The 230,686-nt window shown below is 52.0% G+C and carries 190 protein-coding genes, 1 other RNA gene and 1 pseudogene (1 of these 192 running past the window's edge); 106 read left to right on the top strand and 86 right to left on the bottom strand.

Annotated elements, in window-relative coordinates; translation table 11 throughout:
• Positions 1–333 carry the 5' portion of an oxidoreductase gene (locus tag ACYVC2_RS08190; protein WP_461101817.1) on the bottom strand. Its footprint begins 555 nt before the window's first position, so only the first 333 of its 888 coding nucleotides appear in the window; it begins with the start codon at positions 331–333; the stop codon falls past the left edge of the window.
• Positions 334–580: 247 nt separating this feature from the next.
• On the opposite strand from ACYVC2_RS08190, the gene ACYVC2_RS08185 reads away from it, so the two are divergent.
• The 3 genes from ACYVC2_RS08185 to ACYVC2_RS08175 all read left to right on the top strand — a co-directional run bounded on the left by ACYVC2_RS08185 (position 581) and on the right by ACYVC2_RS08175 (position 4,783).
• Positions 581–2,014: a Gfo/Idh/MocA family protein gene (locus ACYVC2_RS08185; RefSeq protein ID WP_461101816.1), complete on the top strand. Its 1,434-nt coding sequence runs from the start codon at positions 581–583 to the stop codon at positions 2,012–2,014.
• A 331-nt stretch (positions 2,015–2,345) separates the two neighbouring features.
• Entirely contained in the window at positions 2,346–4,031 is a 1,686-nt protein-coding gene (locus ACYVC2_RS08180; RefSeq protein ID WP_461101815.1) for an amidohydrolase, read from the top strand.
• A gap of 221 nt (positions 4,032–4,252) precedes the next feature.
• Positions 4,253–4,783: a hypothetical protein gene (locus ACYVC2_RS08175; protein WP_461101814.1), complete on the top strand. Its 531-nt coding sequence runs from the start codon at positions 4,253–4,255 to the stop codon at positions 4,781–4,783.
• Between the two features lie 157 nt (positions 4,784–4,940).
• Here ACYVC2_RS08175 and ACYVC2_RS08170 read toward each other — a convergent pair whose 3' ends face one another.
• A complete protein-coding gene (locus tag ACYVC2_RS08170; RefSeq protein ID WP_461101813.1) occupies positions 4,941–7,442 on the bottom strand; it encodes a TonB-dependent receptor plug domain-containing protein in 2,502 nt (833 codons plus the stop codon).
• Positions 7,443–7,487: 45 nt separating this feature from the next.
• Between ACYVC2_RS08170 and ACYVC2_RS08165 the strand changes: the two genes are divergently transcribed.
• The gene (locus ACYVC2_RS08165) at positions 7,488–8,156 is read left to right on the top strand and encodes an oxidoreductase (protein ID WP_461101812.1); all 669 of its coding nucleotides are present in this window, start codon (positions 7,488–7,490) and stop codon (positions 8,154–8,156) included.
• On the opposite strand, the gene ACYVC2_RS08160 is transcribed toward ACYVC2_RS08165, so the two are convergent.
• Positions 8,145–9,377 carry a DUF6786 family protein gene (locus ACYVC2_RS08160; protein WP_461101811.1) on the bottom strand — a complete coding sequence of 411 codons (1,233 nt, stop codon included), beginning with the start codon at positions 9,375–9,377 and terminating at the stop codon, positions 8,145–8,147. The two genes, ACYVC2_RS08165 and ACYVC2_RS08160, sit on opposite strands and share 12 nt — an antisense overlap.
• Positions 9,378–9,445: 68 nt before the next feature.
• Between ACYVC2_RS08160 and ACYVC2_RS08155 the strand changes: the two genes are divergently transcribed.
• Both ACYVC2_RS08155 and ACYVC2_RS08150 read left to right on the top strand, forming a co-directional pair.
• The gene (locus ACYVC2_RS08155; RefSeq protein ID WP_461101810.1) at positions 9,446–9,931 is read left to right on the top strand and encodes a GNAT family N-acetyltransferase; all 486 of its coding nucleotides are present in this window, start codon (positions 9,446–9,448) and stop codon (positions 9,929–9,931) included.
• Positions 9,932–9,964: 33 nt separating this feature from the next.
• Positions 9,965–10,552 (top strand): annotated as a pseudogene (locus ACYVC2_RS08150) (Uma2 family endonuclease).
• Between the two features lie 73 nt (positions 10,553–10,625).
• Here ACYVC2_RS08150 and atpH read toward each other — a convergent pair.
• The 6 genes from atpH to ACYVC2_RS08120 form a co-directional block, all read right to left on the bottom strand.
• Entirely contained in the window at positions 10,626–11,165 is a 540-nt protein-coding gene (gene atpH / locus ACYVC2_RS08145) for an ATP synthase F1 subunit delta (protein WP_461101809.1), read from the bottom strand.
• A 69-nt stretch (positions 11,166–11,234) separates the two neighbouring features.
• Complete coding sequence (gene atpF, locus ACYVC2_RS08140; protein WP_461101808.1) at positions 11,235–11,729, bottom strand: F0F1 ATP synthase subunit B; 495 nt, start codon at positions 11,727–11,729, stop codon at positions 11,235–11,237.
• A 187-nt stretch (positions 11,730–11,916) separates the two neighbouring features.
• Positions 11,917–12,177, bottom strand: coding sequence for an ATP synthase F0 subunit C (gene atpE, locus ACYVC2_RS08135; RefSeq protein ID WP_461101807.1), 261 nt, complete (start codon positions 12,175–12,177; stop codon positions 11,917–11,919).
• A 62-nt stretch (positions 12,178–12,239) separates the two neighbouring features.
• Entirely contained in the window at positions 12,240–13,286 is a 1,047-nt protein-coding gene (gene atpB, locus ACYVC2_RS08130) for a F0F1 ATP synthase subunit A (protein WP_461101806.1), read from the bottom strand.
• Positions 13,287–13,354: 68 nt separating this feature from the next.
• Positions 13,355–13,717, bottom strand: coding sequence for a hypothetical protein (locus ACYVC2_RS08125; RefSeq protein ID WP_461101805.1), 363 nt, complete (start codon positions 13,715–13,717; stop codon positions 13,355–13,357).
• A gap of 79 nt (positions 13,718–13,796) precedes the next feature.
• A complete protein-coding gene (locus ACYVC2_RS08120) occupies positions 13,797–14,072 on the bottom strand; it encodes an AtpZ/AtpI family protein (protein WP_461101804.1) in 276 nt (91 codons plus the stop codon).
• A gap of 115 nt (positions 14,073–14,187) precedes the next feature.
• Between ACYVC2_RS08120 and porW the strand changes: the two genes are divergently transcribed.
• The 5 genes from porW (at position 14,188) to ACYVC2_RS08095 (ending at position 22,880) form a co-directional block, all read left to right on the top strand.
• On the top strand, positions 14,188–16,443 hold the full coding sequence (gene porW / locus ACYVC2_RS08115) for a type IX secretion system periplasmic lipoprotein PorW/SprE (protein ID WP_461101803.1): 2,256 nt from the start codon (positions 14,188–14,190) through the stop codon (positions 16,441–16,443).
• A gap of 72 nt (positions 16,444–16,515) precedes the next feature.
• A complete protein-coding gene (locus tag ACYVC2_RS08110; RefSeq protein WP_461101802.1) occupies positions 16,516–18,870 on the top strand; it encodes a penicillin-binding protein 1A in 2,355 nt (784 codons plus the stop codon).
• 135 nt (positions 18,871–19,005) lie between these two features.
• Positions 19,006–20,814 (top strand): excinuclease ABC subunit UvrC, encoded by a 1,809-nt coding sequence (uvrC, locus tag ACYVC2_RS08105; RefSeq protein ID WP_461101801.1) that lies wholly within the window; start codon positions 19,006–19,008, stop codon positions 20,812–20,814.
• Between the two features lie 362 nt (positions 20,815–21,176).
• Positions 21,177–22,085, top strand: coding sequence for a hypothetical protein (locus ACYVC2_RS08100; RefSeq protein ID WP_461101800.1), 909 nt, complete (start codon positions 21,177–21,179; stop codon positions 22,083–22,085).
• Between the two features lie 33 nt (positions 22,086–22,118).
• The gene (locus ACYVC2_RS08095; protein WP_461101799.1) at positions 22,119–22,880 is read left to right on the top strand and encodes a PKD domain-containing protein; all 762 of its coding nucleotides are present in this window, start codon (positions 22,119–22,121) and stop codon (positions 22,878–22,880) included.
• Between the two features lie 173 nt (positions 22,881–23,053).
• On the opposite strand, the gene porN is transcribed toward ACYVC2_RS08095, so the two are convergent.
• The 8 genes from porN to sucD form a co-directional block, all read right to left on the bottom strand.
• Positions 23,054–24,097 (bottom strand): type IX secretion system ring subunit PorN/GldN, encoded by a 1,044-nt coding sequence (gene porN / locus ACYVC2_RS08090; protein ID WP_461101798.1) that lies wholly within the window; start codon positions 24,095–24,097, stop codon positions 23,054–23,056.
• Positions 24,098–24,155: 58 nt separating this feature from the next.
• On the bottom strand, positions 24,156–25,745 hold the full coding sequence (porM, locus tag ACYVC2_RS08085; RefSeq protein ID WP_461101797.1) for a type IX secretion system motor protein PorM/GldM: 1,590 nt from the start codon (positions 25,743–25,745) through the stop codon (positions 24,156–24,158).
• Between the two features lie 111 nt (positions 25,746–25,856).
• Complete coding sequence (porL, locus tag ACYVC2_RS08080; RefSeq protein ID WP_461101796.1) at positions 25,857–26,672, bottom strand: type IX secretion system motor protein PorL/GldL; 816 nt, start codon at positions 26,670–26,672, stop codon at positions 25,857–25,859.
• A gap of 103 nt (positions 26,673–26,775) precedes the next feature.
• Complete coding sequence (porK, locus tag ACYVC2_RS08075) at positions 26,776–27,903, bottom strand: T9SS ring complex lipoprotein PorK/GldK (RefSeq protein WP_461101795.1); 1,128 nt, start codon at positions 27,901–27,903, stop codon at positions 26,776–26,778.
• Positions 27,904–28,182: 279 nt separating this feature from the next.
• Positions 28,183–29,157, bottom strand: a complete 975-nt coding sequence (locus ACYVC2_RS08070) for a PorP/SprF family type IX secretion system membrane protein (RefSeq protein ID WP_461101794.1) — start codon at positions 29,155–29,157, stop codon at positions 28,183–28,185.
• A 179-nt stretch (positions 29,158–29,336) separates the two neighbouring features.
• Positions 29,337–30,122, bottom strand: coding sequence for a uroporphyrinogen-III synthase (locus ACYVC2_RS08065; RefSeq protein ID WP_461101793.1), 786 nt, complete (start codon positions 30,120–30,122; stop codon positions 29,337–29,339).
• Positions 30,123–30,244: 122 nt separating this feature from the next.
• Positions 30,245–31,414 (bottom strand): DUF4271 domain-containing protein, encoded by a 1,170-nt coding sequence (locus ACYVC2_RS08060; RefSeq protein WP_461101792.1) that lies wholly within the window; start codon positions 31,412–31,414, stop codon positions 30,245–30,247.
• 69 nt (positions 31,415–31,483) lie between these two features.
• Positions 31,484–32,359, bottom strand: coding sequence for a succinate--CoA ligase subunit alpha (sucD, locus tag ACYVC2_RS08055; RefSeq protein WP_461101791.1), 876 nt, complete (start codon positions 32,357–32,359; stop codon positions 31,484–31,486).
• 157 nt (positions 32,360–32,516) lie between these two features.
• On the opposite strand from sucD, the gene ACYVC2_RS08050 reads away from it, so the two are divergent.
• Both ACYVC2_RS08050 and ACYVC2_RS08045 read left to right on the top strand, forming a co-directional pair.
• Positions 32,517–33,104: a DUF6962 family protein gene (locus ACYVC2_RS08050; protein ID WP_461101790.1), complete on the top strand. Its 588-nt coding sequence runs from the start codon at positions 32,517–32,519 to the stop codon at positions 33,102–33,104.
• 93 nt (positions 33,105–33,197) lie between these two features.
• Positions 33,198–34,277, top strand: a complete 1,080-nt coding sequence (locus tag ACYVC2_RS08045; RefSeq protein WP_461101789.1) for a DNA topoisomerase IB — start codon at positions 33,198–33,200, stop codon at positions 34,275–34,277.
• 15 nt (positions 34,278–34,292) lie between these two features.
• On the opposite strand, the gene ACYVC2_RS08040 is transcribed toward ACYVC2_RS08045, so the two are convergent.
• The 4 genes from ACYVC2_RS08040 to ACYVC2_RS08025 all read right to left on the bottom strand — a co-directional run bounded on the left by ACYVC2_RS08040 (position 34,293) and on the right by ACYVC2_RS08025 (position 36,447).
• A complete protein-coding gene (locus ACYVC2_RS08040; RefSeq protein WP_461101788.1) occupies positions 34,293–35,000 on the bottom strand; it encodes a DUF421 domain-containing protein in 708 nt (235 codons plus the stop codon).
• Between the two features lie 54 nt (positions 35,001–35,054).
• Complete coding sequence (locus ACYVC2_RS08035; RefSeq protein WP_461101787.1) at positions 35,055–35,261, bottom strand: DUF2188 domain-containing protein; 207 nt, start codon at positions 35,259–35,261, stop codon at positions 35,055–35,057.
• Positions 35,262–35,387: 126 nt separating this feature from the next.
• Positions 35,388–35,891, bottom strand: a complete 504-nt coding sequence (locus ACYVC2_RS08030) for a hypothetical protein (RefSeq protein WP_461101786.1) — start codon at positions 35,889–35,891, stop codon at positions 35,388–35,390.
• A gap of 10 nt (positions 35,892–35,901) precedes the next feature.
• Positions 35,902–36,447: a DUF4468 domain-containing protein gene (locus ACYVC2_RS08025; protein WP_461101785.1), complete on the bottom strand. Its 546-nt coding sequence runs from the start codon at positions 36,445–36,447 to the stop codon at positions 35,902–35,904.
• A 355-nt stretch (positions 36,448–36,802) separates the two neighbouring features.
• Here ACYVC2_RS08025 and ACYVC2_RS08020 point away from each other — a divergent pair, with 355 nt between their 5' ends.
• The 4 genes from ACYVC2_RS08020 to ACYVC2_RS08005 all read left to right on the top strand — a co-directional run bounded on the left by ACYVC2_RS08020 (position 36,803) and on the right by ACYVC2_RS08005 (position 39,501).
• Complete coding sequence (locus ACYVC2_RS08020) at positions 36,803–37,450, top strand: hypothetical protein (RefSeq protein ID WP_461101784.1); 648 nt, start codon at positions 36,803–36,805, stop codon at positions 37,448–37,450.
• A gap of 256 nt (positions 37,451–37,706) precedes the next feature.
• Entirely contained in the window at positions 37,707–38,600 is an 894-nt protein-coding gene (locus ACYVC2_RS08015; RefSeq protein WP_461101783.1) for an alpha/beta hydrolase, read from the top strand.
• A 164-nt stretch (positions 38,601–38,764) separates the two neighbouring features.
• Positions 38,765–39,097: an alpha/beta fold hydrolase gene (locus tag ACYVC2_RS08010; protein ID WP_461101782.1), complete on the top strand. Its 333-nt coding sequence runs from the start codon at positions 38,765–38,767 to the stop codon at positions 39,095–39,097.
• Positions 39,098–39,150: 53 nt separating this feature from the next.
• Positions 39,151–39,501 carry a hypothetical protein gene (locus ACYVC2_RS08005; protein WP_461101781.1) on the top strand — a complete coding sequence of 117 codons (351 nt, stop codon included), beginning with the start codon at positions 39,151–39,153 and terminating at the stop codon, positions 39,499–39,501.
• Between the two features lie 110 nt (positions 39,502–39,611).
• Here ACYVC2_RS08005 and ACYVC2_RS08000 read toward each other — a convergent pair whose 3' ends face one another.
• The 4 genes from ACYVC2_RS08000 to ACYVC2_RS07985 form a co-directional block, all read right to left on the bottom strand.
• Complete coding sequence (locus ACYVC2_RS08000) at positions 39,612–41,243, bottom strand: ABC-F family ATP-binding cassette domain-containing protein (protein WP_461101780.1); 1,632 nt, start codon at positions 41,241–41,243, stop codon at positions 39,612–39,614.
• Positions 41,244–41,409: 166 nt separating this feature from the next.
• Positions 41,410–42,480, bottom strand: a complete 1,071-nt coding sequence (locus ACYVC2_RS07995; protein WP_461101779.1) for a formylglycine-generating enzyme family protein — start codon at positions 42,478–42,480, stop codon at positions 41,410–41,412.
• 10 nt (positions 42,481–42,490) lie between these two features.
• Positions 42,491–44,044: a sulfatase family protein gene (locus ACYVC2_RS07990; RefSeq protein WP_461101778.1), complete on the bottom strand. Its 1,554-nt coding sequence runs from the start codon at positions 44,042–44,044 to the stop codon at positions 42,491–42,493.
• Between the two features lie 111 nt (positions 44,045–44,155).
• Positions 44,156–45,085, bottom strand: coding sequence for an EamA/RhaT family transporter (locus ACYVC2_RS07985; protein ID WP_461101777.1), 930 nt, complete (start codon positions 45,083–45,085; stop codon positions 44,156–44,158).
• A gap of 92 nt (positions 45,086–45,177) precedes the next feature.
• Here ACYVC2_RS07985 and ACYVC2_RS07980 point away from each other — a divergent pair, with 92 nt between their 5' ends.
• Positions 45,178–45,873 (top strand): PorT family protein, encoded by a 696-nt coding sequence (locus tag ACYVC2_RS07980; protein WP_461101776.1) that lies wholly within the window; start codon positions 45,178–45,180, stop codon positions 45,871–45,873.
• Between the two features lie 187 nt (positions 45,874–46,060).
• On the opposite strand, the gene ACYVC2_RS07975 is transcribed toward ACYVC2_RS07980, so the two are convergent.
• Together ACYVC2_RS07975 and ACYVC2_RS07970 are read right to left on the bottom strand one after the other, a co-directional pair.
• Complete coding sequence (locus ACYVC2_RS07975; RefSeq protein ID WP_461101775.1) at positions 46,061–47,161, bottom strand: ATP-binding protein; 1,101 nt, start codon at positions 47,159–47,161, stop codon at positions 46,061–46,063.
• 131 nt (positions 47,162–47,292) lie between these two features.
• Positions 47,293–48,033, bottom strand: coding sequence for an EcsC family protein (locus ACYVC2_RS07970; protein WP_461101774.1), 741 nt, complete (start codon positions 48,031–48,033; stop codon positions 47,293–47,295).
• Between the two features lie 105 nt (positions 48,034–48,138).
• Between ACYVC2_RS07970 and ACYVC2_RS07965 the strand changes: the two genes are divergently transcribed.
• Both ACYVC2_RS07965 and ACYVC2_RS07960 read left to right on the top strand, forming a co-directional pair.
• Entirely contained in the window at positions 48,139–48,864 is a 726-nt protein-coding gene (locus ACYVC2_RS07965; protein ID WP_461101773.1) for a murein L,D-transpeptidase catalytic domain family protein, read from the top strand.
• A gap of 28 nt (positions 48,865–48,892) precedes the next feature.
• Complete coding sequence (locus tag ACYVC2_RS07960) at positions 48,893–49,459, top strand: carboxymuconolactone decarboxylase family protein (RefSeq protein WP_461101772.1); 567 nt, start codon at positions 48,893–48,895, stop codon at positions 49,457–49,459.
• A 70-nt stretch (positions 49,460–49,529) separates the two neighbouring features.
• On the opposite strand, the gene ACYVC2_RS07955 is transcribed toward ACYVC2_RS07960, so the two are convergent.
• From ACYVC2_RS07955 to ACYVC2_RS07940, 4 genes are all read right to left on the bottom strand, one after another.
• Positions 49,530–50,111: a carboxymuconolactone decarboxylase family protein gene (locus tag ACYVC2_RS07955; protein WP_461101771.1), complete on the bottom strand. Its 582-nt coding sequence runs from the start codon at positions 50,109–50,111 to the stop codon at positions 49,530–49,532.
• Between the two features lie 120 nt (positions 50,112–50,231).
• Positions 50,232–50,783, bottom strand: coding sequence for a carboxymuconolactone decarboxylase family protein (locus ACYVC2_RS07950; RefSeq protein WP_461101770.1), 552 nt, complete (start codon positions 50,781–50,783; stop codon positions 50,232–50,234).
• Positions 50,784–50,801: 18 nt separating this feature from the next.
• Complete coding sequence (locus tag ACYVC2_RS07945) at positions 50,802–52,019, bottom strand: MFS transporter (protein ID WP_461101769.1); 1,218 nt, start codon at positions 52,017–52,019, stop codon at positions 50,802–50,804.
• A gap of 29 nt (positions 52,020–52,048) precedes the next feature.
• Positions 52,049–54,835 (bottom strand): TonB-dependent receptor, encoded by a 2,787-nt coding sequence (locus ACYVC2_RS07940; RefSeq protein ID WP_461101768.1) that lies wholly within the window; start codon positions 54,833–54,835, stop codon positions 52,049–52,051.
• Between the two features lie 15 nt (positions 54,836–54,850).
• On the opposite strand from ACYVC2_RS07940, the gene ACYVC2_RS07935 reads away from it, so the two are divergent.
• A complete protein-coding gene (locus ACYVC2_RS07935) occupies positions 54,851–55,117 on the top strand; it encodes a hypothetical protein (RefSeq protein WP_461101767.1) in 267 nt (88 codons plus the stop codon).
• 48 nt (positions 55,118–55,165) lie between these two features.
• On the opposite strand, the gene ACYVC2_RS07930 is transcribed toward ACYVC2_RS07935, so the two are convergent.
• Positions 55,166–55,711 (bottom strand): hypothetical protein, encoded by a 546-nt coding sequence (locus tag ACYVC2_RS07930; RefSeq protein WP_461101766.1) that lies wholly within the window; start codon positions 55,709–55,711, stop codon positions 55,166–55,168.
• A 175-nt stretch (positions 55,712–55,886) separates the two neighbouring features.
• Here ACYVC2_RS07930 and ACYVC2_RS07925 point away from each other — a divergent pair, with 175 nt between their 5' ends.
• On the top strand, positions 55,887–56,231 hold the full coding sequence (locus ACYVC2_RS07925) for a DUF6970 domain-containing protein (protein ID WP_461101765.1): 345 nt from the start codon (positions 55,887–55,889) through the stop codon (positions 56,229–56,231).
• A gap of 152 nt (positions 56,232–56,383) precedes the next feature.
• Here ACYVC2_RS07925 and ACYVC2_RS07920 read toward each other — a convergent pair whose 3' ends face one another.
• Together ACYVC2_RS07920 and ACYVC2_RS07915 are read right to left on the bottom strand one after the other, a co-directional pair.
• Positions 56,384–57,643: a L,D-transpeptidase family protein gene (locus tag ACYVC2_RS07920; RefSeq protein WP_461101764.1), complete on the bottom strand. Its 1,260-nt coding sequence runs from the start codon at positions 57,641–57,643 to the stop codon at positions 56,384–56,386.
• Between the two features lie 121 nt (positions 57,644–57,764).
• Complete coding sequence (locus tag ACYVC2_RS07915) at positions 57,765–58,862, bottom strand: acyltransferase family protein (RefSeq protein WP_461101763.1); 1,098 nt, start codon at positions 58,860–58,862, stop codon at positions 57,765–57,767.
• 190 nt (positions 58,863–59,052) lie between these two features.
• Between ACYVC2_RS07915 and ACYVC2_RS07910 the strand changes: the two genes are divergently transcribed.
• From ACYVC2_RS07910 to ACYVC2_RS07895, 4 genes are all read left to right on the top strand, one after another.
• Positions 59,053–61,638, top strand: a complete 2,586-nt coding sequence (locus tag ACYVC2_RS07910; protein ID WP_461101762.1) for a family 20 glycosylhydrolase — start codon at positions 59,053–59,055, stop codon at positions 61,636–61,638.
• An 81-nt stretch (positions 61,639–61,719) separates the two neighbouring features.
• A complete protein-coding gene (locus ACYVC2_RS07905) occupies positions 61,720–62,556 on the top strand; it encodes an ROK family protein (RefSeq protein ID WP_461101761.1) in 837 nt (278 codons plus the stop codon).
• A gap of 53 nt (positions 62,557–62,609) precedes the next feature.
• Positions 62,610–63,869, top strand: coding sequence for a sugar MFS transporter (locus ACYVC2_RS07900; protein WP_461101760.1), 1,260 nt, complete (start codon positions 62,610–62,612; stop codon positions 63,867–63,869).
• A gap of 23 nt (positions 63,870–63,892) precedes the next feature.
• The gene (locus tag ACYVC2_RS07895; RefSeq protein WP_461101759.1) at positions 63,893–65,056 is read left to right on the top strand and encodes a XylR family transcriptional regulator; all 1,164 of its coding nucleotides are present in this window, start codon (positions 63,893–63,895) and stop codon (positions 65,054–65,056) included.
• A gap of 71 nt (positions 65,057–65,127) precedes the next feature.
• Here ACYVC2_RS07895 and ACYVC2_RS07890 read toward each other — a convergent pair whose 3' ends face one another.
• Positions 65,128–66,360, bottom strand: a complete 1,233-nt coding sequence (locus ACYVC2_RS07890; protein ID WP_461101758.1) for a DegT/DnrJ/EryC1/StrS family aminotransferase — start codon at positions 66,358–66,360, stop codon at positions 65,128–65,130.
• Positions 66,361–66,555: 195 nt separating this feature from the next.
• Here ACYVC2_RS07890 and ACYVC2_RS07885 point away from each other — a divergent pair, with 195 nt between their 5' ends.
• From ACYVC2_RS07885 to ACYVC2_RS07815, 15 genes are all read left to right on the top strand, one after another.
• Positions 66,556–66,939 carry a hypothetical protein gene (locus tag ACYVC2_RS07885; RefSeq protein WP_461101757.1) on the top strand — a complete coding sequence of 128 codons (384 nt, stop codon included), beginning with the start codon at positions 66,556–66,558 and terminating at the stop codon, positions 66,937–66,939.
• A gap of 181 nt (positions 66,940–67,120) precedes the next feature.
• Entirely contained in the window at positions 67,121–69,415 is a 2,295-nt protein-coding gene (locus ACYVC2_RS07880) for an efflux RND transporter permease subunit (RefSeq protein ID WP_461101756.1), read from the top strand.
• Positions 69,416–69,442: 27 nt separating this feature from the next.
• Positions 69,443–70,684, top strand: a complete 1,242-nt coding sequence (locus ACYVC2_RS07875) for a cation:proton antiporter (RefSeq protein WP_461101755.1) — start codon at positions 69,443–69,445, stop codon at positions 70,682–70,684.
• A gap of 152 nt (positions 70,685–70,836) precedes the next feature.
• Positions 70,837–71,721, top strand: coding sequence for an ROK family protein (locus tag ACYVC2_RS07870; RefSeq protein WP_461102321.1), 885 nt, complete (start codon positions 70,837–70,839; stop codon positions 71,719–71,721).
• A 13-nt stretch (positions 71,722–71,734) separates the two neighbouring features.
• On the top strand, positions 71,735–72,532 hold the full coding sequence (locus tag ACYVC2_RS07865) for a sugar isomerase domain-containing protein (RefSeq protein ID WP_461101754.1): 798 nt from the start codon (positions 71,735–71,737) through the stop codon (positions 72,530–72,532).
• A 161-nt stretch (positions 72,533–72,693) separates the two neighbouring features.
• The gene (locus tag ACYVC2_RS07860) at positions 72,694–73,836 is read left to right on the top strand and encodes a sensor histidine kinase (protein ID WP_461101753.1); all 1,143 of its coding nucleotides are present in this window, start codon (positions 72,694–72,696) and stop codon (positions 73,834–73,836) included.
• A 168-nt stretch (positions 73,837–74,004) separates the two neighbouring features.
• Entirely contained in the window at positions 74,005–75,135 is a 1,131-nt protein-coding gene (locus ACYVC2_RS07855) for an NAD(P)/FAD-dependent oxidoreductase (RefSeq protein ID WP_461101752.1), read from the top strand.
• Positions 75,136–75,168: 33 nt separating this feature from the next.
• Positions 75,169–75,882, top strand: coding sequence for a methyltransferase domain-containing protein (locus tag ACYVC2_RS07850; protein ID WP_461101751.1), 714 nt, complete (start codon positions 75,169–75,171; stop codon positions 75,880–75,882).
• Positions 75,879–76,931: a type III polyketide synthase gene (locus ACYVC2_RS07845; protein WP_461101750.1), complete on the top strand. Its 1,053-nt coding sequence runs from the start codon at positions 75,879–75,881 to the stop codon at positions 76,929–76,931. The genes ACYVC2_RS07850 and ACYVC2_RS07845 overlap by 4 nt, the downstream gene beginning before the upstream one ends.
• Complete coding sequence (locus ACYVC2_RS07840; protein WP_461101749.1) at positions 76,925–77,722, top strand: SDR family oxidoreductase; 798 nt, start codon at positions 76,925–76,927, stop codon at positions 77,720–77,722. The genes ACYVC2_RS07845 and ACYVC2_RS07840 overlap by 7 nt, the downstream gene beginning before the upstream one ends.
• 92 nt (positions 77,723–77,814) lie before the next feature.
• Entirely contained in the window at positions 77,815–78,261 is a 447-nt protein-coding gene (locus tag ACYVC2_RS07835) for a 3-hydroxyacyl-ACP dehydratase FabZ family protein (RefSeq protein WP_461101748.1), read from the top strand.
• Entirely contained in the window at positions 78,254–79,525 is a 1,272-nt protein-coding gene (locus tag ACYVC2_RS07830; RefSeq protein ID WP_461101747.1) for a beta-ketoacyl-[acyl-carrier-protein] synthase family protein, read from the top strand. Before ACYVC2_RS07835 ends, ACYVC2_RS07830 begins: the two co-directional genes overlap by 8 nt.
• 7 nt (positions 79,526–79,532) lie before the next feature.
• A complete protein-coding gene (locus ACYVC2_RS07825; RefSeq protein WP_461101746.1) occupies positions 79,533–79,790 on the top strand; it encodes an acyl carrier protein in 258 nt (85 codons plus the stop codon).
• Entirely contained in the window at positions 79,787–80,470 is a 684-nt protein-coding gene (locus tag ACYVC2_RS07820) for a 4'-phosphopantetheinyl transferase family protein (protein WP_461101745.1), read from the top strand. Before ACYVC2_RS07825 ends, ACYVC2_RS07820 begins: the two co-directional genes overlap by 4 nt.
• Positions 80,451–81,242, top strand: a complete 792-nt coding sequence (locus tag ACYVC2_RS07815) for a LytR/AlgR family response regulator transcription factor (RefSeq protein WP_461101744.1) — start codon at positions 80,451–80,453, stop codon at positions 81,240–81,242. The genes ACYVC2_RS07820 and ACYVC2_RS07815 overlap by 20 nt, the downstream gene beginning before the upstream one ends.
• A gap of 90 nt (positions 81,243–81,332) precedes the next feature.
• Here ACYVC2_RS07815 and ACYVC2_RS07810 read toward each other — a convergent pair whose 3' ends face one another.
• Both ACYVC2_RS07810 and ACYVC2_RS07805 read right to left on the bottom strand, forming a co-directional pair.
• Positions 81,333–82,862 (bottom strand): ATP-binding protein, encoded by a 1,530-nt coding sequence (locus tag ACYVC2_RS07810; protein WP_461101743.1) that lies wholly within the window; start codon positions 82,860–82,862, stop codon positions 81,333–81,335.
• Between the two features lies 1 nt (position 82,863).
• Positions 82,864–84,003, bottom strand: coding sequence for an FIST signal transduction protein (locus tag ACYVC2_RS07805; protein WP_461101742.1), 1,140 nt, complete (start codon positions 84,001–84,003; stop codon positions 82,864–82,866).
• Between the two features lie 242 nt (positions 84,004–84,245).
• On the opposite strand from ACYVC2_RS07805, the gene ACYVC2_RS07800 reads away from it, so the two are divergent.
• Positions 84,246–85,163, top strand: a complete 918-nt coding sequence (locus ACYVC2_RS07800) for an RluA family pseudouridine synthase (RefSeq protein ID WP_461101741.1) — start codon at positions 84,246–84,248, stop codon at positions 85,161–85,163.
• Positions 85,164–85,336: 173 nt separating this feature from the next.
• On the opposite strand, the gene ACYVC2_RS07795 is transcribed toward ACYVC2_RS07800, so the two are convergent.
• Positions 85,337–86,020: a glycosyltransferase family 2 protein gene (locus ACYVC2_RS07795; RefSeq protein WP_461101740.1), complete on the bottom strand. Its 684-nt coding sequence runs from the start codon at positions 86,018–86,020 to the stop codon at positions 85,337–85,339.
• 41 nt (positions 86,021–86,061) lie between these two features.
• Complete coding sequence (locus ACYVC2_RS07790) at positions 86,062–87,522, bottom strand: hypothetical protein (RefSeq protein ID WP_461101739.1); 1,461 nt, start codon at positions 87,520–87,522, stop codon at positions 86,062–86,064.
• A 276-nt stretch (positions 87,523–87,798) separates the two neighbouring features.
• On the opposite strand from ACYVC2_RS07790, the gene ACYVC2_RS07785 reads away from it, so the two are divergent.
• The 3 genes from ACYVC2_RS07785 to ACYVC2_RS07775 all read left to right on the top strand — a co-directional run bounded on the left by ACYVC2_RS07785 (position 87,799) and on the right by ACYVC2_RS07775 (position 94,409).
• On the top strand, positions 87,799–90,621 hold the full coding sequence (locus ACYVC2_RS07785) for a TonB-dependent receptor (RefSeq protein WP_461101738.1): 2,823 nt from the start codon (positions 87,799–87,801) through the stop codon (positions 90,619–90,621).
• A gap of 235 nt (positions 90,622–90,856) precedes the next feature.
• Entirely contained in the window at positions 90,857–91,573 is a 717-nt protein-coding gene (locus ACYVC2_RS07780) for a DUF4440 domain-containing protein (RefSeq protein WP_461101737.1), read from the top strand.
• 304 nt (positions 91,574–91,877) lie between these two features.
• Entirely contained in the window at positions 91,878–94,409 is a 2,532-nt protein-coding gene (locus ACYVC2_RS07775; protein WP_461101736.1) for a DUF5686 and carboxypeptidase-like regulatory domain-containing protein, read from the top strand.
• A 45-nt stretch (positions 94,410–94,454) separates the two neighbouring features.
• On the opposite strand, the gene ACYVC2_RS07770 is transcribed toward ACYVC2_RS07775, so the two are convergent.
• On the bottom strand, positions 94,455–94,694 hold the full coding sequence (locus ACYVC2_RS07770; RefSeq protein WP_461102319.1) for a hypothetical protein: 240 nt from the start codon (positions 94,692–94,694) through the stop codon (positions 94,455–94,457).
• Between the two features lie 222 nt (positions 94,695–94,916).
• Between ACYVC2_RS07770 and ACYVC2_RS07765 the strand changes: the two genes are divergently transcribed.
• Positions 94,917–95,837, top strand: coding sequence for a hypothetical protein (locus ACYVC2_RS07765; RefSeq protein WP_461101735.1), 921 nt, complete (start codon positions 94,917–94,919; stop codon positions 95,835–95,837).
• Positions 95,838–95,845: 8 nt separating this feature from the next.
• Here the strand turns inward: ACYVC2_RS07765 and ACYVC2_RS07760 are convergent, their stop codons facing one another.
• A complete protein-coding gene (locus ACYVC2_RS07760) occupies positions 95,846–98,224 on the bottom strand; it encodes a gliding motility-associated C-terminal domain-containing protein (RefSeq protein ID WP_461101734.1) in 2,379 nt (792 codons plus the stop codon).
• A gap of 199 nt (positions 98,225–98,423) precedes the next feature.
• Positions 98,424–98,549, bottom strand: a complete 126-nt coding sequence (locus ACYVC2_RS07755) for a hypothetical protein (protein ID WP_461101733.1) — start codon at positions 98,547–98,549, stop codon at positions 98,424–98,426.
• Positions 98,550–98,734: 185 nt separating this feature from the next.
• Here ACYVC2_RS07755 and ACYVC2_RS07750 point away from each other — a divergent pair, with 185 nt between their 5' ends.
• Complete coding sequence (locus ACYVC2_RS07750; protein ID WP_461101732.1) at positions 98,735–99,202, top strand: FKBP-type peptidyl-prolyl cis-trans isomerase; 468 nt, start codon at positions 98,735–98,737, stop codon at positions 99,200–99,202.
• 346 nt (positions 99,203–99,548) lie between these two features.
• On the opposite strand, the gene ACYVC2_RS07745 is transcribed toward ACYVC2_RS07750, so the two are convergent.
• The 3 genes from ACYVC2_RS07745 to ACYVC2_RS07735 form a co-directional block, all read right to left on the bottom strand.
• Positions 99,549–100,616 carry a T9SS type A sorting domain-containing protein gene (locus tag ACYVC2_RS07745; protein WP_461101731.1) on the bottom strand — a complete coding sequence of 356 codons (1,068 nt, stop codon included), beginning with the start codon at positions 100,614–100,616 and terminating at the stop codon, positions 99,549–99,551.
• Between the two features lie 74 nt (positions 100,617–100,690).
• Complete coding sequence (locus tag ACYVC2_RS07740) at positions 100,691–105,163, bottom strand: beta strand repeat-containing protein (RefSeq protein WP_461101730.1); 4,473 nt, start codon at positions 105,161–105,163, stop codon at positions 100,691–100,693.
• A gap of 495 nt (positions 105,164–105,658) precedes the next feature.
• The gene (locus tag ACYVC2_RS07735) at positions 105,659–106,735 is read right to left on the bottom strand and encodes a phosphotransferase family protein (RefSeq protein ID WP_461101729.1); all 1,077 of its coding nucleotides are present in this window, start codon (positions 106,733–106,735) and stop codon (positions 105,659–105,661) included.
• 69 nt (positions 106,736–106,804) lie between these two features.
• On the opposite strand from ACYVC2_RS07735, the gene ACYVC2_RS07730 reads away from it, so the two are divergent.
• The 4 genes from ACYVC2_RS07730 to ACYVC2_RS07715 all read left to right on the top strand — a co-directional run bounded on the left by ACYVC2_RS07730 (position 106,805) and on the right by ACYVC2_RS07715 (position 113,891).
• Positions 106,805–107,893, top strand: coding sequence for a bifunctional heptose 7-phosphate kinase/heptose 1-phosphate adenyltransferase (locus ACYVC2_RS07730; protein WP_461101728.1), 1,089 nt, complete (start codon positions 106,805–106,807; stop codon positions 107,891–107,893).
• Positions 107,890–109,164 carry an AGE family epimerase/isomerase gene (locus ACYVC2_RS07725; protein WP_461101727.1) on the top strand — a complete coding sequence of 425 codons (1,275 nt, stop codon included), beginning with the start codon at positions 107,890–107,892 and terminating at the stop codon, positions 109,162–109,164. Before ACYVC2_RS07730 ends, ACYVC2_RS07725 begins: the two co-directional genes overlap by 4 nt.
• 392 nt (positions 109,165–109,556) lie before the next feature.
• On the top strand, positions 109,557–112,385 hold the full coding sequence (locus ACYVC2_RS07720) for a M14 family metallopeptidase (RefSeq protein WP_461101726.1): 2,829 nt from the start codon (positions 109,557–109,559) through the stop codon (positions 112,383–112,385).
• 219 nt (positions 112,386–112,604) lie between these two features.
• Positions 112,605–113,891, top strand: a complete 1,287-nt coding sequence (locus ACYVC2_RS07715; RefSeq protein WP_461102318.1) for a M20/M25/M40 family metallo-hydrolase — start codon at positions 112,605–112,607, stop codon at positions 113,889–113,891.
• 487 nt (positions 113,892–114,378) lie between these two features.
• Here the strand turns inward: ACYVC2_RS07715 and ACYVC2_RS07710 are convergent, their stop codons facing one another.
• Both ACYVC2_RS07710 and ACYVC2_RS07705 read right to left on the bottom strand, forming a co-directional pair.
• Positions 114,379–115,641 (bottom strand): acyl-CoA dehydrogenase family protein, encoded by a 1,263-nt coding sequence (locus ACYVC2_RS07710; RefSeq protein WP_461101725.1) that lies wholly within the window; start codon positions 115,639–115,641, stop codon positions 114,379–114,381.
• Positions 115,642–116,296: 655 nt separating this feature from the next.
• A complete protein-coding gene (locus ACYVC2_RS07705) occupies positions 116,297–117,238 on the bottom strand; it encodes a 1-aminocyclopropane-1-carboxylate deaminase/D-cysteine desulfhydrase (protein ID WP_461101724.1) in 942 nt (313 codons plus the stop codon).
• Positions 117,239–117,276: 38 nt separating this feature from the next.
• Here ACYVC2_RS07705 and ACYVC2_RS07700 point away from each other — a divergent pair, with 38 nt between their 5' ends.
• From ACYVC2_RS07700 to ACYVC2_RS07685, 4 genes are all read left to right on the top strand, one after another.
• Positions 117,277–118,308: an RluA family pseudouridine synthase gene (locus tag ACYVC2_RS07700; protein WP_461101723.1), complete on the top strand. Its 1,032-nt coding sequence runs from the start codon at positions 117,277–117,279 to the stop codon at positions 118,306–118,308.
• Positions 118,309–118,383: 75 nt separating this feature from the next.
• A complete protein-coding gene (locus tag ACYVC2_RS07695; protein WP_461101722.1) occupies positions 118,384–118,836 on the top strand; it encodes a GNAT family N-acetyltransferase in 453 nt (150 codons plus the stop codon).
• Between the two features lie 154 nt (positions 118,837–118,990).
• Positions 118,991–121,219 carry a transglycosylase domain-containing protein gene (locus ACYVC2_RS07690; RefSeq protein ID WP_461101721.1) on the top strand — a complete coding sequence of 743 codons (2,229 nt, stop codon included), beginning with the start codon at positions 118,991–118,993 and terminating at the stop codon, positions 121,217–121,219.
• Positions 121,220–121,229: 10 nt separating this feature from the next.
• Positions 121,230–121,601 carry a hypothetical protein gene (locus ACYVC2_RS07685; RefSeq protein ID WP_461101720.1) on the top strand — a complete coding sequence of 124 codons (372 nt, stop codon included), beginning with the start codon at positions 121,230–121,232 and terminating at the stop codon, positions 121,599–121,601.
• A 3-nt stretch (positions 121,602–121,604) separates the two neighbouring features.
• On the opposite strand, the gene ACYVC2_RS07680 is transcribed toward ACYVC2_RS07685, so the two are convergent.
• Complete coding sequence (locus tag ACYVC2_RS07680; RefSeq protein ID WP_461101719.1) at positions 121,605–122,237, bottom strand: NAD(P)-dependent oxidoreductase; 633 nt, start codon at positions 122,235–122,237, stop codon at positions 121,605–121,607.
• Between the two features lie 148 nt (positions 122,238–122,385).
• On the opposite strand from ACYVC2_RS07680, the gene ACYVC2_RS07675 reads away from it, so the two are divergent.
• Both ACYVC2_RS07675 and ACYVC2_RS07670 read left to right on the top strand, forming a co-directional pair.
• Entirely contained in the window at positions 122,386–122,604 is a 219-nt protein-coding gene (locus ACYVC2_RS07675; RefSeq protein ID WP_461101718.1) for a hypothetical protein, read from the top strand.
• Positions 122,605–122,642: 38 nt separating this feature from the next.
• Positions 122,643–122,987 carry a Fic family protein gene (locus ACYVC2_RS07670; RefSeq protein WP_461101717.1) on the top strand — a complete coding sequence of 115 codons (345 nt, stop codon included), beginning with the start codon at positions 122,643–122,645 and terminating at the stop codon, positions 122,985–122,987.
• Positions 122,988–123,210: 223 nt separating this feature from the next.
• On the opposite strand, the gene trmD is transcribed toward ACYVC2_RS07670, so the two are convergent.
• From trmD to ACYVC2_RS07655, 3 genes are all read right to left on the bottom strand, one after another.
• Positions 123,211–123,888 (bottom strand): tRNA (guanosine(37)-N1)-methyltransferase TrmD, encoded by a 678-nt coding sequence (gene trmD / locus ACYVC2_RS07665; RefSeq protein ID WP_461101716.1) that lies wholly within the window; start codon positions 123,886–123,888, stop codon positions 123,211–123,213.
• On the bottom strand, positions 123,878–124,480 hold the full coding sequence (gene rimM / locus ACYVC2_RS07660) for a ribosome maturation factor RimM (protein ID WP_461101715.1): 603 nt from the start codon (positions 124,478–124,480) through the stop codon (positions 123,878–123,880). Before rimM ends, trmD begins: the two co-directional genes overlap by 11 nt.
• 116 nt (positions 124,481–124,596) lie before the next feature.
• A complete protein-coding gene (locus ACYVC2_RS07655) occupies positions 124,597–125,154 on the bottom strand; it encodes a 30S ribosomal protein S16 (protein ID WP_461101714.1) in 558 nt (185 codons plus the stop codon).
• Between the two features lie 152 nt (positions 125,155–125,306).
• On the opposite strand from ACYVC2_RS07655, the gene ACYVC2_RS07650 reads away from it, so the two are divergent.
• A complete protein-coding gene (locus tag ACYVC2_RS07650) occupies positions 125,307–126,224 on the top strand; it encodes an MBL fold metallo-hydrolase (protein WP_461101713.1) in 918 nt (305 codons plus the stop codon).
• 32 nt (positions 126,225–126,256) lie between these two features.
• Here the strand turns inward: ACYVC2_RS07650 and ACYVC2_RS07645 are convergent, their stop codons facing one another.
• Positions 126,257–126,601: a winged helix-turn-helix transcriptional regulator gene (locus ACYVC2_RS07645; RefSeq protein ID WP_461101712.1), complete on the bottom strand. Its 345-nt coding sequence runs from the start codon at positions 126,599–126,601 to the stop codon at positions 126,257–126,259.
• A gap of 111 nt (positions 126,602–126,712) precedes the next feature.
• Here ACYVC2_RS07645 and ACYVC2_RS07640 point away from each other — a divergent pair, with 111 nt between their 5' ends.
• Entirely contained in the window at positions 126,713–127,300 is a 588-nt protein-coding gene (locus tag ACYVC2_RS07640; protein WP_461101711.1) for a hypothetical protein, read from the top strand.
• A 17-nt stretch (positions 127,301–127,317) separates the two neighbouring features.
• Here the strand turns inward: ACYVC2_RS07640 and rnpB are convergent.
• The 3 genes from rnpB to ACYVC2_RS07625 all read right to left on the bottom strand — a co-directional run bounded on the left by rnpB (position 127,318) and on the right by ACYVC2_RS07625 (position 130,448).
• Positions 127,318–127,791: RNase P RNA component class A (rnpB, locus tag ACYVC2_RS07635), an RNA gene on the bottom strand.
• Between the two features lie 166 nt (positions 127,792–127,957).
• A complete protein-coding gene (locus ACYVC2_RS07630; RefSeq protein WP_461101710.1) occupies positions 127,958–129,325 on the bottom strand; it encodes a DUF4403 family protein in 1,368 nt (455 codons plus the stop codon).
• 88 nt (positions 129,326–129,413) lie between these two features.
• Positions 129,414–130,448, bottom strand: a complete 1,035-nt coding sequence (locus ACYVC2_RS07625; protein WP_461101709.1) for a Smr/MutS family protein — start codon at positions 130,446–130,448, stop codon at positions 129,414–129,416.
• Between the two features lie 231 nt (positions 130,449–130,679).
• On the opposite strand from ACYVC2_RS07625, the gene ACYVC2_RS07620 reads away from it, so the two are divergent.
• The 3 genes from ACYVC2_RS07620 to ACYVC2_RS07610 are packed head-to-tail and all read left to right on the top strand — an operon-like array spanning position 130,680 to position 133,835.
• On the top strand, positions 130,680–133,115 hold the full coding sequence (locus ACYVC2_RS07620) for a helix-turn-helix domain-containing protein (RefSeq protein WP_461101708.1): 2,436 nt from the start codon (positions 130,680–130,682) through the stop codon (positions 133,113–133,115).
• A 56-nt stretch (positions 133,116–133,171) separates the two neighbouring features.
• A complete protein-coding gene (locus ACYVC2_RS07615; protein WP_461101707.1) occupies positions 133,172–133,654 on the top strand; it encodes a DUF6932 family protein in 483 nt (160 codons plus the stop codon).
• 10 nt (positions 133,655–133,664) lie between these two features.
• Positions 133,665–133,835, top strand: coding sequence for a hypothetical protein (locus tag ACYVC2_RS07610; protein ID WP_461101706.1), 171 nt, complete (start codon positions 133,665–133,667; stop codon positions 133,833–133,835).
• Between the two features lie 65 nt (positions 133,836–133,900).
• Here ACYVC2_RS07610 and ACYVC2_RS07605 read toward each other — a convergent pair whose 3' ends face one another.
• The 3 genes from ACYVC2_RS07605 to ACYVC2_RS07595 all read right to left on the bottom strand — a co-directional run bounded on the left by ACYVC2_RS07605 (position 133,901) and on the right by ACYVC2_RS07595 (position 138,170).
• On the bottom strand, positions 133,901–135,943 hold the full coding sequence (locus tag ACYVC2_RS07605) for a VWA domain-containing protein (protein ID WP_461102316.1): 2,043 nt from the start codon (positions 135,941–135,943) through the stop codon (positions 133,901–133,903).
• Positions 135,944–136,098: 155 nt separating this feature from the next.
• The gene (gene fabG, locus ACYVC2_RS07600) at positions 136,099–136,845 is read right to left on the bottom strand and encodes a 3-oxoacyl-[acyl-carrier-protein] reductase (RefSeq protein ID WP_461101705.1); all 747 of its coding nucleotides are present in this window, start codon (positions 136,843–136,845) and stop codon (positions 136,099–136,101) included.
• Positions 136,846–136,979: 134 nt separating this feature from the next.
• Positions 136,980–138,170, bottom strand: coding sequence for a hypothetical protein (locus ACYVC2_RS07595; RefSeq protein WP_461101704.1), 1,191 nt, complete (start codon positions 138,168–138,170; stop codon positions 136,980–136,982).
• A gap of 307 nt (positions 138,171–138,477) precedes the next feature.
• Between ACYVC2_RS07595 and ACYVC2_RS07590 the strand changes: the two genes are divergently transcribed.
• The 3 genes from ACYVC2_RS07590 (at position 138,478) to ACYVC2_RS07580 (ending at position 142,203) form a co-directional block, all read left to right on the top strand.
• Positions 138,478–139,236 carry a phosphatidylinositol-specific phospholipase C/glycerophosphodiester phosphodiesterase family protein gene (locus ACYVC2_RS07590; RefSeq protein WP_461101703.1) on the top strand — a complete coding sequence of 253 codons (759 nt, stop codon included), beginning with the start codon at positions 138,478–138,480 and terminating at the stop codon, positions 139,234–139,236.
• Between the two features lie 181 nt (positions 139,237–139,417).
• Positions 139,418–141,172 (top strand): GMC oxidoreductase, encoded by a 1,755-nt coding sequence (locus ACYVC2_RS07585; RefSeq protein WP_461101702.1) that lies wholly within the window; start codon positions 139,418–139,420, stop codon positions 141,170–141,172.
• A 110-nt stretch (positions 141,173–141,282) separates the two neighbouring features.
• Entirely contained in the window at positions 141,283–142,203 is a 921-nt protein-coding gene (locus ACYVC2_RS07580) for a PhzF family phenazine biosynthesis protein (RefSeq protein ID WP_461101701.1), read from the top strand.
• A gap of 64 nt (positions 142,204–142,267) precedes the next feature.
• On the opposite strand, the gene ACYVC2_RS07575 is transcribed toward ACYVC2_RS07580, so the two are convergent.
• Both ACYVC2_RS07575 and ACYVC2_RS07570 read right to left on the bottom strand, forming a co-directional pair.
• Entirely contained in the window at positions 142,268–144,796 is a 2,529-nt protein-coding gene (locus ACYVC2_RS07575; protein WP_461101700.1) for an ATP-dependent Clp protease ATP-binding subunit, read from the bottom strand.
• A gap of 62 nt (positions 144,797–144,858) precedes the next feature.
• Positions 144,859–145,455 (bottom strand): WbqC family protein, encoded by a 597-nt coding sequence (locus ACYVC2_RS07570; protein WP_461102314.1) that lies wholly within the window; start codon positions 145,453–145,455, stop codon positions 144,859–144,861.
• Between the two features lie 193 nt (positions 145,456–145,648).
• Here ACYVC2_RS07570 and ACYVC2_RS07565 point away from each other — a divergent pair, with 193 nt between their 5' ends.
• Positions 145,649–146,521: a lysophospholipid acyltransferase family protein gene (locus ACYVC2_RS07565; protein WP_461101699.1), complete on the top strand. Its 873-nt coding sequence runs from the start codon at positions 145,649–145,651 to the stop codon at positions 146,519–146,521.
• Between the two features lie 134 nt (positions 146,522–146,655).
• Here the strand turns inward: ACYVC2_RS07565 and ACYVC2_RS07560 are convergent, their stop codons facing one another.
• Entirely contained in the window at positions 146,656–147,027 is a 372-nt protein-coding gene (locus ACYVC2_RS07560; protein WP_461101698.1) for a hypothetical protein, read from the bottom strand.
• Between the two features lie 271 nt (positions 147,028–147,298).
• Here ACYVC2_RS07560 and ispG point away from each other — a divergent pair, with 271 nt between their 5' ends.
• From ispG to ACYVC2_RS07540, 4 genes are all read left to right on the top strand, one after another.
• Positions 147,299–149,326, top strand: a complete 2,028-nt coding sequence (ispG, locus tag ACYVC2_RS07555) for a (E)-4-hydroxy-3-methylbut-2-enyl-diphosphate synthase (RefSeq protein WP_461101697.1) — start codon at positions 147,299–147,301, stop codon at positions 149,324–149,326.
• Between the two features lie 124 nt (positions 149,327–149,450).
• Complete coding sequence (locus tag ACYVC2_RS07550) at positions 149,451–149,639, top strand: DUF6728 family protein (RefSeq protein WP_461101696.1); 189 nt, start codon at positions 149,451–149,453, stop codon at positions 149,637–149,639.
• Positions 149,636–149,986, top strand: a complete 351-nt coding sequence (locus ACYVC2_RS07545) for an MmcQ/YjbR family DNA-binding protein (RefSeq protein WP_461101695.1) — start codon at positions 149,636–149,638, stop codon at positions 149,984–149,986. The genes ACYVC2_RS07550 and ACYVC2_RS07545 overlap by 4 nt, the downstream gene beginning before the upstream one ends.
• A 68-nt stretch (positions 149,987–150,054) precedes the next feature.
• Complete coding sequence (locus ACYVC2_RS07540; RefSeq protein WP_461101694.1) at positions 150,055–150,603, top strand: tetratricopeptide repeat protein; 549 nt, start codon at positions 150,055–150,057, stop codon at positions 150,601–150,603.
• Between the two features lie 22 nt (positions 150,604–150,625).
• On the opposite strand, the gene ACYVC2_RS07535 is transcribed toward ACYVC2_RS07540, so the two are convergent.
• Positions 150,626–151,750: a thioredoxin family protein gene (locus ACYVC2_RS07535; protein ID WP_461101693.1), complete on the bottom strand. Its 1,125-nt coding sequence runs from the start codon at positions 151,748–151,750 to the stop codon at positions 150,626–150,628.
• A gap of 69 nt (positions 151,751–151,819) precedes the next feature.
• A complete protein-coding gene (gene gldC / locus ACYVC2_RS07530; RefSeq protein ID WP_461101692.1) occupies positions 151,820–152,170 on the bottom strand; it encodes a gliding motility protein GldC in 351 nt (116 codons plus the stop codon).
• Positions 152,171–152,329: 159 nt separating this feature from the next.
• On the opposite strand from gldC, the gene ACYVC2_RS07525 reads away from it, so the two are divergent.
• Together ACYVC2_RS07525 and ACYVC2_RS07520 are read left to right on the top strand one after the other, a co-directional pair.
• Complete coding sequence (locus ACYVC2_RS07525; protein WP_461101691.1) at positions 152,330–152,677, top strand: ArsC family reductase; 348 nt, start codon at positions 152,330–152,332, stop codon at positions 152,675–152,677.
• A gap of 40 nt (positions 152,678–152,717) precedes the next feature.
• The gene (locus tag ACYVC2_RS07520) at positions 152,718–153,116 is read left to right on the top strand and encodes a group III truncated hemoglobin (RefSeq protein ID WP_461101690.1); all 399 of its coding nucleotides are present in this window, start codon (positions 152,718–152,720) and stop codon (positions 153,114–153,116) included.
• Between the two features lie 59 nt (positions 153,117–153,175).
• Here ACYVC2_RS07520 and ACYVC2_RS07515 read toward each other — a convergent pair whose 3' ends face one another.
• The gene (locus ACYVC2_RS07515; RefSeq protein WP_461101689.1) at positions 153,176–153,943 is read right to left on the bottom strand and encodes a DUF4197 domain-containing protein; all 768 of its coding nucleotides are present in this window, start codon (positions 153,941–153,943) and stop codon (positions 153,176–153,178) included.
• A 176-nt stretch (positions 153,944–154,119) separates the two neighbouring features.
• Here ACYVC2_RS07515 and ACYVC2_RS07510 point away from each other — a divergent pair, with 176 nt between their 5' ends.
• From ACYVC2_RS07510 to ACYVC2_RS07500, 3 genes are all read left to right on the top strand, one after another.
• Positions 154,120–155,385 (top strand): competence/damage-inducible protein A, encoded by a 1,266-nt coding sequence (locus tag ACYVC2_RS07510; protein ID WP_461101688.1) that lies wholly within the window; start codon positions 154,120–154,122, stop codon positions 155,383–155,385.
• 78 nt (positions 155,386–155,463) lie between these two features.
• Positions 155,464–156,951: a dihydrolipoamide acetyltransferase family protein gene (locus tag ACYVC2_RS07505; protein WP_461101687.1), complete on the top strand. Its 1,488-nt coding sequence runs from the start codon at positions 155,464–155,466 to the stop codon at positions 156,949–156,951.
• Between the two features lie 35 nt (positions 156,952–156,986).
• Positions 156,987–157,514 carry a 5' nucleotidase, NT5C type gene (locus ACYVC2_RS07500; protein ID WP_461101686.1) on the top strand — a complete coding sequence of 176 codons (528 nt, stop codon included), beginning with the start codon at positions 156,987–156,989 and terminating at the stop codon, positions 157,512–157,514.
• Between the two features lie 82 nt (positions 157,515–157,596).
• On the opposite strand, the gene ACYVC2_RS07495 is transcribed toward ACYVC2_RS07500, so the two are convergent.
• From ACYVC2_RS07495 to ACYVC2_RS07480, 4 genes are all read right to left on the bottom strand, one after another.
• Positions 157,597–158,412, bottom strand: a complete 816-nt coding sequence (locus ACYVC2_RS07495) for an acyl-CoA desaturase (protein WP_461101685.1) — start codon at positions 158,410–158,412, stop codon at positions 157,597–157,599.
• 103 nt (positions 158,413–158,515) lie between these two features.
• Complete coding sequence (locus ACYVC2_RS07490; RefSeq protein ID WP_461101684.1) at positions 158,516–159,178, bottom strand: DUF4159 domain-containing protein; 663 nt, start codon at positions 159,176–159,178, stop codon at positions 158,516–158,518.
• Complete coding sequence (locus ACYVC2_RS07485; protein ID WP_461102312.1) at positions 159,175–159,867, bottom strand: 16S rRNA (uracil(1498)-N(3))-methyltransferase; 693 nt, start codon at positions 159,865–159,867, stop codon at positions 159,175–159,177. Before ACYVC2_RS07485 ends, ACYVC2_RS07490 begins: the two co-directional genes overlap by 4 nt.
• A gap of 34 nt (positions 159,868–159,901) precedes the next feature.
• Positions 159,902–160,798 (bottom strand): alpha/beta hydrolase, encoded by an 897-nt coding sequence (locus ACYVC2_RS07480; protein ID WP_461101683.1) that lies wholly within the window; start codon positions 160,796–160,798, stop codon positions 159,902–159,904.
• 118 nt (positions 160,799–160,916) lie between these two features.
• Here ACYVC2_RS07480 and mtaB point away from each other — a divergent pair, with 118 nt between their 5' ends.
• From mtaB to ACYVC2_RS07420, 12 genes are all read left to right on the top strand, one after another.
• Positions 160,917–162,245, top strand: coding sequence for a tRNA (N(6)-L-threonylcarbamoyladenosine(37)-C(2))-methylthiotransferase MtaB (gene mtaB, locus ACYVC2_RS07475; protein ID WP_461101682.1), 1,329 nt, complete (start codon positions 160,917–160,919; stop codon positions 162,243–162,245).
• A 543-nt stretch (positions 162,246–162,788) separates the two neighbouring features.
• Complete coding sequence (locus ACYVC2_RS07470; RefSeq protein ID WP_461101681.1) at positions 162,789–163,070, top strand: ACT domain-containing protein; 282 nt, start codon at positions 162,789–162,791, stop codon at positions 163,068–163,070.
• 145 nt (positions 163,071–163,215) lie between these two features.
• Complete coding sequence (locus ACYVC2_RS07465) at positions 163,216–166,215, top strand: SusC/RagA family TonB-linked outer membrane protein (protein WP_461101680.1); 3,000 nt, start codon at positions 163,216–163,218, stop codon at positions 166,213–166,215.
• Between the two features lie 62 nt (positions 166,216–166,277).
• Positions 166,278–167,621, top strand: coding sequence for a RagB/SusD family nutrient uptake outer membrane protein (locus ACYVC2_RS07460; protein WP_461101679.1), 1,344 nt, complete (start codon positions 166,278–166,280; stop codon positions 167,619–167,621).
• A gap of 88 nt (positions 167,622–167,709) precedes the next feature.
• Entirely contained in the window at positions 167,710–168,588 is an 879-nt protein-coding gene (locus tag ACYVC2_RS07455) for a cyanophycinase (RefSeq protein WP_461101678.1), read from the top strand.
• A gap of 71 nt (positions 168,589–168,659) precedes the next feature.
• The gene (locus tag ACYVC2_RS07450; protein WP_461101677.1) at positions 168,660–170,045 is read left to right on the top strand and encodes a DoxX family protein; all 1,386 of its coding nucleotides are present in this window, start codon (positions 168,660–168,662) and stop codon (positions 170,043–170,045) included.
• A 13-nt stretch (positions 170,046–170,058) separates the two neighbouring features.
• Positions 170,059–171,756, top strand: coding sequence for a hypothetical protein (locus ACYVC2_RS07445; RefSeq protein ID WP_461101676.1), 1,698 nt, complete (start codon positions 170,059–170,061; stop codon positions 171,754–171,756).
• Complete coding sequence (locus ACYVC2_RS07440; protein ID WP_461101675.1) at positions 171,740–172,384, top strand: c-type cytochrome; 645 nt, start codon at positions 171,740–171,742, stop codon at positions 172,382–172,384. Before ACYVC2_RS07445 ends, ACYVC2_RS07440 begins: the two co-directional genes overlap by 17 nt.
• A 1-nt stretch (position 172,385) precedes the next feature.
• Positions 172,386–173,660: a sulfite dehydrogenase gene (gene soxC, locus ACYVC2_RS07435; protein WP_461101674.1), complete on the top strand. Its 1,275-nt coding sequence runs from the start codon at positions 172,386–172,388 to the stop codon at positions 173,658–173,660.
• 160 nt (positions 173,661–173,820) lie between these two features.
• Positions 173,821–175,275 carry a phytoene desaturase family protein gene (locus ACYVC2_RS07430; RefSeq protein WP_461101673.1) on the top strand — a complete coding sequence of 485 codons (1,455 nt, stop codon included), beginning with the start codon at positions 173,821–173,823 and terminating at the stop codon, positions 175,273–175,275.
• A gap of 189 nt (positions 175,276–175,464) precedes the next feature.
• Positions 175,465–176,748 carry a T9SS type A sorting domain-containing protein gene (locus ACYVC2_RS07425; protein WP_461101672.1) on the top strand — a complete coding sequence of 428 codons (1,284 nt, stop codon included), beginning with the start codon at positions 175,465–175,467 and terminating at the stop codon, positions 176,746–176,748.
• 34 nt (positions 176,749–176,782) lie between these two features.
• Positions 176,783–179,029, top strand: coding sequence for a glycosyl hydrolase family 28-related protein (locus ACYVC2_RS07420; protein ID WP_461101671.1), 2,247 nt, complete (start codon positions 176,783–176,785; stop codon positions 179,027–179,029).
• A gap of 279 nt (positions 179,030–179,308) precedes the next feature.
• On the opposite strand, the gene ACYVC2_RS07415 is transcribed toward ACYVC2_RS07420, so the two are convergent.
• The 6 genes from ACYVC2_RS07415 to ACYVC2_RS07390 form a co-directional block, all read right to left on the bottom strand.
• The gene (locus ACYVC2_RS07415) at positions 179,309–181,813 is read right to left on the bottom strand and encodes an outer membrane beta-barrel protein (RefSeq protein ID WP_461101670.1); all 2,505 of its coding nucleotides are present in this window, start codon (positions 181,811–181,813) and stop codon (positions 179,309–179,311) included.
• Between the two features lie 310 nt (positions 181,814–182,123).
• Positions 182,124–182,840, bottom strand: coding sequence for an outer membrane beta-barrel protein (locus ACYVC2_RS07410; RefSeq protein WP_461101669.1), 717 nt, complete (start codon positions 182,838–182,840; stop codon positions 182,124–182,126).
• 213 nt (positions 182,841–183,053) lie between these two features.
• Positions 183,054–186,539 (bottom strand): PAS domain-containing sensor histidine kinase, encoded by a 3,486-nt coding sequence (locus tag ACYVC2_RS07405; protein WP_461101668.1) that lies wholly within the window; start codon positions 186,537–186,539, stop codon positions 183,054–183,056.
• A gap of 151 nt (positions 186,540–186,690) precedes the next feature.
• Positions 186,691–187,047 (bottom strand): VOC family protein, encoded by a 357-nt coding sequence (locus tag ACYVC2_RS07400; RefSeq protein WP_461101667.1) that lies wholly within the window; start codon positions 187,045–187,047, stop codon positions 186,691–186,693.
• Between the two features lie 118 nt (positions 187,048–187,165).
• Positions 187,166–188,203 carry an aldo/keto reductase gene (locus ACYVC2_RS07395; protein ID WP_461101666.1) on the bottom strand — a complete coding sequence of 346 codons (1,038 nt, stop codon included), beginning with the start codon at positions 188,201–188,203 and terminating at the stop codon, positions 187,166–187,168.
• A 63-nt stretch (positions 188,204–188,266) separates the two neighbouring features.
• Positions 188,267–188,785, bottom strand: coding sequence for a cupin domain-containing protein (locus ACYVC2_RS07390; protein WP_461101665.1), 519 nt, complete (start codon positions 188,783–188,785; stop codon positions 188,267–188,269).
• Positions 188,786–189,101: 316 nt separating this feature from the next.
• Here ACYVC2_RS07390 and ACYVC2_RS07385 point away from each other — a divergent pair, with 316 nt between their 5' ends.
• From ACYVC2_RS07385 to ACYVC2_RS07365, 5 genes are all read left to right on the top strand, one after another.
• Complete coding sequence (locus tag ACYVC2_RS07385) at positions 189,102–190,016, top strand: AraC family transcriptional regulator (RefSeq protein WP_461101664.1); 915 nt, start codon at positions 189,102–189,104, stop codon at positions 190,014–190,016.
• Between the two features lie 70 nt (positions 190,017–190,086).
• On the top strand, positions 190,087–190,557 hold the full coding sequence (locus ACYVC2_RS07380) for a hypothetical protein (RefSeq protein ID WP_461101663.1): 471 nt from the start codon (positions 190,087–190,089) through the stop codon (positions 190,555–190,557).
• Positions 190,554–190,868 (top strand): DUF3817 domain-containing protein, encoded by a 315-nt coding sequence (locus tag ACYVC2_RS07375; RefSeq protein ID WP_461101662.1) that lies wholly within the window; start codon positions 190,554–190,556, stop codon positions 190,866–190,868. The genes ACYVC2_RS07380 and ACYVC2_RS07375 overlap by 4 nt, the downstream gene beginning before the upstream one ends.
• A gap of 161 nt (positions 190,869–191,029) precedes the next feature.
• Positions 191,030–193,444 carry a TonB-dependent receptor gene (locus ACYVC2_RS07370; RefSeq protein ID WP_461101661.1) on the top strand — a complete coding sequence of 805 codons (2,415 nt, stop codon included), beginning with the start codon at positions 191,030–191,032 and terminating at the stop codon, positions 193,442–193,444.
• Between the two features lie 28 nt (positions 193,445–193,472).
• On the top strand, positions 193,473–194,657 hold the full coding sequence (locus ACYVC2_RS07365) for a sialidase family protein (RefSeq protein ID WP_461101660.1): 1,185 nt from the start codon (positions 193,473–193,475) through the stop codon (positions 194,655–194,657).
• A 122-nt stretch (positions 194,658–194,779) separates the two neighbouring features.
• On the opposite strand, the gene rlmB is transcribed toward ACYVC2_RS07365, so the two are convergent.
• Both rlmB and ACYVC2_RS07355 read right to left on the bottom strand, forming a co-directional pair.
• Positions 194,780–195,574: a 23S rRNA (guanosine(2251)-2'-O)-methyltransferase RlmB gene (rlmB, locus tag ACYVC2_RS07360; RefSeq protein WP_461101659.1), complete on the bottom strand. Its 795-nt coding sequence runs from the start codon at positions 195,572–195,574 to the stop codon at positions 194,780–194,782.
• 106 nt (positions 195,575–195,680) lie between these two features.
• Positions 195,681–197,135, bottom strand: a complete 1,455-nt coding sequence (locus tag ACYVC2_RS07355; RefSeq protein WP_461101658.1) for a GWxTD domain-containing protein — start codon at positions 197,133–197,135, stop codon at positions 195,681–195,683.
• Between the two features lie 198 nt (positions 197,136–197,333).
• Between ACYVC2_RS07355 and ACYVC2_RS07350 the strand changes: the two genes are divergently transcribed.
• Positions 197,334–198,101 carry a class I SAM-dependent methyltransferase gene (locus ACYVC2_RS07350; RefSeq protein WP_461101657.1) on the top strand — a complete coding sequence of 256 codons (768 nt, stop codon included), beginning with the start codon at positions 197,334–197,336 and terminating at the stop codon, positions 198,099–198,101.
• Between the two features lies 1 nt (position 198,102).
• Here the strand turns inward: ACYVC2_RS07350 and ACYVC2_RS07345 are convergent, their stop codons facing one another.
• Positions 198,103–200,412: an FdhF/YdeP family oxidoreductase gene (locus ACYVC2_RS07345; RefSeq protein ID WP_461101656.1), complete on the bottom strand. Its 2,310-nt coding sequence runs from the start codon at positions 200,410–200,412 to the stop codon at positions 198,103–198,105.
• Positions 200,413–200,443: 31 nt separating this feature from the next.
• Positions 200,444–201,505, bottom strand: coding sequence for an App1 family protein (locus ACYVC2_RS07340; protein ID WP_461101655.1), 1,062 nt, complete (start codon positions 201,503–201,505; stop codon positions 200,444–200,446).
• A gap of 48 nt (positions 201,506–201,553) precedes the next feature.
• On the opposite strand from ACYVC2_RS07340, the gene ACYVC2_RS07335 reads away from it, so the two are divergent.
• The gene (locus ACYVC2_RS07335; protein ID WP_461101654.1) at positions 201,554–202,423 is read left to right on the top strand and encodes a diacylglycerol/lipid kinase family protein; all 870 of its coding nucleotides are present in this window, start codon (positions 201,554–201,556) and stop codon (positions 202,421–202,423) included.
• 67 nt (positions 202,424–202,490) lie between these two features.
• Here ACYVC2_RS07335 and fdhD read toward each other — a convergent pair whose 3' ends face one another.
• The 3 genes from fdhD to pyrR form a co-directional block, all read right to left on the bottom strand.
• Positions 202,491–203,360 carry a formate dehydrogenase accessory sulfurtransferase FdhD gene (gene fdhD, locus ACYVC2_RS07330; RefSeq protein ID WP_461101653.1) on the bottom strand — a complete coding sequence of 290 codons (870 nt, stop codon included), beginning with the start codon at positions 203,358–203,360 and terminating at the stop codon, positions 202,491–202,493.
• Positions 203,361–203,428: 68 nt separating this feature from the next.
• Positions 203,429–205,939, bottom strand: a complete 2,511-nt coding sequence (locus ACYVC2_RS07325) for a DUF5686 and carboxypeptidase-like regulatory domain-containing protein (RefSeq protein WP_461101652.1) — start codon at positions 205,937–205,939, stop codon at positions 203,429–203,431.
• Between the two features lie 292 nt (positions 205,940–206,231).
• A complete protein-coding gene (pyrR, locus tag ACYVC2_RS07320; RefSeq protein ID WP_461101651.1) occupies positions 206,232–206,771 on the bottom strand; it encodes a bifunctional pyr operon transcriptional regulator/uracil phosphoribosyltransferase PyrR in 540 nt (179 codons plus the stop codon).
• Between the two features lie 207 nt (positions 206,772–206,978).
• Between pyrR and ACYVC2_RS07315 the strand changes: the two genes are divergently transcribed.
• From ACYVC2_RS07315 to ACYVC2_RS07275, 9 genes are all read left to right on the top strand, one after another.
• Positions 206,979–208,844: a T9SS type B sorting domain-containing protein gene (locus tag ACYVC2_RS07315; RefSeq protein ID WP_461101650.1), complete on the top strand. Its 1,866-nt coding sequence runs from the start codon at positions 206,979–206,981 to the stop codon at positions 208,842–208,844.
• 110 nt (positions 208,845–208,954) lie between these two features.
• A complete protein-coding gene (gene pth / locus ACYVC2_RS07310; protein WP_461101649.1) occupies positions 208,955–209,515 on the top strand; it encodes an aminoacyl-tRNA hydrolase in 561 nt (186 codons plus the stop codon).
• Between the two features lie 240 nt (positions 209,516–209,755).
• Positions 209,756–210,196 carry a hypothetical protein gene (locus ACYVC2_RS07305; RefSeq protein WP_461101648.1) on the top strand — a complete coding sequence of 147 codons (441 nt, stop codon included), beginning with the start codon at positions 209,756–209,758 and terminating at the stop codon, positions 210,194–210,196.
• A 224-nt stretch (positions 210,197–210,420) separates the two neighbouring features.
• Positions 210,421–212,514, top strand: coding sequence for a CehA/McbA family metallohydrolase domain-containing protein (locus tag ACYVC2_RS07300; RefSeq protein WP_461101647.1), 2,094 nt, complete (start codon positions 210,421–210,423; stop codon positions 212,512–212,514).
• Positions 212,515–212,717: 203 nt separating this feature from the next.
• Entirely contained in the window at positions 212,718–213,491 is a 774-nt protein-coding gene (locus ACYVC2_RS07295; RefSeq protein WP_461102310.1) for an HpcH/HpaI aldolase family protein, read from the top strand.
• Positions 213,492–213,549: 58 nt separating this feature from the next.
• Entirely contained in the window at positions 213,550–214,995 is a 1,446-nt protein-coding gene (locus ACYVC2_RS07290; protein ID WP_461101646.1) for a GntP family permease, read from the top strand.
• A gap of 120 nt (positions 214,996–215,115) precedes the next feature.
• On the top strand, positions 215,116–216,246 hold the full coding sequence (locus ACYVC2_RS07285) for a mannonate dehydratase (protein ID WP_461101645.1): 1,131 nt from the start codon (positions 215,116–215,118) through the stop codon (positions 216,244–216,246).
• 84 nt (positions 216,247–216,330) lie between these two features.
• Positions 216,331–217,635, top strand: coding sequence for an enolase C-terminal domain-like protein (locus tag ACYVC2_RS07280; protein WP_461101644.1), 1,305 nt, complete (start codon positions 216,331–216,333; stop codon positions 217,633–217,635).
• A 716-nt stretch (positions 217,636–218,351) separates the two neighbouring features.
• A complete protein-coding gene (locus tag ACYVC2_RS07275; RefSeq protein WP_461101643.1) occupies positions 218,352–218,897 on the top strand; it encodes an RNA polymerase sigma factor in 546 nt (181 codons plus the stop codon).
• Positions 218,898–218,986: 89 nt separating this feature from the next.
• Here ACYVC2_RS07275 and ACYVC2_RS07270 read toward each other — a convergent pair whose 3' ends face one another.
• The 3 genes from ACYVC2_RS07270 to ACYVC2_RS07260 are packed head-to-tail and all read right to left on the bottom strand — an operon-like array spanning position 218,987 to position 222,575.
• Positions 218,987–221,407, bottom strand: coding sequence for a PIN domain-containing protein (locus ACYVC2_RS07270; RefSeq protein ID WP_461101642.1), 2,421 nt, complete (start codon positions 221,405–221,407; stop codon positions 218,987–218,989).
• The gene (locus tag ACYVC2_RS07265) at positions 221,370–222,431 is read right to left on the bottom strand and encodes a hypothetical protein (protein ID WP_461101641.1); all 1,062 of its coding nucleotides are present in this window, start codon (positions 222,429–222,431) and stop codon (positions 221,370–221,372) included. The genes ACYVC2_RS07270 and ACYVC2_RS07265 overlap by 38 nt, the downstream gene beginning before the upstream one ends.
• A 51-nt stretch (positions 222,432–222,482) precedes the next feature.
• Complete coding sequence (locus ACYVC2_RS07260) at positions 222,483–222,575, bottom strand: hypothetical protein (RefSeq protein ID WP_461102308.1); 93 nt, start codon at positions 222,573–222,575, stop codon at positions 222,483–222,485.
• Between the two features lie 422 nt (positions 222,576–222,997).
• Here ACYVC2_RS07260 and ACYVC2_RS07255 point away from each other — a divergent pair, with 422 nt between their 5' ends.
• Both ACYVC2_RS07255 and ACYVC2_RS07250 read left to right on the top strand, forming a co-directional pair.
• A complete protein-coding gene (locus ACYVC2_RS07255; protein WP_461101640.1) occupies positions 222,998–223,180 on the top strand; it encodes a hypothetical protein in 183 nt (60 codons plus the stop codon).
• Positions 223,181–223,306: 126 nt separating this feature from the next.
• Positions 223,307–224,038 (top strand): VOC family protein, encoded by a 732-nt coding sequence (locus ACYVC2_RS07250; RefSeq protein WP_461101639.1) that lies wholly within the window; start codon positions 223,307–223,309, stop codon positions 224,036–224,038.
• Between the two features lie 149 nt (positions 224,039–224,187).
• Here ACYVC2_RS07250 and ACYVC2_RS07245 read toward each other — a convergent pair whose 3' ends face one another.
• Both ACYVC2_RS07245 and ACYVC2_RS07240 read right to left on the bottom strand, forming a co-directional pair.
• The gene (locus ACYVC2_RS07245) at positions 224,188–224,421 is read right to left on the bottom strand and encodes a hypothetical protein (RefSeq protein WP_461101638.1); all 234 of its coding nucleotides are present in this window, start codon (positions 224,419–224,421) and stop codon (positions 224,188–224,190) included.
• A 527-nt stretch (positions 224,422–224,948) separates the two neighbouring features.
• Entirely contained in the window at positions 224,949–225,722 is a 774-nt protein-coding gene (locus ACYVC2_RS07240) for an SDR family NAD(P)-dependent oxidoreductase (RefSeq protein WP_461101637.1), read from the bottom strand.
• A gap of 3,636 nt (positions 225,723–229,358) precedes the next feature.
• On the opposite strand from ACYVC2_RS07240, the gene ACYVC2_RS07235 reads away from it, so the two are divergent.
• Entirely contained in the window at positions 229,359–229,520 is a 162-nt protein-coding gene (locus ACYVC2_RS07235) for a hypothetical protein (protein ID WP_461101636.1), read from the top strand.
• Positions 229,521–230,686 lie beyond the last annotated feature (1,166 nt).

Raw genomic sequence — 230,686 nt, 5'->3', positions numbered from 1 at the left:
CGGAGCGTACAGATTCGTTTCCAGCTGACTGCGGACCTGTTCATTCGTGAACGCTTCGGCCGCGCCCGTGATGCCAAAGCCAGCATTGTTCACCAGCACGTCAATGCGGCCAAAGCGTTCGATGGCCTCTTCTACCGCCGATCGGATCTGATCCCTGTCGGTTACATCCAGTTGAATTGAATAAATCTGATCCGGGTATTTCTGGTCAAGCTCGGCCAGTTGTTTTGGCTGTCGGGCGGTGGCTACTACCTTGTCTCCTTTTGCCAGTACAGCTTCTGTCAGGCTCCGTCCGAGCCCCCGTGAACTTCCGGTGATAAACCAAACTTTTGTCATGTCCGTGTCTAATTTTTTTGACAAAATTCGGGAGAATCCAACCCCTCAACTTTGTTGAAACGCTCAAAGGCAGTTTGTTGAAACGCTCATCGACGGCTATTTTTAGCTCAGCTGAGGGTAGCTTTCAAGCTGTCTGCAGACAGTTTACTGCACCTTTTTCGTTAGCTAATGAGAGAAACACCATAGAATATTTCTCTCATTAGCTTATTTTTAGGTGAAATTTCCATAATCCCCAATCAAATCGTTCATGAAAGACAACAAACGGTCGGCTTCTTCAGCTTCTGGCGAATCGAATTCCCGACGGAAGTTTCTGAAAACGCTCGGTGTGGCCGGCACAGCCGCAGCTACGGCACCAGCCGCCCTGGCCGAAACGACCACTTCACCCCTGCCTCAATACCTGAATCTGATTCGTAGTCACAGCAGCACAGCCGCCAACGATAAAGTACGGATTGCGCTGGTGGGTACGGGTGGCATGGGTATCGGCGACACGCAAACGGCGCTGATGGTGGATGGCGTCGAGATGGTGGCGGCCTGCGACCTTTACGACGGCCGGTTGCGCCGGGCCAGAGAGCTTTGGGGCGAACAGCTACCGATTACCAAAGATTACCGGGAGATTCTGGAACGTTCGGACGTCGACGCTATTATCAACGGCACGACCGACCACTGGCACCAGAAAATTTCGACCGACGCCATGCGCAAAGGTAAGCACGTCTACTGCGAAAAACCCATGGTGCAGAAGTTCGAAGATGGGCATACGCTGATCAAGGTAGCCAAAGAAACCGGTAAAGTCTTTCAGGTGGGTAGCCAGTTTGCCAGTTCGTTGCTGATTGCCAAAGCGCGCGAACTGATGAAAGCGGGCGATATCGGTGAACTCGTTTTTGCCGAAGCCATTTATGACCGCCACAGCGCGATGGGTGCCTGGCAATATTCCATTCCGCCCGATGCCTCTCCGAAAACCGTCGATTGGGACACATATCTGGGCACCGCGCCCAAACGCCCCTGGGACCCGCTCCGGTTCTTCCGCTGGCGGAACTATACGGACTATGGTACAGGAATTGCCGGCGATTTGTACGTGCACCTGCTGACATCCCTGCACTGCGTTACGGGTTCGAAAGGGCCAACCCGCATTTATTCGACGGGGGGCACGCGCTATTGGAAAGATGGGCGCGACGTACCCGATATTCAGCTCAGCATTTACGATTACCCGAAAACTGCCGAACACCCCGAGTTTAACCTCACAACCCGGTCTAATTTTGTCGACGGGGGCGGTGGCAATTACCTGGTGCGGATCGTAGGTACCGAAGGCGACTTATCTCTCGGCTTCGATAGCCTGACCGTTCACCGGAACAAATTCCCGAAAGCACCGGGCATGTCGATCGATAATTTCCCCAAAGATCAGAAAGAGTTGTTCATCGCCGAATACAACAAACTGTATCCGCAGACACCCGAGCTGGTTGGTCCGAAGGAGTTCAAATACACGTTCCCGAAAGAGTATAAGGGTGACCGTTACGAACACTTCGTCAATTTCTTTAACTCCATCCGGACCGGATCCCCTAATATCGAAGATGCGACGTTCGGGCTACGTGCCTGCGGCCCAACGCAGTGTGGCAATATGAGCTACTACCAGAAGAAAGCCATTGGCTGGGACCCTATCAACATGAAAATTCTGAACGCAACCTAGGCTTTCAGCCACTGAAAATCAGGATCAAGAGCCAATTAAAAAAGGCAGACCACGTGCGTGGTCTGCCTTTTTTAATTGGCAACTTTCTTAAACGAAGATAAGAAAGCCAGTTTTCAGTCATTGAGAAATACGCATGGAGTTATTGGGGATCGAACTGTCTGTCATTCCAACGAAAGGGAGCTCCTGAATTATCCTGATGTTTGAGATTCTTCCTTCGTCGGAATAACAAAATAGAAACGGGTTGATGATAGTATAAAATTGCCAATTCAACATAATGCCATATATTTAAAAGACACTAACCGTATATTCAGTATAAAATTCCTCTATTTTCATGAAGCGCTATATACTATCAATTTTTACCATTCTCTTCGTACCCGCGCTGGTGCTGGCACAAAACAAAGCAGGGAAATCGGCAAAGCAACTCCCTGATAAGCAACTAGAGCAACTAAAACAGCAGGCTATCGTCGCTATCGATGCACGAAAAGATCAGGCGCAGCAAATCAATGACATGCTATTCAGCTTTGCCGAACTGGGGTTTCAGGAAGAGGAATCGTTCAATTACCTGACGGGTATCCTGGAAAAAGAAGGATTTACCATCCAGAAAGGAATTGCGGGCATGCCCACAGCCTGGATTGCCACCTGGGGTTCAGGAAAACCAGTTATTGCCATTGGCTCCGACGTCGACTGCATTCCGAAAGCGAGTCAGAAACCCGGCGTTGCGTACAAAGACCCGATTGTCGAAGGAGCGCCTGGTCATGGCGAAGGGCATAATTCAGGGCAGGCGCTGAACATTGTGGCCGCACTGACTGTGAAACAGTTGATGGAAAAGAACAAGCTGTCGGGGACGCTGATGCTCTGGCCCGGCGTTGCTGAAGAGTTGCTGGGAGCCAAGGCGTTCTACGTTCGAGACGGTTATTTCAAGGATGTCGACGCTTGTATTTTCACCCACGTCGGCGATAATCTTACCGTAGCCTGGGGCGATGCAGGCTACAACGGTATGATTTCGGCCCGATTCACGTTCGAGGGGCAGGCCGCCCACGCAGCCGGAGCCCCCTGGCGCGGTCGTAGTGCGCTGGATGCGGTCGAACTGATGAACATCGGCTGGAATTACCGGCGCGAACACCTCGAACTGACCCAGCGGTCGCACTACGTCATTTCCGACGGGGGCGATCAGCCCAATGTGGTTCCGTCGAAGGCAGCGGTCTGGTATTATTTTCGGGAACGCTCGTATCCTAAAATTAAAGCGCTGTTCGAGAAAGGCATTAAAATGGCCGAAGGAGCTGCGCTGATGACTGACACCAAGTTTACCTACGAGATTCTGGGGTCGGCCTGGCCGGGGCATTTCAATAAACCGATTGCCGCAACCATGTACCAGAACATCCGGCGGATCGGGTTACCAACCTGGTCGCCGGAAGATCAGATGCTGGCCAAAGCGACTCAAAAGGAGTTGCAATCGCCGAATCTGAAAGGGCTGGATACGAAGCTGGACACGATCGGTACGCCCGTGCCGAGCGCGCCTACGATGATGATGGGTGGGCAGTCGATGGTGCCGTTGACGGGTGGATCCGACGACATTTCGGACATCTCCTGGTCGGTGCCGACAGTGGTTCTGGTGTATCCGTCGAACATTCCAGGATTACCCGGTCATCATTGGTCGAATGCCATTTCGATGGCTACGCCGATTGCACACAAGGGTGTGGTTGCCGGTGCCAAGGTAGAAGCGATGACACTGCTGGATATGCTGCTGAAGCCCGAACTGATCCAGGAAGCCAAAGCCTATTATACCGACGAGCAAACAAAAGAAACGAAGTATATACCCCTGATTTCGTCGAAAGAGATTCCTGCGATTTATCTAAACAAGAAAATCATGGCTGAATTCAAGCCGAAGCTGGCCAAGTTTTACTACAATCCGGCTAGGTATAAAACTTACCTGGAGCAACTGGGTATCAAGTACCCGACGTTGCGCGATGACCAGCGGGCTGAGCTAAATAAACCGACCGAATCGAAAGGAAAATAATTTACTTAAATCGCAAAACTGGGTCAATTTGCACGCGGGTTGACCCAGTTTGTATATGAGGAGGTCGCGCACATTAACCACATTCTTCTTTTCGACTGCCCCGGTGACTTTTGTCACTTTATTCCGCTTCGAAGGGATGGCTGGAGATTACTGAAAAATTCGCACCTTTGACCAGTCCTTTTTCATAAATCCCTGTTCTGGACGTGGGTACCATTACAACTATGCAAACCCGTTTCGCGTTTTTAATGCTTCTGCTATTCGCGCAAGTCAGTCTGGCCCAAACGAAACCAGCTGCCAAATCAGTTAAACCGACTACCAGGCCCGTTCCGGATCTGATAGGGCTTATTACCGTAAATCCGGATATGGTTCATGGCTCGACAAACATGACGGCTTTTATCGACATCATAGAGACTAAAAAGGTAGCAACCACGGGCCCCATCAAAGTTTTGGTTCAAAAAAACCTCTCCTATATTCAATTCAAGTTCGACCCAACCGCTACGTCAATTGGCCAAAGTCGGGTACTGAATGCCAACTGGAGCTTCGACGAGACCACAAACCCGAATTTTTACATTTTCACTTCCACCAAAGTAATTCCGGGCGGTGGGTTTTCGACAATTGCCCTGACGGGTGTGTTTTCAAGCCTTTCGACAGGGCAAACGGCTATCAATATGAGTATTGCCAAGGGCAGTGGCGGAGAAACTAACAACCTGAATAATTCATCCAGTTCGGCCATTCGGTATTCTAATAATTGACAGCGCTCGCTGCAAGTGATCCTGGGCGACGTTTTCACAAGGTGTCACGGATCACTTGCCTCTCAAGAAGGAGTAGCAAGCAGTACGCATCACCAGCACCAACCCTGAGTTCTGGGGCGAACATCAATTGCATGTTCGCCACCTGCGACTCTTTTGCTCACTCCACCTGCAAACGTGCCTGCCCTATTCCTGGCATTCCGCCTGGCGTTGCGCCTTCTGCCCGAAGGCGAATGCTGGTTTTCGCATCGGACGTATAAAACGAAACCGTAGCTTTCCCCTGGCTATTGGTCTGAACCATCGGTGCCCAGAATAAAGTCGTGCGGTAGTCGGGGCGGACGTGTTCCGGCTTTTTCACGTCGTAGCGGGGTGCGTAAAACTCGCGAACCGGCGCATAGCCAGGCAGCTTAGCGACCAGCGTACCCGGAACGGCTTCTTTCATTACATCGTAATTGGGGCCGCCCCGCTTGGTCAGGATCGAGATCACTCCTCCGCTCGCCCGCGAACCGTAGATGGCCGCAGACGCTCCCTTCAGGATATCGACCCGGTCGACGTCCAGCACCGAAATTCCCATAATAGCCTGTAAGTCCATCGGCATGCCGTCCAGCACGAACAGCGGCTCGACGGGTCCGCTGAAATTAGCCGCCCCCCGAATCTGAACACGGGCGTTGAAACCTGAGCCAACCACCTGCACTCCGGCCACCTGCCCCTGAATGACGTCCAGAATCGTTTGCCGCCCGGAGGTGTTCTGCTGAGTGAATTTCACACTGGCGTCGGGAGTTCCGTAAATTACCCGTGAATCGACTTCACGCTCTTTTTTCGCTTTTACGGTAACCGCCTGGAGCAGAACCTCGCCGTTTCGCCGAATCTGACGCTCAATTTCCTGGTATTCTTTAGTGCGCCTAATAAATTCAGCCAGCTCATCGCGCCGGAACTCCAGCGGATTATAAGGCACTCGCGTCAGGGAAACGGTTGGGGTCAACAACTGATCGAGGGTGATGACCAGGTTTCGGTTAGCTGTTCCTTTGATACCCTGAATCAGTACGGCCGTAGTGTCGGTAAAATCGAGGCCATAAGCACCGTAGTTTCCTGCTTCGTCGGTTTCGCCAGCCAGAAATATTCGTGAGCTATCCCGCTTCGCCAGCATAAACGTCAGCTTCACTTTACCGCCGGTGCCTTTCTGATTGGGCCGAACCACCTTACCCGTCAGCGATAAGCCTTCCTCGGCCGAGTAGCGAATCGGTGGATTATTTCCCGACAGCACGTCGGACCAGACGAACCGGCGCCAGCCCTGGGTCATGAGCAGCAGATCTAATTTCATCAGACGGTCCTGGTTGGCTGGGTTAAAATAGTAACCAGGTTGTTCGGTCACACCCGTCAGGTCCGAAGAAAGTAGCAGATGGGAAACGATGGTTGCCCCGTTAGAATCCGCTTCCGGAGCTAGTTTGGCATCGACTGCCGCAAGCGATAAATTAGTCGGGACGGGGTTGCCATTGACCGTAGTGGAGACGATCAGGTCGACTTTTTCACGGGTTTTAAACTGTTGTTTTGCTACTGTTAGCGAAACGGTTAGATGCTCATTTTTGGGGATGAACACCAATCGTTCGCAGGTGGGTTTATTTGTTTCATCAAACACGGTCAGTTGCGAGATGCCTTCGGGAAAGTCGGCCCGGGGCAACTGCACCATCGCCGTTTTTTTGGCCAGCGGTATTTTAGCCATCTGAATGATCTGCCCGCGGGTCTGGGCTACCAGCGTCATAGCAGCAGACGCATCTGAACTGGTTTTGTTATGGGCCAGATACACTTTTATATTGTCTTTATGGCTAAGATTATCGACCAGCATCACAACACCCTGTGGCTGAACGGCCGGTAAAGCATACGAAGCCTTCGAGCCATCGGGAAGTGTTATAGAAGCCGAATAAGTCTGACCAGCTTCGGGTTTAAACGTAACGAACCCCATTCCCAGATGCGTACTGGTAAAGCCGATTATGGTATCTTTTCTGGCACTAACCACAAACCCCTCCACCGATACGCTCTGCCCAGACGCATCGACCGCCTTGTAGGCTACCCGACTTTCAATGCCTTCTACCAATTGCCCCCCTTCCGGCAGAAACTGCACATCGACCTGGGGCGCGGCACTCCTGGAAACCTTGGCCGTCGATGGTACATCGCTGTTCCCCAATACCAGTAGCGACCGGGTAAAAAAATACGCTTCCGGGTCATTCCGCATGAAGTTCGTATAGGCCCTGAGTTCATACGTGCCCGACGGTAAGGAATCAGAGAGCGTAAGCTGACCGGGCGCATAACTGTCTGTGGCGCGGAGCTGGACCCGGAGCCGAACACGTTTAGCCTGCGGCTCGACCAAATCGACGTACAGCACCCGGCTTACGGTATCCGCTTCGTGGGTAGTACCGTTAAAGATGTAACCTTTCAGCCAGATAGTCTCACCGGTCAGGTACACATCGCGGTCTGTCTGGACGTACACTTTTTCGGTGGGATGCTGTCGGCTGTAGGCCTGAAATAGCGTAACCAACCGTTTGGTAAAATCATCGTCCTGGCTCCGGAAGCCAACCAAAACAGCGGTTATCAGCAATAGAAGTAAGCTGAAATATCCCAAAAAGCGGGGGCGAATAGAATAGAATTTGGAATCAGGTGCCTTCATTACTCAATGAAGTAGTTAAATTAGCAGAATTACCTCTTCTTTACCATGGCTATACTTTCCCCCAAAACAGCGTTAGTCCTTGGTGCTACGGGCCTTATTGGCAATTTGGTTACACATCGTCTGGTTGACTCACCGTTTTACGAAAAAGTAAAAGTTTTAGTACGCAAACCGCTCAATTGGCAACATCCGCGTTTGCAGGAAATCCAGTTCGACTTCGACCACCCCAACGGTCTGCTTACCCAGGCCGACGATATTTTTTGCTGTCTCGGAACAACCATAAAAAAAGCGGGCTCCCGCGATGCTTTCCGCAAAGTGGATTACCAGTATCCAATCGATATTGCTCAGTTAAGTTTAGCGGCTGGTGCCCGGCAATTCGCTGTCGTTACCGCTGTGGGGGCCAACCCGGCGTCCTCAATCTTTTATAATCGGGTCAAAGGGGAAGTGGAGCGTGATCTCACCAACCTGCACTACCCTACCCTGCTTATTTTTCGACCTTCGCTCCTGCTGGGCAACCGTACCGAAGTTCGACTGGGTGAGCAGATTAGCAGCCTTCTGATGCGGGTACTGAACCCTGTAATTCCCGCCAAATATAAAGGCGTCGATGCCGATAAAGTGGCGAGCGCCATGATCCAGACCGCTCAGCAGGGGCTTACCGGAAAACATATCTACGAATCAGATAGCCTACAGGAGTTTCAGTCGGACTTAGTCTATTGACGACAAGTCCGTGAAAAGTAACCGCTTGGCCAGCGCATTTAACTGAGCTTCCGGCCCCTGTACATGAAACGTTGTGTGACGATGTCGCTGTGTAGCCCCCGGGATCAGACTGGCCGCTGGTGATGAGGATTCCAGCTCGTAAAATTGCCCCATCTGCGGTTGACCCGGTTTCATAGGTCCATCGTTATATGCGTTGATCACATCGCCCGAAAAGGGCTCCCGCTGGTATTCCCAGGCCGAATTGACGTACCGCCGTTCGTTCGGATCGAAGTCAAAGGTTACGAGCGATAAGGTTCGGGTGGCCCGATCATAACTGCCGACCCAGTTGGTGGCGCGGGCTGGCGAAACCCCAATTTTACTCCGATACTTCGCATCGGCTTTAAACAGGGCAGCCGTCTTTCCGACGCGTAACCGGTCGGTAGGTACTTTGCCAAAATAAGCGTCGTTGATCGCCTGTCCGGCACCGGCCCGGTAAGGTACGACGATGGTGGTTTGGGGCGAGGCATTCATCATGCCCAGAATCCAGATGGAAGGCATTCCCGTTTCGGTGGTCCAGGCCTGCATGCTCTGATTCGTAATTGTGTTATCCGACTGAATACCAACAATTTTCAACGAATCCGTTGCCATTTTCAGTTGCCTGTATATTTCGTCTTTTGACAAGAGCGTAATGGTTCGTTCGATACCGATATCCAGTCGGGTTCCATGGTAATTCGTCAGCGAAACCTTCCGTACGAACGTGGCCGACGTTTCGTTTTTATTTACGACTTGAAAAGGGTCCGAATCGATGGCGGCCGGTGTTTGCCAGTGTTCAGCCTCGAAGGGATCACCTTTCTTGAAATACAAGGCAAACTGACCGCCTTCGGGCCCCAGCCAGAAGCGGTCTTCGCCCCCAAAAGCGTTCATGTGAGGCATCAATTTTCCGGATCGAATCAGGTCGTAATTGATCCAGCCATAACTGGCCTGTCCATCGGTGGTAGAGGTCATCACTCGTCCCTGGTAAGCCGGACAGATCAGTGCTTTGGCATTGCCTTGCCGTAATTCAATCAAATCAGGGTGGTAGCGGCTTAGAAATTGTTTATCTTCCGGATACGTATTCATGGTGGATGCGTTCGCCGTTGACTCTTTTTTTTCAGCCTCGTCATCGACAGTTGCCGACTTGCGTCCTGAGCAGGCAACCATTATTCCGAGCAAAGCGAACAGGACAATTTTAGGTATAACCATACAGAAATCAAGCGATAAATGGCGAACTTACGTGTTTTGACGGAATCAACGTACTCTATTAAATCACAGTGACCGCCCAATCTACTACTGTCGACACGGTCCGGATCCGACCGGCTACAAGCGCAGATGCCCGAATCATTTATACCTTTCTCTGCGAGCTGGAAGAGCATCGGATAGACCAGCCGGCTTTTCTGGCCGTTTATCATCGGAACCTTACTAATCCGGCCATTCACTATCTGGTGGCCGAACGGGATAGCGATGTAATTGGGTTTGTTAGCTGTCATGTCCAGTATCTGTTGCATCATAGCGGTAAGGTGGGCGAAATTCAGGAACTATTCGTCCGGGCAGACGTCCGCAATCAACGCATTGGCCACCAATTAGTTAACGCGCTTGATGCGCTCGCTATTCAGGACGGTTTCGTAAATCTGGAAGTGACAACCAATCAAAAGCGTACCGATACGATTCGGTTTTACAAACGCGAATTATTCCAGCGAACGCACATCAAATTAGTCAAACCGATACAGGCTGACCGAACTTCACAAAATAATAAGTAACTTTGGTGACGGTAACATAACCTTAATACGCTAATGGCTGTTGCACAGATTATCCCAAAAACATACACGTTCGAGGAATATGTAGCGCTTGAACAGACTGAAGGTTTGCGGTATGAGTACTGGGACGGAGAAGTTTTTGCGATGGCAGGAACTACCAAACGGCATAATCGTATTGTTCAGTCACTGTCACGCATATTATATCCATTCGCTCAGCGTAAAGGCTGCGACGTATATGCTGAAAATGTTCGTTAGAAGCTGAAAACAGGCCAACGTTATGTTTATCCGGATATCATCTATACGTGCGACCCAGCCGATTTGGAAAATGATTTAGGTGTGTGGGTCGATTCGCCGAGTTTGCTGATTGAAGTTGTCTCAAACTCAACCCATAGCAAAGATTTTCACGAGAAACGCCCGCATTATACAAAACTACCCTCATTGCTATATTACTTACTGGTTTCTCGAGCCGACTGCCGGGTAGAAGTTTTCGAGCGGAATGTCGATTTCTGGAAATACCTAATTATTGAAGGTATCGATGCCATTATCGATTTGCCGCTACTGGACATAGCGCTACCGATGAGTGAGATTTATGATGGGATTGTCTTACCCGACGAACAGAAATAATGGACTCCCTAAAACTAAAAAGTCACTCTTACCAGTAAGAGTGACTTTTTAGTTATGAAAATAAAAGCCTGTTCTAGTTCAGGAACTGCAGCCGTAATTCATTCAACTGATTACGGATCGACCCGTCAATCTGCTGATCACCGACCCGGAGAACGTAACCCCCAATGAGTTTTGGATCGATTTTTTCGTCTAGTTCAACCACTTTTCCACCCGTCGTTTTCATCACCATATCCATAAATTTGGCGCGCAGTGGTTCTGTCAATGGCACGGTGGTGATAACGGTAGCCCGCTCCACGCCTTTCAGCCGATCATATTGCTTAATAAACTCATCGGCAATGGCGTCCATGATCGCTTCCCGGTTCTTTCTTGCGATGATCTGGAAAAACGACATGGTTACCGGATTGACCCGCTTCTCGAAGGCAGCTTTGATGATCGCATTTTTCTTCTCAGCCCGAACAATGGGGTTCTTTAACATAAGTAACAGCGGCCGACTCTGGTCGACAGTGTTCTTAAAGAACTTCATGTCTTTGTACATGGTTTCGGTAAGCCCTTTTTCCTGCGCCAGGTCGATCAGTGACTTGGCATAACGGGCGGCAACAGTAGCAACTGCCATAGGTTATTCAGATAAAGCGTCAACGAATCCGGCAAGACATCACGGCCGACGAATTCATCGACTAGCCGACTAATTTAAGCGTGATTGAGATACCAGATCGGTCACTAATTTTTCCTGAGCCGACTTGTCGCTGAGCTCTTTGCGCAGAACTTTCTCTGCTATGTCGAGCGAGAGAGTAACTACCTCTTTTTTCATTTGCATAATCAGCGCCTGCCGCTCGTTCTGCATCGACTCACGGGCCTGTTCCAGGATCCGTTTTCCTTCCGCTTCGGCTTTTTCGCGCGAGTCTGCAACCATCTTATCCGCCGTCTCTTTAGCTCCGCGCAGAATGGCTTCGCGCTCCGAACGGGCCTGCGCCAGCAGTTTTTCGTTGTCGGCTTTTAGTGAAGTCATTTCGAGCCGGGTTTTTTCGGCCAGATCCAACGCGCTCTGAATATTATTTTCGCGCTCGCTCAGACTTTCCGTGATGGGCTTCCAGGCAAACGTACGAAGGATCAGAAACAGGCCGAGGAACACTACTACCTGCCAGAATAAAAGACCAAGATCGGGAGTAAGTAAATCCATTTTGAGGTGTAATTTTTGATTTCGGATTTAAAGAAAATTTATGATGCTATCATAAATCAGTATCAATCTTTTGTTAGAGAACCTTCGCCCACTGGCTAGCCCAAACGGGCGAAGGTTTCTCGGAAATCGGGCGAGCAGGGGTGCCGACGCCTAATGCAGCCGGCCTGCTCAAACTTCAGATGACTGCTTAGGCCGCCGTAGCAACCAGCAGACAAATAACCGCTGCGAACAGAGCCACGGCCTCGATCAGAGCCGCGATGATCAGCATTGCCGTTTGGATACGACCAGCCGCTTCCGGCTGACGGGCAATACCTTCCATGGCACTGCCACCAATCCGACCAATACCCAGACCAGCACCGATAGCGGCCAGACCAGCACCTACAGCGGCACCCATAACCGAAACGCTACCCGTAGCTTCTAACAGCAGAGCAAACAACGTTGCTAACATAACTTTCAACAGATTTATTAGTGAAACAAAAGATTGCAATTTACGTACTGTACCGGGGCAGGTTACCCTAACTCAGATACAGTTTCATGACCGATACCGTGGTCGGCTTCGTGGTGTTCTTCCACGGCACTACCAATGTACATGGCGGTCAACAGGGTAAAGATGAACGCCTGCAGGAAGGCTACCAGCAGTTCGATCAGGTTCAGAAACAGAGTAAAAAACAGCACAACCGGGCTAATGGCAATGCTCGTCGTTGCTCCGCCCATGTGATTGGCCATAAAAATCAGCCCCAGTAGGCTTAGGATGATAATGTGCCCCGCCGTAATGTTGGCAAATAACCGGATCATGAGCGACAGGGGCTTCATGAACACCCCCACGATTTCTACCGGCACCATAATCGGCAGCAGAGCTACCGGTACGCCTGTCGGTTTGAATATGTGCATCCAATAGTGCTTATTCCCGCTGAAGGTAACGATCACAAAAGTGATAATAGCCAGTACCAGCGTAACGGCAATATTACCGGTCAGGTTAGCAGCACCTGGCAGTAACCCGAGCAGGTTATTTACCAGGATAAAGAAAAACAGCGTTAGCAGGTAAGGTAGAAACTTCGTGTATTTCGGCCCAATGCTGGGTTTGGCGATCTCGTCGCGGACAAAAAGTATGATCGGCTCCAGTAAGGACTGAATTCCTTTCGGTGCTTTGCCCTTATTCTTCGTATAACCGCGGCTGACAGACGAAAACAGCAACAGCATAATGGCCGCACTCAGCAACAGCGACGCTACATTCTTGGTAATCGAGAAATTATAAAATTTTGCTTCGTGGTCAACGTTTCCAGCGGCATCTACGCGATGGATTTTACCATGTTCGTTCTTGTAGCCGTTGTAAACCTGGTTGTGCGCCAGCCGCGATGATGAAAAAACTTCCAGGCCCTGGTCCTTCGAATAAAGAATTACGGGCAACGGCAGGGTTACTCCATGAGCAAACTCCCAGCCGTGGTCATCTTTAATGTGGTGCATGATCATTTCACCCACATTGAACTTCTCTTTTTCGGCGTGTGCTTCGCCTGCGTGTTCGTGCTCCTGGGCCTGAACACCAACTAACGAGCTCATAATGAGCGCCGTTGCTAACAAAACCTTATTAATGATCGAACGCATTACTATGATGTGACGAGCCGCTTTTACGAATCGCGTCGCAATTTACGAGTAAGTGTCCAAATCTCAAAGCTCGTGTAAAATATATATAGTACAAGAAAGTCCAAAACGAAGGTACGGCGCTGCTCAATTTGGTGAAATAGAAAAAAGCCTATGAAGGCTAGACCCAGAATCAGGCGCGCCACCGTAGCTGCCAGGTAAAGCACTATGAATCGGCCCTGATCTGCTTGTAAACCAGTCTCTACCAGCCGGTGAGTTAGCAAAGAGACGCTCAGAAAAAAGACAAGCAGAATTTTCCAATCGGGGTGTAACCAGGGTGCCGCCGTATATTGTTTGGCTACGAAAAATACAATTGCCAGCAGAGCAGTAATCAGAAGCGTACGAAGCATGGAACCTATCGTTTGGAACGCGGGATAAGCAGTCATTATATCTTGTGCCCTTCCTCCCTAACCCAGTCCCCCTGAGTATTCACTTTTTTGTCAGTTGCCGGATGAATAAATAGAGCGATGCTCCGATAGCCGTAAGCGACAGAACAATCGTCCAGATAGGCCGTGGATTGTGCTGCCATGCATCCAGCTTCATGCCTACCCACACCCCCAGCCCAATCGTGCCAAGCATCTGAAAGGCAATGCCGCTGTATTCCACAAATGATGTGGTTTTTTCGGTCGCTTTCTTCAGATGATCCTCATGACGAGTCGGCTTTTCCGGTTCGTTTGGATTCGGTTGGTCGGGATCGATTTGCATAGAATTAAACAGACGGGTGAATATACCAGGCAAAATTCGTTAATTTGGCTTAACGTTCTATAATGTCAGGTCGATATCGAACGTTTTAATACGAGTGTCCACGTGTTATTTCCGAATGTCCCGCTATTTCCGTAACCGCCTGATTCTGTTGCTTTCGGTCATCGTGTCTCTGACCGGCGGGCTGGTTTCCTGTTCGCAATACAGCACCAAACCGATCAGTAGAGGCTATCACAATCTGAACGCGCATTACAATGCTTATGTCATTGCCCGCGATCAGATCGCCCAGGCCGAGCAGGTTTTGTTCAGGACCAGACAAGAAAATTATAACCAGCTTTTGCCGATTTTGTTACCGGTCGATTCCATGCGTGTCCAGCCGGTGAAACCACAGCTCGACGATGCCATCAAGAAAGCATCACTGATTCCAGAACGGCATCAGAACAGCAACTGGCTCGACAATGCCTACAACCTGATCGGGCAGGCACGGTTGCTCAAACAGGACCTGCCCAACGCCATCGAGGTGTTCAAATACGTTAATACTAAAGGCACCAACGAAGACGATAAGCACACTGCGCTGGTTGGACTCATGCGGGCTTATGTCGAAGCCGGTGATTATGCCAACGCTCTGAACGTGGCTGAATATTTGCGCACACAGCCACTCACCAAAACCAACACGCGCGACTTTTATCTGACCAAAGCGTATTTGCACGAACGGCAGGGTGAATACCTTACCTCCGTCGGGATTCTGGAAGCCACGTTCCCCTTGCTGAAAAAAGGCGAAGCTACCGCCCGCCTGCACCTGATTGCCGGACAACTTTATGATTTGATCGGTCAACCCGTTAAAGCGGTCGAGCAGTATCGGCAAGTGCTGAAGTCCCGTCCTACCTATGATCTGTCGTTTTATGCTAATCTGTTCGCTATTCAGAGCAATGGCCTGACGGGCGATCAGAAGCGGTTGGCGCAGTCGGCCGAAACCTTCGAGAATCTGCTGAGTGATCGAAAAAACAGCGACCTGAAGGACAAAATCTATTTCACGATGGGCTTGCTGGAAGCCCGCAGTGGCCGGATCGATCAGGCCATAAAGTTTTACACTCAGTCGATCCGGGAAGCGGGGGCCAATACCGCGCAGGTTCCCTATACGTATCTGGAAATCGGGAAGCTTTATTTTGAGAAGAAAACCGACTACGAAAAAGCCAAAGTATATTACGACAGCGCGCTGGCGTTACTGCCCAAACAATCGCCCGAATACACGGCGCTGCTGAACCGGAAAAATACCCTGGATGAATTCGTTCAGTATAAAACGACGATTCGCACCGACGACAGCCTGTTGACGCTGGCTCAGATGCCCCCCGCCGAGCTGGACAGGGTTCTGGATAAAGCTATCGATCAGCGCGAAAAAGAAGCGAAAGCTCAGGCGGCTCAGGCGAAGAAACTGGCCGATCAGGCAGCCAGTGGCGGGGCGAGTACGGTGCCCGGCGCCACCAATTCCAACCTGCAACCCGCCCAGCGCTGGGTCTTATACAATCCGGTGGCGCTGAGCCAGGGCCGACAGGAATTCATGACTAAATGGGGCAATCGACCGCTTGAAGATAACTGGCGACGCAGCAACAAAGAATCGTCCGAAGCGATTGCCGGAGCGGGTAATCCGCTGACGGGAGCTACCCCGGCAAATTCGGTAAATCCCAACGCGCCGTTGAAGCAGTCGGACACCCTCAATGCAGCAGGTACGGTCAACGCACCGGTAGCTTCGGGACGCCGGGCGCAGCGAGAGACCATGATGAAGCAAATTCCGACTACGAAAGAAGCGCAGGCGCAGGCCAATCAGCGGATCGAAACCGCGCTGTATAAACTCGGTAAGCTGTATAAGTTTCAACTGAACGAGCCAGCCAACGCGATTCCGACGTTTGAACAACTCCTGACCCGCTATCCGAACACGCTCCAGAAACCGGAAGTCTATTATCTGTTGTATCTGTCCAACGAGCAGTTGGGAAAAACCTCGGCCTGGAAAGATAAACTACTGGCCGAATACCCAAATACGTCTTACGCACGTTTAACAGGGCGGGCGATCGCTCAAACGAGCGATTCGGAAGCAAAAGCGCAGAAAACCTACGCAGCCATTTATGAACTGTATCAAGCCAACAATACGTCGGAAGCCCTGAAGCGTACCGAAGAGGCACTTACTCAATTGGCGGGTTCGCAGGTAGAAGACAAGCTGGCGTTACTACGGGTGATTCTGGTGGGCAAGGTTAAAAACGTGGAGGCTTATCAACAGGCTCTGACCGAATTTGTCCGCGATTATCCAGCCAGCGAACTCGTGCCACGGGCCAAAGAAATGCTGGTTGCTGCCAACCAGGCCATGGCGAAACGAAAATAGGTTTAATCCGTCGGGTTTACGGTGCATGTAGCGACCTAAACCGTAAACCGCACTCATCCTTACACACGCATAATGTTTGAACTGGCTCCCGGTCGTTACCGGAACATCATTCGAAATATCTGGCGATTCTCGCTGCTTGGTATCTTTTTGCTCATTTTTTACGTCCTGGCTGTCAGTTATAACTTTCTGTGGCTGTTTGGCGGGATGCCTAGTTTGAAAGCGCTTGAAAACCCAAAAAGCGAAGAAGCATCTGAAATTTATACGGAAGATTATCAGCTCTTAGGCAAGTACTACGTCGAAAACCGAACCCCGGTCGAAATCTCTCAGGTATCGCCTAATGTAACCTCGGCCCTGCTCGCTACCGAGGATGCCCGCTTCATCAAACATTCGGGTATCGACCCGCGCTCGCTGTTTCGGGCCGTCAGTGGCCTGCTAACCTTTAAGGATGCATCGAGTTCAGGGGGAGGCAGTACGCTGACCCAGCAAACGGCCAAGAACCTGTTCGACACCCGGCAGGAAGAACTGAAGGGGGTGTTGGGCCATGTTCCGGTAGTGAGCCTTATTATTTCCAAGACTAAAGAATGGATACTGGCCGTACGCCTGGAACGCAATTACACCAAACAGGAAGTGATGATGATGTATCTCAACACGGTCTCGTTCGGCAACAACACCTATGGCATCAAAACAGCGGCCAAAACCTATTTCAGTAAAGAGCCCTGGAACCTGAACGTCGAGGAAGCCGCCCTGCTGGTAGGTATGCTCAAGAATCCGACGCTGTATAACCCAAGGCTGTTTGAAGACCGGGCCCGTGACCGCCGGAATGTGGTGCTTAGTCAGATGCGTAAGTATAAATTTCTGACTGAGGTGCAGTATCAGACGTACAAGAGTAAGCCACTGAAACTGGATTTCAGCGTCGAGAACCAGAACACGGGGATGGCAGCGTATTTCCGCTCGGTCATTCGCGACGACATCAAACGCTGGATCAATCAGTACAATAAAGAGAACGATACCGAACTGGATTTGTACACCAGCGGTCTTAAAATTTACACGACCATCGACTCGCGGATGCAGACGTATGCTGAGGAAGCGGTTATGGCGAACATGCGCGATCAGCAGAAAAAATTCTACGAACACTGGCGTGGGCGTAATCCGTGGGTACACAAAGACGCACGCACGAAAAAATACGTCGAAATCCCGGGATTTATCGAAACGGTTGCCCGGCGTACGACCCGATACAAACAGTTGAAGGCGGCTTTTGGTACCGATGAAAAAGCCATTTGGCAGGAAATGCGCAAACCGATCAAAATGAAGGTGTTTGTATACGGTGGTCATCGAAACGAGAAAGATACGACCCTGAGCCCGCTGGATTCGATCAAGTACTACAAACGCCTGCTCAACACAGGCTTCATGTCGATGGACCCGCGCTCGGGTCATGTGAAAGCGTGGGTGGGTGGTATCAACTTCAAACACATGAAGTTCGACCACGTCCGCCAGAGTCGACGTCAGCCGGGTTCGACGTTCAAACCGTTTGTGTATCTAACCGCTATGGATCAGGGGTTTGTAACGCCCTGTACACAACTCATCGACCAGCCGACGGTATTTGCCCACGGCGAAGATCATAATGGCGGACCGGCCTGGAAGCCCCAGAATTCTAACGGGAAGTACAGTTATCGAAGTTTGTCCCTTCGGGAAGCATTGGGCCAATCGATCAACACGGTTAGTGCACAGCTGATAAAAAAAACCCGGGCCGCAGCGGTCATCAAATACGCCCACGAGATGGGTATAGAAAGTAAAGACCTGCCGGATAACCCAACTCTGTGCCTGGGTACGGGCGATGTATCGGTCTACGAAATGGTAGCCGCTTACTGCGCTTTCGCCAATGGTGGCCTTCGGGTCCGGCCAATGGTTCTCTGGAAAATAACGGACAAGAATGGAAATGTTCTGAAAGTTTTCCACCCCGATGCCAAACCGGTAATCAGCCCAAACCGGGCGTATGAGATGCTGCACCTGATGCGGGGAGCCGTCGAGGAGCCTAACGGAACTGCTCAGCGGCTCCGGACGCAGTATAAGCTACTGGAGGGAGGGAACGAGATTGCGGCTAAAACGGGTACGACTTCGAATTACTCGGATGCTTGGTTTATGGGAATGACCCAGCACCTGGTTTCGGGCCTGTGGGTGGGTGGCGATGATCGGCCGATTCACTTTCGGACCATCGAACTTGGCCAGGGCGGTCGGCAGGCCATGCCTGCCTGGGCGCTGTATATGCAGAAAGTATACAAAGATCCGGGTCTGACGGCCTACCGCCCCGAACCGTTCCGCAAACCAAATAACTTCCAGATCGATTGCGGAGGCTATCATATCGACTCTTCTCAGCGGTACATCCCCCCCAAAGTAGTGCCCGAAGATGAGGAGGAAATCCTACAGTAAACTTCCCGGGCCAGCATTTCGCTGGCCTTTTTTGTGAACCTCCAAAGGCAACCTTTACCCGATTCAGCGTGTTTTGTAGTACCGGCCGTCTCGGTCGGTTTTTCTTACTTTCGACCGGGACCGCCGGCTTTACATATGCCCGAATTCGATTATAAAAAAGAACTAACGAAAGTCCCCCACGAGCCTGGCGTCTATCGGTATTTCGATGCTACGGGCGAAGTCATTTACGTTGGTAAAGCAAAAGACCTAAAGAATCGGGTCAGTAGTTATTTTACGAACTCGAAGCAGCACGACCGAAAAACCCTGCGCCTGGTTAGCCAGATTCGCAAAATCGAGTTTACGATCGTGCATACCGAATTCGATGCGCTGCTGCTCGAAAACCAGTTGATCAAGCGCTACCAGCCGAAGTTCAACATTCTGCTGCGCGATGACAAAACGTATCCGTTTGTCTGTGTAACGAATGAGCACTTCCCACGTGTGTTGACCACCCGTCGGATTGACCGGAAACTAGGCACATTTTATGGGCCATTCGCTAACCTGAAGCCCATGTATACGGTGCTGGACATGTTCAGCCAGTTGTTTACGATTCGTACCTGCAATTACAATCTGGCACCGGAAAATATCGAAGCCGGGAAATATAAAGTTTGTTTAGAGTATCATATTGGCAACTGCAAGGGGCCTTGCGAAGGGCGACAGTCAGAACCCGATTATGACAGCGACATCGAGCAGATCCATCATATTCTCAAAGGAAATTTAAAGCCCGCTCAGGAATATTTCCGGAATCGGATGATCGAAGCCGCCGGCGACCTGGCCTTCGAACAGGCTCAGAAGTATAAGGACAAACTGGACGTGCTGCAGCGGTTTCAGAGCAAATCGACGGTGGTCAATCCTAAAATTTCGGATGCTGACGTATTCTCGATCGCTTCCGATGAGTCGGCGGCTTACGTCAATTTTATGAAGGTGGTCAACGGAACTATTGTTCAGGCGCATACCGTAGAGATCAAGAAAAAGCTGGATGAAGCCGACACGGATCTGCTGGCAATGATGATCATCGAATTTCGGGAGCAGTACGGTAGTCAGGCGAAAGAAATCATTTCAAACATCCCGCTCGATGTCGATCTGCAAGCCGAAATAACCGTTCCGCAAATTGGCGACAAAAAGAAATTGCTGGATATGTCATTGAAAAACGTCCTGTATTTCCGTCGGGAGCGTCAGGAACGGGCAGCCGCCGAAGCAACCGCCAACGCCAGTAAAAAAGATCGGGTACTTATTCGGCTGAAGCAGGATTTACAGTTGAAAACGATTCCGAACCGGATCGAATGCTTTGATAACTCGAATATACAGGGAACGAACCCGGTTTCGGCGATGGTGTGTTTTATTGGTGGAAAACCCGCTAACAAGGAATATCGCCACTTCTCGATTAAAACCGTTGTCGGACCGAACGACTTTGCCAGTATGTACGAAGTTGTTACGCGTCGATACACGCGCGTACTGACCGAAGGTACCGACATGCCCGACCTGATCGTGATAGATGGTGGTAAAGGACAGTTGAGCGCGGCCTGCGATGCCCTAAAAGCGATGGACCTTTATGGTAAAGTACCTGTTATCGGTATTGCCAAACGACTCGAAGAAATTTATTTCCCTGAAGATAATTTGCCGCTCTACATCGACAAGAAGTCGGAGTCGCTCAAACTGATTCAGCGGATTCGTGACGAAGCCCACCGGTTTGCCATCACTTACCACCGGGACAAACGCAGCCGGAATAGCCTGATCAGCGAATTGGAAAATGTGGAAGGCATCGGCAAACGAACAGCCGCCAAGCTCCTGAAGCATTTTAAAGGCGTGAAAAAAATCCGAGAAGCGTCTCTGGATGAAGTAGCTGAAATTGTTGGAAAAGATCGCGCTAACAAACTGAAGCAATATTTTGAGACGATTGAACAGTAGTTTATCAGGTAAATCTTATTGTACAATAAGATTTACCTGATAAACTACTGTTCAATCTTTGTGATAATGCGTAGCGGTTACAGCTCATCTTTTTTCCTCTTACTTATTTAAGTACTCTTACGTTTTCCAGTTATGCACAGGGAGTGTTTTCAAAGGGCCATATAAAATTTATCGACGGTTCAACAAAGACTGGCGAATTAGCTTATCGACAGCTTAGGAGCGGCTCAAAAATTCTTTTCCGAACCGATCGGCAAGCTTCTTCCACTAGTTTCGATCCAAAAGATGTAAACTATTTCCAAATCGATTCTAATCGCTATGTAAGCCATCGGCTTAGTGATGATCCAAATTCATCCATAGTGTTTATGCGTCAGTTAGTTTCTGGAGATGTAAACCTTTTACTCTATGAACGGATAGATGGTAGAGATGTCTTTTTACTGGAGCAGCAAGGAAAGATCACCCCTATTCATGCTAAATACCCAGGTAGCACCCTATCCCAATTACCAGCCTGCCCTGACCCGGAACTTACTTTACTGAACAAAGTATCTTCTGTAAACAGTAAGAAATTAACCCGTTATATAGTAGCTTATAATCGCTGTATAAAACCAGACCTTCCTACACAAGCGTACAATACCTCTCCCCGATTTTTGAAGCTCTCAATCGGTGCACGGGTGCTTTTGCCCATGAGTTATTACCGAATTAAATTTGAGGACGGCCTGTTATATCCTGCTTCCAGCGCTTCCTCAAAACCCAGTTTCGGCTTGTCAGTTAATATCAGATCACGTGGTCGTTTGGGGGCTGGCCTCGACTTAGGACTACTCAGTCGGAAGGGAAGATGGATTACCGATTCGACTGCTATCATCGTCAAATTAGTTGAGCGTAGTCTTTTTATCAATCCATTTCTCCGCTATGAATTTAGGCAGCACACTCACCAGGTTCTGACGCCTTACCTTACGGCGGGTGTTGTGTTTAACAAAATTTTGAGTGGAGAGGTAACAATCAACCCCATACACGATTATCCGGGCTCTCCTCAGCCAGTAGCCATTAACCAAGAAACAGGTCTGGATGAAGTAGGTGGCTCATTGGGTGGAGGAGTTCAATGGCAGATTACGCCTAAATTGGCTTTCGTTGCCGATACTCGTCTCTTATATACGGTATCCGCACTTTCTGTATTTGAAACTCCTCCTCTTGATGGTTTCATGGGGCCAGGCGCTCGTTTCACGCCCCGCTCGTATTTGTTAAATTGTTCGGTTGGCATAAATGTCAACTTATAAACTATTGACATTTTCACTGCACACCTTTACAAAATGGGTATTCTACCAAATCTGCTAAAACGTTTTGCCTCCTGTTTACTAGTAACGTTTTCTCTCATTTCATGCAAGAATGACGATTTTCCTGTAATACGATTCAGTGTTGACTATGTATCCCCTAATGAGTCAAATACTTTATACCGTGGGCAAAGGCCAACTTATATTCCACTTAAAATAAGAAACGTAAGTTTCGACGCAGATACTTATAAATGGGACTTTGGCAATGGTTCGACCTCGACGGAAAAAGAGCCTGTTATTACTTATAAAAAATCCGGCGTATATACCATCACGGTGACTGCTACAAATTCAACAGGGCGTCAGCAAACAAGCACCCGATCTATTAAAATTGTTGATCGAGTGCTCAAACAGGTAACTATCCAAAGTTTGAATTGGAATGCGATGGGCAATTTACCTAACTGGCCTGCTAGTAAAACCGCTGACCTCCAACTTGTTCTTGGAAAAACGCTTGGTAATGCCCCCCCATTAACAATGAGCACTGTTTTATTTGAAAGTAATCGGATTACTAATGTTAATACGACTAGTCCGATTACTATTCCAATAACGCAAAAGATCGTAATTGATCCTTATGAAGATGTGAGTTCGCTGGTAGTAAATCTTTTCGGATATGATCCGGCCAATAAAACACTGGTATATTCAGGTGGTGGATTTAGCGACTATTCAGAAGGTCAAACCGGGCTCTTTGTGCTAATGTCAAGTTTCGGTGGCACAACTTTACGCTTTGAGTCCGCTTACGAGTAATAGCCAGTACAGACGGGCTTCAGAATAAAAGACTTTGTCTTATTGAAAACGACACATTTGTACTGATTCTACCACAAACAGCTTCGCCTTCATCAAGGTAGAAAACAAAAAGAGCAGTTGGTAGGCCAACTGCTCTTTTTGTTTTAAATGCTCGAGCCAAAAGTTCGGAGTTACTAGTATTCCCAAAGACTATGCTCAGTTTCCATCAGTTCATATTCCGTCTGGTACGATTTGAGCAGGCCTTCCCGATCGCCATACATACCAACTAAATCGCTATCACCTGGGTTAGCCACTTTTGTGATCCGACCATAGAAGAGCCGTAGATCGAAGGCGTCAGCCAGGTTTTTGTGCTGAGCCTGGTTCTGTGGGTTATACCAGATAAATTTTTTCGGGTCGCTCCGAAACAGCTTATCCAAATCTTTGTACTTAAATGTAGCCAATGGCGTTTCTACACCAGCCGCATTTTTATCTGAAGGCAGGAAAATAGTTACCGTTTGGATATCATAATACAAGCGGGAACGCTTCCGGTCGAAGATCCAGTCTTCTTTTATCTCCATGATGCTAAACTCCTTCGCGAAATACTCATCGCCCATTGGCGCAGCAGCAACCTGAGCAACCGTATCAACTTTGGGCGCTTCAACAATGGGAGCTACCGCTTTGTTTTTCTTCCCCTTTGTATTTTTAGCTACCGATTTTTTCTTGGGTGCCCCCCAGCCATCGTCGGCGGGTTGAGTAGCTGCCTTTTTAGGCGCTCCCCAACCATCTTCGGCGGGTTTGGCAGGAGTCTTAGCATCTTTTTTCTTGGTATCCCAGCCATCGCCAGCTCCGTTAGCGGTGGTTTCATTACCAAAACCAGCCGCAATTTCCTCTGCCGAAAGTTGAGGAGCGGAGTTAGGCATGATCATCCGCTTCTGAAATTTATCCGGCGTCAGTTTTGTCGTGACGGAATCATTTTCATAAGCATCAATCAAGCCGGCTTTCATGGCTTCGATGAGGTATTTCGAAATTTCATTATTCTTCGAGAACATCGACTGATTCTGTTTTTCCTTCAGGTCGATCCGACGCCAAAGGGTTTTCTTCATCATGATGTCATTCTCATTGATTCCACGAACCGACAGCGAGTTAGTGCTGGGATTCGCCTTCTCCTGTGCCATTGCTCCACCACCAGCTACCGCCAACAAGGTGGCGGCTACAGCTATCGTTCTCACTTGTTTCATTGCCAAGTAATTAGTTTTGTCTTTTATGTATAACGAAAGGCAATTTTATTTAGTACAACTAATAAAGCGAAACGTTTTGCAACGGATTTCCAATCGAAACGTCGCTTACGTCACCTTTAAAATTACGGCGTTGAACACCATCAACGGTTATAGCTAACCGGTCACCAGGCTGGATGTCAGCGGCCAGAGCCCCTAAAGATCCACCAGCGGGTCCTAAATTTACCTGTCCTATTTTACGTGTGCCTCGTGCCAAAATAACGGAGATGCCAGTCACCCGGAAGTTAGCATCGTCTGGTGAGTAATTTTTAAAGCTTTCATCCGACACAGCTAATACCCGAACGCTTCTCGCCTGACCAACGGGAACACCGCGTGGATCTCCAACTTTCGTACCACCCACGTAAAACTCCAGGGTAGGTTTGGGGACACGGTTTACGCGAAACCGCTCCGTACCCAGTAGACTTCCGCTGTTGCTGATATTAAGCGCAACTTGAGCCGAACTGGGAACAACCGTAATTTTACCTTTTTCGCCAGATTGAATAACCTGAGCGCCATCCGCCGAGAAGTTCGGATTCCAGAGAGCCCCTAACTGCGGGCTTTGAATGCTCAGTTTATTGGCACAGCCCAGATATAAAGGAGGCATGGTACCTGTTTCAACCTGATAGGATGGCTTTGCCACGAAGTATTCAGCCGAAAGCGGAACGGTTTTTAGGCCGGCGGCCGTCTGGTAGGCAATAGATCCGGTCAGCGTTCGCTTAGCCAGACCGTTTTTATCGTAAGCACCACCCTGTGCCGTAAACTCGATAATACCCTGGCCGTCCTGCATCCGTACTGGTGCACCGTTGAGGCTCATCCGCGGTTGAATACCCGACGACGAAGCCGCCAGGAACATCTGACCTTTAAACTTCGTGCCAGCTACGACCACTTTCGAGTCCATACTGAGCATGGCAAGGATTTTATCGAACTTCACGTCCTGCGCACCAACTTTACTAGCGAGCGCGTCCAGCACTTCGCCTTCGATCCGGCGAACATCTGTCTGCCGCTGACTCAATACGGCCAGCGCTGCTGGAACTGGTGTCTGGGCAAAGTTCAGTTCACCAAAATCTTTAGTCCGCTGTTCGGGCGACCGGCTGGAGATAGGATCTTCTTTACCATCCAAAGCCAGCGATGAATACTTGGCAGCGCTGTATTTCGACAGGCTGGCCAGGTAATCGTCAAGATTCTTTTTCAGTTTATAGGCTTCACCATTGTGGTTTCCCCCCACCATGATCTGCGCTACTTTTTCTTCTTCGGTAATGTTTTTGATATTACCTGCTTCATCTGTACCGCCACCTGCCTCGGTAACGATACGTTCTTTCAAGCCGTCGATCTCAGCGATAATATCAGCCGTAGCCTTCCGGACTTCATCGGCCTGTTTGACGATAGCCACATCGGTGGCCCGATTGCCCGATTTTTCAACGGTAGCCCGAATATTATCGAGCGTAGCCTGATTCACCTTATTGGCAGCTACGGTCGATTGTTCCAGGCTATTATTTAGTAAAACGAATTTCTCCAGAATAGCCGACGTCACCTGTAAGGCCAGTAACGCGGTTAATACCAGATACATCATCCCGATCATCTTCTGACGGGGTGTCTCTTTTGTGCCTGCCATGAATTATGGTAGTATAAAATAAAGAAGTTGTAGAGTTGCGACGCATACGGTTATAGAGCTGGAAGCAGACATAGCCAACACTTCACAGCTCCACAATCCGGTAGCTTTCAATTAGTTACCACGCATGGCAGTCAGCATGCTGCCATAAACGTTGTTCAGAGAGGCTAAATTACCCGTCAGTTTCGCCAGTTCATTCTTGAACTGTTGTGTATCACGGCTGGCATCGCTCATGTTTTCCATTGCCGCTGTCAGGCTACCGTAGAAAGCGTTCATAGCTTTCAGGTGCTTGTTGGTATCCTGTAACTCCAGTTCATAGACGGCATTCAGCGCGCCCATATTTTTGGTCACTTTCTGGAATTGATCGCGATAATCTTTAGCATCCGTCGTAGCGTCGGCCATCGAGTTCATCGCAGTAATGGCGGTTCCGTACGATTTATTCATTTCACCAATCGACGTCGACGCCGATTTCACATTGCGAGCGTAATCGTTGGTAGCAACCGTAGCATCTGTCAGGTCTGAAAGCTTCGATACGGTCTCATTCAGGTTACGGAAACCTGATCCTAAACGTTCAAACACTTCAGGGGTTACTTTTGCCTGGGCCAGCATCTGGTCCATATTGCCGGTCAAACCATTGGCTTGTGGAGCGGGCTTACGCGCTTCTCCCTTATAATCGTCAGACAATTCAGGATAAACCCGTTCCCAGGCGTATTCTCTATTCTCCGATGCAATAGGGAACAAAAAGCTCTGCATCGCATATAAAGCAAAAATAACGGCTTCCGTAATCAGACCGGCGGTCAACAGCCAGCTCAGAGATGAAATATGTTGAATTTTAGCCATTGCCCCGAGTACGACGACGGCGGCACCGGCACTATAAATGGTTGGTACTAAACGATCCCAAAAGAAATTAACGGACTTTGCTGCTGCCATGATAAGCGATTGTTGGTTGGAATAGGTACTAGTTTGTAGGGGAATCTATGAAAACAGGTACCGGCTGTACTAATAGCGTACAACCAGTACCTATTATTGCTTGCTATACCTTCTTGGCGGATGATTTTTTGCTGCTTTTGCTTTTGCTGGCACGGCCACCGCGAGCCGAAGCGGTACGACCTTCCAGGTTGTCCATTACGCAACGGAAACCTATGTACGAACGCTTCTGATCTTCGTATTCATAATACCGGGTTCCCGTTTCGAGATAGTAGGCGATATCTTTCCAGGAGCCGCCCCGTACCACTTTCCGTGGCTCATCGGCATTCTGGTTATCCGGGTTCATATCCCATACGATAGCGTTTGTATTATCGGCGTAGGCATCGCGGCACCACTCGGCTACGTTACCAGCCATGTTATACAAACCGTAATCGTTGGGGCTATAAGCGGTAGCAGGAGCCGTGTACGGATAACCGTCGGCATCGAAATTACCCCGTTGTGGTTTGAAATTAGCCAGGTAGCAACCTTTCCCGTTGGCTACGTATGGGTTACCCCATGGATATTTCGCTCCGCTTTTTCCACCGCGAGCAGCCCACTCCCACTCCGCTTCGGAAGGCAGACGGAAGCCGAACGATTTGTAGCCGCCATCTTTTGTCCGGAAATCATCAAGGGTGTTGGTGCGCCATTTGCAGAAATGCTTGGCAGCAATCCAGCTTACTCCTACCACCGGGTAGGTATCGAAGGCGGGGTGGCCATAATAATGTTCCAGCATCGGATCACCATTGTGGTACGTAAAGTCATTTTTCCAGACGGTTGTATCCGGATAATACTTTGCCATGATTTCCTCTTCGCCCAGCGTCGAAACGGAGTCAGCAAGTAAAGCATTGACGTATTGGCGGTATTCGTGATTGGAAATTTCGGCATCGTCCATGTAAAACGAGCTGATCGTTACCTGCCGGTTCATGTTGATCTGAGTAGCCGCCACATCTTCGTCGGCCTGCCCCATGATAAATGATCCGGAGGGGACCAGCACCATACCGAACGGAGTGGGTTGCTTCCAGCCTTTGCGTCCGGTGGCGGTAATTTCACCATTTGTAACGCCGACTTCACCACCTTTACCGTCTTTCCCCCCAAATTTAGATTTTACAAATCCGCAACCTTGCATCAGCAGTACGACTGCCGCGACCATCACCACCCGGGTTGCATTGACTGTTAACCAGTTATACTTCATCATTGTAAAACTTTTCTCTTTTCTTCTTGTGCAAGACCAGACTAAAAACGAAAATCCTTTTGGTTATTGTATAGTTACTCTTAGGTTCGGCTTATTTTCTATTTACGTCGTATCTAGTTGCCTGGTTTTCTGGCTTTCTTACGATTCATTTTTTCGATATAACCCCGTTTTCCCAAAAATAAGGTACGCTCTTTAAACTCCCTAATATGCGCCTAATCAAAAAAAACACTGAATGTTGGGTTTTCCCGGATGTTTACAACTTTGTCCGGTATTAATCCTGATTTAATACCGAAACCTCGGAGTTCGTATAATTGGTTTCTTTCGGGCGTCCGGTGCCGGGAAAGCATAAGCCAGCAATACTTCATGCGAGGTCGGACTTTTTGCATTGACTCCACTCGTCACAATGTCCAGCGAGTAGCCGACCCGCAGGGCATTGTTGTGCATAAGATTGATGCCAGCCGTAGCCATGATGGCATCATTGAAACGGTAGCCTACTCCTCCCCAGATACGACTGTCGTACGTGGCCAGTATATTCAATGCAACAGCCGATCCCGGAAAACCGGTTGTCGTGCTGTACTGCACTAATACAGACGGTTGTACGTCGATATTGTAACCGATGCCAAGCCGATAGCCTGCTGTCAGATAGGCTTTACTATCAGATGGGTCGGTAGACCGGTCGGTTATGTAGCTGTACTTAGCTTTGTTGAGGTGCGTCATACTCACCCCAATCCAGTAATCGACGGTATTATAGTATACGCCAGCGCCAAGATCCGGTTTGAATTGATTGATTCGCCCGCCCGGAATCAGAGGATCGCCGGGGTCGTTTGGTCGAAACTGGTTGAAATCGTATCCTTTGTTAAACATACCCGCCTGCACCCCAATAGCCAAGGTACCGTTTTTCAGGGCCATACGATACGCATACGATACTTGTACAGCCTGGTTGATCGACGGCCCGTACTTATCGTTCAGGGCGTAGATACCAATTCCACTTTTAATTTTAGCCAGTGGCATATTAAACGATAAAAGCTGGGTACTCTGAGCCGCACTTTCGTCGCCATTACCAACGGTCTGATACCCCAGATACTGCGTCCGGTGTGTAATCTGAACCCGCGACACCCCTTCCGATCCGGCGGCCGCCGGATTGTAATAGATCGGGTTGTACATGTATAAGCTAAACTGTGGGTCCTGCTGGGCGAAAGCAGACCGGCCAGTAACTACTAGCAGCAATAAAGCATAAACGTAGAGTGTGCGAATCATAAACCTAACTTAAATTCGAAACGACCGACCCTACCCCGATCGGCGTCTCGGTAAATACGATCACAGTTTACAAATAAACGCCTGCTTAGTCAAATTATTGGCCTTTATGAAAAGACTAAATGCCGGAAGTGAGCGCTAAAACGCAGTTCCGGCATTCTGTATTGGCATAGCCCTGGTTTTTACGGATTGTTGGTCTTTTTGATGTAAAGATCCAGCGCTCCTGTCATAGACGGCGCGTTTGGCAAAGGGGCCTCGATATCGAGGGTCAGCCCAGCCTCTTTAATGGCTTTACCCGTTGTGGGTCCGAAAGCAGCTATCCGTATACCGTTCTGGTTAAAGTTCGGAAAGTTACTCAACAAGGAGCTGACACCCGATGGGCTGAAGAACGCAATGATGTCATAGCTGTTGATATCCAGATCGGACAGATCCGTCGGAACCGTGTCATACATCACAGCCTCTGTGAAGTGTAGCCCACTGGTATCCATGAATTCCGGAATGTCATTCCGCCGGATATTCGAGCATGGAAACAGAAACTTTTCGTTCTTGTGCTTTTTGATCAGGTCGAACAGTTCACTGGCGGTTTTTGTCCCGTTAAAGATTTTGCGCTTCCGAATGACGATGTATTTCTGCAGGTAATTGGCTGTCTGTTCTGAAATACAGAAATACTTCATATCTGCCGGCACTTCGATACGCCCTTCCTGACAGATCCGGAAGAAATGATCAATAGCGTTACGACTGGTAAAGATGATTGCCGTATGGGCCAGAATATTAATTTTCTGCCGGCGAAAGTCTTTGAACGATTCTCCCTGAATCTGGATAAAGGGCCGAAAGTCGACCTGAAGATTATACTTGCTTGCTAAATCAAAATAAGGAGATTTTTCGTCAGCTGGTCTGGATTGGGTTACTAATAGCCGGTTAACTTTCGTGAGCCGGTCTTCAGTGGGGTGCATGCTAGTCTCGTTCATTGAATCTCTACTCGGTACAAAAATCAGTTGGCAGTCGACAAGTCTCTGCTGGTAACTCTCAAAGAGCCAAACAGCTCTTTCTACGAACGGCCAGGTATGGCTGACGGCTGAAAACTCATTCATCAAATTGCAAAACGCAAACCGATGATGAGTGGAATCAATTCAACGATGCAAAGGTACGAAAATAAATAAAGATTCTTGATAGATTCCAGACTCCGTATCACGAAGTAAAGCAAGGTCAGACGAGCCAGGTAAAACCCAATCAATGGCAGCAACAGTACATTGGGCGACCAGGCCAGGGTCGGCGTGTTGTAGGCAATGACCGTCAGTATCAGCGTCAGCAACGTAAAAAACAGGAGAGACGACTGTAGAACTTTAAAAAAATGAATGTTGATAATGGTATTCTGCAGCTTGTAAAGGCCACCAAACACTTCCAGCGCCACATATTTGCCCATCAGGCTCATGAACGCAATGCTGCTCAACAATAAGAACTCACTGAATACCCAGCCGAATCGCTGCTCACTAAGAAGCAACGCGCGCGAGGCAAATACTTCGAGATTGCGGCTTTGCGCGAATACGATCAGGTAGGCAATCGTAAAGCTCAGGTTGAGCGTGAAAAGCAGATTGACAGCACTTAGTGGCCGACTGATGAGAAACGATTCTTCCTGTGCCCGTAATGAAACCAGATCGCGCAGGCTATAAAAGCGCTGAAATGCCCGGCGATACAGCGTAAACAGAAAGGCATGGGAGGCCAGCAAAAACAACAACCCGACTCCCAGAAAATTAGCGTAAACGGCCTGCGGACGGGGTCTGACGCTCAGGTTATCGTCGCTGAGGACAACTAATTTTTGATTGGTCTGTTTTGGGTATCCGATGTACAATTGCTTGTCGTCGATTCCGGGGGCGCCGTAAATAGTCAGAAAAAGTTCGGGCTGACGATACAGACGGAACAAGCTGTCGATGCTCAGCACCTGCCACTGGTTGGCGCGAAGTTTTCGTTTAAGCGCAGCGTTGATAAACAAATACCCATCCTGCCGGGTCGAAATGAGTAAGCTGTAATGGCGGTTACTTTCAATATCGACATAAGCGCTCAGCGAGGTCTGATCTGCATGCTGTTCGCTGATGTACGGAATGTAGGCATCAGACCCATCGTCGTATACCTGAAAATCTTCGCGGAAATTATGGACCGGAAAATAACGATTACCCGGACCGATACCAATGACTCGGCTCTGCGCAAACGTGGTCGAACAGAAAAGGAGTGAAAGAACAAGGGCGCGAATCAGTGAAGTCAAGATAAACCCATAGGCTCTTGTATCCACTCGGTCGCGCCCTCGTTCTTTCACTCCTTTTCTGTTACTATTTTATTTTCCCAGCGCTTTCAGCATGGTCTCGCCGATCAGCGCCGGCGATTCGACTACATGAATGCCACATTCGCGCATAATTGCCATTTTAGCGGCCGCCGTGTCGTCGGCTCCCCCAACGATAGCTCCTGCGTGGCCCATCCGACGACCTTTAGGCGCCGTCTGTCCGGCAATGAACCCGACGACGGGTTTACGGTTGCCATCTGCTTTGATCCAGCGGGCGGCTTCGGCTTCCATACCTCCCCCGATTTCACCGATCATCACGATTGCCTCAGTTTCCGGATCGTTCATCAGCAGTTCGACCGCCTGTTTGGTAGTCGTACCGATGATCGGGTCTCCCCCGATTCCGATGGCTGTCGACTGGCCTAAACCTGCTTTGGTAAGCTGGTCGACGGCTTCGTAGGTCAGCGTTCCTGATTTAGAAACGATGCCGACGGTGCCTTTCTTAAAGATAAAACCGGGCATGATCCCTACCTTACACTCCTCGGCCGTCATGACGCCGGGGCAGTTCGGTCCAATCAGTCGAACGTCTTTATCGGCCAGGTAGTTTTTAACCGCCACCATATCCTCCGTCGGAATTCCCTCGGTGATGCAGATAATCACGTTGATACCCGCTTCGGCCGCTTCCATAATGGCATCGGCCGCAAAAGCGGGGGGCACGAAGATAATGGAGACGTTGGCCCCGGCCTGATCAACAGCCTGCTGAACGGTGTTGAACACAGGACGGTCGAGGTGCGTTTGTCCACCTTTACCCGGCGTTACGCCCCCAACCACGTTGGTGCCGTATTCGATCATCTGCTGAGCATGGAAACTGCCCTCCGAGCCAGTAAAGCCCTGGACGATAACTTTGGAGTCTTTGTTAACTAAAACACTCATGACGGTTTTGGAAATCGTTGGCTATGCGGTTGATTAGACCCAGAATAAACAGACGAAAGAACCACGCGACGAGTGCAGCAGGCTTTATTCTTTCGTCTCTTCGTCCTACGTCGTTTAAAAGTTGGGCAAAAGTAGCCGAAACTTCGTAAATTACGTGATGATTTTTTCACACATCCTCTCCGGGTCCATTCTGGCCAGCGCGGGCGTGGGCGTATTCTGGCACTATTTCGGACGTATCTCGCTCTTTAACCGGCTATTATGGGGTTTCTTTCTGCTGACTACCTCCCTGGCCGCCCTGATTGGCGTCATCCATTTTGCCGGTACCGAATCGCTCGATTCGCTGCGTCGTTCCATGATTATCCTGTCGGATACGCTGGGGGTTGTTTGCGTCGTCACCGCCGTATACGCGCTGTTGAACCAGCGCACGCTTTCTCTGGCCACGTTCATTGCCGCTATTCTCTTTGGCTTATTCCTGTTTATCAGCCTGTTACTCCCCGACGTACAGGTTTTCACTCCCATCGTTCCTTCACTGGGCATTCTGGTGCTCATGCTGCTGGCCGTTTTTTCCCTGCTTCAGCGTAACAAACGGGGACTGTGGATCGTACTGGCGGCCATGATGATGGGGCTGGCCACTAAAGCCGACGCCTTCGATTCGCTCATTCATCCTACCGATTTTTATCATTACGCCACCACCCTGGCCCTCTGGTTTTTCGGGAAAGCCGCCCAGCCGCGTCCGCGCCAATAACGCTGACGAACAAAAATATCGGGTGGCTTGCCTAACCAATTCCTGGGTCAATTCGTTAGGGTCTCACGATCTATTTATTTGCTCAACAAACCCGTGACTGCTGCACTATTGGCCCACGATCCGGTCGAGGCCGCCCGAGCCGCCCGGCTGATTTACATGAATGATGCCATGCCGGGTATCACCCGCCATCCGAATGGCGATCAGTTTACGTATTTCGACCCGCAGGGCAACCAACTACAGGATACCCAGACCCTGGCGCGCATTCGTAATATGGCCCTGCCCCCCGCCTGGACCGACGTCTGGATCAGCCCGAAAGCGAACAGTCATCTGCAGGCCACTGGCATCGATACCAAAAATCGCAAACAGTACCGGTATCACACTAAGTGGAATGCGGCCCGGAGCGAAACCAAATTTTTCCGGATGAAAGCATTCGGCGAAGCCTTACCGCTGCTTCGGACGAGGCTGGCAAAAGACCTGAAGTCGTCTACCCTATCGCAGGAAAAGGTCATTGCCATTGCGCTGAGTGTTATGGAGCAAACCCTCATTCGGATCGGTAATGCGGCTTATGAAAAGGAATACGGCTCCTATGGCCTCACTACGCTTAAAAACCGACACGTCAAATTGGCTGGCAGCGACGTTCGGTTTTCGTTTACTGGAAAAAAAGGTATTGCGCACGATATTACCCTGCACGACCGGAGGCTGGCCCGCCTGGTCAAAAGCTGCCGGGATATTCCGGGAAAGGAATTGTTTCAGTACTACGCTCCCGACGGTAGCCGCCACAGCATCGACTCGGGAATGGTGAACCATTACCTGCACGAAACCATGGGTACCGACTTTTCGGCGAAAGATTTTCGCACCTGGGCCGGTACCGTAAATGCGTTGCGGTTGCTGATTGAGCTGGATCCCTGCAGTACTACAACCGAGCTGAAGAAAAACGTCAATAAAGTGCTGGACGAAGTGGCTGAAAAACTGGGCAATACGCGCACGGTTTGCCGAAAACATTATGTATACCCACAAATTCTGGAAGCATACGAATGTCAGGACCTTAACCGCTATATCAGCCAGAAAAACAGGTACCACAAATCCAGTCCCAATGGCTTGGATGGTGTAGAAAAGCTCCTGCTCAAGTTCCTGAAAGATCAGACAAAACAAGCCGTTTCGAAAGCAAAATAATACCTACGAGGCAGGTCATTTGGTTTCCTGCTCGCCAACTGCTTTTACCCAGGTCTTTTTCCCACACTGCGTGCAGTCGGGGAGTGAATCGGCAGGTTCAACGTGCCGAACACGTCCACAACAGCAGCAGGCATAATTGCCGGGTTCCCGAATACGCTCAACGGGATGATCCAGTTCATTCGGTAAAATCGGTAAGCCCGGCCGAACGGCTTCGGGGCTGAACTGAAAAACGCTGAGTTGGCCATTGGGCTCCAGAATCGCCGTACGCACCTGCCCCAGATGCTCGATTCCTTCCACACGCAAGTCAGAAAACAGTTCTTCCAGGCCCAGGTCTTCTTCACCGAAGTTCTGAGTCAGAATACAGCCATTCTGAATCACATAAACCGGCTGGCCTTCGAGCACGTGCCGAACGGTTTTGTTGCGATCACTGATGTACGTTGCCAATTTATAACAGCCCATCATCACAATAAATACCACTACTGCTGCCATAATTGGCGTGTCGTGGTAAAACATTGGGTCGCCGGCAGCCGAACCCAAACCGATCAGCAAAACCAGCTCATAAATAGACAATTGGCGCACTTCGCGCTTGCCCGAGACCGTCAGGGCAGCCAGAATCACCACAAACATGAAAAAGGTGCGGAAGGCTACTTCACCGAGATAAGCCCAGGGAAAATCGTGGATAAAGATGCGCTTCCAGTCGAAGGGCTCAACAGGCTCGGTCATTTTGAGAAGATGGGATAGATGAGTAATGGAGAAGCCACTGCCTGACAGAATCGGTCAGCGATTTTCTGGCGCACCGTTCTTTCGGATTTTGATTCCCCGATTGTTGGCCCATTCTTCGGCTTTAGCCGTCGCAATAGCAATTGCCCGTTGTTCCTCCGCTCCTTCTGCCAGTAGCGCGTTTGCAATAGCAACCGCTTTGTTCCGAACCGGAGCCATGAAATTCTTCAGCGAAGCAGGATAATCGTTCGTTGTCCAGGGCATAGCCGTTACATCATTAATGAACAGATTAATAACTCATTAAATTACCAACTGTTTAGTAGCTCTGAATTGTCAGGACCTGGGCTGAAATCCTATGGTGGTTTCAGCCCAGGTCCTGACAATTCAGAGCTAGCTGGTTCTGCCTGGTGGCAGCGATGATAACCAGTTCATCGCCCAGATGAAGGCGCAGATGGACCCGGCAACAATAAGTATCCATTTATAGACCGTAGTTAGTGGCCATTGGGCAATTAAAGCCAACGCTGCCACAACCACCAGGGCAATCAGAATCATCCATCCTAAGCCCACAAACAGCGCAAAGGCGGTGCCGATGCCCGAGTCCCGACTATCGTTATACCGACTGGCATCGCACAAAAACGAGACGATCACGACAATTCCGATCAGGCTGGCCAGCATGACCCGGCCCAGCCACCACCACTGGTTGCCTGGCCCCCAAAGCAGTGGAGCCAAGGCTAACAGCATGCCAACGAGCGGCAAAAACCAGCCTGCATTCAGAAGTTTATCGTGGTCGTTGGGGGGCAGGGGCTGGTAGAGCCAAATGATCACTCTGGTCAGGACCGCCATCGACAGCCAGGCGAGTTCGGGACCCAGTACGTAAGCGAGCGTACGACTCATCGGGCGGGATCTAAAATGCTTTGTAATTCCGGACACTTTCCTGAACTGCCGCCAGAACACTGGTGAGTTGCTTATCAAGCTCCAAGTAAATGACCTGTAGCTCTTTATCGGTCTTCTGGCAATAAACTTCGATCGGTATATAGCGGCCATTGCCTTCGTCCAGCCTGATTTGCGAAAGCGTGATCCGGTACTTTCGGTTCGCACATTCGATGGCATAAGCGTACCGAAATATATAAACTCCTCCAGCCGAATTTTCTGAGCGAGGTATCATGATCGTCTGACTAAAATGGCCCGCCAGATCGCCGGTATCCTTATCGCTTAGAGCGGCTGCTTCGTTCTGCGTATGGTCGGATTGAGTGATCCACAATCGGGCTCGTCTGAACACATCAAGCTGCGAGACACTCCCGCAATCGACGACCTCGGAGTAGATCACTTTCTGATTAACAACCGGGAGAATCCCGTGAAGTTTTCCGTTGACAACTACGGGTGGACAGGTGCCCTGTTCGGAACCGATCAGCAGGAAAGAGGCTAGCAGAGTAACTGGAAGTATGAACATGGTTGAAAATCGAATCTGGTGTATAGTGAACGAAGCGAAGATAAACCAGCCGCCACAGCGACTCCCAGCCAGAATGAACAATCGGCATGACTGGGTAAATAAATAGCGGACTTTCCGGGTCTATAAGTTTGCTGCTGGATACATAGTCGTCAGGGTCCGGAAATCAGCTTAATCGGGGGCTAAACCTGAGGTATGTACCCTCCAGCCTGGCTGCTGTTATCGGTTGCAAATTCGGTGCCTCTCAGTCCGCATTCGTACCAATTCATACGGCCTATCAGGCAGTTCAGCGGGACAAGCGCTGAGCTAGCCCTAAAACCCAATAGCTTTATAGTCTTCACTTCGATCCTGTCTGACTATGAAAGTTTTTCTCGCTGGTTTGTTGCTCATCGGTTTACACAGCAATGCACAGTATAATCCTGTCGGTGCCATTACCATGTGGACTGAAGGGTACGTCATCACGCAGCAACAGGACACAATCCGCGGTCAGGTCCGGATTGGATCGCTCATCAATGATTCGCCCGAAACCATACTTGTCCGGCATGCCGACAACACCAAAACGAAAATTAAAGGCGACGATGTGCAGTTAATTGCTCAACGGATTCCTGACTTCGCCTATGCAACCGGCAGCATTCCCCAGGGGCGTGAAATGGTCATTTTTGAACGTGTTCCGAATCCCCGCCGAAAAGACAGACCGATGCTACTGGAGCGTCTGACGATTCCGGGTGGGGCCATTGCCCTGTACTTCGATGTGGCAGGCTGGAAAAAAACTACGGCATACACTTTTGGGAGTTTCGTACTCGAAACCGACCATCAGGAGCTCAGCTACGTAGCCGTAAAAAATGGCCGTGATGCCTTCGTTGCCAGACGAAGTGAACTAGCGACCGTCTATGACCGGCTTTTCGGCGATTGCCCGGCCTTTGGGCAATCTTACCCGGCCCTCACCCGGCGCGACTGGCGGGGATTGGGTGAGCTGGTGGATGCGTACAACCACCTCTGCCGGTGAGTGTACATCCGATTCCGGCGTTGTATGAACCTACCGGTCAATCCGGATGCAGGTTTCTTGAGTACATAACCTGAAACATGCTCAACTGACGGTCGTTATTCCGCCTGCTCCAGAATAACAAAAACACTCGATTAACTTACTGACAATAAAATCGTTAACACAAAACACACGCCTAGCTCACGTTACATAGTAACTTAACATAACGCGGTTTCTACCGCCTTACGTTACATTCAGCCTGTTATCAGAACCGATACTCATGCATTTTTCCCGATTGATCTGGCAATTACCGACCGGTATATTACTTATCACCACGGTTTTGCTGCTCATAAACGAATACGCCATTGCCAGTGGTAGTCGACGTATCAAAGACATTGCCTACGCAACGCCCGCCATACCCGAGTCGGCCCCCGAACGCCACTACCTCGATATTTACCAACCCCGCCCGGCTTCGTCGACACCGCGGCCGGTCGTAGTGTTTATTCACGGAGGAGCCTGGGATAGCGGCAGCAAAAACCTTTACGCGTTTATTGGACGACGACTCGCCAAACAACAGATTGTTGCGGTCCTGATCAACTACCGGCTGGCCCCCGCCGTGCAGGTCCCCGACATGGCCGACGACTGCGCCCGCGCCGTACGCTGGACCCAGCAACACATTGCCGGGTACGGTGGCGATCCGGACCGGATATATGTCATGGGCCATTCGGCGGGTGGCGGCTTGGCGGCTCTATTGACGGCTAATGATAGCCTGTTCACTAAACTTGGGCTAGCGCAAAATCCAATCAAAGGGGCCGTTCTCGATGATCCGGGTGGCCTGGACATGTTCGATTACCTGACAAAGATGCAGTACCCCGGCGACGAAAAATACCTCGTTCCATTTGGTAAAAAGCCAGCCAGCTGGCGCGATGTTTCTGCGCTGTATTACCTGAAAGCCAGTACAGCACCGATGTGGCTGTATGTGGGCGAACACACCTATCCGGGCATTGCCAGCAGTACGCAGCGCTTTCGTCGGCGGCTTCAGGCATTGGGCATTCGTCATCATGTTCGGGTGCTGGCCGGTAAAAAGCATGTCGGCATGGTGACTCAATTGTTCTGGAAAAACAATATCATCTACCAGGATCTGCTACAATTCGTGAACGATAGAAACCAATAGTAGCCTAAAAATCAATAAATTATCTACTTTTTTTGGTACGGCCGAAGCCGTTTCAACTCTTCATAACCGTAGAGAACGCCAGCCCTATTTGTCTTTACAAACCCAAATCGTAACCCATTACTACTTTGAAAATCAGGGAGGTTGTATTTGTTACCGGTTCCTTCGTGACCAATAGCGGATGGGATGACTGGCAGGCTTATTTTCCAAGCAAAGGGTATACCACCATGGCTCCTGCCTGGCCATTTAAGGACGGCACGGCCGCCGAATTACGGACCCGGAAGCCCAACGACACCGACTTAGCCAATTTATCCCTGGACGAACTGGTCGATCATTGTGTAAACATTGTGAAAGGCTTTCCCGAAAAACCGATTGTGATTGGGCATTCGCTGGGTGGTTTGATTACGCAGATCATTGTCAACCGCGACCTGGCCGCGGCCGGAGTAGCGATTCATTCAGTACCGCCACAGGGTTTATCCCGTATGAGTTTTCATTTCTGAAAGCTGGCTGGAAAGCGCTGGGGCTATTTACGGACCTCTAAGAAACTTATCTGATGTCGTTTGAAGACTGGCAGTATGCATTTGTAAACGACATGCCGCTGGAAGCGCAGAAGGCGGCTTACGAAGCCAATATGATTCCGGAATCGAAAAAAGTGACCAGTAAAGGGCTGACCAGTGCCGCCCACGTCGATTTTTCCAAACCCTATCCATTATTACTCACCTCCGGTAGTATCGACAACATTATACCCGCCCACCTCAACCACCGGAACTTCGAAGCGTACAAGAATAGCGGTTCGTTGCTGGACTACAAAGAGTTCGAAGACCGCAACCACTTTGTACTGGGCCAACCGACCTGGAAAGAAGATGCCGATTATGTTCTTAACTGGCTGGAGAAAAACGCATAGCTGAGTGTTATAATAACGAAACATTTCAGAGTAGTCCCGCTTCGTTAAAAAACCAAGTGGCCATGATACGGACAGTTGTATCATGGCCACTTGGTTTTTTAACAATATCCTTACGCTACGGCTTCGTACAATTCTTCACGCTGGGCTTTTACGCGATCGTCGGTGAGGTAATCGTCGTAGGTCATCAGCTTGTCGAGGATGCCCGCCGGTGTGATTTCGATGATGCGGTTAGCAATCGTCTGTACGAACTGGTGGTCGTGCGAGGTAAACAGAATCGGGCCTTTGAAATCGATCAGACCGTTGTTCAGCGATTCGATGGATTCGAGGTCAAGGTGGTTCGTCGGCTCGTCGAGCAGCAGCACATTGGCACCCGATAACATCATTTTCGAGAGCATACACCGCACTTTTTCGCCCCCGCTCAGCACGCTCGCTTTCTTCAGTGACTCTTCGCCCGAGAAAAGCATCCGCCCCAGAAAACCCCGGATAAAGCTTTCATCTTTTTCGACCGAATACTGCCGCAGCCAGTCGACCAGGTTCAGATCCGTCTGGAAGAACTTATCTTTCTCCGCGTCGGTCGGGAAATACGACATCGTAATCGTGATGCCCCAGCGGAACGTGCCGGAATCGGCCTTACGCTCACCCGCCAGAATGTCCATCAGAGCCGACACCGCCAGCCCATCGCGACTGTAGAGGAAAATCTTATCCTGCTTGTTGACCGTAAACGATAAATTTTCAAACAGTTTCGTGCCATCTTCAGCCGTATAGGTTAGATTTTCGACCGTCAGGATTTGATCGCCAGGTTCACGCTCGGGCTTAAAATTCACGTACGGATACTTGCGGGACGACGGTTGAATATCCTCGATCGTAAGCTTTTCGAGCAGTTTGGCCCGGCTGGTAGCCTGTTTCGATTTAGAGGCATTAGCCGAAAAACGCCGGATAAATTCTTCGAGCTCTTTCCGCTTATCTTCAGTTTTTTTGTTCTGATCCTGCCGTTGTTTCAGGGCCAGCTGGCTCGATTCGTACCAGAACGAGTAGTTGCCGGCAAAGAGCTTAACCTTGCTGAAATCGACATCGACGATCTGCGTACAGACCTGATCCAGGAAGTGCCGGTCGTGGGAAACGACAATGACTGTGTTATTGAAATTGGCCAGGAAGTTTTCGAGCCAGATCACCGATTCGACGTCGAGGTTGTTGGTCGGCTCATCGAGCAGCAGCACGTCCGGGTTGCCGAAGAGCGCCTGCGCCAGCAGCACCCGCACTTTCTCCGACCCGTTGAGGTCGCTCATCAGCGAATAGTGGAGGCCTTCCTTTATCCCCAGCCCCGAGAGCAGACTGGCTGCGTCGGACTCGGCATCCCAACCGTTCATTTCGGCAAACTCAGATTCGAGTTCGGCCGCTTTTTCGCCGTCGGCATCCGTAAAATCAGTTTTGGCGTAGAGCGCGTCCTTCTCCTGCATGATGTCGTACAGACGCTTGTTGCCCATGATGACCGTTTGCAAGACCGGAAACTCATCGTAGGCCGACTGATTTTGATTCAGCACCGACATTCGCTCTCCCGGCGTCATGGAAACTGACCCAGTCTGGGGTTCAATTTCGCCCGACAGAATTTTTAAAAACGTCGACTTCCCTGCCCCGTTGGCGCCGATGACACCATAGCAGTTCCCCGTCGTAAATTTTATAGTGACATCGTCAAATAACACCCGCTTTCCATAGCGGAGTGAGACGTTTTGTACCGTTACCATTTGATGATTATTCGTTCAGATTGAGGCACAAAGATACGAAATTTTAGCGGGATTTCGGGCGCTACCCGCACGGGCCGTTTTCTTTCTGACACGATTGACAGGATTAGCAGGATTGAAAAGCCTGATAGTTACAAATCCTGTCAATCGTGTCAGAAAAATGTTTTGTTTACTTGTCCCGCACACAACGAAAACCCAGGTTGTTGCTACCGCTACTGACTTCGCCTTTTCCCCGGCTACCGGCTTTGTACCGGATACAATATTCGTCGCTGCACAGAAATGAGCCGCCCCGCTGCACCCGCTTCACCGCCCCCGGTTCGTCAGGATCATAACTGTCGGCGGGTCCCTGCGGGTTGTCTTTTGCTGACTTCATGTAGTAGTCTGGCCGGTAAAAATCCTGACACCACTCCCAGACATTCCCATCCATGTCGTATAAACCATACGGGTTGGCAGAAAACGATTTAACCGGAGCTGCGCCCGCAAAGCCATCTTCGCTGGTATTCCGATCCGGAAAACTGCCCTGGTAAATATTGGCGACCCACTTACCACTAGGTTTGAGTTCATTACCCCAGTAATATGTGCGGTTACCTTTACCACCCTGAGCCGCAAATTCCCATTCTGCCTCGGTCGGCAATCGCTTGCCCGCCCACTTCGCATATGCCAGCGCATCGTCGTAGCTCACGTGCACAACTGGCTCGTTTTCACGCCCTTGGATAGACGATTTCGGCCCTTTCGGATGCTGCCAGCTGGCTCCTTTCACGTATTCCCACCACTGTAGTGGGTTCGCCAGGGACACCTTTTGAGCAGGTGGCGTAAAAACCGCCGAGCCGGGCACTAACTGCGCTACCGGGACGCCCGGATAATCGGCGGGATTCAGCGGGCGTTCGGCTACGGTTTTGTAGCCCGTAGCCGCCACGAACCGGGCAAACTCAGCGTTGGTCACTTCGTGTTCGTCCATCCAGAAGCCTTTCACCGTCACGGAATGCATCGGCCGGGCGTCCGGAAACTCATCGGCTCCCATCAGAAACGTACCGCCCGGAATCCAGGCCATGCCATCGGTCATTGTTCCGGTGGCTACCGTATTGGAAGCCGCCTGCCGAATAGCCGCTGTACGCGATGGCATTCCTTTCGCTACGCAAAAGGCAGCCGAGTCTGTTTTTGCCTGCGCTTGCTCGTCTGAAGACTGATTCGCAGAATGACAGCCCGCCAGGCCCGCCAGCAGCACACAGCTGATCAGCATTGCGCCAGCTTTACGGTTTACCAGCCAACAGTTTGCCTGCCTCATCGTCTTTATACATCCTTATCTGCTCGTTGAGCTTTGTTTTTAAATCGGCCGTTATGGCTTCGTAGCCTTTTTGCCCGTACAGATTATGGATTTGCTGCGGGTCCTTCTTCAAATCATACAACTCCCAGAAATCCTTAGGACCATAAAACCGAATCAGCGTGTATTGTTCCGTACGCAGGCCAAAATGTGGATATACATGGTGCGGCCTTGGGTATTCATAATAATGATAATACGCTTCTTTGCGCCAGGGGGTAGTTTCGCCTTTGAGCAGCGGCAGAAAGGATTTTCCCTGCATCTCTTTGGGAATGGCCGTACCGGTCAGGTTCAGGATGGTCGGTGCCCAGTCGATGTTCGATACCAGCTGATCGATTTGCGTGCCGGGCTTGATTACGCCCGGGTATCGAATCACAAACGGTGTTTTAAACGATTCTTCGTACATAAACCGCTTGTCGAACCAGCCGTGCTCGCCCATATAAAAACCCTGATCGGAGGCATAGATAACCACCGTGTTTTTTGCCAGGCCAGTTTTGTCCAGATAATTCAGTAGTTCACCGATGTTCCGGTCAAGCGCATTGGCCGTTGCCAGATAATCTTTCAGATACCGCTGGTATTTCCACTCCACCAGCGCCTTACCCGTCAGCTTTTTCTGGTCGAACTCCTTGCTAATCTTGTTCTCGTAATAGTCGTAGAACGGCTTTTTCTGTTCGGGCGAAAAGCGATTGTAGATGCCGCTTTTTTCGTAGTCCGCGTGAACTTTCAGATCCTCTTTCAGGCGCATGGTTTTGTCGATGGTCATGTCCTGATCGCGGGCGGCTTCCCGGCCTTTGTAGTCGTCGTAAAAGGTAGTGGGCAACGGGAACGTTACGTTGTCGTAAGCGCCCAGGTCCGGCAGATCGGGCAGCCATTCGCGGTGGGTAGCTTTGTGACCGACCACCAGAAAAAACGGTTTCGAAGCATCACGCTGAGCCAACCAGTCCATCGACAGTTTGGTCGTTACGTTCGTCACGTAGCCCGGATACCGAACCGTGTCTTTCTTTGCGTTGACAAAATCCGGGTTGTAATACTGGCCTTGGCCCGGCAAAACATTCAGGTAATCGAACCCATTGGGAAGCGCGCCCAGGTGCATCTTACCGATCCAGGCAGTCTGATAGCCATTCTTCTTCAGCTCTTCCGGAAAGACCGGCTGGTTGATGTCGAATACTTTTTCGTTGAGTTTATACCCGTTCAGATGACTATATTTGCCTGTCAGCAACGTGGCACGGCTCGGCCCGCAGATGGAGTTGGTCACGACATTGTTACGCAGAATAGCCCCTTCGCTGGCAATTCGGTCGATGTTAGGCGTTTTCGCGAGTTTGCTGCCATAGGCGCTGATAGCCTGATAGGCGTGATCATCGGAAAAAATTACGATGACATTCGGGCGATCTGTCGGCGTTTCGGCCTGTTTTTTCGACGCACAGCCCGGCATCGTACTCAGCATCAGTAGGCTCATCAGCGAGCCGGTAATCCATTTTACAGTCATGCAATCAGTTCGTTAATAGGACTTGTTTGCGCTACTTACCGCGGTAACATCGAACGGTTTATCATTAAAAAGCGCTTGATCACTTATCCCCTACTCTTACCTCTGACTCGGTCAGCCAATGGCTTTCAGTTCCTGCCACGAAATCAGGCCAATGGCCATTACCGCCAGCGCCAGACCTATTTTATTGACAGTTGAAAGTTTTTCCCGAAAAAACAGCGACGCCAGCAAAGCCGCCAGCAGAATAACCCCGATGTTGTAGAGCGGATAGACAAAAGCCCCATTGCCACCGTAAGCTGATAAGGCCAGCAACAGTGTATAGAAGCTCAGAAAATTGGGAACGCCCAGCGTTACGGCTCCGATCAGGCTGCGTGGCTGGAACGTTTCTTTCCCCTGAATCAGCCGTACCGTCAGCATCAATAATCCGGCGGCAATGGCACCGACCACCATCGTCAGCGTAACCTGTATGGTTTTGTCGGCCGACGGGATATAACGCAGATTCATATAATTGATCATGGTGTTGGTGGCACCGTAGAACAGAAAAACCCCGATCGGCAACAGCACATTAGCCCCCAGCCGATACGCTGTCCCCCCGGTATCTGAATCCGATGAGGCAACCGGCAGGGCTTCTTTGTAGGTACTTAATCCCACAGCCACAACGGCCAGCACTAGTCCCAGGTAGTTCAGCGCATCGAATGCCTTACCGCCGGTCTGGAAAACAAATAGGCTGAAACAGACCGGAATAACCAGCGACAGATTATTGGCCAGCGAGGTCGCCGTAATGCCCATGCGCTGCGTCGATGCCCCCGAGAGCAGAAACGTCAGAATAAACCCGACGCCCAGGCCCAGGGCCAGCCAGGTCCAGGTCTGGGCGAAATCGATGGTAAACGATTGCCCCGCTGGCAGCAGCAGAAAGCCCGTCAGAAAGCACACCGGATAATTGAACACGATGGCCTGAAACGTATTGACGTCGTAGCGCGGAAATACCCGAAAGTTCAATAACAGCAGCACCGAGAGCAGGATGCTAAGAGCTAGAAAGAGCATACGAGCGGGAGTGAATGAGTAATTCTGGGCCGAAGTTAACCGGCGATTGGGTTGGTCGTGTATCTTTCCGGTCTGAAAATGGCCGTTTCGTCATGAAAAGGACCCTATGCCTGCTGGCGACGCTGATCGTTTTTATCCCACACGTTGGTTGGGGACAAGCCCGAACGCCATCGGTTTCGCTGACGCTTTCACCAACGGCCGCTCACACAAATTACAAACCTCGCTACCTGTACCCCGAAAGCGACGGACTGGTTGTCGAACCCATTTGGCTGGACGGTCGCCGGTGGAGTACAGGCGCTTCGGCGGGCGTATCGGTTCTGTATGCCTACGCGCCCGGCTGGTCGGTCTCGTCAGGCATTCTGTTTCATCAGTTAAGCACTCGCCAGAGTCGGCTGCCCGCAGCGGGAGACGGCACGGTGTTTCTGCGCAACCGGGTGCTTCGGATTCCATTCTTCATCAATTACGCATCCACCACAAGGCGGATCTCCCCCTATTTTTCGTTTGGCCTGCTCACCGATGTTCCGGTTACATCGCGTGTGGTCGTAACGCGGGTCGGCGAATCGACGCAGCGGCTGCGGCTGAAACCGGCGTCGTCAAGGCCTTATTTTCACGTGGCTGTGGGGGCTGGAGTCGCTTATCGGCCAACAGGCCGGTATACGTTGCTGGCCCAGCCGCTGTTCACTTACAGTTTTGGACAGTTAGGCGGAGCCAGCATGTACAGCCCGTCGTTCGAGCTGGGTTTACAGATGCAGGTGGCTTATTCGTTCGCCCTTAAACTGCGTAAATAAGTCGCTCGACTCACAGCGTTCAACCGTCGTCTTACTAGGAAACCACTGCTACGCTCGTATGGATTTTTACTGATAATGGTCCAGCCGTTATGCAATTCGGCCAACAGTCTGCGGTTAATCGACGAGATTACCCGACCGTTTATGGGCTTTAGCACGATAGCGGTCGGATTGTTAGGGTATAAGTAAGTTATCCAACAATAAAGGACAAATAGTTTTCTCGATTAACCAGTTCGAAGCCTGCTTCCGGATAGGCTTCAGCAAACGCTTTAGGTGGCTTGGCTCGGTCTGATTTCCATTTGAATTCATACGCCTTTAATTGACCATTTTCTACTTCGACCCAGTCGATTTCCTGCTGATCATACGTGCGCCAAAAATAATAATCTATCCACCGTTGCGCAGCCTGAATTTGCTTCAGACGCTCTGCAATCAGGTAATTTTCCCAAAGCTCGCCCACATCCTGCCGAAGCACTAACGGGCGCAGGTCAGCAATCAAGGCATTGCGGATGCCATTGTCCAAAAAATACCAGCGCGAAGTTTTGGTCACTTCCTTACGCAGGTTCCGGCTGAATCCACCAACCTTTACCAAAATAAACACTTTAGTAAACAGATCGAGGTATTTCTCGACCGTATTCTTGCTTATCTGTAGCTGTCGTCCGAGTTCTTCCATCGACACCTCTTTACCAATCTGAAATGCCACCAGTTGCAACAAATTTTTAACTTTAGCGGCATTCCGAATCCCTTCAAAAGCGACAATATCTTTCAGTAAATAAGTATTCACTAACTCACGCAAATAGCGCTCCCGCTGAGTAGATGTAGTTAGGTTAAATAATTCCGGATAACTACCCATTACAAGTCGGTCCTCCAACTGTTGGCGTGTCTGCAAGCTATTTTCATTGACAATAAGTTCGCTTTGTGCAATGGGGTATAACTGATGAAAAAACGCCCGCCCAGTTAGCGGCTCACCGGAAAGGTTCAGTAGATCGAAAGCTGAAGAGCCCGTAACGACAATACGTAATTGTGGAAGCTGATCTACTAGCAGTTTCAGTACTTGTCCCACCGCAGGGATAGCCTGTGCTTCGTCAATAATCAGTAGTTCAGCATCACCTACGAGCCGCTGATAATTAGCAACGCTCCGCTGTGATAATATCTGCTGGGTGTCACTATCCTCACCCTCAAGCCAGCGGTAAGAGTAAGATACCAGTGTAACTAGTTTTCGCAGTAAGAACGTTTTACCAACCCGCCTTGGCCCAAAAATCAGGTTTACTTTACCCGGAACAAGATGTTCCACAAGTATAGGGAGTAGATATCGGTCAATTTCCATAAAATAGCTAAATACCGTCAGTGTATTGACGCAATTTAGCTAAATTGCGTCAATACACTGACGGTATTTATAAAAGAGGGCTGTATAGTTTGATGTGCTTATCTCGCCAGTAACGCTTTGTCTTCGGCCAGCAGGCGCATCCGGTACGCATTCATAGCCGTTCGCCCGAGCTGATTCACCAGTCGGTAATTGACGACGATACCCACGGCGGCTCCGATACCCGGAATCAGTTGTGCCATTTTAGCCAGATCGATGTAGTCGCGGTATTCCTGCTGAAACGTCAGCCAGTCGAACTGATGAATATCGTCGGGCAGCTGGCGGCTGTGCTCAGGCCAGTTCGCCACGTATCGATAGACTTCCTGCCGGCGCTCCTGGCTCGAAAAGGCCAGTTGAAAAACGTACAGGATAAAAACCCGCTCCCGATAATCGCTGACCGGGAAGCCGTACAGACTGGCAATTTCGAACAGCATTTTCATTTTCAGGGCCAGCAGAATCGGGAAGTCGGCCAGACCCAGCAGAAAACCACCCGCGCCCGTAACGCCCCCCTCGGCAGCGCTCGTTTTTTTGTAAAATTCAATCCGACGGGCTACGGCGGCATCACGTTCGACAAGTGTCTGTCCGATGGTCGGCTGACGCGACAAAAACTCGGCTCCAAACAAAACGGCGCGGGTCATCTGCTTGATGGTGGCGGTAATGACGGCGTGTACTTTTTTGGGAATGATGCGGTTAATCCGGTGCTGAAGGGCAGTAGAAAGTTTTCCGAAGGTAGACGGTGGTTTTTGCATGGCTTGCTGCCAGCGGGTCAGTTCGTTGCGGACGGCTTGTTCGTAGGGAGTCATGTGGAGTAATTTAGTGAAAAATGCTATCTTCACCGAATTAAAACGCCGGTCAGGCTGTTGACTATATACATCCTCAAACATCTAACAACGCCCGCTTGTCATTGTATGAAGAATGTTCTTTTGCTTCTGGTTGCTTTCGCCCTCATTTATTTCGTCAGCACTGGTTCAAAATCGTCCCGTAACCTTGTCGTCGCTAAGCCCGCTTCCGTTGCCAAATCGGCAAAACACATTCCTTACCTCGACGTTTATGACCAGCTGAACCTTAGTCAGGCAGGTCTGACCAAAGACGTTTTTGAGTATGCAGTGCGCGGCTGGCGCAAAATGGATACAGCCAAGTCGACCCTGACGATCGTCGATCTTAGTCAGCCATCGACCCACAAGCGGCTGTATGTAGTTGATCTACTGCAGAAAAAACTCCTTTTCAACACCTATGTGGCGCACGGACAAAACTCCGGCGATGTCGTTCCCGACCACTTTTCGAACAAGCAATCGTCGTTTCAGAGCAGTCTGGGTTTTTACCAGACGCTAAACACCTACATGGGCAAACATGGCCTGTCGCTGCAACTGAAAGGGCTGGAAAAAGGCTTCAACGATAATGTCTATAACCGCAATATCGTGTTGCACGGGGCCGATTATGTTTGCGAAGACTTTATCCGGAAAACAGGCCGGTTAGGCCGCAGTCAGGGTTGCCCGGCGGTTCCTTACGCCGATTCGAAAGGGATCATTCAGGCGGTAAAAGGTGGGTCCTGCCTCTTCGTTTATTCGCCCAATACCGATTATTTACAAAAATCGACGTACCTGAGTAACGGAATCGAGTTTCCGACTTTTTAAGTCGTTACTACCGTAAAATCCGTTTCCTATGCCCCACATTCCGCTTGAAGCCCACTTGCCCGGCATTACGGGCCTGTTAGAATATCGCCAGGATTCGGCCCAGCCCATTCGCGAATTGACCCAGCTCCTGTTGCGGGGCGAATCGACGCTGACCGAAGGCGAACGCGAACTGATCGCTACGCTGGTCTCGCACCGGAACGAATGCCGGTTCTGCACAACGGCTCACACAGCTGCCGCTGATTTGCTGCTCGGCGAAGCAAAAACCTGCGAACAAGTCAAACAGGATTACGAAACGGCGCCGGTTTCGGAGAAAATGAAAGCTCTGCTGAACATCGCTGCACTAGTCCAGAAAAACGGACGAGCCGTAACGCCCGAAGCAGTTGATCGGGCTAAATCGGTTGGCGCAACCGACCGGGAGATTCACGACACGGTGCTGATTGCCGCGCTGTTTTGCCTCTACAACAAATATGTCGACGGGCTCGCCAGCGTAACCCCGACCGACCCGGCTTTCTATACACGCCTGGGTGAGCGTATTACCACCCACGGCTATAACCGGCTCAGCCAAGGCTATGACCATCTGAAAGCAAAAGCCTGAACAACATAGCGCGGGTAGAAACTTACGCTTTTCAGTTAACAATCGCGGGTTTCTACCCACGCTACGTTGTTCAGGCCGCTTCTTCTTTAGCCTTAACCGGTACAGCGGCTACCGACGATGAATACCCATTTTCGCAGATCATAACAGCTCGTTGCCGGAAGAATGACGTGTCTTCCGGCATAAACGTAGCTAATCCGTCGACGTAGCGGTTAAACATGCAGAAAGCTGCGGCAATGAGCACCGTATCGTGAATTTCCTTGTCCGTCGCTCCCCGGCCTTTAGCCCGATCAATCTGCTCAGTAGTGACGTGCTTGCCGCCTTTCTGCACACTACCGGCAATGGCAAGCAGGGCTTTCATTTTCTCCGAAATGGGTGCTGTTTCCGGGTCCTGTTTAACCCGCCGGACCAGACTCCAGTCGGTATCGCCGAGCCACTGGCTGGCAATTGCTCCGTGAATCGTCTGGCAGTACTGGCAATCGTTTTCCGACGATACATAGGTCGCGATCAGTTCGCGCTCGCCCTGACTCAGGGTATTGTCTGCCGACCACAGGAGCTGATCGACAAGTAGATTGAGCGGTTTAGCCGTTTCGGGGCTAAAGGCCATGGGTCCCCGGATTCCGGGTAGCCCTTCGGGTAATTGGATATGTGCCATGATTTATTTTGTTTCGCGTTCAATATATCCCCACCCGCAAAGCAGGTGGGGAATATAACCAACCTATAATGAATAGCTTCTTACCGGACAGCTCTCTCAGAACTGTCCGGTACTGTTTTATCAGGCAGGATTACTCGCTGGTAATGCATAGCCGTTTTTCGCCAGCCGCTCGCCCATAGGCTCATAAACAGCCGGGTCAGTGGGCGACAAGGTTGCCAATCCATCGACGTAACGATTAAACAGACAGAACGTAGCAGCAATCAGCACCGTGTCGTGGATGTCGCGATCGGTAGCGCCCTGCTCCCGCGCCCGGGCTACGTCGGTCTCACTGACCGTACGCGCATCCGCCTGCACACGCCCGGCAATGGTCAGCAGGGCCTTCATTTTCTCCGAAATGGGTGCTGTTTCGTATTCATCCAGCACAAAATCAACAACTTCACGATCGAGTCCGAATAAGGCTCGGGCAGCCGCTGCGTGACTCTGAGTACAGAAATTACAGTTATTTCGGGACGACACGTAGGTCGCAATTAGTTCGCGCTCGCCCTGGCTCAGGGGCGAATCGCCCCGCAGCAGAATCTGGGCCAGTTCATAGAGCGGTTTGCCCGTATCGGGCCGGTACATGACCAGGCTCCGGATTCCGGGAACCCCGTCTGGTAATGAAATATGTGGCATATCGTTCGTTTTTAAAGGTTATTGAACAAAAGTGGATCGACGGCTAAACCAGGTAGCGCCGAACGCCAGGGCAAACGCCAGTGAAAAGAAAAGCAGAGCGTTTCCCAAGCCACCGAACACGCCCACCAGCGAACCGACGAAAAAAACGCCGGTAGCTGTCAGAATGCGGCCAATGTTAAAGCAGAAGCCTGTGGCGGTTGCCCGAACTGTGGTCGGGAACAGCATAGGAATAAAGCTCGACAGGGTGCCCTGACTTATACCGAAGCAAAGCGACAGCAGCGCCGTTTCGGCATATACCACCGGCGAAAACTGTCGATTGGTGCCGAACAGCAGCCAGCAGGCTAGTAAACAGGCGGCAAAAGTGCCTAACAGCGTTGTACGCATACCGAGTCGGTTTACGAGCACACCCGAAATAGCTCCGCCCAGAATACCACCCATACCAAACAGCATCATGGTCAGTCCGCGCGCCTGACGTGCTTCGGATTCACTGGTGAAAAGGGTTTGTACCCAGGAAGGTGTCCAGGAAAAAACCGCCCATAAACCAATCAGTACCGCACTGAAAATGACCGCCCCCTGCACCAGATTCAGCCGGTATTCGGGTTGCCAGATAGACCGGCTATCTGAGGCTTTTGTTGTCCGGGCCGTTTGCCAGCGGGTCGATTCGGGTAAGGCGCTCATGACGAGCAGAGCCAGCCCCAGAGGCAGCAAGCCCAGCCAGAATACCTGCCGCCACTGCGTAAACAACAGATTCAGGCTGCCCGCCAGCACGATACCGACCGGAAAAGACATGGCCAGTAAGCCCAGCACCACTGGGCGACCTCGCTCGGGCCAGATCTCTGAGAGGTAAATGGTGGTAACGACCAGGATGCCGCCCACGCCCATGCCTGCTATGAACCGGAACCCGGCCAGCATCAGCCAATCGCTGGACCAGACACTCAGTAGGGTAAAAATTCCGACCAGGGCCGTAGCCAGGGTAAGCGCCCTCACCCGCCCCAGCCGATCGGCAATCAGGCCAAAGCCCATCCCGCCGATGACCCAGCCATACAGAAAGGAAGCGTTCAGAATAGCGCCGGCGGTAGCCGTAGCCTTCAAATCCGGCAGAATGACGGGTAAGAAAACGGATAATACCGTCGAGACAGTCCCCCCCATCAGATAACACGCGAAACAAAGCCCAAACGAACGCCAGTCGGCCCGATCGATTTTCGCAGCAACAGGAGACCTAAGTAACTGATCCATAGGATTATGAATTAAAAGTCAATGACACCTTACCGCATGAGTTCATCGAACGTCAGCGTCAGGTAATACAACCCGCCCACCGCAGCCGAGCCGTAAGCCTGCACGACGTAATTATTAGCCAGATTACTGCCTCCCAGCTTAAGCGTCGTTTTCAGCGACGGCACCCGGTAACTGACCTGTGCATCGAGCAGCGAATAGGCCGGGATGCGACCCGGGGCATTCTCGGTAAAAGTGCCGTACCAGTTGAAAGCCTCCTGCCAGTGCCAGGCCACGCTAAACCCAAACCGGTCGGTCAGCCGGTCGTTGCTCAGCACAACGTTGGTTTTAAAGCGAGGAGTGTTAAAGGCCGGAATGTTGTTCGGGTTAGCGTCCAGAATGTTGAACTGCGCCCAGGTTGCATTCGCGTTGAGGAGATAGCCCCGGTTCAGGGTTGCCGTCAGCCCCGCGCTGGCTCCATCCGTCGAAACCCGGTCGGCTGCATTGGTATAAAGCTGAAACGCCTGTCTGTTGGTAGCCGTCAGCACGTCGGCGGCCGCAGCGGGATTGATGGTGCCGTCGGCCAGTAATACCGGATTTGTCGGGCGAATCACGACCTGATTGATCAGGAAGTTGCGATACTGGCCGTGGTAGTAACTGACATCCAGGAGCAGCCGGGGCATCAGTAAGCCTTTGTACCCGATCTCAAACGCCTGCGATTGTTCGGGGCGGATGTAGGGCACATTCGATTTAACCAGTTTGTCTTTGTTTTTGGCAATTGCCTGCGGAGCCGACAGCCCAGCCGCCAGGTCCTGTCCGAAAGCAGCCCCAAACGCCCCAACGGAGGCCGACGTAAACGAGTTTTCGTACGCATTCAGCCCCGCCGAGTTGGCCGGAGCACCCCCCAGAATGATGATGGGGCCTACGTTCAGCTTGATGAACTGGTCGGGTACGGTCGGGTTCCGAAAGCCCGTCTGATAGCTGGCCCGAAAATGGTGCGCGTCGCTGGGCGAGAACACGGCCGACGCCCGGGGGGTAAAATTGCCCGCGAAGTTCTGGTTCTTGTCGTACCGACCCGACAGAGTCACTTTCAGCTTATCCGAAAGCAGTGTTTTCGATGCCTGCACGAACGCTCCGAATTCGCTCACCCGGACCTTGTTCTCCTTATCGTCGAACAGAGTTCCGTTGGTTTCCATGGCGTAATACCGCAGGTTGCCCCCCGCCTGTAGGTTAACGACACGCAACTGTGGGGAAAAATCATACAGCCCTTCTACATGGTATAACTTACTCTGGCTCAGCACACCCGCCCCCTGCAAACCCGCAATGTGGATGTACCGATCTTTTTCCCGGTCAAACTCGGGAGAGCCCGGCAGATAACGTCCCTGATCGGCAAAAGCGCGGGCCGCATCGTTATTCTGCGCGGTTACACCCTGGATTTTCCCGCCAAAAGCTGTTGCATACCGATCGAACCAGGTCGCGTCAGCTTTATCGGGCGTCACCACGTTACCGTTCAGGTCACGAACCCAGGTTCGGTTGATCAACTGTCCCAACGAGCGGGTGTTGTAGGAATTGTTCGAGTTCTCGGCGGTGGAGTAGGCCCGAATAAAAAAGTTTTTACCCCGTAATTCGAGCCGGTGCTGGGTCAGCCGGAAGTCGTTGAGCATAAAGCGGCTGCTTCCCGTATAATTCGCCGTTCCCTGGCTGACGTTGATCGCGTAAATGGCTTCAATGTCTTTCGTCAGCCGGTAGTGAATGGCGCCGTTTAGTTTTAGGCTGTATACATCGTAATTGGTCAAATCTTTTTCGGCATAGCCCGTTCGCGACACCCGACCAATATCGGTAAGGGTCTGCGCCACTTCATCGCCATAAATATTCAGTGCATTCCGGCCCGGGTTGTTCGGACCACGCGATTCGGCGTTCGTATTCGGATCGATGTCAGTATAATCGGCAGCGTACCAGTCACGACCTGTCAGATACGACGCATTGAGTTTGAAAGCCAGCCGATTACCAAACGCTTTGGCGTAACGGACGGATGTTTCCGAAAATAGTTTGGCCCCGTCGCCCGTTGGATCGGCAACATGGTTGACGCCCGTTCGCTGCTGAACACTCAACCCCTGATAATCAAACGGATTTTTTGTTTTGGTGTAAAGCAGCCCATTGAAGGCCACCGGTCCATAGAGTGCCGATGCCGCTCCGGGAATCAACTCCGCCGACTCAACGTCCAGATCGGCCACGCCGAACAGATTTCCAACCGAGAAACCAAGTCCCGGCGACTGATTATCGACGCCATCCACCAGTTGAAGAAAGCGGCTGTTCCCCGTCGAATTAAACCCGCGCGTATTGATCTGGCGGTACGTCAGTCCGCTGGTGACCATGTCAACGCCCTTCACATTGTTGAGCGCTTCGAAGTAATTAGCTGAGGGCGTTTGCCGGACGGCGCGGGCGTCGAGTTTTTCGATACTGACCGGCGACCGAAGGATGCTTTCCTCCACCCGCGAAGCCGCTATGACGACCTGATCGAGCTGTTCTGCCGACGAAACCAACCGAATCCTCAGCTCCTGCCCCGGTGTCAGTCTGGCCTCCTGCCGCTCATAACCGATCATGGAGATAACCAGGGTTTGCGGAGCCGTTTCGGTTGTTTTTAATGTGAATCGACCCTGGCTATCGGAAGTGGTTCCCTGCCGACTTCCCTTAATCAGAATCGTAGCTCCGGCAAGTGGTTTTCCCGTTTCGGCATCGGTGATGATACCGGTAGCCGTAGGCTGTTGCGACCAGCCTACGGAACATAAGCCGAGCCAGCATAAGGTCGTAAAAAGTAAAAATAAGTATGTCTTTCTCATGAAAAGTCGTGAATAATGACTGAACGGCTTATACAGGTGCGACAGAGCGCACTCGTGAGCGTTCAGGATAAGGAGGATCAGCAGGTCGATCTGATCAGGATATTAAAAAGCATTTATTCACCGATCAGCACACCTTGTTCCGAAGAACCAGGCGAACAGACAGGCAGCGAAGACGGGCGCCCGATGCAACGAATACGCGCCGATAGGCCTGAAAACCAGTCGGGTTACAGCAGCGAATCGTTAACGTCGACGCAAAATCATCCGGATTGCCGGTACAGATAGACCGATAGCCATCGATTTGTAAATGGCAAAAAGAAACAGAACCGGCTGTCAGGCAGCGAGTTCAGGAGGGGGAGAAAACATGGGTTCCGAACGAGTCAGAAACGCGAACGGGCTTTCGGGCACCCGCACCGATTCACGCCAGGAGCTATTCAGGAAATGAAATGAAACGGCTGAGCTTGGGGAATACTCTTTAAGCAGGAATTTTAGAATCTGACTGGCTTTCCGGCCGGTATCGGAGTTTGTATTCAGGTGGTCGTTCAGGAAGCTCAGCAGGTCGTGCTGCCAGAACGACTTGCTGGTCGATTCCAGTCCGGCAATGTGGAGCGTATCGCCCTGCACATCCAGACTGACCACGTTGTAATAATGCCCCCGGTAGCTGAACCCGTCTTCCGTTGTCCGGGCCATATTCAGGCCGTCCGTTTTGCTCGCCAGCGGCACTTCAAACTCAACGATGCTATCGACAGAGCGGTACACCAGCAGTCGTTTCGACAGGTCGTGTTCCTCCTGCCACCACGCACCCAGTCCCGCAATGACATTTGCCATCACGTGGGCCAGTAGTAGCAGAAATAAACCAAATGAAACAACTTTCTTCACCGTTCAGGATTTTCGAAGAACTAATTTGCGTCAAATTAAATCTCAAATTCAGACAAAATCAACAGTCAGACCGGTTTCATTCGCCAATCAACAGGAATTATTTCTCTGAATGAACAGATTCCAACGATTTTACCCCAAAACGGCTCTTATCAGCTGAATAGGATTCAGATGTTCTATGCGATTTATATTCATCATCGCCTTTATTTTTCTGGGACTGGATTACCAACCAGACGAGCTTCCTACGGGTACGCCCGATTGCCTGCGGGCAATGGTCGAACAGATCAGACACCAGCATACCTGGAGCCCACCTGCCCGGGTAGTTCAATACGTTTATCAGGGCAAACGGGTTTACTTCATTCCAATCCGGTGCTGTGATATACCCAGCAAGCTCTACGACGAAAACTGTAACCTAATCTGCTTTCCGAACGGCGGCTTTGCCGGACGGGGCGACGGCCAATGCACCGATTTTTTCGCGAAACGGTCCGATGAAAAACTGATCTGGGAAGACACGCGAAAGTAGTTTCTATCGTACATTTTCTGTCATTCCGACCGGTCCGCCGATGCGGGCAGGAGGAATCTCGGACTTGATTGATAAGGATCTATAAGATTCCTCCTGCCATCGGAATGACAGAAAAATCATTCTTGATTGAACGAACAACTTCATTAAACCGATCACTCCTGCATTCCGTACACGTCTTTATAGAAACGTAGCTTCCCGCTTTCGTCGATGTCGGCGACATTGTAGGTGATAAAGACCGGAAACCGCTTGGGAATTGGCAGCGTCTGCGGTTTCTGATGCAGGAGGCATTCTTTCATGAACGAATCGTCGAATACTTCCTCACCCAGCACCAGATTCGCCAGTTCGACGGGTTTCTGCACCCGCACGCAACCGTGACTCCGCCAGCGGTCGGTGGTTTTCACGAACAGATCACGGCTGTTGGTATCGTGTAGGTAAATGGCCAGGGGGTTGGCCAGGTTGAATTTCAACAATCCCAGCGAGTTATCACAACCTGACGCCTGCCGAACCCGATACGGAAAATTGGTAGCCGAGAGGCTCTTCCAGTTAATTTTTTCGGGATCGACCTCCCGATTCTTGTCATCGAGTATTTCCAGGTTCTGACTCGAAATAAAAGACAGATTCCGCTTCATACGCGGCAACATTTCTTCCACGGCGATGTTGTCCGGCACGTTCCACTGTGGATACATCACAATGCTCTGAATATAGGTCGTCATCAGGGGCGTTTGCCGGTCGGGCCGACCTGCAATTACCTGCATCGGCAACAACCGTTCGCCCTTTTTGTCGAACACGTTTAACTGCCCCGAAGGAATGTTCACCAGTACAAACTGCTCGGGATTGAAGCGGTTGATATACCGATAAAAGTTGAGCGTTTGCCGAATCAACCGAAGTGAATCGGCCGACTTTGGATTGGCGCTGGCCCGCATCCGAATCCGGTTATAGTACCCGATCAGTCGGTTGTAGGGAACAAATGTCGACAGCTTCGCCAATGATTCGGGTTCAAGAGCCGCTTCGCCCTTCTGAATCCAGGCCGAATCAATTTTATCTTTCAGTCCGCTGTAGGCCAGCCCGGACGGTTTTTTCCCGTAGCGAATTTCCAGCAACAGGCGCGCCAGCAACGTATCGACCTGGGCTTTTTTCGTCCGCGTCCGTGCCGAATACCGACTCGTATCGATCCCCACCGAATCGGCATACTGACAGGCGCGGTGCAATGTGCGGACGGCTTTTTCAAAAGCCAGCCGGGCAACTTTCTCTGCCTCTTTTCGGGCCGCCAGTTCGGCCTGGCGAGCCGCTTTTTCGGCTTGCTCCCGCTTCTGTTTAGCTGCCTTATCGGCCATGTGCTGCCAGCCGAAATAAACCAGGATACCCATTCCCAGGACCGCAGCCACCAAAATTCCAACCTTCCGTTTATCCATGTTCATTCAGAATGGTCCGGTGTAACGCCATGCCGCCACGAACGCAATTCCCTTCACTTTATCAACGATGGAAACCCCGAACTGTTTGATCTGAGTACTAAGTTGCGCACCCAGTTGACCCCTACAACTTGATGAATATGCGGTTTCGGTAGAGCAGATAAGCCGGAATAAAATTGACACCCACGAAAAACAGCGCATACAGCAGACTGGCGAATTCGGGCTGTACGCCAGCACTGGTCAACCAGTGTACGACGGCCTCATTAAGCGGAAGGCCATCCATTCGAAAGCGGTAAAAGAAAAGGGCGAACACATCGGCCAGCACGTACACGGTAATGGCGTTGGCTCCGAAAATGATGCCCGGTACGGTAGCGGCTTTATAGCCCTGAATGTCAACCAGAAAATACAGCGCCCCGAATAGCAGAGCCGCAAAGCCAGATGTAACGAGTACGAACGAGCTCGTCCAGAGGTTTTCGTTGACCAGAAACGTCAGCCCCCAGAAGTACCCGACAATGGCCACAAACAGGCCCGACGTCATCAGCCAGGCTACTTTTTCGAGTGGGCTGGCGGCACTCAGCATCCACCGCCCGGCCAGCATGCCCGACAGACCGGTCACGATCGCCGGGAAGGTGCTGAGGATACCTTCGGGGTCCCAGGTGCCCTGCCACATGCGGCCGGGCAGGTATTTCCGGTCGAGCCAGGCCGCCAGGTTTCGCCCCGGTTCGAGCATAATTTTCCCTTCGTCGGGCGTAGCGATCTGCGTCATCGCCAGCCAGTAAGCGACTAGTGTGAGCAACCCGATCCAGACCTGCTGTTTCCAGTTAGTGGTCAAAAACAGGATACCACAAACCAGAAACACGATCGCAATGCGGTGTAGGGTACCGGTCCAGCGAATCGTTTCCAGATTGAAATCGGGCATCAGATTCAGGAACATGCCTACGGCAAAAATCTTCAGCGACCGAATCACAATCCGGCGATAAAGCGTTCGGTTGGCCTGCTGCACCCCAGCGTGTTTCGAATAAGCAAGCGCAATGGAAACGCCCACGACGAAGAGAAAAATCGGAGCTATCAAATCTGTGAAGGACAGGGCATTCCACTTACTGTGGCGCAGGGTAAAATAGACATACTGTTCGCTACCCGGAAAGTTAGCGACGATCATGGCGGCAATGGTAAAGCCGCGCAGTGCGTCCAGAGAAACAAGTCGGTTCGGTGGGTAGACCATTAAAAAGTTCGGCTGCAGGAATGGTATTTTTAGTACTGATTTGCGTACTATTAAGGCTACTGATTATAGTCATTTCGTTGTCATTGGTTGTCAGTCATGGTCAATTCTGGTCATTTACTGTTGTGCGATAAATGACTAACCAATGACTAAGATTAATACCCGAAGATCCTATCTTAACTCTTAACCGTCCATGCGTATTCGTCTTTACGCTTTTATCACCCTGGTTATCATGAGCTTCAGTGGCTGCCAGCGCACTGATGAAAGCGCTACCGCAGATGACCCTCAACTGGCCGTTTCCTGGGAGCTGGTTACAAATTTCACCAATGTGAAAAACGGTTTCAAAGCCCAGTTTACGCTGGCCAACACTAGCGGTAAAGCCCTGACGGATAAAAACTGGGCGTTATTTTTCAACATGTCGCCCCGGCCCATTCTTCCGGCTAAAACGCCACCTCAGGCTACGGTTCACCACATCAACGGCGACTGGTACAAGCTCACGCCCAATGCGGGGTTTCAGTTGGCACCCGGTGCTTCCATGACTATTCCCTACGAAGGAACCGAAGCCGTCAACAAAGTCACCGATGCTCCACTGGGTCTGTATTTTGTTTTTTACGACCAGGAAGGCAAAGAGGAAAAGATCGTTCAGGTTGCCAGCGATCGGTACACGATCAGGCCGTTTACGAGAAAAGAGCAGATACTGCGTGGCCCGGCCGATCTGATGCCACTCCCGACGCCTGAGAATACGTATAAAGAAAATCAGGTGGTTTCGCTGCTGACACCCGACAAACTACTTAAAATCATTCCTTCGCCCGCCAAACTGACCAGTTCGGCGGGTTCGCTGGCGCTGACCAACGCTTTTACGATCTACGCCGATAAAGGCTTAGACAGCGAAGCCAACTTCCTGAAGCAGAAGCTAAAAACCCTGATGGGCAACGATTTATCCATCGCCCGAACCGCCCCAGCCAGCAACGGAATTTTGCTAAAGCTGGGTCCTATTCGCGTCAATGGGGTTACCAAAGAAGCGTATCAGTTAAGTATTGACGGCAAAGGCATTACGATTACCGGAAGCGATGCCGCGGGCGTTTTTTACGGAATTCAGAGTCTGCTGGCGTTGATGCCGGTTGGCGCTTACACCAAACCGACGGCTACTGTTACGCTTCCATACGTCCAGATCGACGATGCGCCCCGGTTTGGGTTCCGTGGGTTGCACTTCGACGTTAGCCGCAATTTCCAGACAAAAGAAACCATCCTGCGCCTGCTCGATCTGCTGGCCTTTTATAAAGTCAACCAGTTTTTGTTTTACACGACCGAAGACGAAGGCTGGCGGCTCGAAATCGACGGACTGCCCGAACTCACGAAAGTCGGTGCGCAGCGCGAACACACCTCGGGGAAAGAAACGTCGGTACTGCACCCCGCCTACGGGTCTGGCCCGAAAGCCTACGACGAAGGGAAATACGGCAGTGGTTATTACACCAAAGCCGATTTCATCGAGATTCTGAAATACGCTAAAGAGCGGCACATCCGGGTCATTCCCGAACTGAATTTTCCGGGGCACGCTCGCGCGGCTATCAAGTCGATGGAAGCCCGTTATGAGCGGCTCATGAAAGAGGGTAAGGAGAAGGAAGCCAATGAATACCGGCTGATCGATCCGCAGGACAAATCGGTGTATGAATCGGCGCAGGGCTATTCGGATAATGTCGTCAGTGTTGGGATTGAATCGACCTACCATTTTTACGAAAAAGTAGTCGACGAAATCACGAAGATGTATCGGGAAGCCGGGGTGCCGATGGAGGTGATGCACGCAGGGGGCGACGAGGTTCCGGAAGGCGTCTGGACCAAGTCGCCGATAGCGGCCAAACTGCTGAAGGAAAACCCGTCGATCAAAGACCCGAAAAATTTACAGACGTATTTCTTCCGAAAGTTGCTGGCAAGGCTCGAAAAGCGGAACCTGGAAATCCACGGTTGGGAAGAAGTGGCGCTCAATAAAACCGCCGACGGAAAGTACCTGCCGAATCCGGAATTTGTGGGCCGTAAGGTGGTGCCTTACGTCTGGAACAACCTGTTCGATCTGGATTTGGGCAACCGCCTGGCCAATGCGGGCTATCCGGTCGTTCTGTGCAACGTCTCGAACTTCTACTTCGACATGTCGTACAACAACGACCCACAGGAACCCGGCTTGTACTGGGCGGGCTACGTCGACACCTGGCATAACTGGACGTTTGCACCGTTTGATATGTTTAAAACGACCTTCAAGACGGCGATGGGCAAACCACTGAATTTTGCGGGGCTGGAACGCATGAAACCCGAAGCGCGCAAAAATATCCGGGGGGTCGAAGCCCAGCTGTGGAGCGAAACCGTGAAGGGCCGCGCCATGGCCGAATACGATATTCTGCCCAAGCTGCTGGGTTTTGCTGAAAGTGCCTGGGCCGCCCAGCGTCCTTGGGAAACGATCGACGATAAATCGGCGCGCGAAAAGTCGATCAATGCAGGCTGGAACGTATTTGCCAATACCCTGGCTCAGAAAGACCTACCCCGACTGGCTGGACTGAATGGGGGCTACTTATACCGACTTCCGCTACCGGGGGCGGTTATCGAAAATGGAACATTAAAAGCGAACGTGGCGCTGCCGGGCCTGGCGATTCGCTACACGACCGACGGCTCAGAACCAACCGCTCAGTCGACTTTGTACCGGAATCCGGTGTCGGTTTCAGGAACTGTAAAACTTAAAAGTTTCGATGCGGCTGGTCGGTCAAGCCGAGCCGTAACCGTTGTGCGATAAAAAAGTCATCTGGTAGTCATTGGCTGTCATTAATGACTACCAAATGACCATAACAAACGAGCAGACAATTACACAAGATATATGACAATTGGGGTTGATTTAGGAGGAACGAACGTACGGGTGGGGCTGGTCGAAAATGACGTTGTTCTTCACCAGATAAGCCGGGCTTTACAACAGAAAGAATCGCTTTCGGCGACGCTGAGCCAGTTGATAGACCTGATCAGGCCGTTGACCGCGTCTACCGTCAGTGGAATTGGCATTGGGGTTCCGTCGGTGGTCGATATCGAACGAGGAGTCGTCTATAACGTTGCCAACATTCCCTCCTGGGAAGAAGTGGCTCTGCGGGGTATTCTGGAAAACGAATTCAACCTGCCGGTTTTTATCAATAACGACGTTAACTGCTTCGCATTGGGCGAACACCGGTTCGGCATGGCGCAGGGGTATCGGTCGGCGGTGGGGATGGCCATTGGCACGGGCCTCGGTTCGGGCGTCATTATCGACGGTCAACTGTACGTGGGTAGCAATTGCGGAGCGGGTGAAATTGGCCTGTTGCCTTACCTGGACAAAAATATCGAGTCGTATGCCTCCACGCATTTCTTCGAGGCTATTCACGGCACCACGGCTCTGGAAACCCATGAGGCCGCCCGGCTGGGCGACCGGCACGCGCTGGCACTCTGGACTGAATTTGGCCGGCATTTCGGGAATGCCATCAAAGCGGTCCTCTACACCTACGACCCCGAAGTGATCGTACTGGGCGGCTCGATTGCGAAAGCGTACCCGTTCTTCGAAACGGCGATGTTCGCCAGTATGGCCGATTTTGCATATCCTGTCACTCTGCGTCGGCTACAGATTTTTCAATCCCGGAACGAGAACATTGCACTGCTGGGAGCTGCTGCGCTGGTGCACCAACTGGTCTAAAAACATTCATTTATCATCAGGAGCTGATTCCTGCCATTTAAACCAAGTTATCCATGAAACGAAATGTCCTGATTGTCGGGTTGATCATGCTGATTTTCTTCGTCATTTCGTTCCTGACCAACATTCTGGGGCCGATCATTCCGGATTTGGTCGATAGCTTCAGGCTGCGTATAGGGCTGGCGGGTTTTCTGCCTTTTGCGTTTTTTGTGGCCTATAGCGCGTCCATCCCATCGGGGCTGCTGGTCGAGCGATACCGGGAGAAACCAGTACTGATCGGTGCGTTTACGCTGGCGTTTCTGGGTTCGCTGCTGTTCGCGCTGATGCCGCAGTTTTGGGTAGCGTTGGTTTCCCTGTTTTCCATCGGGGTGGGTATGGCCATGTTGCAGGTAGCCATCAACCCACTATTGCGGGTAGCCGGGGGCGAAGAACATTTTGCCTTCAACTCGGTACTGGCACAACTTTTTTCGGGCGCGGCTTCGTTTCTGAGTCCATTGCTATACAGCTACTTTGTCCAAACGATCCATACCGGCGATACCTCCTGGCCGATTTCACTGCTGAACCAGCTGGTGCCGCTGCATTTCGAATGGGTATCGCTTTACTGGGTCTTTGCCCTGACGACGCTCCTGATGATTGTGGTGGTTGCTCTGATTCGCTTTCCGATCGTGCAGTTGAAAGACGACGAAAAAATCGAAGTCGGCAGTGCTTTTACCGATCTGCTCCGAAATAAAACCGTGCTGCTTTTTTTTGCCGGTATTTTCGCCTATGTCGGCACCGAACAAGGCATTTCGAACTGGATTTCCACGTTTCTGCAACTCTACCACGGCGTCGATCCGGCCACGACGGGCGCTACCGTAGTGGCTTATTTCTGGGGATTGATGACCGTCGGGTGTGTGCTGGGGCTGGTTTTGCTGAAGCTGGCCGACAGCCGGCTGGTGCTGATCGTGTTTACGTTAGGAGCCATTTTCTGTTTGTTGCTCGGCCTGTTCGGCCCGAAGGAATGGGCGCTGTATGCCCTACCGGGCACCGGTTTTTTTGCGTCGGTGATGTGGTCCATTATTTTCTCACTGGGGCTCAATTCGGTGGCTCAGCACCACGGCACATTGTCGGGAATTCTGTGTACGGGCATCGTGGGCGGAGCGGTGGTTCCACTCGTTATCGGTGGACTGGCCGAACTGGTTGGCCTGCGCTGGGCTATGTTATTTCTGCTCCTGACACTGGGTTACATTCTCAGCATCGGTATCTGGGCCAGACCCCTGATCGTCAACGCCACGATTCGTCGAAAGCCCGAACCGATGAATGAGCTGACCCAGTAACCTCTGTTTAGCCGTGTAGCCCAATGCACAAGATTATTTTACTCATCGATTTTGCCGAAGATTACAGCCGGAGCCTGTTGAAAGGCATTACGAAGTATGCCCGCGAACATGGTCCCTGGGTGTTTTGTCAGATGCCGCTTTTTCACCGCGAAACGGTTGGCATCGACGGGATTCTGGACTGGGCGCGCGACTGGGAAGCCGACGGAATTATCGGTCAGCTCTATAACGACAGCAGTGTGGGGAAGCTGGTCGAAGCGGGTATACCGGTCATCGCGCAGGATTTCAAAGAGCGCTTTACCGACATTCCGAACATAACCGGTGCCCACCGCGAAACCGGACGAATGGCGGGCGATTATTTTCTAAAGAAAGGCTTCCGGCATTTTGCCTTTTATGGCTTCAAGAACATCGTCTGGTCGCGCGAGCGGGCCGAAGGGTTCGACGAGCAGGTATCGCGGTCCGGTCATGTGGTACATTATTTCGAACACGAAGAGTACAGCTCGAGCGACCTATGGTATTACAAGCCCAGTTCGATGAGTAAGTGGCTGTCGTCACTGCCCAAGCCGGTTGCCATTCTGACCTGCGACGATCGGATGGGCATGCACATTACCGAAGCCTGCCGGCATACGGGCATCCGGATTCCCGAGGAAGTTGCCGTGCTGGGCGTCGATAACGACGAGATGCTTTGTGAACTGTCGGACCCGCCCCTGTCGAGCATTGTGCAGGATGCCGAAAAAGGCGGTTATGACGCGGCTCACCTGCTCGACCGGCTGATCCGCCGGGAAATCACCGAATTCTATGACATCATCGTCGAACCGACCCAGGTCATCACCCGGCAATCGACGGACATTTACGCCACGAACGACGAATACATTGCCTCGTCGCTGAAATACATTCACCAGAACGTCGACAAAAACCTGCAGGTCGATGAAGTGGTCCGGCAGGTTCCGCTGTCGAGACGGTCGCTCGAAATGCGGTTTCAGCAGGTGGTTGGGTATCCGATCTACAAGTACATCCAGAATCTGCGGATGGAGAAATTCTCCAAGAAATTACTGGAGACCGACCTGACCGTTTTCGAGATTGCGATGGACCTGGGGCTGAACGATACCAAAAACCTGGCCCGCCAGTTCAAGCAGGTGAAAGGCTGCACCCCCCTCGAATACCGGCACCGGTACCTGGCCGGAAAATAGAGGGATTAAACACAAAGAACACAGAGAGTTTTATAAATGTAACTCTGTGTGCTCTGTGGCTCTGTGTTTAATTAGTGAACTACTGCCTGCTGAATTTTGCGAATGGCTTCGGCGAAGGATTCCATATCGCTCCGGCTGCCGAGCATGGCCTGCTGAAAAATCCAGACCGCTTCTTCGGCACAGGCGCGTTCGGCTTCAGGGCAGACTACCTGCGAATAATCGACCGTATCGGGGATGGCGTAACAAAGCCAGTTTTTTTCCTGAAAAACAGGCTGTTTGTAGAGCGGATGCGGATACCCTGCCGAACAGGGTACGCCTTCTGCCGCCAGCATCGCAACAAACTCGTTCTTTGGGATATTCCTGAACCGGGTCTTGTCGTACCGAAAAATGTACAGGTGATAACAGTGCTGGCTGGCTTCTTCGCTTCTGCGCAACGGTGTAATCCCGGCTATATCGGCCAGTAGGCGATCGAGGAACAAGCCGTTATCGTTCCGAATCTGCGTTTGCTCATCGAGCCGTTCGAGCTGTTCTGAAAGCAGTACGGCCTGCAACTGAGTGATTCGGTAATTACAGCCCGGATTGAAATGATCGTACCATTGCCCGTGTGGCAACCGGCCCACATTCCGCAGCGAATTCATCGTCTGATACAACTGTTCATCGTTGGTAATCACAATGCCCCCTTCGCCACTGGTCAGGTTCTTGGACGACTGGAAACTAAAACTCCCGGCATCACCAATCGAACCCAGTTTTTTCCCGTTGTACTCCGCCCCGTGCGCATGCGCGGCATCTTCAATAACCCGCAGGTTATGCCGACGGGCAATGCTCAGAATCGCGTCCATGTCGCAGGCTAATCCCGCAAAGTGAACCGGAATGATCGCGCGGGTCCGAGGGGTGATGGCGGCTTCCAGTTTCGATGGATCAAGGTTATAAGTATCCGGATCGATATCGACAAACACCGGAATGCAGTTCACTTCCAGCACCACCGACGCCGTGGCAATGAACGTGTACGGTGGCACGATGACTTCGTCGCCCGGACGAACCCCGCAGGCGATCAGCGCCAACCGCAACGATACCGATCCGTTGACGCAGCTGACCGCATATTTACTGCCGCAATAATCCGCAAACTGCCGTTCGAAAGCGGCTACAGCGTCGGCACAGTCGGGGTTCCCCCAGCGTCCGCTCCGTACGATATCGGCGACGGCCCGTACTTCGCGGTCGTCGAAAATAGGCCAGGGAAAACTACGTGTTACAGTCGGTTCTCCGCCGTGCAGGGCTAGTTTCGCTGCCGTTGCTGTGTTTTTCATCCGCTTATTATTCAGATTCTCTTTTTCTAGTACGTTCCCTGTGCTTCATCGGGCTATTGGCGGAGCGTAAAATTAATATACTGGCGCCGAGACCGGTTATCGTCCATTTTGTGCTTTGACAGGGCCGAACGAGAAAGCCTAAGTAGGGCGGTCAGTTGGCGTAACGCGGAAAATACCCGTACTTTACCCACTAATATGGGAAATAAGGCTCCAAACATAGAGCAGCCCTTCACTTGGCTGGGTGGTGTACTTGCCGTTTGGTGGCTGGTCTTCCTGACGCCGTCGACGCCGATAGCCTCCATCGCCGACCGGCAGAGCTATTTTTCCTGCCTTATGCCGTGGCAGGAAACCAGCGAACCGGATTACGCACCAACGGATTTCCAACAGACACCGCTCACGCTGGCCACAACTTTCTCCGGGTTCCTGGCCACTCCTCCGGTAGCTGTTTTACCCGCTATCGATTGGCGTATGCTGCCGGTTTTTCAACCGGAGCGCTCCAACAACCGACAGACCCTTTATGCCGTGGCTGGCACCCTGCTCCTACTTATTGAACACCAGATTGCCATCAATGCACCCTGAACCAATCCTTGTGCGGAGGATCCATACTATCATGTCGAATTTATTACCCGTCAGATTCCGTATGTGTATGTGTCTACCCTGTTCCATACGTTATGCTGATGATTTGACCCCAATTCGCGTTGCCTGCTGACATTGCCCATCGAACCCGGTAAACGCCACTCTTCTTTAACTCTTTCTTTTTATGTGGTCTTCAATAGCCCGCGCCATTCTTTCTTATCGCTTGTTCTGGTTAGGCTTCTTACTGGTGCTGACCGGCATAATGGCGTATTTCGGTACCCGGATTCAGTTGTCGTATCAACTGGCACGGGTGCTGCCGCTGTCCGATTCTACCCAAATTCAATACGAACGGTTCAAACAACGCTTCGGTGCCGACGGGACACTGATGGTGATCGGCTGGCAAAGCGACCGCTGGTTCGATCTGCCCGTTTACCAGGACTGGTACGATCTGACCGAGCGGATCGGTCAGATATCCAGCATCAAGCAGGTGCTGTCGACTGCCCGCCTGTTTACCCTCGAACGACAGGATTCGAGCTGGTCGATCAAACCGTTGGTCAATCGGCGGCCGGCCACGCAGGCCGACGTCGATAGCCTGAAGCAAAAAGTGCTGTCGCTGCCTTTTTACGAGGGCCTGCTGTTCAACCCGGCCACGAAATCGACACTGATGGCCATCTCCTTCGATGAGAAAAAACTCAATTCGAAGGATCGGCTGGCGATTGTCAATTCCATTCGGGAGTACGGCAACCAGTTCGCGAAAAAAAATAACCTGGAGCTGCATTATTCCGGAATGCCATCGATCCGGACCGAGGTTATGAAGAAAGTTTCGGGCGAGATGAAACTGTTTATGGGGCTGGCTGCGGCCGTCACGGCGCTGATCGTATCGCTTCTGTTCCGCTCGGGTCGAGTGGTCTGGATTTCGATGCTGGTCGTGGCGATGGGCGTCTGTTCGGCGCTGGGCACACTGGCCCTGTTTGGCTACGAGATTACCCTGCTGACCGGCCTGCTGCCGCCCCTGTTGATCGTTATTGGCGTACCGAACTGCGTTTTTCTGGTGAATAAATACCACGAAGAGCTGGCCCAGCACGGCAACAAGCAGCGGGCGCTGGAAACCATGATTCAGCAGATTGGTGTGTCGGCGTTGCTGGCTAACATTACCACCGCCATTGGTTTCGGGGTGTTCTACTTCACCAATAGCCGGCTGCTGGTGGAATTTGGGGTCGTGGCGGCCATCAGCATCATGATCGTTTACGTCATTTGCCTGCTGATGGTGCCGATTCTGCTGAGTTACTTACCCGTTCCCAAAGCCAACCGACTCCAGACGCTTCAGGGCGGTAGCTGGCGGGGGCTTCTGGACCGGATCGACTATTGGGTGCATCACCGGCGGGGGCTCATTTACGGGGCCGTCGCGCTCGTCACGGTTATCAGTTCCCTGGGTCTTTTCCTGATTCGGGTAGAAGGGTATGTCGTCGATGATCTGCCGCAAAATGACCCGATCTATAACGATCTGCGCTTCGTCGAAAAAGAATTTAAAGGAGCGCTGCCGCTGGAAGTCATGATCGATACCGGGCAGCCCAATGGTGTCTTTTCGGAAGCTGGCCGGGCGCTCTACAAAGTGCGGGCGATGGAACGGATTATGGCGCAGTATCCGGAGTTTTCCAAACCCAGTTCGCTGGTCGACGCGATTCGGTTCGCGTATCAGATGTACCGGGGTGGTGATCCGCGTTTTTACGTGCTGCCGCCTGCTATGGAACTGAAAAAGCTGGCGGGCGATGCACCGTTGGCCGGCAGCCGCACGCCCATGGTCAACTCGTTTCTCGATTCTACCCGGCGGATTACGCGGGTCAGCTACCAGATGGCCGATATCGGTTCGATCCGCCTGCAGACCGTTATGGGCAAACTACAGCCACGGCTCGATTCACTGTTCGCCGGTACGCCCTACAAAGTGAGCCTGACTGGCTACAGTCTGGTTTTCCTCCAGAGCAACGATTACCTGCTGGGAAATTTGTATGAAAGCCTGGTCATTGCCATTCTGCTGATTGCGCTGGTAGGGATGTTGCTGTTCCGCTCGATTCCGATTATTCTGCTGTCCAAACTACCGTGTCTGATCCCGCTGGTCGTCACGGCCGGGATCATGGGGTATACCGATATTGCCTTTAAACCCTCGACGATCCTCATTTTTAGCATTGCTTTCGGCTTATCGTCCGACGGTACGGTTTATTTCCTGACCAGCTACCGGCGGCAGCTCCAGGCGGGTTTCGAACCGCCCATGGCCATCAGTCATGCCATTCGGGAAACAGGCATCAGCCTGGTTTTCACCGCTCTGATCCTGGCCGGGGGCTTTGCGGTTTTTGCCGCTTCGAGCTTCGGCGGAACAGCCGCCCTGGGCGTACTCGTGGCGACAACCGTACTCATGGCTTGCTTTACCAATCTGGTGCTGCTGCCCGCGCTGCTGCTAAGCCTGAAACGGTACCGCGTCTGACGCGGCACCCCTAACCGCTCAACGTTTATGATATCGTATGATCTGTGGCTTGTCATTCTGGCAGTGGCGATTCTGGCCGTAGCCTGGCTACCGTCGTTGCTGAAAGATTACGCGCTGTCGTATCCAATCCTGTTTGTGCTGGGCGGTTGGCTGCTGTATCAGTTGCCGCTGCCAATGCCCGACCCTTTGCCGCTGCATTACCCCGTTCTGACGACCCGCCTGACGGAGATCTGCGTGCTGGTGGCCCTGACCGGAACAGGTCTGAAAATTGACCGCCGATTTAGCTGGCGGGGCTGGCGGTTGCCCCTCCGACTGATCTGGCTGACCATGATCGTGACCATTGTTCTGTTTACGCTGGCGGTCTGGAAACTGGGTAACTGGGATTTCCCGACGGCGCTGCTGATTGCGGCCGGTCTGGCTCCCACCGATCCGGTGCTGGCCGGCGACGTCCAGGTGGGAGATCCCAACGAAGGCCAGGAAGACGTCGTCCGTTTTGGCCTGACGGCGGAGGCTGGCATGAACGATGGCATGGCTTTTCCGTTCGTATACCTGGCCATCGCCGTGGCTCATCCTGCCTTTTCGGTACCAGATTCACTGGTCCATTGGTTTCTGTACGATCTGCTGTACCGGGTCGGTGTAGGCGTTTTGATAGGCTGGTTATCGGGAAAATTACTGGCCTATCTGATTTTTGAGCTTCCCCAACGAATTAGTATAAAAACGACAGCCTATGGGTTTGTGGCCCTGGCCATTACGCTCATTAGTTTTGGGCTGACCGAGCTAGCGCATGGTTTCGGTTTTCTGGCGGTGTTTATCGCAGCGATAACCGTACGTAACTACGAGCGTACGCACGAATACCATACCTACATGCACGCTTTTTCGGATCAGATCGAACGCTTGCTGATCGCCCTGATTCTGTTGCTGTTTGGTGGAGCGCTGGCGAGTGGTCTGCTGTCGGCGCTAACCTGGTACGATGTAGGGCTGGGTATCCTGCTGATCTTTGTGATTCGTCCACTGGTTGGCTGGGTAACGCTGGGCGGAACGGGCGTGCGTGGGCTAAAGCGGTGGGCTATCGCGGGCTTCGGCATTCGGGGTATCGGCTCCTTGTTCTACATGGCCTACGCGCTGCAAGAGGCCTCGTTCATGACACCCGAGCGGGTCTGGGCGCTCACCGGCTGGACAATTCTCCTGTCCGTTTTTATCCACGGTATTCTGTCTACGCCCGTCATGAATCACCTCGACCGTCGGTTCCGGCGCAGGGCTCAATCGTAGCCCCGAAGCTCCGGCTTCGGATGTTAAACAGACTACCCGATAGAGCGCACCTGAAGCTCTAGCTTCGGGGCTACAGGCTCCGCATTTTTATCGATACATTCTTTCTTCTAATTTCGCAGCCTACTATTTCCTTCAGATCGTTGAGTAAGGCAATCCATCTGGCTATCGGCATCGATTTAGGCGGCACCCGCATCAAAGGCGTGCTGCTCGATACGCGCACGGGCGACGTGCTACACAAACGCATCACCCCCACCGACGATGGCGAAAACAGCAACTGGAAAGCCATTGTGGCGCAAACCGTTCAGTACTTAAAAGCGACCACCTCCGAATCCATTCAGGGTGTCGGTCTGGCAGCGCCCGGTTTGCCGACGCCGGACAACTCAGCCATTGCCTGCATGCCGGGACGACTGCAGGGGCTTGAAGGCTTCCGCTGGGCCGATTTTCTGACCGAACCGGTCTGGGTGTTAAACGATGCCCATGCCGCGCTGATGGCCGAAGCCCGCTTTGGCGCAGCCCGAACCGCTACGAACGCGATCATGCTCACCCTGGGTACGGGCGTCGGCGGTGGGCTGTTGGTAAATGGCCAGTTATACCAGGGTTTCTTTCAGATGGCTGGTCATCTGGGACACATCACCGTCGATGCGGATAGCGAGCTAATGGACGTCACGAATACCCCCGGTAGTCTGGAAGATGCCATCGGCAACGTTACCGTGAGTCGTCGGTCCTACGGCCGCTATCAGACGACCCAGCAACTGGTCGATGGCTACCGGCAGGGCGAACCGCTGGCTACGCTGGTCTGGCTCACGTCGATTCGGCGGCTGGCGGCTGCGCTGGCCTCGCTGGCTAATGCGTTTTCGCCCGAACTGATTGTATTGGGGGGCGGTATTGCGCAGGCCAACGAAGCCCTGTTCGATCCGCTGCAAACCTTTTTCGATCTGTTCGAATGGCGACCCGGCGGCAAGAAAACTACCCTTTGCAAAGCGCATTTCGAAGATTGGGCCGGCGCCATTGGGGCCGCGGCTTTTCGGAACGAATAACTCCTGACGCAACATGAGCTTAACGAATCAGTACATTCAGAAAACCCAGGCGATGCTGACCACGATCGAGCAGCAGACCGAAGCCATCCAGCAGGCCGCCCGCTGGTTTGGGGAGACCATTCTGGCCGGACGGATGGTTCACCTCTTCGGTAGTGGGCACAGTCGGATTATGGTCGAGGAAATGTGGCCCCGTTATGGTTCTTTTCCGGGGTTCAACCCGATCGTCGAGCTATCGCTCTCGTTCCATAACCTGGTAGTCGGAGCCAACGGACAACGCCAGGCCATGTTTCTGGAGAATGTACCGGGGCTGGCTGCGCGCATCTTACGAAATTACGACCTCTCAGACCAGGATTCGGCCCTGATCGTTTCCTCCAGCGGGTGCAACGTCGTTCCGATCGAGATGGCCGAACTGTGTCAGCAACAGGGTCTGAAGGTGGTGGCGCTGATCACCCGACAGCATGCCGAAAAAAGTATCAGCAAGCGGTCCGATGGAAAAAAACTGAGTGATTTCGCCGATCTGGTGCTGGATACCGGCGCGCCCGTTGGCGATGCGATGCTCACCGTTCCGGGCCTGGATACGCCCGTTTCGCCCGGCTCGACGGTAGGCGGGGCCGTGGTCGTCAACTGTATCAAGGCCGAAGTGGCCCGATTGCTGACCGAAGCCGGGCAGCCGCCTAACGTACTCTCGGCTGCTAATGTGGTTGGGTCGGAGCGAGCCGTCACGCTGTTCGAAAGCGCTTACGATGAGCACGCCCACCGACTGGCGAAATTGTACGCCCAGGTAGGCAGTTCGTCTTCCAATAGACAATAGTGGTTTTCCAGTGATCGAATAAACCCATCCGACGGGGGTCGAAATGGCCATCCATTCATAAACAGAATCGCGGCATTCGCGCTCCCGAAACCGGCATTCCGCCGGTTTCTTTTTTGTAAAGTCGATTGAATGGGTAGTTTTGGTAATAAACCGACAATGCTATGTCTTACCGCCTGACGAATTCGCAGAAGTGGCAGCTCGCCCTGAGTGTATTCGTTGTCTACTGGCCGATCCGACTGTATGCCAACGGCGCAACGTTTAGCTGGCTTTTCTCGCTTCGGCAAATGCCGTTCTGGATTCTCGAAACGATCCTGACGGTTCTTTTCTTCTACGCCTGGATTACGGTAACGGAATGGCTGCAGCAGCACTTTTTCCATCGCTTCGGCGAGGGCTTCCTGATCGAGTTCAAGATTCCGGCTCAGATTGCCACCCTGATTATCGCCAGTGCGCTGGCCGTATCGTTCAACAGCGCTTTTGCCGTGATCTGGCATAGCCTCGATGATTTTATCGAGCAGCGTTACGGGCTATACCACGAACCAAGGCCGCAAACGCCGACCCGTTCCGACGAAGAACGCCAGCGTGCCCGCGAACGCCGTCGGCGCACCAATAACGCCCTGACGGTAATGGCCATGCTGTCGGCATTCTATCTGTCGGCCAACCGGCGTGCCTACCGCCGGCTGGAAGATGTTCAGCTCCGGGCCGAACGGCTGGAGAAAGAAAACATCCAGGCACAATTTGCGGCTCTCAAAAGCCAGGTCAATCCGCATTTTCTGTTCAACAGTCTGAGCATCCTGTCGTCGCTGGTATATGTCGATGCCGATCTGTCCGAAAAATTCATCGATCAGTTGTCGCGGGCGTATCGCTACATTCTGGAGCAGAAAGACAATGAGCGGGTGCCGCTCCGCACTGAGCTGGAGTTCATCGAGGCTTACCGGTTTCTGCTCAATATTCGCTTCGAGAATAAGTTCGATATTTTCATCGACGTTCCTGAACTGGACCAGACTCACTACAGCATTGCCCCGCTGACGTTGCAGTTGCTAGTCGAAAACGCGGTGAAACACAACCGTATGTCGACCCGGGAACCGCTCCAGGTACATATTCTGCTCGAAGGTGAATCCTTAATCGTGCAAAATAACTTACAGCCCCGGCCACAGTCCGAAACATCGACGGGTGTGGGGCTTCAGAACATTATCACCCGGTATGCTCTACTCACCGATCAGTCGGTATGGGTCGGCGAAAACGACGGCAATTTCATCGTAAGAATTCCGCTGCTGGCTCAAACGGTGAAAGAGCCGGTGGCTTAAGAACGGATAAAAATAGCGAACCGCGGGCTGTACGATCAGTAACAGAACCCGCGGTTCGCTATTTTTATGCGAACATCTGCCCACAACAACCAGTTGTGAGAACCATATGGGTTGCGTTTTCATGCTGCCAATCCATTCACGCTTTTTCGACAGCCAAGCTACTGACCGATGATGCACGAAACGGACGTACTGATCATAGGCGGTGGATTGGCCGGCTTAACGGCGGCTCTTCATCTGGCTCAGCAACACGTACGGGTCATCCTGCTGGAGAAGCACGCTTACCCACAGCATAAAGTGTGTGGCGAATACGTATCGAATGAAGTACTGCCGTATCTGCAACAGTTGGGCATCGACATCGACCCGCTGAAGCCGTCTCGCCTTCAGCGCTTTCTATTCAGCACGATCTCGGGCAAAACGATCGGGAGCGAACTTCCGCTGGGGGGCTTCGGCCTGAGCCGGTACACATTCGATCACTTTCTGTACCAGAAGGCTACCGAAGCGGGCGCCCGCGTGTTTCAGGAACAAGTGCTGGATGTTGTCTTCGAAAATGACGTTTTTAACGCAACTACATCAGAAGGAAACACGTATCGATCGACGATAGCGATTGGCGCTTATGGCAAACGGTCGAATCTGGACAAGCAATTGCAGCGCAGCTTTATTCAGAATGATTCGCCCTGGATTGGCGTAAAAGCGCACTACGAAGCCGACTACCCGGATCAGCTGGTGTCGCTGCATCATTTCGATGGGGGATACTGCGGCTTGTCGCGAGTGGAAGATAATCGCGTCAATGCCTGTTATCTGACCCATTACAGGAGTTTTAAGAAGCACCGGAATCTTATGACTTTCCAGCAGCAGGTGATGCAGCAGAATCCATGGCTAAAGGAGTTTTTTTCAAAAGCGACTCCGCTCTTTGACAAACCCCTGTCGATCAGCCAAATTTCGTTCGACCGGAAAGAGCCGGTGGAGCAGCATATGCTGATGTGTGGCGATACGGCGGGGGTCATTCATCCGCTCTGTGGCAACGGGATGGCCATGGCCATTCACAGCGCCAAGCTGGCGTCTGAGCTGATCCTGGATTTTTTGGGAGGTAAACTGGCAACCCGACGGCTCCTGGAACAGCAATATCGTAAAGTCTGGAACGACGCTTTTCAAAACCGGCTGACAACGGGCCGGATTGTGCAGTCGTTTCTGCAGCATGGTACATCCACCGCCGTTCTGCTCAGAAGCTTACAACTGCTCCCGGCCGCTTTGCCCCTACTGATCCGACAAACCCACGGCAAGCCTTTAGTAGCCCGGTGAGTTATACCATTTAAAAACGACGAACAGGAACGAATGCTCGTACAAACCCGGTACCGGACATCCCAGGAAGAAGTAATGGACAATTTTTCGCTGGAAGGCGACGAATTGCGGGATGCCCTCGATAAGATTGCTGTTATTAACCAGTGGCTGGGTGGCAACCGCATTACCCTGGATGGCATCGACGAACTGCTCATAAACTGGCCCGAAAGCAAAACCCTGTCAGTCATCGATATTGGATGCGGCAACGGCGATATGTGCCGGGCTGTAGCCGACTTCCTGACACGCCGGGGCATATCGTTTTCGATCGTTGGCATCGATGCCAACGCCTTTACCATTCGCCACGCCGAAGCCATTTCGACGGCCTATCCGACGGTTTCATACGCCGTGATGAACGTCTTCGAGCCTGATTTTGCGCGCCAGACTTACGACATTGCCTTGTGCACCCTAACCCTGCATCATTTCTCCGATCAGGAAATTTTGCACTTAACCAGCCTCCTGACCAACAATGCCAGACTGGGCGTTGTTATCAATGATTTACAACGCAGTGCATTGGCTTACCGGCTTTTTCAACTCATTTGCTTTGTGTTTCGCCTGAACGACATGTCGAGAGAGGATGGTCTGGTTTCCATTCTTCGCGGATTCAAACGGCAGGACTTACAAGCCTTTTCCCGACAATTACAGCTTCAATCATACCGGATCAACTGGCGGTGGGCGTTCCGCTATCAGTGGCTTATCAAAAATATATGAGTGTAAAAATTACGGCAGCCGCCAAAGCCTTACCTCCGTACTGGCGCCAGACAAAAGACATAGTACCGTTTCTGGACACCTGGCTCGCGGGGCAGGAAAGCCGGTTTCAACGAAAAGTCAAGAAGATATTCGAAAATGCCGCCGTCGACAAACGGTATTCGATCATGACGCCCACGGAGGTTTTCAGCCGAACGTCGTTCGAAGAAAAAAACGCCATTTATATCCGAGAAACCATTAAACTGGGCGAAACGGCGTTTACCAACGCGCTCAAAAAGGTCAATTGGCAACCTACGGATATCGACTATCTGATCACGGTGAGCTGCACCGGGATCATGATTCCGTCGCTGGATGCTTACCTGATCAATAGCTTGCAGATGAAGCAGGATGTAGTCCGGTTACCGGTAACGGAAATGGGCTGCGTGGCCGGGGTATCGGGCATCATCTACGCCAAGAACTTTCTGAAGGCTAATCCCGGCAAGCGCGCGGCTCTGATTGCCGTCGAATCGCCGACGGCTACGTTTCAACTGGACGATTTTTCGATGGTCAATATCGTCAGTGCGGCTATCTTTGGCGACGGGGCCGCCTGCGTGCTGCTTTCGTCGCACGAAGACGACCACGGTCCTGAGGTAGTGGCGGAAGAAATGTATCATTTTTACGATGCCATTCACATGATGGGTTTCAGTGTGGTCAACAGCGGTTTGCAGATGATTCTGGACAAAGACGTGACCGACACGATCGAAGCACATTTCCCGGCTATCGTGCATCCGTTTCTGGCGAAGAACAAGTTAAAAATTGACGATATCTCACACCTGATTTTTCACCCCGGCGGCCGAAGAATTGTGGACGTCATTCAGGAATTGTTCGGGAAGCTGGGAAAAAACATCGACGATACGAAAGAAGTGCTGCGGCTCTACGGAAACATGTCGAGCGCAACGGTTCTTTACGTCCTGGAACGGTTCATGGATAAACAACCCGAGAAAGATTCGTACGGGCTTATGCTGAGTTTCGGGCCTGGCTTTTCGGCGCAACGGGTTTTATTACAGTGGTAAGCGAATTCAAAGATAAGAATTACTGGGCTGTCATTCTCGGAGGAAGCAGCGGATTGGGTCTGGCGACCGCCCGCAAGCTCGCCCGGCACGGCATGCACCTTTGCCTGATTCACCGCACTCGCCGGGCCGACTTACCGACTGTCGAACTGGCTTTTGCCAGCCTGGAGGCCGAAGGCATTCAGGTGAAGCACTATAACGTCGACGCTACCAACGCCGAGAAACAGGAAGTCGTCATTGCGGATCTAAAAGCAGTTCTGCAGAGCGGTGGCAAAGTGAGAGCGCTGATTCATAGTCTGGCAAAAGGCAATCTCAAACCGATGGTTGCCGCGGATCGGGCCACGCTCAAACACGATGATTTTCAGTTGACAATCGAAGCGATGGCCATCAGTTTATACGACTGGACCAAACGCCTGCTGGACGCTTCGTTGTTTGCCGCCGATGCCCGCGTCATTAGTTTTACCAGCGAGGGAAGCACCAAAGCCTGGCCCAACTACGCGGCTGTGTCGGCGGCTAAAGCGGCTCTGGAGGCTATTTCGAGAAGTATAGCGCTGGAGCTGGCGCCGTTTGGTATCCGGTCCAACTGCCTCATGGCGGGCGTGACCGATACACCTTCGCTGCGGCTGATACCGGGTGCCGATACGCTAAAAGCGCAGAGCCAGCAACGCAATCCGTTTGCCCGGCTGACTACGCCGGAGGATGTAGCCAAGGTCGCTTATCTGCTCTGTACCGACGAAGCCGCCTGGATCAATGGCACCGTCATTCCGGTCAACGGGGGCGAACACCTTCGATAGGTTAATGAATAATGGATAATGAACAATGTATAATTGTCTGCGGTCCTTACCATTATCCATTGTACATTATTCATTATACATTTGGTTAACCTGTGTCGCCATTTGACTATATCCTCGAGCAACTCCCCTACCGCAAACCGTTTCTGTTTGTCGATACGCTGCACGCGGTCGATGAAAACGGGGTTGAAGGGAGTTATACGTTTCCGGCGGATTCGGCTTTTTATGAAGGTCACTTTCCCGGCAACCCCGTTACGCCGGGCGTTATTCTGACGGAAGTGATGGCGCAGATCGGCGTCGTCTGTCTGGGGATTTTCCTGTTGAACGCTTCATCGGTAGACGATCTGGCCATTGCGATGACCTCGACGCAAATTGATTTTTACCGACCTGTTTTTCCAACCGAAACCGTTACGGTTCGGTCGACAAAAGTGTACTTTCGGTTTCATAAATTAAAATGCAACGTAACCATGCTGAATGATCGCGGGGAGTTGGTTTGTCGGGGAACCATATCGGGTATGATGACCCAAAAGCCTCATGCGTAAGCGGGTCGTTATCACCGGGCTGGGCGTAGTGGCTCCCAATGCCGTGGGCGTTCCTGCGTTTCGATCGGCCATCCAGGAAGGACGCAGCGGAATTAGGTTTCAGCCTGATTTGGCCGAACTGAAATTTTCCTGCCAGGTTGGTGGGGTTCCGCCCCTTACCGACGCCATTAAACACCAGTACTTTACGGACCTACAGTTGCATCAGCTCACGAGCAGCGGAGTTATCTATGGTGTCATTGCAGGTAAAGAAGCCTGGCAGCACGCCGGTCTGCCCGTGGCAGCTGAGGAGCCCGACTGGGACAGCGGGATTGTGTTTGGAACCGGCATGCTGGGCGTCGATAAATTCCGGGAAGCCATTTACAAAGTCGATCAGGGCCAGGTCAGACGGCTGGGCAGTACGGTGGTTATCCAGACCATGACGAGTGGCGTCAGTGCCTATCTGGGGGGCATGCTAGGGTGCGGAAATCAACTGACGGCCAACTCATCGGCCTGCGCTACGGGCACAGAAGCGCTCCTGATCGCCTACGACCGCATCGTTTCGGGCTCGGCCAGGCGAATGCTGGCTGGCAGCTGCAGCGATCACGGCCCCTACATCTGGGGAGGCTTCGATGCCATGCGGGTGCTGCCTTACCAATATAATCAGGACCCGGAGCGCGCTTCCCGGCCCCTTAGCGCCACGGCCAGCGGCTTTGTACCCGGAAGTGGGGCTGGCGCCCTGGTACTCGAATCGCTGGAAAGCGCGCTGGAACGCGGGGCCGTCATTTATGCCGAAGTGCTGGGTGGACATGTAAATTCGGGTGGACAGCGGGGTAGCGGTTCAATGACAGCCCCCAACGCCGAGGCCGTAAAACGGTGTATTCGACAGGCACTACAGCAGGCCAGGGTTCTGGCCAGTGAGATCGACCTGATCGATGGGCATCTGACGGCAACCACCAAAGACCCCGACGAAGTCAGAGGATGGGTCGATGCGCTGGGGCGTTCCGGACTGGATTTTCCGTATATCAATTCGTTGAAATCGATGGTTGGCCATTGCCTGAGTGCAGCCGGTAGTATCGAGTGCGTAGCGGCTGTGCTGGAGTTGGCCGAAGGCTTTCTTTATCCTTCCATCAACTGCGACGATTTACATCCGGCTGTTGCGGCCCAGATTTCTTCCGGGCGGATACCCCGGCAGTTTACCCGAAGCGATATCAACCTGATTGCCAAAGCTAATTTTGGTTTTGGTGACGTCAATGCGTGCGTCATCCTGAAAAAATTCAACCCCTGAACAACTCATGCAAACAAAAGAGGAATTGATCACGACCTTAAAACAGATTGTCAAACCGTACGTTCAGGATGAGCAGGCGTTCGAAAACGTCAATGAAACAACGGATTTTATTAAAGACCTGAAAATCAATTCAGCGAACCTGGTCGACATTGCGCTGGACGTGGAAGAAGCGTACGACATCGAAATCGACAATGCTTCTATGGAACGCATGCTGACCGTGGGCGCAGCCGTCGATATAATATCGCAGAAGCTGGCCGAAAAATGATCGGAAACGACATTGTCGATCTGGCGCAGGCCCGTCGGGAAAGCAACTGGCGACGGAAAGGATTTCTGGACAAGCTTTTCACCCTTGCTGAGCAACGGCTTATAAGAAACGCCGACGATCCTGACGCGCTGGTTTGGACGCTCTGGAGCATGAAAGAAAGCGCTTATAAGCTGGTGGTTCAGGAAACCGGCCAGCGTTTTTTTGCGCCCCATAAGCTAATCTGCCGCATCGTCAGAACCGATGCGACCTCGATAGCAGGTTATGTTTCGTACCAGAAAACGTATTCGACCCTCTCCACTCTTACAGATCGGTATGTTGCCAGCGTAGCATTCCCCGTAGTTTCTCACCTGCTATTTAACCAGGTCGTCATACCATTCGAACAAGCTGATTATCAACACCATCGCACCACTATCCGAAAAAGAATCAAACAATTTTACGCAACCCGCTTTTCTATTTCCGAGGACAGAATCGATATTCACAGCGATGAACTGGGTATTCCGTCGCTCATTGTCCGCGATCCGTCGGGCAATTCGTCCAGCCAGGTTATCAGTCTCAGCCACCATGGCTACTACGGCGCTTTTGCCCTGACACAGAAATCGGATGAAGTTCTGAAGCGGTTCTGTACAGCCGCTTTGTCGTGCAGTAATCCCATCCTATCTTATGAATGTAGTTATTATTGAAGACGAAAACCTGACCGGTAAACGACTCGAAAGTCTGCTTCACAAATACGATCCGGACATTAGCGTATTAGCCCGAATTCCGTCGGTCGCCGAAGCCGTTAGCTGGTTCGACGAGCACAGGGCTCAGGGAACGTCGGCACCAATCGATCTGGTGTTTATGGATATTCACCTGGAAGATGATCTGGGCTTTCGCATCTTCGAGCAAACCGAGCTGATGACGCCCGTTATTTTTACAACGGCCTACGACGAATACATGATCCAGGCCTTTAAAGTGAACAGCATCGATTATTTGCTCAAGCCCATCAACTACAACGAGCTGGTAGCAGCCATCGAAAAATTCAAAGCCCTGAAAAAGCAGTTCGGGCATGCAACACCGGCCGCGCCGGACCTGGAAATGCTGATCAACCTGATCGGCAAATCGAAGCAGACCGATTATAAAGAGCGGTTCATGATCACGGTCGGCACGAAAATCCGTAGCATCGAAACCGCCGAAATCGCTTATTTCTACCTGGAAGAAAAGGTCGTTTTTCTGGTTACCAAAGATGGTCTGTCGCTGCCCGTCGACTACAGCCTGGATAAACTCACTCAACTGCTCAATCCACGCCAGTTTTTCCGCATCAGTCGCCAGTTTCTGGTTTCGCTGGCGGCTATTCAGACCATTCATGCCTTTTCGGCGGGCAAACTCAAGCTGGACCTGGTACCTAAATCCCGCCAGGAAGTGTTCGTCAGTGGCGACCGAATGACCGAGTTTAAGGAATGGCTGGGGAAATAACCCATCCCATATGTTATGTAGCACCGCTTGTCCCGGTCGGGTTAGGTAGCCGCATATACCCGACCGGGACAAGCGGTACTACAAACTACTTTACACGTTGATCTGCCGCTGGCTGTACTTGGCAATTTTGTAGAACAGTTCCTTCGGGTTGAACGGCTTGGTCACGTAATCGTTCATACCGACCAGTTCGGCCCGGTCCCGGTTGCTGAACGTGGCCGAAGCTGTCAAGGCAATGATGGGCACATCGAAGTTAAAATGCCGGATCTCCTGTGCGGCCGTGTACCCATCCATAATAGGCATCTGTAAATCCATCAGCACCAGATCGAACTGCCCCGCACGGCATTTATCCACTGCGACCAGACCATTCTCGGCGGTATCGACCTCGATGCCCCACATCGTCAGGAATTTTAGGGCTACCTTAACGTTCACGGGGTAATCTTCTACCAGCAAAATCTTTAGCCCTTTCAGGGTTTTGTTATCTACTGCATCGACAACAGAGGCCACGGGGGCGGTAGCATGGCTGATGGCCAGATCGAGCGTGAACGAAAACGTGGCTCCTTTGCCTTCTTCGCTCGTCACGCTGATGGAGCTGCCGTGTAATTCGAGCAGTCGCTTCGTGATCACCAGTCCCAGCCCCGTCCCGCCGAACTTGCGAGTAGTGGCCGAATTCGCCTGGGTAAACATGGTGAAGATGGCCTGCTGTTTTTCCGGCGCAATCCCGATTCCGGTGTCCTGCACCGACACGTAGATAATGGCCCGGTCTTCGGTCCGGTTTTCGAGCGCGAGTTCGATGGTTATGGTTCCCTGATGCGTAAATTTGATGGCGTTGGAAACCAGATTGGTCAGCACCTGGCCGATGCGCAGCGAATCGCCGACGAGCGAATCTGGTATGTCGTCGTCGACCATGAGCCGAATCCGGTTGCCATTTTCCTGTGCTTTAGCCTGCTGTGCACGCTTGATATTCGAAACGAGGTGTTTCAGGTCGAAATTGACCGCTTCCAGTTCAACTTTTCCGGCTTCGATCTTACTGAAATCCAGGATGTCGTTGATCAGCGCCTGCAGGTGTTCGATCGAGAACTGAAGGGTTTTCAGGTTTTCGGTCAGCGCCGGGGGTACTTCTTCCTGAAGCATCAGATAGGTCATCCCGACGATACCGTTCAGGGGTGTCCGAATTTCGTGGCTCATCATCGACAGAAACTCCGATTTGGCCTGCGTAGCCTCTTCGGCTAGTTCTTTGGCGTGACGCAGTTCGTCCTCGATGCTTTTCCGATATTCGATCTGACGCTGCAAAAAGCCCACCAGCCCAACCAGGTTACCCGGGTCGAAGTCGGTAATGGACTCACCTTCGGGCACCTCGATCAGATGAATGGCTTCCATCAGCTTTTCGACCGACTGACGACGCTGACTGACTTCTTCCTTTAATTTTTGGTTGATGTCGGAATATTCCCGCTCATTCAGCAGAGCCGAATGTTCGAGCAACTCTTTATCCCGATCCGAGTTCAGATACGATTCGTTGACGGCCTGGATAAAGGCCTGAATGTGCTCGTCCTGTAACTGATCGGGGGATAAATGTCGGTTGATCTGACGCTTTAAAATTTTATGTAGAGAGTTTATCTCCATATCATTGTTCGGATAGGATCGTGATGGTCATGGTTTGATTATGCAGCTCACCCGGCGAAGCAGGCCCGGCCGGCGCAATCTCGCCGTACGAATAAAACCCGGTCATCACGGGCTGACTACCGAAAATGTCCCGGGCCACTTCAATCTCTTCTTCGGTTCGCTGGCCCAGCACCAGTTTTCGACCGACACAACTGATCAGCAGCGCCAGTTCGGGCGTTCTGCCAAGCTGCTGAAGCGACCGCTGAGCGGCCGTAGCCGAAGCTTCCACCAACCGATCCAGATTGGCCCGCATAAACCGTACCCGCGCCCCCTGCGGAATATCGCCCGCAAACGTCATGCTGTTCGAACTCTCGTCGATCGACAGAATCGTTCGCACCAGCGGCTGCGAATCGGGCGTTACCCGAATCGATAAGGGAAACAGCAGGGCCGTACCCGGCAACCCATCCGCATATTTTCCGAGATAATCTTTGTAGAGATCCAGCGCTCCCCGATCTTCAATCTGATACAGCTTGTTGTAGGCCGATCGGGTCACTTCGCGCTCCGGTCCGAACACGTCCCAGCCACCCATCGAACCATGCCCGATCCGGAGTTCCGATCCATACAACCCAACCCCGACTACTTTACCCGATTCAGGGTTCTGATTGACACCCACCAGCGTTCGCTCGAACCGGTCGGCATCGCCTGCCAGCCCGCCGATTACGGGCACCAGTCGGTTCAGAAACTGATTACAACCTTCCGTTAAATCGCTACCGTTGACCAGGCCCCCATCGGATATCAGCAGGATAGCGGCCAGGTTTTCATCGTCCAGCGTACGGGCAATCTGCTCGCCCGCCCGGTAACTTTCTTTGTGCTCCGAAATATCGATCTGAACGGTCCGAACGGTAGTTCTTTCGAGTTCTATAGCTGTAACGGCCAGAGTTTCGTCGTACACTTTGTCGGAAATAATTTCTCCCGATGTCGAATTGATGATAATGTGCGCCGTTGGGTAAAGCTGGCGCAGGTGTTCGTAGGGACGAGTTGTCTCCAGTATTTTTCGTCCGCCAAAGGCTAATACCAGTTGCACCGCTCCGGCTGAGAAACCAGGCGTTTCTGAAATCGTTTCCCAGCTGCCGTTCGCAAATCTGGCCTGCCCTATTTTCATGATGAGGTAAAATGTATCCGTAAAAATAGATATGAACGATATAAACCAAATTACCGAATAAAAAATAAGTATGCTATCTGCTAATATACAAATCCTTGGTATACACCAAAAATGAAATATGGAGAATATAAAGACGGGCATTTATAAGTGGACAGCCCGAAATAAGATCTTTTAAGCCAGAAGCTCTTCGCAACCGAAACCTAATGGCTTAGGTGTAGTTAGCAAAACCGTATCTTTGCGCTATGGATACCCCCGAGAAACCCTACCGACACCGTGGACACCGCTCCGACACCCAACTTACCGTTTCGGAGCCTGCTCAGCTTATGTCGTTTTTAGTGGCGCAATTGCCGCACAAAAATCGAAACAACATCAAATCGCTGTTGCGCAACAAACAGATTCTAATCGACGGAAAGGTTTATACGCAGTTTAACCACCCCTTGCAGCCGGGCCAGATTGTGACGGTAGCGGCCAATCGCGCTCCTGAAACGACCCAGTACCGCGGGCTGACGATTTTGTACGAAGACCTGTATCTGATCGTGATCAACAAACAGGCGGGGCTGCTGTCGATGGGTACGGATAAAGAACGTGACCGCACAGCCTACAGCATTCTGAGCGATTATACAAAGAAAAAAGATCCTAAAAACAAGATATTCATCATTCACCGGCTCGACCGGGAAACCTCGGGGGTAATGATGTTCGCCAAGAGCGAAAAGGTGCAGCGGCTGATGCAGGAGTCCTGGAACGCCACGACCAAACAACGGACATACGTAGCCCTCGTGGAAGGCGTACCCGAACCGTCGCGCGGAACGATTACGTCGTACCTGCGTGAAAGCAAGGCGCTGATTGTGTACTCCAGCCAGAATCCGGAGCACGGTCAGTTGTCCATCACGAACTATAACATACTGAAAGCCAGCGCCGATTACGCCCTACTGGAACTGGAGCTGGAAACCGGGCGTAAGAACCAGATTCGGGTACACATGCAGGATATCGGCCACCCGATTGTGGGAGATGCCAAATATGGGGCCACGCATAATCCTATCGGCCGGCTTGGCCTTCACGCCCAAGTACTCGCTTTCGAGCATCCCATTACGGGCGATCCGATGCGGTTCGACACACCGGTTCCGAAGAGTTTCCTGAGTCAGGTAAAAGAGCGCGACTGAGCCGGTTTGAAAAGTGGCTGTTTACTTTCTGTCATCCCGACAAAGGAGGGATCTTGAGATATCCTTACTAGAGAATTGGGGAAAATTAAGATCCCTCCTTTGCCGGGATGATAAAAAAAACCTGCTAAACAGCTGCTAATAAATTAGTTATCTAAAAAATACCCAGATTAACGTTATTTGAAAACCCGGTATCGGAGCAGCACCCAGATGGCTTCGAGGCCATCGAACCAGGAAATTTTCTTTCCTTCGGCAATCGAACGTGGGTAGTAACTGATGGGCAGCTCTTTGATGCGGATACCCCGTTTGGCTACCTTGGCTGTTACCTCCGGGCAAAACTCGAACCGCGTGCATTCGAGCGGAATGGAGCGCAGAAAGTTGGTTTCGAACACTTTATAGCAGGTAGGCTCGTCGGTAAGCCGCTGATTGTAAAGGATATTGGCCAGGAATGTAACGACCTGTCCACCAATGTAAAAGCTCATGTACGAATGGCGGTTTTCCCGATTGAGAAACCGCGAGCCATAAACTACTTTTTCTTTTCCATCAATAATCGGCTGAATAAGCGCCCGGTAGTCCTGTGGTTCATACTCCAGGTCGGCATCCTGCACAATGGCAATGTCACCGGTCATGTGCTGAATAGCCGTACGAATAGCCGCCCCTTTCCCCTGGTTATGTTCGTGATAAATCACCTTCACGTTAGGAACGGATTGGTACGTGGCCAGTCGGTCGCGGGTGCCATCGGTTGAGCCGTCATCGACGATGATAATTTCTTTGTTTACCGGTACAGCCTGGACTTTTTCGAGTAACGTATCAATGGACTTAATCTCGTTGTAAGCGGGAATCAAAACAGATAGTAACATAAAAACAAAGATAAGCGAAAAACAACCCAACCCTGGCGTGTTTACTTCCGCAGCCAGTACCGCATGCCAAAGTCCGGATTATCTACAGGCACAAAATGAGCGTTCAGACCTGCCCGCAACTGCCGAAGGGCATACGCGTTGGCAGGTTGATTTACCGTAGTACTATCGTCGATAATGCTCGACCGATTGCCAAAAATGACCAGTTTCAGATTCGTATCGGCCAGCGCCCGGCCGTAGGTATCCGGATGAGATTTAATGTAATGGGTGGTCTGCATTTCGGTGTGGATGAACGGAACGTTGGGCTCCCGATCCGACACAAAATATAGGTTCATGGCATTGTCAATAATGAGCGCTTTTCCGGTCGGTCCGGTCAACTGACGAATGAATTCGCCGGTTTCTTTTTCCCATCCGTAGTCGGTCAGGCTGATCAGGCGTCGGGCCGCTGCAGGACGATATAATAGCAAACTGGTAATGACCAGCAAAAGTGCCACTACACCCCCGATTATCAATCCGCGGGAAGTTCCCTGCCGTTGTGAAAACTGGTGAGAGAGCCATTGATCGGCCAGGAAGCCCAGGTGGAGCGATAGAAAAACCGCTGCCGGAAAGAAATAATGGCTGGCCTGGGTTTTCAGCATGGCGATGCTTGCGAAAGCGGCCAGGATGAGCACCAGCCAGAGCGCGGGTGTTTTCTGATACAGCGTTCGGTAAGGGCGCTGCCAGACCAGCACCGCCGAGATCAGCAGCAATAGGAGCAGCCAGCTCAGCTTGATCAGAAATTTGGTCAGGAACAGAGTGTGCGAGGGGTACCCGCCAAACGGATAAATATACGTCCATTCGAGGTGTTCCTCCAGGCGCCCCGTAGCATAGAAATACAAAGCCGACAGCCCCAGTGGAACGAAAAAGCCCAGTAGTACCAGCATTCCCCGGCCGACCATGGGCCAGAACGTCAGCCGGCCCGTTAGCCAGAGCAGGCCAATAAAGGCCCCGAAACCCGCTACATAGAAGGCGGCTACGCTCTTGAAACACATGGCCAGGCCCAGCAACAATCCGGCTCCGAGCCACCGCCACCAGGGGTATCCATTGCGGCTGATTACCAGCGTAAAAGCATTCAGTCCAAAGAGGGCAATCCAGCTTTCAGGCTCCAGAAAATTCATTTCCATGAAACAGCAGCAGGCGGCCGTCAGCCCTACCGCCACCAGAGCTGCCCGCTCGCTAAACAATCGGGCGGCACACCAGGTTGAAACCAGTACACCCGCAGCCAGCAGCGTAATCAACGCCGAAATGCTCACGTGATTGTACCCACCCAACAGCTTCAGCAAGACATTCGTTGACGAATACAGCAGATACGATTTTGTCGGAATGAAATCGTAGAGCGCATGCCCCCGGTCGAGCGACCGGGCGATGATCAGGTATTCATAGGCGTCGTAGCCGTACCCGGAATTATAGGCAAACAGAAAGAAAACAGGACAGAAACAAGCTAAAAACAAAAACAACCGCGTCATATAAACCCGAAACAGTGCATCGAATGGTGCGTATTACCGGGCAAAGGTACTGGTTTACCAACAAGGCACCTATCCGAACCAGCGGCTTTTTATCCACCGCAAACGGAGTAACGGACCGGCCTGAGAAAGTTGTAGCTACTCGCAGTAAACGAATTATCCCTTTTTCTTCCCGACCGTATTTTCTGTATTCGGCAACCAAAAATCGGCATTCGGCCAGATAGTTTTTCCACTCCGGACCCGCTATCGCACCTTTGAATCACTAATTTTAAAATTCCCATGAAAGCGTTTATCTTATCTTTACTCATCGTTAGCTCTACTGTATCGTTGGCTCAGGTGTCGGCCCCTACTACGACTCCCGCGCCGGGCAACACGACAGCCCCGACACCAGTGGCTCCTCCACCTGCGGCCGTACCCGACCCGTTCGGTACGACGCCCGCTGCAACGAGCCCAACCACTTTTACGGCACCCGGTGGGCAAAGTGTCATCCCGGATCCATCAGCACCCAGTGTGCAGCCGCAATCGGCTCCCACGCCTTCTGAGTCGGAACCGCTCGCCCGCGGAAACGCCAAAATCAGCGGTATACTCATCGATTCGACTACCAGCAAGCCCGTCGAGTTTGCAACCATTGCGTTGATCAGTACGGCAACCAACAAACCCATCAACGGAACGACGGCCGACGCCAACGGGAAGTTTACGATGCCCAGGCTGGCGCCGGGCAAATACCGGGTTCTGTACACCTTCATCGGTTATAAAGACAAGCGCAGTAGCATCATCACCGTCGATAAAGGCAGTGACATCAACCTGGGCACGATCAAACTGACGGCCGACATTCGGACGCTGAGAGAGGTAAACGTCGTAGGTCAGGCAGCTATGATCGAAGAGAAAGTGGACCGGCTGGTGTACAACGCCGATAAAGACATTACGGCCAAAGGGGGCGATGCCACCGATATCATGCGGAAAGTGCCGATGCTCTCGGTCGATCTGGACGGGAACGTCAGCCTGCGCGGTAGCAGCAACGTCACGGTACTGATCAACAACAAACCCAGTACGATTGTCGCTAGCAGCGTAGCCGACGCGCTGAAGCAGATTCCGGCCGATATGATCAAAACTGTGGAAGTGATCACCAGTCCATCCGCTAAGTACGATGCAGAAGGATCAGCCGGGATCATCAACATCGTAACCAAGAAAAACACCCTGCAGGGCGCTACCCTCGACCTAAACGGCGGTGTCGGTAACCGGGGGAGCAACCTGGGCGTAAACGGCAACTACCGGGTTGGCAAAATGGGCTTTTCGCTCGGTGGGTTTGGCCGGGCCGAATACAATGTAAAAGGCTCGTTCATGAACGACCAGAGCACCCGGACGTATGATCAGGCGACCAACACATTCTCTCCCTTTACCCGAACGGTCCAGACGGCCAATACTCTGAGCCAACGTCTGTTCGGTAACTACCAACTAGGCTGGGATTATGACATTGACAAGAACACGTCGCTGACGGCCAGCATCCGCTATGGCGCCCGCAATGGTCTTCAGCAACAGAATAACCTGCTGACCCAGACGACGACCCCGACCGGTTACTTCCCGATCATCAACAACCGGAACGTCGATACGAAGGACTTATCAGGAACGATCGACGCCAACGTGACCTACACCCGGACGTACAAGCCCCAGCGTGAGCTGAGCATTATGGCGCTCTACAGCCGGAACAACCGGACGAATAATTTCATCGCGGACATTCTGAGCAATGCTGATTTCCAGACGATTGCGTCGCGGCAGAAAAACGACAACTACAGTTACAACCAGCAGTCGACCCTGCAACTCGATTACCAGACGCCGATCAAGAACAACCAGCTCATCGAGTTCGGGGCAAAAGGCACGTTCCGTCAGGTAAACAGCGAATATCAGTACTACGTGTCGAGCGGAGAAGGCGATTTTGTGGTCGATCCGACTCGCCTGGGAAATACCCTGTTCTATGACCAGAACATTGCCGCTACTTATTTATCGTACACCCTGACGACGAAAAGTAAATACACGATCAAAGCCGGGGCGCGTTATGAGTACACGTTCATCGATGCGAAGTTCAGCAACGAATCGGCGGGGCAGCTGACGAACATTCCGGACTATGGTAATCTGGTACCGAGTGTTAACATCTCGAAAAGCCTGAAAGGTGGCCGGATTATCAAACTGGCTTACAACCGCCGGATTCAACGGCCGGGTATTCAGTTTCTGAACCCGAACATCAACTCTTCGAACCCGACCAACATCACCATCGGTAACCCGTATCTGTCGCCTGAACTGACCGATAACGTGGAGTTCAGCACCAGCGGCAACATCAAAGGGGTTTACCTGAACGCATCCTTGTTTGCCCGCCGGACAAACAATGAAATCACGGGAGTTCGTGATGTGTCGCAGCAAAGCTTCGGCGATGTAACCAACCCGGTGCTGCAGCAGGTAATTCGTACGACTTACCAGAACGTAGGTCATGAAGACGCCGTTGGGCTTAACCTCTTCGGAAACGGCACGCTGTTCTCCAAACTGCAACTGGGTGGTGGAATCGACGTTTATCACGTCACGCTGAACAACAACAACGCCAACCCGGTTTATTCGGCTTCCAATTCGGGCTGGGTAATCGGTGGCCGGATTCAGAGCAGTCTGTCGCTCAGCAATGGCTGGGGCTTCCAGCTCTTCGGCGGTGGGCGTGGTAACCAGGTGCAATTGCAGGGCTATCAGAGCAGCATGTATTTCTACAGCCTCGGGGTTCGGAAAGAGTTCAATAACAAGAAAGCGAGCCTGGGGCTTGCCGGCGAAAACTTCCTCAACCATCCGTTCACGCAGAAAGGCGAGCTGTCTTCGCCCATCCTGACGCAGAACAGTCAGACTAGCTTCTACAACGCCGGGGTACGGCTCACGTTCAGCTACAAACTGGGCAAGATGAGTTTCGATCAGCCGCAGAAGCGTCGGCGCTCGGTTGACGATGATCTAAAAAGTGATGACAACGGCGGCAACGACAACGGCGGCCAGCAGCAACAGCAGTCGTCGCCGTCGGGCGGACGTGGTGGACGCTCAGGTGGCGGTGGTCGCTCAGGTGGTGGACGTCAGTAAAAAGAATTTAAAATCGGATTTTTAAGATTAGGTGGGAAATCCCTCCGGCATTGCCGGAGGGATTTTTTTGGCAGTCAGAAGTTTCAGAGCTTTCGTTATGAGTCGTGCTACGGTTTCGATGATACGAATAGCAACCGTAGCACAACTTATCGCCAAAAGGCTGAGACTGAACAATGTACTCCTTATAATTGTCCTTTATTTAATCCATTCAAACACATTTACAACCCATCTGTCTATGAAACCTAAAAACCTGGTTAGTTTATCCGTTGCAGCCGTATTTGTAGTGCTCGCTACTACTGGCCTTTTAATTTATTTTGGGCAGGGTTCTCATATCGTCGAACATACCCACGCCTGGTTCGGTATCCTGTTTTTTATGGCGGCCGTCTTTCATATCGTCAACAACTGGCCGTCGCTGGTTGGTTATTCAAAAAATCGCCGGACGGGTGGTCTTCAGAAAGAACTCATTCTTCCCGTCATCGTGGTGCTGCTATTTGCCGCTGGCATTGGCTTCGATGTCCCCATTTTCGACAAACTGGCCAATGCCGGAAAAAACCTGTTTAGGAAGGATGCCCCTAAAGACGAACCGATGCCACAGGCTAAAGTCGATTCGATTGCCCGGTCTGTCGAACTGGCCTACGCCACTGCATACAGCAAGGGCGATACGGCTGCTCTGGCCACCCTAATGCCGCCCAAGACCTCCCTGACGACCGAAGCCGGAACGGTTCTGCACGGATCGGATATTCAGCAGAATCTGCTGAAACGCACAACAGCCGAGACCGTTACAGCCAAAGTCGATAAGGCTGAAGCCATTGATGATCAACTAATTATTGTACGGGGTACGTCTACAAGCTCGCTCACCAAAACCCCGTCGGTTTATACGCACGTGCTGAAAGAACAGGGGCGCAAATGGAAAATTGTGGCCGCTCAGCAAGCGTATCCGGCGGTTCAATAAATCCGCACTTTTTAGGGTCTTTATTCATCATTCTGGCTTGTTACTCTCTGTGATTTATCGGGTCATAAGTGACGGTTCGGGGCATAGACTCTATTCCTGAAACGTTCGGAGTTTGCCACAAAACAGCTCGGTCAGGCGTATGGTCGATACAGGCTTTAGTGGCCTGAGCCGGCTACTAGCGCCGTTTTCCTGAATCTATCATTTACCGACTAAACAGTTAGATTTTTCTCGGTTTTGGCTCAACTAGTAAACTCTATTGACTATTTATAAGTTAGCCATTCGTGAGTCCCGTTTCACTGCCTAAATGAATCATTTTTTACGAAAAATAAGTCTGGCCTGTTTGCTGTTCATTGCCTGTTTACTGACGGCAATGGGTCAGACCAACTATACCATTTCGGGACGCGTAACCGATGCCGCAACGGGTGAAGGAATACCGTTTGCCAGCATCGCCGTCAAAGGTCAGCCGACGGGTACGACATCGGATGCAGACGGGCGTTATTCCTTGCGCATTAAGCAATTATCCGACTCGCTGGTGGTTCTGAGCTTAGGCTACGGCACACGTTCCTACCCGATCCTGGAGCTTGCTACGCAGGTTATCGATGCGCAGCTGCGGGCGGCAGCAACCAAACTGCAGGAAGTGAAAGTATACGCTAAAGGTGGGGATCCGGCTTATCGGGTCCTCCGCGAAGTGGTACGGCGTCGGGATCAGTTCAACCCGGCCCAGCTTCAGGCGTATCAGTACGACAGCTACACCAAGATCGAAGGGTATATCAATAACTTCGCCCAGAAACGCACCAGCAAACGAAAAGGAGGTCCTATTGCCCGCTTACTGGGTAAACTCCCGGCCATAACCGACGAGAACGGCCAGCCCGCCATTCCAGTGTTTGTGTCGGAAACCTTCTCGAATTTTTACGCCCGCAGTAACCCCGATAAGATCAAGGAATTCGTACAAAAGTCGCGGGTAACAGGCGTAGGCGTGAGCGATGGCGGACTCATCTCGCAGTTGACCGGGGCATCTTTCCAGCAGTATAATTTTTACCGAAACTCACTTTTTGTCTTTCAGAAAGATATTCCATCGCCGATTGGTAAGCAGTGGGAAACGGTTTACACGTTCCGGATGAAGGACACCGTGGCGCTGGGCGAAACGGTCTGTTATGAAATTGAATTTACGCCCAAACGAGCTACCGATCTGGCATTTACCGGAACGGTCTGGATCGATACGCTGGCGAAAGCGCTCAGTAAAATAGATGCCCGGGTCGATAAACGCGCCAATATCAATTTTGTCGAAGAGCTGCGCATGGAGCAGGAATGGGAAATTTTGCCTTCGGGCCTGCACTTTCCGACGCAGACGCAGGTAACCATCGACACCGACCAGCCCCTCCCCCGTTCGCCGGGAGCGATCATTCGGTTTTTTGCTAAAGCCAGCCACATCACCGGCAACGAGCCGAAAGACATTGGTTTTTATAGCCCATCCATCGAATTGTCGGACAACTACCGCGAAGCCGACGCGGCTTTCTGGCAAAGCGTTCGACCCGATTCCCTTTCACCAAACGAATGGCGGGCCATGCGGGTCGTCGATTCGGTTCGGAACGTGCCGTTTATGAAAGTAGCGGGCGAAATAATCAAGATCGGCGTACTAGGCTATAAACCGTTGGGTAAGCTCAATATCGATCTGGGGCCGATTCTGTATTCCTACGCTAATAATAACATCGAGGGCAACCGGTTCCGGCTGGGTTTGCGCACCAACACGGGTTTTAGCCGCAAATGGTTGCTCAGCGGCTACCTGGCCTACGGCACTCTGGATCAGCAGTTCAAATACAGTCTTAGCGTCGACTATATTTTGAGCCGAAAACCCTGGACTGTAATGGGCTACCGGCACACCTACGACCTGGAACGTATTGGCGTATCGGCGGATAACATCGGCAACAATTCGCTGTTTGCGGCTTATTCCCGCTTCGGCACCATTCGTCGGCCTTATTTTCAGGAAGAAAACCTGTTTTACATCCGCCGGGAAATGGGCCGGGGGTTCACCCAGACACTGGCTTTGCGGAGCCGGGGGTTCGAACCGTTGTTTCCGTTTGCGTTTCAGCCCCAGGCAAAAGACGACAATCAGACCGTACGGAGCATCTACCAAACCACGGAGCTGATTTCGGAAACCCGCTTTGCGCCCGACGAGGTCATGCTTCAGAATGACAATGTGCGCGTCAGTGCAGGGGCCGTTCGCAAACCGATTTACACCCTGCGCTATACCCTCGGCCTTCGGAACCTGATGGGTGGCGATTTTGCCTACCAGCGAATTGCAGTAGGCATGAAGCACTCCTTCCGGATGGGCATTCTGGGACGCTCGTACTACTCATTCGATGCAGGTATCATTCCGGCCACGGTTCCTTATCCGCTGCTGTACACGCCCCTGGGCAACGAGTCGTCGTTTTACGTCGGAAATGCCTATAATCTGATGAATTATTTCGAGTTCATCTGCGACCGCTGGGCTTCGGTGCAGTGGGAACACAATTTCGGTGGCCTGTTCTTTAACCGGGTCCCGCTGCTTCGCCAGCTCAAGTGGCGCGAACTCATCACAGCCAAAGTACTGACGGGCAGTGTTACGGCCAGCAACCTGGCCATGATTCCGGCTACGAATGCCGCCGGTCAGGCCGTTGAAGGGTTTAGTTCCCTGAATAAGATACCGTATATCGAGATTGGCTACGGTATCGACAATATTTTCAGAGTGCTCCGGGTCGATGCCATTCACCGGCTTACCTACCGGGATAATGTCGGCCGGACGGGCGTTCCGGTTACCCCCTTCGCCATCAAAGTATCGGGCTGGCTATCGCTTTAATCTACCAACCAGCTAAGTAGCTGATTGGTAGATTAAAGCGATAGCTTAACTATAAGCAGGCTTATCGATATCCGGTTTGGGGTTCGGATTTCGGTTAGGATGCGTCATACGCACATTGGCCGCGGGCTCATCTCCGTCCATGTATTCGTCTTCCAGGGCGTCTGGAGCCAGTTCTTCAGGATCGATCTCGCTACCCGGTTCGTTGCTGTCTGATCGGTTGCCCAGGCCCGCCGGGGAAATGGCCTGTTTAGCTCGAATGATGTCTTCTTTATCCTGATCTTCCATAACGTTTTTCTGTTTATCGTTCAGATTCGTTTCAAGGCATTGGCCATGAACCGTGGCAGGGTCCACGGCTAATGCTGTTGTATTAGCTCTAACCGCTGATATAGGGTATTGTTCGGAAGCGATCGAAAGCTTATTAAAATTCAGCAGGAATTGGGCGGCTCCTGGTCTTTCCGGTAGTTTTACGCACCGGTATTCGCAATACGTCGTGGAATGAAATCAATTTTGACTTTCCTTGCAGGCAGTGTTCTTCTGATGGCGCTCGTATCCTGCAGCGCTACTAAGCCTTTAGCCCGCTTAGCCGATACCTACTGCATTCCGTCAGTTAAATACAATTACAAACCTGATTTGCTGCCGAATCCGGCGGTTCAGGCGCTATTACGAACAGATAGCAGTTTAACCCGACGGTATACGCAACACGATCTGCTGCTGGCTAATGCAACCGGAGTTTTACCCTTGCTACGGGAATTGACCGCCCTGGAGCAGCTTGCTGGCCAGGAAGTCCGGCTGGCGATTCTGGAGAAACGACAGCAGATTCTGAATCGGCTCCTGCTGGCTTCCACGCAGATTGCGGGCTTTGCCGCCGAACTGGATTGCGAAGGGGAACGCGCCGATCAGATTGCTACCTATCTGGACCAGCGCGATACCCGGCGTATCCGGCGACTGACGATTCTGTCGGTGGTCATCGGTGCGGCTACTACCGTTGCCACAACCCTGATTCAGGCCGACGAGGCAACGAAAGCGGTCGGTATTGGGGGCGGGGTTATTAGCGCCGGTTTCGGTGGCCTGGCCGCTTTTTCGTCGAATCGTACCGTGTTCGTTAACCACCCCCGGAATCTGCTCGCCGACATCTGGTATCGGCCCAACCATTCTGCGGTCTACCCGCCTGTCGTTTGGTACGTGCTCAACGAAAAATTATTCAGCAATGAAGGGCGGTACTCCATCAGCCACAACATTCGTCAGCGCTGGGAAGCGTATGTGCTGAATGATACCTCCAACGACCAACAACAGGTTTATTTTGGTAAGGGCGGAAATTACCAGGCCGACGACCTCCACAATCGGGCCAATATGCTTAACCAGCTTCAGTCGTCTGTCCGGTCGATCGATCAGGATTTGCAGAGTCTGATTCTGGCCATAGCGCAGTGAGGGCTGCGTCAGTGAATAACCGTCAACTGCCCCCGGTAGGTAATAGGCACCGACGGATCGCCCGTACGGATCTGGTAGGTGTAAATGCCCGATGTTACCGACGTTTCCTGGTAAGTGCCGTTCCAGGGCTGGGTATATCCTTTGGAAAAGTAAATCAATTCGCCCCACCGATTGAAAATCGACACCTCGCAGTTTGGAAATGAACTGATGTTCGGAATTACCCACGAGTCGTTCATGCCGTCGGCATTAGGCGAAAAAGCAGACGGAATATACAAAGGTTCGAAGACTTCCACCAATACAGAAAATGTGGTAGCGCATCCCAATCCACTGAGCGCTGTCAACTGATAGGTTGTCGTTTCAAGTGGAGTCGCCAACGGGCTGGCAACGTTGGCCTGCGACAAGGTTGCGGGCGGCTCCCAACGGTAACTGCTGATGGGCACATCGGCTCCGGTCATCAGTTGAACACTGCCTCCTTTCCCAACATTGTATAGAGTCTGGCCGGTTACTTTCGGTCCGTCGACAACGGTTACCCAACGACTTTGTCCGACACGACAGCCCTGGCCCGACACGACGGTGTAGGTTATCTTGTGCTGCCCGATACCGGCCGCCGTCGGGTCGAACTGGCTGCCCGTTATACCATCTCCCGTAAAGGTGCCGCCGGCTGGTTGCCCGCGAAGTTGCACGGCCGGACTACCCGTACCGCAGACGGGCCCGACAGAATCCAGTTGCACCGCTGGACGGGTATATTGGGTGAGCGTCAGTGATGGTGAAGCTGCCGTACAGCCCGACGGAGCCGTTATAGTCACCTGATAGGTTCCGGCCTGACGAGCCTCTATCTGCCCGGCGTTATCCATGATACTCGTCAATCGGGTTGTCCCGAGTTGCCAGCTAAACCGGGAATCATTTTGATTGCTGATAGCCCTCAGCTGAACGGAATCATCCGGGCAAAAGACCAGCGACGATGCCGTTAGCTGGACAACTGGGCGCGCGTTCATCGTTACGGTCAGGCTATCTTTACCATCGCACACGGCCGAAGCGGACTGGGTAAACACTGTATACAAACCCGATTGAAAAACTCGTAGCGTAGCGCGCTGTTCGCCAGCTAGTGTCGTCCCATTTCGGCTCCAGCGGTATTGCGCGTCGGCTGTCCCGCCGGCCTGAATCGTCAGCGTATCACCCGTGCAGTACGGTTTTGATCCAACAAGTGACAAACTAACCGGCGAGCTGGCAACGAAAGAAACCTTGACCGCCTGCGAAATGGTATCGTTCGCACACACGTTCGCCTGACTTTTCACGACGGTATAGGTACCCGAGGCTTTTACCGAAAGCGTATCGGCCGTAGAGCCACGCAGGTTCGTGCCATCCTTTTGCCACTGATAGGCCCATACAGGATTCTTTTCGACAGTCAGCGCCAGCGGTTGTGTACTGCACCAGGTAAGTTCGGACACCGGTTTGCCATTGGCCAATACGACGGCCGGTGGAGGGGTATTTTTCGAACAGTCGACAACGGGTAGTTGAAAATCGCGACGGATAACACCGATACGAACCCCGTTCCGGAACTCTTCACATTGCACGGTAAACAGATATAGCCCTTCCTGAGAGGCACGAACGCTTAATTGCCCCGTCGTTTCGTTGATCGACAGGGGTGGATTGCCAGGGATAATATTATTCAGGCTATACCCTGACGCCCACATAACCGTCGGGTAACTGGTGCGGGGCTCATTGCTCGTACTGTTGGGTGCCGTGCGGGTTGTATACCCGTTGAGCGGTGTTACCAGGCTGTACTTAAGCTGATCGCCATCGGCGTCGGTGGCATCGACATTGAAGGTAAACGGCTTGTTGAGACATATGTAGCTGCCGTTTGGTAAGCGAAAGTCCGGAGATGAGTTTTTGAACTGAGCACCACTTTTGGTCATTGGTGGAAACTCCAGATAAAACGTCATCGCAGCCCCCGCGGTCGTCGTCGTGATGATATTAGTCAGCGCATCGTTTCGACAGCAACGTTCCCACACGATGTAATACCCTCCGGGATCGGTATACTTACCTGGATTGAACTGATGGGTGGTATAATACCGGGCCTGAGTGAAGCTTAGCTGACGCAGGCTAGCACAGGCCGCGTTATCGAATGTGAGTGGTAGCGTTTCCTGGAGATCCATAACGAGCGAATCGACCAGAATCGGATTTTGCTTTCGATAAATCAGCAGTGTAACCGATGCGTCCCGGTTTCCTGAGCTGGTTTTGGTTTCATCCCAGTACTGATTTAGCTGCAAACGAAACAGCCCAGGAGTCGATCCTACAGCCTGCATGGCCATGTCGCCCCCAATAATGTGCGTAGCCTGGCAATTGACTCCTGCCAATAGAGCCAGTATCATTATGGCTGTTTTCATCGGCCAGCCATCCCCACTAATCAGTACCCGCATCCGTCCCGTATCGATTTACCCATCCATAGTTAAAACAGCATTGAATATAATCGAATTGATCTGGATCGCAATCAATACTGCTGAGTATTTATGGCCCGGCCAGCCAGGGAAGGGTGCAGGAAAACCGCAGGGAGTTGCCAGGGAAGGAACAACTCAACCGGGCGCGTTATTTCGACAGGAATCCGCGGGCAATCAGGTATGGAATCAATAGCCACAGCAGCCCCTTGATCAGAAAGAACAGGAAGCCCAGCCAGCCCATTCGTTTGAGCCAATATTTGAATCGCTCATTCATGAAGCAAATATAGCGATTTCACCCAGTGCCCGATTAGTATTCCTGCTGGGCATTCCTGAAAGGTCAGACACATGTCATTGGCACCTATTTACTCACGAATGAAACTCATTTCCGTTAAAATATGTCGAAATATAAGCCACTTTAACGAGTTGCTAGTTTGATTAAAAAATGAAACCGTTTTCCGTATGAATATTGCAAAACACAAAGTAGCCGCTATCCATTACACCCTCCGCGACAGCCAGGGGAATATACTGGATTCGAGCCAGGGGAGAGATCCACTCTATTATTTGCATGGGGCTCAAAACCTTATTCCAGGCATGGAAGAAGGCCTGGAAGGTCGCTCTAAAGGGGATAAGCTTAAGCTGGATGTCGCTCCTGAAAAAGGGTACGGCAAACGTGATCCAAAACTGGTAGAGGAAGTACCGCTACAGGCTTTTGGCGGCCAGAAAGTTGAAGTCGGGATGCAATTCGAAGCAAATAATGGTCAGGTCATTACGGTTACGAAGGTAGGGCCGGAAACCGCCACTGTCGATGCCAACCACCCACTGGCCGATCAGAACCTCCATTTTGATGTAGAAGTCGTCGATGTACGCGATGCTACCCCCGACGAACTAGCTCACGGACACGTCCACGGGCCAGGTGGGCACCATTGATCGATACGTTTCAGTTTCAACGAAATAGCCCGGTTCTCTGGTGAGAACCGGGCTATTTCGTTGAAACTGAACGAAAATAAAAAGGTCATTGCCTTACTTACGTAAGTAAGGCAATGACCTTAACGTATAGAGCCATTGAGAAAGCTTAGGCTACGTGAAGACCTACGCCGTCGCTGACAGAGCCAATTTTCAACGTCAGTTGTTTAACGCTCCCTAACGTTTTAAGCTTAGGGCTTTGGTAAGCCTTCTTTCCAGAATTATGCTGATTATTCAATGCGATCTTAGTCATTACTTTATTTCTTTTTAGGTTATTAATCAGTTTGTGTCTTGTGGCTGTAGGTACAAGTTATTGTACTACAATACGGTGCTTCCGTACATTACCCCGTTCTTCGACCGTTAAGACATAAACTCCAGCGGATAGTTTCGAAGATGTGCTTACCTGAGCTTTGGTTTCTTCCAGAGCCGACTGTTTAACACTCAGTTCACTACCACTCGCATTATATAACCGTAATACTGCCGTAGTAGGCTCATCTAGATCCAGCGTAAACTGTTGGCTCACTACAGGATTCGGATAAACGCCGTACTTACCGTTAATCTCGACTGATTTAGCCTCGAACGTCTGGCTGGTGCCGTTCAGGTCTACCTGCCGTAGGCGGTAATAGCTCCGGCCCCGTAAAGGCGCGTTATCGATAAACCGGTATGCGTTGATGCTATTGCTGGTACCGGCCACGTCTGTCACCTGACCCACTTGGTCAAAGCTCTTAAGATCTTTGCTGCGCTCAACGATGTAGCCTTTGTTGGCCCGTTCCCAAGAGGTGCTCCAGTTCAGCAGAACCGTCTGATCCTCCTGCGCTTTCGCTGTGAAGCTTACCAGCGAGACCGGCAGTTCGGTTACGTTCGTATGCGTGTAGATCGAGGCAAAGTCGTTATCGGTTGGCTGGGGGTTAGCCGACGGGTTAGGGGCAATGTTACACGAGGCTCCAATGTTGTTGACCGTGGTGGTCGAAGATGCTTCGGTTACTATCGCCGAGAGGTAGATATCGAACACAGTCGTTGCCGGAATGGCCAGATTAGCCTTCTGAGCGCCATCGATACAGCCCGTAACGGGGTTGATACTGATGTCGAAGTAGGCCAACAGGGGTCCGGTAATCGCAACACTGGGATCACCATTGAGGGCGCACTTGCTCAAACAGATACCGAAGTTCATGCGGTTGGCCGCGCTGGTACCCGAGATAGGCACGGCACCGTTATTGCCAATGGTAAAGGTCATCGAAAAAGGAGAGCCGACGTTTTGCAGGGGAGCAGGTTGCAAATCCCGGCTGGTGACGGCTGGGTCCGACCCCCGCTGGGCGAAGCTACTCACCCCCATAAACAAAGTGAACACCCAAAGCAGAGTAAATTTAATCTTAATCATAGTTTTCAGGTTTTAAGTGAGCCCGGCCGGATATGAGCCGGGCTCACTTGGTTGATTGATGGTTAATTATTTATTTATTGTTGAAAGTAATCTATCTTATCAGCATCATTATTATTCTCAAAATTCCCTTCTGCACCACTATAGGCCACTACTACAGTACTTAGCGTAAGGTTACCCGACGTAGCTCCCGGCGTGATGGTACCCTGCAACCCGAATGAAAGTACATTCCCGGCTGTAATCACCTGGTTGGTGGTCAGAGTGTAATACCCACCCGATGGCCCGCTCAGGGTCCAGGCGCTGTTCTGTACGGGTCTGCCACCTATCGATGTTGCTCCAGCCGGCAGATTCAGGCTTACTTTGGGGTCCTTGCTTACTTTAAGAACAATCGCCCCTTTCGTATCTACTGAGTTCAGTTCGAACACATCAACAACCACACTGATAGTCGTTGTGCTGTTGACTGTAGTCGGCCGGGCGTAGATTGTTGCTGTCAGATCAGAAGCCGGTACTACAAGTAAGTGTAAGGTCGCCGTACCGCATACCGAATTATTATCGCAGGCCGTATAGGTAAAGGTTACGGGTCCGGTTACGTCGGTAGCGGGAGTATAAGTGTAGCTACCCGTCGAGGTAAGTACCAGGGTTCCAACGTTAGGCACCGTAACCGTTCCTGGATTAGAAACCGTCAGACCCGTTCCCTGATCGTTGGAAAGCACGTTGCTCTCGATCGGTAAGTTCTGAACCGTACTGACGTAGTCATCAACGATACTCACCGTTGTACTTCCGGGTGCGCTTACAGTTACTGTAACCTGAGTCGTTGCACACAGGCCGCCCGGTGTTTCACAGACCTGATAGGTGATTAGATCTGATCCGTAGAAGCCAACGGCTGGCGTGTATATGAGGTTACCTGTAGCCGGATCGATCGTAGCCGTTGCACTACCGCTGGTTGGAGTACCCACGATGGTCGGCGTATTCAATGAACCAGCCGTGTTGCCAGGACCGTCATTTGCAGTGATTGCTACCGTCGCACTGGTGGGCGTAGTAGATGAGCCCGCTATACGAACGAAATCCGGATTAGCAACTGGAGGGTTTGTCAGAATGGTTGGGTCGAGAACCGTAATGGTGAATGTAGAGGTCGGGCAGGCCGTTGTCTGGCTTGGCGGACAAACCGCTACCTGATATACATAAACACCCGGCGTTGCACTCGTAAATGTATACGTACCATCTGCGTTGATAACCAAAGAAGGGGTCGATCCAGTTGGGCTGGTCGTTGAAACCGGCGATCCGTACGTGGTGCCTGGTCCTGCCACATCGTTAGTTTTCAAACTTCCCGAAACTGAAACATTCTTATTTGTAACCGCGAAGTCGGGATTGGTGCTAAAACAAAGCAAGTTAGATCCATAAGCTGTACGCGTATCAACGAACGCAGAATAAACATCTACGTACGTATCAAGAGCGCCAACTATAGATCCTAATGAAAGTCGCACCTCGTCAAATGGTTTAGTAGTGGCAAAGCCAATATTGTATATTGTATTATTCCCAGGCCCAAAAATATTAAATAAAACGGTTAAGTCAAGTAAATTTGTTGAAGATTTACTTTCCTGCAACACGCCATCATTGTACGTTGTAACTGTAACATTGGCTAGTAGGTTTAAAGAAATCGGAAAATTGTTCTTTTTCACCACGAAACCAGCGTACGATCCGGCCGGATAAGTATCTAACGGATCGTATACAGAAAGCCCCGTTGTAGCTGCAGCTCCTACTGCACTCTGGATTCTGGCGAAGTCAGTCGTCGACGGACTGATCACATTTCCAGGGTTTTGTACGGCGCAGGCTACACAAACTCCATCGGTAACCCCTGTTCTGGCCGGGTTAATCACCGTTGGGAAAGCCGGATTAGCCAGGTAGTAGGTTGAATTACAGACGATTGGCGTAGCGCAGGCTTTCTGTACGACAGCACTATATACGTACGTTGTTCCTAAATCGATTGTTCCGAACTTCGAAAAACTGATTTTAATTTCATTAAAGGCTGGAACTGTAGACACGATCCCGATAACCTGCCGACTATTCCCTGTTCCGGTTAATATATCGGTAGAAGCACCCAGGATTAGATTACTACCCGTTGCCGATTGTACAGCTGAGCCATTGTTATACAGGGTAATGGTTACACTCCCGAATAAATCAGCCGATAGTAACGTCGTGGTTTCTACATCGAAACCAGCAAAGGTGTTGACCGGATACGTTTCTAATTGATTTTTAACCCCGATGGTCGCTGTGTAATTGACTCCTCCGGTGGTATTGATGGTTGCAGCCGTTGCCGTGAACGAATCGATTACGTTCGATGCATTAGCGATGCTACAGTTAACGCAGGTTCCGGTAATACCCGTATTGGCCGGATCAATGGCTACTGGATAGACCGCTTCGTCTAGAACCGTCTGGGTGTTACAGGCCAGGGCAGGTCCTGTGCAGAACCGCTTGATCGAAATGCCATACACAGAGGTTGTTCCCAGATCGGCACCGGTTTTGGTGAATGAAATTTTCGCTTCGTTGAAGGTAGCGCTGGATACCAGACCAATCAGTTGCCGGCTTGTTCCCCCCGTAACCGCCGATACCCCCAGAAATAGACTTGGGCCCGTCAGGGTCTGAACTACCGTGCCACTATTATATAAGGTAATTGTAATGGCACCCAGTAAATTGGCGGACGCTAAGGTATTGGTCTGCACATCGAAGCCTACGAAGGTATTGGCCGGGTAGGTCTGTAGCTGGTTCCTAACCGAAATCGAGGCCACAGCGCTCACACTAGCCAGTGAAGCAATAGTTGCCGCCGTGTTGGCGTCACCGTCGATGACATTCTGCGCATTGTTCACGTTACAGCCCACGCAGGTGCCGGTGATGCCTGTATTCGCCGGATTGATCGCAATCGGATAGCTGCTCTCATTAAGCGGTGTGTAAGTGTTACAGGCAAACTCCGCGTTGTTTGCGCAGAACCGCTTGACCGAAATACCGAATACAGAGGTTGTTCCGAGATCAGCGCCGGTTTTGGTAAACGAAATTTTCGCTTCGTCGAAGGCCACCGAAGAAACTCCACCAATCAGTTGCCGGCTCGTTCCGCCCGTAACCGCCGATACGCCCAGCAATAAATTTGAGCCGGTCAATGTCTGCACGGCACTACCGCTGCTATATAAAGTGATAGAAATACCACCCAACAGGTCAAGAGCGACTAAGGTGTTGGTCTGCACATCGAAGCCCACGTACGTGTTAGAGGGATAAGTCTGGAGCTGATTTTTAACCGCAATCGAAGCCACAGCACTGACGCTGGCCAGCGAAGCAATCGTAGCGGCTGTACTGGCATTACCATCGATGACGTTTGAGGCATCGACGATACTACAGCCGACGCAGGTTCCGGTAATACCCGTATTCGCTCCGTCCAGTGCAATCGGGTCGACTGCCTGGTTCAGTGGCGTATAGGTGTTGCAGGCTAATGCCGTCGGGTTCTCGCAGAATCGCTTGATGACGGCATTGTATATTGTTGTCGTACCAATACTGGCACCGGCTCCCTGACTAAAAATAATTTGAATCTCATCGAAGGCTTGATTAGCGACAAAGCCCACGGTTTGCCGGCCCGTACTGCTAGCGAGAGGAGCGGATACAAGTAAGGAAGTACCAGAAATCGTTTCAGCCGGCTGGCCGTCCAGGTAAGTTTTAAAACTGATGCTGCTCCCTATGTTTACCCCCAGCAGGGTTGCGTTGGAGATATCAAATCCTACAAACGTCTGGGGAGTGAAATCGTTAACTTGATCTTTTACGGCTAAACTGACACTACCAGCCAGCGTTAAAATTGGCGTAAACGTCGCTACAGAAGTTGGGTCGTTATCAACGACATTGTCATTTGAAAACCCCGTAGTTACAAACACTCCCCCGGTAGCGCCCGTGTGGTCAGCATTGACCACAGGCACGAAGTTAGGCCGGGTTATAGAGGTGAGTGTATTGCAGTTAAGGGTAGGTTTACAGAACTTCTGTAATGACACATAATAAACACGTATAGTGTTTGTGGTGCCATTTTGAATTTGTAACGAATTGAAAGCCTTCGATGTATAAAATCCTATGTTGCCTTCCGTATCGCCCAGCCCACCATCGACATTAGTCGTGTATGTTTCCTGCAGCGTGGTTCCTGAATACGTTCTTACCGTAACATTGCCGCCTGCTGTTAAGCCAGGCCTTCCAACATGGACATTGATATAGTAACCACTTACCGAAGTCCCGGAATTGATATACGTGTTTGTCGGGTCCCCAATCCGCAGGATGGCGGAAGTACTATTTGTATTAGCATAATCAGACGTGGTGCTGTTGATGGTATTACCCGGGTTAGTCCATCCGGTTGCCGTGAGCGAAAAGGCAGGTGATACCCAGTTGGTAGCTGTAAACGTGTTACAGCTTAACTGGCTGTCCTGACCAAACACTTGGGTAATGCCGAGCAACAACGCGCAAAACATACCCCAGGAGAGTAAGTTAAGCTGAGCCCGTGCTGAAAAAGAGGGGTACATTCGTTCCATAAAAGACGCCGATTTAAAGTGAACTAATTGTTGATTATGTTAAAGTAAATAGTAATTTGTATATACCTCTTTTGTTATTTATAAATTGGCACTTCTTAAAATGCCAACTTAACTCAATAAAAGAAGCTTTGTTTACCGTTAATTAGATACTAATTCTCCTCATCAATTAAGTTTCTTTACCATATCTTACCATTTTGAAGACAAAAACGCCGATAAGTATACGATTAATTGCATGGATTGGCTTTTATGAACAGTCCTAAATTTATTAAACGTAGCTTTTACTATAATTTTATTAACAAAAGAAGATAGTTTATATACTTGCAAATCCACTAACGCATGGAATATATCACATATGTTGCGGCAACGACAGGAATAGGAAATATCAGGACATTGGAAGAAGGGGCCTGCCCATTCGCTCACCGCAAAGCTTAAGCCAACGGCAGTATCTTTTAATCAGTTTACGAAGACTAGCTTATTTCGGGAAGGATTCGACTATTAGTCAAGGCTACCTTGACGGATCGACGCAGACGCCTTGTTTGCTAATTCGATGATCAGGGGCAACAGGTGGCCAAAACGGGCATCCCGACTGTGGCCCTGCTTCCAGCGGGCATAAATCTGCTGGGCAATCACCGCGTTTTTGTAGAGACCAAAAACGTAATAAAATAAAATATCTGACAGATCGCGGCCACTTCGGTCGGCATACCGGTCGACGACTTCCCGGCGGGTCAGGTTACCCGGCAACCAGGTCAGGTTAAAATTTCGATAGGCCAAATTATCGTTCGCTTCTGACCAGTAAGCCAGCGTCGCTCCCAAATCCATAAGTGGATCGCCAATGGTCGCCATCTCCCAGTCGAGCACACCCGTAAGTTGCGGCAGTAGTTCGCCGGAAAGTCGATCGGTTGCGAATAAAACATTGTCGTATTTATAATCATTGTGCAGAAACGCAGGCGGCTGCTCGATCGGATAGTGTTTCGGTAGCCAGTTACCGACAAAATTCATTGCTGGTATTGAATCGGTTTCGGCCGCCAGATACCGGCTAACCCAGCCTTCTACCTGCCGTTGCACGTACCCTTCCGGTTTTCCGAGCTGACTTAAGCCGGTCTTCTGAATATCCAGGTTGTGGATTACGGCCAGATTATCGACCAGCGCTTCGGACAACTGGCGCATTCGGGTGGGCGATATCGTCAGAGAGGAGGCCATAGGTGCCCGTAAGATCGCGCCCGTCAACCGCTTCATCACATAAAACGGAGCACCTAAGATATCGGTGGTTGCGCAGTAAACAACCGGCTCCGGAATCTTGTCGTACTGATCCTTTAGTACGGTTAACACTCTGAATTCCCGCCCCATGTCGTGCCCGCCTTTGACGGCAGCGCCCACCGGCGGACGACGTAGCACAAACTCCCCATCCTCCGTCTGCAGCCAGTACGTCAGGTTCGAAAAGCCGCCCGGAAACTGCCGGACCTCCCGGATCGTGCCGACCTCAGGTGCCTGCTCGCGCAGATACGCATTTAAGCGGCTCAGGTCCAGTTCTTCGCCGTTGCGTACGGGTTGGGGAGCATCGGGTGTAATCATACGATACGGTATTGGTTAGGCGAACGGTAATGTGCTTGATTGAGTAGTCGAAACCCCTGCGTTGACTTTATGAACCAGCCCGGACGGAGCTGGTTCGGTGCCCCCGCTTATTTCAGCGCTGAACCTACTAATAAATCGATTACAGCCCCAATGACCACCCCCGAAATCAACGCCCTTTTTCAACGATTTTCTGAACTGAGAGTGGGAGTTATCGGCGACTTTGCCATCGATCTTTATTTCACACTGCAAACCCAAACCGGCGAACGATCGCTGGAAACGGGGCGGGACGTATTCTGGGGAAGTCAACCCAGGGCTTCGCTGGGAGCCGCCGGCAATGTGGTGCAGAATCTGGTGGCGCTGGGCGTTTCGCATGTTCAGGTGATCGGGTGCGTAGGCGACGATTTGTTCGGACGGGAAATGAACCATCAGTTTACCCGTCTGGGTGTGAATACCCAGCATCTGCTCACGCTGAAAACCGATTGGGATACCTGCGTATACACAAAGCCTAACTGGACCGGCCAGGAGATGAACCGCATCGATTTTGGCACCGCCAATGCCGTGTCCGATCAGCAGTTTGCCAACCTGCTGTCTGGGCTGACCCAGGCGCTCAGCGAACTGGACGTGCTCATTATCAACCAGCAGTTTCCGAACCCATTACTCACCGAAGAGCGGGTCGCAATGCTCAATGAACTGATGGTGCAGTTTCCGGATGTGTGCGTGGTTGCCGATATGCGCGACGTAGGCAGGCACGTACGAAAGGCTATGCTTAAAGTAAATACGGCGGAACTGGCCCACTTTCTGAGCGTCGAACACCCGGCTCATCCAGACCTGGACTGGTGTGTTCAGCACGGCAACGCGTTCCGTCGGCAAAGCAATGGCCCTCTGCTGATTACGCGGGGTCAGTCGGGCATCCTATATATAGATGACCACCAAATTCAGGCCGTCGACGGATTACCGCTCCGGGGCGAACTCGACACGGTTGGCGCAGGTGATACGGTCGTGGCTACCTGGGCGGCCTGCTGGGGCGCAGGTGCCACTGCGCTGGCCGGGCTGGAAATTGCTAATCTGGCGGCTGCGGTCACGGTTCAGAAACTTGCCCAGACGGGTACGGCCAGCCTGCCCGAAATCATGACGCTCCATCATACCTATTTCGCATGACGAACGATCTTTTCCGGAAACACCGGCAGGAATTACATACCCATCTGACCCAGGAACTATTGCCTTTCTGGACGGAGCGCACCGCCGATTACGTAAACGGGGGCTTTATCACTCACTTCGATCGGCACGGCCACGATTCGGGCGAAGACGAGAAATCACTCATTGCGCAGACCCGTTCCATCTACACCTACGCGTCGGCGCACCGGGCGGGCTACGGCGACGGTAAGTTGGGCGATTTGGCTCGGCACGGCGTCGATTACCTGCTTTCCCGAATGTGGGACGAAACCTACGGTGGTTTTTACTGGATGACCAACCGAAAAGGTGAACTGCTGAACGACCAGAAAATCGTGTACGGCCAGAGCTTTGCCATTTATTGCCTGAGTGAATACACGCTGGCTACGGGCGACCCGCGCGGAGCCGAATACGCCGGCAAAGTGTTCGATCTTCTCCAGAAGTATGCATCAGACACCTGCTACGGTGGGTATTTCGAAATGTTTCATCGCGACTGGACGCTGAAAGGGCCCGGACCGGCGGGTGGCGATCGCAAAACCCTGGATGCCCACATGCACCTGATGGAGGCTTTTACAACTTTATATGAATGTACACATCAGCCCGTTCATCGTCGGAAACTGCTGGAGATTATCGATCTGCTGGTCGGTAAAATCATGCATCCCACCTACGGAACGGGCATTCCACAGTTCTGGGCCGACTGGCGGGTAGCTCCTCAGATCAAATTCGAGGTGATTTGGGGCTGGGATCGTTTTACGGAAGACGGCGTCAAGCGCGAAGCTGAAGACAACACCAGCTACGGGCACAACGCCGAGTTTGCCTGGTTGCTGCTGCATGCGCTGGATGTGCTCGGCATTCCGCCGGACACCTATCGGAATCAATTCCTGAAATCGTTCAGCCATGCGGTCGATAACGGCATCGACTGGGAATTCGGGGGTGTTTTTGTGGAAGGATCACACAGCGGAGCGGTATATGATCGGGAAAAGGAATTCTGGCAGCAGGCCGAAGCCCTGATCGGGCTGCTGGATGCGTATCAGTTATTTGGTGATGAAACTTACTGGAAAGCTTACGCCAACGTACACCGGTTTGTCCTGGACAAAATGGTCAATCATCCGGTAGGTGAATGGTGGCCGCTGATGACCCGACAGGGCGTTCCGATCTGGACGCACATGAGCCATTCCTGGAAAATTAATTATCATACCGTCCGTTCGATGGTGCAATCCATTCATCGGCTGGACATGCTATTGACACAGACAAACTGAGTAAAAGTCAACCATAGCGCCAATGCCCCCTGCTGAGTCTTCTATAAATAGTTGCCCCGCAGGGGGCATATCGACCCTATTCCTCAAGAGAACCTTTAAACGGCCGATTGGAAGGATACCTCCCAAAGAAGAAGCCATAATACGCACTCGTTTATATAAAGTAAAGAATATTATATGTCAATAAACCTACTATCTACTACAATCTTTTGTCTTCGGCTCTATCAAAAGAATATTTTAAAGTATACTTGTATTTAATTTTATTCTTCTGCCATAAGTTCTGTTCAGTTCATAGTCGATTTGTATTTACCAGACGATAGTTCATTATTTGTCAATACACCTCCGTTTCCAGTTAACCTCTACTAACAACTTCCAACAACCAATTTTCCTCAACAATGCGTTATTCTCCTTACTCATTGGTTGCCCTGTTGCTGGTTGGTTTGAGCACGGCAATCGCTCAAACACTTCCCTCGCCGAAAGAACATTTCGGCTTCAACATCGGCGATGACTATCAGTTGGCTACCTATACGCAGACCGAAGCGTATTTCCGTAAGCTGGCCGCAGCCTCCGATCGGGTCAAGCTGGTCGATATCGGCCTGACCGAAGAAGGTCGCCACCAGCTTATGCTCATCGTGTCGTCGCCCGAGAACCTCAAAAAGCTCGATCGCTATAAAGAGATTTCCCAAAAACTGGCCCGCGCCGAAAACTTGACCGACGACCAGGCACACGCGCTGGCCAACGAAGGCAAGGCGGTGGTCTGGATAGACGGTGGTCTGCACGCGACCGAAACGGTCGGCACCATGCAACTGATCGAGACCGTCTGGGAACTGGTGAGCCGCAAAGACCCCGAAACCATGCGAATTCTGGATAAGGACATTATCCTGCTGACGCACGCCAACCCCGACGGTCAGGAAATTGTCAGCAACTGGTACATGCGCGAAGCCAAGCCCGAGAAACGCTCGCTGGATAACCTGCCCCGGCTGTATCAGAAGTATGTCGGTCACGATAACAACCGGGATTTCTTCATGCTCAACATGAAAGAAACCCAGAATATCGGTCGGCAACTGTTTGTCGAGTGGATTCCGCAGATCATGTACAACCACCACCAGCGCGGTCCGGCCGGATCGGTACTGGCAGGCCCCCCCTACCGTGATCCATTCAACTACGTCTTCGATCCGCTGATGATCACGGGCATCGATGCACTAGGAGCCGCTATGATCAACCGGCTGAACTCGGAAAACAAACCGGGCTTCACGCGGCTGGGCGGATCGGTCTTCTCGACCTGGTACAACGGTGGGTTGCGCACAACGACTCACTTCCATAATATGATCGGGTTGCTGACCGAAATCATCGGCGGACCAACCCCCGAAGATGTACCGCTCGTTCCGTCACGGTTGATTCCGAATGGCAATACGCCGTTCCCGGTTACGCCCCAGAAATGGCACTTCAAACAGTCCATCGATTACTCGCTGTCGCTGAATTATTCGGTGCTTAATTACGCAGCCCGTTACGGCGATGAACTGCTGTTCAACATTTACCGGATGGGCAAAAACTCCATCGAGCGCGGTAGCAAAGATACCTGGGGCCTGTCGCCCAAACGGATCGACGCTATCACCCAGGCGTACCAGGCTGATCCGAAAAAACCCACGTCGGGCAGCGCCAATGCAGCGTTGGCCCAATACGGACTGCTGCCCCGGGGCGGTGGCATGCCGCTTAAGTATTACGACACGATCATGAAGGCGCCGACCCTGCGCGATCCTCGTGGGTTCATCATTCCGACCAATCAACCCGATTTTGCAACGGCGGTTAAGTTTGTCAATGCCCTGATCCGGACCGGCATTCAGATTCAACAGGCAACGAGCGACTTTACCGTGGCGGGCAAAAAATACCCGGCAGGTTCATACGTGGTCAAAACCGATCAGGCTTTCCGGCCGCACCTGCTGGACATGTTCGAGCCGCAGGATCACCCCAACGATTTTCAGTATCCGGGCGGTCCGCCGGTTCGTCCTTACGATGCCGCAGGCTGGACACCCGCTTACCTGATGAGCGTGAAATTCGACCGGATTCTGGACAGCTTCGATGGTCCGTTCAAGAAATTACCGTACGGCGAACTACAGTCGCCCGAAGGCCATATCAACGGTACGCCGAGCGCGGGTTATGTGCTGAGCGCCAAAGCCAACAACTCCTTCATTGCCGTCAACGATTTGCTGGCGTCGGGTGTCGACGTATATCGCCTGCCGAACGGGGCTGGCAGCAAATCGTCGGCTGAAGCAGGGTCATTCTTCGTACCCGCTTCGGCCAAAGCCAAAACCCTGCTCGACAAGTCGACCAAAGCCCTCGACCTGGAAGTGATGGGTGTCAGCAAACGTCCGACGACATCGATGATCAAAGTGTCACCCATGCGAATTGCGCTGTGGGATACCTACGGCGGTTCGATGCCTTCCGGCTGGATTCGCTGGCTGATGGAGCAGTACCATTTCCCGATGAAAGTCATTTATCCGCAGGATATCGACGCGGGGGATCTGCGCAAGAAATTTGACGTCATCGTCTTCGTGACCCGAGCCATTCCACCGATGCGGGGCGGTGATAACGACATTTTCAGTGCGTTCGAACGTGAACCGAAAGAAGAAAGCACGCCAGCCGAATACCGTCCGTGGCTGGGTAAGATTACCGCTACCAAGTCCATTCCTCAGATCAAAGCCTTCCTGGAAGCTGGCGGTAATGTGGTGACCATCGGTAGTAGCACCAACCTGGCGTACCACCTGGGATTGCCCGTCAAGAACGCACTGGTCGAAATGACGGCGTCGGGTCAGGAGCGGCCCCTGCCCGGAGAAAAATACTACATCCCCGGCAGCGTACTGCGGGTAGCACTGGACTCTACCCAACACGCCACCTGGGGCATGGCCAACCAAACCGACGTGTATTTCGATGCCAGCCCGGTATTCAAACTGGCTCCCGAAGCCATTGCCAAAGGCACAGTAGTTCCGCTGGCCTGGTTCGACACGGCCAAGCCGTTGCGCAGTGGCTGGGCCTGGGGCCAGTCGTATCTGCAGGATGGCGTAGCGGCTTTCATGGCACCAGTGGGTTCCGGTAAGCTGTACGCGTTCGGTCCGGAGATTACCTTCCGGGCGCAGGCGCAGGGAACATTTAAACTGCTTTTCAATCAGCTTTATAATACCGGCTCCAGTGGTTCGCAGGGCAGCGATCACGTAGCAGAAGAATAGCTGAGTCAATGAATACGTAGCTCCATCGATTCGGCCTCTGCGGGATCGGGTATTTATAGCCATTCAATGTTCTATAAATAGTCGACTTTGCAGGGGCCGAATCAGTTAATAGCTTCCTCAACGAGTCGGACAAGCGGTCAATAGCCCACAATGCATAAATAGTTCATTTACAGTAGCATGCAGCCAATTTCCCGAGTGACCTTATTAATCACGCTCCTGATGGGCGGACTAATTCCCTGTTTGTTTGCGCAGGAAGACGACGATGACCCCGAATCGAAAAAAGTCGTCCCGGTTGAACAGCGCTACACCACCGAAATTAACACGCTGGCCAAACGACCGGCTGTGCAGGCCGCCTTCCGGTATTTTACCGAACTCGAACCGCAGACGAAGAAAGACCTGATTCTGCTGACCGAGATTCCGTCTCCCCCTTTCAAAGAAACCGAGCGGGCGAAAAAATATGCTGCGATGATAAAGGAAGCCGGTGCCGATTCGGTCTGGATCGATGAAGTCGGAAATGTACTGGCCAGACGCAAAGGGAAATTGGGTCGGAAAACCGTGGTCGTGGAAGCGCATCTGGACACGGTTTTTCCGGCTGGAACCGATGTAAAAGTCAAACAGAAAGGCGATACGCTCTACGCACCCGGTGTCGGCGATGATACCCGCGGACTGACCGCCGTGCTGGCCGTACTAAAAAGCCTGGATCATACGAAGATCGAGACGGACGCCAACGTGCTGTTTGTTGGGGCAGTGGGCGAAGAAGGATTAGGCGACCTGCGGGGCGTCAAGCATTTACTTCGGCCGGGTGGCCCGAAAATCGATTCGTACATTGCGGTGGATGGTCACGGAATCGAAGGCATTACGCACCGGGGTCTGGGTTCGCACCGCTACCGGATCACGTTCAAAGGACCCGGCGGTCACTCATACGGTGCGTTTGGTATTGTCAATCCGCATGGCGCACTTGGTAAAGCAATTTATTATTTCACGACAGAGGCCGATAAATTCACGAAAGAGGGTGTCAAAACGACTTACAGCGTCAGCGTGGTCGGTGGCGGTACATCGGTAAATGCCATTCCCTTCGAGTCGTGGATGGAAGTGGATATGCGCTCCGAAAGTCCTGAAAAACTAAAAGGGATCGATGCGCTGCTGCAGGCGGCTGTTCAGCGGGCTGTAAAAGACGAAAACGCCATGAAGCGCCGGGGCCCTGACCTGACTGTCGACGTCAAACTGGTTGGTGACCGGCCTTCGGGTCGAATTGAGCCCACAGTTCCGCTGGTGCAACGGGCGATGGCGGTATCACAGTATCTGCAGGTCAAACCCCGCTTAAACGTGAGTTCTACGAATGCCAACGGACCCATTGCCAAAGGGATTCCGGCAGTGACCATCGGCAGCGGGGGCACCGGCGGCAACGAACATTCACTAAAAGAATGGTGGATCAACGACAAAGGCGTGCTGGGACTGCAGCGCATTCTGCTCGTACTGCTGGCCGAAGCGGGCGTAGCGAATTGATCTTTTATAGTCATTGATTGAGGTTGTTCAGACTTTGAGAAGAATTTTCAAATGAACGTTTTTGTCATGCTGACGCAGGAAGCATCTTAACGTTCCCTACTTGCCCATCAGGGTATTCTGAGATGCTTCCTGCGTCAGCATGACAAAAAGTTTCCTGATAAAATTTAAACGAGCTTATTGTCAACCTGAACAGAACAGTAATCAACCAATCGCGATCAATGGCCATGCCTGACTAATTACGACTTTCCACGTAAACCACCTCAATCGTATGAAACTATCTGTACAAAAAATGACGATTTATCGGGGAGCGCTACTGCTTCTCGCTGGCCTGCTGGCGGGTGTGATGGCGATGGCATGAGCCATATAACATGCTACTCAACTGGGTATGACCCCTTCAGGGTCAAATGTTTATAGCAGCTTTAGCTCTCCTATAACTATTTGACCCTGAAGGGGTCATACTCGATCCATCCTTAGGCTGCAGGTTCGCCTATAATGCCTGCTGACGCATCAACTGGCGAAACTGCCGCAACTCCTTCGCTTTCTGCTTGATGTCCAGACCGTATTTTTTCAGGATACTGGCGGCCAGATTCTGCTTGTGCACCTCATCCGCACCGTCCCAGATCCGGGCACCGCGCTCGTGCCGGTACATGGCGGAAAGGACCGTATCGTCGGTAACGCCCAGCGCACCATGTACCTGAATGGCCCGGTCGAGCACCCGTAGAAACGCATTGGCAACATAAAACTTGATCGCCGACACAGCCTCCCTAACGTTGCCGACTCCTTTTGTGTCGATCAGGTACGCCGTATTAAGTACATAGAGCCGGGATGCGTCGATTTCGGCGCGGCTTTCGGCAATGAAATCCTGAATAAACTGCTTTTCACCGAGCATGACGCCGTCTTCGATCTCGCGGGTAGCGGCTCGCTGACAGAGCAACTCGAGGGCTTTTTCGGCGTTGCCAATCCAGCGCATGCAGTGATGAACACGACCCGGACCGAGCCGTTCCTGCGCCAGGCGAAACCCCATTCCTTCGCCCGCAATGACGTTGGCAGCCGGAACCCGACAGTCGGTGTAGGTCACTTCGGCATGGCTGAACCATCCCTCACCCGCTTCGCCAAATACCGGAATGTTCCGCTCGATCCTGAAACCGGGCGTGTCGGTTGGCACGATGATCATGCTGGCTCGCTGGTGCAGAGCCGCATCCGGATCGGTCACCGCCATCACCACCGCAAACGCAGCTCCATCCGCCGATGAAGTGAACCATTTGCGACCATTGATGACGTACTCATCCCCAACCCGTACGGCCAGCGTCGCCATGCGGGTTGGGTTCGATCCGGCAAACTCGGGTTCGGTCATCGAAAAGCAGGAACGGATAGCACCCGCCATGAGTGGTTTCAGGTAGCGGTCACGCAGTTCGGGCGACGCGAATTTGTGGAGCAGTTCGATGTTGCCAATGTCGGGGGCCTGGCACCCGAACACGTAATGCCCAAAAAACGGCGCATAGGCCAGCACTTCGCTGATCTGGCCGAACTCGCAGAGCGTGAGCCCATGTCCGCCCTGCTCTTCAGAGAGCGCCAATCCCCACAAACCGGCCGCTTTCACCAGGGCCCGCTTCTGATCCAAAATTGGAATGATTGCCTTCAGGTTATGATGCGAAAAGCCGGCTTCCAGCGGAATCAGTTCCGTCTGAACAAATTCGTGAACCCGTGCCAGCAAGGGCCTAAGGCGCTCGGTCGTGAAAATCGTTTCCATAGTGAGTAGGTCGTAAATCTTCGTCAAGTTAGGTTTTATCGTACAAAAGAAGGCTTAGCAAATACTACGGCTTTCCCTACTCCTTATAATAACCCTAATAACTCAGCTAGGCAGCCTGTCTGACCCGTTCCAATGTGTCGCTCTCCCGTAAACTAATCGGTAGCAGTCTTTCCAATTCTATTGGTAAGAATCAGGCAAAAAAATGTAGCTGAGCAGCCTAGAAAGAGTATGGCTGTCGAATAAGATAAAAAGCTACCCCAAACATAGGGAAAGCTATTACCTGCGTCATAGGGAATTTTCAAGACACTGATTGTCAATAAAATCACTCCTATCAGGCAATACACTTTCTTTGCTGAAGATTGTAAGGGATTAGTCATAAGAATCACTACTATCCCTACTAATGGCAGGATAGAATGTAAATCGCCGGCTATCAAAGCTACGGGTAGTAGTAAAAAAAAAGGGAGGCAGATTGGCATATCCGGGCCACAAGGAACGATTAACAAAAACGTAATCAATGATAACCATCTGAAAATTGTTAGCTTTCTCATAGTGCCAAAGGTCTAAGCCAGAATGCTGTAGATCATTGATCTGGATCAACATCGTAGAGAAAGATTCCTGTATTCGTGGAATGACAAAACACTTCAAAGTTTCTACATCAGCAATCGTATATCTCCACTCGGCCGTTCACCAACTCCTCGCTTCGCCCCTGCAGGCCCCCCGTGTGAACGGCCACGACTGTTGCGTTAGGTCGGAAATAGCCTTTCCGGGCTAAATCATAAATGCCATACAGCATTTTGCCGGTGTAGACCTGTTCCAGCAAAACGCCGGATTTCTGCTCAAATGTTTGTATAAACCGGAGTAAATCAGGAGTAGTCTGAGCGTAACCACCAAATGAATAACCGAACTCCAACTGATAATGGGCCTGTTCTCCGGCACAGGCCGGCAATTGAAAATCAGCCGCTTTTAAGGCTAGAAATCCTACCACTGTCGTCTCAGTCGGAGCCGTATCAATCAGCCCGGCGACCGTGCCACCCGTGCCGACTGAGCAACAGACGTAATCGGGCACATACCCCAGTTGGTCAACAAGTTCGGGCATGATCTCAGCGGCACCGCGGATGGCCAGTTCGTTTGTTCCGCCTTCGGGCAGTATGTAGCAGGAGCCAACCTGGCGCGTTAGCTCAGCCAGAAAATCAGGTTCATCTTTCCGTCGGTAGTCGGTGCGGCTAACGAAATGAAGCTGCATGCCAAACGTTTCGCAGGCCTGCAGGGTTGGGTTACGCGGCCGGTTGGCCAATTCTTCGCCCCGCACGATACCGATGGTTCGAAATCCAAACTCCTGGCCAGCCGCAGCCGTTGCGTACAAATGGTTCGAGAAAGCGCCCCCAAACGTGAGCAACGTCTCGTAGCCCTGTTCGTAAGCCGCCAGCAGGTTATACTCCAATTTACGCCATTTGTTGCCCGACACCCGTGGATGCAGCTGATCATCGCGCTTGAGCCACAAGCGTAGGTCGACGGGTTCAGGAAACGGATTTGTTAGCTCCTGAAGCGGAGAATTGCGGGGAAACCGACGCAGATGTTCGGCAAAATCGCGGATCATGGCGTAAATTCGCCAAACTTTTTGAGATAGTGTTGGGCATGACAGAAACGGTCGAGGAATTTTCGGAGGAGGATGAGCTGTACGAACACCACCGCATTGTGGTGGACAAAGGCCAGAGCCTGCTCCGCATCGACCGGTTTCTGATGGATCGGCTTCCGAATGCCAGCCGGACCAAGATTCAGGCAGCTATCGACGTCGAATCGGTGCGCGTCAATGGGGTGCTGACGAAAGCCAGCTACAAGATAAAACCCTCGGACGTGATTACCATTTCGTTGCCGCATCCGCCCCGCGACACCGACATCAAGCCCGAAAACATCCCGCTCACGATTGTCTTCGAAGACGACGAGCTGCTGGTGCTCAATAAGCCCGCGGGTATGGTGGTCCACCCGGCACATGGCAACTGGGACGGCACGCTGGTGAATGCGCTGGTGTATCATTTTCAGAACCTGCCAACTTCGCGAAATGGCGCTATTCGTCCAGGTCTGGTGCATCGGATCGATAAAGACACGTCGGGGCTGATGGTCATTGCCAAAACCGAATATGCCATGACTCACCTGGCGCGGCAATTCTTCGACCACACCATCGAGCGTACGTACAACGCCCTGGTCTGGGGAATTCCTAACCCGCCCGACGGAACCATCACGGGCTACATCGGCCGGTCGGTGCGCGACCGGAAAGTGCAGGCCATTTACGACGACGAAACCAAGGGAAAGTGGGCCGTCACGCATTACAAAACCCTGGAGGATTTACGCTATGTCGCGCTGATGCAGTGTAACCTGGAAACCGGCCGGACGCACCAGATCCGGGCGCATCTGAAACATATCGGTCATCCGTTGTTCAACGATGCTATGTACGGGGGCGACCGCATTCTGCGCGGCAATCCGGTGGGGCGCTATAAAGCGTTTGTCGAAAATGCCTTCAAGCTATTACCCCGGCAGGCTTTACACGCCAAATCGCTGGGTTTTACGCACCCCCGCACCCGGCAGTGGCTTCAGTTCGACTCCGAACTGCCCGACGATTTTAGGGCAGCCCTCGATAAATGGAGGAAATTAATGGATAATGTACAATGAATACTGTACACTTGTCTGCCGATTTTTCGCCGATTCATCATACCTTGTTCATCAATCATTATCCATTCATTTCACATGATTTCCATCCGCCCCGGCACCCTTGAAGACATACCCGAAGCCTTTGCATTAGTTATGGAACTGGCTGTTTACGAACGAGCCGCCGATCAGGTTACCAATACCGTCGAACAGATGGCGCTGGACGGCTTCGGGCCGAATCCACTCTTTGGCATGATCATGGCCGAAGACTCCGACAGCAAAAAAATTGTTGGGATGGCGCTTTATTTCTTCCGCTATTCGACCTGGAAAGGCAAGCGTCTGTACCTCGAAGACATTATCGTGACCGAAGATTTTCGGGGTTATGGCATCGGCAAACTCCTGCTGGACGCTACCATCGACATGGCCCGCGAAACCGACTGCACAGGAATGATGTGGCAGGTGCTGGACTGGAACGAGCCTGCCATCGGCTTTTACCGGCAGTTTGGCACCCGCTTCGACGATGGCTGGACCAACTGCCACCTGGATTTCTGAGCAGAGGGCAGAGGGGTAAGGGCATGGGGCAGAGGAAAATACTTAAGGATAATTTTTCCCTTTGCCCCTCCCCCTTTGCCCTTGCCCCCAAGTTCTCTTCCTTTCCCCTCTGCCCAAAACCCGTATCTTTGCACTTCGAGCATAGAAACCAAGCATGACGTATCGTCAACAAAAAGCTCTCCGGATTGCCGGTTGGGTATTTCTAAGTATATTTTTATTAGCCTGCGTGGGCGCTGGCTTCGCTTATTTCAAGCGGGAGAGCCTCCTGAAAGCAGCGCTTGCCAAAGCCACGCGGAAAGCAAAACGGGATTATCACCTCGATCTTCATATTGGATCAGCCAAATTCACGGGGCTGAGTTCGGTGGCTTTTACGGATATTTCGGTCGTACCCGAAGAACGCGACAGCCTGGCCCGGATTCAACGGGTCGAAGTGGCGGTTCGGTTCTGGCCGCTGTTGGCCGGTAAAATCGGCTTGTCGGGTATGACCCTGGAAAATGGCCTGATTCAGGTTATCAAACGGGATTCGCTCACGAACATCGATTTTTTTCTACATAAAAAGCGCGATTCGACCGCTACCGAAAGTCGTCGGACCACCGACCTGTCCGACGTAGCCGAAAATCTAATCGACAATCTTCTGTCGAAAATCCCGGATGACCTGAACATCAAAAACCTGGAATTCCGCGGCACGGACGACAAAGACACGATTAGTCTGCTTACGCAAACCGCCGTTATTGAAGACGAAGCCGTTTCGTCGACCATCAAACTGAACGGAAATCAGGCTACCTGGCACATAACCGGTACAGCCGACCCCGCCGACCGGGAATATAATCTGGCGTTGTATGCCGATGGTAAGCCCATTGAGCTACCATACATCCAGAAGAAATATGACCTGAAACTGCAGGTCGATACCCTGCGGGCCGAACTCCGCAATGTAGACCGGTCGGGCGGAGAATTCCGGTTGGAGGGCGCGGGTGCCGTCCGGAATCTGCGCATCAATCACCCGGCTATTGCCAGAACAGACGTGCTGGTGAGTCAGGCGGCTATGGATGCCAACGTGTTCGTAGGCGAAAACTACGTCGGCATCGACAGCTCGTCGACGCTGCATCTGGGTCAGGTGAGTGCTCATCCATTCCTGAAGTATACGCTCAAGCCGACGAAAATCTACGAAGCGCAGCTACATACCGGCTCGATGGATGCGCAGGCGCTGTTTAATTCGTTTCCGCAGGGTCTGTTCGAATCGCTGGAAGGCATGCAGGTATCGGGCAAACTGAAGTACGACATGGCTGTTCTGCTGGATGCCTCCCTGCCCGACTCCGTCAAGTTCAGTTCCGGCATGACATCGGAAGGGTTCCGGATTCTGAAAATGGGCCAGACAGATTTCGATATCATCAATCATCCGTTTATATACACGCCTTACGAAAAAGACAAGCCCGTTCGTGATATTGTCATTGGCCCCGATAATCCCGACTATACACCGCTGAGTCAGATTTCACCGGATTTGCGGAATGCGCTGCTGACGTCGGAAGATTATAATTTCTTTACTCATAAAGGTTTTAACGAAAAGGCCTTTCGGGTATCGATTGCAACGAACTTCAAGAAAAAATCCTTCAAGCGTGGGGCCAGCACGATTTCTATGCAGCTGGTCAAGAATGCCTTTCTGAACCGCAACAAAACCCTGTCGCGGAAAGTGGAGGAAATTCTGATCGTCTGGCTCATTGAAAATCAGCACATTGTTTCCAAAGAGCGGATGTATGAGGTTTACCTCAACATCATTGAATGGGGCAGGAACGTGTATGGTATTGGCGAGGCTTCACGCTATTACTTTGCCAAAAGGCCGTCCGATCTAAATCTTGGCGAAAGCATTTTTCTAGCCTTTGTAGTACCAAGCCCCAAACGGGCGCTCGACTGGTTTTTACCCGATGGATCGCTCCAGGCGCGCAACGTACGTGGGTATTTTCGGCTGATTGGCCGGATCATGGCCCGGCGTGGTCTGACAGCTCCCGATTCAGGCGCATACGGCTTCTATGATGTCCGGCTGCGCGAAGGTCTGCGTCGGCAGGTCGCTCCCATCGACTCCTCGTTTCAGTCGGATAGTTTGTTGCTACCAAACGCGAACGGAACCGATGTCGACGAAGACGACGACGAACGCGGCACGGGCATTGGGAATTTCTTCCGTCGTTTGTTTGGCGGCAAAAAAACGAACGACGATAAGCGCGACGAATCGACGCCCGCTGTTCAGTCAGATCCCTCGAATCCTTCGCCGGCCGAAGTGGCGCCGGCCGATACTGTAAAAACACGCAAACAGCTCCGACAGGAACGACGGGAGCGCAAACGGCTTGAAAAAGAAGCACAGAAAGCCTTGGAAACAAGCACGAACCAATAACAAATCGGGTATGAAAGCGCTGGTAAGACTTATACTGTTTCTGGTCGTGATCGGAGGTATTGGGCTCTATATTATGTCCTGGTCGAACAACACATCCTTCAAACCCCAAACCATCGATCTGGCCGTCGACTGTTCGGATCTGACGGATGTGCTGGTTACCTCGACGGTAAATGTGGACGTAAAAAATCTGTCGTCCCGCTCCCACGACAATATATCCGTTCAGGTCAGGGCGTTCGATGGCGACGGGAAGCTACTCAAGGAAAAGTACACCACGTTTTCCCGGACGTTACTGCCGAAAAGCCATTTCGACAAACCCGTCACACTCCCCGCCCAAACCAAACGTTGCGACTGTAAGATTGTTAGTTCGAACCCGGATTTCTAAGCTTTACTTTCCGGTGATCGTTACTGCTTTGCGTACGTAGGTGTCAGCTTCGAGTTGATCGAGCAGGAAAGCAGCTACATCGGCCCGGCTGATACTGGGCATGGCAAAGGTCGAAAAAGGCAGGTGCTCGCCCAGTCGGTACTGGCCCGTCAAAGGGCCGTTGGTCAGGCGAGTGGGTCGCGCAATGATCCACTCGAGCGGACTGGCCAGAATGGCCTGCTCCTGTTTTTCTTTCTCATCGATCACTCCGCTCAACAGGGTCTTTATAATGAGTTTGCTGGGTAGCGAAGCTTCCTCATAGCTCGTTCCTACTCCCAGCGACGACACCACCAGCAGTCGCCGGACACCCGCGGTCTGCATCGCACCGATCAGGTTAACAGTTCCCTTTTCTACTGCCCCGCCCTGCTGACCCGGCCGATTGCCCAGCGCGCAAAAGACCGCGTCCTGCCGACGAACGGCGGGCAGAAGCGTTTCAGCATCCAAAACGTCGCCGGTCACTATAGTTAGGTTGGTGTGTTGAAGGAGTAATTTGGCCGGATCACGAACAAAAGCCGTTACGTAATGCCCGCGCTCAAGCGCCTGCTCGACGGCTTGTTTTCCCGTGCCGCCGGTGGCTCCTACGATTAAAATCTGCATAAAAAATAGCTGGTCTTGCGTAGTTGTATAACGACTGGATCAATAGGAGATTATCAGTATATTATTTAGTAAATTTTGGACTACTCTATGTCAGCTTATTTTTGTCGTTGCTCGAAGACAATAGGGTACAATCAAGCCAAACGCCATAATGAAATATCAGATTCCCTATGATCAGAATGAGGATTTGCCTAATCGGCTAAACTTAACCTCGGCGGAGGAGGTGGCTTTTATTGAATTTAATGGGTTCCTGAAAGCCGAGATTACCCTAACCGAAGCATTAAACAGCCGCACGAAGTTTACAAGTAGCTATATTCAAAAAGTGCATAAGCTGGCATTGGGCGAAGTTTATTCGTTTGCAGGAAAATAGCGCGATGTCAATCTATCGAAAGCTGGATTCGTTTTCCTATGGCCCAGTTCTTACCGACCATCATGCGAAATTTTGAGATGGATGTTCTCCGTAAACTTCCTAACCGTTATGATAATAAAAAAGACTTCATTCACGATCTAGCTATAGTTCATGCAGAATTGTTGTTCATTCATCCATTTCGCGAGGGCAACGGTCGGACGGCGCGGTTACTGGCAAATTTAATGTGTCGAAAGCAGGGGCTGAACGCGCCACGTTGGGAAAACATAGAGCCGAACGAGAATGCTCAAATCAGTTTCATCGACTATGTAGCAGCCGTTCAACGGGCCGCTGATCACGACTACGAGCCAATGAAGCGGATTATCGGCGAGATTTTTCCAACTTAGTTTCAGCAGCACGTAATGCAGCAGCGGCCTGTTCAGGAGAAATCGTTATTTTCTCAATCCTAAATGAGGCCACAGCCGACCGCAGAATATCAGCCCGGACGGCCGCTGGATCCGGATGCACGCGCGCCCTCTTTTTAGTGAGTGACTTCATTGTATAAATATAACCTTTGTTCTAATAAAGTACTACGACGACGAGTACTGATAAGAACTGATTTTTAAATCATTACGGTTCCAGCAAATCGGGCCGCCGGGCCTGCGTACGGGCGAGCGCCTGCTCGTGTCGCCACTCGTCTATTTTAGCTTCGTGCCCCGACAGGAGAATATCCGGCACCCGATGGCCTTCAAATTCGGCTGGACGCGTGTAGACCGGCGGAGCCAGTAAATTATCCTGAAACGAGTCGGTCAGGGCCGACGTTTCGTCGTTGAGTACGCCCGGCAGCAGTCGAATGATGGCGTCGGAGAGTACGCACGCGGCCAGTTCACCCCCCGACAAGACATAATCGCCGATGCTGATTTCTTTAGTGATGAAGAGCTCTCGCACACGCTCGTCAACACCTTTGTAATGCCCGCACAAAATGATCAGATTCTGACGCAACGATAGCGCATTTGCGGTTCGCTGGGCCAGCCGTTCGCCATCCGGAGTCATGTAGATAATTTCGTCGTAGGTTCGTTGAGTTTGCAGGGACCGGATGCAGCGGGCAATCGGCTCGATCTGCATGACCATACCCGCTGCTCCCCCAAAGGCGTAATCGTCTACGCGCCGGTGCTTATCGAGGGTGTAGTCGCGCAGGTCATGCACAACCACCTCTACGTAGCCGCCCTGTTGCGCCCGCTGAAGAATCGAATGCGCAAAAAAGCTCTCCAGGAGCCTAGGCAGGCAGGTGATAATATCAATCCTCATCGGTATTGTCCGGGCTGCTTTCGTCTTCATCACCGTGAATCTCGGGCTCGTCTTTACCATCTTCTTCCATATAAATGGCCAGCAAGCCGTCGGGTAGCACGACATTGAGTTTCTGATTGGCGCGGTCTACGGTCCGAACGATATCGCTGTTGATGGGAATGAGCACTTCTTTTCCCTGATAGTCCATAGTGATCAGATCCTGAGCATTCATGGCATAAACACCCCGCACAATTCCTAATTCACCGGCCTCGGCATCGACAACCTGATAGCCAACGATTTCATGAAAATAAAAGCGCGTTTCATCCGTGATCGGCTCGAGTTCTTCCAACGGCAGATAAGCTCCACAGTTGATCAGCCGTTCGGCCTGCTCGATGGTGTCGATGTCCTCGAAGGCGACAATAGCCCGGCTCCCTTTTACAATTGCAATCGATTCGATAAAATAGGGAATCAGTTCGCTCTTTACTTCCAGCAGTATCGATTCCAGATCAGCGTACTCGCTGGGTTCGTCGACATCTAAAAAAAGCACCAGTTCACCATTGACGCCGTGCGTTTTCGTGATATGGCCTAGTTGAAAACAATCGTCCTTTGTCATATATAACGCGGTTGTTCAGCCGCAGCTAAGCAGTAAAGCTTACGTATAAAAAGAGCCTGCTCAGAAACGAACAGGCTCTTGGGAAACAAATTTACTAAGTCGTCGGTGCGCAAAAACTACTCTGCGGCAGGCGTTTCTTCGGTCGAGGCTTCAGCGGCTGGAGCTTCCTCAGCAGCGGGAGCGGCTTCAGGAGCTGCTTCAACAACAGGCTCTTCAACTTTGTTTTTCTTAGCAATGGCTTCAGCGCGGGCTTCGTTCACCTTTCTCTCCGCTTCCAGACGAGCAGCACGCGACTGCTCTTTGGTTTGTGCTTTGGTATCGGCGGCACCGGCTTTCCGGTTTTGCTTATCTTCCTGCCAGGTCGCGAATTTATCGTCGGCCTGCTCCTGGGTGATCGCCCCTTTGTTGACTCCAACCTGCAGGTGTTTCCGGTACATCAGCCCTTCGTGCGACAGCACCGAGCGAGCGGTATCCGTTGGTTGAGCCCCTACCAGCAGCCAGTGTACGGCCCGATCCGACTTTACAATAACCGTAGACGGGTCGGTGTTAGGGTTGTAGGTACCAATTTTTTCGATAAACCGACCATCGCGGGGCGAAGTTGATTCTGCTACCACGATGTCGTACATCGCCATTTTCTTGCGTCCACGACGCGCTAAACGAATTTTAACAGCCATTTGTGCTTGTTGGTTTTGATGGGGGACGCATCTCCCCTGTAAAACGTGGCCGCAAAGGTACGAAAAAATTATATTCAGTAGTGACTTCGCCGAATATATTGTCTGGTTTTCCAACTGCTTTCTAACAGAACCAGCCGTCAGTAGTATTCAGTATGAACAATCTTCACCAACTGACCACCCCGTCTTCCATGAAACTGACTATAACCAGCTACTCGACCGCCTTATTTGCGACCTGGTACTTTATTGAAGAACTGGGGCTCCTGTTCGACGCAGGTGATGGACTGATTTCGTCGCTGCTTCAGAAATCCAGAAAGATCGAGCACGTATTTATTTCCCATGCCGACCGCGATCACCTCACCGGCCTCTTTCAGTTGAATCAATTGAATGCCCGCGATGGGTTTCCGAAGGTATTCTACCCGTCGGACTCCAGTTCGTTTCGCCGGATGGAAGAATTCTCAAAGCAATTTGATCCGCAGGTAAAACGAACGATCTGGACGCCCATCAAAGGCGATGAGCACATTCCGATCCGGAAAGATATGTTTGTGCAGGCCATACGCAACAATCATGTACAAGCCGAGCAGAGTGTCATCAAAAGTTTAGGGTTTCAGGTCTACCAGACTAAAACGAAACTCAAGCCCGAGTTTCTGGGCTTACCGGAGCCCCAACTCATTCAACTAATGCGGGAACGGGGAAAGGAGACGATGATGCAGATCGTCGAAGACAAGATTCTGGCTTATTCGGGCGATACACCGGTTGAAAACTGTGAACAGTGGAACAACACCAACATTCTCATTCATGAGGCTACCTTTCTGGAGGGCGAAGGTCCTATAAACCTGGATACGCACCGAAACAAACACAGCACGCTGGAAGAGGTACTGAAAATGGTTTCTGAGATCAATATCGACACCCTGATTCTGGGCCATTTCTCGTCACGATACTCAGCCGATCAAATCGACGAAACCATCAAACGGCTGTGCAAGGTATTCAGAATCAAGATTCCGGTCTACCGCGTACTACCCGGACAAATACACCGGAATATTTTAGACGAACCCCCAATTTACAGCGCCTGATCAGATGTAGTACCGACCAGGAACGGTCGGTACTACACAGCTATTTTCCGCATATCGCTCAATCCCCATTCCTGCATGACCATAATAACCGGCATGAGTGATTGCCCGCGTTCGGTGATTTTGTATTCGACACGCGGAGGAATTTCGGCGTAGATGATCCGTTCGAGAATACCGTCTTCTTCAAGTTCCCGTAGCTGGTTGACCAGCATCTGCTTACTGATGTCTGGCATGGCCCGCTGTAGCCGGCTGAAGCGGTTACAGTTTTTACTGACCGCGTAAATGATCATGATTTTCCACTTACCGCCCACCTGGTTTAGAAAATGAGTGACCGGGCAGTTGTTGGGGTTGAAATCCTTGGTTTTCCGGATCTGGGCCATTGGTCTAAAAAAATGTACTAACCACTTAAAAATTGACTACTTGCCTGATTTAGACAAAGATAAAACCTTTGCTGAATCAATAAGAAACGCGATGAGAAAAGACAAACAGCTATGACAGTCGCAGTCGACCAAATCAAACAGTTTATTCAGGGTGGCGAATGGGTTAGCATCGCTACCGAACTTCGGCCAAGTATTACCAAATCGGCCTCAGGCACTATTCAGCCTTTCTATCTCTCAAGGGTGTTTCGGTATTTGCCCGACGATGTGTTCGAATGTACCGTGATCAATTATGCCGATTCGGTCGGTAAAGTCCCGTTGGTAAAGATTTTCATCAGGGGCCACAACCTATGGCGGGGTGAGCATCCGGTCGCTCCCGGAGCACAGCAAGTCGATTATGTTGCCGATGAAGCGTATGAGATCACTCCTCTGCACCAGGGTTTCGCGGATGCGATCAATAAGGCCCCTGCCGACGGGTTGGCTACGTGGGAAGTCAATGTAATGCAGGATGTAAACGGAAAAGCCTTTCCGGCCTTCGGGCTTTCAGAAGGTCAGATTTACGTCGATTACGACCTGGTCTACATCTACAACGATCTGTTTTTCAATGGAAGTAAAAACGTGGATGGCCGTCCGTTCGATACGCCCGAAAACCGGCCAACGAATCTGCAAGTCCCACTGATCAGACGCGCGATTGCTCAATAACGGATAGTAAAAATCCCAATCAACCCAGGCCTATAAGCCGGGTTCTGTCCTCCCATCGGTGACGAGATGGCTTATCATTTATCTGGGATGCCGGTCACCCGACACCTCGTTCGACCTACCCGCATCGGTGTTGGCCCGGAGGGGCCGCTGGCGACGAGCAGCCGCACGTCCGATGCTTATTTGGTCTTTCAGCCCCTAAGGGTTACCGTGCCCCGCTGGTCGCCCAGCGGGCGGTAGGCTCTTACCCCACCGGTTCGCCCTTACCCCGAATTAATGAATAATGGAAAATGAGTAATGGAAAATGTTCGTACAAACTCATTATTCATTAACCATTATACATTATTCATTAATCCGGGGCGGTATATTTTCTGTTGCCCTGTCTGTCGAGCGGCCGTTCCCAGCCGCCCGCCTTCCCGTTAGGAAGTAGGGTGCTCTGCGCTGCCCGGACTTTCCTCGCCCGATTGCTCGGACGCGATAAGCCAGCCTGAGTTGTTTGGGAAGGCAAAGGTACGGAGTTTGGTTATTTAATAGTCATTAGGTGGTCATTCCTTGTCATTGGCTTCGCGTCATTGATGGTCATTACTGCCAGATAAGGACTACAAATGACGACTAATGACGCAAAGCCAATGACAAGGAATGACTACTAAGTGCCCCGTTTTATAATCCGTCCACTTTGACATCGATACGGCCACGGGCGTTCACGACAGCCAGCAAAGCGGTTGGAGTCAGATAAACCTGGTCCGGTCTGATTTCGTCGATCTGACCGTTGATGTAGACGCCCTTGGCTAACTGATTGTTTTTGAGCCGTTCCTGTAGCAGCTTTTGCATATCGGCAATTTGCGAACCGACCGGAATGGTAAGTTGCTTTTCCAGCGTGCGGGCAAACGTACCTTTCAGCAACCAACTAGCCGACCGTTGCAGAACATTCTTCGTATCCAGATCATACTGAAGGTTTTTCAGCGAAATCGTCTGGTCGTGCGCATCGTAGTACGGCTTTCCTTTCAGGTAAATGTCCCCGCTGATAGTTCCTTTTAGACCGGCTTTGATGATGAGGTTATCGTTCTGACCGTACATGTCCATGCTGGTAATGGTAATGTTGTATCGGTTGTCGCTGAATGAAAATGATTTCCCTACAAATTCAGCCGCGGCCAGTCTGGCTGCTTCCGAGTAAGTGGCTTCGCTCAGCAGACCGATCTGGAAATCATCTTTCACCTGCGCTACCACCGTCAGATCGGGTAGCGAGACCACCGGGCGAACCTCGGGTCGGGTGCCCGTTGTCGTCAGTGTATATCCCTCAATGCCAATCGTAGCGTGAATAACCCGGTTGTCGAACCGCAGGGGCGTAATCAGTACGCGTTTGGGCACGACTTGCAGGTAGGTTCGGTATTTTTCCGAAATCAGATAGGGCTCCCGGAGCGTATTCCAGGCTTTCAGTACGGGCGTCCGCAGATCTACATTCCGGCGAATCTGCTGATCGAGGGTTTTGGTGATGGTACCCAGGTTCTTATCGATGAGCCGGCTGACAATATTAGTGATCGGTACGTTGACCCCGATCACACTCACGGTTGGGCGTCGTACCCAGCCGTATCCGTCAGACTGGGTTTGCGTATGCACCGACCAGTCGTGGTCCAGATCGAATTTTGTTTTGAAGCGCAGATCGATTTCGAACTCGGTTTCTTTATACTGCGTAAATCCCAGCACCGACACACCCGCTTTAGCCCAGATTCGCAACGGAACGACAAAATGAAACAGGCTATCCTGCGCATTGACAAGGATAGTGCCCCGCTTCCAGACCTTGGTCATGAACTGATCGTGGTTGTTGTCGTCCATACTGTTGTCCTCGTAGATCAGACCATTTACCTGAGCATTGATTTGCCGTTCTACATCGGCCAGCGCGATCGAAACCGGGATGTGGACGGTGGACAAAAAGCGTTCGTTACGAACTTCCATTTCGGTGGTTTTATAGGCTTCTTTAGGCGCCTGTGGGTTCAGGCGGCTACCGGACGGCTGGCATCCTGTCAGCATAAATACCCAAAAAAGTGACACTAGCCAACCCCAGCGTTTAAAAATCAGTAAACAGGTAGCCGTGTCGACCACACAGAAACTGGGTACTCTATTTAATCGTAACCTTGGTGGCACCATAGCCAAATTTCTGTTTCTGAGCGTCTTCGAAAAATTTAACGTTTGGATGTTGCCCCAATCGCTTATGCAGTTCTGCCCGCAAAGCCCCGCTCCCAACGCCGTGGATAAACGTAATCTCGTGCATACCGCTGGCAATGGCGTTTTCCAGCGCTTGCTCGAACGTATCGAGCTGAAGTTTCAGTAAATCGGCCGGACCGCGGCTTCCCTGCCCGCCAGGCAATAGCGCTTCGGTATGCAGATCGACAACCGACGAGGGGCGCTCAACCGAGATGGCCGTCGGGTCAGCTTTGGATTTGAGCATCTCCGCTTTCAGGTCTTCCGGACGTACTACAGTCGGTTTAGCCGGACTGGTGGCCGTACGGTTACTGGACGGCACCTGCTGGGCCGGCTCGCTGCTTTCCGCGTCAAGTTGCGTCAGAAAACCAGGTTGATTTAAAACCGGCACTGCGGTTTTGTTTTTGAAAAACGTGGCTGCCCGCGCCTTGAAGCGCTTCACCAGCGGAGCCCGTAACGACGATTTCCCGGCCCGGAACCATAATCCCTGCACAACGAACGTCGGCCATTCTTCAAATTTGGCATGGGCATACTGTTCGTTCATTTTCTGCTGCGATTTGGCTTTCAACACGCCACTGTGCAACCCCGTAAACTGAACCCCTCCGCTCACTCCGGCAGCCTCTTCGCCCAATACATACGGAAACTCCCAGTCGGTGTTATTGACCAGGTGCAGTGTATACTCCCGATCGTTGACGGGTACGAAAGCCAGATAAATCCCCTGGTTAGCCAGAATAGTCGGCGCTGATGGCGTTACCGCTTTCTGGGGCGCATAGGTACTGGTTTTCAGCAATCGTTCGGCCTCCAGGGGCGAAACGGGAACCAGTTCAGAACGCATCACCGGAATTCGGAACCCATCTTCGATTTCAATTTCGACCATATCGCCGGGTAAAATCCGGGAGACGACACCTTGTTCTTTTGCCCGCAATAGCCGGACTTTATCCCCAATATTCATTTTGTCGTTAGTCTTCAGTTGGTAGCCGCCAGCCCAGCCGGAACTTACTTCCAGGCCACTTGCTGCCGACTACTATATATTTTCAAAAGTATAACCGAGATAAGCAAAAATACCTTCCCTCTGGTGTTAATTCATCTGGTTATGATTTTGTTTCAATAAACCATACTCGCCTTAAGTAAAAACTCAGCAGGCAAACGATTACATTTGCAAGACTGATAGTATGCTGCTGTTATGATGATTTCTGTAAACGAAAAACTTGATCTGGCCCATAATTTTGTTCTGCACACCAATCGGAATGTTTTCCTGACCGGAAAAGCCGGAACCGGAAAAACGACCTTTCTGCAACAGATCAGGCAATTGAGCGCCAAGCGGCTGGCCGTAGTCGCGCCAACGGGCGTGGCCGCAATCAACGCCAGCGGGGTTACGATTCACTCGCTGTTTCAACTGCCGTTCGGGCCGCTGGTGCCCGGGGCTACCCAACGCGAAGGACGAAAATTCAATCGGGAAAAGATTAATCTGTTGCGTACGCTTGATCTGCTGGTCATCGATGAAATCAGTATGGTTCGGGCCGATGTGCTGGATGGCATCGATGAAATTCTTCGGCGCTACCGGTCCAATGCCGAGCCGTTTGGCGGGGTGCAACTGCTCCTCATCGGCGACATGCAGCAACTGCCCCCCGTGATCAAAGACGAGGATTGGGAGTTGCTAAAACCGCATTACGAAACGGGTTATTTTTTCGGTAGCAAAGCGCTCCGACAAACTCCGTACGTTTCTATCGAACTGACGCACATTTATCGGCAATCTGACGAACGGTTTATCGGTCTGCTCAATAGCATTCGCGAAAAAACGATTACTCCGGTGCAACTGTCAGAATTAAATCAACGCTACATCCCTGATTTTGCTCCCGACGATGCGGAAGGCTACATCACGCTCTCGACACACAACACAACGGCGCAGCAGATTAACAGTACCAAGTTGAAATTGCTAAAGACACCCCTCAAGACATTTAAAGCATCTATCGAAGGTGAGTTTCCGGCCCATACGTACCCAACGGAAGTCGATCTTGATCTAAAAGTTGGGGCGCAGGTTATGTTCGTTAAGAATGATATCTCGCGCGAAAAGCTGTATTACAACGGCAAAATCGGGCGCATTACCAGTCTGGACGAGGATACAATCTATGTGACGAGTTCGCAGGATGGCGAGGAAATTGCCGTGTCGCCCGTCGACTGGACGAATATTCGCTACAGCCTCGATCCGGCAACGAAAGAAATCAAAGGAGAAGCGATCGGTACGTTTACGCAATTTCCGCTCAGGCTCGCCTGGGCCATTACCATTCATAAAAGCCAGGGGCTCACCTTCGAAAAAGCCATTATCGATGCGTCGTCGGCTTTCGCACATGGTCAGGTGTACGTAGCGCTTAGTCGGTGCAAAACCCTCGATGGGCTGGTACTACGCGCTCCAATTCCGGCAAAAAGCATTAAGACCGAACTGGAACTGGAAGATTTCCACGAGCAGGTTCAGCAGCAAACCCCAACGGAACAGCATCTGCACGACGCCAAACGCATCAATCAGCAACGGTTGCTTCAGGAATTGTTTTCGTTTGAACGCGCCAGTTCGCTACTTTACCGTTGCCGCCGGGTCGTGAATGAACATGGCAGTAGTTTAGATGCCGAGTGTGTTCCAATCGTTCAGCAACTGACCGACCTGTTGCGTACGAAAGCCCGCGATGTAACCGAGCGCTTTCAACAACAGCTTCCGGCCTATTTTGCCAGCGATGAACTGCCGGAACAGCATAAATTGTTGCAGGAGCGCATTCAGAAAGCAGCCACGTATTTTCAGGCCTTACTCGGAGATGAATTGCTTCCTCTCCTACGTCAGTGCCCAACCGACTGCGATAACAAGCAGGTGCGCGAAGCCATTCAGGAAGCGACGGCTGAACTGGAAAAAGAACTGTTCAGTAAACTCCGCAGTTTTGAGCGCTGCAAAGATGGCTTTGAGGCACTGGCTTATCTGCAGGCCCGAAACCACGCCGAACTGGACTTCGAGTCGAGCCGGAAGCCGAAAGAACAAACACCCAGTAGTGACGATCGCGCCAAAGGTGGCCTATACGGCGCGTTGATGAAATGGCGGAACGATCTGGCGGGTGAACACAACACCTCCGGCTACATGATCCTTCCTCAGAAAACCATCGCCGAACTGGCCCGTATCCGCCCAACCACGACGGCTGAACTACTGGCAATCAAAGGCTTTGGTAAAACTAAAGTTAAACAGATTGGTAGTGAGCTAGTCGCTTTGATTCAGGATTTTACCGAGCGGTCGGCACGGGCAACTAAAGAAAAGAAACCCAAGCCTGCCAAAGGGGATTCGGACGCGGCCACGTTAGCGCTGTTTCGGTCGGGTAAGACCATTGCTGAAGTTGCTACCGAGCGCGGGCTGGCCGTTTCTACGGTTGAAGGCCATGTAGCCCGGTGTATTCGGAGGGGCGAATTAGCGGCAGAAGATGTACTGCCAGCAGATAAGGTGGCAGCGATTCGATCTTATGCCGAGACGCACCAGCCCAGCGGCATAGGCGAGATCATGCAGGCGCTGGGTAACAGCGTCACTTACAACGAGATTCGATTTGTACAGTATGCTATCCTGGCAGAGAACGGCGGGGCTAAGGAATAGCCGGTATACTCCGCGCGTGTTTTGGACGATTTGACCACAGCCATAATACTTTCGGAATGACGTTTACATTTGATAACCGGGGCAATCTAACTCCTTATGAACTTATTCATATCGATTCTTTAGACGAATTTGAACAGGTGTTTGTGACTTCCTTTCCACTTTCTTCTACGCGCCTTTCAATTTATGTGGGCATGCTTGAGTATATAGAAGCATTAGGTGATGGGCTAAATCAACTGGCGTATAAAAGTAACTGGCGATTATGGATTGATGGAAGTTTCACAACAAACAAGCTCAATCCAAATGACGTTGATATATTAAGTCTGTTGACCGACGAGTCCTCCATAAGAGAAAACAAAAGTCTATTCGAGCCTTTATTTGGCCAAAATGCTTTTCTTACGTACCGTTGTGATGCTTATTTTTTGTTGCACAATACAACGGTTCAATCAGAGGACTTGGTAACTTACTGGAAAAATCAGTTTGGGAGCGACCGTAACGGTTTTTCGAAAGGCATTATCGAACTAGCTGTCGAATTAATTTAACACCAACGGTATGTCACTTAGCGAGATAAAAAAGCGCCTGGAGAGGTTAACGGCAGAACGCATTCGCCAAACAGATGAACAATTAGAAAAGCTCCGCCATCGTCAGCAACAGTTTCCATCCACTGCCAACGAATTGATGATTCAGAGCCTGGAATATCGTAAAGAGAAATTGAAGCGTTAGCCGAAAACCCCGAATGGGATCGTCGGGGCTTTTGGCTAAATAATCACCATTCCAGTCGGCACTATTTAGTAGCCACCGTAGAATTTGCGCAGCCCCCACTCAATGGCGGCTAGTGTCAGCACCACAAAGAATAGCCATCGCCAGTTGATCAACTCATTCATTTCTTCGGTACTGGTTAGCCGGGCTGGGTGCGGCCGCGAAGCTAACGTCTGAACGAGATTATCGATCCGGTTGGCACTGTAAAACTGACCACCTGTTTGCTGAGCCAGCTGCCGTAAGAGGCCGTGGTCGGCCGTGGTATTGAGCGCTTCGAGCTGCAGATCGCGCACTACGAACTGCCCTGCCGACTGCTCCGATCGCCCATTCACGCTCACCGAAGCCTTGAATCGGTAGGCTCCTTCGGGCAAGCGACTAATCTCAAAACGGTCGTTGGCGGCCGTAGGCGTGTAGGTATATGACCGGGTCAATCCTTTTTCATCGCTGATTTCGAGCCGGACGGGTTTGTCGAACAGGCGCTCATAAATATCATTGTACAGCTCCGTCTGGAAAATAACTTTTTCGCCCGCCACGAATTCGTTTCGAATGGGATAGACGCGTAGTTTACGGCGATCTTCTTTCACCGAAATGAGCTGGATCACTTTCTGCATCAGTTCATCAACCACTTCCTGCTTATCGGTCAGCGCGTATTCTTCGAGCCGCCACGACCATAAGCCTTCTCCTGCCAGCACGGCCGTTTTACGCGGACTCGTTACGTTCAGTGCCAACAGGGGTTTGCTCGTACGAACGCTGCCCACCTGTTGCCACAATACTACTTCGCTTCCCGGCTGGAGTCTGAATTCGCCGTAAGGCACCGACATGGGCGGTAGTTTGCTCAGGAGCTGAAGCCGCTCCGGATCCAGGTTAAGCTGCTTGAACTCAGGGTTGAAGTTACCAGTCACTTTGTCGCTCTGGTTAGGCTGAGCCACTACCTGCATCACCGAATTCGAGGTATTGAACGGCCCCAGCGCCGATTGACTACCCAGTACGAACAACACCGGTGTATTTCTGGTAAAATATTTCTGGAGCAGCGGGTTACTCAGCCCGCCATTATCCGGAATCTGGTGCAGAATAATCAAGTCATATACCTTGTCGGCGGGTGGAGTAGCTTCGGCAGGGGTTCCGGTCAGTACCCGCACGTCCAGTTCGTAGTTCTGATTGCGCTCCAGAATGTTACGAATCGCCTTGACATCCGGGTGCGGAGTCAGCGCCAGGAGCAGCACTTTTTCTTTTCCGTCAATAACATCCAGGTAAACGTCCTGCCGGTTGTTGCGGGTGCTGAACTCGCCGGGCTGCGGCAGTACCTCAACGACGTAATGCTGAACACCTTTCTGCGTGGCCGTTGCCTGAAACGTTAGTTGATTGAATGTATCAGCCTTTCCAAAACTGATCGACTGTCTCCCCAGCTCTTTCCCATTCTGACGCAGTACAACCGTAGCGCTTCGCCCCTGAAAACCATTACTGACAATTTCGGCCTGGACTGGAAACTGATTGCCCAGGTACGCAATACGGTTGGCAATAATTCCTTTCAGTTGAATATCTTTCTTCGGAATCGTATCGCCCAGCCCAACTGTCTGGATTGCAAACGGGTATTGCCCGAACGTAGGCGATAACCCCTGATTGAAAATACCATCCGATACAAGAACAACATCACTCAGATTACGCCCTTCGTAGTCTGAGCGAATACCCGCTAGCAGCCGAGACAGATCGGTGGTCCGTTGGGTAAACGGAATCTGCGTCAGGTCTTCGCCAGTGGCCGTATCGCCAAAGGTCCGGATCGAAACATCCAGTCCTTTTTCGGCCAGTTGCTGCCGAAGCGTCTGCAAGGCCGTCAGCGTCTGATTGAGCGCCGGTCGGCCTGCCGCGGCTACCGACTCGGAGTTATCGACGGCGAGCACCACTTTAGGCTTTTCGGTCAGTGTGCGCAGGCTCCGAATCAGCGGATTCAACAACAGAAAGCACAGGAAGCTGACTACCACAAACCGAAGCGCAGCCAGCCCGTAGGTTGTCCGCTTATCGAAACCACCGACCGTAACGCCATTGCCCGCTAAGCGCGGCAGCGGCTGGTACATGGCAAAAGCATAGGCTGCTCCGACCAGTAAACACACTAAAATCCACCAGGGCGAGGATTGAAAAATAAAGTCAGAGCGCACGTTGTCGATAAAGAATGATAAGTGATGAATGATGAATGAGGCCGGTTAACGAATCCATCATTCATCACTCATAATTAAGTTAACATACCTCCGTCCACCTGTAGCACCTGGCCGGTGATGTAGCGGGAGAGGTCGGAAGCCAGGAACACGGCACAGTCAGCCACTTCGTCGGGTTGGCCACCACGCTTCATCGGGATTTGCTGTTTCCATTCATCCAGGGCTTTTTCATTGATTTCACCGGTCATCTCGGTTTCGATGAAGCCGGGCGCGATGGCATTGGATCGAACATTCCGTGAGCCTAACTCGAGCGCCACCGATTTAGTAAAGCCAATAATCCCGGCTTTCGACGCTGCATAGTTTGCCTGACCGGCGTTTCCCCGAATACCGACGACCGACGTCAGGTTGATAATCGAACCTGATTTGGCTTTCATCATGGGCTTGATGGCTGCTTTGGTCAGGTTAAAGACCGACTTTAAATTAACGTTGATAACGGTGTCCCATTGTTCTTCCGACATCCGCATTAATAACCCATCTTTGGTGATTCCGGCATTATTGATCAGCACATCGAGCTTACCAAAGTCCGTCAGCACCTGTTTGATAAGGTCTTCGGCAGCCTGATGGTCCGAAGCATCGGAGCGATAACCTTTCACCTGACCACCAAACGCGCGGAGTTCTTCTTCCAGCGCCTGTCCTTTTTCAACACTCGACAAATACGTAAAGGCGACGGCCGCTCCCTGCTGGGCAAATTTCTGGGCCATAGCCCGACCGATTCCGCGCGATGCGCCTGTAATCAAAGCAACTTTTCCGTTCAGTAAACTCATTTGTAATGGATAATGTGTACTAATCTATGTATAATGACCGTAGGCGCCCTTACTTACTCGTCGGGTACGCTGGTCTATACAACAACTGTTGTCAAAAATAGCGTTTTAGAGGCAAATGCCAAGGAAATTCGTCGTTACGGGAGCACATACCGAACCGCAAAGTTTCCGGCAAAACCAGCCGAAAGCCCGGCCTGCCAGCTCGTCGAACGGTCACTGCCATTTACCTCGTCGGTCCTGAAATAATCGACAGATGCATTGGCCAGCGAAGTCTCGATAATAAACCGCTGCCCAGCCATGTAAGCCAGGCCAATGGTTAGGCCACCATTGATCTGACTGGCCTTTAGTGAAGGAGCCGCATAACGTAGGTACCCCATATTTACACGTGTGTAAGGCGTTAATCGGGTCGATGTCCAATAGTGTTGATAATACGGCGAAATGCCGATCGTCCAGTAATTTTGGTCTGTAGCCGACATCCCCGCTGTCGTAGATTTATTTTCGATATAAGCGACCGGAATACTAACCCCAAGCAAGCGGTTCTTTTTCACGAAAAAACCGACGGAAGGGCTGAATGAATACGTGGAATTAGTAGCCTGATAAGCCGGGCTATTTAAGTCTCCGGCCTGTTTATCTTTCTGAGTAGCTACGGAAAAATTGCCTTCCAGCACCCACCTACCCGGTTCGGTTTGCCAATTCGTTCGTTCTTCCTGAGGCTCAGCCCGCCGGTCGGCACCCGTCCAGTAAACCAGGCCAGCACTCAGACTGGCGGTATTCAGGGGCAGTGAGTTAGCGCCCGCCACCAGTTGCAAACCTAGTCGGTTAGTCAGAAAATAAGTAGCCCCTACTTCCAGCCGTGGATTGACTGCGAACGCCGAAGACTGACTGCTAAATTTGACGACCTGCCCATTGCTATCCAAAGACGAGCGTCTTGTATCACTTATGCCAACCGACACACCCACCCCGACGAACAGCAAAATAGAATTCCACTGCCAGTAGCGCCGGACAAAAGGGGTTACCGATACGGACACACCATTCGCAGGGTAGATCGGGTTAAGGTACGTGTCGTAATACTGTCGGGTAAACGTAGCTGAGCCCGAAAGTGATACCCCCGCCAGCCAGTTGTCGGCCCAGAAACGACCGGCCGTCAGCGCAACGACCGGGGTCCAGGCGGTAGTTTTACTGGCTGTAGTCGGGCTGGAACCCGGCACTAGTTGCTGGCTATAGTCTACAGCGAGTTCACCACTCAGAATACCATTGCCTTTCTGGGTTTGCGCCCTTGCGAACGGACTGACAACCAGTAGAAGCAGAAGCAGTACTTGTTTTTTCATATCGTTAAGCTATCAAACTCAGTTTACACGAACGTCTTTAATCTAGTTTTAATTGACAATGTAGTTTTTTCTATCACTCTATTATTCAACTAAATCTTAATTTTTATTAATTTCATTACAGGGCGAAAAAGCGGTGAGCGGTCTTTCCCGAACGGTTTGTTATTGCCGGATGAGCCGCTTTACTTTGCCATGAAATTTTGTTTTCTGTTTCACCCTTAATCGGTTCGCTCCGGCGCACATTCGTTATAAAAGTCTGCCTCAGACCTCAATCGTTGTGATCTGTTGCCCTTACCGAACCACTCCCATCATGCTACGTACGCTCTCGATTTTATTCCTGATGGCATCGGCTTTGTCAACCTCAGCCGCATTTGCCCAGAAAATTCATGCCCACAACGATTACGAAAAGCCCCGGCCGTTCGTAGATGCTTATGAGCAACGGGCTGATTTTATCGAGGCCGATGTCTGGCTACAGAACGACCGGCTGGTGGTTTCGCACGACAAACCCAAACCGAATGCGCCAACTCTCGATTCGCTGTATCTGAAGCCCATTGTGAAATTATTTGAGCAAAATAAAGGGAAACCTAGTCCAGATCGCGATTACACCTTCAGTCTGGTGGTCGACATAAAAGATAGCCCGGCCGACGTACTGCCTAAATTACTAGCTCTGCTTCAGGAGAATCTGGTGTATTTCAACCGGGCTTCCAACCCTAAAGCGGTGCAGGTTGTCGTTAGCGGTAACCGGCCTAAAATCGATACGTACCTCGATTATCCGCTGCTTCAGTTCGACGGACGCCCAAGCGAAGTTTACGACCAGGAAACCCTTCAGCGGGTAGCGCTCATCAGCGACAGCTTTCGGTCTTACTCGCAGTGGGACGGCACTAGCGAGCTATCGGATATAGACCGCGATAAACTGAAGCGGGTTATTAAAAGGGCCCACAGCGACAGCAAGCCCGTTCGGTTCTGGGCTATTCCAGATACACCCGCCGGTTGGAAGCAGCTGAAAAAATTAGGCGTCGACATTATCAATACCGACAAAGTGGCAGAATGTGCCCAGGTGATGCGATAAGAATTCCGCCAGGGCTAACAGTTTTTTTGTATCGGCCTACCGTAGTCAGGCAAGAGAAATAACGATCCAGTAGCAGACAGGAGTTAATCCCGGCAATATTCATCAGGCAGACAGTAAACTTGGCCGTAATCTGGCTTCTTAGACTGATCCAGCGTGACTATTCTAACCTTGTCTTTTACAGATGGATATACCACAAATTAAAAAAGCTCCGATTACATACGATGTTGTCATTGTCGGCTCTGGAGCAGGCGGTGGCATGGCCGCTTACACGTTGGCAAAAGCAGGTGCTAAAGTGGCGCTGCTCGAAGCAGGTGGCTACTACGATCCGGCTGATCCAAAGTACATTACCCAACTGAAATGGCCCTGGGAATCGCCCCGTCGCGGGGCCAGCACAGAGGCCCGTTCGGGTGGAGATTTCGACGCGGCCTGGGGCGGCTGGGCCATCGAAGGCGAACCGTATTCTTCCAAAGCCGGGTCGGAGTTCGACTGGTTTCGATCGCGGATGCTGGGCGGACGAACCAACCACTGGGGCCGTATCTCTATGCGTTTCGGCCCGGACGACTTCCGGCGTCGCTCGCTCTCCGGAGTTGGCGACGACTGGCCGATCGGCTACGACGACATGAAGCCCTTCTACGACAAGGTAGATCGGCTGATCGGCGTTTTTGGCTCGATAGAAAATCTGCCGAACGAACCCGACGGTATTTTTCTGCCCCCGCCCAAACCACGACTCCACGAACTGATGATCCGGAAAGGAGCCGCCAGCATCGGTATTCCGGTCATTCCGTCCCGGTTGAGCATTCTGACAAAACCCATCAACAAAGACCGGGGCCAGTGCTTCTACTGCCACCAGTGTAACCGCGGTTGTCAGGCCTACGCCGACTTCTCAGCCTCATCGGTATTGTGCATCCCGGCAGTTAAGACGGGCAATGTAACCCTGATCAACGGCGCGATGGCCCGCGAAATCCTGACCGATCCGGCAACGGGCCTGGCCACGGGTGTGAGTTATGTAGATAAAGCGACGTTGCAGGAAATCACAATTCGGGCCAAAGCCGTTATGGTTGGTGCCAGTACCTGCGAATCGGCCCGGCTCCTGCTGAATTCGAAATCGGCCCGTTTCCCCAACGGCCTGGCCAATAGCAGTGGCGTTGTCGGCAAATATCTCAACGACTCGACCGGGGCCAGCCGATCCGGATTCATTCCGGCCCTCATGGATCGCAAGCGTTACAACGAAGATGGCGTTGGCGGCATGCACGTCTTTACCCCCTGGTGGCTCGACAACAAAAAATTGGATTTCCCGCGGGGCTATCACATCGAATACGGTGGCGGTATGGGCATGCCGGGTTACGGTTTCGGCGGTGGTATCGAAGCTCTGAATGGCATGATTCCCGGCCGCGACGGAAAGACAAACCCGGGTGGTGGTTATGGAGCAGGGCTCAAAGATGATTACCGCCGGTTTTATGGTGCTTATGTCAGCATGTCTGGCCGGGGCGAACCCGTTCCGCTGGAAAGCAACTACTGCGAAATCGACCCGAACACAGTCGATAAGTACGGTATTCCGACCTTACGCTTCCATTATAAGTGGTCGGATTATGAAGTGAAGCAGGCCAAACACATGCAGGATACTTTCGAGGAAATTATTCATGCGATGGGTGGCATTGCCCTTGGTCCCAAGCCTGGTCCGAACACCGCTCATGGCTACGGTCTGGCTGCGCCCGGTCGTATCATCCACGAAGTGGGCACGGTTCGGATGGGGAACGATCCTCGTACGTCGGCGCTGAACAAATACCAGCAGGCCCACGACGTAAAGAATCTGTTCGTGGTCGATGCGGCTCCGTTCGTCACTCAGGGCGACAAAAACGTTACATGGACGATCCTGGCGGCATCAATGCGTACGTCCGAGTATTTTATCGATCAGGTGAAGCAGCGAAATATTTAATCACCCGGAGAATTCTTAAAAATCCATTTGTCTACCCGCTCACTAGCTGGAATGGTTCCGGTTAGTGGACGGGTAGACGTTTGTGGAGCGAATCCGCTACGTTTTCCTTCATGAGTAGCATTCCTTATTTTATCGTCGACGTATTTGCCAGCGCCCCTTATGAGGGCAATCAACTGGCGGTTTTCCTGGATCTGGAGAATAAGCTTTCAGAAACTCAGATGCAGCGTATGGCCCGGGAAATCAACTTCGCCGAGAGCACCTTTGTCAAAGCGAATAAAAACAACCAGCGCTTTGTCGTACGCATATTTACGCCTGAGCACGAAGTTCCTTTTGCTGGTCATCCGTCACTCGGCACCAGCTATGTTCTGGCTAAGTTTATTTTACCTGAGGCAGTCAATTCGTTGACCCTCGAACTGATTCACTGGGCCATCGACATCTCGATTCAGGAGCCTGCCGACCTCGATAACAGCATTTTCTACATGCACCAAACCCAGCCCGATTTCAGGGAAGTTTTCGATAAAGCAGAACTGGCAGCAGCACTTGGTATTGGGCCAGACAGCATTGATGCCAGCTTACCCATTCAGGAAATAAGCACTGGATTACCGTATATTCTTGTTCCCCTCAGCAGTCTGGCTGCTATCGAAGCTATTGAACTGTCGTATCCATCATTCAAAAACTTTCTGATCTCAAAAAAGAAATATCGAACCAATAGCCCGACCGGGCATTCGACCTCGCTGTTTTTCTTTACCAGAGAAACCTATGACCCAGCCCATGAGTACAATACCCGGATGATGCTGATCGAGAACAATAAAGTGACGGAAGATGCGGCTACCGGAAGTGCAAATGGTTGTCTACTGGCTTACCTGCTGCTGTATGATAGCCCTTACATACAGGCGGTCGTTGAGCAGGGTTTTCAGATAAACCGAAAATCGTATATCTACCTGGATGGAGAGGTAACGAATGAACGCTATTCGATACGGGTAGGTGGCACCTGCAAACTAATTGCCGAAGGCAAATGGTACGTTGACTGATCAATACCTGCAAACAAAAAAGCCTGCTGATTAATCAGCAGGCTTTCATCTATGTGGTTAGTGCTTATTCGACAACCGCTTCTGGCTTCTTCACGGTGATGGTCAGGTTTTCACCTTCGCCACTGTAGTCGGCCATGATCACATCGCCTTCTTTCAGTTCACCCTTCAGAATTTCTTCGGCAACCGGGTCTTCGAGGTAGCGCTGAATAGCACGGCTCAACGGACGTGCACCATACTGCTGGTCGTAGCCTTTTTCCGACAGGAAGTCTTTCGCCTTGTCGCTCAGTTCAACAGTGTAGCCCAGGTTGGTAACGCGGCTCAACAGTTTGCCCAGCATCAGGTCGATAATCTTGTGAATGTCTTCGCGTTGCAGCGAGTTGAACACGATCACATCGTCCAGACGGTTAAGGAATTCCGGCGAGAAGGCTTTCCGAAGTGCGCTTTGAATCGTGCTCTTCATCAACTCATCCTGGCTTTCGGCTGAGCGCTTGGTCGAGAATCCGATACCCGCACCGAAATCTTTCAGGTCACGAACGCCGATGTTGGAGGTCATGATGATGATCGTATTGCGGAAATCGACACGGCGGCCCAGCCCATCGGTCAGGATACCATCGTCCAGCACCTGCAGCAGAATGTTGAACACATCCGGGTGCGCTTTCTCGATTTCGTCCAGCAGTACGACGCTGTAAGGTTTCCGACGGATCTTCTCGGTCAGCTGACCACCTTCTTCGTAACCCACGTAGCCCGGAGGGGCGCCGACCAGTCGGCTAACGCTGAATTTCTCCATGTACTCCGACATGTCAATGCGAACCAGCGCATCGTCTTTATCGAAAAGGTATGTAGCCAGCACTTTGGCAAGTTCCGTCTTACCAACTCCCGTTGGGCCGAGGAAGATAAACGAACCGATCGGTTTCTTCGGATCTTTCAGGCCAACGCGCGTCCGTTGAATGGCTTTTACCAGCTTTTCAATGGCGGCATTCTGACCGATTACCTTCCCTTTCAGTTCCTCACCCATGTTGATGAGTTTCTTTCCTTCGTCGTTCGATACGCTGGTGACTGGAATACCCGTCATCATGGCGACGACTTCGGCAACGCTTTCTTCGTTTACCGTGTACCGGCGCTTCTTGGTATCTTCTTCCCAGGCTTGTTTGGCCCGGTCGAGCTGGTCGATCAGGCGTTTTTCTTTGTCGCGGAGCTGAGCAGCTTCTTCATACTTCTGGCTCTTGACAACCTGATTTTTTTCCTTCTTAATATTCTCGATCTGCTCTTCCAGCTTCAGGATATCTTCAGGAACCGTAATGTTCGAAATGTGCACGCGAGCTCCTACTTCATCCAGTACGTCGATAGCCTTATCGGGCAGGAACCGGTCAGAAATATACCGTTCCGACAATTTGACGGCAGCCTCGATGGCTTCTTTGGTATAATTGACGTGGTGGTGATCTTCGTACTTATCCTTGATGTTGTTCAGGATTTCGATGGTTTCGTCGATTGACGTCGCATCGACCATCACCATCTGGAAACGACGGGCTAATGCCCCATCTTTCTCAATGTACTGACGGTATTCATCAAGAGTCGTAGCACCGATGCATTGAATGTCGCCCCGCGCCAGCGCCGGCTTGAACATGTTCGACGCATCGAGCGAGCCCGAGGCACCACCCGCCCCGACGATCGTATGCAGCTCATCGATGAACAGGATTACTTCCGGCGATTTTTCCAGTTCGTTCATGACCGCTTTCATGCGCTCTTCGAACTGGCCCCGGTATTTGGTACCGGCTACGAGCGAAGCCAGATCGAGAGTAACGACTCGTTTGCCGAACAGCACCCGCGATACTTTTTTCTGCACGATGCGCAGGGCCAAACCCTCCGCAATTGCCGTTTTACCGACGCCGGGCTCACCAATCAGGATCGGGTTGTTTTTCTTCCGGCGGCTCAGGATCTGGGCAACCCGTTCAATTTCCTTTTCCCGACCCACGATGGGGTCGAGTTTACCGACTTCTGCGAGCTTGGTCAGGTCGCGGCCGAAGTTATCCAATACGGGTGTCCGTGACTTCTCCGACCCTTTGGGATCTTTGCCCGAACTGGAACTACTGCCACCAAACATCCCCCGGTCGTTATCGTCATCGTCGGTATCATTCGCCATGGTAGGGCGAGTTCCCGTTGATTGATATTCCAGCATCTCTTTAATGACTTCGTAATTAACATTGAACTTATTGAGGATCTGCGTGGCGACATTGTCTTCATCACGCAGAATCGACAGCAGGAGGTGCTCGGTACCGATGAGCGGGCTCTTGAAAATTTTAGCTTCCAGATACGTGATTTTCAGGGTTTTCTCCGACTGACGGGTCAGCGGGATATTCGCCAGATTTTTCACGTTGTTGGTTGCTGTTCCTTTCGTTGCCTGCTCAATAGTGACCCGGAGTTCATCGAGTGAAATACCGAGTTTTTTGAGCAACCCAACGGCCACACCCTCTCCCTCACGAATCATACCGAGCAACAGGTGTTCTGTACCGATATAATCGTGGCCTAAGCGTAAGGCTTCTTCCCGACTCAGCGTGATAACTTCCTTGACGCGATTTGAGAATTTTGCTTCCATTCGTTTTAGGGTCTCCTTAGGTAAGCGTACTACTGGCCTAACGAAGAGTTTAAAGGATTTGTTCACTCCCGAAGGCCAGCCAGTAACAGGTCGGTTGCGGCCGGTCCCTGGCAGAACAACAGGTCTATTATACTCAGATTTGGTACAAATTCCTGGCCAAAATTTTGCGGATAGGCTACCGGTCGATGGAATACATACGATTCCGGTCCATTTCGCGGATTTACCATCGACCGGGCGTCTATTAGGTCGGCTGGTGTATCTTTATCGTACCAATCTGTCAGGTCGATGGGAATCCGCAGCCGCATCAATTTCAGACAAATTGTCAGCAACTCATAGTTCAATTCAAACAAAAATGACCAGCTTTTTCGGTACACAACGTCAAAATCAGGTGCGTAGAACTCAAAAAAAGGAGCTCTGCCGTAAGCAGCGCACAAACATCGCCAGTGGTGTAGTTGCCAGGCCTGGTCATTATCTACCCGAAGGTCGCGGATCGGCCGATGCCGGGTTCCATGCTGTACCGGTACCGTGAGGGCTTCTACTTTATTTGCTGTCAGAACGTAGCAGCGATTTCTGTAACTTTGCTTCTGGTAATGCTCCTGAGCCTCCAACCGAACCTGTCCATACTTTACAACAGCTGACATGTACTCCAGACATGGCAAATAATGTAAGTCAATGAGCAAACGGGGCGATGGGGACTCGGCTGGATTTGGCGTAAGCTGGTACTTTTCCAATACAAACAAACGTATCTGTTCACAAATAAAGCAAAAAATCAATACCAGCAATAGATTTTGTAAATTTTTAATTTTAGGGAGAAAGGCAAGGTTTTCCTTCAGCCTGGCCCGCCCTCATCCGATGGTATTTTTCCGTTTTTTATCTCGCTTACCGATTAGCGTTTTATATGGCATTTCCAATGTACTGTCGTTCCTGTTACTTCACATCATCCGGTATCGCCGGCGTGTCGTCCTAGACAATCTGCGCTTATCGTTTCCCGAAAAATCACCCGCCGACATCAAAGCGATTGCCAGACGTTTTTACCGGAACCTAACGGACCTGCTGGTCGAAACCATAAAAATGCCGGATTTGTCGCCCGATGAATTGATGAAGCGAGTGTATTTCACCAATCCGGAGCTGGTGCGGACGCGTTTAAAGGCCGGGCAAACAGTCGTTGGTATGGCTTCGCATCAGGGCAACTGGGAATGGGTCCCTTCGGCCTCGATTCTGTACGGAATGCCTACCGACAGCATTTATAAGCCTTTGACTAATCCCTTTTTCGAGGAGTTGATGCGATCGGTACGGGCGAGTTTTGGGGCTGTTCCGGTACCGATGCAGAACCTACCCCGTCGGCTGGCCGCCCAGAAGGCAGTACCCCGCATTATTGCCCTGGTAGCCGACCAGGTCCCTAACATACCGGAGCAGGCTTACTGGACGGACTTTCTGCACCGGGATACCCCTTTTTATCCAGGAACCGAACGGCTGGCGCGGAGTCGGAACTTTCCTGTTTTCTACCTGGAGCTGATCCGGGTTCGGCGAGGCTATTATAAGGCTACGTTTACCCTGATCGCCGAACCGCCCTACGACGATTTACCGCTGGGTGCGATTGTGGAGCGCTACCGCGATCTGCTCGAAGCAACCATCCGGGCTCATCCGTCCGACTGGCTGTGGTCGCATAAGCGCTGGAAACACTGGCGGGAAAAATACCAGAAGATCGATGTGAAGCTAACGTAGAGACTGCGGTCCGCCGGTTCGGTAATCCGTTCCGTCTCTACGTTAGCAATAATGACGATGATGAATTGGCTGTCAAAAACCGTCATCAGCTAAGCCTGAAAAACTATCTGGTCAGGAGTCGCATCCTTGCGGCTCTACAGGGAATCGCGCCGGGCTTTTTCGGATCTTGCCGAATCGCGTTTGGCTTTCAGCTTATCCGCTTCCGACTGGATACCTGCTTCGGCTTTGTCCAGTCCTTTATTTACGGTTTCTCCTACTTTCTTAGCGCCTTTCTCCGTGGCTTCACCAGCAACTTTCGCTTTGCTCTTAGCGCCCTGCCCAACTTCTTTGGCGGTTTCACCTATGGCCTGGCCCGTGTTTTTCAGATCTTCTTTCATACGAGCTTTCCGTTCGGCTTTCTCCTGCCGACGCATTTCCTTCTTACTCATCGCTGTACTGTCCTGAGCATAGGCACCGACGGTCAGCAGCGTAGCTAAAGCAAAAACACTTAACAATTTGGTTTTCATAACACGTTGTAGTTAATGAATAGGTTGATTCAATGGGACTGCAGCCCCCTTCACCGAATCGCTCGGTTTAGGTTCTTCAACATCAAAGCGTGCTCCATTGTTTAAAAAGTTCAATTCAACTTCCTCACTATCAGACCTGCAGCCTAGTCGGATTTCCAAAATCAAGCGAACATTTAAGTAAATCCTTACGTTTGCCTGGTATACGACCCGCAACCTGCAAACCTGCTTTTTCCGTACCTTTGTCTGGTCAAACGGCTTTGCCGATATCTGTATGCTCGATTCGCTGCTTACTCCTTCACCATCAGTCATCACCGGTGCTCCGGCCCGCTCTGATTCGCCCGTTCTTTATACGCCTTCGCTGACGCAGTACATTCGCCGGAAAACCAGCACGGTTACGGTCGGCGACGTGCCGATGGGCTCAGATTATCCGATTCGGGTTCAGTCCATGACTACGGTGGATACGATGGATACAATGGGGTCGGTGGAACAAACGATTCGGATGATCGAAGCGGGTTGCGAGTACGTCCGCATTACGGCGCCGAGCGTAAAAGAAGCGCAGAATCTGGAGAACATCCGCAAAGAACTGCGGGCACGGGGCTACACAACACCGCTGGTGGCCGACATTCATTTTACGCCCAACGCTGCCGAACTGGCCGCCCGGATTGTGGAGAAAGTCCGCATCAATCCCGGCAACTACGCCGACCGGAAACGATTCGAATTCATTGAGTATACCGATGCCGCCTATGCGGCCGAACTGGACCGTATCCGCGAGAAATTTCTGCCGCTGGTTCGCATCTGTAAAGAATACGGTACGGCCATGCGGATTGGTACCAACCACGGTTCGTTGTCGGACCGGATTCTGAGCCGGTACGGCGATACACCGGTCGGCATGGTTGAATCGGCACTGGAGTTTCTGCGAATTTGCGAAGCCGAAAACTACTACAACATCGTGCTGTCGATGAAGTCGAGCAACCCCCAGGTGATGGTGCAGGCGTACCGACTGCTGGTACAACGGCTGGACGAAGAAGGCCTGAAACCCTATCCGCTCCACCTCGGCGTGACGGAAGCGGGCGAAGCGGAAGACGGACGCATCAAATCGGCGCTCGGAATCGGCACCCTACTCGAAGATGGCATCGGCGATACAGTCCGGGTGTCGCTTACGGAAGAGCCCGAGCGGGAAGCTCCGGTGGCACAGGCACTCATCGACCGCTACACAAACCGTGCGGCAGAGAGTAAGCCCATACCGCCGATTACGACCTACCCCATTAACCCCTTTCAGCATACGCGCCGAACGACCCACGAAGTAGCCAATTTTGGTGGACAAAACGTGCCGCGTGTTATCGCTGATCATAGCCTGTTCCCGGTTACTCAACACGATGATTTAAAGCCGATCGGTCATTTCTACCTGCCCGAGCCCGATAAATGGCGGATGAACGATCTGGGTGCCGACTATATCTACACCGGCTCCTCTCCGGCTCAGTTTATGCTGCCCAACGGCCTGAAGCAAATGCTGGACTACACCGTCTGGCAAACACTTTCCGACCAGGTCAACGCCTTTCCGGTGCTGACGGCCGCTACCTATCTGGACGCTCGTTCGACTAGCGGTCTTTTGCATCAAAAGCTCAATTTCGTTCGGCTATCGTTACCGGAGTTATCGGCAGGACTCATGACGGCGTTACGTTCGGACACAGCGGTTGTGCTGCTCATCTCAACTGATAATGCCCACGCTATGGCCGAACTACGCCGGTTATTCGTCGAATTGATCGACAATCAGTTGACCACACCCGTGGTCGTGCAACGTTCCTATACGGCAATTCCTGACGAGAACCTACCGCTCTATGCAGCCACCGACGCCGGCGGTTTGTTGATCGACGGCCTGGGCGACGGTATTCTGCTGTCGGCCAGCAGTGGTTCACCCATTGCGCTGAAGTTGCTCAACAATCTGGCTTTTGGCATTCTGCAGGCGGCCCGGACCCGCATAACCAAAACTGAATACATTTCCTGCCCGTCCTGCGGTCGAACCCTATTCGATCTACAGGAAACGACTGCCATGATCCGACAACGAACCGACCATTTGAAAGGGGTCAAAATCGGGATCATGGGTTGCATCGTCAACGGACCGGGTGAAATGGCCGACGCCGATTATGGGTATGTCGGGATTGGCCGGGATAAGATTGCCCTGTACCGCGGGCAGCAGGTGATCAAGAAATCGGTTCCTGCCGATCGGGCTGTCGATGAACTGATTGAGCTTATCCGCGAAGATGACCGCTGGCTCGAACCGAGCTTAATCAATGAATAATAGATAATGTACAATGAATAATGTTCATTCAGAGTAATGTTTCCACTCGCATGTTTGTTACTAATATAAGCTCCTAGAGCTACTGCATTATCCGTTTTTCATTTTACATTATACACTAGTTCTTGTGAACCGATTCATCGATTATCTTAAAATAGGGCCTGTTTTCGCCTACTTTCTGCGGGTATTTCGAAAACCCGACCCGAGCCATCCGACGAGTGTAAACCTGCGGATGATGCATGGTATCAATCGGATCTCGATTCTCATGTTCCTGTTCGCCATCATTGTATACAGCGTTCGTCACTGCGCCCGATGAACATCGAATCCATCCGCGACTACTGCCTTGCCAAACCCGGTGCCGAGGAATCGTTTCCGTTTGGGGGCGACGCCCTGGTCTTTAAAGTTGGTGGAAAGATGTTTGCGCTATTGGCCACGGAGAGCCAACCGACTACCATCAACCTCAAATGCGATCCGGAACGGGCCATTCTGCTTCGCGAAGAACATACAGCTGTTGCGCCGGGTTACCACATGAATAAAACTCACTGGAATACGATTACAGTCGACGGTCGGGTTCGGAATACAGACCTTCAGGAATGGATCGACCATTCGTATGAGCTGGTCAGAAAAAGTTTACCAAAGGCGCTTCAGGCGCAACTAATCTGAGCGAATAGCTTGTGCCAATGGGTCTCAACGTTGTAAATTCGCAGGAGTAGGGACAATCAGACTGAGATATGGAAGTTTTAGCGCTAGGTCTGTTATTTACGATTTATCTGACCGCCCGGTATTTTCTGATGGACCATGATACCCTGGCCGATAAAGATCAGAAACGCTTCCGACATGGGATCGACCTTGTAAACACCCGGCGCTTTGACGAAGCCTATCAGTACTTCGACGACGCCGTTCGGCAATATCCTAAATCAGCCGTGGCGTTCGCCTATCGCGGCAAATGTCAGATCGTACAGGAAAATTATTATTCGGCCATCTACGACCTGACCCAGGCAATCAACCTGGATAATACCCTGGCCGACTGTTACCTGGATCGCGGCATTTCCTATTACTATACAGCGGAATATCAACTGGCTTTTCGGGAATTCGATAAGGCGGTCTGGCATTTTCGCGACGAGAAGCCTGATGCGTATCGGTGGCGGGCGTTGGCCCGGATTCAGTTTCGTCAGCTTCCTCAGGCAGAAAACGACTTACGTCGGGCCGTAACGCTCGGTGACGAGAACTCGTTTCATCTACTGCTCCAGCCGCCGTTTACCCGGTCTGTTCAAGTCTAAACCGCGCGGGCCGCCCGCGCGGTTAGATAGCTTTCTGTGCCGCTTTCTGAGCCTCTGCCACATTACCCGCACGTCGATACGCTTCTGCCATTTCACGATATAAGTCGGCTTGTTCTTTCGGAGCGGGTTTGAGGGCCAGCGCTTTATTAATCCATTTTACAACCGTTGGTGAGGCAATCGCGTCGGGGCTGTTGCGGTTAAAGAGTCGCGCAATGTAGAGGTACTCAGGCACCGACATCTGCGTAGCGTTCACCTGATTCTCCATACGTTCGACGGCTTTGGCGGTCTGGTGCGCACGGAAATAAGCCTTCACTTCAGGCAGCAGCGTTCGGTTGGCTGCCACTTTCGGCTCAATGCCAATTTTGGTCAGATCCTGCCGAATTTCCAGAATCTTGGCAATCGGGAACTGCTCCCCTCGCCCACTGAACAACGACGACATCAGGATATTTTCGGCAACTTTCAGCGTGGGCTCAGCGCCGTAGGTTTTGCGGTAAGTATCCAGATGACTCAGCATATACTGAAACATCGGGTTTTCGTAGTCCAGAATAAGTTTCTGCAAAGCCAGCCAGTTGGTCTGGTTGGTGTAGGCTGTCGACGATGTTTTTTTGGCGTAGTCGTTCATAGCTGCGATCGTGGCCGACGTATCGTTCGTAATACGGGCAAACATCGCGTAATCGATCAGGAAATTAGTGGAGCGTTCGCCCTGCTGATAGCGTGCTTTCATCGTCTGACTACGGGTTTGAGGCTTAAGGGCGTTGGTCCCATGCCGAATTACCTCGTCGGTCGAGTTATTGCTCATGGCAAAGTGAATCAGGTTCTGCTGCGGATCGAAATAAAGAAACAGCGGTAGCGACGGCACGAGCAACCGACGTTCGTTTAAAAACGACTGTGTGGAGCGCAGCGCAATATCCAGCTTGGTACTGATAAACTTGTCGTTGTAGAATTTACCCACCCGGCTGTCGGACAGCGTTGGCACAAAGCTCTGACAGATGTGGCAGGAGGGTGAATAAATCTCGACGAAAACGGGTTTCCCCGCCCGTCTGGCCTCCTGAAAAACGGCGTCGAGTGAATTCTGCCGGAACTGAATTCCTGCCTTTTGTGCAAGGGCACTCTGAACGACCAGGAGCAGCAAAAAAATCTTTTTCATACAAATAAAACCTCGTTGAGAAAGCACGCAACACCCTGGTAACGTCCGACGAGTTGGCGACAATATGGATTACTGCTGTTTTTCCTGCTGCTTGATTTCTTCTTCGAGCCGTTTGCTCAATACCTTACAGGTATTTTCAATGTCGGTGGCCATGCGCTGGTCGCCGGTAGCATTCACGGCGGTGTCGGCAATACCGCTCATCATCTCGATCAGGAAGCGTTTCATATCCACCACTTCCATGTCTTTGGTCCAGAGATCGATTTTAAGCGTGCTGTTGTGATAGTGGTCCCAGAGCGCAATGGCAATGGCCCGGGTATCACTCAGCCCCTCGTTCGGGTTATCGGTAGCGTCCCAGTAAATTTTGTCAGGGACATTCTGATTATCTAATTCGATGGAAAAGTTAATATCTGATTTTTTCATACTTACAAAAGTACGGAACCCTGGCGGAAACCTGTACAATCGGATACCGTTCAACCCGAACGAAATTTGTATACTGATAAAAAACAGCATCGGCAAAAGCGCTTTACCGTTATAGATCGGTCTGAATCGGGTACTTTCGCACCAAATTTTTCACTCCGCATGTATACCCTATTTGCCATTCCAAACTGCGATACCGTAAAGAAAGCACGGGTCTGGCTCGCCGAGCATGGTGTCGATTATGATTTTCACGATTATAAAAAGCAGGGAATCGATCGCAAAACCATCGAGCATTGGCTAGCCCAGAAGCCATGGGAAGAACTGGTCAACCGGTCGGGTCTCACCTGGAAGAAGCTGACCGATACCGAAAAACCAACCGATGCCGAGGGTGCCATTGCCCTCATGATCGACAAACCCTCCGTGATTCGCCGGCCCCTAATTGAATCAAACGGGCAGGTTATCCTGTTAGGCTTCAAGGCAGATGAGTACGAAAAAACGTTCGCATCCTAACGAACGGCAATAAAATACTTACGAACAGGCTTGGTGAGCTATGACAAAAAAAACGCTGGATTCGCCGGAATCGATTCGGTTTCTGGTCGATTCATTCTACGAGAAAGTACAGGCCGATCCGCTGATCGGGCCAGTCTTCACCGATGTTGCCCAGGTCGACTGGTCGAAGCACTTACCCAAAATGTACGCGTTCTGGGAATCGATCATTCTGGGCAACAACGCCTACGACGGACATCCGTTCCGTCCGCACCTGATCGTCAATCAGCAGCATACGCTAACCATTGAGCATTTTGAGCGATGGTTACAGCTTTTTTCGGCCACACTAACTGAAAACTTTACGGGTGAGACGGCCGATCAGGTACGCCAGCGAGCCACGCAGATTGCGCTGGTCTGGGCGAACAAGCTGGAGTATATCAACAATGACTCGTTTATGGAATGACAAAAGAAACGTCCTGTAAACAAGCAATTTACAGGACGTTAACTTGCAAATATTGTGACTTACTGCTTTGAAAACACTTTCTTCAGTAGATCGGTCACGCGGGCGGCCGGGTTTTCCCGGATTTTCGTTTCTTCCTGCGCAACCAGAATAAACAAACCGTCGACAGCCTTACCGGTCGCATATTCGGTCAGGTTTGGATTTACTTTCTTCTGCACAAACGGTACCTTGTTGTAAATGTTGACCAGGTCGGCGTAATATTTCGTTGCGTTGTTCTTCTTCAACGTACTATCGATAATCGGTGTAAACTCGGTCACCAATTGCTGACCCGAGGTCCGGCGCAGGTATTGCGTAGCCGCATCGTTTGTACCACCCAATATGCTGACCGCATCCTGAATACTCATGGACGTAATGGCCTTCACGAAGACAGGAGCGGCTTTCTTGGCAGCATCCTCAGCCGCCCGGTTCAGGGATAACTCAAATTGATCGACCTGTTTCGAGAAACCGATTTGCCGAAGCTTGTTCGCTACATTCTGCGCTTCGGGCGGGAAAGCAATTTTCAGCAATGGGTTCTTAAAGTAACCGTCCAGCTTCGACGCCTGCGCCGAGCCGTTGGTTACGCCAATCCGGAGCGCTTCTTTCAGGCCAGACGCAATATCGCTGTTCGTCAGACTACCCGACGTACCGGCAGAAGGCTGGGTGACAGCCTCCAGAATTTTACCAAAAACCCCTTTTGCAGGTGCCTGCTTTTGGGTTGAATCTTGTCCGAAACTGACCGTGCTTAGGCTTAGCCCAAGCAATGCGGTTGTGAGAACATGTTTCTTCATCATCGAATTAATCAGGTTGCCATTTCATAACGGTCCATGGCGCTAAATCGTTTTTTCGTACTTTTGACAGTAGAAAATGAATAATGTATAATGCACAATGAATATTTTTTTCAGTTATCTGATAATCAGTTAATTCAGCATAATCATTATCCATTATTCATTACACTTTCTTCATTAAAATGATCAATACCATCCGTGCCGAAGTCATCACGATCGGCGACGAAATTCTGTTCGGGCAGATTACGGATACCAATACCCAGTGGATCGGTACCGAACTGACAAAGATTGGCATCCGTACGGTTCGAAAATCGTCGGTTGGCGATCAGGCCGAAGCCATTCTGCAGATATTACACGAAGCCCACCAACGCGCCGACGTCATTATCATTACGGGTGGTCTGGGCCCGACTAAAGACGATATCACCAAGAAAACCCTCTGTACGTATTTTGGGGTAGGCATGGTTCGTAACGAAACCGCGCTGGCGCTGGTAACGAGCTTTTTCGAGAAACGGGGCCGGGCAATGACCGACCTGAACCGCGGGCAGGCCGATTTGCCCGCCAATGCCGTTTACATCCAGAACGACTGGGGAACCGCACCGGGCATGTGGTTTGAGCACGAAGGCCGGGTTTACGTTTCGCTACCTGGGGTTCCGTTCGAAATGAAACACCTCATGACGAACCGAATTCTGCCGAAACTGACGGAGCATTTTCAGACGCCCATCATTAAGCACAAGATGATTCGGACGGTGGGCATCGGTGAATCGTTTCTGGCCGAACGAATCGAAGCCTGGGAAGATGCGCTGCCTGACCACATCAAACTGGCTTATTTACCCAGCTTTGGTGGCGTCAAACTGCGCCTGACCGCTACGGGCACCGACATGGCTCAGCTCGATCGGGAGTTAGACGAGCAGGTGCAGAAGGTCATGCCGTTGATCGAAAAAAACGTATTCGGTTTCGACGATGATGAACTCGAAACGGTTGTCGGCAAGTTATTGAAGGAGAAAAACCTGACACTGAGCATTGCCGAGAGTTGCACGGGCGGCTACGTATCGGCTCAGATTACCAAAGTACCCGGTTCATCGGCTTATTTCTGGGGCAGCATCGTCAGCTACAGCAACGCGGTGAAAGTAGCCCAGTTGGGTGTTAAACTCGAAACCCTGGATCAGTTTGGCGCCGTAAGCGAAGAAACCATTCGACAGATGGCCGAGGGCGTTCGTACTGCGTTGGGTACCAACGTGGGCATTGCCACCAGCGGTATTGCCGGTCCTGACGGTGGGACACCCGATAAACCCGTCGGGACAATCTGGATTGCCTGCGCAACCGAGCAGCGCACGACGGCGCGTCTGCTCAAGCTCGGCCAATACCGCGATCAGAACATTCAACTGACCACTACGTATTTACTCAACCTGCTGCGGGAAGAACTTTTATCAGTGAAGAATGAAAAGTGAAAAATGAAAAATATACCTGTTTAAGCAAGGTAATTTTTATTCTTCACTCATCACTCATCACTTTTCACTTTAGAACACATGGCTCTCGTCGACATGGTTATGCCCAAAATGGGCGAAAGTATAATGGAATGCACGGTGATCACCTGGCTCAAACAGCCAGGCGACCGGATCGAAGCTGACGAGTCGGTGCTGGAAGTGGCTACGGATAAAGTAGATACCGAAGTCCCGGCTTCGCACAGTGGTATACTTAAAGAAGTGCTGGTGCAGGATGGCGACGTGGTAGCGGTGGGTGCACCCATTGCCCGTATCGAGACAAAAGATGCAGTTGTTAAAGACGCCAACCCATCGGCTCATCCGCCTATTGAGCCCGAATCGACCGACGCGGATCAGACACCCGAAGGCATTGGCGATCTGGCAAACGTGCCACCTCAACCGGTAAATGATAGTACCCCTGAAGCCGACGTACTGGCAGTTGCTGGCGAGCTGGAAGCCAGTATCAGCTCGCTCAGTAATCGTTCGTCGACGGGCGGGAAGGCCGTAGCGGCTTCGGCAACGGGCCTGGCCGATATCAGTCCTGGGTTTGGCCATCGCTTTTATTCACCCCTGGTCTTAAATATTGCCAGGGAAGAAGGGGTTTCCCGCGATGAGCTGGATCGGATTCCGGGTTCGGGTGCTGAAAACCGCGTCACGAAAAAAGACATCCTGGCATACGTAATTGACCGGGCGGAGGGCAGAGGGATTAGGGCAGAGGGGTTAGGGCAGACGGTAGAATCCGACAAACCAATGCACTCCTTTCCCTCTGCCCCTACCCCTCTGCCCCGCGCCCACCCCCCCCTGCCCGCAACATCCGTAAACGGTCAGACTGACATTATCCAGATGGATCGGATGCGGAAAATGATCGCGCAGCGGATGGTCGAGTCGAAGCAGATTTCGCCCCACGTCAGTTCATTTGTGGAAGCCGACATGACGCCGGTTGTGGAGTGGCGCACCCGCACAAAGGATCAGTTTAAGCAGCAAACCGGAGAGAATCTGACCTTCACTCCGATCCTGATTGAAGCCGTTGTGAAAGCAATCAAGGACTTCCCGATGATCAACATTTCGGTAGAAGGCGATTCGATTCTGGTCAAAAAACCGATCAACATCGGTATGGCGGTAGCCCTGCCTAGCGGAAATCTGATCGTGCCGGTGATTCACCACGCTGATCGGTATAACCTCGTCGGCCTGGCCGCCAAAGTTAATGATCTGACCAAGCGCGCCCGCGAAAATAAACTTACGGCCGACGACCTGTCAGGCGGCACCTACACCATTTCCAACATTGGTATGTTCGGAAATCTGATGGGCACACCTATCATCGTTCAGCCGCAGGTGGCAATCATGGCGTTTGGGGCCATTGTGAAAAAACCAGCGGTTATCGAAACTCCCCAAGGCGATTTTATCGGCATCCGGCAACTCATGTTCCTCTCCCACTCCTACGACCATCGGGTTGTAGATGGGTCGCTGGGTGGCCAGTTCGTTCGTCGCGTCGCGGATTACTTAGAAAAATTTGATACAACCTTAAAAATCTGACCGCTTCGGCGGGCCGCCGGAGCGGTTCTGACCTTATGAAACAACGGATTGCAATTGACATGGACGATGTCATGGCCGACACCCATGCCAAATTTATTAAACTGTACCTGGAAGGCGAAATGCCCCGCTACACGCTCGAAGAATTAAAAGAAAAATCCTTTCACGAGCTGTTCGACGAGGATGAATACCAAGCCATCTCACAGCGGGTTTACGAACCCGGTTTTTTTCGGGATATCGACGTGATGGAAGGTGCTCAGGACGTCATTGCCGACCTGATGAAGAAATACGAGATTTTCGTGGCGTCGGCCGCTCAGGAATTTCCTAATTCACTGCGTGAAAAATGGGACTGGCTTCAGGAACACTTTCCTGCTATTTCCTGGCACAATTACGTTTTCCTGGGCGACAAAAGCGTACTGAATACGGCTTATCTGATCGATGATCTGCCGCGTAATCTGCGTACGTTTCAGGGTGAAGGTTTACTGTTCGACGCGCTGCACAATCGCGACGATAAGCAGTTCAAACGGGTGAAATCCTGGCAGGAGGTAGCCAAAGTACTACTGTAGCAGTAGAGATTCGAATCGCATTATAAACGAAAAAGCCCGCAACAGATGTCTGTTGCGGGCTTTTTCGTAAGTACTGATCAGCCTATACTTCGCTTTCTTCTCTGATCTCGACATGGCGGTCGTGCCCAACTTCCTGCTGTGCTTTTTTGGCTTCAGCCGACGGTCTGAGCCGAACGATGTGCAGTTTATGTAACAGCCCAATAACTGGGTAGGTCGGATCGAATTCAAACCATTTGGCACCGAAATTGGCCGCATTCGGGCGCTTGTGGTGGTTGTTCTGGAACAGTTCGCCCATCATGACGACATCCAGAATCAACGAATTTTTCGACTGATCGTGGTTATCGAAGTTGGCGTAACCGTATTTGTGACCACTCCAGTTGATGATCGCACCGTGAACGGGTCCCATCACAAAATGAACCGGCAGCAGGAAAAAGAACGCCCAGTGCATATCCAGGTAAATGAACGCAAAGACGTAGAACAGGCTATAGAGAACGCCCCAGCCTGCCCGCGACGCCCACGAATCACCGATTTTCTCGATGAAATTCCATTCCGGGTAGTTGCGGTCGAACTGTTTCTCGATGGCCTGCTTGCGGTGCAGAACGGCATTGTAAATATTCTTCGTCTGCCACATCATGGTAAAAATGTTCTTCGTATGATGGGGAGAGTGCGGATCTCGTTCCGTATCGCTGAAGGCGTGATGCATGCGATGCAGAACCGCATACGCCCGCGGACTCAGGTACGACGACCCTTGCGAGATGTAGGTTAAAGCGTAGAAAAACCGCTCCCAGAATTTGTTCATGGAGAACATTTTATGGGCAGAATAGCGGTGTAAAAAAAACGTTTGACAGAACAATGACAGATACCAGTGCCCAATAAACGCGGCCAGTACGAAAACCACAGTATTGATCGATTAAAAAGTGAATACGACGAAGCTACTAAGAATATTCCTACAAAACTAACGAATTATAGCTGGGTTTGGGTTGCTTTCCCCAAATAATACTTTAATTAATTACAGTCGTTGCGTACTGGAGCAAATTGGCGCCCATTCGCAGCGCCTGTTGACGCACAGGCTCGGGGTCATTATATACACTCTGATCTTCCCAGCCATTGCCAAGGTCACATTCATAGCTATAAAAGCATACCAGCCTGCCTTGATAGATCAGCCCGAAACCTTGTGGTGCTTTGCCATCGTGCTCATGCACTTTGGGCAACCCAGCCGGAAATTTAAACTTCTGCTGATAAACCGGGTGCGTAAATGGCAGCTCAACGAACGACAGCTCCGGAAACACCTTTTTCATCTCTCGGCGGATAAACTTATCCAGCCCGTAATTATCGTCAATGTGCAGGAACCCACCCGACATCAGATACCGACGCATGTTCTGCACCTCGGCGTCATTGAACGTGATGTTGCCGTGCCCCGTCATGTGAATAAACGGATACCCGAAGATGTCAGGGCTAGCGGGTTCGACGATATCTTCCTCAGGAAAGATATTCATGCGTAGGTTGGCATTGGCAAACTTAATCAGGTTCGGTAGTGAGGTTTTATTGGCATACCAGTCTCCCCCACCGTTGTATTTGAGTTTGGCAATTTTAAACGAGTACTGCGCCTGCGCAACGACAGCGATAGCGTGGATAAGAAAGAGAAGCAAACACAGCTTTTTCATGCGTTAATAAAATTTAGCAGCTGGCAGGCGGTTAAGGCCGCTGTTTCGGTACGCAGGCGGTTCGGCCCAAGCGTGACCATCTGAAAACCAGCGTCGGTAGCCTGCTGAATTTCTTTTTCCGAAAAATCGCCTTCCGGCCCGATCAGTACCGCGTACGCGTTGGCAGGGAGAGCGACTTTTGCTAAGTTAACGGGTAGTGCGTCATTGGGCAAGTGCCCAATAAACCGCTGGGATTCATGTACTGTTTTTAAAAATTCACTAAAGGGCAGCGCATCATCCAATTGAGGCAAATACGCTTGTAGCGACTGTTTCATGGCGGCCACCGCAATTTTCTCCAGTCGCTCCAGTTTCAGCACCCGGCGTTCGGAATGCTGGCCAAAAAAGAAACTGATTCGTTCGATCCCGATCTCGACGGCTTTCTCGACGAACCATTCGATCCGGTCCAGATTTTTGGTCGGCGCTACGCAGATTCGGATGGAAAACGGGCGCGGTGGTGTCGTTTGTGTATCCGTAATCCGAAATCCACAGCGCCGGGCATCGGCAGTAGTAATAACGGCAGAATACCGGTTTCCGTGTCCGTCCGTCACGGCAATCGGGTCACCGATACCCAGACGCAGGGTTTTTATGGCGTGGCGCGAATCATCTTCGCTCAAAACAGGAATCGACTCAGGCTGATAAAACAAATGCATAAGGACAAAAGTACGCATGCCGCCCGTAGGGGCCTCATTTTCCGGCTACATCGGCCCAAAGCCAGCGTAACGATTCGGGGAGAATGGCCCCACCGTGTTTGCCGTTGTGCCCACCCGTTCCGCCAACGAACTTGTACTCGTACTTACTGAATTTGAGAGCCGCTTCCATCTCCTGATTAGCCAGCCACCAGTTACCGTGCTGATTGTCCAGATCACCGCTGCCATCCTGCAGAAATAGTTTGATATTCCGCTTCGGGGCTTTGCGAATCAGCGACGGATACACATAACCGCCTTTGATATTCGTGTAGCTTCCAATATGGCTGAGGACTTTCTGAAACTGATCGGGTCGTTGCCAGGCCACCGTAAACGCGCAGATGGCGCCTGAAGAGAGCCCACCAATGGCGCGCATCTGTGGCGCGTCAGCCAGTTTATAGGTTTTACCAATTTCCGGAATTAGCTCCTCCAGCAGCATCCGGGCATACTGATTCGTCAGGGTATCGTATTCGAAACTACGGTTATCGGCCCGGAAAGGATCTTTGGGCAACTCATCGCCATGCTGCCCCGGATTGATAAACAGCCCGATAGTAACCGGCATGGCTTTCTGATGAATTAGGTTATCGAACACGATCGGAACCCGAAAATCGCCGTCTTCTTTCACGTACGTATGTCCGTCCTGAAAAACCATCAGAGCCGCTGGCACCTCAGATTTGTACTGCGCCGGTACGTACACGTAATATTCCCGGATGGTGTTCGGGAAGACCTTGCTCTTCCAGACGTGCTTGGTTACCTGGCCCTTCGGTACATTCGGCTGGCGCTGCGAATCGGGGCCATAGGTAAGGCTTTCGCTTTCGGGCTTCTGCTGTGCCGCTACCCTGGCCGAAGCGAACAGTATAACGCTACTAATCAGGCAGATCAATAATCCGTATTTCATACCTGCCAAAGGGAACCAATCGTTAAAACTACCGTTTTCTTTTTCTGACAGGATGTATATCATGTCGAAAAAACTAACACCGCTATTTTTTGTACTTTTGCGGGATATATGACTTGCTGTGAAAAAAGTTGCTTTCTATACTCTCGGCTGTAAACTGAACTTCTCCGAAACCTCGACGCTCGCCCGGCTGATGGAACAGCACGGCTACGAGCGGGTAGAGTTTAACCAGCAGCCCGACATTTTCATCATCAACACCTGTTCGGTGACGGACAATGCCGACAAAAAATGCCGGAAGATTGTGCGCGAGGCTCAGAAAATAAACCCGGATGGTTATGTGGCTATTCTGGGGTGCTATGCGCAGCTGAAGCCGCAGGAGATTGCTGAAATTCCGGGGGTGGATGCGGTGCTGGGGGCTTCGGAAAAATTCCGGCTGCACGAACTGATGGGTACGTTTGAGAAAGCGCCGACGGGCCAGCCCGCTCAGGTGTTCAACTCGCCCATCGAGGAAGCGATCGAGTACCATGCCTCGTATTCGCTCAACGACCGAACCCGGACTTTCCTGAAGGTTCAGGACGGCTGCGATTACCCCTGCGCGTATTGTACGATTCCGCTAGCCCGCGGTAAAAGCCGTTCGGATACGATCGAGAACGTCGTTCGGGCCGCTCGCGAAATTGCCGGGCGTGGCGTTAAAGAAATTGTACTGACGGGCGTCAACATCGGCGATTTCGGGCTGATTGACGGGGAGCGGCAAACTACGTTTTTCGAGCTGGTCCGCGCCCTGGATAACGTCGAAGGCATCGAGCGGTTCCGGATTTCGAGCATCGAACCGAATCTGCTCACCGACGAAATAATCGCCTTTGTAGCCCAATCGAAACGGTTCGTGCCGCATTTCCACGTGCCGCTGCAATCGGGCAGCAACAAGGTTCTGGGGTTGATGCGTCGACGCTACAAGCGCGAACTGTATGCCGATCGTGTTCAGAAAATTAAGGAACTGATGCCAAACGCCTGCATCGGCGTCGACGTTATTGTCGGTCATCCGGGCGAAACCGATGCAGCTTTTAAAGAAACCTACCAGTTTCTGGCCGAACTGCCGGTCTCCTACCTGCATGTGTTCACCTACTCCGAGCGCCCCAACACCACGGCGTTAGGGATCAAGCCTGTCGTACCGGGAAATCTTCGGGCCGACCGCTCAAAGATGCTGCATATTTTATCGGATAAAAAACGGCGGGCCTTTTATGAAACCCAGGTGGGTCGGCAAGCCACAGTGCTGTTTGAAGAAGATGTTGAGAACGGCCAGATGCAGGGATTTACAGAAAATTACGTGCGGGTTGTGGCGCAGTACGATCCCTTGCTGATCAACGAAACCATGCCCGTACGTTTAACCGCTATCAATGCCAGCGGCCTGATGGAAGTAGCCGAAGCGGAACCTGTACTGGAACACCACTAAGTTTCGATACTCGTACATCATTCAGCAATAAGTAAGGCCAGCTCGTTAAAAGCTGGCCTTACTTATTGCTGAATATTAAATGATCATCAGATGAATTTTCTAAACCACCGAGCCTCAGCGAGATAAGGTCTGCCGCTTGCTATTAATAGTATTTCCCGATAGACTATTAGGTAATTGACTGACAATCATTTTCTTATATTTTTTTTGGAAATCCAAAAAGCACTATTCACCTTTGCCTAGTAGTTAACAAGATTAGTAGCCGCTTAGCGACCCGTTTCATCATGAACACGTTACATGAACAGGAATTTTCACCCGGCTCAGTTCATCAACTGATGGCTGTGAAAATGGCCAAGTACCACGCATCAGTACCTTGCTGTTAATCGACTCTTAACTCGATCGGTTGCCTGACAAACCGCAACCAAGTCTGTCTTTTCTTCACTAAATCCATCCGCTTAATGACATGTCCGATACGGGTTAAACAAGCGCCAAATAAACTATTAAATCTATAGATATATTCAAGTAATTACTTTCCTGATACTATTTATGAAACCGTCACCCACTACCTCTTTTGGTCATTTTCAGGATCATCTAGTCCCTGTCACGTATCAGATTGCAGGTTTCGACCGGATCAATTTTGTCAGTGACATTACCAACACCGTTCCGCAGGATGGGTTATACACCATCCGGGCGCTGCATTTCGAATCCGATGGCTTACAGGCCCATGGCTTGCTGACGGTACGAATGCGGGAGGTGCATCGGCTGGCGGGGAGTCTGATTCAGCGACTGCGGTCGGTGCAGGGTATCGTCAGTATTCGGGAAGTATAAGGGGGATATGTGTCTGAACCAGCGGCAACTGGTTCGGGCATAAAAAGGCCGGAACGGCGGCAACCGTTCCGGCTGGCTAACAATAAGGCTCTGGCAACCGAAGCGTCGGGCCGACCTCATTATTTCACATAACCAAGACAAAGTAATGCAAAAATTTCTATTTGCAGGAGTAGTTTGGCTACTCTCTTGCGGATGGTTGCTGGCACAACCAAATGCACTGCGCCTATCGGGAACCGTTCGCACCGATAAAGGCGAACCGCTCCCGGGTGCGAACGTAGTTCTCAAAAACCAGACAAAAGGCGCTACTACCGACGCAAACGGTCAGTTCAGTATCGATGCCCGTTCGGGCGATGAGTTAGTAATCTCGGCCATCGGTTACCAGACGAATCAGGTCAGGGTCGGTACTAGAAATACCCTCGATATAACCCTGCAGGAATCAGCCTCCCAACTGAACGAGGTCGTAGTGGTCGGTTACGGCACCCAGGACCGGAAAAATCTGGTTGGCTCCGTGACGCAGGTCAATGCCGACGAGATCAAAAATCGTCCCGTAGCCAGCTTCGATCAGCAATTGCAGGGCCGGGCCGCCGGGGTGCAGGTAGCCGCCAACACAGGGGTTCCGGGCGACGGGATCTTCTTCCGCATCCGGGGAACGACCTCCATTAACGCGAGTAACGATCCGCTGTACGTGGTCGATGGGGTATTTGTGAACAACCAGTCGCTGCAAAAAATTACGACCCAGGGTCAGTCCAATAACCCGCTGGCGGATATCAACCCGGCCGATATCGAATCCATTTCGATCCTGAAAGATGCCGAAGCAACAGCGATTTACGGCGCACGGGCAGCCAACGGAGTGGTACTGATAACAACCAAACGAGGATCGTATAACAGCAAAACGAAAGTCACCCTGAATGCGTCCGTTGGGCAAGCCTGGGCTCCCAAACTCTGGGATCTGGTAACGGGGCCGGAACACGCGACCATCATCAACGAAGCCTGGATCAACGACGGCAAACCCACGGCAACGCGCCCTTTCCGGCCGGTGTCGGAGGGCGGGCGTGGCTTACCCGAAGAACAGCCCACCTACGATCGGCTACACGACATTTTCCGGACGGGCGCGCTGCAGAATTACGACCTCGCCGTATCGGGGGGCACCAAGCAAACCCGTTTCTACCTGGGTGGAGGCTATACGAGCCAGCAGGCCACGCTCCGAACGAACGACTTCTCGCGGGCCAGCTTCAAACTCAATCTGGATCAGGATATTACGGATAAAATCCGGATCGGCACCAGCAATATTTTCTCCCAGTCGAACCGAACCAACGCCCGCGTCGGCGACGGCCCCCAGGGTGGGATTTTGCAGGCGGCCCTGCACACGCCCACGTATCTGCCGAAGTTCAACACCGACGGTACCTACGCCAAATGGGCAGGTTTCGACAACCTGGACGTGCTGATCAACAACACCGATATGCACTCGACCAGTACGCGCTACATCGGCAATATTTACGGTGAGTACGACATACTGGCGGGTCTGAAACTCCGCAGTAGTTGGAGCATCGACTACAACGACTACAACGAGTACGAATACTGGAATACGCTGACCAACCGCGGGAGCGCCAGCAAAGGTCTGGCCACGTCGAGCATCAGCAAGAATACGATCTGGATCAACGAGCAAACCCTGTCCTACCGAACCGCTTTCGGCACGCAGCACAGCTTCGGCGCTTTGGCAGGAAACACGCTTCAGGGTAATGTTGCAACTCAGACTTTGGCGCAGGGTACCAATTTCCCGTCCGACGCCTTCAAACAGATTGCATCGGCTTCGGTAACGACTTCCTCCTCGAATCGGAACCAGTATAACCTGGTTTCTTTCTTCGGCCGGGTCGATTACAACTTCGCGAAGAAATACTTTATTGAAGCCAGCCTGCGCGCCGACGCTTCATCGAAATTTGCCGACGGCCACCGCTGGGGATACTTCCCATCGGCAGGGCTGGCCTGGCAGCTCAAGCAGGAGAATTTCCTCCGCGACGTTAATTTCCTGAGCGATCTGAAGATTCGGGCCAGCGTCGGCTGGACAGGGAACCAGAACGGTATCGGCAACTACGCAGCCCGCGGTTTGTGGGGCGGTGGCAATAACTACCTGGACAACCCCGGCACCATTCCCGTACAGCTCGCCAATCCGGATCTCAAGTGGGAAACCACCCGGCAAACGAACGTCGGCGTCAATGTGGGCCTTCTGAACAATCGCATCGGTCTGGAAATCAACGCCTACTCGAAGTACACCTACGACTTACTACTGCAAGTTCCGCTGGCGCAGAGCTCAGGCTTTGCCAGCATTTACCGCAACGACGGCGAGGTCAGCAACCGGGGACTGGAATTCGCCATCAACTCTCTGAACATCAATAAAAATGGGTTTCAGTGGAATACGAGCTTCAACATCGCCGGGAACATCAACCGGATCCAAAAACTGTCAATTCCTGTCGATGCCAGTTACGCGACAGAGCGAATGGCCGAAGGACAGCCGTTCCACGCTTTCTACGTTTACAAGCAGCTTTACGTCGACCCCAAAACGGGCGATGCGGTGTACGATGACGTTAATAAAGACGGCAAAATTACTGTAGCCGACAAGCAGTTTTACGGAAGCGCGCTGCCCAAATTCTTCGGGGGTCTAAACAATACCTTCGCCTACAAAGGCTTCGACCTGTCCGTGTTCTTCAATTTCAGCTCTGGTAGTAAAGTCTTCAACAACAACCGCTTCTTCCTCGAATCGGGCGGCACCCGCGACGACCGCCGGGCCATCAACAAAAATCAGTTGACGCGCTGGCAGAAAGAAGGCGACATCACGGATGTACCGCGGGTAACGACCCTGGGGAATAACTATAACCTGAGCCCAATCAGCCGTTTTGTCGAAGACGGTTCGTTTATCCGGCTCAACTCGGTGGTCTTTGGGTACACCATTCCCAAAACGATTCTGCGCAAAATTGGCATCTCGTCGGCCCGGATCTATTACACCGGTTCGAATCTGTGGCTGCTCAGCAACTACCAGGGGCCTGACCCTGAAGTAAACGTGACCGGCGACCCCACGACACAGGGCTATGACCTCGGTACGCCCCCGCAACCCCGCACCGCTCAGCTTGGCCTTAACCTGACTCTATGATGCCTGCCCCGTACGGATACGCACCGGGTCGACCTCACACCTATACAGACATTGCCTTAATTATGAAAACGAGTTTTCAATTAATACCTTTTATTCTCCTGTTAACCGGCTGCCAGAGTTTTCTGGATGTGCAGCCCGAACTGCAGGTCGATGAATCGCAGGCGATTACCAACGCCAGCACCGCCGAAGCGGCAGTAAATGGCCTCTACAACCGGTTAGGCAGCGATGGCTATTACGGCTCCAATTTTCCTTCCCTGGCTTACTTGTCGGGGGGTGACATTCAGTGGACCGGATCACAGTCGGCTCCTCAGGAAATTACTTCCCGTAAGCTCACGGCAGACAACAGCTATGTAGGTTCAGCCTGGGCATCTATCTATCGGACCATTCTTCAGGCAAATTACCTGCTGGAAACGGTTCCCAACTTAACCGACCCGCAGTTGATCGCCGACCGGAAAAATCAGATTCAGGGCGAAGCGTATGCACTACGGGCACTGTCGTACTTCGATCTGGTTCGTGGGTGGGGTGGTGTGCAACTGATCCTGAAAGCGACCCGCACATCCGCCGACAACACGGGCATTCCCCGCAGCAGCGTCGACGAAACCTACGCGCAGGTGCTGAAAGATCTGACGGCGGCCGAACCCATGCTGGGCAACACTACCAACCGGAATAAAATCACCCGCAAAACCGTCTGGGCCTTGCGGGCCCGGTATCATCTGTATAGGCAGGAATGGGAGCAGGCCGACACCTACGCCAGCAAGCTCATCGACGATGCCACCAATTATAAGCTTGTAAAACCCTACAGCGCTTTCTTCGCCAATAACGCTGTGGCTACAACGGAGTCGGTTTTTGAGATTGCTTATTCCAATTCGTTCAAAAATGGGCATTACAACTGGTGGCTGCCGCCAGCGCTGAGCGGCCGTCGCGAATGGGCGCCGAATGACAAGCTCGTTGCGCTGCTGAACGACCCGAACGTTGGTGGTAATCGAAAAGACCTGATCGCGCAGACGGCTCCTCCGGGGAATCTGTGGTACGGCAAATTATACTACCGGACTCCACTCGGTACCGATCCGGCTTACATCATCCGGATGGCTGAACTATATTTAATTCGGGCTGAAGCCCGGGCGCAACTCGGCAAAACGGCTGCCGCCCTGGCCGATCTAAACGCGGTTCGCGATCGGGCGGGTGTGTCGCCTTCGCAGGCCGCGACTAAGGACGCTCTGCTGCTGGCGATCGAAGCCGAACGACAGGTTGAGTTTCCGTTCGAAACGGATCGGTGGTTCAACCTGGTTCGCACGGGGCGTGTGGCAGCCGTTCTCGGCATTACCGACGCGAATAAATACGTACTGCCGATTCCGAACAGTGAAATTTTAGCGGATAAAGCGCTGACGCAGAACACAGGGTATTAAATTGTATTTTTCGACAGGATTCACTTTCACTGACGTAAAGAAAATCATGTCAATCCTGTCGAAAGCCTATCACAACCAACTAACTCTCATGAAAAAACAGCTTAGTTTACTCGTCCTGCTTCTTGTATTAGGTGCGGATTTTGCCAACGCCCAAACCGTAGGTCCTGAGAAAGGATCGCTGGTTATCGTCGGTGGTGGTAGCATGGGGCCGGAACTCTGGAACCGGTTCATTGAACTGGCCGGTGGCCCGGCTGCCGCCAACATCGTCATTATCCCGACGGCGGGCGAAGACTCGTCGGCAAACAGCGCACCACGCGAAAAGGAAAAGTTACTCAGTCTGGGGGTTAAGAACATCACCGTGCTGCATACCCGCGATCCTAAAGTAGCGAACCAGGAATCGTTTGTGGCCCCTATTCGCAAAGCAACCGGCATCTGGTTCGTGGGCGGTCGGCACTGGCGACTGGCTGATTCGTACCTGAATACCCTGGCGCACAAAGAGTTCAAGGCTGTCCTTAGCCGCGGTGGCGTCATCGGGGGCACGTCGGCGGGTGCGACTATCCAGGGATCGTTTATGGTCCGGGGCGACACCAAAGGCAATTCGATCATGGTCGGCGACCACACACAAGGGCTCGATTTCATCCACAACGTTACCATCGACCAGCACTTCCTGCGCCGGAACCGGCAGTTCGACCTCGTCGATGTCATCAAAACACGGCCGGAACTGCTCGGAATTGCCATCGACGAAGGAACCGCCATTGTGGTGCAGCAGAACACCTTCGAGGTCATCGGCGCTTCGTATGTAGGAATCTACGAAGCCAACCAGATTGCTAATAGCACTAAATACCCGTCTGGCCAGAACAGCACTGGTGGCCCTTTTTATTTCCTCGGTAAAGGACAGAAGTTCGACCTGCAGGCCCGGAAAGTCATCCAGCCCCAGCCCGCTCGAACTAACGAACCAGCCAAATAAGCTCGTTTTAACCCGCTAACGATGCCGTAGCACATTCAGAATGCACGATCTCAATAAACACTACCAATTCTATGGGTTTTGTAAATAAATATCCTACAATAGAATTTTCCTCCATCCGTACCAGCCAGTCGTCGGTGAGCTGGACGAACATGGAAAAGATCGGTTTCCGGTTTTCCTTTCTTTACTTTCTGATCCAGGCCGTTCCGCTCGACTGGCGGTTCTACCGAGATCTGTTCACGATCCACTGGGGAGCGCTTTACTACCGGGATTTGTTCAATCTGTCTCGCTACGCCCCCCGCTTTTTTGGTCCTGAAGATACCTTTGCCAACTGGGGTATCGTCGCTCTCATCGCTCTGGTCGGTGCTGCCGTCTGGTCTTCTTTCCGCGACCAGCAGCGGACCGATTATACCGAGCTAGCTTATTGGCTGCGGGTGGTGCTTCGCTACCGGCTGACCATCGGAGTGATCGCCTACGGGTTTATCAAACTGTTTCCATTGCAGGCTCCGCTGCCTTCCATCAGCAACCTCAACACGGCCTACGGCGATTTCACAGCCTGGAAATTGTTCTCGCTCAGCCTTGGCATCGTTCCGTCCTACGAATCATTTCTGGGTCTGGTCGAGCTGTTAGGGGGCTTGCTCCTGTTGAACCGGCGGACAGCGACTATCGGCACGCTGATCATTCTGCCGTTTCTGGGGAATGTGTTCGTGTCGAACCTGGCTTACGAAGGCGGGGAGTACGTATACAGTTTATTGCTGATCTCGTTCGCGCTGGTCCTGTTCTCCTTCGACGCAGTTCGGTTGTTCCGGCTGGTATCTCTCGAAGAACCGACCGCGCCAAACTATGTCAAACCTCGCCTGATAGAAGACTGGCAGCGGTACGGTCGACTGGCGCTCAAAACGTCATTCGTTTTCTTCGGAATCATCCTGTATGGCTACAAAACCTATGCAGCCTACCAAACGGGACCTTACCAATTTCCGCAAACGCCCGGTCTGGACGGCGCTGCCGGTATTTATAACGTAGAGACGTTTACACTGGCCGGTCAAACACATCCGTACAGCAAAACGGACCCGGTGCGCTGGCAGGATGTAGTGTTCGAAACCTGGAATACCATCAGCATCAAATCGAACCGGCCGGTAATGCTGGACCGCCCAAACACGGAGCAGATTCAGGCGGAGGATAACGCCCGCACTTACGAAGAAGCGGGTTCGGCTGGTCGGCATTATTACAGCTATCAGGTCGATCGAACCCGGCAGATGCTAACGCTGAAGAATCGCAATCCGCATTACCCAGCCGAAACCCTGACGCTCCATTACGACCGATCGGCATCGAATCAGATCATCCTTTCCGGTCTCGATCAGAACCGCGATTCGGTCTACGCCGTGCTGCATAAACTAAATAAAAAGTACCTCCTGAACGAAGCTGCGCAAGCCGGTCGTCGGGGTACCCTCAAACTTTAATCCTTCCTGAACGATGGCAAGCCCGAATATCAACCCCGAACGTCTGGACTTAGGTCTGGTCTCGCCGGATGAACTGATGGACACCCAGGCCGTTGACGCCCGATTGCCGATCGAAAAGCGACCGTCGGCAGGCGCGCAGCCTACCCGTTCGATCCGCGACTGGACGACGGGGCAGAAGATCAGCTTCCGGATAGCGTTTATCTTTTTCATGGCGATGTCGTTGCCGACCAGTGTGGGTTGGTATAAAAACGCGTTTTCGCTCGACTGGCTTCATCTGCACTACCGCGATCTGTACGATGTCGCCCGGTTTCAGCCCAACCTGCTGGGTCGGGTGAGTTGGTGGCCCACCTGGATGGGGTACGGCGAATGGGTCTTCATCCTGCTGGTTTCGGCAGCGCTCGGCCTGGTCTGGACGGCCGTGGTTTCGCTGCGCAAAGCCGAACCGCGCAACTATAACCTGCTGTACTACTGGCTGCGGGTGGTGGTGCGTTATCGGGCGGGTATCGGCATCATTGGTTTTGGGTTTACAAAACTCATGCCAACGCAACTCCCGTATCCGTCGCTGGGGTTGCTGAACACCAATTTTGGCGACCTGACGGCGCAGAAAATCTATTGGCTCTCGATCGGCATTGTGCCCTGGTATGAAGTATTTACGGGGGTTGTGGAAGTACTGGCCGGTGCGTTGCTGTTCTTCAGAGCCACCACGTTCTGGGGTTCGGTACTGCTCTTTGGCGCGCTGGCCGATATTGTCTACGTCAACCTGGCGTACGACGGCGGTGTGCATGGGTACAGCTCCTACTTCGTACTGCTGGCAGGCTTTCTGCTGGTCTACTACATTCGTGATCTGTACAACCTGCTGATCCTGGAGCGCTTCACGATCCCCGTTCACTATTACCCATCTTTTTCAAAGACCTGGCAAAAAATCGGGCGAATCGGCCTAAAAACGGCCACGATCGGGGTGTTTCTGGGATTGCTATACTGGATTCAGTACCTCAACTTTCGCTACGATCCATATAAACAACCAGCTCAGAAAGGCGTTCGGGAACTACGGGGCAACTACGCCGTTACGGAATTCAGGCTGAACAACCAGCTACTCCCCTATTCTCCACTCGATTCGGTTCGCTGGCAGGAAGCCACGTTCGAAAACTGGTCGACGCTGACTTTCAAAGTAAACCGCGCGGTTCCACTCGATCTTTCCAATGGTGGAGGTTCGCCCATGCGTGATCTCAACCGAACCTTTGAACTGACTGGTGTTGCCGGTGGTCAGCGCGTATTTTACTACGATGCCGACGCGGTTCATCACCTCTTGTTCTTACAGGATAAATACCGTCCCTCGACAGGCCGACGGGGTGAAGGCGGAGAGGAAGGCGATTCGGCAGGAAAGAGGGATAAGAAAAAGGAGAAAGTCAAGGATGCCGACAAACAAGCAGACAGTTGGATTCCAACGACATCGCTGGCCGTAATCGGCTCAGAAGAGGCTAAAATTGAGCCCATTGCGCGCACCACACGACGGACGAAAGGAATTAAATCTGAAGCCCGGCAGGAAGATGGCAAGCGCAATCGGATGGTGCTCAGTTACCAGACCACCGACGGTTCGCACGTAATTCTGCGGGGCATCAACGAACAAAAAGATTCGATTTATGTGGTCCTCGACCGCGTCGATCGGCCTTACGCTCTTTCGAAAAGTACACTCAATGCCGGTTCCTATTAATCCTGAAACTGTCCGTCAGCCACCCGTTCGCGCGATCATCGTACGATACGGGCTTTGGCTGGCAGGTACCCTGCCCCTACTGATCGCAGACGGATGTTTTCAAGCTAGTGGGCAGCCGTCGTCAGCTCTGGCCATAGCAGCGCCAGATACCCTCCTGGCCAGGTTTGGTTTTGGCAGGCCCGCAACGCCCGCCGAAATCGCACGGCTCGACATCGACGTGCGACCCGATGGCAAGGGGCTACCGCCCGGCCAAGGCAGGTTTGCTACGGGAAAAGTAATTTTTGCTCACAAATGCGCGGCCTGTCATGGCGCGGGTGGCATCGGTGGCCCGAACGGTTCGCTGGTCAGCACGAACGACCCGAGTCGAAAACAGCCCGAGAAAACCATCGGTAATTACTGGCCCTATGCCACCACGATTTTCGATTACATCCGCCGGGCCATGCCGTTCAGTGAACCGGGTTCGCTGACCAACGACGAAGTGTATAACCTGACGGCTTACCTGCTGACAGCGAATGGCATCATTGACGAAAAAACCGTCATCAATGCCCAGACACTCCCTAAAGTGGCGATGCCCGCCCGGACGCTTTTCGTACCCGACGATCGGAAAGGCGGGCCAGAAATTAAATAACATGAAGAAACACATTCAGCTAGATCAGCTGTCCACTAAACTTTCCCGCCGGACCATGCTGGGCGGAGCGGCTACGGCGGCCGTGGCTATCGTGCAAACGGCAACTGGCAAATCCATTCAGCAGGGCATTTCGGTCGCGGAGTTACTTCCAGACGATCCAACCAAACGAGTCGGCACACTGGCGGGTGAAGTAGGTACACGTTCGTCCTTCGAAAAGCTGGTTAAAAAGCCGTCTGACATTTCGTCGCGCTCGCCATTACAGGATTTTTACGGCATCATTACCCCCTCCGACCTTCATTTCGAGCGACACCACGCAGGGGTTCCAGTTATCGATCCTACTAAACACGAACTGCTGATTCACGGTCTGGTCGAAAAGCCGATTATTTTCACCCTGGCAGATCTGAAGCGGTTTCCCTCGGTATCGCGGATTGCCTTTCTGGAATGCTCGGGCAATTTCCGGACGGGCAAGGAAACGCTGATGCCCCAGGACATCTGTGGCCTCACCAGCCAGAGCGAGTGGACGGGGGTTAAGCTCTCGATCTTGTTTCGAGAAGTGGGGGTAAAATCTTCGGCCACCTGGTTTCTGGCCGAAGGCTCCGATGCGGCCATCATGACCCGCAGTATTCCCGTACAGAAAGGTTGGGATGATGCGATTATTGCCTATGCGCAAAATGGGGAAGCCCTCCGGCCTGAGCAGGGGTACCCGGTGCGGCTGTTTCTGCCCGGCTGGGAAGGCAACACATCGGTTAAGTGGCTTCGCCGGATCGAGTTATCGGATCAGCCGTACATGACCCGCGAAGAAACATCGAAATATACGGAGCCGATCAAAGACGCCGAACCGGTGCGCCAGAGCGACGGCCCGGGCAAATTTCGGCAGTTCAGTTTCGATATCGATGCCCGGTCGATCATTACGTTTCCTGCGTATCCAAAGAAGGTAGAGAAAGGTTGGATCGAAATTAGGGGAATTGCCTGGAGCGGGCGTGGTAAAGTTGTTCGGGTCGAGGTCAGTACCGATGCGGGTAAGAGCTGGAACCTGGCATCGCTGCAGGACCCGGTTCTCGACAAAGCCCACACCGCTTTTCGCTATTTGTGGAACTGGAACGGCCAGGAAACCGAAATTCTGAGCCGGGTAACGGACGAGACCGGGTACACGCAACCGACGTTGAAGCAATTAATCGAAGCACGGGGAAGCGGCAACTTTGGCTATCATTTCAACCCAATTACAGCCTGGCGCATTAAGCCGGATGGGGATGTGTTGTTTAAATGCGGAGCGTAAATAGTCTGGCAGGATTTAGGTTGACTATGGTCGGTATGGCCCTTACGGGACCGAATCAGAGCCTGACTGTTCATTTTTTCAAAGACCAGAACCGGTCTCCTCCGGAACACTTACGACTAAACAAACTGTTACCAGTCTATTGACGAACAGAGCCCATTACATGGCAAAAACCGATTTCGACGCCGTAATTGTTGGCTCCGGCCCCAACGGACTCAGCGCTGCCATTACCCTGCAACGGGCCGGACTCTCGGTGCTTGTGCTGGAAGCGAAAGACACCATTGGGGGCGGGTTGCGGTCGGCAGAATTAACCTTACCGGGCTTTGTGCACGATGTCTGTTCGGCGATTCATCCGCTAGCCGTAGGTTCCCCTTTTTTTCGGGCGCTTCCCCTCGCCGAACACGGTCTGGAGTTTATCGACCCACCAGTCCTGGCGGCTCATCCGTTCGACGGTGGCAGAGCGGCCGCTCTGTATGCATCGCTGGCCGAAACCGCTCAGTCACTAGGCGTCGATCAGCAGACGTACCGGAATCTGTTTGAACCGCTGGTCCAACACTGGCCCGCTCTGGCCCCCGATGTCCTTGGTCCGCTACGTTTTCCGAAGCACCCGATTGATCTGGCCAGCTTTGGTCTGGACGCCCTGCTGCCCGCTACGCAGCTTGTTAAACGGTTCAGTACTCAGGAAGCCCGCGGCCTATTAGGCGGCATGGCAGCTCACGCAATCCAGCCGCTGAGCAACCTGACCACTTCGGCTATCGCGCTGGTGCTGATGACGGCGGGTCACTTGTCGGGCTGGCCCGTTCCGAAAGGTGGTTCGCAGTCGATTGCCCGGGCACTGGCCTCCTATTTTTGTTTAATTGGGGGCAAACTCGAAACGAACCGGCTCGTTACGTCAATGAGCGATATTCCGTCTTCACGCGTCGTGCTGTTCGACATCACGCCCAGACAATTGCTGCAGATTGCCGGAGATCGATTTTCTCCGCTTTACCGACGGCAACTGGAACGGTATCGGTATGGTATGGGGGTGTTTAAGATCGACTGGGCGCTGGACGGTCCGATCCCCTTCACGAATACCGCTTGTCGGCAGGCGGGTACGGTGCATATCGGCGGGACGTTCACTGAAATTGCCGACGCAGAGCAGGCCACTTCCAACGGTAAACATCCCGACAAACCGTTTGTGTTGCTGGCGCAGCAAAGCCTGTTCGATTCAAGTCGGGCGCCCGAGGGAAAACATACGGCTTGGGCTTATTGTCACGTACCCAACGGCTCGACACTCGACCGCACCGACGCCATCGAACAGCAGATCGAGCGGTTTGCGCCGGGCTTCCGCGACCGGATCCTCGCCCGCCATACCTTCAATGCGGCACAGATGGAGCATTACAATCCGAACTACATCGGTGGCGACATCAACGGCGGGATTCTGGATATCTGGCAACTGTATACCCGCCCGGTTATCGGCCTATCGCCTTATGCTACCTCCGCACCGGGCATTTTCATCTGCTCCTCCTCTACCCCACCGGGGGGCGGGGTTCACGGCATGTGCGGCTATCATGCAGCCCGCGTGGCCCTGCGGGAAGAGTTTGGCCTACCTGCGCCGGTAATGCTAGTAGAAAACTAACGGAATGGAGTTAGTAGTGCGATTTCTGCTATTAATTGACTTTAGGTGTTCCTGGTACTAAAACGAGTATATGTACTGAAGAACGGATAAAAAAGTATATATACAAACGGAGATCAATTGTTACATCCGATACTATTCGATGTCTAAAGAGCAGGCTTGCCAGAAATGGCCTTTCAAAGCCTATTCTTTATGACAAAAATACGTTTACCTCTCATCGTTCTAAATTGTTGTCTACTGGGGTTAACAGGTCGGGCCCAAACCCTTTTCAACAATGCCAGTAACCTGGTCGCCGGCTCAGACAACACCGGTGCGCCAGCTTACCAGCCCGGTACCGAAGTACTGGCCTCTACTCCTGGACAGGGTGTCAGCTTAGCCCCTGGGGGAAGTTATGAACACGTCGGCCAGTTTTACGTGGCCGCCAACGGCATCTGGAACCGCACCCAAGCTAAGGACCAGTCCGCTATCGGCACCGACTACTTTGGCTACGCCCCCCTGGGCATTGGTGCCAACACGGCTTATCTGGGCAGAGGAATTCAGGGCGCTTCTCCGGCCAACGGCGGCAAGGGCACCGGCCGGCCGGCCTTCGGCCATTTACAACTCAACAGCACCGGTGAGTTTCCTCTCGAAGGCGGTATGTACATCACCCACTCGCTGGTCTTCAATGCCAACGGACCCGGTCAACCCAACGTGATTGCTACGCCCAACGCCACCAGTGCCGATTCGCCCTTAAACGCGGTGGTGTTCGATCCACAGGCTATTATACAGGGAAGCGATCATCAGAGCTACATCGATGGTTATGCCAGTGTGGGTGGCGTCAGCACTCCCTTCACCCTACCCATTGGCGATCCGGCCGGTGCGCCGTATGGCCTGCGCCCGCTGACCATCGACAGCCCTACTCCAGGTACCGTCACAGCTCGCTACCGGCATGCGCTGCAGCATCCGGCCGACGCCCTGGGCAGCGGCATTGGCTCAGTCTCCGCAATGGGCGACTGGCCTATTTCGGCACCCGAGGGCACTCAAGTGAGTGTTAGCCTGCCTGCTTTGACGGTTGACGCTTCCAAGGCTTCAAGCTTGCGGTTGGTAGGTTGGAATGGTAGTCAGTGGATCGCCTTGAGCAGCACAGCCACTCCTGGTGGGTGCGTAGGTGAAGGCTGTCAGTTGAGTGGCACTATGGCTGCTGGCATTACCGATCTGGCAATCGGATCGACTGATCGATCCACGTTTGGGGAGACGGGTGAATTACGGCTAACGGTTTGGCCCAACCCTACCCAGCGGGTATTGCAGGTGCGGGTTTCTTCCGGAGCAGCCATCCGCCGACTTCAGGCACTGGACCTGCAGAGCCGTCCGGTGACAGGCTCAATTGAAGGAAGTACGAGTCTGAATACCTCCAGTCTGGCTTCGGGCAGCTACATTCTGGAAGTGCAGACGGTGCAGGGACAAACCCTACGGACGCACTTTGTCAAGCAGCCCTAATCAATTTCTAATCCACTTTTCACCATTCTTTTTCATGAAACCAACCCTTATTCGGCTGCGGGCAGCGGTGAGCTGCCTTGTGCTTTGTTTTAGTTTGGTCGGTGTGCAAGCTCAGATGCGTGTCGGCCAGCCATCGGCTTCGCCCGACCCTTCGGCGGCCCTGGATGTCAGTGGTGGGCCTTATGCCACTGGTAGTCCCTATCGAGGCATCGCCCCTCCAAAGGTAGCGCTGATACAAAGCTCATTAGCTGCTCCAATTACCAATCCTACCGTAGGTTTATTAATCTATAACACCGCCAAGGCTACTGATGTAATCCCCGGCTATTATTACTGGGATGGGACTAAATGGAATCGCTTAAGTACAACGGGTAGCGGAGCGGTTCGCATAGCCGCAGCGGGTGATCCAGTTCCAGCCTATACTCTTGCACAAGTACATGCTTGGGCCGTATCGGGCACTGCTCCACCAACGCTCATGCTCATTGAACCGGGCCGCGAAGGACTGTTTCGTTTAGATGATACGGTAGATATTTCTAAAGGATTAGATGCAATGGTAGTCGTAACGGCCTCCCCAAATCCACACCGCTATAAACGGATAGCAGAAGGGAATGGTATTAACGTAAAATGGTTTGGAGCAAAGGGAGATGGACAAATGGATGACGCTCCGTATATACAAGCTGCCGTAAACTACGCTAAGCAGTCGAATACAGCTTCGGGGAGTCCAACGCACACCATTGTGTACTTTCCCGCTGGATATTATTTGATTCGTACCTCAATCGACATAACCAATACAAGCACTAAGCCTAATAATAATACCGATGGCATCTGGCTTGTTGGTGAGGGCGGTTCCCAATCGACTACGGTTATTTACGGGGCTACCCAGAATTATGCTATGTTTGACTTCTCTGGCTCAAGCTTTTCAGGTTGTGAAAACTTTCATTTTGCGGCTGACGACAATTTAGCGGCTGTTGAGGGAATCAACATATCCAAAATTGGGGTGCAATTTGCGCTGACTGCCAAAGGAGGACTTAACTGCGGAATTCGACACTGCTTCTTTCAGATGAGTGATGATCCTACCGCCAATGGTGGATTCGGTTCGATTGGACTGCTTAATATTCGTAGCGAAGAGTTTTTCATTGATCAATGTGTCGTTCAGGCGAATACACCGCTCGTGTTTAGCTACGATAAACATCTGGCTTTTTCCAGTACAACCAGTACACCTTCGGTTGATTTCACCGCTTCAAGTCTTTTTCAAGCTCTTTCTCCTGGCACCGGATCAATGGGTGACATTAGTATTAAGGCAACTTCATTGAAGGGGATCGATCGATATGGTTCAGCGATGGTTCTTAAAGGAACAAATAGTGTAAACTTTCAAGGGTATATTGGAAGAGTCAAGGTTGATGCAGGAACGTTTGAAACGGCTATTCTATGCGCCAATTCGACAACTCATTTGAAAGTTCATGCTACAGTCGAATCTTATTCCAGATTGCTATCAGCCAGAGACGGAGGATTTGACAATGGAGATGTTACGGCCATCATGTCTATAGCTAAAGTACCTTCGAGCGAGTTAGTAGATTTGACTAATACACCTACAGCGGGACTAAAACTCAATATAAACCTGCCTATTGCAGGAGATAGAAGTCGAACGATCCTCTATCATGACCCAGTAGGCGAAGGGACTCAACCCGCAACAGGGTCCATAATTAATAGTGAAATAAACTGTTCTTCCATTTCTGACAATCAGTATGTGATCTCACCGAACTTACTAAAAAAATCGAATAACTGCGTTTTCAATACGCCTAAACCGTTTGCTAAAAAAGAGGGCTGGATCAAGCAGTTAAATGAGCAAAAAGTATTCATCGGGCAAGTGAATCATGCTGACTCGGTAGCAACCATTTATCAATTTTTAGAAGCTCGTAGAAGTGGGGCTACAACATCAAACGCAGGTTTTTATCGTTTTAAAGTTGATGGAGTCATTAATGCAGGGAGCGTTAATTCGGGAAAGGGGGCCACAAGACCATTTACCGGAGAGATCGTTGTCAATCAAACTCAGGATGGATCAGGTACTCCTGTCGTCACGATGCTGCTTGGCAATCAAAGTACGAGTGACATTAGCTATCTGAACATAACCAATATTTCGTTAAAGCTTTCCTTCTCCGGAGGAGTTGGAACTGTAAAGGTTGTGGCAATAGTAAGTGGATCAGGGACGAATGAAGAGATAAATTTTCATGGAACGACGGCTGTCCAGCCTTTTTTCTATGCCAAAGACCCTATTTCCTACTGAAATTACCCTCGTGCGAAAAGTTTCCATTTAGTATGCCAACGTGGCCTATATTTCTGCTCAATTGCCACCCCGGCTACATTAGAGAGAAACAATCAACCAACAAAAAAGCCATACCTCAAGGTGGGCATGGCTTTCACGTTTTCTTAACCTAAACTAAAATCTTTGTACTGTATGTACTGCCGGGGCGCTTCCCCTCGTCGGTTGCTAACCGTCGTCAAGACCCTACACTCAACGGTCGGTTTCTGGCTGAATTCGCCCCGACAGTACACCTCTTATGTCTTAATTGCCTCCTTTTACCCGGTTCTGCTCGGCCGACGTAGCCGAATTCCGCTGCCGTTCGCCTTTCACGTTCTGATTGCCGAAGCGATAGGTAAACGTTAGCATGATGCGTCGGCTTTCCCAGCGCGATAAGACCCGGAAGTCTATATCCTGTACGGCTGCCCGGCCACGGAAATAATTCAGCCAGAAGGGGTCGTTTACATTCAGCTTGAAACTGCCTTTGCCTTCCATCACTTTCTTCTGAACACCGACGCTGAAAGCGCCCATCGGCTGCGAGCGGTAGAAGCCATACTGCGAAGCCGAGTTATACCAGCCCGACAGTTCGGCCGTCATGGTTTTGCTCAGCGTGAAGTTTTGCGACGTGTACAGATTGTAGGCAACCAGCTTCACTTCGTAGGGCGTACCCGAATAGAAGGTCTGGTAGTTCTGGTAGTACGAGTTGATGTTGTTCTGCATCTTCCACCATTTCGTGACCGTCACCGGGAAGCTGATGTTCAAACTCACGTTGTCCAGATGCCCCTGGTTTTCGGGTGTTACGTAGGTAATATTTTCTGATGCAATCTGCCGGGGCGTCTCCTGGTTAATGAAATCCGTCGTCCGACTGAAGCCCAGCGTTGTCGTAAACATGTTCTTGTACACATGCGTCAGTTCGACCGAATTGGTGTACTGAGGCCGCAGGAACGGATTTCCTTTGCTGTATGTGTACGGATCGAGGTAGAACACGAACGGATTCAGGTTCTGGTAGTCAGGCCGGTCGATTCGGCGGCTGAACGACAGGTTTAGAACATTATTCGTATCGAGCTGACGCGACAGGAACATCGTCGGGAACAGATTCAGGTAATTGCGGTCGACCGTTTGGTTCAGCGTCACGGAGGTACCGACTGAGTGGGTATGCTCAGCTCGAAGCCCAGCCTGCACTTTTAGCTTTCCGAACTTACCCGCGTAGTTGATGTAAGCCGCGTTGATGTTCTCGTTGTATTTGAACTGATTCGAGCGGCTGGCATCCGGTAGCCACTGCCGGGTCTCCTGCACCAGCGTATCGTAAATCGTGTTGTTATCGGCGTCTACAAAGCTGCTTTTTAGGCCAGCTTCCAGGCGACCGGTCTTAGTCGGGTGTACGTAGTCGGTTTTGAAGGCCGCAATGTTAATCGTCGAGGGCATGTTGTTCCGTACATCCTGATTCGGCCGAATCGGCTGATTGGTGGTGCCGTAATAAATGGTACTCAGGTTATTGGTGTTCTGACCGCCATAGTGGACGTAATCCGCATCGATGGTCCATTCGCGGCCTTTTCCGTCGAAGTCGTATTTGTAATTGACGTTGCCCGTCAGGTTCGACAGGTAGTTACGCGCGTCGGTGCGGGTAAACGGTTTGCTGGTCTGCTGGTGATTCTCATCGCTGATCAGTGTATTGTTCTGACCGTCTGACCGCCAGTCGTTCGAGAACCCGTTGACCAGCACGCCGATCGTACTTTTATTACTGACGAAATAATCCAGCCCGGCTTTGTAGGAATGCCCGACAAACTGGTTCGGACGGTACGAAAACTGGTCAAAATAAGTGGTGCGTCCGTTGAACGGAATCACCCGGTTGATTTCATTGTTCTGAGCGCTCTGCCGGTTGGTGTAGCTGTAGTTACCGAACAGGTTCACTTTTCCTTCGCGGTGGTTCAGGTTCAGCGAGGTGTTCAATTTAGGCAGATCCTTGCGGCCACCACTCAGATTGTTGACCCAGCCGTAACCACCACCCACGATAAACGTACCGTTGGTGCCGAAATTCTTATTCTTCTTCATCTTAATGTTGATGATCCCCGAATTACCAGCCGCATCGTATTTGGAGCCGGGATTGGTGATGATCTCAATCGACGCAATGTTATCGCTGGGTGTATTTTTCAGCAGATTCGACACTTCCTGCTGCGAGAGGTAGGTTTGCTTACCGTCGATGTAGACAATGACGCCCGACTTTCCTTTCAATTGGATCTGGTCGTTCTGGCGATCGATGGTCACCCCAGGTGCTTTTTCCAGCACTTCCAGCGCCGTACTCCCGCTGGCGACGATGCTGTTCTCTACGTTGACCACCGTGCGGTCGACCTGCTGCTCAATAAACGGTTTCTGAGCAACAACCTTCACTTCGGTCAGGTTTTTTGACTCATCGGTCATGGCCAGCGCCGGCAGTTCAATGGCTGGCTGCGCTTCGTCGATGGCGAACGGTGCACTATACGTTTTGTGATAACCGATTTGCTGAGCAGCTACCAGATACCGACCAGCACCAATATTTTCGAACGCATATTTACCGTCTGCGTCACTGATCGCACCCTTTACCAGCGTCGAATCTCTCGCTTTCAGGAGCATCATGGTCGTAAATTCAAGCGGCTTTCCAGCTACGGTTCCCACTTGCCCTTTAACGGTTCCTCGGGTCAGGGGCTGTCCAAACGCCGAAGAAAGCGTCAACAGCAGCAGGCAGTAGAAAGCTGTGAGGAGTAAGATGTGAGTAGATAATGACTTTTTCATGGCACTGTGTCTTAGAAGATCGCCCTGCGTTGCTATCAGAGTACATGGCAAAGGTAGGTAGTATGCATCGCAAAGTACCTGTTCTTACATAAGCGGTCTGAACGGCAGGATGAGTGGATTTGAACGGGTTGAACAGGTAGTTCTGAAGAGATTTTGAATCAAAGACAGAAGCCCTGAAGAAAGGTTGCACGTCTGAACCAGGATTTTTATGATTTATTTGATTGACTGTGAATTTGCGTTCTCTGAACGCTTTCTGAAAGCACAGTCAATCAAACAAATCATAAAAATCCCGTTGGGTTGCCGATGCGGTTCAGATTTTCACTCCCACGGCCCACACGCTGGCGTCGGGTCCTTGCCCCGCCCGGAAAGGGCTGTTGGGTTCATAGCGGAAAAACAGTTTGGGATTGCCCCGGAAGCCTAGCTCAGAAGTCAGTCCCCAGCGAACCGGGTTAAGGTTATAGGCATTGTGCGTTCGTACGGCCGAGCCACCTACGGGCTTTACTTTCGTGTAGCTATCCAGGCGCATGCCTACATATGCACCCGCACTCAGGGTTAATCCCGATTGAAACCGCAGGTTCAGCATAACCGGCAGATTCAGTTGCGTGGTTACCAGCTTCGACCGACGCAGATCTTTATCGGACTGCTCGATGACTAACTGACCGTTCCGTTCTACCAGCATGTTCCGGTCTTCGAACATAAAATTATTCCAGGCCACTTCCGGGCCGGTAATCAGCCGCAGTTTAGCAGAACCGAGTCTGGCCAGCGGAATCCGTTCCTGCCAGGACAACGCCACGAAGCGTGACCCAATCGGACGGAGCGAGTAGTCGGTCGGGAGCGAGGTGCCGAAGTTGTTGAAGCCTACATAAAAATTGATTCCCGACGTAATGCGGTCGAAGGTTTTATGGTGGGTATACCCTGTCGGGGCCGTCGAGTCGGCAGCGGTCGTGACGGTTACCGTGGTTTGAGCCATTGCGGTTGTCGAAGCCACCAGCAGGGCAGTAGTCAGCAGGTTATGGAGCGTTTTCATGATAGTATCCGATATGTCAAATGAAAAAATTTGAAGTTATCGATTCGCGAAATCGGGTTCCTTTTGTTGTTTGACAAGAAGATGTCAGAACCCCCATAGCAGGTTGCACGGCCTCCATTTTTTTTCTAAAAAAAATTCAGCGTCTGCTTCCAGTGCCTTAAGTCGACACTGGAAGCAGACGCTGAATGGAGAAAATTTGTATTGGGGATTCGGCTACGTAATGGGCAGATAAATCATAAATGTAGCTCCCTGCCCTAACTGACTGACAGCCGTAATGGTCCCGCCATGGTTGGCGGCCACTTTTTCGCAGATAGCCAGCCCGATACCCGTTCCGGCATATTCGTTTCGGCTGTGTAATCGCTGAAAGACCTGGAAGATGCGATCGATGTATTTTTCGTCGAAACCGATTCCGTTGTCGATGATACGAATCAGATGGTAAGCGGCTGCCATCCGGGTAGGCTTAACCGTTTTGGGAAGCGCACTGGCCATGACCGTACTGACCTTGATCTGAACGATCGGTACGACACCTGTTTTCTGAAATTTGAGCGCGTTACTCAGCAGATTCTGAAATAGTTGCCGGAGTTGCGACTCATTGCCCGATACAATCGGCAGCGGATCGATCTCTAGCTGCGCGCCTGTCTGCCTGATAGCAATTTCGAGGGTATCGAGCACGTCGGAAACAACCCGATCCAGGGGCACCGGATCGGCCGCTTCCTGACGGGTCGAAATGCGGGAAAACGTTAACAGGTCTTTGATCAGCAACGACATCCGGCTGGAAGCCGTTTGCATACGCTCCAGATAACCAGCTCCCTCGCCTAACCGATCTGCATACTGGCTTTTCAGAATATCACCGAACGACTGGATTTTACGCAGTGGTTCCTGAAGATCGTGGCTGGCAATGTAAGCGAACTTTTCCAGGTTCTCGTTAGAGCGCCGAAGGTCCTGATTCGAGGCTACCAACTGCTCCGTCCGTGCCTGAATTTCCTGTTCGAGGTTAGCAGCCAGTTGCTTCTGCTCATGAATGTCGGTGGCCGTACCGACCCAGAGCCGTATGGCACCGGTTTCGTCCCGAATGGGTAACGCCCGGTTCAGATGCCAGCGGTACATACCGTCGGTACCCCGACGGTACCGACTCTCGACCACAAAAATCGCTCCGTCGGCCAGGGCTTTTCTGAATGTGGTCAGGAAATGCTCCCGGTCGTCAAGATGAATCGTGGTCAGCCAGTCGACCGATCTGGTTTCCTCGACCGTCAAACCGGTGTATTCATACCAGCGCTGATTATAAAAATTCACTTCGCCGTCGGGGGTATTGGTCCAGGTCATCTGCGAAATCGCTTCCATCAGTGTCCGGAACCTCTGTTCGCTTTCTTCGATAGCCTGGCGCGCCAGCACCTGCTCCGTTACGTCGATAGCCATATCGACGATGGCGTAAATCTGCCCTTCGGCATTGCGCAAAGGTTTGTAGGTAAAATTGAAGTAGTAGGTTCTGAGCGCTCCTCCTACTTCCAGCTCGGCCCGGGCCTCCTGAGCGCTGTACTCTTTTCCGGTCGTGTATACATCATCCAGAATCTGGAGAAAGGGCTGCCCCTGTAATTCTGGTAGGGCTTCGCGCAGGGGCTTACCCGTCACCGACGCATCTTTACCCCAGAATCGCAGCATTTTTTCGTTGGGCATTTCTACCACCATGTCGCGTCCAACGAACAGGCTGATGGCCACCGGCGCTTCGGCAATCAGATTCCGAAACCGTTGTTCACTTTCCTGCAGGGCTTTTTTGGCCTCGACCTGGCTGGTCACTTCCGTAGCGATAACCATCACGCCACTCACCAGCCCGGTCTCATCCTGCACCGGAGCGTACACAAAATTAAAGTAGGCTTCGTCCAGTTGTCCCTTACGATAAAGCCAGGCCAGGGTAGCAAAACCGTAGTGCGCAACGCCCGTATCGTAAACCTCTTCCAGGAGTTGGACAAAACCCTGGTCTTTAATTTCGGGGAGGGCACGAAGGAGTGGCTTGCCGATGATGGATGCCTCTTTGCCCCATATTTCAAGCATGGCCGTATTGGCGCTTTCCACGACCATCTCCCGCCCGTTCAGAATCCCGATCGCTACCGGAGCCTGGGTAATCATGTTTCGGAACCGTTCTTCACTGGCCCGTAAGCGGGCTTCGGCTTCGACCCGCTCGCTGATGTCGTAGGCAATGATAACCATGCTCTGGTCTTTATCCTGCGAATCGACCAGACGCGTTACGTTCATCTGTACCCAGCGCGATGCGTTGTCTTTCCGGATGTAGCGCTTCACCAGATTGAAAAACGGGCGCTTACCCTCGACGACTTCCCGAAATAACCGCCGATTTTGTTCGCGATCTTCGGGATGGGTCAGTTCGATACTGTTCAGCTTACACAATTCGTCTGCCGAGTAACCGGTCAGTTGTGTATACGCTTCGTTGACAACGGTGAAATTGGCCTGCTCATCCGTAAAGGCCATACCCACCGTAGTGTTGGCAAACGCAATCCCAAACCGTTCTTCGGCTTCGCGGAGGGCGCGGGCTTTTTCTCGCTGCTCGGTCACGTCCAGAGCAATTCCCGAAAAGGAAACCGGTTTTCCGGTTTTCGTAAATAGATATTGCCCCAGTACTCTGACCCAGTGGATCGATCCATCGGCCCAGATAAACCGTACTTCGTAAGTAATGGAGCCCGTTTGAGCGCCGTTTTCGTAGGCTTTGTCCCGGAGGTGACGATCGTCGGGATGAACGTACTCTTTCAGGGCATCACGTGCGATTCCGAGCGTTTCCTCGCCCGTCACGATCCGGGCAAAAGCCGGGGAGTAAATTATTTCATCGGTGGCCAGATCGACCGAGAACGAGCCCGCGCCCGATCCTTCCAGGGCCATTTTGGCCTGCTGCTCCGACAGCGTCGACTTTTCGCGGGCAACCATTTCAGCCGTGATATCCTGAGCGATTCCCGAAAATCGATATGCCTGCCCGGTTTCGGTAAACAGCGCCTGGCCGATCGAACGAATCCAGCGTAGCTTGCCGTCGTCTTCGCCGATCATGCGGTAGCGAACATCATAATGCCCCCCCGACTCTGGCTTCAGCGCCCACTGGATGGCATTATCGACCCGGCCCCGGTCGTCTGGATGCAGGTAACGTAAGGTATCGACATAAACAGTGGTGCCGTAGCCGGAAAGGCCAAATATTTCCCTGCACATGTCGTCCCAGGTGACGATTCCCTGAACGATATCCAGTTCCCAGGTTCCTAGCTGGGCCGATTTCAGCGCAAACCGCAGCCGCTCTTCGCTTTCCTCGCAAGCCCGCTGCAGCGCAACCCGTTCTGAGACATCCTGCATGGCCCCCACCATCTGCAGGGGCTTTCCGTCGCGATGCAGGATGTAGCCACGGTCATAAACCGTTGCATACGTGCCGTCGCTCCGCCGGAACCGGTACTCATCGGACCAGTTGGTGCCTCCCCCATCGATCACCTGATGAATACTGTGTAAAACGTGCTCCCGGTCGGCGGGGTGGATACGACTTACCCACGACTCCTCCACGCTCTGACTGCCTCTGGGCTCATAGCCGAACAGGGTGGAGAAGCCTTCATTCCACCATACTGTATCAGCTTCCAGATCCCAATTCCAAACGGCATCCCGGGTTGCTTTTGTCAATAACTCGAACAATTCGCCGGGCACTATAGAATTTGTGTTCAAGAGTGTGTTTTTACAAACTGATTTTGCGTCTATAAAGATAGAGCCTATAGTGTCAATCTGCGCGTTTAGGCAACAGGTTTTCGTTGCTAAAAGCAATGGCACACCTGCCTATTCCGTAGAAACCACGGTCGCTATCAATGACAAAAACCTGTCAGTCAATAAATTGAAGAAGTTCAAAGCGATTTCCGAACGGATCGCGGAAGAAAAACCGGTCGCGGCCATCGATCTCCGAAGAGTAGTCGAGGGTAATGTTTTTGTCGGTCAACGTTTGCCGGGCCTCCTGCAGGTCGGCCACTTCAAAAGCCGGATGGCGTTTGGAATACGAACTTCCGGCTTCTTCGCGAAGGTGTAACTCAATATCACCTGCCTGAAACCAGATAGCTCCACTCGGGTGGTTACCCGGAATTTCGACCAGGCCCAGTACATCACGGTAGAACCTACGCGCCTGATCCGTTGCGCCTTCCGGGATACAAATAAGAATATGGTCCAGGCGTTTGAATTGAATCACGAGAATGAATTTAAATTTAACTTAATCAATAGCTCACTAGTCAGGCCAGCATGTGACCTCGGCGGGGTTGGCTTCCTGTAGCGCGGGTTTCCACCCGCGCTACAGGAAGCCTGACTCCTCAATAAAATTTCGGAGTAGGGTTCAGCGTCAGGTTCTGGCGCTGGTGCCAATACGGATAAATGGTCGGTACGTCGCTGGCCGCATCCAGTTTCTTGATCTGCTCGACGGTCAGATTCCAGCCGACCGCATCCAGATTCTGCTTAAGCTGATCTTCATTGCGAGCTCCAATGATGATGCTCGACACCGTGGGCCGGTGCAGCAACCAGTTGAGCGATATCTGCGCTACGGATTTACCCGTTTCGGCGGCTATCTCCTCCAAGGCGTCGGTAATGTTGAAGAATGTTTCTTCGGGCACGACGGCCTGCGGTACCGGACTGCCGCCTTCTACCACCCGTCCTTCGGTAGGTTTCGGCTTGTTTCGGCCATAGCGCCCGCCTAACCGTCCACCAGCCAGCGGACTCCAGACAAAAGCACCAACGTTCTGGTTGATCCCCAGCGGCATCAGTTCCCACTCGTACTCCCGGTTTACGAGCGAGTAATACACCTGGTGCGCTACATAGCGGTTCCAGCCGTATTTTTCAGAAACCGCCAGGGATTTCATCAGATGCCAGCCGGAGAAATTGGAGCAGGCAATGTACCGCACCTTGCCACTCTGCACCAGATCATCGAGCGTACGGAGCGTTTCCTCGACGGGCGTATTGCCGTCGAAGCCGTGCATGTGATAAATATCGATGTAATCGGTGTTCAGCCGTTTGAGGCTGCTTTCGCATTGCCTCAGCAGATGATAGCGGGAAGAGCCCTGATTATTTGGGCCTTCGCCAAAGGTGAACGTGGCTTTGGAAGAAATCAGTACTTTATCGCGCTTGCCGGAAATGGCTTTCCCCAGAATTTCTTCCGACGCCCCGCTCGAATACACATCGGCCGTATCGAATAGGTTGACACCCGCATCCAGGCAGAGATCGACCAGACGGGTTGCTTCGTCGACCTGGGTGTTGCCCCAGGCTTTGAAAAAGTCGCCATGCCCACCAAACGTGGCGGTACCGAAACTCAACACCGGCACGAATAGCCCCGATGCTCCTAATTGTCTGTATTCCATAATCGGTTGTATTGGTTTTAATGCTTCTCGTTCGTTGGTGGCAGGTTAGTTCACGTTCTGAGGTTACGGTGTCCAGAATTCGACGACGCCCCCTTTCCGGCCCAGCAGCGGGTCAGTAGCCGGAATCGGAACAGCGGCTATGTTTTTATCGGCCTGCGGGCGTTCGCCGGCTTGTCCGCGCAGCACGTCATACATCCGCCCGTCGGGATAAGCCCCTACCACACCAAAATCGGCCGATGCTTCCAGCTTTTTGTGCCCTACGCCCGCGGGAATGACAATGATGTCGCCCGCCCGAACGGTTACGTCCAGGCCTTTTTCGCCCCCCAGTTGCAGCCGCGCCGAACCGCTGTAAACGCCCAGCACTTCGTGGGTGATGCTGTGATAATGATGATACGGGAAGACGCCATTCCGCCAGGAATTGGTCCAGTTGTTGGCCGCAAACACCTCTTCCAGCCCCAACGCGCCGGCCGAACCGGTGGCCTGCAGGGCTTGTCGGTACAGCAGCAACGGGTACTTGCTGTTCGGAATCTGGCCGTCGTCGGTGAATAGAAACGTTTCGGGCTCAATGTCGTTAGAGTTCATAGCTGACAATGCGAACAAAACAGGGAAGCCGCCGAGCAGAAATTCGGTTCGGTTCATAAAACTATCGGATCAATAACGTTCGTTTTCAGTAGTAGCTTTTTTTACACAAAGGTGTCGTATAAACGTACGTCTGAGCATGGGTTCCGTACTAAATTTCGCTGCCGCCGACGATAACCACACGCTTTGTGCTAGAAACCACAGATTCCGGCTTCCTGTTTCTATATCCGTGGGATTAACCGGCTAAGATTGCGGTGAGCAGCCGTTGGTAACGATTAGGTACATTTGGCCGTAATTTGCCGTTGGTTTGAAGAATTCCATGACGAAAACCCGGATAAAAATTCATAGCGTCGAATCGTTTCGCGAAAGCTACATCCAGCCCGAACAGAAAGTCGACGCGCTGCTGAAAACCGACTTCGGTAAGTTTTTTATCGTTAAAGTCGAAGAGCTGATCCGCCTGATCAAACTGCCGGTGCCGCCCGTTCGCAGTACGAACCACACGCTGATTTACCTGACCGATGGCGAAGCCATCATGACCATCGGTAGCGAAACCTACACCATATTCAAAGATGAATGCCTGGTGGTTCCGGCGGGGCAGGTGTTCTCCTTCGCGAACCTGGATCTGAATCAGGGGTTTTTGTGCAATTTTCACAACGACATGATCATCGGCAAGTTCGGGAAGGCCGATTTGCTCAAAGAGTTCGAGTTTCTGGACGTATGGGGCAATCCGCGCATTAGCCTCGACCCTCAAACATCCGGGTTTGTCGCCCATTTGTTCAACCGGATTTTGCTGGAGTATTCGGCGCATGGCCTGCGCAATCCAGATATTATCCAGCCAAATTTCATTACCCTGCTCTGCGAAATCAACCAGGTATACAAGCCTCTGTCGAGCAGCACGCAGACGAACGCAGTGGCGCTCACCAACCGGTTCAAGGAACTCCTCTTCTCAACGTTTAAAACCAACCAGCGGGTAACCGATTACGCTTCGCTGCTGAACATTACCCCCAATCACCTGAACAAAGCCGTCAGGAGTATAACGGGCAAAACACCGACCAAGTGGATCGACGAAGTTATCGTGCTGGAAGCGAAAGTACTGCTCCATCAAAGCAAGCTGTCGGTGAGTGAAGTGGCCGCCGAAGTCGGTATTTTCGATGCTTCGTATTTCAGCCGGTTGTTCAAAAAATACGAAGGCATTACCCCGGTGGCATTCCGGCGGATGATTGAAATGTCCTAGTATCGGCGTTATCTGTCCTAATCCAGACCGTGCGTCGTCCTGACCTTTGTACCGTAAATAGTACAAAGAAATGTATTCGTGGCTGCTGGTTCTTCATTCTATTTTCCGCTGGCTGGTGCTGGGAAGTCTGCTGTACGCCATCGGAAGGGCCTATAGGGGGTATATGTCCAATAGCCCATTCCTGAAGATCGACAATTCCGTTCGGCACTGGACCGCCACGATCGCCCATATTCAACTGGTCCTGGGTTTTACGCTGTATTTTACCAGTCCGATCATCAAGTATTTTTTCGCTAACTTCAGCCAGGAAATCCAGCGCATCGACCTCACATTCTTTGGGCTTGTTCATATCCTGATCATGCTCCTGTCGATCGTTCTGATCACCGTCGGGTCGGCGCTGGCCAAACGCCGACCAACTGACCGCGAAAAATTCCGGACGATGCTGGTCTGGTTTTCTGTGGCACTGGTGCTGATCTTTCTGGCTATTCCCTGGCCGTTTTCTCCCCTTGCTCATCGACCTTATTTTCGATCCTTTTCACTATGAATCACTTTTTTACGTCAAACATCGGGCGTCTGCGCTTACTCGGCCTACTGGAAGGGCTTTCTCTGCTGTTGCTTATCGGCATTGCCGTGCCAGCCAAGCACCTGTACGGCAACCCGGCTTTGGTAAAATCCATTGGGCCGATTCACGGCATGCTGTTTCTGCTCTTCGTTTTCAACACCCTGAGCGTCGGCGTGGAGCGTCACTGGAAGTTTAAAACCACCACCTGGAAAGTACTGCTGGCCTGCATGATTCCGTTCGGGACGTTTTACATCGACAAAAAGATCCTCAGTAAAATCGATTCGGTCGACTGACTTAGCCATTTCGGTTTTGGGTCGTTCCCTCGGTTCATGCTACTGTGAACCGGGGGAATTTTGTTTTTGAGTCAAAGGAGAATCAGGGTTCCGCTGCCTTTACTAAAAACAACCTGATGGCAGCGCATTCCGCCGAATCGTAGCCATAATGACCCTTCCGTATGCATCAAAAATTTACTCAGCTACTCGTTCTGTGTCTGTTTCCTCTACTCCTGCTTGCACAAACAAAACCCGACAATCAGCTAGCCATCCGGGGGGCGCTGGTCGATGAGCAGAACAAACCCGTCCCGTTCGGCAACGTTGCGCTCTTTCAGAAAGCCGATTCGACCCTGATCACCGGCGCCCTGTCGGATGAATCCGGCGCATTCGAGATTCGGAGTAAGCCGGGCGCTTTTTTCCTGAAAATTAGTGTGGTGGGGTATCAGGATAAGCGACTTTCGGGCATTCAGGTGACGGACAAGCCCATCGCATTGGGAAAGATCGTGCTGAAATCCAGTTCGAAACGACTGGAGGAGGTGGTGGTCAAAGGAGAACGCAGCCGGATGGAACTGGCGCTGGATAAGAAAATATTCAACGTGGGCAAAGACCTGGCCAACGCCGGAGGAACAGCCGCTGATATTCTGAGTAATGTGCCGTCGGTAGCGGTAGATGCCGAAGGAAACGTGAGCCTCCGGGGCAGCAACAGCGTCCGGATCCTGATCGACGGAAAGCCTTCTGGACTGGTCAGTTTCAAGGGGGGCAGCGGTTTACAGCAGTTGCAGGGCAGCGCCATCGAGCGCGTGGAGGTGATTACGAACCCGTCGGCCCGCTACGAAGCGGAAGGCATGGGTGGGATCATCAACATTGTCCTGAAAAAAGAGCACCGGGAAGGCATCAATGGTTCATTCGACATCATTACGGGCTATCCGGCCAATTTCGGGCTGGCGGCCAACGTCAACTACCGGCGAAAAAACCTGAACTTCTTCATCAATTACACCAATTCGTTCCGGAACACGCCCGGCCGAAGTTCGATGTATCAGGAAGTCTACCGCAACGATTCGACGTTTATCACCCAGCAAAATTCGACCTCCAGCCAGAAGGGCATTAACAACAATGCCCGCGCCGGCCTCGACTATTTTTTCAACCCTAAAAACGTTCTGACGGCCTCGTATACCTGGCGACTGAGCAAGGGCAAGCGCTTTTCGGACATCACCTACCGGGATTATCAGTTTTCGACCAGCAACCTGAAAAGCATTACTAACCGGACGCAGGATGAAACTGAAACCGAGCCCAACTCCGAGTACGCCCTCACCTACAAGCGCTCCTTTGCGCGCGAAGGCCACGAACTTACGGCGGATGTGCGCTACCTCGACAACTGGGAAAGCTCCGACCAGTATTTTACCCAACAGACGTTTCAGCCCGACGGCAGCACCCTGATGACGCCCTCGATCCTGCAGCGCTCGCTCAACGACGAAACCGAAAAGCAATTTCTGGTGCAGGTCGATTACGTGCAGCCCTTCAGCAAGAACGGCAAACTGGAAGCGGGGTTGCGCAGCAGCACGCGCGACATGACCAACGATTTTTCGGTGACGCAACAGGCGGGCGACGGCAGTTGGACACCGTTGCCGGGGCTGGTCAACGATTTTCTGTATCAGGAACGGATCAACGCGCTGTACGGAATCGTGGGAAATAAAATGCGGAAGTTCTCGTACCAGGCTGGGCTGCGGGCCGAAAAAACCGACGTAACGACTACCCTGCGCCGAACCAACGACGTTAATCCGCGGCATTATACCAACCTGTTCCCCAGCGTTCATGCCACCTACGACCTGCCCCGCCAGCACGCCCTGCAGCTCAGCTACAGCCGCCGGATTCGCCGACCGCAGTACAACGACCTGAGCCCGTTCATGACCTTTAGCGACAACCGAAACTTCTGGAGCGGCAACCCCAATCTGAATCCGGAGTTTACGAATGCGTTCGAACTCGGGCACATCAAGTATTTCAGCAAAGGATCGATCAGTTCGGCGGTTTATTATCGGCATACAGACGGCAAAATCCTGTCGATTCGCCGGGTAAATGAGCAGGGTTATTCGACGACCCGCCCCGAAAACCTCTCCAGCGAAAACTCCTACGGAGCTGAGTTTGCGGGCTCGTACTCGCCCATTACCTGGTGGAAACTCGACGGTAGTTTTAATTTTTTCCGGGCCATCACCAACGGCAGCAACCTCGACGTCAACTATCAGAGCGACACCTACAGCTGGTTTACCCGCATGATCTCGCGGTTCAGTTTGCCTAAATCGCTGGATTTACAACTGCGGGGAAATTACGAAGCTCCTCAGAAAACGCCCCAGGGACGCCGGAAAGCGCTCGCTACGCTCGATCTATCCGTCAGTAAAGACTTGCTCAACAACAACGGAACCCTGACGCTCAACGTCCTGGATGTGTTCAATTCACGTCGGTATCGGTCCATCACCGAGGGTGAGAATTTTTACACCGAAAGCAGTTCACAGTATCGGCTCCGGCAGATCAATCTAACCTTCAGTTACCGGCTTCGGCAGGCCAAGAAGAAAGAAAAAGAAGGGAATGAAGGCGAGTTTTAGTAAACTTGGGCCATAGAGTCCCGAATTTATGCAGCGTACACACCTACCATTCCTTATTCTATTTGTCTTTGTCCTCGCGCAAAACCTGGTTGCGCAAACACCCGATTTCTCTCAGGTGCCCGGCACGGTAGTGGCCCACAGCCCGGCCTCGTCGGGTCTGTACGTGGGTTCGCCCAGTCTTTGCGTACTTCCGAATGGTACCTATCTGGCCTCGCATGATCTGTTCGGCCCCAAGTCGGAAGAGTTTGAACGACCCATTTCCCGCATTTATCGTTCGCAGGACCGTGGGCTGACCTGGACACCCATAGCAGACATTATTGGACAGTTCTGGTCCAAGTTATTCGTTCATCGCGGAAAACTCTATTTTCTGGGTACCGACAAGCACCATGGGAATCTGATCATCCGGACCTCGACGGACGACGGCCTAACCTGGTCGGACCCCAGCAATTCGGAGAACGGGCGGCTGCTGACCGGCGAATACCACTGCGCGCCCATGCCGCTGGTAGAATACAACGGTCGGCTGTGGCGGGCCATGGAAGATGCCAGTGGGCCGATAAAGCAGTGGGGGAAACGTTACGGCGCTTTTCTGCTTTCTATTCCGGTCTACGCCGATTTGCTGAACGCCCGTAACTGGTCGCGAACGAACATCATGCGCTACGATTCGACTTACCTCAACGGTCATTTTGGGGGTTGGCTGGAAGGCAATGCCGTGGTTACGCCAGACGGACGGCTGCTGGACATGCTCCGGGTAGATGATAAACAGTCGATGGATGAGAAAGCGGCCCTGGTGCGGATTAGCGCCGACGGAAAAACAGCCTCCTTCGATCCGGCCAAAGACTTTGTCACGCTGCCGGGGGGCAGCAAAAAATTCTGCGTCCGCTACGATCCCAAAACGCACTTGTACTGGACGATGACAAACTACATTCCGACCGAAGTGCAGATTCAGAACCGGGGAAAAAATCCGGCTACGATCCGGAATACACAGGCCTTATGCAGCTCGGCTGATTTACGCCACTGGGATGTTCGGCAGGTAATCCTAAGCCACCCTGACGTAGCCAAACACGGGTTTCAGTACGTAGACTGGCAGTTTGATGGTAAGGATATGATCTTTCTGTCGCGCACGGCTTTCGACGACGGAACCGATGGCGCACACAACAACCACGACGCTAATTTCCTGACGTTTCACCGGATCAAAAACTTCCGGAAACTATAAGGTCCACAACCTGATTCTCGTGTGACCCCTTCAGGGTCATATATTTATAGAAAGACATTCCACTATAAATATGTGACCCCGAAGGGGTCACATAAAAATAAGCTTAAGGCAACGTGCCCTGCTTACGCTTCGACCCGCAGGCTTCGCTGCCGAACGGCTTCGTAAAGTACCACTCCCGTTGCCACCGATACATTGAGCGAACCCACGGCTCCCAGCAGAGGAATCTTCACGTGGGTATCGGCCATCCGCAACAGTTCAGGCGAAATGCCGTCTTCTTCAGACCCCATGATGACCGCAATAGGCCCGGTCAGGTCTGTCGATCGTTCGTACAAATCGCGGCTTGATTTTTCCGTACAGGCAACAACCGTAATACCCGACTCCTGCAGGTATTTCACCGTTTCGGTCAGATCGGGTTCACGGCAAACGGAAATATGATTCAACGCCCCCGACGAGGTTTTCATAGCGTCGGAATTGATCGCAGCGGCTCCCCGGCCCGGAATCACGATGCACTGTACGCCCGTACATTCGGCTGTGCGGGCGATGGCCCCAAAGTTTCGGACGTCGGTAATGCGGTCGAGGAGTAGAAAAAACGGCGTTTCGCCCCGCTCGAACACATCGGCAATGACGTTCGACAACTTGACGTACTGGACCTGCGCCACCAGACAAACCACACCCTGGTGATTTTTGCGGGTCAGCCGATCCAGTTTCTCCACGGGTACTCGCTGAATGGTAACTCGGTTCTGAAACGCCAGACCTTGAATTTCGGGATGACTCAGCTCTTTCTCCATGTAGAGTTTGTCAATCTGCTGGTCGGAGCGGAGCGTCTCGATGACGGACTGTATCCCAAATACCATTTCGTCGGGTTGAGGACGAAACTGCGGACGCGGACGATGAGGACGGTTAAACTGCTGAGGCATTTTAGTAAGAAATGGATAATGTAAAATGAATAATGGATAATGAGTACTGAATAAGGTAGCGAACAATCCCATTATTCAGTACTCATTATCCATTGTTCATTACCATTTATTCGCGGATGGCTCCGGTGCGCCAGGCTTCGACAATCGGGTACCAGATAGGCTGATACTCGATATACCGTACCAGTTCATAATGATCCTCGACGAACTGATTGGGTTTCTTGGTGAACGTGAAATTCACTTCCGAAACATTGGCCCGGCGATTGTAAACCCATACTTCGCGCTCCCGGTTCCGCTGAACCCGATCGGGTGCTCCCAGCACGATATAAATCATACCCTTGTCGGTCTTCCAGCCCTCCTTGTAGGTAGTAAAAAGCCGGTTGGCTTCTTCCACCCGATCGAAATAGGCTTTTAAGGTCTTTTTGGCCACGGCCTCATTGCCTGCCATTAGGCTCAGCCAGTATTTGTCGAACGCTTTTTTAGTATCCTGTGCCTGATTCAGTTCACCGATTTCACTGCTGGTACTCATGTACAGCACGGGTTTGATCAGCTTTTCAGGCCGGGTCATTTTCGGGAATCGTTTGTCGGCGACGAACAGCCCGATACCTGATTCGGCCGTAGTATCTTCCATAAAATAATACAGGCCTTCGCGCGGAATGACAAACGGCTGGTTAGTGCTAATGCTCAGCGTCGAATCGACCGTCAGCGACCGGGATGCCGGACGGGCCGAGGTATTCATGGGCGACGAAGCCGCATCGAAATCATGTCGGTAGCGAACCCCGAACAGAGGCTTACTCGTGCCTTTCACATCGCGAATAACTACCGTATCGCCCGCATTCACGTAATTACGCAGCTGCGCCTGCTGCCCCATTTTACTGAACAGCATAAATCGATCGCTCAACTTAGTAGCCTGAAAGCGCAGAGGCAGATCGTTGCGGGCTTTCGTACCCGAATTCGTTTCTGTGATCTCGGTCAGCAACACCGCGTTGGCCGCTTCTTTGGGCCGCTTAATGTCGAACGTCAGCGTGAGGTGATCGCCATCCAGCCCTACCGACTGCGCATTGAGCGGAACCGTTCCGTATCCCAGCCGCTCACGGTTATTGTAATCCGGATACATGACGTAGGCAATCAGGAAATGTTCGGCAAAATCGGTTGGGTTCAGAACGGGCTCTCCGGTGGGCGTTTTAGCCGTCAGATCCATATAGATCCGAACATTGGAGGTATCGATCGCCAGAAATTTTCCTTTGATCGAGGTAACCATCCATTCACCGGTCGTTTTGGCGGAAACAGTCGGAGTCGTCCCCAGCGGTGGCCCGTCCGCCATAACTTTGACCGGAGCGGGTGATGTGGCCGTCGAGGGCCGCGAATCGCCGGAATCGGTCCTGCTAGCTGGCGCCCCGGTGCGTCCAGCCGGCTGTCCGTCGGCAATCCGAACCTGGGGTTTATTTCGCTGGGCCTCCGTACGGGCATCATAAGCCGCATTGATTCGATCCTGCTGCGATTTTTTCGCGCTGGAGCAGGCCGATACAACTGCAATAAAAAAGAGAGCAGATAGAATACGCATAAACGACAATTCCTACGCTTATTTTCTTCAGATCAGTTTTGGTAGTCCCTCACGGTTCGGTAAGCGATCACCGTTCCTGATCATTCGCTATTTGTGACATTACTTATAACGAAAAATTACGCCTGTTCGGGCTACGGAGCCGGTGTATTTTTCTTTGGTAGCACAAAAGACTAATTTTACCGACTGAATTGCAAGTCTATGTACAAGACCACCGAAATCACCTCTGCCGAAATCGCTTCGGATAATCCCGTTCACCAGCGCCTGCTGTTTCCGTATGTCGAAGCCGCCAACATGGTTCGGGGGAACGTACTCGAAATTGGTTGCGGCTGGGGGCGAGGCCTGGAACTACTGACCAAAGCCGCCGATCAGTATACCGGTATCGACAAAAATCAGGAGCTAATTACGGCCCTCAGCGCCGAATACCCTAAGGCTACGTTCATAGCCGCCAATATCCCACCGCTGAGTAAGCTGGCCGACAATACCTTCGATTATATCGTTACGTTTCAGGTGATCGAACACATCGAAAACGACGACCTGTTCATTAAAGAAGCCTATCGGGTCCTGAAACCCGGCGGGAAACTGTTACTGACAACGGTCAATAAAAGTTTCTCGCTCACCCGAAACCCCTGGCACGTTCGGGAGTATTATGCCGACGGGCTGAAAGCGTTAATGGCGAAATACTTTCCGACCGTTGAAACACGGGGTATTCACGGCAACGACAAGGTCATGACGTACTATGAGCAGAACAAAGAGTCGGTCAAAAAGCTGACCCGCTTCGATATTTTCAACCTGCAATACCGACTGCCGCGCCGGCTCCTGCAGGTGCCGTATGATCTGATGAACCGCCTGAACCGCAACCGGCTCCTGCAGGCCGATGGACTGGCCGCCGAAATCGATTATACCGACTACGTCGTCAGCAATGACCCGGCCGGAAGCCTGGATTTCTTTTACACAGCCACGAAGTAGGCTACTGATCGTACATGCCTTCCGCAGCTGGTGTCAACCGGATCACGATCGATTTCGAGATGGGCGTGTGGCTTTTTTCGGCAACCTCACCGATAGGCACCAGCACGTTGGTTTCGGGAAAATAAGCCGCTGAGCAACCGCGCGGAATGTCGTAAGGGATGACGATAAACCGGTGAGCCGTCCGTTGCTGGCCGTCGTAATGGCTGTGCAGATCCACGACTTGTTTTTCCCGCAGGCCTAGATTCGCCATGTCGTTGGTGTTGATGAATACCACCCGCCGTTCGTTGTGAATACCCCGGTAGCGGTCGGTATTACCATAGATGGTGGTGTTGAACTGGTCGTGACTGCGGATGGTCATCAGGAGCAACTCGCCGGGTTGCAACTCGTGGTGCGTGGGTGCATTGATCGTAAAATGCGCCTTTCCATCTCTGGTTTTAAATTCCCGGATGCGCGGCCCGTTCGGAATGTAAAATCCACCCGGTTTACGAACCTGTTCGTTATACTTATCGAAGCCCGGAACAACCTGCTCGATGGCATCGCGAATCCGGTCGTAATCGGCCACGAAGGCATCCCAGTTAACGCTGAGCCGATTGCCCAGCGTGGCTTTTGCCAACTCGGCAATGATAGCCACCTCACTTTTGAGCGTAGAAACGACCGGATCGACTACTCCCCGTGACTGAGCCACTACACCGGTCGTACTTTCGCAACTGACGAACTGCTCACCCGTGGCCTGAATATCGCGGTCTGTACGGCCCAGGCAGGGCAGAATCAGGGCTGTCTGACCATGATTCAGGTGGCTCCGGTTCAGTTTGGTCGATACATGAACGGTTAGCTTACATTTACGCAGTGCTTCGGCCGTAAAATTCGTGTCCGACACGGCCATGGCGAAATTTCCACCCAGCCCGAAAAATACGTTCGCTTTTCCCTCATGCATGGCTTTGACGGCACCGACCGTGTCGAAACCATCTTCACGCGGGGGCTCGAACGCAAACACCCGCTTGAGCGCATCCAGAAACTCAGGCTTCGGTTTCTCCCAAACGCCCATTGTCCGATCGCCCTGAACGTTACTGTGGCCGCGAATCGGGCTGGCCCCACCTCCTTCGATACCGATACTGCCTTTCAGCAGCAGCAGATTGATGACTTCGTTGATGGTGCTGACGGCATTCCGGTGCTGAGTCAGGCCCATAGCCCAGCAGATGATCAACCGGGGCGTAAATTTGAACAGATCAACGGCTTCCTGAATCTGCGCCACGGTCAGCCCGCACTGAGCCGCCAGGTCGTTTAGTTCGAAGTGGTCGAGGCTGTTGACGTAAGCGTCGTAGCCAGCCGTGTAGTTTTTAATAAAATCCTGGTCCAGCACTTTTCCCGGATTGGCTTTTTCTTCCGCCAGCAGGAGCTTACCCATTGCCTTCAGCAGCGCCAGATCCGAATTGATCCGTACCTGCAGGAACACATCCGTCATTTTTTCGCCCCCCAACAGCATATCGCGCGGGCTTTGCGGATTCCGGAACGCCAGCAAGCCAGCTTCGCGCAATGGGTTGACCGCGATGATTTTAGCCCCGTTGCGTTTGGCGGTTTCGAGGGGCGTCAGCATGCGCGGGGCGTTGGTACCCGGATTCTGCCCCATGATCATGATCACGTCGGCTTTCTCGTAATCTTCGTATTTGACCGAAGCCTTGCCCAGGCCAATGGAATCGGCCAGGGCCACGCTGGTCGATTCGTGACACATATTCGAGCAGTCGGGCATGTTGTTCGTACCGAACATGCGAACAAACAGCTGGTACAGAAAAGCCGCTTCATTGCTGGTGCGGCCCGACGTGTAAAAGATGGCTTCGTTGGGCGAATCGAGTGCGTTGAGCTGGTCAGCAATGAGCCGAAAAGCCTCCGTCCAGTCGATGGGTACATAGTGCGTGGCGCCGGGTCGCAGGACCATCGGTTGCGTCAGACGCCCCTGCTGCCCCAGCCATAAGTCGGATTTTTGCCGCAACTCGGCCACCGAATAGCGCTGGAACAGCACAGGTGAAGCCGTGTGCTTATCCATCACCTCGTCGGCAACGGCTTTAGCACCACTTTCGCAATATTCTGCCAGCCCAGACCGGCGCCCGTCGGGATCAGGCCAGGCACAGGACGGGCAGTCGAAGCCGTCTTTCTGATTCAGGTTGATGAGCGCTTTCCAACCACGGGCCACGCCTGTTCCGTTCAGAACATGCTTAAACGACGAAACGATGGCGGGTAAACCAGCCGCTTCGTCATACGGCTTATCGATTTCCAGTTCGCCGGTGAGTTCTTCAGGGGGCGTGTTCAGATTCATTTGGGGCAGCTTAGTAGGTTTTATGGTGTTTTCAGGAAGCTATCAATCCAATGGTCAGGGAATGCTGCCGGGCCTCGGCACTGTGGGCAAAGTAGCAACAGGGTATACCGACGGCCTCGATCCGGTTCAGGATTTCCCGCGTTTTAGGCTGATTTTTTCCGTGTACCTGGCGGATATACACGCAGCGAATCTGGTTCGGAAAATGCTCTGCTACCGATGCATAAATCACCGGGTCTTCCTGCGTATCGTCGCCCAGCAGAATGAACTGCTGTTGCGGATACATTTCCAGAATCCGTACGATCCGTATGAACTTCGTCATGTGCTTGTTCTGTCCCGTCTTGAGCAGTTCACGAAACTGCTTCAGGGGGCTCAGCAGATACACGCCGTCGGGCAGCCCGTTCTTTTTCGAAAATTCCAGAATGTAATCGTACAGATTCCACTCGCTGCTCGATACGTAAAAAAACGGATTCGTAGCGCCTGAGCCGCTGCTGGCTTCAGCGAGTAGCTGATAATGAGCCACAACACCTTCGAACGGTTTTCGGGTATGCGCATTTTTAGTCAACAGGACCTTCAGTCGTTTACCCAATCGGGCCGAATGAGAGACCAGAAACGTATCGTCGATGTCGGAAATACAGGCAAACGGGGTCGGATGCGGCACCAGCACCTGCCCCTCCCCCACGGCTGTTTCCGAATGGGGCTCCATGAGCTCGGCCCGAACCGGGTGCCAGCCGGCAGGCAGCGGTTGCGACAACGGCATCTCCACCCGAAAATAACCGCCTTCATCCGTTTTGGCCCGGACCGACTGGTCGTCCATCCACACCCGAATGCTAACCATCGCAGCGGGCTTTACCAGGAACAGACGGACTAGTCCCAACACATTGACCCACACATTACTCCGATATTTTTGCCGCGACAACGCACTTCGGCGAAACACGCTACCGTGAATAACGAGTTGATTATCATTGGCATATCCCCGATATATTTTCACTACCGGGCGGTCGGTCAGGTGAAGCCATCTTAAAAAATAACGCTTCAGCTTATCTTTCAGGCTTTTCGTTGGTTTATGTATCGATGGGGCTTGTACGATTTCCATGATGATTGGCCGGTACACGCTATTTATAACCTGTAATTCACGCAGAAGTTGACTTTTTTATTTGTTATTAACCCAGTTTCGGGTGGACAGAGTAAAACGAGCTGGGAAGACGGCATTAAAACGTACTTTTCGAACACCCCCCATACCATCCACCAGATCTATCTCAATGGCAAAACCGACGCCGAGCTGATCCGGCAGGCTTTGGCGAAGCACAAGCCCGACCGGGTCGTCGCCGTTGGGGGCGACGGCACGCTCAAGCTGGTAGCCGAACAGGTTATGAACCAGGATATTGCCGTAGGCCTGTTACCAACAGGTTCGGCCAACGGCATGGCTCGCGAGCTGGGCATTCCGACCGATGTAGACGGCAGTCTGGACGTACTCGTTCATGGCGTACCGAAGCCGGTCGATCTTATTTCGATTAACGACGGAGACATATGCCTGCACCTGAGCGATATTGGCCTGAATGCGCAGGTCGTACAATACTACAGTAAGAATAACCTGCGGGGCAAATTCGGCTACCTGCGCAGCGTCATCAACGTCCTGAAAAAACGGCGTTTGCTCCGTGTTTCAGTTACGGTTGACGAGGATTGCGTTCAGCGGGCCGCCCTGATGGTGGTGCTGGCCAATGCCCGTATGTACGGTACGGGAGCCGTCATCAATCCCGATGGCGACCCATCGGACGGGCAGTTCGAAGTGGTTATTTTCCGTCGTCTGACGTTGATCGAAATTTTGAAGCTCTTCTGGCGCTTTCGCCCCTTCGATTCGAAAAATATAGAAATTTACCCGGCTACATCGGTCCTGATCGAAACGCACCGGCGGGCTTACTTTCAGATCGACGGCGAATACGGCGGTCGAATCACGACCCTGAAAGCGGAGATTTTACCCGGTGCGCTGACCATGCTGGTACCGGCTGTTTAGCATGGGGCTGAGGGCGCGGGGCAAAGAGGTGAGGGGTACAGGAATAAACAGTGAAATTAGGTATACCCTACGCCCTATGTCCCTCACCCATTGCCCTCTGCCCTACCCCGTCTATCCGCTCAGGTTCGGTGTATAAATTGAAGCGTTCGTTGCGAACAAACCCAGCCAGGGTCATTTGGGCTTCCTGCGCCATCTGCACCGCCAGACTTGAGGGAGCCCCAACGGCGGCTACGAGTGGTACGCCAGCCAGCCAGCTTTTCTGGATCAGCTCGACTCCGATTCGGCCGCTCAGAAAAACACCGTACTGAGCTAATGGCAACCAGTTTTGCCAGAAAGCCGCCCCGATCAGTTTATCCAGCGCATTGTGGCGACCGATGTCTTCGCGCACCAGCAGCAATTTACCGGTGGCATCGAACAGCGCAGCCGCATGAATCCCGCCCGTATGAGCGAACGCGCGCTGCGTCTCCCGAATCCGTTCCGGCAAGGCATGCAGTATGGAAGACTCAAGCCGGAAAGTCGATTCGATAGGACCAGGCGACAGGGCCATGACCGCTTCGATAGTGGCTTTTCCGCACAAACCACAGCTCGACGACGTAAACGTGTTTCGCGAAAGCCGCGACCAGTCGACGATCACCTCCGGATGCAGCTCGACGCGCAGCACGTTTCCCTCCTTCTGCGCATCCTGCACACAATGGCGACACGAAATAATGTCGGTGGGTTGCTGGATGATCCCTTCCGTAAACAGAAACCCCATGGCCAGTTCTTCGTCGTGGCCGGGCGTCCGCATCGTTACCGAAACGGCTCGCTGCTGCCGGTCATCCATGGGACCAAACCCCAATCGTATTTCGAGAGGCTCTTCGACAGCCAGCAGATCAGGGGACTCTGCCAGGCTTGCGCCGACAACTTTCTGAATAATAACGGGTGCAACGAGTGCCATACGTACGCTTATTTTCTGGTCAACACTGGTTAGCGGCAGAAAGTTAAACCGTTCGTATGGCTACGGGGCTAGAAGCTGATCGTTGCCGACGCTTTCAGCGCGAAGGAATCGATCGGAATCCCGTTTGGACCGTCGTCGAGATAGTTTAGCCGGTGGATCGCCTGAATCCGGATCAGCTTGAAGATATTGTCGATACCATAACCGACTTCCATGTACGGGATGCTGGGGTCGAGCGTTCCGAAATGAATGGAGCGCGTTCCGTTGGGCATGGCTCTGGGTGAGTCTAGTGACTGGTTCGCCTTCGATTGGGTTCCCCAAAGCGCATCGACGTTGGCAATCAGTCGCCAGTTCAGCTTACGGATACCCGGCAGTCGGTTAAAGAGCAATCCCTCGAACCGGTGCTGCAGATGAATCGCCATAAATTTGTCGCTGACAAACTCGTAGAACTGCATGCGGTTGAAGGTGTTGGTCGTCAACAGGGGCGTCGGATTACCGATGTGCGGAAATAGCAGCGGTGCGGGTAGGGTCGATGGCGTATAACCCGCCGACAGCAGATAGGTTGTCCGGCCCAGTGGGCCCAGCCGGAACGTTTGCTGCGCCCGCAGAGTCAGGCGCTGGTAGTTGTAATCGCTGCCCAGCGATTTTTCCCCCACCGTATACCGAATCGTCAGCACCGGCGCTTTTTTGGTGCCCAGCGTAATCCGCTCATTACCATCCATGATGTACTTCTCCTTACGGGCCAGCCGTGCTTCAATCGCCCAGTAGGCGTCGTAGATGTCGGATTTCAACGGCGACTGATCGCCCAGTTCAGGCTTCTCGCGGTATTGATACGGAAACAGCGGATCGAACGTCCGGCTGCCCAGCATAGCCGTAATCAAAACCCCCTTCACGGGTTCGGTCTTGAAGAAAAGTTCTTTCTGATAACTTTGGTAACCACCCCGATACCGCCCGAAGCGGCTCAGGGCGTAAAACATCCGGTTTCCGCCGATCAGCTCAGGCGTCAGACCCAGCCGTTCCAGATCATTGGCCAGCCGCATGCCCGCTACGGTCCAGTGCTGCCGCGAAAACAGATAGTCGATTTCGGCCCCGTATTTAAACCGCTTGTCCAGAGTGCCGTAGGCCAGATATCCCCGTAAGACCCAGTTGCGGCTGAATTGCTCGTTCGTCCGGAAGCCGATGCGGGTCCGCAGGCCTTCGATGCTGTTGATAGCAAACAGGTACGGATAAGGTCCCAGATCGACGCCCCCCAGTTTGTAGAACCCCGTAATGGCCACCTGTCCGACGGCCTCCGCCATTTTCACCGCCGGTACAGCCCGCAGCTTGGCGATGATTTCACGGGTTTTCACGTCGTCTTTGCTGAGCGAATCAGGCCCGGCCAGGTTTCGCTGAACGCTCTGCCAGTAGGCATCGTTGGGCGTAGCCACCGTATCGCTGGGCTCGATGGGTTGCTCATAGAACAGCGCAGGCCGTGGCCGGTTCACAACGATATTGCTGTTACGCAAGGTTACCTGCGCGCGTAATCCGAGCGACTGTTTTCCTACGCCCGTCAGATTCGCCGTCAGCCGAATACTTACGGGCAGCCAGCCGGCCGAAGCGGCCGACCCGGCGGTTGAATCGACGGTCGTTTCCAGCTCCTGCTCGATGGTCAGCCCACGAACGTAGTTCAGGTTGGCATCATCGCCGATGCGGGTTTCGATCATGCACAGCGCAAAGGTCGTGGTGTCGACCCAGGCTTTTCCCGTAAAAACGAGATCTTCTTTGCGTTTGGGATCGAACTGAATTTCGTAACAGACGTGATCGCCGATCTGGGTCGTGTCGGCCAGGTAAAACTCGTACCAGTTGCGCCAGTTATCGCCCACGGGCGAAGCAAAATCCTTACCCAGAATCGGAATGTAGTTGTCGTAGAAATTCTGATTGACCAGGTTCGTTCCGCCCAGTAGCTGCGAGCTCAGGCCTGCATCGTCGACCGCTACACCTCTGATGCGGGTTTTGCGGATATCCTCGCGCTTGCGTTCGGGATTCGTTCGGAAATAATAGCGGGATACAGATTCGGAAGCCAGTAGCGGCAGGAGCCGATGTCCGTCGTCGTCGACAATCGAATCGTGCTGGCTCATAGCTTCGTTGATCCGGCGAATCAGCGGATTTTTGCGCATCCGATCCGACACATGGCTCAGCGCAATATCGGTTTTCACGTAACTGTCGTACTCATAAGCCGACAGCCGTTTGCGGTCGTTGATCGATCGGTTCTTTCGCAGTTGCCGCAGCACCCGCCAGGCTGGATTTTCGCCGGCTTTTACGGTTACTTCCTGCAGGGCCGTTCCAGACGATACGAGCTTAAAATCGACCGCCTGGGTTGTCCGTTCCGGGTCGATAGCCCGCCGAAGCGTTTTGTACCCCAGCGAACTGACGGCCAGCGAGTCGGAGAGGATTTTGGCCACGAGGGTATACCGACCCTGCTCGTCGGTAACGACCCCGACCCGACGCCCGACCAGCGCAACACTGGCAAACGGAATGGGTTCGCCGGTATGCGCGTCGGTAACCAGCCCCGTTACTTTATAAACCGTTTGGGCCTGGGCCATTGACACAACGCCAATCAGCAGAACAACAAGAACACGAAATAAAGGATGTGGACGTAGCGGTACCTTCAAGCGATGTTCGGTCTTTAGTGTTAGGTTATACAGTACGGAAAATGCAACTACAAGAATTACAAAGAACCTCAACAGCTAAAGTGCAACAAACGGGTACTTACTAATTAAAACTCAGGCACGAGCTGTCTGCTTATCGTTACTTGTGAGGCATCTTCAAAATTAATACCTTTTTGAGTATTTCCCATTAAGCCATGTCCTGATTAATTCTACTTATTCCAGTGAATTAGCCAACCAGCCAGATCCGGTCGGCATCGGCCCCCTGCTCGGTCCATTCAACCAGTACCTGCTGCGACTCCAGGGTGTTGACCCGCATGCCCGTATAATCGGGTTTGATGGGCAGATCGCGGTTGTAGCGCCGGTCGATCAACACCAGTAATTCCACTTTTCGGGGTCGGCCAAAAGCCGTCATGGCGTCGAGAGCGGCCCGCACCATTCGCCCCGTTGCCAGCACATCGTCGATGAGAATTACCCGCCGGTTTTCGATGATGAAAGGCACGTGGGTGGTGTTGGGGCGCAGGGGCGTATCGCGCCGACGGAAATCGTCGCGGTAAAAGGTGGCATCCAGATAACCCAGCGGCACGTCGTGGCCCAGCGCACGGCTCAATTCACGACTTACCCGTTCAGCGAAATAAATGCCCCGTGGCTGCATCCCCAGAATCACGGTATCGGCAAAATCCTGGTAATTTTCGATCAGCTGCTGCGTCAGGCGGCTCACAACAATTTCGAGTAAAGGGCTGGATAAAATCAGGCGTTGTTGATTCATGGGGTAAAAATAAGCGTAAAAATAAGCCGAGCGATCAGCGCAACGGTTTAAGATGGTCGAATAAACGGCGGAATTTTATAGAAATCAGGATCGTCGTTAGTACCGACCTTCCTTGCTGACCAACAGCCGTCGGCGCAGGGCACCAGTCTGCGCCGGCTTTGATAAACTTATAGTTTTCAATAATTTCAACCTGAAAACCACCCAGTGATGATCATAACCTCTACGATCAGGATTTCGGCGATGGCTGGCCTGCTTTGGCTGATCAGCCTGGTTTCTTCGGCACAGAACGTAGCGGGAGACTGGCTGGGCGTCGTATACCTGGATGGCCCAGGCCAGATAGCGTATAATTACACCTTGACCCTAACCCAGAACGGAACATCGGTAAGCGGCACATCGCAAACCTCGAAACCGAACCAACCCTTTGGTAGCTCTGCTTTCCTATCGGGCCAGATCATGTCCAGCCAGCTTAGCTTCAGCGAGGCCGATGCAAGCGGCAACCCGGTCGGATCGGGTGTTTGCTTCTGGAAGGTCAATCTGACGTATGACCCAGCCGGTGCCAGCCTGAAAGGTACCTTCGAAACAATCAACAACAGTGGTTGTACGCAGCCCGAGCGCGGAACGGTCGAACTGTACCAGGTTGGGCTTACCTCCGCTTCCAGGTTCTGCAAAGGCAGCCCGATCGAGGCCGTCGTGACGGGCAAAAACATTCAGTGGTATACCTCGCCGAGCCGGACCAGCCCGGTAGCCAGGGGCAATACCTTTAGTCCGGCTATTACGCAGACTACGACCTATTACCTTACTCAGACGCTCTACAATACGGAAAGCCCGGCGGTTCCGATCACGCTTGAAGTCCTCGATGCCTTTTTCACGGCATCGGTTACCAATCCGGGCTGCGGACAGACCAGGGGAACGATTACGCTTACGCCCATGAGCTCTACCGACTGGCGATACAGCCTGAACGGCGTCGATTTTCAGCTGATGCCCGTGTTCTCCGGGCTCAATGCGGGCAACTATACCATAACGGCCACCAACGCGACCGGGTGTCGTTCTGAGCAGGCCGTTACGGTAAAGGCCGGGCCGGGTCCACAGATTACTGAGTTAAAACAGACCCCGCCCCACTGCGGAGCCGCCAACGGCGAAATAACGGTCGTTACCAGCGGAGGGCAGGCTCCCCTAACCTATTCGATGGATAATGGCCATACCTTTCAGCGCAGTCCGACGTTCGGCAAACTACCCGGCGGTACCTATACGTTTCGGGCCCGTGATGCCAACGGCTGCGAGACGAACTACGCCGTTGATTTACCCATCACCAGCGCCATCACGCTGGTCAGTGCAAGCGGCTCCCCTACCACGTGTGGAGAGGCCAATGGCGAAGTGACTTTTGCGACAACCGGTGGTAGCAACCCTGTTCTGTACAGCCTCGACAACCAGACCTTTCAGCCAGACGCTACCTTTGGCAAACTGGCAGCGGGCACCTACACGGTCATTGCCCAGGATCGCGACGGATGTACCGTCAGCCAGACCATCCATGTAGCGCCCAGCGTTGGGCTCACCCCCGTGACGGTGCAGACAACGGCCGAACAGTGTGGGCAACAGAACGGGACCATCCAGATTATCCAGAATAGTTTCCCGGATGCGCTCACGTTCTCGCTCGACGGGCAAACGTTTCAGCGCAGCCCTACCTTTTTTCGACTTAGAGCGGGCGACTATACCCTTGTCAGCAAAGATACGAACCACTGCACAGTCAGGCAGGCAGTAACGGTTTCGCCTGACTGCGTTAACCGGGTTCATTTTCCTACGGCCTTTTCGCCCAACGCCGATCGGATCAACGATGTCTTCACGGTTCATTTTGCCGGTCCGTCGCTGACCGTTCTGCAGTTCACCGTTTACGACCGCTGGGGCGCAATTCTGTATAATCGTGCTAATTTTGAGCTTTTCAACGGCGAACCTGTCTGGGACGGTCAGATTAGCGGACTACCAGCTTCGGCGGGGGTCTATGGTTACCACCTGGACTGCCAGTTTGCCGATGGTACGAAAGCCAGCTACCACGACTCCGTCGCTTTAGTAAACTAGGCGTTGGGGCTGGGGCATAGAGTGGACCGTACTACGGTTCTGTTATTCGTCATCAGAAACCGTGGCATACCCCCTATGCCCCAGCCCCAACGCCCATAACCGAATAATTTATGAAATTTTTGATCGTTGGTCTGGGCAATATCGGACCTGAATACGCGCTTACCCGTCATAATGCCGGTTTTATGGTCCTCGATCGGATGGCGGCTCAGCATGGGTTCGATTTTACCATGACGCGCCTGGCTTATACGGCTAAGTGGCAACACAAGGGCAAGCAGCTGTTTTTTGTCAAGCCGACCACGTATATGAATCTCAGTGGTAAGGCGCTGGTATATTACATGAAGCAGGAACACATCCCGCTGGAAAATATACTTGTGGTGACCGACGATAAGGATTTGCCCTTTGGCAAACTGCGTCTGAAACCCAAAGGATCGCCAGGCGGACATAACGGACTACGCAACATCGACGAGTTGCTCAACACGCAGGAATACGCACGATTACGGGTGGGCATCGGCAATAATTTCGCCAGAGGCCGTCAGGTCGACTTTGTTCTCGGGCAGTTTCCAGAGGATGAACTGATCCAGTTACCGGCTTATTTGGATCGCGCAGGCGACGCCATCCTGGCTTTTTGTACTATGGGCATACAAACAGCCATGAACAATTACAACCAATGATATAACTTTTTAAAGAATATTTCAACTTGGAAAAAGAATATTTTCTATGTCTTAGAAACGTACAATACGGAACAATATTCTGTTTTACACAATTTCATTACTTCTTTATCGCAAAAAAGCCTTTTGAACAGCAGTTTATTCGGAACAAAATTTTGCACCAGTATAAAGGACGCTTTGCATTATTAAACTTTCTATAGACCTTTGTGCGTTCTCTAACTGAAACAAAAATAGAACAAAACAATGAAATCGCGTGTTATCTTTGCGTCGGTGATTCTTGGATTAGGATTAGCGACAACTCAGGCAAACGCGGCTACCACCACCAACACTGATGATAGCCCGGCAGCCACCAAGCCGGCAAGTGCTATGCTTGTTAATGATTCGCAGAAGCAGTTTGCTTCCTATGTCGGACAAAACATTAATAAGTTTGCGCAGACTACCAACTGGCAAAACTTTATGAGCGTTGTCTCGTTGTACAACCAACACCCGGCCGCGGTGCTATCGCTTAGCCCCGCCGACCGAGCCAAGTTCAACGAAGCCACCACTCAGGTCACCAATATACTGGCAAAGCAGAAAAATGCTGAAGCCATCCGCTGGACGAACCAGGCTGATCACACAGCCCGAATGATCAATTTCCTCTGGAATGCCGATCAGTCCATCAGCCAAGCGGCTGACGTTCAATAAATACCGAAATCAGTCGGTATGTGGAACAGAAAGGAGTAAAAGTTAGTTTTTCATGTAGAAAAGGTTAAGGGTTTAGGAATAGTCAGTATAGGGTTCTCTGCTTCGATCAGGGAACCTTATCTTTTTTATAGGGGTATCGAATTCGCCTATCGCGGTACTCACAACTCTCCGGAAGTTAGATTACGGTTGCCTTCTTCTTATAAACATCATAACGAAGAAGGTGTATGAAACAAACCCTGCTGCTACTGTTCTCGGTTCTTAGCGCACTAACTTATGCGCAGGTACCGGTTAATCTGTCCGGCTTTCAGAAAAAAAACGGGGTTAGTGTCTCTAGTCAGGGCAATAGCCTGGCGGTTAGCTGGCCCACGAATGGCAAAGAAACAGGGAAGCTGATTCTTGATCTTGACCCCGGAAAACCGCTCTTCACTAGTCTTCAGGTATCGCAGCAGGGCCGGCTGAAAGAAATTGCGAAAGCGCTGGACCCGGCTTTTGTGCTGACCATTGGCAAGCGGGATCTAATCTCACAGAATGGCTGGAACATCTTTTTCGATAAAACAAATAAGCTTCCGCATAAATCCTACGCCGTTGAACTGACCAAACGGGCGGCTAGCGTCACGACCGTTGGCAGCCGGACCGTTGTTCGGCTTTCGCAGGTAAAGGCCGCTACGTTCCAGGGCGATCTCGAAATTACGGTATACAACGGCAGCCCGCTGGTCAATGTCGCGGCTGTCATGGCGACCGAAGCCGACTCGACCGCTATTCTCTACGATGCAGGTCTGGTAACGAGGCAACCCATCTGGCAAACCATCGCCTGGTCGGACACGGCGAACCAGATGCAACGCACTCCGGCGAGGCTGACCCAGCCTAACAAAGCCCAGGCGGTCAAATACCGCACCATCATCGGGACCAGCGCGGCAGGCAGCGTAGCGGTATTTCCTGCACCGCATCAATATTTTTACCCGCTGGACGAAGCTTATAACCTGGATTTTACCTGGTACGGTGCCGGATACCGAAGTCTGGTACCCGCTTTTGGGATTGGTATCCGGCAGGATCTGATGGGCGACCGCCGTTGGGTACCCTGGGTCAACGCCCCCCCTAAAACCCGGCAGCGCCTGAATTTCTTCTTTCTGCTGAGTGCGGACACGCCCGAGAAAGCCCTCGCCGAGGTGAAGCGGTTTACGCATGACGATAAATACCCGGTTTTACCGGGCTACAAAACCATGTCCAGTCACTTTCACAATGAACATGTGATGAATACGGTGCTGGCTGGCAAGCCGGTTCCGAAGGTGCCTAATTTTGTCACGGTCTTTAAAAACTCAGGCGTCAATATCGTGCATCTGGCCGAATTCCACGGTCCGGGTCATCCGAAAGGGCCGGATGATCAGCGACTGCTGGAACTGAAGACCTTATTCAGTGAATGCAAGCGGTTGTCGGACGCCGATTTCCTGCTGCTGCCCGGCGAAGAGCCGAATAACTTCTTCGGTGGGCACTGGCTCGATTTCTTCCCGAAGCCGGTGTACTGGATCATGTCCCGCAAACCCGAGATGCCCTTTGTCACGGACGATCCGAACTACGGAAAGGTTTACCGCATTGCCGATAAAAACGACATGCTGAAATTGCTGGAAGTCGAAAATGGTCTGGCCTGGACTGCCCACGCCCGCACGAAAGGCTCAACGGGGTTTCCGGATCAGTATAAAGACGAAGCCTTTTATAAATCCGACCATTTTTTCGGAGCCGCCTGGAAGAACATTCCGGCCGATCTGTCGGAGCCGCGGTTGAGTCGGCGGGTACTGGATCTGATGGACGATATGGCTAACTGGGGCCTGAAAAAACACGTCATCGCCGAATCCGATATCTTTTCTATGGAGCCCGCGAACGAAACCTATGCTCACCTCAACGTAAACTATTTACAACTCGACAAGCTCCCGGATTTCAGCCAGAGCTGGCAACCGATTCTGGACGTAATGCGTCAGGGTAAATTCTTCGTGACCACGGGCGAAATTATGCTGCCCAGTTTTACGGTAAATGGCAAAGGCCCCGGCGAAACCGTTACGCTCCCGGTCGATGGTAAAACCACCATCGCCTTAACCGCAAACTGGACGTTTCCGCTGACTTTCGCAGAGATCATATCCGGAGACGGAAAGCAGGTCTTCCGCGAACACATCGACCTGACTCATAGCCTACCCTTCGGCCAGCAGGCGTTTACGTTTACGACAACGCTTAAAAACAGAACCTGGGTACGGATTGAGTTCTGGGATGCCGCCGTCAACGGGGCTTTTACGCAGCAGGTGTGGCTTGCTCACTCACCACATCAGTAATCGCCCCGAATGTGCTGGCAATGTCTTTGTGCTCGTAACCAACCCGGCTGTGGCACAACCCCCTGCACCGGCCGATGTATATCGACGCGGAACTCACTATCGAACAAGCTACTGGGCCGCAGTCTGTTAGGCGGCACGGCCCCAGGTTGTTCGTGGCGGGTGGGCTAAAAAGTAAAGTATCGGTTTGTCTGCCTTTTGCCTGCATGAAAAATCTAAAAAGACGACTCAGGCAGGGTGAAACCCTCAACGGTTGCTGGCTCAACCTGGGCAGTGCGCTGACCGCCGAAATTGTGGGGCAGGCCGGCTTCGACTGGGTACTTATCGATCTTGAACATGGCGCCGGTTCGGAGAAAGATGCGCTGTATCAGTTGCAGGCGCTGGAACACACCACTGCGGGGGTTATCGTGCGCGTCGAGAGTGCCGAAAGCCAGCGTATTCACCGGGTCCTGGATATGGGCGCCGAAGGGATCATGGTTCCTAAAATCACGAGTCCGGCCGATGCGCAGAAGGTTGTCAGCGGCCTTCACTACCCGCCCCACGGCAGCCGGGGGGTAGCCAAAATGGTTCGGGCAACGGGGTTCGCACAGCACTTCAATGAATATTATGAGGACGCCCGCGATACGATTTTAGGCGTCGTACAGATCGAAACCGTCGAGGTGCTGAATCATCTGGACGCAGTAGCGACGATGGATGGTGTCGACGTACTGTTCATCGGTCCGGCCGACCTATCGATGGAACTGGGGATTTTCGGGCAGTTCGATCATCCGCGTTTCAGGGAAGCCCTGAAAGAAACCGTCAATGCGGCTCAGAAAGCCGGAAAAGCGACGGGAATCCTATTCTTCAACCCCGATGACTACCAGACCTATCATGACCTGGGTATTCGGCTGATTGCCTGCGGGGCCGACGCGACGTTCGTGGCCGACGGTGCCCGCAACCTGGCGAAAAAGCTGGATAGCTTCCGGGCCGTTAACAAATAGGTATAGTTGACAGAAACTTAGCCGACCTACTTCCTAACCCCACCTAACCTTTTCGGGAATGACAGATCCTCTTTTCATCCTGGCCGTTGGCATGATCATCGTCGTGGGCGGCATCATCGGGCTGAAGCTTCACCCTTTTCTGGCCCTGCTGCTCGGCGCGTTCATCGTGGCGCTGCTAACCCCTGCGTCAGCCATCGAACAATTCGCGCTTTCGAAAGGAACGGCACCAGCCGCAGCCCTGGCTCTCACCAAAAAAAGCATCGGCGAACGCATCGCGACGGAGTTTGGCAGCACCTGTAGCAAAATCGGGATTCTGATCGCTATGGCCGCCATTATCGGTAAGTGCATGCTGGAGAGCGGGGCTGCCGAGCGTATTATCCGCTCCATGCTGCGGCTGACGGGGATTGAAAAAGCGCCCGTTGCCTTCCTGGTCAGCAGTTTTTTTCTGGGTATTCCCGTCTTTTTCGATACGGTCCTGTTTCTGATGATGCCGCTGGCCAAAGCCATGACCATCCGCATCGGAAAAAACTACCTTCTGCTGGTGCTTTGCATCATGGCGGGCGCGGCCATGGCCAATTCGCTGGTGCCGCCCGCGCCGGGGCCTCTGTTTCTGGTCGGCGAAATGCACATTCCGATCGGGCTGATGATGGTGGGGGGCACGATCGTCGGTTTGTTTACCATTACGGCGGGCTACTTTTTTGCCTTATGGGCCAACCGAAAATGGCCCATTCCTCTCCGCGATTCGCTCGATGCCCGGCTCGAAGACATCAAAGCCATTGCCGCCAAAGAAACGGCTCACCTGCCTTCTTTGGGCGTGTCGCTGTTACCCGTACTGATTCCGCTGGTGTTTATCTGCGCCGACACCGCCCTTTCGGCCCTATCTACGGCGGGCACCCCGCTTACGTCGTCGCCGTTTCTGGGAAAGCTGCTGAGTCTAATAAAGTTTTTCGGGGATAAAAATATCGCCATCGTTACCGGCGGCATAGTGGCTTTGCTCATTCTGGCCCGGCACAGGAAAGACAGTAAAGAAGGCTTGACCGCTTTCGTGCAGGCCGCGCTGATGAGCGGAGGGGGTATCATTCTGATCACGGCAGCGGGCGGGGCCTTCGGCGGTATGCTGCAGCAAACCGGCATCAGTGCCCGCATTGCCGAGATGACCAAAGACTACCAGATGGCGCTGATTCCGATGGCATTTTTCATTGCCGCCGTTGTCCGAACTGCGCAGGGCTCAGCTACCGTCGCCCTCATCACGGCATCGGGTATTCTGTCGGGCATGGCCAGCAGTGCTAATCTGGCGTTTCATCCGCTGTACCTGGGGCTGGCCATCGGATGCGGCTCCAAGCTCGTTCCCTGGATGAACGATGCCGGTTTCTGGATCATCTGCAAGCTCAGCAATTTAACCGAACAGGAAGCGCTGAAAACCATTTCGCCCCTGCTGGTGGTAATGGGGCTGGCCGGCCTGGTCATTATTCTCATTGGTGCACAGCTCTTTCCGCTGGTATAGCACGCACAGACAGGAATAAACCGTCGACGACAGCCCGTCAACCGAACCAAGGGTGAGCCAGCCCATCGCTCGCAGCTGTCATGATTGGTATAATGATATTCAATCCTAAACCCTACGACAATGAAACGTAAACGCTTTATTCGAGTCCTGACAGCGGGGTCTGTTGGGGTTGCTGCCTTCGAAGCGGAGCAGGCACTCGCCCATCACGAGCCCGTCGGCAGGCCCACGCTGCCCAAAAAAGTGCTGATGAAAGTCGGCTGTCAATTGGGTGGCACAAGCCGGGAAAACCTGGAGTTCAAAGCCAGGCATGGCGTTTACAACATCGACGGGGGCGCGCCAAAAACGATTCCGGGGAAAGGCTGGGATCTGGACGACTCGATGCGAAAACGGGAAGCCTGCGAGCAATACGGCATTAGCCTGGACGCTTATCATTTTCCACTGGCCTCGTCGGGCATCGACAAAGCCGACTATCCGCATATCATGCTGGGCAAAAGCCCCGAGCGCGACCGGGAAATCGAAATCCTTCAGCAGATGATCCAGGTGGCCGGAAAAACGGGCATTAAAGTACTGAACTACAACACGACCATTCTGCCCGTGCTGCGGACCGGCACCACGATCGATCCGAAACGGGGAAATGCCATCTACAGCACCTGGAATTACGAGGAGGCCGTCAGACAGAACGCACCCAAAACCATTGCTGGCGACGTATCCATCGAGCAACTGTTCGAGCGCATCACCTACCTCCTCGACCGCATTCTGCCAGTTGCCAGAGAGTACAAAGTCAGGCTGGCTAACCACATCGCCGACCCACCGACGCCCGCTGGTTACCGGGGCATCACGCGCTGGAACAGTCCAGACGTGTTCAAAGGTATTCAGCGGTTTGCTAAACTGTACGACAGCGAATATCACGGCTTCAATTTCTGCATCGGATCGATTGCGGAGGGGTTGAAAGATCCGAAAAACGACATCCTGCCGATCATCAAATGGGTAGGCGAACGCAACCAGATTTTCAACGTGCATCTGCGCAACATCAAAGGAGGCTGGAATAACTTTCAGGAAGTATACCCCGACAACGGCGATATGAATTTCCTGCACGTCGTCCGGGCCCTGCGCGACGTGGGCTATTCGGGCATGGTTATGCCCGATCACGTGCCGCACCATGCCGACGCGGGCAGCGACCTGCAGGCCTTCGCCTTTTGCTACGGCTACATCAAAGGCTTGCTCCAGACCGTCACTGACGAAGCATCCTGATAATTTTTCCTGAGCGGATGAACGGAATTTTTTAGGCTTGTTCATTCGCTCGATCCTGTTTGTTCTGCCAAAAAAATTCTGACTATGCCTTACAAAACCGGTCCCCGTATCCAGCAAATTCATATCACCCCCATTGCTATTGTCGACCCGCCCCTATTGAATGCGGCTGGTTTGCACGCTCCCTATGCCCTACGCACCATTGTCGAACTGGTCACCGACGACAATATCTCCGGTATTAGCGAAATTCCGGGGAATGAAGCCATCGACGCGGCCCTGGGCGAAGCCCGCAAACTGCTCATCGGCCAAGACGTATTTCAGCTCAATGAAATCAGGCAGGTGCTGCGGAACCGATTCGGTACGGAAAGTGCAGCCGAACGTGGGGAAACGCCCTGGGATCAGCGAAAACTGGTTCACATTTTCAGCGCTATAGAAGTCGCCTGTCTCGACATTATCGGTAAGGTCACGGGGCGGCCGGTTGTGGATTTGCTGGGTGGTAAACTGCGGGATCGGGTACCGTTTTCGGCCTATCTATTCTATAAATACGAAGGCGCGGGGGGCGAACTGGGGTTAAGGACCGACCCGACCGCTACGGGCTGGCCAGCGGTCCGGCAGACCAGCGCCCTGAATCCGGCTGAGATTGTTGCGCAGGCTAAAGCTATGTGCACCGAGTTCGGCTTTCAGTCGATCAAGCTGAAGGGGGGCGTTTTCGAGCCACAGCAGGAAGTGGCGGCCATGTTTGCGCTACGGGAAGCCTTCGGCCCCGACGTACCCCTGCGCATCGATCCGAATGCGCTCTGGACTGTAGAAACGGCGATAAAATACGGCAGGCAGATGGAGCCGATTCTGGAATATCTGGAAGATCCAACCCGCGGCCAGGCAAACATGGCCACGGTCCGGAAAGCGCTGAAGACCCCACTGGCTACGAACATGTGCACCACTTCCTTCGACGATATTCCTGGTAGCATTGCGCTCGGTTCGGAAGACATCATCCTGAGCGATCACCACTTCTGGGGCGGCTTGCACGCGTCGATGACCCTGTCGGGAATCTGCCAGACCTTCGGGCGCGGTTTGTCGATGCACTCCAACAGCCATCTGGGAATTTCGCTGGCCGCCATGGTCCACCTGGGTGCGGCCTTACCGGGGGTGCCCTATGCCCTGGATACACACTATCCGTGGCAATCGGATGAAATCATTGTAGCGGGTCGTTTCAGGTTCGAGGAAGGAACGGTACTGGTTCCTCAGGAACCGGGCCTAGGCGTAGAACTGGACCGGCAGGCGCTGGCCCGGTTGCACCAGAACTATCTAAGGTGCGGTCTGACGAAACGCGACGACGAGGTGGAGATGCAAAACGTCCAGCCGGGCTGGACGTTTCAATCCGTTCGCTGGTAACCAGGTATCTGCCAAAGATGATTTATCGGTTCCGTTTATAGGTTTACAGTTATCATTTAATTATAAACATACACCGTCTATATCGGCAGGTAAAGACAAAAAAGTTACCTAAAAAATTTACAAAAATTTATCCATGGTCATTAATTTTTTTTCGCCTTGTATTAATTATTTTTTAGTTTATATTTTAAAAATAACGTAAACTTTATCATTTCTTTTTTCTAAAAACAGTACACAAAGCTATTTTTATTCTTTGTAACTTTTTTCATCGGTGCTGGCCATTATTCTTAGTACCTACCGGGTAAAAAAATAGACTGATCGCTTGTTTTAACTAACTGCCGACCTTTGGCTCGTATAGTTCTTTATTGAATAAATCTTTGATTATCAATTATATATAGAATATAACGCACTAATAAAAACAGTCCGTTAGTTTTGCGGGCGTATGGCAGATCAGATAAATTTAAGCCCTTAATTCACGGTTATTTATTCTTTACAAAAGACTACTAGTGAATGTATTAACAGCCTAACTATTGACCATATTTTCTACCTGTTTATTCTCATAAAACGTATAGCAAGTAATCAATATAGATTCTTTTACAAACTTTTTAGTAAATTTCTGGTATTTAACCAGAACATATTACCGAAATATGTTTAAAACTTTTCTGTGCAATAATTATATTTGTATAGACCAAAAATGTAACTTAATCATCCTCATCCCTATGAACGTTCAATTAACTGACGAAGACATGATTCGTCAGTACCTTCCTAAACAACCCAGCCAGTGCTTCGAAACGCTTTATAAGCGCTACGTTCAAAAAGTTTATAAGCGGTGCTTGTTCATGACCAAAGACACGGAAAAAGCACAGGATTTTACGCACGATATTTTCATCAAAGCGTTCGATAAGCTCGATAATTTTCAGCAACGATCCAGCTTTTCGACTTGGCTGAACACCATCGCTCACAATTACTGCTCCGATCAGATTCGACTCGCCAAACGACTTAACACTACTTCGATCGACTCAGACCTTGATCTGGCAGACAGCAAAGACGGTCTCATTCAGGAAGATCCCTTTGAAATAGTCCGGCAGGCCCTGACCCAACTCTCGGCTAAAGAGCAGGAGCTGTTACGGCTGAAATACGAAGAAGGGCTGAGCATCGAGGAGATCGCTGAGCGGTATCGGATCAAAACCAGCGCGGTCAAAATGCGACTCAAACGGAGCCGGGCCAAAATTCAGGATTACTACAATATACAGTATATCAACTGAGTCTACCTTTACATTCGTTATGCTTCCTGGCTTTTCTGCTATCAGTCTGATCGATCACCCGACTGATAGTAGATTGCTGGTGCCTTAAGCTATCGATGCGCTAGAAAGTCGGCGTAGGTAGCGCATTCAGCCATTATCTCGGCCTGAAACCGTGTCTGCCTGTAGTCGGTAGCCAGCTTCGCAAAATAATGATCATACTGCTCCTGGCGAAGTTTACGGGTTAGGGCTTTCACTTCCTTTTCGTCCAGTTGGGTATACCCTGGCTTGCGCTCTTCCAGTATCAGGCGATTTCTTAACTCATTCTGCTCGCAGCGAGCTGCCATAAAACAGGCTTTGGCCGCCAGTTCCGGATTGTGGGCGTTCGTCAGCGCTTTCTCGAAGTAGGCCTTCGCGATTGCCGTCGTGTAGTATGGCTCCTGTTGCAACTGCCGCTCGGTTTTTCTGTCATCAGCCGGTCGATTGATCGCGTACCAGGATGAGTAGGCTGGTTCGGCCGAACTCCACGACCGCCTGACCAGCACCCAGGCATTTCCGTACCAGCTCAAATTAAAAGCCGCGCAGCCCAGCTGATAATAAACCTGAGCCGCCGGGTCGCCCCTCAGCGTAGTCGCCTGTTTTTGCAGTTGATCCAGCGTACGGGCAAAGTCGACGGGTGTGTATGGATTTTTTCCGCCCGGCTTCTGTTCAGTGGGTGTCAACTCCAGCGGGTTCTCGGCAAAATAACTGACGAACGGCTCTTGGCGCCAGGTTTTCGGCCCGACACGGGCAAAGGCCGTAGCTGCTGCCGCGTAGCGTTGCTCGGCCATCAGCCGGCGGCCCAGCAGCGTATACAGATAATCGGTGCCAAAACCCGTCAATCGAAGTAATCGCTTATCGAAATCGGTCGGATTCGGTTTTTCGGCGAAGGTCACTACTCGCTCAACCGTAGCAGCCGACGCCGTATCTTCCACGAAAAGCTGGTCGGTATTTACCTGAACGGGCTCTCCCTGGGTCAACTGCGCCGTTGTTAGCATAGTCAGCAGAAAAGCCTTTGCCGTATTCTCCGGATCGGTAGTTTCCCCGCGACGACTGCAGCCCGACAGCCACCCGGCCGACTTTGCTTTAGGATTTCCTCGCTGATACGTCTGAGCAAACTGCTGGCATACGGTAACAAAAGCGTTGGTAAGCCGGAAGTTCGCCGGCCGACGAAACGACTCCAAGTAGCCGATCAACCGCGCTTCAACCTCCGGAGTAATCTCTTGATCTTGAGCCGCCAGCAGGAGCATTTGCTGCACCGTCCGCTGCTGCTTCAGCGTAGGATTCGTTGTCGGAGCCTGGTCCGCTTTCGTCAGTAATTCCTGAGCAGACTCGTAGTTTTTACCCAGATATGCCACGTAGGCGGCTGCTGTGTACCAGAACGCCGGATTGCCAAGTGTAGTGGCCGATTCTTCCGCGAAAGCCTTTAACTGATCGGCGTACGACGTAGCCGTTTGCCGTCGTCTCTCGAACGCCAGCGAATCCCGGCGGCTCGCTTCGTCGTAACCGTATACGGGGTTGGCCGTCGCCAGAAAATAATATTCGTTGCGGTTGATCTCCCGGGCCATGATTAACTCGATGAGCGGATTCTGTGGGCTTAGGGCTACGATCTTTTTCAGCAGTGGTAAGGCATCCTGCATGGGCTGAAGCGCACAGATCGCATAAACAGCTGCCTTCTCCTGGTTGTTCCGGGCATACCGCAACGCTTCTTCCCGAAATCGAATCCCATGAATCCGCAGACTGGCCTCGGCCTGCCTGCGTCGGGAAGGGCACCGGTCAAATACCTGCGCGAAGGCGTAAATAGCCCGGGCCGTATCGCCGGTAGCCAGAACTGCCCCCGCCTGGCGGCACAGGGCCCAGTCGCTGATAAACGTTTTTTGGGGCAAGGGTACAATCAATTGATCATACAGCGCCTGGCACTGGACGGATTGGCCAAGCTGGTCGGCCAATTTTACGGCCTGAAACCCGTAGCGTTCTTTCAGGAACCCATCCGGAGCCGTTCGATAGCGATTTTGAGTTTCCGCGAGCTGTCGACTCAACTGCACCGTATCAGCCGGAATTGGGCTCCAGACGTCTCCACCGGCGCTGGCCTTCTCGGTCGTCCGGGCCAGCGCCAGATAATCGAGCGCTGCCGCGTGCGTACGACGCAACTGCACGACGAACGGATTCGTCGGACGGTCGTCGCCTTTATAAACCGCTTCCGCTACGGTAGCCAGTGCCACCTTCCCGCCGGCATAAGCCGCCCAGGCACGCAGGTTTTCGTTTCGACTGATCGAGTCGCTCGTTTCGCTGCGTTGCTCGGCCTCCAGGTTATAAAGTTGTGGCGAAAAAAAATACAGTCGATCCGGCGGGCGGGCGTTGCTGCTTTCGGGTTGAAAATAGCTCAAAAACTCATTTTCATCGAACCATCCCGGTCCACAGGCCAGCGTCAGGGCGATGCCAACGCCCAAAAGCAGGCTACGAATTCGGCTGAAAGAGGGTTTTAAGGTCGCCATGGCGGTAGTGTGAGAGAACAGTGCTGTCGAGATGATACAAAGCGAAAGTAAGCGCCGGATTTCGGATGCGGGAAAGCACAAGCTGCCGGGCCTGCATCAGCTCAGGCAGGCTACAGGCTTCTGCGCGAAACAGATCGCCCGCCCGCACGGACAACCCCAGCGCAACGGTGTCCCGACGGGCAACAAACCGATTGGTATCGGCCTGCACCCGAAGCGCGGAACACCGCTGCAACGTACTCCGCTCGACCCCGTTCAGGATCGTCAGGAATCGGTTGTTTCGGTAGACGATCGTCCAGTTGAACAGGGGCAGCACGGCATCGAGCGGTAGCGGATATTTTTCCAGAAAATTGGTAAAATGTTCGGTGACGTCCAGGTCGAGAATGGAATTACGGGTTTCCGGGTCTTTCCAGTCGGTCATGTTATAAACCATCAGCATTCCCCGGCTTACGGGCGGAACCCCGGTCTGCCCGACATACTTGACCTGATGCAACCGGATCGTGGCCGACAAAGGGAGACCCAGCAACTGGGAAACCGTGCGCAGAAGCTGAAAATAACACGCCCGGCTCTGCACCGACCAATCGCAGTCGAGCTGAACTTCGCGGAGCTGAATATGCTGTTGCCGGGCCATCTGACGAATTTTGTCTACCAGATTTCGAGCCAGTTGCGGGATGGTCGCCGGAGCCATTAACAGCAACGTTCGGTTCGTAATAAAAACGACCGGTACCACCATCTGCCCTACCGGCTCCTCCCGAAAATGAACCACCGCTTTTGGAACCGGTCGCTGCCCGGCGGCATCCCAGTCGACATCGAAAAACCGAATATACAGCCGGCTGGCCTTTACTTCGCGCAGCAACGCTTTCTCGGTCGGATCGAGTTGGTAGGTCGCCTGCCAGTGATAAAACGCGGGGGTAAGCTGCTTCGGCGGTGCAGGCGACTGGCAGGCGACCAGCAAGCCCGTGAGCAGGGCAACAAGTACCTGGTTACCTGAGGTATATTCAGTTGTTCGAAATCGGGGACGCTTCATGCCGGATAAAGAGTGAGTATACGGATCGCTTCATGGATAGCCAGGGCTGGTTTACTGGCGTGTCGTCGGAACATCTTTATCGATCAGGGAAGACAACGTATTGAGGAAATTGACCAGAAAATACGGCTGGACCTGCTGCTTCAGTCTTTCCTGCCGGCTTGGCCGGTTTACCTTCTTTAGTTTTTACGAATAGACGGACAAAATACCCAGGGCTCTCCAGGTATCCTGATCGGCCAATCGGTCAACTTTCAGGCGTACCTCCGTTCCGGAACGAGTTACGAAAGCTACAAAATAAGGGTATTTCTTGTATCCAACTGTTGAACCGGGCTGAATCGGCTTATACTTAGACGACAGGTAGGCCATTCCTTTCGTAGCGAGTACACGGAGCCTGCTCCTGCTGACCGTTATCGGCTTCTGGCCAACCGCTTTTTTCGCGGTGGTCTGGCTACGCGTGCTTTTTTTCTTTCCCTCATTTCCTTTCCTGCATCCAGTTCAATCCCTGTCTGTTTTTGAACAGCTTCAACGGGTCAACCAGGCGCCTTCTGCTGAAACATGAACTCAAAACGATGCTATATCTGCGTGCACGCCGGGACCGGAAATGCGCGGCTTTGAGCGGGGGCGAAACGATGAAACTGACGCGGTGCAGCTTGGCGGCAGGAACCAATACGCCCGATCAATATTTTATCGAGGAGATTCGGATAGATACCACGATTTCGATGCCGCAGGCCCGCCGTGCTGTTATCAGTTGATCGGGCAAAAGTGAAGGTTCATGTCGCAGTTCCACAGATTCAACCGGTATAGGATTGGCTTCAGCCTCGGATTCAGCCAATTTTGGGACACCTCAGGCTTACCTGACAACTGACTAATGATCACGCATGAAACTCGTAACGATTCAACTCGACACCAATGACCTGGCCGGTACACGGACATTTTATACGAAACGATTAGGCTTACCTCTCCTGACCGAATCGGTCGACAGGCTCACGTTTCAGGTGGGCTGGACACGGCTCACTTTCCGGGCAGTGTCTAACCCGGTTGGCCCCTATCACTTCGCTATCAACGTGCCGGGTGGCATGCTGGAAATGTGCATGCACTGGTTCGGAATGGATTATATCGATACGCAGGCGCACGGCCAGAAAATCGCCGAGTTTGCTGACTGGCGGGCCAGAGCCGCTTATTTTCCTGATAACAACGGCAATCTGCTGGAGTTCATTACCCGGCACGATGTTCCTTCGGGCGATGCCAACCTGACCATCAGCGATCTGTTTCAGGGAATCAGCGAGATTGGAATTGCCACGCCCTGCGTACTCAAAACGATCAGCCAGTTGAACCGGCAGTTTGGGATCAAGCCCTTCCGCAAAGCTAAACCGAAACACGACTTTGCGGCTCTCGGCGACGATTATGGGCTGTTTATCCTTTCGCAGGAGCACCGCCACTGGTTGTTTACCCGAACCCCGGCGTCGCTCAATAACTGCCAGATCACGTTCGAACTGGAGCCGGGCGGGCCTGTTCAGACCATTCATAGCCAGGAGTTGATTCCGGCCATCGCTACTCATCGGGGGTGCACCTGTTCTAAACGGGATATGCAGCCAGCCGCTTTCGCCTGATTGTCGGCCCGCAACTGGTTAGTGACGAATGAGCCAGTGATCGAGACCACCGTACGGATAAAGAAACCGGCAAATGATACATCGTAGCGCCTGTCTGGTGAAAAACACGCAATGATCGGCGCAGATGCTAAAGAGTCACTGGAGAAAACTTATTTGTGAGTTAGTTTTTCTAACTCGTTTTGTAGCCGGGCAAGCTGTCTGGCAATATCGTGTTCCATTGCCGAGAGCATCCGTTGGTAAGCTTCCTGGTTCGACAGGCGCCTGCGTTTCATTTTTAGTTTTGCCAGCAAGACTCGCTCATTGGCGATTGCCAACTCCAGCCGGTTTACCTGTTCGAGGTACTCGTCCGGATTGTCCGCGTTATTTTCTGGCAAAACATTCATAGGTCGACCAAGGTGTTCATCTCGATAAACTACGGCTCTTTACAAGATTGGTAGTTTGACGTAGGGTCAAAAATCAGTTATTTAAACGAAACGAAAATTTACGGATTGCGGTTTTGTTTATCTTTATCCGGTAAATATCCAATTTATTTCACTACCAGGCACGTTTATTCCATAGCAATATTGGTTTGACGAATTTTTTCGAAAATAGTCAGCGGATTTAAGGTCGATTTGCAGAATATTTATCAACAATAGTATTGTTACTCAGTAACGCCCTCTATTTGTTCCACCAAATACCTTCTGCCAGGCGTAACCCGGTTGTAAGAACAGCAGGCTGTAGGGAGTAGCATACAATATGAATTATCAAAAAGACGCCCGGTGAATTCATAACCGGGCGTCTTTTTGAGAGCTTTTACAAACCTCTGGAGCGTGCAGTGTTCGTCCGGCAACTCATCTCCGGCAGCTCTGCGAAAACATCCTGACTAACTCTTACAGCGTCGACCCCCGAACTGGGTTCACGTACATACGTGTCAACGACCCATCCAGCCGCCATCGACGGTCAGAATCGTACCATGAACGTAGCGGGATGCGTCGGAGGCCAAAAACACAATGGGTCCTTTGAAGTCATCGGGTTCGCCCCAGCGTCCTGCCGGAATACGGCTCAGAATAGATTGGCTACGCGCCTGGTCGGCACGCAGGGCTTCGGTGTTATCGGTCGCGATGTAACCCGGTGCAATGGCATTGACGTTGACGCCCTGGCTCGCCCACTCGTTGGCGAAGGCTTTGACCAGACTCCCGATCGCTCCTTTGCTGGCGGCATAGCCGGGCACGTTGATACCGCCCTGGAACGTCAGCAATGAAGCTGTGAAAATAATTTTCCCGCTTTTGCGGGCTACCATTTCCTTGCCAATCTCGCGGGTCAGCAAGAACGGGGCAGTCTGGTTGATGCCAATTACTTCATCCCAGTACGCATCGGAATGCTCGGCAGCTGGTTGGCGTAGAATCGTGCCTGCATTGTTCACCAGAATATCGATAACCGGGTGATCCTGCCGGACCTGCTGAATGAACTGGTAAAGCGCATCCCGCTTGCTAAAATCGGCCTGGTAAGCCGAAAACTGCCGTCCCAGCGCTTCAACAGACCTGGCTACTTCGCTGCCTTCTGGCTCCAGACTGGCCGATACCCCAATGATATCGGCTCCCGCTTCGGCCAAAGCCTCGGCCATCGCTTTTCCAATACCTCGTTTACAGCCGGTTACCAGGGCTCGTTTGCCAATCAGTGAAAACGTATCGATTACGGGATGCATACGTTAAAGTTTTATTGTGTTTGAACCGGACCGCCAAAAGTACGGCGTCGATCAATCATTTCCCGATACAGAAAGTAATTTCTTAAGTTATAATTTTGATTATCAATGCTTTATTTTATCGATTTATTGTAATAGGTACAAATAGTGACCACAATTAACCAGGTGCTTTAAATACTGTACTTATCCCCCCCTTCTTTTTGTGGACGTGCGACTACTAGGCAACTTCATCCGTCCATAATGGAATTGTGTCTTCATTCTTCTTGTGGTGGAGGTGAGCCTAAAAGACATGGGCCGAGAATCCAGACAGATTCGGGACATTGCAGCGTAGTCTTAATCCTTCTTCTGCTGGACGAAGCACTCTGATCCGTTTGGGAATGGGGTGTACTGCAAGAAACTGTCTGCGTGTCTTAATCCTTCTTTTTTTGGACGGGCAACCCCGGGGCGTGTGGGCAATCCCAATGCGGATACCTGCCGCGTAGGTCTTCATCCTTCTTTCTGTGGACGGGCAACCCCGGGACTAATAAAGGAGACGGTTATGTTAAGGTCTGGAAGTCTTAATCCTTCTTTTTTTGGACGGGCAACCCCGGGCAGCCGAACACCCGGAACCTACCGAATAAAAAGTAGGTCTTCATCCTTCTTTTTCTGGACGGGCAACTCCGGGCACCTCACCAACGCCCAAACCAGCGCCCTTCTCGCATCTTAATCCTTCTTGAGCTGGAGGGGCAACCCCGGGTTGACGATCTTCTTCCGACCAGGGATGTTCTACAAGTCTTAATCCTTCTTGAGCTGGAGGAGCAACCCCGGGATTGTTCCACTCTCGCACACGTCGATCTAGCTACCGTGTCTTAATCCTTCTTGAGCTGGAGGGGCAACCCCGGGGCTTACCAACGTTCTATCCTGAGCTTGTTTACTTGGTGTCTTCATCCTTCTTTTTCTGGACGGGCAACCCCGGGTAAAAAACGACTAAAACCATGCATACTTTCAGACCTTGTCTTCATCCTTCTTGAGCTGGAGGGGCAACCCCGGGTTGACGATCTTCTTCCGACCAGGGATGTTCTACAAGTCTTAATCCTTCTTGAGCTGGAGGAGCAACCCCGGGATTGTTCCACTCTCGCACACGTCGATCTAGCTACCGTGTCTTAATCCTTCTTGAGCTGGAGGGGCAACCCCGGGGCTTACCAACGTTCTATCCTGAGCTTGTTTACTTGGTGTCTTCATCCTTCTTTTTCTGGACGGGCAACCCCGGGTAAAAAACGACTAAAACCATGCATACTTTCAGACCTTGTCTTCATCCTTCTTGAGCTGGAGGGGCAACCCCGGGAATTACGAAACTCTTCAGGGGGAGGGACTTCGTACGTCTTAATCCTTCTTGAGCTGGACACACAACCCCGAGTTGGGTGTTGACGTTCTTTTCGATTTCGCTGGATACACGTCTTAATCCTTCTTGAGCTGGACGGGCAACCCCGGGGTCTCAACAAAAAACCAGTGGTATCTTTAATACGAAGTCTTAATCCTTCTTGAGCTGGACACACAACCCCGGGTCCAGAAAGTAAACGCCAGAAAGAATTGGCGAATAAGTCTTCATCCTTCTTTTTCTGGACGGGCAACCCCAGGTCCGTAGGAGAAAAAGACAATAATGCAATTGTTGAAATGTCTTAATCCTTCTTTTTGTGGACGGGCAACCCCGGGAACTGGATTTTTCTAACGGAACAACAGCCTATCAAATGTCTTCATCCTTCTTTAGCTGGACGGAGCCTCTGATAAATACGTAGCGGACGGATTACATTTTAACGATGCGGGGTCTTCATCCTTCTTCTGCTGGACTACCACTCTGATCGCCTGTACACCTTCTCAGCCGCCCACAGAGGCATGTCTTAATCCTTCTTGTGCTGGACGGAGCACGCTGATCCGGTTTGGAATGGGGTGTACTGCAAGAAGCTGTCTGGGTGTCTTCACCCTTCTTTTTCTGGACGGGCAACCCGGGCGATTCTTGGCGTAACCTTTGCGAAAACGGCTCATTTGTCTTCATCCTTCTTGAGCTGGACACACAACACCGGGTTTGCACTAAACTACTTAATTGACTATGAAAACTAGTCTTAATCCTTCTTGAGCTGGACGGGCAACCCTGGGAGGATGAAACGATGTTGTCGACAAAAATCATGCTGTCTTCATCCTTCTTTCTGTGGACGGGCAACCCCGGGAATAAGGAGATGATGTATGATGTGGTAGAGTGGTAGTCTTAATCCTTCTTGAGCTGGAGGGGCAACCCCGGGACCATTTTAATACTACTCTAATGGGACGTAAGAAGTTGTCTTAATCCTTCTTGAGCTGGATGGGCAACCCCGGGAAAAAAGCGATCTTGATCGAAGACGAGAATCCGCTGTCGTCTTAATCCTTCTTGAGCTGGATAGGTAACCCCGAGAAACCAAGTTCAATGCCCTCTGGCCCGTACTGCTCGGTCTTCATCCTTCTTTTTCTGGAGGGGCAACCCCGGGGTTTCTTGTTTGTCGAAAACCCCAACGAACGTGCGTCTTCATCCTTCTTGAGCTGGACACACAACCCTGGGCTGATCGGTGAGCCAACCAAAGACACACATGAGTTTGCGTCTTCATCCTTCTTTCTGTGGACGGTCAACCCCGGGTTTTGTCAGTGCGGGCGGCATCGGCGATTCGGTGTGGTCTTAATCCTTCTTGAGCTGGATGTGCAGCCCCGGGTTTCTTCCAAAATGGTAAGGTTGCGATTGGTAACGGTACGTCTTAATCCTTCTTGAGCTGGATGGGCAACCCCGGGCTTGCTGGCCAAGCTGCTGTGGGGCATCGGGAAGGGGGGTCTTAATCCTTCTTGAGCTGGATGGGCAACCCCGGGTCTATTGCAGTGGTGAGTTTATGGGCAATTATACAGCGTCTTAATCCTTCTTGAGCTGGATGGGCAACCCCGGGCACATCGAAATTGAGTTCGCTACGGAACATCATACAGAAGTCTTAATCCTTCTTGAGCTGTACGGGCAACCCCGGGATCATGAACGCATTCCAAGGGTCTATCACGGGTCTTAATCCTTCTTTCTCTGGAGGGGCAACCCCGGGAGTCGTTAAATTAGGTCAGTTCTCGAAGTACAATCAGTCTTAATCCTTCTTGAGCTGGACACACAACCCCGGGTAGAAAGAACTGTTGCAACCAAGCGTGTAGTATCAGAAGAGTCTTAATCCTTCTTGAGCTGGAGGGGCAACCCCGGGACCGAGAACACCACGTCGGTCCTGACGTTCATGCAGGAGTCTTAATCCTTCTTTCTCTGGAGGGGCAACCCCAGGTACACCCAGCAGTTCCCTGTACCAAGTACAGCCGTCTTAATCCTTCTTTCTCTGGATGGGCAACCTCGGGAGCACAGTTTACGGTAACCAAGTGCGTACACAGTATACGCGTGTGTAGTCTTAATCCTTCTTGAGCTGGACGGGCAACCCCGGGGGATGCAATTGAAACGGCATGGACGTTGTTTAAGACTGGGTCTTCATCCTACTTTTTATAGACGGGCAACCCCGGGGAAATCCCCGGAACCCCATGGTACCTTACCGAATCGTCTTAATCCTTCTTGAGCTGGACACACAACCCCGGGGAGCGAGTTTCGTATCGGTGATGTGTATGCTAACTTGTCTTCATCCTTCTTACTGTGGACGGGCAACCCCGGGCGACATTGTCCCGCTCACCATCCAGGGGGCAGAGTCTTCATCCTTCTTTTTCTGGACGGGCAACCCCGGTACCAACAGTCAGTGGAAGGTGAACCGAAAAGTGATCCTGTCTTAATCCTTCTTTTTCTGGAGGGGCAACCCCGGGCAATTACAGCCATGTTAAAAGTCGTTCAATTAGGCGTCTTAATCCTTCTTGAACTGGACGGGCAACCCCGGGAAGAACTTTGGGAACTATTTAAACAAACTCTTGAAGTCTTAATCCTTCTTGAACTGGACGGGCACCCCCGGGAAATGAAACGTAACAGTGCAAACACAACGACGACTGTCTTAATCCTTCTTGAACTGGACGGGCAACCCCGGGATAGGACAGACTCGCCTTGATACCAATAACATGTACTGTCTTAATCCTTCTTGAACTGGACGGGCAACCCCGGGGTGCACGTAAGCTCACCAAAGAGGAGATCGAAGATCGCGTCTTAATCCTTCTTGAACTGGACGGGCAACCCCGGGAGCCATGAAAACCCAATTCAGTAAATACGCAACTCCTTAGTCTTAATCCTTCTTGAACTGGACGGGCAACCCCGCGCCAACACCAAAACCCAGCAGGCCGCTCCTGCTCCTCAGGTCTTAATCCTTCTTGAACTGGACGGGCAACCCCGGGTCAAACAATCAAACCAATTACTGTCAAGTTAAAAGCAATGTCTTAATCCTTCTTGAGCTGGACACACAACCCCGGGACAAAATCATCAAATCACTGACTCAGCCAGTTAAATTGGTGTCTTAATCCTTCTTGAGCTGGACACACAACCCCGGGCACACACCACGCCCTGACCGGTTGCCGGACGGGGGTAAAGTCTTCATCCTTCTTGAGCTGGACGGGCCACCCCGGGTTCATTTTGACGGTCGAAAACCCGGCGTTTATCCCAGTCATAATCCTTCTTGAGCTGGACGGGCAATCCCGGGGACCCAGGTCGTCCGCATGGTCCGCGTGAATTCGAGTCTTAATCCTTCTTTCTCTGGACAAGCAACCCCAGGCCAGTACGAGGTAGTCATCAACGAGCAGAACCCCTACGAGTCTTAATCCTTCTTTCTGTGGACGGGCAACCCCGCGGAAGCCCACTAGTTCTTAATTATATTTAATTAAAGTCTTCATCCTTCTTGAGATGGACACACAACCCCGGGTGCAACCTCGAAAACCGATATGCGTATGTCGTACAGGTCTTAATCCTTCTTGAGCTGGACGAGCAACCCCGGGCAGCCGGGAAACGGCAGGAAAAGGAG

It is taken from the genome of Spirosoma koreense (assembly GCF_054777875.1).
Note: the sequence above shows the minus strand (reverse complement) of the source record. Positions and strands in the feature narration are given on the sequence as shown.

What these genes read in the sequence shown, in the direction of transcription:
- ACYVC2_RS08185 (WP_461101816.1), top strand. Translation starts at nt 581, where the DNA reads ATGAAAGACAACAAACGGTCGGCTTCTTCAGCTTCTGGCGAATCGAAT.
- ACYVC2_RS08180 (WP_461101815.1), top strand. Translation starts at nt 2,346, where the DNA reads ATGAAGCGCTATATACTATCAATTTTTACCATTCTCTTCGTACCCGCG.
- ACYVC2_RS08175 (WP_461101814.1), top strand. Translation starts at nt 4,253, where the DNA reads ATGCAAACCCGTTTCGCGTTTTTAATGCTTCTGCTATTCGCGCAAGTC.
- ACYVC2_RS08170 (WP_461101813.1), bottom strand. Translation starts at nt 7,442, where the DNA reads ATGAAGGCACCTGATTCCAAATTCTATTCTATTCGCCCCCGCTTTTTG.
- ACYVC2_RS08165 (WP_461101812.1), top strand. Translation starts at nt 7,488, where the DNA reads ATGGCTATACTTTCCCCCAAAACAGCGTTAGTCCTTGGTGCTACGGGC.
- ACYVC2_RS08160 (WP_461101811.1), bottom strand. Translation starts at nt 9,377, where the DNA reads ATGGTTATACCTAAAATTGTCCTGTTCGCTTTGCTCGGAATAATGGTT.
- atpH (WP_461101809.1), bottom strand. Translation starts at nt 11,165, where the DNA reads ATGGCAGTTGCTACTGTTGCCGCCCGTTATGCCAAGTCACTGATCGAC.
- atpF (WP_461101808.1), bottom strand. Translation starts at nt 11,729, where the DNA reads ATGGATTTACTTACTCCCGATCTTGGTCTTTTATTCTGGCAGGTAGTA.
- atpE (WP_461101807.1), bottom strand. Translation starts at nt 12,177, where the DNA reads ATGTTAGCAACGTTGTTTGCTCTGCTGTTAGAAGCTACGGGTAGCGTT.
- atpB (WP_461101806.1), bottom strand. Translation starts at nt 13,286, where the DNA reads ATGAGCTCGTTAGTTGGTGTTCAGGCCCAGGAGCACGAACACGCAGGC.
- ACYVC2_RS08125 (WP_461101805.1), bottom strand. Translation starts at nt 13,717, where the DNA reads ATGCTTCGTACGCTTCTGATTACTGCTCTGCTGGCAATTGTATTTTTC.
- ACYVC2_RS08120 (WP_461101804.1), bottom strand. Translation starts at nt 14,072, where the DNA reads ATGCAAATCGATCCCGACCAACCGAATCCAAACGAACCGGAAAAGCCG.
- porW (WP_461101803.1), top strand. Translation starts at nt 14,188, where the DNA reads ATGTCCCGCTATTTCCGTAACCGCCTGATTCTGTTGCTTTCGGTCATC.
- ACYVC2_RS08110 (WP_461101802.1), top strand. Translation starts at nt 16,516, where the DNA reads ATGTTTGAACTGGCTCCCGGTCGTTACCGGAACATCATTCGAAATATC.
- uvrC (WP_461101801.1), top strand. Translation starts at nt 19,006, where the DNA reads ATGCCCGAATTCGATTATAAAAAAGAACTAACGAAAGTCCCCCACGAG.
- ACYVC2_RS08100 (WP_461101800.1), top strand. Translation starts at nt 21,177, where the DNA reads ATGCGTCAGTTAGTTTCTGGAGATGTAAACCTTTTACTCTATGAACGG.
- ACYVC2_RS08095 (WP_461101799.1), top strand. Translation starts at nt 22,119, where the DNA reads ATGGGTATTCTACCAAATCTGCTAAAACGTTTTGCCTCCTGTTTACTA.
- porN (WP_461101798.1), bottom strand. Translation starts at nt 24,097, where the DNA reads ATGAAACAAGTGAGAACGATAGCTGTAGCCGCCACCTTGTTGGCGGTA.
- porM (WP_461101797.1), bottom strand. Translation starts at nt 25,745, where the DNA reads ATGGCAGGCACAAAAGAGACACCCCGTCAGAAGATGATCGGGATGATG.
- porL (WP_461101796.1), bottom strand. Translation starts at nt 26,672, where the DNA reads ATGGCAGCAGCAAAGTCCGTTAATTTCTTTTGGGATCGTTTAGTACCA.
- porK (WP_461101795.1), bottom strand. Translation starts at nt 27,903, where the DNA reads ATGATGAAGTATAACTGGTTAACAGTCAATGCAACCCGGGTGGTGATG.
- ACYVC2_RS08070 (WP_461101794.1), bottom strand. Translation starts at nt 29,157, where the DNA reads ATGATTCGCACACTCTACGTTTATGCTTTATTGCTGCTAGTAGTTACT.
- ACYVC2_RS08065 (WP_461101793.1), bottom strand. Translation starts at nt 30,122, where the DNA reads ATGAACGAGACTAGCATGCACCCCACTGAAGACCGGCTCACGAAAGTT.
- sucD (WP_461101791.1), bottom strand. Translation starts at nt 32,359, where the DNA reads ATGAGTGTTTTAGTTAACAAAGACTCCAAAGTTATCGTCCAGGGCTTT.
- ACYVC2_RS08050 (WP_461101790.1), top strand. Translation starts at nt 32,517, where the DNA reads ATGATTTTTTCACACATCCTCTCCGGGTCCATTCTGGCCAGCGCGGGC.
- ACYVC2_RS08040 (WP_461101788.1), bottom strand. Translation starts at nt 35,000, where the DNA reads ATGACCGAGCCTGTTGAGCCCTTCGACTGGAAGCGCATCTTTATCCAC.
- ACYVC2_RS08035 (WP_461101787.1), bottom strand. Translation starts at nt 35,261, where the DNA reads ATGCCCTGGACAACGAACGATTATCCTGCTTCGCTGAAGAATTTCATG.
- ACYVC2_RS08030 (WP_461101786.1), bottom strand. Translation starts at nt 35,891, where the DNA reads ATGAGTCGTACGCTCGCTTACGTACTGGGTCCCGAACTCGCCTGGCTG.
- ACYVC2_RS08025 (WP_461101785.1), bottom strand. Translation starts at nt 36,447, where the DNA reads ATGTTCATACTTCCAGTTACTCTGCTAGCCTCTTTCCTGCTGATCGGT.
- ACYVC2_RS08020 (WP_461101784.1), top strand. Translation starts at nt 36,803, where the DNA reads ATGAAAGTTTTTCTCGCTGGTTTGTTGCTCATCGGTTTACACAGCAAT.
- ACYVC2_RS08015 (WP_461101783.1), top strand. Translation starts at nt 37,707, where the DNA reads ATGCATTTTTCCCGATTGATCTGGCAATTACCGACCGGTATATTACTT.
- ACYVC2_RS08005 (WP_461101781.1), top strand. Translation starts at nt 39,151, where the DNA reads ATGTCGTTTGAAGACTGGCAGTATGCATTTGTAAACGACATGCCGCTG.
- ACYVC2_RS08000 (WP_461101780.1), bottom strand. Translation starts at nt 41,243, where the DNA reads ATGGTAACGGTACAAAACGTCTCACTCCGCTATGGAAAGCGGGTGTTA.
- ACYVC2_RS07995 (WP_461101779.1), bottom strand. Translation starts at nt 42,480, where the DNA reads ATGCTGATCAGCTGTGTGCTGCTGGCGGGCCTGGCGGGCTGTCATTCT.
- ACYVC2_RS07990 (WP_461101778.1), bottom strand. Translation starts at nt 44,044, where the DNA reads ATGACTGTAAAATGGATTACCGGCTCGCTGATGAGCCTACTGATGCTG.
- ACYVC2_RS07985 (WP_461101777.1), bottom strand. Translation starts at nt 45,085, where the DNA reads ATGCTCTTTCTAGCTCTTAGCATCCTGCTCTCGGTGCTGCTGTTATTG.
- ACYVC2_RS07980 (WP_461101776.1), top strand. Translation starts at nt 45,178, where the DNA reads ATGAAAAGGACCCTATGCCTGCTGGCGACGCTGATCGTTTTTATCCCA.
- ACYVC2_RS07970 (WP_461101774.1), bottom strand. Translation starts at nt 48,033, where the DNA reads ATGACTCCCTACGAACAAGCCGTCCGCAACGAACTGACCCGCTGGCAG.
- ACYVC2_RS07965 (WP_461101773.1), top strand. Translation starts at nt 48,139, where the DNA reads ATGAAGAATGTTCTTTTGCTTCTGGTTGCTTTCGCCCTCATTTATTTC.
- ACYVC2_RS07960 (WP_461101772.1), top strand. Translation starts at nt 48,893, where the DNA reads ATGCCCCACATTCCGCTTGAAGCCCACTTGCCCGGCATTACGGGCCTG.
- ACYVC2_RS07955 (WP_461101771.1), bottom strand. Translation starts at nt 50,111, where the DNA reads ATGGCACATATCCAATTACCCGAAGGGCTACCCGGAATCCGGGGACCC.
- ACYVC2_RS07950 (WP_461101770.1), bottom strand. Translation starts at nt 50,783, where the DNA reads ATGCCACATATTTCATTACCAGACGGGGTTCCCGGAATCCGGAGCCTG.
- ACYVC2_RS07945 (WP_461101769.1), bottom strand. Translation starts at nt 52,019, where the DNA reads ATGGATCAGTTACTTAGGTCTCCTGTTGCTGCGAAAATCGATCGGGCC.
- ACYVC2_RS07940 (WP_461101768.1), bottom strand. Translation starts at nt 54,835, where the DNA reads ATGAGAAAGACATACTTATTTTTACTTTTTACGACCTTATGCTGGCTC.
- ACYVC2_RS07935 (WP_461101767.1), top strand. Translation starts at nt 54,851, where the DNA reads ATGACTGAACGGCTTATACAGGTGCGACAGAGCGCACTCGTGAGCGTT.
- ACYVC2_RS07925 (WP_461101765.1), top strand. Translation starts at nt 55,887, where the DNA reads ATGCGATTTATATTCATCATCGCCTTTATTTTTCTGGGACTGGATTAC.
- ACYVC2_RS07920 (WP_461101764.1), bottom strand. Translation starts at nt 57,643, where the DNA reads ATGGATAAACGGAAGGTTGGAATTTTGGTGGCTGCGGTCCTGGGAATG.
- ACYVC2_RS07915 (WP_461101763.1), bottom strand. Translation starts at nt 58,862, where the DNA reads ATGGTCTACCCACCGAACCGACTTGTTTCTCTGGACGCACTGCGCGGC.
- ACYVC2_RS07910 (WP_461101762.1), top strand. Translation starts at nt 59,053, where the DNA reads ATGCGTATTCGTCTTTACGCTTTTATCACCCTGGTTATCATGAGCTTC.
- ACYVC2_RS07905 (WP_461101761.1), top strand. Translation starts at nt 61,720, where the DNA reads ATGACAATTGGGGTTGATTTAGGAGGAACGAACGTACGGGTGGGGCTG.
- ACYVC2_RS07900 (WP_461101760.1), top strand. Translation starts at nt 62,610, where the DNA reads ATGAAACGAAATGTCCTGATTGTCGGGTTGATCATGCTGATTTTCTTC.
- ACYVC2_RS07895 (WP_461101759.1), top strand. Translation starts at nt 63,893, where the DNA reads ATGCACAAGATTATTTTACTCATCGATTTTGCCGAAGATTACAGCCGG.
- ACYVC2_RS07890 (WP_461101758.1), bottom strand. Translation starts at nt 66,360, where the DNA reads ATGAAAAACACAGCAACGGCAGCGAAACTAGCCCTGCACGGCGGAGAA.
- ACYVC2_RS07885 (WP_461101757.1), top strand. Translation starts at nt 66,556, where the DNA reads ATGGGAAATAAGGCTCCAAACATAGAGCAGCCCTTCACTTGGCTGGGT.
- ACYVC2_RS07880 (WP_461101756.1), top strand. Translation starts at nt 67,121, where the DNA reads ATGTGGTCTTCAATAGCCCGCGCCATTCTTTCTTATCGCTTGTTCTGG.
- ACYVC2_RS07875 (WP_461101755.1), top strand. Translation starts at nt 69,443, where the DNA reads ATGATATCGTATGATCTGTGGCTTGTCATTCTGGCAGTGGCGATTCTG.
- ACYVC2_RS07865 (WP_461101754.1), top strand. Translation starts at nt 71,735, where the DNA reads ATGAGCTTAACGAATCAGTACATTCAGAAAACCCAGGCGATGCTGACC.
- ACYVC2_RS07860 (WP_461101753.1), top strand. Translation starts at nt 72,694, where the DNA reads ATGTCTTACCGCCTGACGAATTCGCAGAAGTGGCAGCTCGCCCTGAGT.
- ACYVC2_RS07855 (WP_461101752.1), top strand. Translation starts at nt 74,005, where the DNA reads ATGATGCACGAAACGGACGTACTGATCATAGGCGGTGGATTGGCCGGC.
- ACYVC2_RS07850 (WP_461101751.1), top strand. Translation starts at nt 75,169, where the DNA reads ATGCTCGTACAAACCCGGTACCGGACATCCCAGGAAGAAGTAATGGAC.
- ACYVC2_RS07845 (WP_461101750.1), top strand. Translation starts at nt 75,879, where the DNA reads ATGAGTGTAAAAATTACGGCAGCCGCCAAAGCCTTACCTCCGTACTGG.
- ACYVC2_RS07830 (WP_461101747.1), top strand. Translation starts at nt 78,254, where the DNA reads ATGCGTAAGCGGGTCGTTATCACCGGGCTGGGCGTAGTGGCTCCCAAT.
- ACYVC2_RS07825 (WP_461101746.1), top strand. Translation starts at nt 79,533, where the DNA reads ATGCAAACAAAAGAGGAATTGATCACGACCTTAAAACAGATTGTCAAA.
- ACYVC2_RS07820 (WP_461101745.1), top strand. Translation starts at nt 79,787, where the DNA reads ATGATCGGAAACGACATTGTCGATCTGGCGCAGGCCCGTCGGGAAAGC.
- ACYVC2_RS07815 (WP_461101744.1), top strand. Translation starts at nt 80,451, where the DNA reads ATGAATGTAGTTATTATTGAAGACGAAAACCTGACCGGTAAACGACTC.
- ACYVC2_RS07810 (WP_461101743.1), bottom strand. Translation starts at nt 82,862, where the DNA reads ATGGAGATAAACTCTCTACATAAAATTTTAAAGCGTCAGATCAACCGA.
- ACYVC2_RS07805 (WP_461101742.1), bottom strand. Translation starts at nt 84,003, where the DNA reads ATGAAAATAGGGCAGGCCAGATTTGCGAACGGCAGCTGGGAAACGATT.
- ACYVC2_RS07800 (WP_461101741.1), top strand. Translation starts at nt 84,246, where the DNA reads ATGGATACCCCCGAGAAACCCTACCGACACCGTGGACACCGCTCCGAC.
- ACYVC2_RS07795 (WP_461101740.1), bottom strand. Translation starts at nt 86,020, where the DNA reads ATGTTACTATCTGTTTTGATTCCCGCTTACAACGAGATTAAGTCCATT.
- ACYVC2_RS07790 (WP_461101739.1), bottom strand. Translation starts at nt 87,522, where the DNA reads ATGACGCGGTTGTTTTTGTTTTTAGCTTGTTTCTGTCCTGTTTTCTTT.
- ACYVC2_RS07785 (WP_461101738.1), top strand. Translation starts at nt 87,799, where the DNA reads ATGAAAGCGTTTATCTTATCTTTACTCATCGTTAGCTCTACTGTATCG.
- ACYVC2_RS07780 (WP_461101737.1), top strand. Translation starts at nt 90,857, where the DNA reads ATGAAACCTAAAAACCTGGTTAGTTTATCCGTTGCAGCCGTATTTGTA.
- ACYVC2_RS07775 (WP_461101736.1), top strand. Translation starts at nt 91,878, where the DNA reads ATGAATCATTTTTTACGAAAAATAAGTCTGGCCTGTTTGCTGTTCATT.
- ACYVC2_RS07770 (WP_461102319.1), bottom strand. Translation starts at nt 94,694, where the DNA reads ATGGAAGATCAGGATAAAGAAGACATCATTCGAGCTAAACAGGCCATT.
- ACYVC2_RS07760 (WP_461101734.1), bottom strand. Translation starts at nt 98,224, where the DNA reads ATGAAAACAGCCATAATGATACTGGCTCTATTGGCAGGAGTCAATTGC.
- ACYVC2_RS07755 (WP_461101733.1), bottom strand. Translation starts at nt 98,549, where the DNA reads ATGAATGAGCGATTCAAATATTGGCTCAAACGAATGGGCTGGCTGGGC.
- ACYVC2_RS07750 (WP_461101732.1), top strand. Translation starts at nt 98,735, where the DNA reads ATGAATATTGCAAAACACAAAGTAGCCGCTATCCATTACACCCTCCGC.
- ACYVC2_RS07745 (WP_461101731.1), bottom strand. Translation starts at nt 100,616, where the DNA reads ATGATTAAGATTAAATTTACTCTGCTTTGGGTGTTCACTTTGTTTATG.
- ACYVC2_RS07740 (WP_461101730.1), bottom strand. Translation starts at nt 105,163, where the DNA reads ATGGAACGAATGTACCCCTCTTTTTCAGCACGGGCTCAGCTTAACTTA.
- ACYVC2_RS07735 (WP_461101729.1), bottom strand. Translation starts at nt 106,735, where the DNA reads ATGATTACACCCGATGCTCCCCAACCCGTACGCAACGGCGAAGAACTG.
- ACYVC2_RS07730 (WP_461101728.1), top strand. Translation starts at nt 106,805, where the DNA reads ATGAACCAGCCCGGACGGAGCTGGTTCGGTGCCCCCGCTTATTTCAGC.
- ACYVC2_RS07725 (WP_461101727.1), top strand. Translation starts at nt 107,890, where the DNA reads ATGACGAACGATCTTTTCCGGAAACACCGGCAGGAATTACATACCCAT.
- ACYVC2_RS07720 (WP_461101726.1), top strand. Translation starts at nt 109,557, where the DNA reads ATGCGTTATTCTCCTTACTCATTGGTTGCCCTGTTGCTGGTTGGTTTG.
- ACYVC2_RS07715 (WP_461102318.1), top strand. Translation starts at nt 112,605, where the DNA reads ATGGGCGGACTAATTCCCTGTTTGTTTGCGCAGGAAGACGACGATGAC.
- ACYVC2_RS07710 (WP_461101725.1), bottom strand. Translation starts at nt 115,641, where the DNA reads ATGGAAACGATTTTCACGACCGAGCGCCTTAGGCCCTTGCTGGCACGG.
- ACYVC2_RS07705 (WP_461101724.1), bottom strand. Translation starts at nt 117,238, where the DNA reads ATGATCCGCGATTTTGCCGAACATCTGCGTCGGTTTCCCCGCAATTCT.
- ACYVC2_RS07700 (WP_461101723.1), top strand. Translation starts at nt 117,277, where the DNA reads ATGACAGAAACGGTCGAGGAATTTTCGGAGGAGGATGAGCTGTACGAA.
- ACYVC2_RS07695 (WP_461101722.1), top strand. Translation starts at nt 118,384, where the DNA reads ATGATTTCCATCCGCCCCGGCACCCTTGAAGACATACCCGAAGCCTTT.
- ACYVC2_RS07690 (WP_461101721.1), top strand. Translation starts at nt 118,991, where the DNA reads ATGACGTATCGTCAACAAAAAGCTCTCCGGATTGCCGGTTGGGTATTT.
- ACYVC2_RS07685 (WP_461101720.1), top strand. Translation starts at nt 121,230, where the DNA reads ATGAAAGCGCTGGTAAGACTTATACTGTTTCTGGTCGTGATCGGAGGT.
- ACYVC2_RS07680 (WP_461101719.1), bottom strand. Translation starts at nt 122,237, where the DNA reads ATGCAGATTTTAATCGTAGGAGCCACCGGCGGCACGGGAAAACAAGCC.
- ACYVC2_RS07675 (WP_461101718.1), top strand. Translation starts at nt 122,386, where the DNA reads ATGAAATATCAGATTCCCTATGATCAGAATGAGGATTTGCCTAATCGG.
- ACYVC2_RS07670 (WP_461101717.1), top strand. Translation starts at nt 122,643, where the DNA reads ATGGCCCAGTTCTTACCGACCATCATGCGAAATTTTGAGATGGATGTT.
- trmD (WP_461101716.1), bottom strand. Translation starts at nt 123,888, where the DNA reads ATGAGGATTGATATTATCACCTGCCTGCCTAGGCTCCTGGAGAGCTTT.
- rimM (WP_461101715.1), bottom strand. Translation starts at nt 124,480, where the DNA reads ATGACAAAGGACGATTGTTTTCAACTAGGCCATATCACGAAAACGCAC.
- ACYVC2_RS07655 (WP_461101714.1), bottom strand. Translation starts at nt 125,154, where the DNA reads ATGGCTGTTAAAATTCGTTTAGCGCGTCGTGGACGCAAGAAAATGGCG.
- ACYVC2_RS07650 (WP_461101713.1), top strand. Translation starts at nt 125,307, where the DNA reads ATGAACAATCTTCACCAACTGACCACCCCGTCTTCCATGAAACTGACT.
- ACYVC2_RS07645 (WP_461101712.1), bottom strand. Translation starts at nt 126,601, where the DNA reads ATGGCCCAGATCCGGAAAACCAAGGATTTCAACCCCAACAACTGCCCG.
- ACYVC2_RS07640 (WP_461101711.1), top strand. Translation starts at nt 126,713, where the DNA reads ATGACAGTCGCAGTCGACCAAATCAAACAGTTTATTCAGGGTGGCGAA.
- ACYVC2_RS07630 (WP_461101710.1), bottom strand. Translation starts at nt 129,325, where the DNA reads ATGCTGACAGGATGCCAGCCGTCCGGTAGCCGCCTGAACCCACAGGCG.
- ACYVC2_RS07625 (WP_461101709.1), bottom strand. Translation starts at nt 130,448, where the DNA reads ATGAATATTGGGGATAAAGTCCGGCTATTGCGGGCAAAAGAACAAGGT.
- ACYVC2_RS07620 (WP_461101708.1), top strand. Translation starts at nt 130,680, where the DNA reads ATGATGATTTCTGTAAACGAAAAACTTGATCTGGCCCATAATTTTGTT.
- ACYVC2_RS07615 (WP_461101707.1), top strand. Translation starts at nt 133,172, where the DNA reads ATGACGTTTACATTTGATAACCGGGGCAATCTAACTCCTTATGAACTT.
- ACYVC2_RS07610 (WP_461101706.1), top strand. Translation starts at nt 133,665, where the DNA reads ATGTCACTTAGCGAGATAAAAAAGCGCCTGGAGAGGTTAACGGCAGAA.
- ACYVC2_RS07605 (WP_461102316.1), bottom strand. Translation starts at nt 135,943, where the DNA reads ATGTACCAGCCGCTGCCGCGCTTAGCGGGCAATGGCGTTACGGTCGGT.
- fabG (WP_461101705.1), bottom strand. Translation starts at nt 136,845, where the DNA reads ATGAGTTTACTGAACGGAAAAGTTGCTTTGATTACAGGCGCATCGCGC.
- ACYVC2_RS07595 (WP_461101704.1), bottom strand. Translation starts at nt 138,170, where the DNA reads ATGAAAAAACAAGTACTGCTTCTGCTTCTACTGGTTGTCAGTCCGTTC.
- ACYVC2_RS07590 (WP_461101703.1), top strand. Translation starts at nt 138,478, where the DNA reads ATGCTACGTACGCTCTCGATTTTATTCCTGATGGCATCGGCTTTGTCA.
- ACYVC2_RS07585 (WP_461101702.1), top strand. Translation starts at nt 139,418, where the DNA reads ATGGATATACCACAAATTAAAAAAGCTCCGATTACATACGATGTTGTC.
- ACYVC2_RS07580 (WP_461101701.1), top strand. Translation starts at nt 141,283, where the DNA reads ATGAGTAGCATTCCTTATTTTATCGTCGACGTATTTGCCAGCGCCCCT.
- ACYVC2_RS07575 (WP_461101700.1), bottom strand. Translation starts at nt 144,796, where the DNA reads ATGGAAGCAAAATTCTCAAATCGCGTCAAGGAAGTTATCACGCTGAGT.
- ACYVC2_RS07565 (WP_461101699.1), top strand. Translation starts at nt 145,649, where the DNA reads ATGGTATTTTTCCGTTTTTTATCTCGCTTACCGATTAGCGTTTTATAT.
- ACYVC2_RS07560 (WP_461101698.1), bottom strand. Translation starts at nt 147,027, where the DNA reads ATGAAAACCAAATTGTTAAGTGTTTTTGCTTTAGCTACGCTGCTGACC.
- ispG (WP_461101697.1), top strand. Translation starts at nt 147,299, where the DNA reads ATGCTCGATTCGCTGCTTACTCCTTCACCATCAGTCATCACCGGTGCT.
- ACYVC2_RS07545 (WP_461101695.1), top strand. Translation starts at nt 149,636, where the DNA reads ATGAACATCGAATCCATCCGCGACTACTGCCTTGCCAAACCCGGTGCC.
- ACYVC2_RS07540 (WP_461101694.1), top strand. Translation starts at nt 150,055, where the DNA reads ATGGAAGTTTTAGCGCTAGGTCTGTTATTTACGATTTATCTGACCGCC.
- ACYVC2_RS07535 (WP_461101693.1), bottom strand. Translation starts at nt 151,750, where the DNA reads ATGAAAAAGATTTTTTTGCTGCTCCTGGTCGTTCAGAGTGCCCTTGCA.
- gldC (WP_461101692.1), bottom strand. Translation starts at nt 152,170, where the DNA reads ATGAAAAAATCAGATATTAACTTTTCCATCGAATTAGATAATCAGAAT.
- ACYVC2_RS07525 (WP_461101691.1), top strand. Translation starts at nt 152,330, where the DNA reads ATGTATACCCTATTTGCCATTCCAAACTGCGATACCGTAAAGAAAGCA.
- ACYVC2_RS07520 (WP_461101690.1), top strand. Translation starts at nt 152,718, where the DNA reads ATGACAAAAAAAACGCTGGATTCGCCGGAATCGATTCGGTTTCTGGTC.
- ACYVC2_RS07515 (WP_461101689.1), bottom strand. Translation starts at nt 153,943, where the DNA reads ATGATGAAGAAACATGTTCTCACAACCGCATTGCTTGGGCTAAGCCTA.
- ACYVC2_RS07510 (WP_461101688.1), top strand. Translation starts at nt 154,120, where the DNA reads ATGATCAATACCATCCGTGCCGAAGTCATCACGATCGGCGACGAAATT.
- ACYVC2_RS07505 (WP_461101687.1), top strand. Translation starts at nt 155,464, where the DNA reads ATGGCTCTCGTCGACATGGTTATGCCCAAAATGGGCGAAAGTATAATG.
- ACYVC2_RS07500 (WP_461101686.1), top strand. Translation starts at nt 156,987, where the DNA reads ATGAAACAACGGATTGCAATTGACATGGACGATGTCATGGCCGACACC.
- ACYVC2_RS07490 (WP_461101684.1), bottom strand. Translation starts at nt 159,178, where the DNA reads ATGAAAAAGCTGTGTTTGCTTCTCTTTCTTATCCACGCTATCGCTGTC.
- ACYVC2_RS07485 (WP_461102312.1), bottom strand. Translation starts at nt 159,867, where the DNA reads ATGCATTTGTTTTATCAGCCTGAGTCGATTCCTGTTTTGAGCGAAGAT.
- ACYVC2_RS07480 (WP_461101683.1), bottom strand. Translation starts at nt 160,798, where the DNA reads ATGAAATACGGATTATTGATCTGCCTGATTAGTAGCGTTATACTGTTC.
- ACYVC2_RS07470 (WP_461101681.1), top strand. Translation starts at nt 162,789, where the DNA reads ATGAAACCGTCACCCACTACCTCTTTTGGTCATTTTCAGGATCATCTA.
- ACYVC2_RS07465 (WP_461101680.1), top strand. Translation starts at nt 163,216, where the DNA reads ATGCAAAAATTTCTATTTGCAGGAGTAGTTTGGCTACTCTCTTGCGGA.
- ACYVC2_RS07460 (WP_461101679.1), top strand. Translation starts at nt 166,278, where the DNA reads ATGAAAACGAGTTTTCAATTAATACCTTTTATTCTCCTGTTAACCGGC.
- ACYVC2_RS07455 (WP_461101678.1), top strand. Translation starts at nt 167,710, where the DNA reads ATGAAAAAACAGCTTAGTTTACTCGTCCTGCTTCTTGTATTAGGTGCG.
- ACYVC2_RS07450 (WP_461101677.1), top strand. Translation starts at nt 168,660, where the DNA reads ATGGGTTTTGTAAATAAATATCCTACAATAGAATTTTCCTCCATCCGT.
- ACYVC2_RS07445 (WP_461101676.1), top strand. Translation starts at nt 170,059, where the DNA reads ATGGCAAGCCCGAATATCAACCCCGAACGTCTGGACTTAGGTCTGGTC.
- ACYVC2_RS07440 (WP_461101675.1), top strand. Translation starts at nt 171,740, where the DNA reads ATGCCGGTTCCTATTAATCCTGAAACTGTCCGTCAGCCACCCGTTCGC.
- soxC (WP_461101674.1), top strand. Translation starts at nt 172,386, where the DNA reads ATGAAGAAACACATTCAGCTAGATCAGCTGTCCACTAAACTTTCCCGC.
- ACYVC2_RS07430 (WP_461101673.1), top strand. Translation starts at nt 173,821, where the DNA reads ATGGCAAAAACCGATTTCGACGCCGTAATTGTTGGCTCCGGCCCCAAC.
- ACYVC2_RS07425 (WP_461101672.1), top strand. Translation starts at nt 175,465, where the DNA reads ATGACAAAAATACGTTTACCTCTCATCGTTCTAAATTGTTGTCTACTG.
- ACYVC2_RS07420 (WP_461101671.1), top strand. Translation starts at nt 176,783, where the DNA reads ATGAAACCAACCCTTATTCGGCTGCGGGCAGCGGTGAGCTGCCTTGTG.
- ACYVC2_RS07415 (WP_461101670.1), bottom strand. Translation starts at nt 181,813, where the DNA reads ATGAAAAAGTCATTATCTACTCACATCTTACTCCTCACAGCTTTCTAC.
- ACYVC2_RS07410 (WP_461101669.1), bottom strand. Translation starts at nt 182,840, where the DNA reads ATGAAAACGCTCCATAACCTGCTGACTACTGCCCTGCTGGTGGCTTCG.
- ACYVC2_RS07395 (WP_461101666.1), bottom strand. Translation starts at nt 188,203, where the DNA reads ATGGAATACAGACAATTAGGAGCATCGGGGCTATTCGTGCCGGTGTTG.
- ACYVC2_RS07390 (WP_461101665.1), bottom strand. Translation starts at nt 188,785, where the DNA reads ATGAACTCTAACGACATTGAGCCCGAAACGTTTCTATTCACCGACGAC.
- ACYVC2_RS07385 (WP_461101664.1), top strand. Translation starts at nt 189,102, where the DNA reads ATGACGAAAACCCGGATAAAAATTCATAGCGTCGAATCGTTTCGCGAA.
- ACYVC2_RS07380 (WP_461101663.1), top strand. Translation starts at nt 190,087, where the DNA reads ATGTATTCGTGGCTGCTGGTTCTTCATTCTATTTTCCGCTGGCTGGTG.
- ACYVC2_RS07375 (WP_461101662.1), top strand. Translation starts at nt 190,554, where the DNA reads ATGAATCACTTTTTTACGTCAAACATCGGGCGTCTGCGCTTACTCGGC.
- ACYVC2_RS07370 (WP_461101661.1), top strand. Translation starts at nt 191,030, where the DNA reads ATGCATCAAAAATTTACTCAGCTACTCGTTCTGTGTCTGTTTCCTCTA.
- ACYVC2_RS07365 (WP_461101660.1), top strand. Translation starts at nt 193,473, where the DNA reads ATGCAGCGTACACACCTACCATTCCTTATTCTATTTGTCTTTGTCCTC.
- rlmB (WP_461101659.1), bottom strand. Translation starts at nt 195,574, where the DNA reads ATGCCTCAGCAGTTTAACCGTCCTCATCGTCCGCGTCCGCAGTTTCGT.
- ACYVC2_RS07355 (WP_461101658.1), bottom strand. Translation starts at nt 197,135, where the DNA reads ATGCGTATTCTATCTGCTCTCTTTTTTATTGCAGTTGTATCGGCCTGC.
- ACYVC2_RS07350 (WP_461101657.1), top strand. Translation starts at nt 197,334, where the DNA reads ATGTACAAGACCACCGAAATCACCTCTGCCGAAATCGCTTCGGATAAT.
- ACYVC2_RS07345 (WP_461101656.1), bottom strand. Translation starts at nt 200,412, where the DNA reads ATGAATCTGAACACGCCCCCTGAAGAACTCACCGGCGAACTGGAAATC.
- ACYVC2_RS07340 (WP_461101655.1), bottom strand. Translation starts at nt 201,505, where the DNA reads ATGGAAATCGTACAAGCCCCATCGATACATAAACCAACGAAAAGCCTG.
- fdhD (WP_461101653.1), bottom strand. Translation starts at nt 203,360, where the DNA reads ATGGCACTCGTTGCACCCGTTATTATTCAGAAAGTTGTCGGCGCAAGC.
- ACYVC2_RS07325 (WP_461101652.1), bottom strand. Translation starts at nt 205,939, where the DNA reads ATGGCCCAGGCCCAAACGGTTTATAAAGTAACGGGGCTGGTTACCGAC.
- pyrR (WP_461101651.1), bottom strand. Translation starts at nt 206,771, where the DNA reads ATGAATCAACAACGCCTGATTTTATCCAGCCCTTTACTCGAAATTGTT.
- ACYVC2_RS07315 (WP_461101650.1), top strand. Translation starts at nt 206,979, where the DNA reads ATGATCATAACCTCTACGATCAGGATTTCGGCGATGGCTGGCCTGCTT.
- pth (WP_461101649.1), top strand. Translation starts at nt 208,955, where the DNA reads ATGAAATTTTTGATCGTTGGTCTGGGCAATATCGGACCTGAATACGCG.
- ACYVC2_RS07305 (WP_461101648.1), top strand. Translation starts at nt 209,756, where the DNA reads ATGAAATCGCGTGTTATCTTTGCGTCGGTGATTCTTGGATTAGGATTA.
- ACYVC2_RS07300 (WP_461101647.1), top strand. Translation starts at nt 210,421, where the DNA reads ATGAAACAAACCCTGCTGCTACTGTTCTCGGTTCTTAGCGCACTAACT.
- ACYVC2_RS07295 (WP_461102310.1), top strand. Translation starts at nt 212,718, where the DNA reads ATGAAAAATCTAAAAAGACGACTCAGGCAGGGTGAAACCCTCAACGGT.
- ACYVC2_RS07290 (WP_461101646.1), top strand. Translation starts at nt 213,550, where the DNA reads ATGACAGATCCTCTTTTCATCCTGGCCGTTGGCATGATCATCGTCGTG.
- ACYVC2_RS07285 (WP_461101645.1), top strand. Translation starts at nt 215,116, where the DNA reads ATGAAACGTAAACGCTTTATTCGAGTCCTGACAGCGGGGTCTGTTGGG.
- ACYVC2_RS07280 (WP_461101644.1), top strand. Translation starts at nt 216,331, where the DNA reads ATGCCTTACAAAACCGGTCCCCGTATCCAGCAAATTCATATCACCCCC.
- ACYVC2_RS07275 (WP_461101643.1), top strand. Translation starts at nt 218,352, where the DNA reads ATGAACGTTCAATTAACTGACGAAGACATGATTCGTCAGTACCTTCCT.
- ACYVC2_RS07270 (WP_461101642.1), bottom strand. Translation starts at nt 221,407, where the DNA reads ATGGCGACCTTAAAACCCTCTTTCAGCCGAATTCGTAGCCTGCTTTTG.
- ACYVC2_RS07265 (WP_461101641.1), bottom strand. Translation starts at nt 222,431, where the DNA reads ATGAAGCGTCCCCGATTTCGAACAACTGAATATACCTCAGGTAACCAG.
- ACYVC2_RS07255 (WP_461101640.1), top strand. Translation starts at nt 222,998, where the DNA reads ATGCTATATCTGCGTGCACGCCGGGACCGGAAATGCGCGGCTTTGAGC.
- ACYVC2_RS07250 (WP_461101639.1), top strand. Translation starts at nt 223,307, where the DNA reads ATGAAACTCGTAACGATTCAACTCGACACCAATGACCTGGCCGGTACA.
- ACYVC2_RS07245 (WP_461101638.1), bottom strand. Translation starts at nt 224,421, where the DNA reads ATGAATGTTTTGCCAGAAAATAACGCGGACAATCCGGACGAGTACCTC.
- ACYVC2_RS07240 (WP_461101637.1), bottom strand. Translation starts at nt 225,722, where the DNA reads ATGCATCCCGTAATCGATACGTTTTCACTGATTGGCAAACGAGCCCTG.
- ACYVC2_RS07235 (WP_461101636.1), top strand. Translation starts at nt 229,359, where the DNA reads ATGCTAACTTGTCTTCATCCTTCTTACTGTGGACGGGCAACCCCGGGC.